We start from the raw sequence: 162,179 nt of genomic DNA on the forward strand, positions 1-162,179 counted from the left end.
TCCACCTCAGCGACACCCACCTCGTGGCGGGTGACGGCGCGCTCTACGGCGACGTCGACTCCGCAGCACGGCTCTCGGCGATCGTCGCCGACATCGAGGCCTCCGGCACCCACCCGGAGGCCATCGTCGTCACCGGCGACGTCGCCGACAAGGGCGAAGCCGGTGCCTACGTCCGGATCCGCGACATCGTCGAGCCGGCTGCCCGCCGGATCGGCGCGCAGGTCATCTGGGCCATGGGGAACCACGACGAGCGCGGGGCCTTCCGCCAGGAGCTCTTCGGGCTGCAGCCGACCGATCGTCCGGTCGACTTCGTCTACGACGTGAACGGCCTCCGCGTGATCACCCTCGACACGAGCGTGCCGGGGGCACACCACGGCGAGGTCTCCCCCGCGCAGCTCGACTGGCTCGCCGAGGTGCTGTCCGAGGCGGCGCCGCACGGCACGATCCTCGCCATGCACCACCCACCCGTGCCGAGCGTGCAGGACCTCGCCGTCCTCGTCGAACTGCGCGACCAGGCGGCCCTCGCGGAGGTGGTCGAGGGGTCGGACGTCATCTCGATCATCGCCGGACACCTGCACTACTCGACGAGCGCCGTGTTCGCGGGCGTGCCCGTGTCCGTTGCGAGTGCCACCTGTTACACGCAGGACCTCACGGAGTACCAGGGCGGTACACGGGGGCAGGACGGCGCGCAGTCGTTCAACCTCGTCCACGTGTACGGGAACAACGTCGTGCACTCGGTGGTGCCGATCGGCCACTACTCCACGGTCGGCGAACCGGTGTCGTCGGAGCAGACGGAGGCGCGTCTCGCGGCGGCCGGCATCGCCATCGCCCCGGCCGTCGAGCCGGCGCCCGTCACCTCGAGCATCCCGGTGTTCACCCTCGACACGGTGCCCACCTCCCCCGTCCGCCGCTGACGGCTGTCCGTCCTCGACGGCTGTCCGTCATTGACGGCCGTCCGCCGATGACGGCCTGACGTCGCTGCAGGCCGCACACCGCCATGCGGGTGACGTCCCTGTGGGACGCGCGCCGAGCCTCCCGTCCGTCGCTGAGGCCACTCCTGCCCGCCGAGCGAGCACGACATGCCGCGCGCCGGTCGTCCGGCGGGCACGACTCGTCGCGCCAGCGCGCTGAGCGCGACAGGAAAGACCCGCTCGCTCGGCGGCGCCAGGGCTGGCCCGCTCGCCGCCACGAGGGAGACCGGGCCGGACGGTCCGCTGGGGGCTACTGCGCGTCCTGCTCCCACGGCGCCGGGAACGGGAAGTACTTCTCGAGGAAGTCCGTCACGCGCCGGGTGCGCTCGTCATCGGAGACCTCCGGGAAGCTCCCGTCGTTCAGGCAGAAGAAGTCGACGTTCCGCTTCTTGAGCAGGTCCTCCAGCGCCTTCAGCCCGGACTGCATGGTCGTGTCGACGTAGCGCACCGGAGCGTTCTCCTGCACGATCGCCCGACCGGTGAGCAGCGCGTAGTAGTGGTACAGGGAGTTCGTTACGGAGATGTTCTCGGCCGCGCGGAACCGCGATGCCATCGTCGCGCGGAACTCGTCCGCGAACTCGTGCTCCATCTCGGTCATGATCGAGGCGCGCAGCGGTGTGGGCGCGTGCTCGAGGTGCCGTGTGGTCACCGCGCCGAAGCGCTGCTGCAGCAGGCGACGGTTGACGCGGGCGGAGTTCTCGAACCCGCTCCGTGCCGGGTTGTTCGTCCCGAGCCCGATGCGGGTGGTCGCGAGGATGAACTTCGAGACCGACCCCGGGCTGAAGAACACCGACGGCTCGACCATCCGTCCGAAGAACATGTCGTCGTTCGAGTAGATGAAGTGCTCGCTGATGCCCGGGATGTGGTGCAGCTGCGACTCGACGGCCTGCGAGTTGTGCGTCGGGAGCACCGAGGGGTCTGCGAAGAACTCCTCGCTCCGGACGATCCGGACCTTCGGGTGGTCGGCGAGCCACGCGGGCGCCGGCGAGTCCGTCGCGATGTAGATCTGGCGGATCCACGGCGCGAAGGTGTGGACGGAGCGCAGCGCGTACTTCAGCTCGTCGATCTGTCGGAAGCGCGCCGGAGCGTCGTCGCCCTCCCCCAGCACGGCGTTCGCCTGCGCGGCCTGACGTGCCCGCTGGTACTCGATCGCGTTGCCGTCGACCCACGAGAAGACGATGTCGATCGGGAACCGGATGTCCGACACGTGGTCGTCGAACATGTGCTCGACGGTGCGCCAGGTGCGGCCGTAGCGTTCGATGTCGACGAGCTCGAACTCCTCGACGGGGAGACTGCGGCGCATCAGGGCGTTCTCGACGGGGGCGAGCACCTCGGTGTCGGTCACGCGCCAGAACTCGAGCTGCACGCTCGTCTCGGCGCCGTAGCGGAGGCGTCCCATCGGCTCGAGCCGGGGTCGGAAGAGCCGGAGCACCGGCTCGTCCACCGATCCGAGACCGTCGTCGAGCACGAGCACGGCGGGCTGCCCCGGCGGCTTCGCGTAGAACGGCTCGTTGACCGCGGCGGCCATGATCGCGCTCTCGGCACGCTGCCGGTCGCGCTCGTCGACCGCGACGACCGGACGTCGGTCGTTGCCGCGGATGAGCAGGTGGTCGACGTCGCCGGCGGTGAGCGCGTCGTCGAGGAACAACAGGTCCTCGATCATCGACTGCTGGGGCGTCAGGTGCCCGTTGACCAGGGTCAGGCGTCCCTTGCGGACGACGACGTCAGGTCGGTCGAGACCGCCGGAGGACGGTCGAGGGTTCAGCAGAGGACTCTCGGTCGCCGGCTCGGTCTCGTGGCTCATCCATGCCCTTCGCATCGCGTCAGCCGGGCCCTGTGCCCGGCTCCTGCGATCCTACCGTCCGGCGGGCGCGCGCGAGCGCCGCGCGGTCACGGTCGGGAGGCGCGCCCCGAGTCCGTCTCGCGCGGCACCTTGACGGCGATGCCGGTCAGGATGAAGGCCGCGGCAGCGACGAGCTGGAGGCCCGCCCAGACCTGGCCGGGGATCGGCACGATCACGACGGGGTTCCAGCACACCGCGATCGCGGCCGTGAGCGCGACGGCCCACCAGGAGCGGCCCCGGACGGCGAAGACGAGCACGATCAGCGCGAGCACCGTCACGCCCCACCGGACGAAGACGAAGCCCGAGGAGTCGAGGACCGCGACGAAGGCGATGAGGACGACCGCGGCGAGCAGCGACGGCGCGAGTGCCGGGCGCGTGAAGGGCGGCATCCCGTCGGCCGACGCCGCGGTGGTCGCCGGGCGCTCGTCGGGGCGGTGCGTCGGCACCCCCTGCAGCGACGAGCCTGCGGGGGGCCGACCCTTCCGTGCCATCAGGCGCCGGCCTCCTCGAGGTCGATCGCCTGGATCGGACGGGACATCGGCGGCAGCCCGCGGACGCGCTCGAGCGCCGGGACGAGCTCGTCGACGACCGCGCGGTAGCCGTCGGCGGTGAGGTGCAGGCCGTCCTCGGTGTAGCGGTCGGCGAGGTGGTCGTCCTCCGCGAGGGCCGGCCAGAGGTCGAGGTACTGGGCGTGGCAGGTGGCGACGAACTGACGGAGGTGCCGGTTCGCCTCCTCGATCTTGGCGCACCAGTCGGCCTGGCGGGGCAGGATCGACACGAGCAGCAGACGGACGCCGGGGAGCTCGCGGCGGAGCGTCACCAGGATCGACTCGACGCCGCGGACGACGTGCTCGACGCTCGACCGGTGGTTCCCGAAGTCGTTCGTCCCGATGAGCAGCACGATCACCTCGGGCTGCTCGGCGATCACGGCGTCGAGTCGCGCGAGCACCCCGTCGGTGGTGTCGCCGCCGACGCCCTGGTTGCTCGTGCGCTCGCCCGGGAGCCACTGGTCCCAGGAACCCTGCTCGGTGATGCTGTCGCCCAGGAACAGGACGGTGGGGTGTTCGGTGGTCATGCTGCCTCCTCGTGTACCGGTTCCTGCGGCCCATTCTGCTGGGTCCAGTTCCGCCCCGTCGACTCCGTGTGCTGCGACTCGCGCTCGGCCGCCGCCGTGATGCGTTCGACCATGCCGGGGAAGATGATGCCGTGGAAGGGCAGGATGCCGTACCAGTACAGGCGTCCGGGCAGTCCCTGGGGGAAGTAGATCGCCCGCTGGTGGTAGTCGCTGCCGCCGTCGTCGCTCGGGGTGACCCGCATCTCGAGCCAGGCGCGTCCCGGCGACTTGAACTCGGCACGGAGCCGCAGGTAGCGCCCGCGCTCGAGCCGCTCCACCCGCCACCAGTCGAGTGCGTCGCCCTGCTCCAGCCGGTGCGGGTCGCGTCGACCGCGGTTCAGGCCGACCCCGCCGGCGACCTTGTCCATCCACCCGCGTGCCACCCACGCCAGGGGGAAGGAGTACCAGCCGTTCTCACCGCCGATCGACTCCACGACGCGCCAGACGTCGTCCGCGCTCGCGCTCGAGTGCCGCTTCCGGTCGTCGACGTAGACGGTGTGCCCGGCCCACTCCGGATCGCTCGGCAGCGGGTCCGCCGGGGTCGAGGAGAGCGTGGCGCTGCGCCAGCTCGTCTGCACCTCGCCCTTCCGCATCTTCGTCAGGGCCAGCCGGACGGCACGGCGGTAGGAGGTGAGTCCGCCCTCCGGACGCGGGACGTACCGGTCGATGTCGTGCTCGCGTTGCACGCACTCGAACTGGAGCGACTCGATGATCGGTGTCGCGAGCTTCCGCGGGATCGGCGTCACGATGTTGAACCAGTGTGCGGAGAGACCCGGGGTCAGCACGGGCAGGACGGTGAAGCGGCGCTGCGGCAGCTTCGCCTCGACCGCGTAGCCGTTCAGCATCTGCCCGTACTTGAGGACGTCGGGACCACCGATGTCGAACGTCCGGTTGACGTCGGCGGGGATGCCGAGCGCCTCGACGAGGTAGTAGAGGACGTCACGGACGGCGATCGGCTGGATGCGGTTGCGGACCCAGCGGGGTGCCGGCATCCAGGGCAGGACGTCCGTCACGTGGCGGATCATCTCGAACGAGGTGCTCCCCGAGCCGATCACGACACCGGCCTGGTAGGCGATCGTCGGCACGCCGGAGGCCAGGAGCACGTCCCCGACCTCCTTCCGGCTCCGGAGGTGCTTCGACAGCTCGCCGTCGGGGTGCAGTCCGCCCAGGTAGACGAAGCGGCGCACACCGGCGTCGTGGGCCTCGCGCGCCATCGTCTCGACGGCGTCCCGCTCGGCCTGCTCGAAGTCGCCGTCGGCACCCATCGCGTGCGCGAGGTAGTAGACGGCCTCGACGCCCTGGACGGCGGACCGGACCGCCTCGGCGTCCTGCAGGTCGCCCTCGGCGACCTCGACGTCGTCGTGCCAGGGCACGTCCTGGAGCTTCCGCGGCGTGCGGACGAAGACGCGGACGTCGTGCCCGGCCTCGAGGAGGCGGGGGACGAGTCGTCCGCCGATGTACCCGGTCGCACCGGTGACGAGGACCTGCATGGAGGGCACGGTACGCGCGTCGCCTCCGGGTAGGCTTTCCGGGTGGACAACGCAGCGATCCCCGCACACCAGGACCGGGCCGACCAGCACGAGCTCGGCGCCGACGCCGTGCGCGCCCTCATCGACCACGCGATCCTGAAGCCCGAGCTCACGCGTGCCGACGTCGATGCGCAGCTCGACGAGGCTGCGGCGCACCGGGTCTTCAGCGTCTGCGTCCGTCCGAGCGACGTCGCGCACGCCGTGGAGCGCCTGCGGGGCACCGGGGTGGGCGTCGGCACCGTGATCGGGTTCCCGCACGGCTCCACGACCACCGCCGCGAAGGTCGCCGAGTCGCTGCAGGCCCTGGCCGACGGCGCCTTCGAGCTCGACATGGTGCAGAACGTCGGCGCAGCGCGCTCCGGTGACTGGGACCGGGTCGAGCAGGACGTCCGTGCAGTCGTCGACGCCGCCGGGGACACCGTGGTGAAGGTCATCCTCGAGACCGCGTTCCTGACCGACGACGAGATCGTCGCCGCATCGCGAGCGGCCCAGCGCGCCGGCGCGGCCTTCGTGAAGACGTCGACCGGGTTCGCCGGCGGCGGCGCGACGGCCGAGCACATCCGACTGATGCGGGACGCCGTCGGTCCCGACACGGGTGTCAAGGCATCCGGCGGCGTCCGCGGCCTCGACACGCTGCTCGAGATGGTCCGCGCGGGTGCCGACCGCATCGGCACGAGCGCCTCGGCACGCATCCTCGACGAGGTCGCACACCGGGCGTCCACCGGCACCGCGTCGGCACTCGGCGACGACACCTCCTCCTACTGACGTCTCGGCCGCCCGCGCGCGCGAGCGGCCCCACCCGGGCCCGAGCGGACCGACCCGGTCCCTCCGGACCCACCCGGTCCGTCCGGACGTCCGGACCAGCAACGACCGACCCGACCACACCGCCGGGGCCGGCTCGCACCGACGCGAGGTCACGTCGTCACGGTGAGCCGGGCCTCCAGACCGCCGCATCGGAGCGCGCATGTCCAGCACCGCACCCCTGTCCCCCTCGTCCGCGATCGCGCTGGCCGTCGATCTCGGCGGCACCAAGGTCGAGGCGGCCCTCGTCACCGACCAGGGCGTCGTCCTGCCCGGCACCCGGCACCGGCAGCCCACCGGACCGTTGCGGAGTGCGGACGAGCTGCAGGCGGCGGTCGACCAGGTCGTGACGGCGACCCTCGCGACGCTGCCGGCGGACGCCCGGCTCGTCGGCGTGGGGGTCGGCGCGGCCGGTCCGGTCGACGAGGAGCACGGCCTCGTCTCGCCCCTGAACATGCCGGTGTGGCGCGGGTGGCCGCTCCGCGACCGGGTCGCGGCCCTGGTCCCCGAGGGGGTGCCGGTGACGCTCCGGATGGACGGGCTCGCGATCACCCTGGCCGAGCACTGGGTCGGTGCGGCGCAGGGCTCGGACCACGTCATGGGGATGATCGTGTCGACGGGCGTCGGCGGCGGTCTCATCCTGCACGGGCGCACGGTGAGCGGACCCACCGGCAACGCCGGACACATCGGCCACGTCGAGTGCGGCGGCTTCGACGACCCGTGCGCCTGCGGCGGTACCGGCTGCCTCGAGGCGGTCGCCAGCGGGCCGAAGACCGTCGCCTGGGCGCAGCGACAGGGCTTCGCCGGGAGCACCGGCGAGGAGCTCTCCGCCGCGTACGCGGCCGGCGACGAGATCGCGGTGGCGGCGGTCCGGCGGAGCGGGCGGGCGCTCGGACAGGCCGTCGCGGCGGCGACCAGCCTGGTGGACCTCGAGGTCGTGGCGATCGGCGGCGGCTTCTCGCACGTGACGCCGGACCTGTTCGAGTACGCCCGCGAGGCGGTGGCCGAGCGGGTCGAGTTCGGCTTCGTGACGAAGGTCCGGATCGTGCCGACCGCGCTGTCCCAGGACGGGCCGCTCATCGGGGCGGCAGCGCTCGTCCACCGCGCAGACGTGCTGCGCTGACGCGACGCGGGCACCAGGGCACCCGGGCACACGTGCCCGTTCACGGGCGCGCGCTCGTACTGGGCGCGGGGCCGCGGTCGCGGTCGCGATCACGGCTACGCACGCAGCGCCGAGGCCGACGTCCTCTCCACAGGGCCGACCGCGGTGGTCGTCCGTCCGGCAGGATGAGCGGGTGCCGACGCCCCGCCTGCTGACCAGCGACGACTGGCCGGAGACGGAGCTCCGCGCTGCGGTGCTCGCCGGCGAGCTCGTCCCCGTCGGGTGGTGCTGGGCCTCCCCCGCGGAACCGCAGACGCCCGCCCTGCGCGCCGCCGCGCACGCGTGGCGCGTGCCCGACGACCGTGTGGTGGCGAGCGGGCGGTCCGCGGCCTGGATCTGGGGTGCGACGTCGCGCCCGCCCTCGCCGGTCGAGGTGAGTGTCCCGCCGACCGTCCGCATCCGTGTCGACCCCGACGTGCGGCTGCGCGAGGTCCGGCTCCCCGCCGAGGACACCGTGCTGGTGGGCCCGATCCGGGTGACCTCGCCGGAGCGCACCGCGGTGGACCTGCTCCGCGCGCCCGGCGCGTTCGACGCGTCCGCGCACGATGCCCTGCGCGGCCTCGTGGCGATCGGGGTGGTGCGGGTCGGCGAGGTCCGGCGCCGCCTGGCAGCGCTCGGGACGATCCCCATGGTGCGGCAGGCGGCCCGGCGTCTCGACCAGGCGATCGCCGCGACACCCGATCAGGCGCCGGCCGGGGTCAGCCCGCGCTGACCCGGTACACGTCGTAGACCGCGTCGATCCGCCGCACGGCGTTCAGCACCCGGTCGAGGTGCGTCGTGTCGCCCATCTCGAACACGAACCGGCTGAGCGCCAGGCGGTCCGAGGACGTCGACACCGTCGCGGACAGGATGTTCACGTGGTGGTCGGTCAGGACGCGCGTGACGTCGCTGAGCAGCCCGGAGCGGTCGAGCGCCTCGATCTGGATCTGCACGAGGAACACCGACTTCGACGACGGGGCCCACTCGACCTCGATCATCCGGTCCGGCTCGTTCATCAGTGACTTCACGTTCGTGCACGACGCCTGGTGCACGGAGACGCCCTGACCGCGGGTGATGAAGCCCACGATCTGGTCGCCGGGCACCGGCGTGCAGCACTTCGCGAGCTTCACCAGGATGTCGGGCGCGCCGCGGACGAGCACACCGCTGTCGCTGTTCCGGAGCTGGCGGCTCGTGACCTGTCGCGGGAAGGCGAGCTCGGGCTCGTCCGTCTCGGCCTCGGTCTGCACGTTGCCGAGCACCTTCTCGATGACGGACTGCGTGGACACGTGGCCCTCGCCCACCGCCGCGTAGAGCGCGGAGACGTCGTCGTACCGCATCGACGAGGCGACCTCGGCGATGGAGTCCTGGCTCATGATGCGCTGCAGCGGGAGGTTCTGCTTGCGCATCGCCCGGGCGATCGCGTCACGGCCCTGCTCGATGGCCTCTTCGCGGCGTTCCTTGGTGAACCACTGCTTGATCTTGTTGCGGGCACGGGGGCTGCGGACGAACGTCAGCCAGTCCTGGCTCGGGCCGGAGTCCGGGTTCTTCGAGGTGAAGATCTCGACGACGTCACCGCTCGACAGCGTGCTCTCGAGCGGGACGAGGCGCCCGTTCACCTTGGCACCCATCGTGCGGTGCCCGATCTCGGTGTGGACCGCGTAGGCGAAGTCGACCGGGGTCGCACCGGCGGGCAGGCCGATGACCTTGCCCTGCGGGGTGAAGACGTACGTCTCCTTGGCGCCGATCTCGTAGCGGAGCGAATCGAGGAACTCGCCCGGATCGCTCGTCTCGGCCTGCCAGTCGGTGATGTGGGCGAGCCACGCCATGTCCTGGTCGTCGGTGGTCGAGGAGGCGTCGACGTCCCGTCCCTGGGCACGCTGCTTGTACTTCCAGTGCGCCGCGACACCGAACTCGGCACGCTGGTGCATCTCGTGCGTGCGGATCTGGATCTCCACGGCACGGCCCTGCGGTCCGAGCACCGTCGTGTGCAGGGACTGGTACAGGTTGAACTTCGGCGTCGCGATGTAGTCCTTGAAGCGACCGGGCAGCGGGGTCCACCGGGCGTGCACGGAGCCGAGCATCGCGTAGCAGTCGCGGACGGTCGGCACGAGCACGCGGATGCCGACCAGGTCGTAGATCTCGTCGAACTCGCGCCCGCGCACGATCATCTTCTGGTAGATCGAGTAGTACTGCTTCGGCCTGCCCATGACCTCGCCGCGGACCTTCGCGGCCTTCAGGTCCTTCTTGAGCGTGCCGATCACGTTCTGCACGAACTGCTCGCGCTTCGGCTGCCGTTCCTTGACCAGGCTGTCGATCTCGACGTACAGCTTCGGGTGCAGGACCGCGAACGACAGGTCCTCGAGCTCCAGCTTGATCATCTGGATGCCGAGCCGGTGCGCCAGGGGCGCGTAGATCTCGAGCGTCTCCTTGGCCTTGCGCGACGCGGACGCGGACTCCACGAAACCCCAGGTGCGCGCGTTGTGCAGGCGGTCGGCGAGCTTGATGACGAGGACGCGGATGTCCTTCGACATCGCGATGACCATCTTGCGGACGGTCTCGGCCTGCGCGCTGTCGCCGTACTTGACCTTGTCGAGCTTGGTGACACCGTCGACGAGCATCGCGATCTCGTCGCCGAAGTCCGCGCGCAGCTGGTCGAGCTGGTAGTCGGTGTCCTCGACCGTGTCGTGCAGGAGCGCCGCGGCGATCGTGATCGTGCCGATCCCGAGGTCGGCGAGGATCTGCGCGACCGCGACCGGGTGGGTGATGTACGGCTCGCCGGACTTCCGCTTCTGGCCGTCGTGGGCGCGTTCGGCCACCGAGTACGCCCGCTCGATGAGCGTGACGTCGGCCTTCGGGTGGTGCGACCGGACGGTACGGATGAGCGTGTCGACCGCCCCTGCGGGCTGCGCCCGCGAGAAGAGGCGCGGCAGCAGCGACCGCAGGGAACCGAGGTTGCCGGTGGTCGTCGCGTTCAGCGGACTGGAGGGCCGCGGCGCGGACCCGGGACGGCTCGCGCCGGGCGTGGACGCACCCTGCGACGAGGACTCACGGGTGTCCGTCATGATGCGCCTCCTGCGACCGGTGTCCGGGTACGGTCTGGCAAGCCTACGCGCGTCCGGTCAGTGCTCGTGACGCGGTTCGCCCTGGGCGTCGCCGAACGATCCGGCGCGCACGACCGGCTCGCCCGCCTGCTCCCAGGCGACCATGCCGCCGGTCAGGTTCACCGCCGGCACCCCGGACTGCTCGAGGGCGGCGACGACCCGCGCGGAGCGGGCGCCGGAGTGGCAGACGACGATGGCGGGCTGGTCACCCCCGTCGATCTCCTGCCAGCGGGCCACGAGCTCGGACATCGGGACGAGCGTCGCCTCCGGGGCGTGCACCTCGTCCCACTCCCCCTGCTCGCGCACGTCGAACAACCGCGCGCCCCCGTCGAGCCGGCGTCGGGCTTCGGCCACGTCGACGTCGTGCACCTCGACCGCCATCAGGCGACCTCGGCCGCGGCGTCGACCTCGCGCTGGCGCTTCTCGGCCGCCCGCGTCTTCTTCGCGTCGGCCTCCTTGACCTTGGGCTCGTTCTCGCGGAGGTGGGCGTACATCGGCGACGCGATGAAGATCGTCGAGTAGGTGCCGACGATGATGCCGATGAACAGTGCCAGCGAGATGTCCCGCAGGGTGCCGGCGCCGAGCACGTACGACCCGATGAAGAGGATCGCGGCGACCGGCAGCAGCGCCACGACCGAGGTGTTGATCGACCGGACGAGCGTCTGGTTCACGGCGAGGTTCACCGACTGCACGAAGGTGCGGTGCGACTCCTGCGACGTGTTCTCGCGCACCTTGTCGAACACCACGACGGTGTCGTACAGGGAGTACCCGAGGATGGTCAGGAAGCCGATGACGGCAGCGGGGGTGACCTCGAGCCCGACGATGCCGTAGACGCCGGCGGTGATGAGCAGGTCGTGCAGCAGCGCGACCATGGCGGACACGGACATCTTCCACGTGCGGAAGTAGACGGCCATCACCACGGCCGCCAGCGCGAGGAAGATGACGAGACCGCGGATCGCCTGCGCGAGCACGTCGGCTCCCCAGGTCGCGCCGATGTACGTCGAGGCGACCTGGTCGTCCGACACGCCGTAGGCCTCGGCCAGGGCGTCCTGCACCTCGCTGGTCTCGCGGTCCGTCAACTGCTCGGTCTGGACGCGGATACCGTCCTGGCCGACCTGGGAGACGCGCGGCACGCCCTCGGGGACGATCGACTCGACCGTTCGGGTGGCGACCGACTGGTCGAGGTCCTTCGCGTTCGAGATCGTGAACTCGGACCCGCCGGTGAACTCGATGCCGAGGTGGTACCCGCCGCGGAGCCACGGCACCGCCAACGAGACGACGATCGCGATGAGGGCGATCAGGTACCAGGTCTTGCGGCGCCCGACGATGTCGTACGAACGCTTCCCGGTGTAGAGGTCGCTGCCGAACTGGCTGAAGCTGGCCATCAGTCGTCCTTCCCGTCCGGCGTGGAGCCGTTGTCGCCGGAGGCCTGCTGGGCCTTCCGCTCTGCGATCGTCTGGCGGCGCTGGGCCTCGCCCGCGCTGCGCTGGCGCTTGCCGTCCACGACCGGGGCGCGGAACTGCGCCCGGCCTCGGTAGACGGCGCCGAGGGCGGACGGGTCGAGTCCGCTGAACTTGTGTCCCTCGCCGAAGAACCGGCTCCGGGCGATGAGCTGCATCATCGGGTGCGTGAAGAGCACGACCACGACGACGTCGATCAGGGTGGTGAGGAGCAGCGTGAACGCGAAGCCCTTCACGTCGCTGACGGCCAGGATGTAGAGCACGACCGCGGCGAGGAAGTTGATCGAGTCCGACGCCAGGATCGTGCGGAGGGCGCGCTTCCAGCCCGACTCGACGGCGCTCTCGAGACCACGGCCGTCGCGGAGCTCGTCACGGATGCGCTCGAAGTACACGATGAACGAGTCCGCCGTGATGCCGATGGCCACGATGAGACCGGCCACGCCCGCGAGTGACAGTCGGTAGTCGACACGCCACGACATGATCGCGATCACGAGGTAGGTCAGCACCGCCGCGACGCCGAGCGAGAGCACGGTGACGAACGCGAGCGCCCGGTACTGGATGATCGAGTAGATCACGACCAGGATCAGACCGATCAGGCCGGCGACGAGACCGCCGACGAGCTGCGCGGTGCCGAGCGTCGCCGAGATGTTCTCGTTCGACTGCACCTGGAAGTTGATGGGCAGGGCGCCGTACTTCAGCTGGTCGGCCAGGGTCTTGGACGACTCGGCGGTGAAGTTGCCGGTGATCTGCGCCTTGCCGTTCGTGATGGCCGCGTTCGAGGCGGGCGCCGTGATGACGGTGCCGTCGAGCACGATCGCGAACTGGTTCTGCGGCGCGGGGAGCTTGACGAGGCGGCTCGTGACGTCGCGGAAGTCGTCCGAGCTCTTGCCCGAGAACGTCAGGTTGACGGCCCACTGCCCGGTGGTCGCGCCCTGGGAGTCGGTGGCGAGACCCGAGGTCGCGTTGCTGATGCCCGAACCGGAGACCTCGACGGGGCCGAGGATGTACTTCGCGGCGCCGTCCTGGTCGCACGTGACGAGCGGCTCGTCGTCGGGCGCCGTCGTGACGTCGTCCGGGGCCGCGCAGTTGTAGTTCGTGTACAGGTCCTGCAGCGCCGGCGTGACCTGGGACAGGTCGCTGCCGTTGGTCGGCTTCGCGCTCGGGGTCGCGTCGAGCGATGCCGGCGGCGAGTACGGCGTCGGCGAGGCGGTCCCGCCATCGCTGCCGCCGACCGCCGTGTTCGTGGCCGCCTCGGTGTAGAGCACCGGTCGGAAGGTCAGCTTCGCAGCCGCCTCGATCCGGTCGATCGTCGCCTTGTCGGGCTTGCCGGGGATCGACACGACGATGTTGTTCGTGCCCTGCGTGTTGATCTGGGACTCGGAGACGCCGGTCGCGTTGATGCGCTGGCGGATGATGTTGACCGCCTGGTTCAACTGCTGCGAGGTGACGGAACCGCCCTCGGTGTTCTGCGCCGCGAGGGTCAGCTGCGTGCCGCCCTGCAGGTCGAGCGCCAACTCGGGGACCCAGCTCGCGCCGGCGAACCACTCGTCGGTGTCGTCCTTGCTGTTGGCGGCGAGCACCGACGCGGCGGTGTTCAGGCCGGCCAGGGCAGCCATGATGATCACCAACCAGGTGAGCGAGCGCAGCGCCTTCTTGACGGGTGTCGATCGTGCCACCGGTCGTCTCGTCTTTCTGTTCAGGACCGACGACCTCACGGCCGGCGGCAGGGGTGTGGCCGCCGGGTCGGTGGACCCGGCGGCCGAGGGCGTCAGTCTTCGGTCTTGCGCTTCGTCGGGTCCGACTCGTCGACACGCTCGCCGTAGACGGGCTCGCCGTTGAGGTCGGCGATCGGCTTCGGCGCCGCAGCGTCGTCCTCGGGCACGACGGTGGTCTCGACGTCGGACGCGTCCTCGTCGACCACGCGCGACAGGGTCTGGCGGTGCACCGTCACGATGGTGCCGGGGGCGACCTCGACGTCCGCCGTGACCTTGTCGTCGTCGACGGACACGAGCGTGCCGTAGAGGCCGAACGAGAGCATGACACGGGAGCCCGGGACCATCTTCGTCTGGAGCTCCGCCTGCTGCTTCTTGCGCTTGCGGCTGCTGTAGAACATGAACGCGGCGAACGCCACGATGATGACGATGAGGAAGAGTGATTGGTCCATGGGGGCGGTGCCTTCTCTGGTTGCTCGGATCCAGCCGGAGCGGTCGCTGCTCGGCTTCGGGCCGTAGCAGTCTAGGGCACGGGCGTGTCCGCGATCGGGCAACCGCCTGAGTCCGTGCGGGCCGACCACGACACTCGGGCGACCGGGATCAGAATATCGTATACCTGATCAGTCGTCGAACAGGCCGGGCTGCGCGCCGACTCCGTCGCCCGGGGACATCCCGAAGTGACGCCAGGCCTGCGGGGTCGCGATCCGCCCGCGGGGCGTCCGGGTCACGAGTCCGACGCGGACCAGGAAGGGCTCGACCACCGACTCGATCGTCTCGGACTCCTCGCCCACGGAGACGGCGAGGGTGTTCAGGCCCACGGGGCCACCGTCGAACCGCGTGAGCATCGTCTCGACGACGGCGCGGTCGAGCCGGTCGAGCCCGAGCTCGTCGACGTCGTACAGGTCGAGCGCCCCCTGCACGGCGGCCATCCCGTCCGAGGTGCCGTGCACGAGGGCGTAGTCGCGCACCCGGCGCAGCAGGCGGTTCGCGATGCGCGGGGTGCCGCGGGAGCGACCGGCGATCTCGCGCAGGGCGGACCGGTCGATGCGCAGGTCGAGCAGGTGCGCCGCGCGGATCAGCACCTGTTCGAGTTCGTCCTTCTCGTAGAACTCGAGGTGCGCGGTGAAGCCGAAGCGGTCGCGGAGCGGGTTCGGCAGCAGCCCGGCGCGCGTGGTCGCACCGACGAGGGTGAACGGCGCGAGGTCGAGCGGGATGCTCGTCGCGCCGGCACCCTTGCCGACCATCACGTCGATCCGGAAGTCCTCCATCGCGAGGTAGAGCATCTCCTCCGCCGAGCGCGCCATCCGGTGGATCTCGTCGATGAAGAGCACTTCGCCGGGGACGAGGGAGGACAGCACCGCGGCGAGGTCGCCGGCGTGCTGGATCGCGGGGCCGCTCGACATCCGCAGCGGCCGACCGGACTCGTGCGCGACGATCATCGCGAGGGTCGTCTTGCCGAGCCCGGGCGGACCGGCCATGAGGATGTGGTCGGGGGTGCGTTCCTGCATGGCCGCCGCCTTGAGCAGGAGGTCGAGCTGGCCGCGGACCTTGCGCTGCCCGACGAACTCGTCGAGCGACTTCGGTCGGAGCGCGCCCTCGAAGGCGAGCTCCTCCTGCGACTCGGCTCCCGCCGAGGTGATCCCGCTCACCGGCCGGCCCCCGCGGGACGCAGGGTGCCGAGCGCGGCGCGGAGCAGGGCCTGCGTGCCCATCGCAGCGGCACCCGGGTCGCTCGCCACGACGGCGTCGACGGCGGACTGTGCCGCGTCTTCGCGCCAGCCGAGTCCGACGAGCGCCGACACGACGTCGAGCGCGGCCGGGTGCGCGCTGCCACCCGCGGCCGTCGCGGACGCAGGCGCCTGCTCGAAGGCCACGAGCTTGCCGGAGAGAGCGACCGTGATGAGCTTCGCGGTCTTCGGGCCGATGCCGGACACCTTGCGGAACGCCGAGTCGTCCTCGCTCGCGACGGCGTTCGCGACCTGTGCCGGGTCCATGTGGGCGAGGACACCGAGCGCCGACTTCGGCCCGACGCCGGAGACGCTGCGGAGCAGGTCGAACACCTGGAGCGCGTCGGTCGACTCGAAGCCGAAGAGCAGGTGCTCGTCCTCGCGCACGATCATCGCCGTGCGCAGGAACACCTCGGAGCCGTGGCGCATCGTCAGTGCGTGCGCCGGGGTGACCGTGACGGCGTACCCCACTCCCCCGACCTCGACCACGACGGCCGATCCGGAGACGTCGATGCAGGTTCCCCGGAGGCTCGCGATCATGCCCACGAGCCTAGGGCCGCCCACCGACGGCGCCGGCCCGCCGCGCGGCGGCACCCGGACGCGATGCCGCGGCAGCGGCACGCGCGAGCGGCGTGTCCGCGACCCCGGCCTGCGCGTCCCGCCAGGCGCGCTGTGCCGGGGTGAGCGTCGACGGGCCGGGACCGATCCGGTCGGGTGATCCGAGCCTCCAGGCATGGCAGACCGCCAGGGCGAGCGCGTCCGCGGCGTCGGCGGGCTTCGGGGCCTCGTCGAGCCCCAGCACCCGCGCGATCATCGTCTGCACCTGGCGCTTGTCGGCGTTCCCGTAGCCGGTGACCGCCGCCTTGACCTCCGACGGCGTGTGCAGCCCGACGGGCAGCCCACGGGCGGCGGCGGCGTGCAGCGCCAGCCCCGCCGCCTGCGCGGTGCCCATGACCGTCCGGACGTTCGCCTGTGCGAAGACACGCTCGACCGCCACCGCGTCGGGGCGGTGGTCGTCGATCTCGGCAGCGATGCCGTCGGCGATGCGCAGGAGCCGCTGCTCCAACGCCATGTCCGCGGGCGTGCGCACGACCGTCACGTGGACGAGTCGTGCGCGCCGGTTCGGTGCGACCTCGACGACGCCGACGCCGCACCGGGTGAGCCCGGGGTCCACCCCGAGCACACGGAGCACCGGACTAGTCCTCGTCCTCGTCGAGCTCGGCCTGGACGTCCGCGGGGATGTCGAAGTTGGCGTAGACGTTCTGCACGTCGTCGCTGTCCTCGAGCGCGTCGATCAGCTTGAAGACCTTGCGGGCGGTGTCGGCGTCGACCGGGACCTTCACCCCGGGGACGAACTCGGCATCGGCCGAGTCGTAGTCGATGCCGGCGTCCTGCAGCGCCGTGCGCGCCGCGACGAGGTCGCTCGCCTCGGTGATGACCTCGAAGCCGCCGCCCTGGTCGACCACGTCCTCGACACCCGCGTCGAGGACGGCCGTCATGACGGTGTCCTCGTCGAGACCGTCGGTCTTCGTGACCGAGATGACGCCCTTGCGCGAGAAGTTGTAGGCGACGCTGCCCGGGTCGGCCATGGTGCCGCCGTTCCGGGACATCGCCGTCCGGACCTCGGCCGCAGCGCGGTTCTTGTTGTCGGTGAGGCACTCGACGAGCATCGCGACACCGTTCGGGCCGTAGCCCTCGTACATGATCGTCGTGTACTCGATCGACTCACCGGTCAGGCCGGCGCCGCGCTTGATCGCGCGGTCGATGTTGTCGTTCGGGACCGAGGTCTTCTTGGCCTTCTGGACGGCGTCGACCAGGGTCGGGTTGCCCGACAGGTCCGCGCCGCCCATCTTCGCGGCGACCTCGATGTTCTTGATGAGCTTGGCGAACGACTTCGCACGGCGCTGGTCGATGACCGCCTTCTTGTGCTTCGTCGTTGCCCACTTGGAATGCCCGGACACGGTGCTCCTTGCGTCTAGCGGAAGATCCGGACCAGTCTACCGGCCGGGAGGCGCGGATCACCGCCGCCCCGCCCCCTTGCGCGAAACGCAACGTCGGTGACACCGCGCAGTGCGATGCCGCTGCGAGGAACCGCCGACGTTGCGTCTTGCGGGTCGGGAGGACCTAGGCGCTGCGGACGATGTCGAGGAAGCGGCGGTGGAAGCGGTCCTCGCCGGCGACCTCGGGGTGGAACGCGCTCGCGAGCACGGCGTCCTGCTGCACGGCGACGACCTGCCCGTCGGCGAGGGCACCGAGCACCTGGACGCCGGCGCCGTGCTCCTCGACCACGGGGGCGCGGATGAACACCGCGTGCACGGGGGCCTCGCCGAGTGCCGGCATCGGGATGTCGGTCTCGAAGGAGTCGTTCTGGCTGCCGAAGGCGTTGCGGCGCACGGTCGTGTCGAGCACGGCGAGCGTCTGCTGCCCCGGGATGCCCGCGGCGATCCGGGAGGACAGCATGATCATCCCGGCACAGGTGCCGTAGGCGGGGAGTCCCCCGCGGATCGCTGCGCTCAGCGGTTCGGCGATGCCGAACGTCCGGGACAGCTTGTCCATGACGCTCGACTCACCGCCGGGGATCACGACGCCGTCGAGCGCCTCGATCTCCTCGGGCCGACGGAGCGGCACCACGTCGGCGCCGAGCTCCGTCAGCGAGGCGATGTGCTCGCGGAAGTCACCCTGCAGCGCGAGGACCCCGATGCGGGGTCGGGCGCTCACCAGCCGCGCTCGGCGAGGCGGTGCGGAGCGGGGACGTCGGCGACGTTGATGCCGACCATGGCCTCGCCCAGACCGCGGGACACCTCGGCGATGACCTTCGGGTCGTCGTGGAAGGTCACGGCCTTGACGATCGCCGCGGCGCGCTTCGCCGGGTCGCCCGACTTGAAGATGCCGGACCCGACGAACACACCGTCCGCACCGAGCTGCATCATCATCGCGGCGTCGGCCGGGGTGGCGACACCACCGGCGGTGAAGAGCACGACGGGGAGCTTGCCGGTCTGCGCGACCTCCTTCACCACGTCGAACGGGGCCTGGAGCTCCTTCGCGGCCACGTAGAGCTCGTCCTCCTTGAGGTGGCGGAGCGCAGCGATCTCCTTCGAGATGGTGCGGATGTGCTTCGTGGCCTCGGACACGTCACCCGTGCCGGCCTCGCCCTTGGAGCGGATCATCGCCGCGCCCTCGGTGATGCGGCGGAGTGCCTCGCCCAGGTTCGTCGCACCGCAGACGAAGGGCGTGGTGAACTTCCACTTGTCGATGTGGTTGACGTAGTCGGCGGGCGACAGCACCTCGGACTCGTCGATGTAGTCGACGCCGAGCTCCTGCAGCACCTGCGCCTCGACGAAGTGGCCGATGCGGGCCTTCGCCATGACGGGGATCGAGACGGCGGCGATGATCTCCTCGATCATCGACGGGTCGGACATGCGGGCCACGCCGCCCTGTGCACGGATGTCGGCGGGGACGCGCTCGAGGGCCATGACGGCGGTGGCGCCGGCTTCTTCCGCGATGCGGGCCTGCTCGGCGTCGATGACGTCCATGATCACGCCGCCCTTGAGCATCTCGGCCAGGCCGCGCTTGACGCGGTCGGAGCCGGTGATCGAGGTGCCGTTGGTGCCCGAGGTGCTGGTGCTGTCGCTCATGATGCCGACAGTCTAGTCCGCAGCGGGCCAGCCGTCGGCGACGAGCCGGCGGGTGTCACCGAGCATCTGGGACATCGACTTCGTCCGGGCGATGATCGGGAAGAAGTTCGAGTCCGACGCCCACCGCGGCACGATGTGCTGGTGCAGGTGCGCGGCCACACCGGCGCCCGCGATCTCGCCCTGGTTCATGCCGATGTTGAAGCCGTCGCAGTGCGACACCGCACGCAGTACGCGCATCGCGGTCTGGGTCAGCTCGGCGATCTCCCGGATCTCCTCCGCGGTCGCCTCGTCGTACAGCGGGACGTGGCGGTAGGGGCAGACGAGCAGGTGCCCGTTGTTGTACGGGAACAGGTTGAGCAGCACGTAGGCGTGCTCACCGCGGGCGACGATCAGGGCGTCCTCGTCGGACTTCCGCGGCGCCTCGCAGAACGGGCAGTCGTCCTCGTGCCCGCGGCCCCGACCTTCCCGCCCGGCGTCGATGTAGGCCATGCGGTGCGGGTTCCACAGGCGCTGGAAGGCGTCCGGCACCGCCGCACCCGTGGCCGCGTCGCGGATCACCAGCGGGTCGTCCGCGCTGCCGGTGCCCGCGGCACCGCCCGTGTCGACGACCGGCGGACCGGGGTCGGCCGGGATCGCGGAGCCGGCCGGCCTCCCGGAGTCGGCCGGGGCCCCGGAGCCGGCCACGTCGACGACGTGACCGGCCCCGGGGACGGACTCCGAGCCTCCCGTGCGGTCCATCAGACCTGTGCGCGGTCGCGGATCGCAGTGAGGATGCGGTCGACCGCCTCGTCGACCGGCACGCCGTTGTCCTGGCGACCGTCGCGGAAGCGGAACGAGACGGCTCCGGCGTCGCGGTCGTCGCCGCCGGCGATGAGCTGGAACGGGACCTTCGCCTTGGTGTGCGTGCGGATCTTCTTCTGCATCCGGTCGTCCGAGTGGTCGACCTCGGCGCGGACACCGTGCGCACGGAGCTTCGCGACGACCTCGTCGAGGTAGTCGCCGTACTCCGCGGCGACCGGGATCGCGACGACCTGCACCGGGGACAGCCACGCCGGGAACGCACCAGCGTAGTGCTCGGTGAGGACGCCGAAGAAGCGCTCGATCGAGCCGAACAGGGCGCGGTGGATCATCACGGGACGCCGCCGCGAGCCGTCCGGGGCCGTGTACTCGAGCTCGAAGCGCTCGGGCAGGTTGAAGTCGAGCTGCACGGTCGACATCTGCCACGTGCGACCGATCGCGTCGCGGGCCTGGACGGAGATCTTCGGACCGTAGAACGCCGCACCGGCGGGGTCCGGGACGAGTTCGAGACCGGACTCCTCGGCGACCTCGCGCAGGGTGTTCGTGGCGATCTCCCACACCTCGTCGTCGCCGACGTACTTCTCCGGGTCCTTCGTGGAGAGCTCGAGGTAGAAGTCGTCGAGCCCGTAGTCGCGGAGGAGCGAGAGCACGAACTCGAGCGTCGTGGTCAGCTCCTCCTTCATCTTCTCCTGCGTGGTGAAGATGTGGGCGTCGTCCTGGGTCATGCCGCGCACGCGGGTCAGGCCGTGGATGACGCCGGACTTCTCGTTGCGGTAGACCGTGCCGAACTCGAACATCCGGAGCGGCAGGTCGCGGTAGGAGCGGGCCTGCGAGCGGTACGCCAGGATGTGCATCGGGCAGTTCATCGGCTTGAGGTAGTAGTCCGCACCCTGTCGGGTGACGTTGCCGTCCTCGTCGCGGGCCTCGTCCATGTGCATGGCCGGGAACATGCCGTCCTTGTACCAGCCGAGGTGGCCGGACTGCTCGAACAGGTCGCCCTTCGTGATGTGCGGCGTGTAGACGAAGGAGTAGCCCTCCTGCTCGTGCCGGCGGCGCGAGTAGTCCTCCATCTCGCGGCGGATGATGCCGCCCTTCGGGTGGAAGATCGCCAGGCCAGAGCCGATCTCGTCCGGGAACGAGAACAGGTCGAGCTCCGCGCCGAGCTTGCGGTGGTCGCGCTTCGCGGCCTCCTCGAGTCGGACGAGGTACGCCTTGAGCTGGTCCTTGTCCGGCCAGGCGGTGCCGTAGATGCGCTGCAGCTGCGGGTTCTTCTCCGAGCCGCGCCAGTACGCCGCCGCGACGCGCATGAGCTTCGCCGCGTTGCCGATCCACCGGGTGTGCGGGACGTGCGGGCCACGGCAGAGGTCCTGCCAGACAACCTCGCCCGACTTCGGGTCGACGTTCTCGTAGACCGTGAGCTCGCCGGCCCCGACCTCGACGCTCTCGCCGGAGTCGCCCTCGGCCGCGGCGCCCTTGAGGCCGATGAGCTCCTGCTTGAAGGGCTCCCCCGTCATCAGCTCGCGGGCCTCGTCGTCGGTGACGACCTTGCGCCGGAAGCGCTGGGCCTGCTTGACGATGCGGTCCATGCCCTTCTCGATGGCCTTGAGGTCCTCGGGGGTGAAGGGCTCGGCGACGTCGAAGTCGTAGTAGAAGCCGTCGGTGACGGGCGGGCCGATGCCGAGCTTCGCGTCCGGGTTGATCTGCTGCACGGCCTGCGCGAGCACGTGTGCGGCGCTGTGCCGGAGGATGTCGAGGCCGTCCTGCTCGTCGAGCGTCACCGGTTCGACGGTCTCCCCCGCCTCCACGTCGGCCGCGAGGTCCTTGAGCACCCCACCGACGCGGATCGCGACGACACCGCGGACGCCGTCGAAGAGCTCGGTGCCCGTCGTGGCCGTCGTCGCGGTGCGGGGCTCGGGTGCCTGGGGCAGGTCTGCGGGCTCTGGTGCGACTGCGTCGGTCACGATCGTGGTGCTCCTCGGTTGGTTCAGGGGTGGGTCAAGACTAGTGCGCGGCCGCAGCGGTCCAGGCGCGGCCGCGGCGGTCCCGGCGCGTCCGCGGCGGTCTCGGCCGGCGGCAGCGGTTCAGGCGGGGACGCGGCCGAGCGTCGTGACGGGCAGGCGCGGCTCGAGGCGCTCCCGACCGGAGAGCCCGTCGAGCTCGAGCAGCGACGCGAAGCCGATCGCCTCGTACCCGGCACGCTCGAGGAGCGTGATCGTCGCCGCAGCGGTGCCCCCGGTCGCGAGGACGTCGTCGACGACGAGCACGCGCGTGCCCTGCGGGAGCTGGCCCGGCCGAAGCTCGAGCTCTGCCTCGCCGTACTCGAGCGCGTACTGCTCGCTCAGGACCTCGCCGGGCAGCTTGCCGGCCTTGCGGACCGTCAGCACGCCGACCTGGTGCTGGGCCGCGATGCCACCGGCCAGGGCGAAGCCGCGGGCCTCGATGCCGGCGACCGCCTGGAACCCCGCACCGATCGCGAACGGCGCCGCGAGGGCCTCGCAGACCCGTCCGAACGCCACGGGGTCGGAGAACACCGGCGTCACGTCGCGGAACAGGATGCCGGGCTTCGGGAAGTCCGGGACGATGGCGGTCAGGCGTTCGACGAGTGCAGCTGCGGTTTCGGTCACCGCACAACGGTACGCGACCGCAGGCGCCGCACGCGCCCGGCCGTCCGTCGCCTGTCCCTCGTTCTGGAGATCGCCCCGACGCCGCCCCGCGGGTTCTGATGGTCTGCGGCAGGTGGAGCGGGACGGCAGGGACGTCCCGGCAGCGGACGGACACAGGACGGGGACCATGTACTCGAGGATCAGGACGATGGTCGCGCTCGCCGTCGTGGCGACGGCGGTGGTCGGGGGCACCGTGACGTTCCCCGCGGCTGCGACGGCGGCGTCCACCGCGCCGCTGCCGCGCGCTGCCCTCCACTCCGCGACGCCCGGGCAGGTCTTCGCCGGTGGGTTGTACCGGCAGCCGGACAGCCAGCCCGCCCAGGCCGCGGCGGCGCTCAGCGCGGCGGGGAGGACGACCGAGGCCGCCGCGGCCCGCACCATCGCGCAGCAGCCGATCGCGATCTGGCTCGGCGAGTGGTACACGGGCGACGCGCTGGACCGGGTGATCGCGCGGAACCTCGCCGCCGCGGAGAAGACGGGCACGACGCCGGTGTTCGTCACGTACGCCGTCCCGAACCGCGACTGCGGCGGGTACTCGGCGGGCGGCCTCTCCCCGTCCCGGTACGCCGCGTGGAACCGTCGCATCGCGGCCGACCTCCAGGGGCACCGGGCCGTCGTGATCGTCGAGCCGGACTCCCTGGCACACCTGAGCACGTGCACCGCCGAGCGAGCCCGACGGCCGGGCCTCATCGCGGCGGCCGTGCGCGTGTACGCCGCCGCGGGGGTCCCCACCTACCTGGACGGCGGGAACGAGGACTGGAACCCCGCGGAGCTCCAGGCGACGTACCTGCGGGAAGCCGGTGTCGCCCAGGCCCGGGGGTTCTTCACGAACGTCGCGAACTTCTACGGCGTCGACGGTGAGCGGGCCTACGCCGAGCGGCTCAGCGCGATGACGGGTGGAGCACGGTACGTCGTCGACGTGTCGAGGAACGGTCGTGGGTGGCTCGGCACCTGGTGCAACCCGACCGGGGCCGGTCTCGGAGGGAAGCCCCACGTCGCAGCGGGCACGACCCGGCTCGACGCCCTGCTCTGGGTGAAGACGCCGGGGGCGAGCGACGGGACCTGCAACGGTGGGCCGGCGGCGGGGACGTGGTTCCCGTCGTACGCGGTCGCACTGGTGGCCAACCGGAAGCGGTAGGCGCGGGGTCGCGGTCCCGCGCGGGGCGGGTGCCCTAGGTGCGGCGGGCGCGGCGAGTGTGGCGTTCGTCGCGGAGCACAACGGGAAGCACCTCGCGCCATGCGATCGCATGGCGCGAGGTGCTTCTGGTTGTGCGGAGGCCGTGCGCGCGGCGCTGTCGCGGCTGCGGCTGCGGCTGCGCGCCGCCGCGTCGGCGCAGCCGGAGCGGCGGCGCGTCGGCGCAGCCGGAGCGGCGGCGGGGCGCGGCGCGTCAGCGCCACATGCGCATCGCGGCGCTCCGCACGAGCAGCTCGAGCTCGCGCTCGCGCCGCTCCCGGTCGAGCCGCTGACGGGTGGCGTGGTCGACCGACGGACGCACGTGGTGCGTCCGACGACTCCAGATGATCAGCGACATGCCGATCCGGAGGGCGATGCGATCGGCGAGCGTGACCCGGCGGCGCACCGCGCGGGTGTCGGGGGGACGGACGTCGATGTCGTTCGACACGATGGTGCCTTTCGTGGGTGCCCGAGGGCATGACGGAGATCCCGACCGCCGACCGCGTGGATGCGCCGGGAACGGGTTCGCGAAGAACGCCCGGTGAATGCGGGCGAGAATGATCGGCAGGGCGCGCAGGAATGCGCGCGGCTGCATTGTCGGTGACCGATCGGGTCACCGAGTGGAATCGTCGGAGAGACGTCCGCCGCTCGCGGTCCGATCTCGATCCACCACGCCGCGCCCCCGGCCGCCGTCCGCAGGACGGGCGTCCGTCACCCGGACGGGCGTCCGTCACCCGAACGGGCGTCCGTCAGCTGGACGGGCAGCCGTGGCCTGCACGGCGTGTGTGGTGCGGCACAGCGGGGCTGTGCGACGACGATCGGGACCGCACCACCGCGTGCTCAGGGCAGCGACGAGCGGGACCTCGGTCGATCGAGGAGAACGGCTGGAGCGGGGCGTCCCGCGTCAGTGCGAACGGAGCGGGGTGCCGCCGATCCCACGGATTCCACGGAACGGGTTCGTCATGGCGATCATCATTGTCGGCCCCCTCTCGGTCTCGTACAGCCGGTGATGCTCGTGAACACTATCGGCGTCGGGAATGCGAGCGCAACCCCTTTCTCGAACATTTCCGGAATTGCATCCGAGAACACACGAGGACGTCGCAGGACGCGGAGCGGCCCCGGTACCGCTGGGGTGCCGGGGCCGTTCCGTGTGAGCGGGTCGGATCAGACCGTCGCCGGGGCTGACGCTCGGGCGACGAGCCGGCCGTCCTCGAGGTCGATCCGGACGGTGTCGCCGGCGTGCGCCTGCTCGTCGACCACCAGGGTCGCGATGCGGTCGTCGACCTCGCGCTGGATGAGTCGACGGAGCGGACGGGCGCCGTACTCGGGCTCGTACCCGTGCTCGGCGAGCCAGTCGGTCGCCGCCTCGGACACCGCCAGGGTCATCCCCTGGGTGAGGAGCCGGAGCGCGGTGTCCTGCAGCAGCAGGTCGACGATCGACCGCAGCTGCTCCTGCGACAGCTTGCGGAAGAGCACGATCTCGTCGATGCGGTTGATGAACTCGGGCCGCATCGACTCGCGCAGCCTGCCCATCACACGGGCGCGCAGGTCCTCCTCGGAGTAGCCGCCGTCCGCCGAGGCCGAGAACCCGAGCGCACCGGAGCGCGATGCGAGGAACTCCGAGCCGATGTTCGACGTCATGATGACGACGGTGTTCCGGAAGTCGACCGTCCGTCCCTGTCCGTCGGTGAGGCGGCCGTCGTCGAGCACCTGCAGCAGCAGGTTGAAGACGTCCGGGTGCGCCTTCTCGACCTCGTCGAGCAGGACCACCGAGTACGGGTTGTGACGGACGCGCTCGGTGAGCTGCCCGGCCTCCTCGTGACCGACGTACCCGGGAGGGGCACCGACCAGGCGAGAGACGGTGTGCCGTTCGCCGAACTCGCTCATGTCGAACCGCAGCATGGCGGACTCGTCGCCGAAGAGCGATCCGGCCAGGGCCTTCGCGAGCTCGGTCTTGCCGACGCCCGTCGGGCCGAGGAACAGGAAGCTGCCCACGGGACGACGCGGGTCGCCCATGCCGGTCCGGCTGCGTCGGACGGCGGTCGCGATGGCGCGCACGGCGTCGTCCTGGCCGACGACGCGCTCGTGGAGTTCGTCCTCGAGCGCGGCGAGGCGCGAGCGGTCACCCTGCGAGATCCGGGTCGCCGGGATGCCGGTGGCACGCGACACGACCTCGGCGACGTCTGCCTCGGTGATCACGCGGTCGGCGGTCGACGGCCGGGAGGCACTGCTCGCGTCCCCCTGCGAGGCGGCGGTGATCTGCGCCTCCAGTCCGTCGATCTCGTCGCGCAGGCGCGACGCCTCCTCGTACAGCTCCTCGGCCACCGCGCGGTCCTTGTCGGCCTGCAGCTCCGCGACCTGGTCACGGAGCGCCTCGACGTCGACGTCGCCCGACAGGGCGAGACGGCGTCGTGCCCCGGCCTGGTCGATGAGGTCGATCGCCTTGTCCGGCAGGTGCCGGTCGGTCACGTACCGGTGCGAGAGCTCCACCGCGGCGCGCAGGGCGTCGTCGGTGTAGGTCACGTCGTGGTGCTCGGCGTAGCGCGGGGCGAGGCCGCCGAGGATCGCGACGGCGTCCTCGATGCTCGGCTCCCCCACCCGGACCGGCTGGAAGCGCCGCTCGAGCGCGGCGTCCTTCTCGATGCGGCGGTACTCGCGCAGCGTCGTCGCGCCGACCAGGTGCAGGTCGCCGCGGGCCAGGCGGGGCTTGAGGATGTTGCCGGCGTCCATCGAGCCGCCCTCGCCACCGCCCCCGGCGCCGACGACGGTGTGCAGTTCGTCGATGAAGACGATCAGCTCGTCCGCGTGCGCCGCGATCTCGTCCATCGCCGTCGTCAGGCGCTCCTCGAAGTCGCCGCGGTACCGGGTGCCGGAGAGCATGCCGGCGAGGTCGAGCGCGACCACCCGCTTGCCCCGGAGCAGCGCGGGCACGTCGCCGTCGGTGATCCGCTGCGCGAGCCCCTCGACGATCGCGGTCTTGCCGACGCCGGGCTCACCGATGACGACGGGGTTGTTCTTCGTGCGGCGGAGCAGGATCTCGACGGTCTGCTCGATCTCGTCGGCGCGGCCGATCACCGGGTCGATGCGTCCGTCGCGGGCGCGTTCGGTGAGGTCGGTGCCGAACTGGTCGAGCGTCGGGGTGTCGCTCGTCGTGCCGTTCGTGGGGTCGGCGGTGGTCTCGGTGGCTCCGGGCATCGGGCGCCCCTCTCGTGCTGCTGCCGCGGCCTGCTGGGCGTGCTCCTGCAGGTGCTGCGGGGTGACACCGGCGCTCGCGAGCAGCTGCCCCGTGACGGTGTCCTGGTCGGTGACGAGCGCGAAGAAGACGTGCTCGGGGTCGGTGTAGGTGCTGCCGAAGGCCTTGGCGGCCTGGGTCGCCTCGAGCAGGATCCGCTGTGCGGTCCCGGTCAGGGCGGGCTGCCCGGTGCGCTCGGGACGCGGGTCCGTCGGCGCGGGGAGGCGTTGCTCGACCTCGGCGGCGAACTGCTCCGGGTCGACACCGGCGGTGCGCAGGACCGCGGTGAAGGGCTCGGTGCGCACGAGCACGTGCAGGACGTGCAGCGCGTCGATCTCGTGCTGGCCCTGTGCGACGGCGTACTCGGCGGTGTGCTGGAGCACCTCGTGGGTACGTCGGCTGAGGAGCCGCGTGATGTCGACCGGGCGTCCCAGCGGGACGGATCGCTGGGCACCGGACTGCTGGGCCGCGATGAGCCGCGCGAGGAACGCGTCGAACGCGTCGTCGCCACCGGTCGGGCCGAACGTTGCTGGCAAAGGGACCTCCTGGGAACTTGAGTGCCTTCGACTCAATGCAACGCTGGAGGACCCGCTCCATTCCCGGCGGGTACAGAAACTTGCGTCAGACCGACTCAGGTCCGCGCGATGGCCGCCGTGGAGGCGCCGGTGACGCGGACCAGGTCGGCCGGCGCGACCTCGATGTCGAACCCGCGGCGCCCGCCGGAGACGAAGATGCTCGGGTGCTCGAGCGCGGTCTCGTCGACGACCGTCCGCAGGCTGGTCTTCTGTCCGACCGGACTGATCCCGCCCACCACGTACCCGGTCCGCTTCTCGGCGAGGGCAGGTTGGGCGAGCGTCGCCTTCTTGCCGCCGAGGGCAGCTGCGATGGCCTTGAGGTCCAGGCGGTTCGCGACCGGCACGACCGCCACGGCCAGCTGCCCGTCCACCGAGACGACGAGCGTCTTGAACACCTGGTCCTCACGGAGGCCCAGTGCCGCGGCGGCCTCCTCACCGAAGTTGGTCGCGGTCTCGTGGTGCTCGTAGACGTGCGGCGTGAACGGGATCCCCGCCCGCTCCAGGGCGAGGGTCGCTGGGGTGCTCGGCGATCCTGCGATCCTGCCCGTCCGGGACTGCCGGTCCTCGACGGCACGCGGGGGTTACGCTGAACGGACCATGACCGTCGTCGAACTCCTGCTGCGCGCCCTCGCGGTGCTGCAGATCGGCGATGCCGGCCTGCTCGGTCCGGCGGGTTCCCCGGCGCCCCTGCTCGCCGTCGCCGCGCTCGGCCTCGCCGCCGTCGCCGTCACGGTGCTCGTCGTCCGGCTGCTCGCGACGGCGCTCGGTGTCGATCCGGGTGCCGAGGGCTCCGAGCGGACGGGCGCAGCGGTGGAGCGGGCGACCCGCATCGCGTGGAGCCACCCCGACGCCGACGGCCAGGTGCGGTCGCGAGCACCGGGAGCGCCGACACCGGCCTGACCGCCCGCGGGTGGTCGGGTCACGTCGTCACGGACCCCTCCACTCGAACGGAACGTCATGGACATCACCACCCTGCCCGTCGTCGGCGACCTGCTGCGCGCCGGCGTCGACCTGCTCGCCGCGCTCACCGCAGCCCTGTCCCCCGTCGCCGGTGGCGCCGCAGCGGCCCTCGCCGTCGTGGCGCTCACCCTGGGCGTGCGCATCGTGCTCGTCCCGCTCGCCGTCCTGCAGGTGCGGGCCGAGCGCGACCGGCGTCGACTCGCCCCGCAGCTCGCCGCCCTCCGCAGGCGCCACGGTGCGGACACGCGACGCCTCCAGGAGGCCGTGCAGCGCCTGTACACCTCCGAGCGCGTCTCCCCGCTGGCCGGGTGCCTCCCGGTGCTCGCGCAGGCTCCGGTCCTCTCGCTCGTGTACGCGCTCTTCACGCACGCGTCGATCGCCGGCGCCGCGAACGCCCTGCTCGACGCGACACTGGTCGGGATCCCGCTCGGGCACACGCTCCTGGTGGCGCTCGCGTCGCCGCTGTGGAGCCACGCCTGGGTGGTGCTCGTGCTGCTCGTCGTGATGGCGGTGGTGGTCGAGGCGTCGCGCCGGGCCACCGTGCACTGGAACCCGACGGCGGAGCCGGCCGCCGGTACGCCCGGGGCCGGTCCGGCCGCTGCCCTGGCGCGCTGGGCGCCCTTCGCGTCGGTCGTCCTCGCCGCGGTCGTCCCGCTCGCCGCGACGCTCTACGTCGTCACGAGCGCCGTCTGGACCCTCGGGGAACGCGCGGTGCTGCGGCGGATCGTCCGCTGAGCCGGGCAGGGGGCGCGCGGGGCGGCCGGTCTCAGCCGCCCTGGCCCTCCTGCTGGGGCCCCTGGTCGACGGGGTCGTACTCGGTGCCACGGCCCTGCTCCTCGTCGGGGGTGGGCACGTGCCGCTCGGTCCCGCTCCCGCCGGGGCTCGTCGCCACGTAGTCGGCCTCGCCGGACTGGGTGTCGTGGCTCAGGGGCTCGAGCGTCTCGGGATCGGCGTCGTGCCGGGTCTGGTCGTGGCCGGAGGCGTCGTGCGCGGTTCCTGCGTCGGTGCTCATGCCACCCGTCTACGCCTCGGGGACTGGACACCTCCCGCTCGGGGGGGGGCGGACGTGCCGTCGTCCGGGTGGGAGCATGTGGGTGTCCGGTGCGTCCGGACCGGGAGTGCGCATGGCCGACGAGGACGTCACGGCGGAACGGGCACGACTCGAGGCCCTCGCGTGGGGAGCCGGGGTCGCGGCCGAGGACGCTGCGCGCGCCCGGCTCGAGCTCCGCGGGCTGCGGGACGGCAGCACCGTCGCGGGTGCGACGCCGCCGGCCGGGACGACGACCGACGACGCACGTCCGGCGGCCCGCACGACGAGCGCGGCCGGACGGTCGTCCGTCGCTGCGTCGACCGCTGACCGACCGACACCGGCGGCGGGGCCGATCCGGACCGGGCCCGGCTCAGCCGGTGCGTCGGCGCCCGCCGACCCGGTCGGGCCGGAGGGCGAGCAGGAACCGGCCATGGGACCGGGTGCCGTCCGCGCCGGGGGCGGGGCGGACCTCCAGGCCGGGAGGCCCGCGTGGCGGACACGGGTGAGCGGACTGCTCTGGACCGCGCGGCCGCGCGCCTGGATCGCGCTCGGCGCGGCGGCGGTCGTCGGACTGGCGTTCGCGGCGGGCACGCTGGTGGGCACGACCGACGGGCAGCTGGCCGCCGCGCCCAGCACGACACCGACACCCGGCGCGATCACCCTCGAGGAGCTGCTGGACATCCCGCAGACCTCCGCGGACCAGCTGCCGGGCCCGGTCGAGGCGCCCGTGAGCCTCCGCACGACCCGGCTCGTGTTCACGAACCGGGCCCTGGACGGCAGCGCCTTCGAGACCCCGTGGAACGTGTGGGCCGGGGTCGGGACCGACCGCGAGACCATCTGCCTGGTGGCGACCGCGAACCGGCTCGAGTCGACCACCGCCTGCTACCCGCGTGAGGACGCCCTGCACGGGAACGTCTCGCTCTCCGCCCAGTCGATGAGCGGCACGCTCACCGTCACCCTGCGCGGCGGCGGTGTGCAGGGCACGGTGACGAACGAGAACTGATCGGGAATGCTCGTCCGAGCATCTCGTTGGAGCGCTACAAGATTCTTCGGCGACCCCCTCGCGCGATCCGGATGCTCCGTGCAACACTGGATGTGCGCACTCGCCGTGGAGTCGTCACAACCCGACCGGGTCGTTCGACCCGGACCACACCCACCGCGAGCGCGCACCGCGCACCGCCGTCACGACGGCCGGTCCGACGCGCGCTCCGGCGTTCCCCGGAGGAGGTCAGCAGCGTGTCCACCAACACCACCACCTCGGCCGTGTCGACGAGCACGCGGCCGATCACCGTCACCAACCGGTCGATCGTCGGCATCGCCGTGCTCGGGCTCGCCACCTTCTTCGCGATCACCACGGAGCTCATGCCGGTCGGGCTGCTCGGCACGATGAGCCGCGACCTCGGCGTCAGCGAGTCGACGATGGGCTTCGTCGTCACCGTGTACGCGGCAGCCGTGGCGATCCTCGCCCTCCCGCTGACGTCGCTCACCGCGCGGCTGCCCCGCAAGGCGGTCCTGGTGTCGACCCTGGTCGGCTACGCCGTCTCGAACGTGCTGGTCGCGGTCGCGCCGAGCTTCGCCGTCGTCTGCGCGGGTCGCGTCGTCGGCGGCGTCGCACACGCGCTCTTCTTCTCGGTCGCGTCGGCCTACGCGACGCGGATCGTGCCCCCACGGCTGGCCGGACGCGCGATCGCCTTCGTCTACTCCGGCAGCTCGCTCGGCTTCGTCCTCGGCGTGCCGCTGGCCACCTGGGTCGCGCAGACGATCGGGTGGCGCCCCGCCGTCGGCTCCGTCGCGCTCGCCGCAGCCGTCCTCGCGCTGGTCGCGGTCGCGTTCCTGCCGGCGGTCAGCGGGACCGCGTCCCCGCACATCGGTTCACCCCGCGCGTGGGCCCGCACCGGACTGCTCTCCGTCGTCGTCGCCGACCTGCTGCTCTTCGCCGGGCACTACGTCGTCTACACCTACATCGGCCCGTACGCGATCGACGCCGGGCTCGACGCCGGCATGGTGAGCGGTGCGCTCCTGGTGCTCGGCGGGACCGGCATCGTCGGCCTCTGGCTCGCCGGCACCTTCGTCGACCGGGCACCGCGGCAGACGTTGATCGCCGCCGTCGCCGTGATGGCCGCCGCCTTCGCCGTGCTGCCGTTCGTGCACGGCTCGCTGTTCGGCACCATGGTGGTCGCCGGGGTCTGGATGGCGGCGAACGGCACGACCGGCACCCTCTTCATGGCCGCGGCGATCCGCACCGGCGGCGTCTCCCCCGACATCGCCGGCGCCCTCGTCAACGGCGCGTCGAACATCGGCATCGCGGGCGGGGCAGCCGTCGGCGGGCAGGCGCTCGGTGCGGTCGGCCTGCAGTACCTGCCGTTCGCCGGCGCCGTCGTGCTGATCGGCTCGCTCGGCGTCGTGCTCGCGGCGCGCCGCGGCTTCCCGGTGCACACGCACGCGCAGGAGCACCTGTCCACGACGTCGGTCGAGGCGATCACGTCCTCGCTCGCGGTCGTCACCAGCTCGGTGCCGGTCGTCAGCCGTGCGATCGCCACCATCACCGGGTCGATCGGCGTCGCCACCGGCACGGTGTCGACCGCGACGGGATCCGTGCGGACGCAGCGGCGGCGCTGAGCCCGGGACACGGGAGCCCGGAGCCCCGAGCCCGACGGCCGGGTGTGCGGTCAGTCCTGCGGGACCGACCGTCGACGACGTGCCGCGCGGACCGACAGCAACCCGCCGCCGGTCAGGAGCAGCAGCGCTGCGACGGCGACCGCGGGGGTGACGTCGGCTCCGGTGAAGGCGAGTCCGCCACCGGTCGGGCCACCACCGTTGCCCGTGCCGGTACCGCCCGCGACGGGTGCCGCGCTCGGGGTCGGGCCGTCGGTCGGCTGCGGCGTCACCGTCGGGGTGGGCTGCGGCGTGCCGGCGACCTCGGCGAGGACGAGGCGCACGGGCTCCGGCGTGCCGCCGACCGCGGCGGTCGTGACCACCACCGGGTCCGACTGCTCGGAGCCGGTCCCGGCCGTGATCGTGTACTCGGTCAGCGGGCGGAGCCCCTCGAGCACGAAGGTGCCGTCGTCGCCGGTGGTCGTGCTGACCGGCTCGCCGTCGTCGTCACCGGTCAGCGTCGCCACGACCGGGACGGCCGCGGCGGGGGCGCCGTCCGCGTCGCTGACCGTGCCCGGCTGGTCGACCGTCGGCAGGGGCAGGACGAAGTCGACGGCGTCGGCGGCGGTCCCCGTGGCGGGCGTCGTGACCGTCCGGACGGGGGCCCCCTCGACGCTCACGGCGTACTCCGTCGACGGCGTCAACCCGGCGAGCGAGTACCCGCCGTCCGCGGTCGTCTCGACCGTGACCACGGCACCCGAACCGGCCTCGACCGGCCGTGCGGTGACGGTCGTGTCCACGACGGGCGTGCCGTCCTCGTAGCGGACGGAACCGGCCTGCCCGACCGTGACCGCCACCGGCGTCGTGAACGGGAAGTCCGCTCGGACCGTGCCGTCGGCGGTGACCTCGACCGTCAGCTCGGTCGGCTCCGGAGCACCGGCGACCGCGGCCTCGGTACGGACGGTGTAGGTGCCGGGCCGGAGCGCCAGACCGTAGGTGCCGTCGGCGTCCGTCTCGACGGTGGCCACCACGCCACCGCCCTGCAGGACCTCCACGAGCGCGGGTGCGGCGGGGGCGCCGCCGTCGAGCGTCACGCGGCCCGTGATCGTCCCCACGCTGATCGGCAGGACGATCGGGTCGAGCGCAGCCACCGGGGCACCGTCGGCACCGGTCGAGCCCGACACCGGCGGGGCACCGCTCACCGTCGCGACGACCGCGGTGCCGGCCGGCAGGCCGACGGCACGCCAGCGCCCGTCCGCGTCCGTGACGACGGTGGCGAGGGGCAGCCCCGAGGTGTCCGTGACGGTCACCTCGGCGTCGGCGACGGGGCGGCCGTCGGCGTCGACCACCGAGCCGTCGAGGTCGACGGTCCCCGGGACCGTGCTGAGGACGAAGTCGGCGTCCGTGACGTCGGTCCGGAGGTCGACCACCGCGGGAGCGCGGTCGACCGCCGCGTTGTCCGGGGTCGCGATCGACACCCGGTACCCGTCGGCCTGGGTGAGCGCGGGGAACGTGTACGCACCGTCGGCACCGGTGGTCGTCGTGTACTCGGTGCCGTTCGGAGCGGTCACGGTGACGAGCGTGTCCACCAGTGGTTCGCCGTCGAGTGCCGCAGTGCCGGAGAGGGACGAGGTCCGGTTCGCGAACCAGGTCTGGTAGACGGGGAGGCCACTGCGTTGCTGGTAGGCGATGGTCAGCGTCGCGAGCGACGCCGTCGGTGTGAACCATGCGCTCGCGCCGGCGGTGTCGTTCGCGGCGTCGTTGCCCCGCAGCACCCCCGTGGCCGGGTCCCAGGACGGCAGGTCCTGACCTGCCGCCACGCCTCCGGGATCGCGCGGGCAGCTCCACCCGCCGGGCGAGACGGTCGAGCACGAGTTGTACGAACCCGCGTAGCCGAGCTGGTCCACGGTGGCTGGGGTGCCGTCCGCGAGGGTCGCCGAGATCGTCGCCTGGTCGGCGTCGACGTCGCCCAGGACGAAGGACCAACCGCCGGCCCCTGGCGTCCCACCGTCGAACGTCCAGGTCGTGACGGCAGGGCTCCGCGCGTCGTCCGCCGCCGGCCGCTGGTTGAGGTACGTCGCACCGCGACTGGTGCCGTAGACCCTGCCGGGCGGCGTCGACGCCCCCTGCCAGGTCGATGCGCCGGAGACGACCGTGGCCTGCCGGGAGGTGGACGTGAAGGTGGTGTCCGGGAACCCCGGGAGCGCGATCGAGCCGGTGTACGCACGACTCGTGCCGTCCACCGTGACGGTGGCCCAGTTCCCCGTGGTCGCGGCCGTCGCGCTCGTGACGCCGCTCACCGCCAGTCCTGCCCCGAGTGCGACGGCGATGCCGCCGGCGATGACGGTGCGCCATCTGCGCATGTGTGCTCCCCTGTGTCGGCGCCGACGAATACCCGACGCTTGCTCAGGCTATCCGGGCAGCGCGGACGAGGGACAGCCCCGGTGCGGGTCGCGGATCACCGGCCTTCCAGGGCGGCGAGCAGCCGGTCGAGCGCGACGACCTGGCCGGACACGAGCACCCCGCGCGCCTCCTCGATGCCGAACCAGCGGGCGTCGTCGACCTCGGGGACCGCGACGAACCGACCGGAACCGCGCGGGAGCTCGACCTGCACCGTGTTGCTCCGCACCTCGTCGACCTCGAAGTCGTCCGCCCGTGCCGCGAAGACCCGGACGCGCTTCCCGGAGGCCTGGCGGACCTCGCCGAGGTCGAGCACGGGTCCCGTCGGTGCGGGGACCCCGATCTCCTCGGCGAACTCGCGGCGCGCGGTGTCGAGTGCGTCCTCACCGTCCTCGACGAGCCCCTTCGGGATCGACCACGCGCGCGGGCGTCGACGCCAGAACGGTCCGCCCATGTGCGCGACGAAGACCTCCGGGGTGCCGTCCACGGGCGACCGACGGTGCAGCAGGAGTCCGGCGCTGGTGACCACCGATCGACCCTACGACGAGCGGCCGTGCACGGCTCAGTCCGCGAGCCGGCGGAGCTCCGAGGCCACCTGCCCGGTCAACCACGCCACCCCGCGCCCGTTCGGGTGCAGGGCCCCGGGCACCATGTCGATGCGGCTCAGGTCGCCCGCCCCGGAGAGCGAGACACCCGCGACGTACGGGTCGTCGGTCGCGCAGGCCGAGTGCGCCTGCGACCGGGCGAACACGTCGACGAACGGGACGCCGGCCGCCTCGGCAGCGGACGCCGAGACCTCGTCGAGCGACTCCTGGACCCCGTGCAGGTACCGGACGTCGCCGTCGGTGAACGGGTAGGTGTCCCGCGGGAAGGACCCCACGAGCGAGCCGAGGTCGAGCGCCGAGCGGAAGCACCCCCGCGCCGGCGTGTGGGCCGCGTCCGGGAAGATCGCCGGGTAGCCGAGGAAGACCACGACCGCGTTCGGCGCGGCCCGGCGGACCGCGGCGAGCGTGTCCGCGATCCCGAGCGCGACCCGGGACCGGATGCGCACGTCGAGGTCGTCCACCCCGTCGTGCACGAGGGTGCTGCGGCACGACGGGGCGTCCCGACCGGAGAACACCGGGCCGCGGGAGGACAGCGCCAGGCAGGAGGCGGCGGTGCCGAACAGGTCGGCGTCGTTGCCGCCGATCGTCAGCGTGACCAGCCGGGTGTCCTCGGACAGTGCCCGGACCTGGGGCGGCACCCCGCGGAACTGGTACCCCGACACGACGTCACGACTGGTCGCCCCCGCGCACGTCACGTCGGTCAGGTCGAGTCCGAAGCGCGCCGCGAGCCGGTGGGGGTAGTCGCGCGCCGACTGCGCGCAGGCGCTCGTCGGCAGCCGGGTCGGGTCGCCCAGGCCGTAGCCGGCCGAGTAGGAGTCGCCGAGTGCGACGTACTCGCTGCCCGGCGGCAGGTCGGCGAGCGTCTCGGCCGGGTCGTCCGTCACCGGGTACGGCTCCGGGACCGGCCACATCGGCGCCGCGACGGCGCCGTCGGTCGGTGCGACCGCGACCGGGCCCGACGGCGCGACGACGACCGCGGCGAGGACCGCGAGCACGAGGGCGACGGCGGTCGACCGCTTCGAGCGGGTGGTGCGCTGCAGGGGGTCCTCCGGGTGGACGCGACGACGGGACGGGCAAGGCTACCTGCCCGTCCCGGGTGCCGGTGTCAGCGACGACCCAGGCGCCGTTCCCCGTTGCTGCCGGTCTGGTACTGCAGGCCGTAGTGCTCGTACAGCACGGGTTCGGTCGAGGCCTCGAGCTCACCGTCGGTCGGGATGGTCGGGGCGTCCTTGACGAGCTTCTTCGGGAACGTCACGAGCAGGTGCTTCGGCGCCACCGTCGCACCGACGAGCGGGACGAAGAGCAGCTTCTGGAACCCGGGCAGCCCGGTGGTGACGGCGCCGAAGGCGGGATCGGACGTCGCGGTGTCGTAGTAGATGCTCTCGAGCGTGCCGATCTTGTCCTCGGTCTCGTCGACGACGGGCAGGCCGATCCAGTCACGGATGTTGGCGGCTTCGAACACGGGGCGCTCCCTTCGAGCAGGACAGGTACGCCTCGACGCTACCGACGACCCCTCGGCGGGTTCACGGCGAAGTGGCGGGGGCGACCGGGAGCGAGTCGACGGCGGCGAGCACGTCGTCCACGCCGACGGCCAGGAGCGCCGGGTCCGGGTCCTCCGCGAACACGTCCCCGCGGCGCACGGACGCGTCGGTGAGCACGACGTGCGGACCGGAGGCGGGCGGTCCCCAGGCCTCGGGCGGCGCCGGTCCGAACACCACGACGGACGGGATCCCGTAGGCGGACGCGAGGTGGGCCGCCCCCGTGTCGACGGTCACGACGAGCGCTGCCGATGCGATGACGCCGGCGAAGGCCCGCAGCTCCAGCGCGCCCGCGAGGACCGCCTCCGGCGGCAACCCGGCCGACTGCGCGACGGCGGTGGCGCGCTCGACGTCGTCCGCGCCTCCCGTCAGGACCACGTCGAGGCCGCGCTCGCGGAGCCCCCGCACCACGGCTGCGAAGCGGTCGGTCGGCCAGTGCCGCGCACCGTGGAAGGCACCGATGTGCACGACCGCGGCACCCGGCGCGGCGGACGGGGCGGCCGGGCGGGCGATGGCGACCTCGTCGGGGTCGGCGGGGATGCCGTGCCAGGTGAGCAGGTCCGCCCAGCGCTCCCGCTCGTGGACGTCGTCCGGCCACTCCGGGCCCTCGTACCCGTGGGTCGGGTCGGCGTGGCCGATCACCCGCCGGGCACCGAGTGCGGCGACGAGGTCGGACGACTCCGGCCCGGCACCGTGCAGGTTGACCGCGACGTCGACCGCTCCGGCGGGGGCGGCGATCGGGTGGTCGAGCCCGTGCTGCGCGAGGTGCACGTCGACGGGCAGCAGCTCGACGACCGGGGCGAGCCACGCGGTCGTCGCCAGGGTGATCCGGTGGCCGGGGAACGCCCGGCGGAGCGCGTGCAGTGCGGGGACGGCGACGAGCGCGTCCCCGAGCTTGATGGCGCGCAGGACGAGCAGGTCGGGGCGTCCGTCGGACGGGGGCAGGGCGGGGACGGCGGTCACGGTCCGACGCTATCCGGCCGCGCCTGGGCCGGTTCCCGGCCGGCGGACGGTACCAAGGAGCATGGCTCTCGCGAAGGACCGCGCCGTCCGCGGTCTGCTCTTCGACCGTGACGACACCCTCGTCATCGACGTCCCGTACAACGCCGACCCCCACAAGGTCGTCCCCGTGCCCGGCGCCCACCGCGCGGTCGAGCGCGCCCGGACCGCCGGTCTGCGCGTCGGGGTCGTGACGAACCAGTCGGCGATCGCGAAGGGCCTGGCGACCCGCGAGCAGGTCGACGCGACGAACGCCCGCGTGGACGAGCTGGTCGGCCCGTTCGACGTCTGGTGCGTCTGCCCGCACGACGCCGGCGACGGGTGTGCGTGCCGCAAGCCGCGTCCGGGGATGGTGCTCGACGCCGCGCGACGGCTCGGGCTCGACCCGTCCGAGATCGTGGTGGTCGGGGACATCGGCGCCGACGTCGGTGCGGCGGCGGCGGCGGGTGCGCAGGGCGTGCTGGTGCCGACGCCGCGGACGCGCGCCGAGGAGGTCGAGGCGGCGGAGACCGTCGCCGGCTCCCTCGACGACGCCGTCTCCCTCGTGCTGGCCCGGGTCCCGGCGGCCCGGGCGTGAGCCGCGCCGAGCAGCGCGGTCCCGAGGGTGCGGAGTCGACCACGGCCGACGAGCGGACCGGTCCGCGCGTCCTGGTCGTCCGGCTCGACTCGTTCGGCGACGTCCTGGTGGCCGGCCCCGCGGTGCGCGCCGTCGCCGCGGGGGCCGCGCACGTCACGATGCTCTGCGGCCCCCAGGGCTCCCCGGCCGCGGACCTGCTGCCCGGGGTCGACCGGGTGCGGGTCTGGGCAGCGCCCTGGGTGACCGAGACCGCGCGGCCGATCGACGACGCGCTGCTCGGCGAGTTCCGTGCGCTCGTCACCGAGGAACAGCCCGACGAGGCCGTCGTGCTCACCTCGTTCCACCAGTCGCCCCTGCCGGTCGCCCTGCTGCTCCGCCTGGCCGGGGTGCCCCGGGTCTCCGGTGCCTCGGTCGACCACCCCGGGTCGCTGCTCGACGTGCGGCTCCGCCCGGGCGAGGACCTGCCGGAGGACCTCCCGGAGCCGGAGCGCGCCCTCCGCATCGCCGAGGCCGCCGGGTTCGCCCTGCCGGCGGATGACGACGGGAGGCTCGTGGTGCGGATCGACGCCGTCGCACCACCCGAGGTGGCCGCCCTGGACCGCTACGTGGTCGTCCACCCCGGCGCGAGCGTCCCGGCGCGCTCCTGGCCGGAGGAGCACCACCGTGACCTCGTCGCGGCCTACGCCGAGCGCGGGATCCCCGTGGTCGTCACGGGCAGCCCCGGCGAGCGGGCGCTCACGGCCGCCGTCGCGGGCGACACCGCGGTCGACCTCGGCGGTCGGACGTCGCCCGCCGAGCTCGCCGCGGTCCTCGCCGGCGCCGAGGTCGTCGTCGTCGGCAACACCGGTCCGGCACACCTCGCCGCCGCGGTGGGGGCGCGCATCGTCAGCCTGTTCTCGCCGGTGGTGCCGGCGGTGAAGTGGGCCCCGTACGCACCCGAGGTGGAACTGCTCGGCGACCAGACCGCCGCCTGCCGCCTGAGCCGTGCCCGGGAGTGCCCGGTCCCGGGCCACCCGTGCCTGTCCGGAGTGCGCGTGCAGGACGTCCTCGACGCACACGGACGCCTGCTGGCGCGCGGCACCGGACCCGGCGCCGTCGCGGACGGCAGTGCGCTCAGCGGATGAAGCAGGAGAAGCTGCGAGGAGGACCAGCAGTGCTCCCGTAGCGTGCGCCACTGCTCCTCCTGCTCCTCTTCCCGGCACCCGCGCAGCGCGCGCGAGCGCCGGCGGGGCAGCTGTCCGGAGGGGCACCGAACCGTCGAAAGGCCCTGCATGCGGATCCTCGTGTGGCACGTGCACGGCGGCTGGATGGACGCCTTCGTCCGCGGCCCCCACGAGTACCTCATCCCCACCACACCGGCCCGCGACGGCTGGGGGCTCGGGCGGGGCGGCCGCGACTGGCCGGCGAACGCGATCGAGATCGACCCGGCCGACGTCGCCGACGCCGAGGTCGACGTGGTCGTCCTGCAGCGCACCGAGGAGCTCGAGGAGGCCCGTCGCCTGCTCCGCGGCCGCGAGGTCCCCGTGGTCTTCGTCGAGCACAACGCCCCGCGCGTCGACGTCCCGAGCAGCCTGCACCCGATGCGAGACCGCGACGACCTGGTGATCGCGCACGTCACGCACTGGAACGCCCTCATGTGGGACTGCGGCACGACCCGCACGACGGTGGTCGAGCACGGCGTCGTCGACCCGGGCCCGCTCTACACCGGCGCACTCGAGCGCTTCGGTGTCGTCATCAACGAACCGGTCCGCCGCGGCCGTGTGGTCGGCACGGACCTGCTCCCCCGCTTCGCCGAGGTCGCACCCGTCGACCTCTGGGGCATGGGCACCGACCGGCTCCCCGAACTCGGGTTCGGCGACCGCGTCGTCGCCCTCGGCGACGTCCCCGCAGACCCCATGCACGCCGCACTCGCGCAACGACGCGCGTACGTGCACCCGAACCGCTGGACGTCGCTCGGCCTGTCGCTGATCGAGTCGATGCACATGGCGATGCCGGTCCTCGTGCTCGCGACGACCGACGCACCACGGACCGTGCCCGCCGAGGCCGGCGCGATCGCGACCGACGTCGACGAGCTGGTCCGTGCCTCCAGGACGCTCCTGGAGGACCCCGAGGAGGCCCGTCGCCGCGGTGCCGTCGCCCGAGAGGCCGCGCTCGAGCGGCACGCGCTCGGCCGGTACCTGGCGGACTGGGACGACCTCCTCGACGACGCCGTCGCGCGTGGTGCGCGACGCGGACGCGCGGCGGACGCCGCGCTGGAAGGGAGCCTCCGATGAAGATCGCGATGGTGTCCGAGCACGCGAGCCCGCTCGCGGTGCTCGGCGGAGTCGACGCCGGTGGACAGAACGTGCACGTCGCCGAGCTGTCCGCGGCCCTCGCGGACCGCGGCCACCAGGTGACCGTGTACACGCGGCGCGACGACGCCGACCAGCCCGTCCGCGTGCTGCTGCGCCCGGGCGTCGAGGTCGTGCAGGTCGACGCCGGGCCCGCCCGCCACGTCCCGAAGGACGACCTGTTCCCGTTCATGGACACGTTCGCCTCGGTGCTCGCGGCGGAGTGGTTCGTCGACCGCCCCGACGTGGTGCACGGGCACTTCTGGATGTCCGGGTACGCCGCGCTCGAGGCCGTCAAGCAGGTCCACGCCCGCACCGGTGGCGTCCGGATCCCGGTCGTGCAGACCTTCCACGCGCTGGGCGTCGTGAAGCGTCGCCACCAGGGCACCGCCGACACGAGTCCCGCGGAGCGCGAGTGGATCGAGCCCGCCGTGGGCCGGAGCGTCGACCAGGTCGTCGCGACGTGCTCCGACGAGGCCTTCGAGCTCAAGACCCTCGGCGTGCCGCTGCACGCCATCTCCGTGGTGCCGTGCGGTGTGGACACCGAGCTCTTCCGGCCGGACGGCCCCGTCGAGGAGCGTGGGCGCCCCTTCCGGGTGCTCACCGCGTCGCGCCTGGTGCGCCGGAAGGGTGTCGGCACGACCATCGCCGCGCTCGCGAAGCTGCTCGACGAGGGCCGCGAGGCCGAGCTCGTGGTGGTCGGCGGAGCCGGCACGGCCGGAGCCGACCTCGCCGACGACCCGGAGTACCAGCGCCTCGACGCCCTGGCCCGGTCGCTCGGGGTGCGCGAGCACGTGAGCTTCCGCGGCCAGCTCGGGCAGCACGACATGCCCGCCGTCTACCGCAGCGCCGACGTCGTCGTGTGCGCCCCCTGGTACGAGCCCTTCGGCATCGTGCCGCTCGAGGCCATGGCGTGCGGTCGTCCCGTCGTCGCGTCGAGCGTCGGCGGACTCATCGACACCGTCGTGGAGGACGCCACCGGCCTGCACGTCCCGCCCCGCGACGAGGAGGCCGTGGCCGCCGCCGTGGGCGCGCTGATCGACGACCGCGAGCGGCGCGACGCGTACGGACGCGCGGGTCGCGAGCGCGCCGAGTCCCGGTACACCTGGCACAAGGTCGCCGCCGAGAGCGAGCGCGTGTACGAGCGCCTCGTCGCCGGCGCCGCGAACGGCCTCGCCACGCCCGCCGTCGCGGCCACCGGGACCGACACGGCACCCGTGTCGAACGACCCCGTCGGGATCACCCCCGCCACGACCATCCCGGGCGCCCGTCCCGGACGCGCCGGACGGACCGCCCGCCCGACGCCCGCGGTGCTGCCGCACCCGACGGAGAGGACCGCACGATGACCATCGAGCAGCAGACCGGCACGCGTGAGCCGGAGACCGAGAGCGCCAGCGTCCGGACCGTCGTCGACCACATCGCCGCCTCGGTGCCCGTGATCGCCTCGCTCGTCGACCACAAGGACCACATCGCGGCGTGGGCGGACGACATCGCCGCACGGCTCGTCGCCGGCCGTCGGCTGCTCGCCGCGGGCAACGGCGGCTCGGCGGCGGAGGCCCAGCACCTCACCTCCGAGCTGACCGGTCGCTTCGACGGGGACCGTCCGGCGTACTCGGCGATCTCCCTGCACGCCGAGAGCTCCGCCGTCACCGCGATCGGGAACGACTACGGCTACGACCAGGTCTTCGCCCGCCAGGTGACGGCGCACGCGCGCGCCGGTGACGTCGTCGTGCTGCTCAGCACGAGCGGCAAGAGCCCGAACCTGCTCCGCGCGGCCGAGGCCGCCCGGGCCGTCGGTGCACGCTCGATCGCGATGACCGGCCCCGGGCCGAACCCGCTCGCCGACGCGGTCGACGACGCGATCCGCATCGAGGGCCCCTCGGCCAACGTGCAGGAGGCGCAGCTCGTCCTCGTGCACGCCCTCTGCCGTGCGATGGAGCCGGCCCTCCGCCGCGGCGGCCGCCGGTGAGCGGCACGGAGCGCACCGCCAGCGCGACGCCGGGCTCCGGCGACGGCACCCGGCGTCGCATCGTCGTCGTCGGCGACACCCTGCTCGACGTCGACGTCTCGGGCACGAGCGAACGGCTCAGCCCGGACGCCCCCGTCCCGGTCGTCGACGTCCGGACCGACGACCGTCGTGCCGGGGGCGCCGGCCTGGTCGCCTCGATGCTCGTACGCGACGGCCACGACGTGACGCTCGTCACCGTGCTGAGCGACGACGATCGTGCCGACGAGATCCGCGCCCTGCTGCCCGACGTGCACGTCGTCGCCGGTCCGTCCGGTGCGCCGACCCCGGTGAAGACCCGCGTCCGCGTGGTCGACCACGCGCTCGTCCGCATCGACGAGGGGTGCGCCACCCCGCCCGTCCCCGGCACGACCGCCGAGATGACCGCGGCGCTCGAGGGCGCCGACGCGATCGTCGTCGCCGACTACGGCCGTGGCGTCGCGGCCGCCGACGGGCTCCGTACCGCCCTCGCCGCCGTGGCCCGCACGACGCCGGTGGTGTGGGACCCGCACCCGAAGGGTGCCTCCCCCGTCGCGGGCACCGCGGTCGTGACCCCGAACACCAGCGAGGCCCGGCGCTTCACCGACCTGTCCGGCGAGGGCGTGCCCTTCGCCACGGACGCCGCGGCCGAGCTCGTCCGGACCTGGGACGTCGACGCCGTCGCCGTCACGATGGGCGACCGCGGCGCCCTCGTCGCGTCGCGCCGCAGCGGGGACGGCACCCGGCCGGCCGCGCTGGACAGCCGGTTCGTCCCGGCCCCGTCGGTCACCGCCGGCGACCCGTGCGGCGCCGGTGACCGCCTCGCCGCGGGCGTCGCCATCGCCCTCGCCGAGGGTGCTGACGTCGCCGAGGCCGTCGCCGCGGGCGTGCTCGCTGCCTCGGAGTACCTCGCAGCCGGCGGCGTGACCGCGCTGTTCGCCGACGACGGCCCGGCTCCGGTGCCCGTCCCCGGCGTGGACCGCGACGCGCTGCGCGTCGTGCACGACGTCCGCAGCGCCGGTGGGACCGTCGTCGCCACCGGCGGCTGCTTCGACCTGCTCCACGCCGGGCACGCCCGCACGCTCTCCGCAGCGCGGGCGCTCGGCGACTGCCTGGTGGTCTGCCTCAACTCGGACGACTCGGTGCGCGCCCTCAAGGGGCCGGAGCGCCCGATCATGACGCAGGACGACCGGGTCGAGCTGCTGCTCGCGCTCGACTGCGTCGACGCCGTGGTCGTCTTCGACGAGCACACCCCGGACGAGGCCCTCCGCCGCTTCCGCCCGGACGTCTGGGCGAAGGGCGGCGACTACGCCGCGAGCGAGCTCCCCGAGGCAGCCACGCTCGCCGAGTGGGGCGGTCGGGTCGTCACCGTCCCGTTCCACCCCGGTCGGTCCACCACGCGGCTCGCCGCGGCACTCGCCGCGGTCGGCTGAGGACCCACCCCGACCACACGTCGGACGGGAGGCACGGCGCACCGCCGCCACGGGCCTCCCGTCCGTCACCGGTCACCACACACGTCCCGTCGGCACCGCCGACGGACCGGCACCACGCCACTCCCGGAAGGAAGTCCATGCCCGTCCCCACCACCCCCATCGGTCGCGTCCTCGTCACCGGCGGCGCCTCCGGTCTCGGCGCGGCCGTCGTCGCCGCGGTCGTCGAGGCCGGCGGCACCCCCATCGTCCTCGACCTGCGCGTCGACGGCGTCCCGGAGGGCACCGACGCCGTCGCCGTGGACGTCACGGACACCGAGGCGACCGAGCGCGCCGTCCGCGAGGCCGCGGAGCGCCACGGCGGACTCGACGCCGTCGTCACCGCCGCGGGCATCGACAAGCCCGCGCCGATCGGCGGCATCTCGTCGGGCGACTGGGAGCGCATCGTCGGGGTCAACCTGCTCGGCACCGCCGCCGTGGTGCGCGCCGCGCTGCCCGCCCTCGAGGCGACGCACGGCCGCGTCGTGACGATCTCGTCGTCGCTCGCGCTCAAGGGCGTCGGCGACGGCACGGCCTACTCGGCGTCGAAGTTCGGCGTACGCGGCTTCTCGCAGGCGCTGGCCGCCGAGACCGCCGGGCGCATCGGTGTGACGAACATCATCCCCGCCGGCATGCGCACCGCGTTCTTCGAGGGCCGGACCGAGCAGTACAAGCCGGGCCCGGACGCGCAGCTCATCGAGCCGGAGTACGTGGCGAACTCGATCCTGTTCGCGCTGTCGCAGCCGGCCGGCTGTGAGATCCGCGAGCTGTCGATCATGCCCGCGACGGAGCCCAGCTGGCCGTAGGCCCCGCTGACGACGCAACGGGAGGCGCGGTGCCGGTCGGTACCGCGCCTCCCGTCACGTCCGTGGCCGGCCCGGCCCGCTCCATCGGTCGCCTCCGTCCGCCGAGCGGGCCAGATCTGTCACGCTCGGCAGCGCACGCCGACAGATTGCGCCCGCGCGCCGGCACGCCTCCGGCGTGTCCTGCCCGGTCGGGGTCGTCCCCGTCTGCCCGGACTCGTTCGCGTCCGCTCGCTCCCGCCCTGCCGAGCGGGCCCGATCCGTCACGCTCGACGCCGCCCGGCGACGAATCGCGCACGCTCGGCGCAGTGCGCGTGGCACGTCCCGCCCGATCGCTCGGTTCCCGACGGGGTCGGAGCCGGCGTCCGGGTGCACTCCTGCGCCGGCTCAGACGACCGGTGCGGCCGTTCGCTCCCGGGGTCGCACGGTCGCGAGGAGGTCCTCGACGTCGGTGAGCACGGCCTCGGGCTGGACCTCGTCGACGTACGACGGGTCGTGCTCGCAGCGCTCAGCGGTCCACCCGACCTGGGTCACGTCGATGCCGCACACCGGGCAGCGCGTGACGAAGGACATGTGCACCCGGTGCCGTCCGCGGTCGATCGGGCCCGCGTTCACCACGTTGCCGAACCAGAACACGCCGACCGTGGGGGTGCCGACCGCGACGGCGAGGTGCCGCGGGCCGGAGTCGTCGCCGACCATGACGTCAGCGGCCGCGAGCACCGCGGGGAGCTCCGCGAGCGGCAGGGCGTCGGTCAGGTCGTGGAGACGGTCGTGCAGGGCCACCGGCACGGCACCGCGGATGGCCTGCGCCGCCGGCACGTCCGTCGCGTCGCCGACGAGCACGACGTCGTCGCCGGCGTCGAGCCGCGCGGACACCACGGCTGCGAACCGCTCGGGGCTCCACCGGCGCCGCGGGTCCGTCGCGCCGGGGTGCACGGCCACCAGGTGGCCGGCGACGCCGAGGCGGTCGCGCACGGCACGGCGCTCCTCGGCGCTCACGTGCACGCGCGGGTCCAGGGTGACCGGGGCGGCACCGGCGAGCGAGACGACTTCGAGCCCGCGGAGCACCTCGTGCTGGTAGTAGACGTAGCGGACCCACCGCTCCAGGACCTCGGCGTCCTCGGTCGCGGTGCCGACGGTGTGCGGTGCGGCGAGGCGCAGCAGGAACGGGTTCGAGTTCCGACCGCCGCCGTGCAGCTGGACGGCGAGGTCGAACCGGCCGCGGAGCCGCGACTCGAAGTCGTGCAGCGCCGGCGCACCCTCCCCGGCGTCCCGCACCCCGGGCGACACCGGGAGTTCCTCGAACGCGTGCACCGCGTCGGTCCGTCCGCGCAGGACCGCCGAGGCCAGCGGGCTCCCGAGCAGCGTGATGCGGGCGTCGGGGTACGCGGCGTGCAGCGCCTCGATCGCGGGGACCGCGAAGAGCAGGTCCCCCAGGCCACCGCCGCGGAGCACCGCGATCTCCCGGACGTCGTCGAAGCGTTCTCCACCGTTGCCGATCAGTTGCACCACACCCGTCTACCGGAACCGAGCCGAGAGCGCTGCCGGGCCGACGCCGTCCCGGACCCGACCGGTGCGCTCTCCGGACCGAGCACCCGAAACCGGCACCCCGCACAGGTCCCCGGGAGCAGCGTGGAACCGTACGCCCGTCTCCGGAAGGACACCATGACCCTCGCCACCCCGTCAGCGACCGCGACCGACACCGACCACATGGTCGTCACCGACCCCGTCGACGGGTCGATCGCCACGACGACCCCGCGCTCCACGAGCGAGGACGTCGCGAACGCTGTCGCGCGCGCACGGGCGGCCGCACCCGCGTGGGCGCGCACCGCACCGGCGGAGCGCGGAGCCCTGCTGCACGCAGCAGCAGCGCACCTCCGTGACCACGCCCAGGAGCTCGCCGACCTGAACACCCGCGAGACCGGGAAGGTGCCCGGCGACGCGATGGGCGGCGTGCAGGCCGGCATCGGGACGCTCGTGCAGTACGCCGAGCTCGGCCCGGTCCACCGCGGCGAGGCGCTCCGCGGGCAGTTCGGTGCGGCCGACTGGTCGGTCCCCCACCCCCGCGGCGTGGTGCTCGCCCTGACGCCGTGGAACGACCCGGTGGCCGTGGCGCTCGGGATCCTCGGTGCCGCGCTCGTCACCGGGAACACCGTGGTGCACAAGGGCAGCGAGCGGTGCCCCGGCACGATCGCCCGGCTGAACACGCTGCTGGCCGAGGTCCTGCCGGAGGGCGTCCTGGTGGGCGTCGACGGTGACGCCTCGACCGGCGAGGCGCTGCTCGAGCAGGACGGCATCGACGTGTACGCCCACGTCGGCTCCACCGCCACCGGCGACCGCCTCTCCGAGGTCGCCGCGAGCACGCGCGCGCACGTCATCCGCGAGAACGGCGGCAACGACGCGGTCGTCGTGGACGCCGACGTGGACCCCGCGTGGGCCGCCGCACAGGTCGCGCTCGGCGCCTTCGCGAACACGGGTCAGATCTGCACGAGCGTCGAGCGCGTCTACGTGCACCGCGATGTCGCCGAGGAGTTCACCGCGGCGCTCGTCGCCGAGGCGGAGCGACGGACGGCATCGCCCGCCGCCGAGTTCGGTCCGCTCGTCGACGACCGGCTCCGCGGCACGGTGCAGGCGCACGTCGACGACGCCGTGCAGCGCGGCGCCACCGTGCGCACTGGCGGGACGACGCCCGGCGGTGTCGGCACGTTCTACCCGGCCACCGTCCTGACCGACTGCACCGACGACATGGTCGTGATGACCGAGGAGACCTTCGGTCCCCTCGCACCGGTCCGCGTCGTCGAGTCGTTCGACGAGGGCCTGCGCCTCGCCGCGGCCGACCGGTACGGCCTCGCCGCGACGGTGCTCACCGGCGACACCGGTCACGCCCTCCGCGCCGCAGCCGAGCTCCCCGTCGGCACCGTCAAGGTGAACGCGGTGTTCGGCGGCGCACCGGGCGGCAGCGCCCAGCCGCGCGGGGCCTCGGGCGCCGGCTTCGGCTACGGCCCGCACCTGCTCGACGAGATGACGACCACCACCGTCGTGCACCTCGAGTCCGCCCCCGCACGCACCACCGGAGGAACCCGATGACCGCCGACGTCCGTCTCGTCCGCGACCTGGTCGCCTCGGTCGACGACCGCGAACCGCTCGTCGTCGTCATCGGCGACTGCATCCTCGACCGCTGGACCGTCGGGGAGGCCGAGCGCGTCTCCCGCGAGGCCCCGGCGCCCGTGGTCCGTGTGACCGAGACGGTCGCCGTCCCGGGCGGCGCCGCGAACACGGCGGTGAACGCCCGCGCCCTCGGCGCCCGTGTCCGCATGGTCGGACTCATCGGTGACGACGAGTCCGGACGCGTCCTCCGCGACCGGCTCGAGACCGCCGGCGTCGACACGACCCACCTGGTCGAGGTCGCCGGTGCCCGCACCACCACGAAGTCGCGGGTGGTCGGCGGCGACCGCGTGGTCGTCCGCGTCGACGAGATCGCGGCGACGCCGGACGCGCACGCCGGTACCCGCCTCGGCGAGGCCGTCGCCCGCGCCGTCCGGGGCGCCGACGCCGCCGTGGTGTGCGACTACGGCCTCGGTGTGCAACCCGAGGACGTCGTGCCCGTCCTCGACCGCGACCGCCCCGGTACCGTCGTCGTCGATGCCCACGACCTGACGCGGTGGGCCGACCTGCACCCCGACCTGGTCACCCCGAACGCCGGCGAGACCGCCGGCCTGCTCGGTCGCGACCTCGGAGCCGGCTCGGCCCGGGTGCCGGTCGTCGTAGACGCCCGGCAGGAGGTCCTCGCCCGCAGCGGCGCCCGTGCGGCGGTCGTCACCCTCGACCGCGACGGCACCGTCCTGCTCGAGCCCGGCGCGGACCAGGCCTTCCGAACCCGCGCGACGCCGGCGTCGGAGCAGCAGGCATCCGGCGCGGGCGACACGTTCTGTGCCGCCGCCACGGTCGCCCTGGCCGTGCGTGCTCCGCTCCGTGACGCGATCGCGGTGGCGCAGGCCGCCGCCGACGTCGTGGTCCGCGAGGCGGGCACCTCGGTCTGCACCGCCGCGGCCCTGATCGACTCCGTGACGGCCCCCGCCGCGACCGTGGTCGACCACGACGACCTCGCCCTGGCCGTCGACGCCGCCCGTGCCGCCGGCCGTCGCGTGGTCTTCACGAACGGCTGCTTCGACGTCGTGCACCGCGGGCACACCACCTACCTCCGGCAGGCCCGCGAGCTCGGCGACCTGCTCGTGGTCGCCCTCAACGACGACGACTCGGTCCGCCGGCTGAAGGGTCCGGAGCGTCCGATCAACACCGCCGAGGACCGGGCGGGCGTGCTCGCAGCCCTCGCCTGCGTCGACCTCGTGACCGTCTTCGCGACGGACACCCCGATCCCGCTCATCGAGCGCCTGCGCCCCGAGGTCTACGTCAAGGGCGGCGACTACTCCCCCGAGATGCTCGAGGAGACGGGGGTCGTCCGGGCGTACGGCGGTGAGGTCGTGATGGTCGACTACGTGCCGGAGCACTCGACGACCGCGGTCGTGCGGCGCATCCGCGAGGCCACCGCCGCCGCGGCCGCAGCCGCCGGCACGGCTCCGGCGACCGACACCGCGGACTCCACGGCACCCGCCGTCGAGCCCGACCCGGCACCGTGACCGCCGCCCGCTGGTCCGGTGCCTGGGCACGCCCCCGGACGGACGACCGCGGTCCGGCCGAGGTCGACGTCCTGGTGCCGACCGTCGGGCGGCCGGCCGAGCTCGCGACGACGCTCGCCGGGCTCGCGGCACAGACCGACGTCGACCTGCGCCTGGTCCTCAGCGACCAGTCAGCGGGCCAGGACGCCGCCTCCGAACCGGCGGTGGCCGCGATGCTCCGCGTCCTGGAGGCACAGGGCCGTCCCGTCACGCTCCTCGCCCACCCGGAACGGCGTGGTCTGGCGGAACACCGCCAGCACCTCCTCGACCACGCGACCGCTCCCGCGGTGCTCTACCTCGACGACGACGTCTGGCTCGAACCGGGCACCGTCCGCCGGATGCTCGACGCGCTCCGCGACCTGGGGTGCGGCTTCGTCGGCAGCGCCGTCCAGGGCCTGTCGTACCTGGAGGACCGTCGACCGCACGAGACCGCCGTGTTCGAACCGTGGGACGGCCCGGTCGTGCCCGAGGTCGTTCGCCGCGGGACGCCCGGCTTCGACCGGCTGTCGCTGCACAACGCCGCGAACCTGGCACACGTCGCAGCGGAGCTCGACGTCGAGACCGGAGGGTGGGTGCCCTACCGGGTCGCCTGGGTCGGCGCGTGCGTCGTCTACGACCGTGACGCCCTCGAACAGGTGGGGGGCTTCCGGTTCTGGGACGCCCTGCCCCCGCAGCACTCCGGCGAGGACGTCGTCGCGCAGTGGCGGGTGATGGAGCGCTTCGGCGGCGCGGGCATCCTGCCGTCCGGCGCCGTGCACCTCGAGAGCCCGACCACCGTGACCGACCGCCGGGTCGACGCTCCCGACGTCCTGTTCGACGACCACGAGACGAGCGCGCACCGGCGCTGACGTGCTCCGGCGCTGCCCCGCTCCGGCGGAGCAGGACCGGGGCACGTCAGCCCTCGTCGGGGGTCCCCTGCCCCGCGCCCGCGATCGTTGCCGCGTCGATCCCCAGCTCCTGGGACAGGAACCGCCACATCCACGCGAGCGCGACCGCGTTGGTGAGGGTCGGGACGCCCTGCGCGATCTGCGTCGCGACACCGTCGCTGTAGGCCGCGAGTCGCAGCGCCACGACCTCCGGGCCGTCGTCGGTGTGGAACACGCCGTCGGCGAGCCCGCGCTCGACCACACGGACGAGGCACGCCTCCCACACGCGGATCCGTTCGGCGTACTCCGCTGCGACCTCCGGCCGTCGGGCGACGGCGGTCCAGTAGTCCGACCAGATGCGCCAGTGCTGCCGGACCTGCTCGGTGTCGCCGAACAGTGGTCCGACGAGCATGCGGAGTCCGACCACGGGGTCCGGCTCGGCGTCCACCGCGGCGACGATCGCACCGTAGAAGCGCTCCGTCTCGAGCACGACGACCTCGTTGAGGATCTCCGCGACGCTGCCGAAGTGGTAGGTCACCGTGCCGACCGACACGTCCGCCGCCGCCGCGATGTCGCGGAGGCCCGTCGCGCCGACGCCGCGCTGCACGATGACCGCGCGCGCCGCGTCGACGATCATCGCCCGGCGCACCTCCGGACGCTGCCGGACGCGGGAGGCCCCGGTCACGCCGACGTCCTCGGGACCTCGTCGGTGAAGGTGTGCTCGGCGACGAGCACCTCGGGCGCTCCGGTCGCGCCGTCGCGGGCCCAGGCGCGCACGGTGTTCACCAGGTGGAAGGCGTCGGCCGTCGCGGTCACGTCCGACGTCGTCTCGACCCGTGCCGCCCAATCCGGCTGGTCGAGCCCGATCGCCCAGCGCGAGGTGGCACGAGCGCTCGTCGGGTCGTCCTGTCGGATCCGGTACGTCTCGCGCGCGTCCTCGGTGAAGACGAGCCCGTCCGGGTAGACGCGGCCGCCGCCGTACCCCGGGTCGACGTCGAGGGTCCACTCGCCGGTCTCCACGTCGTGCGTGACGGTCCGCTGCGGTAGCGGGTCGACGGGCGAGGTCCGCTCGATCGCGAGGGGGGTCGACCGGACCGGCTCCTCGAACCGCACACCGTCGTCCGTCGCCCTCGTCCACGTGGGCAGGGTGACCGACGACGTCGCCGGGTCGAGCGTCACGGTCGCCGCGGCACCGTGCGGCCAGACCCATGGCCAGTACGACGAGGACACCGCGAGCCGCACCCGGTGGCCCGCGGCGAAGCGGTGTCCGGTCGAGACGAGCCGGACGTCCAGCTCGGTCGGCACGCCGGGCTCGAGCGGGTCGGCACGGTCGGCTCCGGCCCGCTTCGCGGCGTTGCACACGCCGCGGGTCACGAGTGTGGAGGACCCGTCCGGCGCGACGTCGCACAGCCGGACCGTGAGCGTCGCCCGCGGGAGGTCGCTCGTCACGGTGAGGCGCACCGTGACGTTGCCGAGGACGTCGAACGCCTCGTCGACGGGCAGGTCGAAGCACACCGAGCGGCCGTCCTCGGCGCGCTGGTCCGGCGGCAGGTCGGTGGCGTTGCCGAACGGGAAGAACCGACCGGCGTCGACCCCGGTGTGCTGCGGCGACCGCACGACCACCGGGCCGTCCCCACCACCGCGCAGCAGGTCGAGGGGGACCGTGCGGTCGGCGGAGGCGGTCGACGGCCAGGCCTCGGCGGCGACCCACCGGCCCCGGCGCTCGGCGTAGTGGGTGGCGGGGGCCTCGCCCTCGTTGATCCAGGCGCGGAGGGCCGGGTCGTCCTCGACCCCGGTGTCGACGTCCTGCAACCACCGGTCCCACCACCGGAGCGTCTCCTGCAGGAACCCGATGGACGGCCCCGGCGCGAGACCGCGGTCCGGGTACTGGTGCGACCACGGACCGACGATGCCCTTCACCGGTGCGTCGACGTGCTCCACCAGGCGGAGCACGGCGTCCCGGTAGGGGTCCGCCCACCCGCCGACCGCGAGCACCGCTGCCCGGATCGCCGAGTGGTCCTCACCCGCGCTGCCGTGCCGCCAGTAGTCGTCGCGCTCCTGGTGCGACAGCCACACGGGGGTCATCGGCCGGTTCCGGTCCAGCCGTGCCCGCCACCGGTCGACCCAGTCCGGCCCGACGACCTCGGGACGCGGCGGTCGCGAGTTGAAGGCGAACATGGTGGCGCCCCAGGCCGTCATGTCGATGCCGAGGACCGCACCGCCGACGTAGTGCACGTCGTTGTCGTACCGGTCGTCGGTCGAGCACACCGTGACGATCGCCCGCAGGGCCGCCGGGGCCCGTGCGGCGAGCTGCAGCGCGTTGAAGCCACCCCACGAGATGCCGAACATCCCGACCGCACCCGAGGACCACGGCTGCGCGGCGAGCCACGCGATGACCGCCTCGCCGTCACGGAGCTCCTGCTCGCTGTACTCGTCGTCGAAGAAGCCGTCCGACGACCCCGTGCCGCGGATGTCGACCCGGACCGACGCGTACCCGTGCTGCGCGTACCAGGGGTGCCGTTCGGAGTCGCGGGGGGCGGTCCAGTCGTCGAGCCGGTACGGCAGGTACTCCAGGAGCACCGGCAGCGGTCCGTCGGGGTCGGCGGGAGCCCAGGTGCGCGCGTGCAGCCGGACGCCGTCGGGCATCGGGATCCACTCGTCCCGGACCGTGACGCCCTCGGGCAGCCGCAGGTCGGGACCGATCGCGGTCAGGTGCGGGGTGCTCATGCGTCCTCCCAGTTCCTCGTGCGGTGTCCGTCGCCGTGGTCCGTCCAGCCCGGGGCGTCCCGCCAGCGCTGCACGCCGTCGCCGACGTCGGGGAGCTCGGTCTGCCCCGGTTCGAGCGTCGCCCGCAGCAGGGTGCGCGTGTACGGGTGGTTCGTCCCGGTGAAGACGCGCTCGGTCGGACCGACCTCGACGATGCGCCCGCCGGTCATCACCGCCACCCGGTCGGCGACGCCCCGCACGACGGCGAGGTCGTGGCTGATGAACAGGCAGCTCAGCCCGCGCTCGCGGCGGAGGTCGTCGAGCAGCGCGAGGATGCCGGCCTGGACCTGCACGTCCAGCGCCGTGGTGATCTCGTCGGCGATCACGAGCCGGGGCTCGGCTGCCAGAGCGCGGGCGATGCCCACGCGCTGCCGTTGTCCGCCGGACAGCTGCGCCGGCAGCCGGTCGGCGTACTCCGGGCCGAGTCCGACCTGCGTGAGGAGTTCGCCGACGCGCGCCCGCGAGGAGCTCCCGGTGAACAGCCGGAGCGGCCGACCGACGGCAGCACCGACGGTGCGACGGGGGTTGAGCGAGGTGTCGGCGTTCTGGAACACGAGCTGCACGGCACGTCGGAGCTCCTGCGACCGCGCCGCGACCGGTTCGCGGAGGTCACCACGCACCGTGCCGTCGTCGTAGGTGAACGAGCCCGACTCGGCGGGCACGAGGCCGGCGAGGGTCGTCGCGAGCGTGGACTTCCCGCTGCCCGACTCCCCCACGACCGCGAGGGTCTCGCGCGGCGCGATGGCGAACGAGACACCGTCGACGGCGGCCGGCAGGCCGCGTCGGTACCGGACCACCAGGTCCTGGGCGTCGACGACGGGGCGCTCGACCGCCGGCTCGACCGGCGACCCGGGAGGCGCGCTGCCGGTCGCGGTGTCGGCGACCGTCCCAGGGACGCGCGCGTCGCGCCGGGGGCGGTCCGCGCCTCCCGTCCGGCGCTGCTCCGGCCGTCGCTGCTCCGGCCGTCGGCCGTCCGGTACCGCGGCGAGCAACGCGCGGGTGTACTCGTGCTGCGGCGCGGCGAAGAGCGCCGCCGTCGCGGCGTGCTCGACGACCTCACCGGCGCGCATGACGGCGATCTCGTCCGCCATCGCGGACACCACCCCGAGGTCGTGGCTCACGAGCAGCACGGCCATGCCGAGCTCGCGGCCCAGGTCGGCGACGAGGTCGAGGACGGCTGCCTGCGTGACCACGTCCAGTGCGGTCGTCGGTTCGTCGAGCACCAGGACGCGCGGGCGCGCGGCGACCGCCATGGCGATGGCGACGCGCTGCTGCTGCCCACCGGAGAGCTGGTGCGGGAAGCGCCGGACGATGGTGTCGGGGTCGGGGAGCCGGACGAGCCGCACGAGCTCCGCGACGCGGTCGGGCCCGTCGGGCTCGCCGTGTGCGCGCAGGGCCTCGCGGACCTGCTCCCCGACGCGCATCGACGGGGTGAGCGCCTGCCCGGCGTTCTGCGCCACGACCGAGGCCGTCCCGCCCCGCAGCGCCCGACGCCCCGCGGCCGAGAGGGCGAAGACGTCCTGACCGTCGACGAGGACCCGGCCGCCGGTGATGCGCGACCCGGCGCGCAGGTGTGCGAGCAGGGTGCGGGCCACGGTGGACTTGCCGCTGCCCGACTCACCGACGAGGCCGAGCGTGCGACCAGCGGCGACGCTGAAGGACACGCCGCGCACGACGGGCACCGTGCGACGCCCGGCGGCGTAGGACACGGCGAGGTCCTCGACGCGCACGAGCGGCCGCTGCTCGGGCTCCCCCGACTGCGGGCGGTGGACGGTCTGCTGGTCGGTCATGCGCCCGCTCCCTGCTGTGCGCGGTCGACGCCGAGCGACTTGGCCAGCCCGTCGGCGGCGAGGTTGAGGCCGACGACGAGCGTCGCCAGCGCCACGATCGGCGCGAGGGTGCCGAGCGGCACCACGGTCAGCGCCGTCCGGTTCTCCTGCACCATGAGCCCCCAGTCGGGCGTCGGTGGGTTCGCCCCGAAGCCGAGGAAGGACAGCGACGCGACGAGCAGGACGATCCAGGACGCCCGCATGGCGAACTCGACGAGGACGACGTCGAGCACGTTCGGCAGGATCTCGCGGAACACGATCGACACGGCGCGCTCGCCGCGGGCGCGGGCCGCGGTGACGTAGTCCTGCGTGATCACCGTCCGCGCGGCACCACGGACCACGCGGGTGACGGCGGGTGCGTAGACGACGGTCACCGCGAGCACGATGACCCAGAGTCCGGCGTCGAAGACGGTCACGACGACGAGGAGTGCGAGGATCGAGGGCACGCTGAGCAGCGCGTCGACCACGCGCATGACGACCTCGTCGAACCAGTTGTCCGCGTACGCCGTGACGCAGCCGAGGACGCTACCGACGGCGACGGCGATGGTGGTGGCGAGGAAGGTCACGAGCAGCGCGTACCGGCCGCCGTTGAGCGTGCGCGACAGCAGGTCGCGTCCGTACTGGTCCGTGCCGAGCCAGTGGGCCCAGCTCGGGCCGGCGAGCACGTCCGCGGCGTCCGTCGCGACGGGGTCGTGTCCGGCGATGACGGGCGCGAGCACCGCCAGCACGAGGTGCACGGCGATGAACGCGAGGCCGACGCCGAGTGCCGTCGAGCTGCGGAACGGCGCGACGGCCGCGCCGAGGACGCTGCGGGAGCCTGGGGCGACGGCGGTCATGCGTGGGCCTTCCGTGTGCTGCGGACCGGGCGGGTCCGGGTGCGGCGTTGCCGCGTACGGAGCTTCGGGTCGAGTGCGAGGGCGACGAGGTCGGCCGCGAGGTTGCAGACGACGTAGACGAGGGCGCTCAGGAGCGCGATCGCCTCGATGGTCGGCAGGTCGCGGTTCGAGACCGACTCGAGCATGAGCTTGCCCATGCCCGGGTAGTTGAAGACGTTCTCCACGACCACCACCCCGCCGAGCAGCCAGGCGACGTTGAGCGCGATGACGTTGAGCGTCGGCAGCAGCGCACTCGGCAGTGCGTGCTTCCACACCACCCTGCGCATCGTCAGGCCCTTGAGCTCGGCGGTGGTCACGAACTCGGACGCCATCACGTCGATGGTCGACGAGCGCGCGGTGCGGAGGATGTACGCCGCCATCGCGAGCGTCAGCACGACGATCGGCAGCCAGACGGTCGGCAGGAGTTCCGCGACGGTGGCGTCGCTCCCGCGGAGCACGACGGCCGGGAACACCGGCAGGCCGATCGCGAACAGCAGCACCAGGACGGTCGCGACCATGAACTCGGGGACGCTCATCACGAGGAGGCTGACGGTCGAGACGACCCGGTCGGTCGCACGACCGCGGCGGACACCCGCGAGCACGCCGAGCGCGAGCGACAGCGTCACGCCGACCAGCATCGCCGGGAGGGCGATGAGCATGCTGTTCCGGAACGCCGTGAGGAGCGTCGGCGCCACCGGCTCGCCGCTGACGAGCGACGTGCCGAAGTCGCCGTGTGCGGCGCCGGCGAGCCACTGCAGGTACCGGAGCCAGACGTTCTCGTCGAGCCCGAGGGTCGCCCGGAGCTGCTGGACCGCCTCGGGCGTGGCGTTCTGCCCGAGCAGCTGCTGCGCGACGTCGCCGGGCAGCGCCTGCACCGCGAGGAACACGAACAGTGATGCGAGGACCACCGTGAGCACGGCGATGCCGAGTCGACGGAGGGCGGGGACGAGGACGTTCATCGGCGCAGTCCGATCCGGAGCCAGTCGAACTCGAAGCCGTACTCCGAGTAGTTGACGACGTCGCGGGACAGCCCGACCAGGCGGTCCCCGAACATCGGGGTCATGTCGGCGCCGTCCTCGACGACGAGCCGCTGGGCGTCCTGGTAGAGCGTCCGGCGCTTCGCGTCGTCCATCTCGGCGCGGGCGTCGTCGAGGAGCGTGTCGAAGGTCGGGTTCGACCAGGCGCTCTCGTTGTAGGAGGATCCGGTGCGGAAGATCTGGTTGAGCAGCTGGTCGATCGGTCGCCCGGTGAACCAGTAGCTCACCATGAGCGGCTTCTGCATCCAGATCTGGGTGTAGTAGGAGTCGGCGCTCGCGTTCCGGATCGTCAGCCGGATGCCCGCGTCGGCGACCGCGTCGCGGTAGGCCACCGCCATCGGGGTGAAGACCGACTCGTAGGACGACGTGTAGATGGACGTGCGGAGCCCCTCGGCACCGGCGGCCCGGAGCAGTGCGCGCGCCTTGTCCGGGTCGTGTTCGCGGTGCTCGTCGACGAAGGCGGCGAGCTGCGGTGGCACCGGGTTGTCCCAGCCGGGCGCCCCCGTGCCCTGCAGGGCCGTGTCGACGATCGTCCGCGGGTCGTACGCGAGCTTCATCGCCTGTCGGACCCTCGGGTCGGCGAACTCGTCACTCGTCGCGAGCATCGGGATCGTGTACCACTGCGCGTTCGTGGAGCGCGCGATCGTCGCGCGGTCCGAGGCCGCGACGACCCGGGCGGTGGCGAAGTCGAGGTTCGTCTGCGAGATGAGGTCGACCTGGCCCGCGAGCAGGGCGTTGACGCGCGCGGTGGTGTCCTGGACGGAGAAGAAGTCGATGCCGTCGAGCGTCGGGCGGCCCGCGAAGTGGTCCTCGAACGCCTCGACGCTCCCGGCACCGGCGGGCGTGAAGGACGAGAGGCGGAAGGGACCGGTGCCGATGCCCGTCCGGCCGATGTCCGCGACGGCGCCCGCCGGCACGATGTAGCACTGGTAGGCGGTGAGCAGCGACGGGAACTCGGCGTTCGGCTTCGTGAGCGCGAACCGGAGCGTGTACGGGTCGACCGCGGTCATCGACGAGGCGTCCATGACCTCACCGAGGACCCCGGCCTGCGGCGACGCGGTCGCCTCGTCGAGGATGTGCCGGATGCTCGCGATCGCGTCGTCCGCGGTGAACCGTGCGCCGTCGTGGAAGCGCACGCCACGCCGGAGACGGAACGTCCACTCGGTGCCGTCGGCGTTCGCGGACCACTCCTCGGCCAGGTCGGGCACGGTCGTCCCCTGCTCGTCGAGCCTGACCAGCCGGTTGTACAGGGCGCCGAGGTACTCGTAGGCGGACAGCGAGCTGGCCGAGTCGAGCGTCTCCGCGGCGGAGGCAGCGGGGCGTGCCACCCGGAGCCGTCCCCCCGCTCGGGTGGCGCCGGTCGCGGCGGCCTCGGGCAACGCCGCGGTGCCGGCTGCCGCGCCGGAGCTGCACCCGGTGAGCGTGAGCAGGCCGAGCCCGGCCAGCCCGGCGGCACCGGTCAGCAGTGTGCGCCGGCTGGGACCGCGGACGTCGCGGTCGTCGTGGACGATGGGTTGCATTCGGGGTGACCCCTCCTGGTAATCGTTCCGGTGAACGATAGAGGGAGGCGGCTCGGAGCGCGAGCCTCGCTCCTCGGCCCGACGGCCGCTCGGCGCCCCCTCGATGCCCGTGGGCGCACCGATCCGAGGGCATCGGTACGCTGGTGACGACGCGCTCCAGTGTTTACCGATCCGTTACACGGCGGGTCCGCGGGAGCGCCGGACCGAGCGGGACGGCGGGAAGCCGCCGCACCGAGACGAGGAGCTTCCATGGCGACGTTCACCCGGGGCTTCGGCGGCCGCCGCGACGACCGCGACGACCCGCGCATCCCGCCCGGACAGACCCTCGTGCGCGACTGGCCGGTGCTCTCCGCCGGGGCCACCCCCGACATCGAGCCGGCCGACTGGAGCTTCTCCGTCCGCACCGAGACGGGGCTCCGCACCTGGACCTGGGACGAGGTGCACGCCCTCGGCGTCGAGGACATCACCGTCGACATCCACTGCGTCACCCACTGGACGAAGCTCGACATGCCCTGGCGTGGCGTCTCCCTCGACCGCCTGTTCGCGGACGTCGAGACCTCGCTCGACTTCTGCACGGTGCACAGCTTCGGGGGCTACACGACGAACGTGCCACGCGCCGAGCTGCTCGGTGGACGGTCGTGGATCGCCTTCGAGGCCGACGGCGCGCCCCTCACCCCCGAGCACGGTGGCCCGGCCCGCCTGCTCGTGCCCCACCTGTACTTCTGGAAGAGCGCGAAGTGGGTGCGCGGCATCGTCATGCAGGCCGAGGACGAGCCGGGCTTCTGGGAGAACGCCGGCTACAACATGCACGGCGACCCCTGGAAGGAGGAGCGGTACTGGTGAGCGGTCCCTCCCCCGTCGACGGCCTGGAGGCGCGGACCGCCCCGAGCGCGTCGGCCCCCGCCCGCAGACGGCCGGCCTGGCACGCCGCCACGGTCGCCTCCGTCGCACCGGAGACCCCGGTCGCGCGCCGCATCGTCCTCGACGTCCCGACCTGGCCGGGCAACGACCCGGGGCAGCACCTCGACCTGCGCCTCACCGCCGAGGACGGCTACCAGGCGTCGCGCTCCTACTCGATCGCCTCGTCCGGTGCGGGCACCCGGGTGACGCTCGCGGTCGACCGGGTCGAGGGCGGCGAGGTCTCCCCGTTCCTGGTCGACGCGATCGAGGTCGGCGACGGCCTCGACGTGCACGGGCCCCTCGGCGGGTGGTTCGTGTGGCGACCCGGCGCGTCGACGAGGCCCGTGCAGCTGATCGCCGGCGGGTCGGGCATCGTCCCGCTGCTCCCGATGGTCACCGCGCACGCCGAGGCTGCCGACCGGACGCCGTTCCGGTTGCTGTACGCCACCCGCACGCCGGAGGACGTGTTCTTCCGCGAGGAGCTCGCGGACGCCCTGCGCGCGGCCGCGCCGCTCGAGGTCACGCACGTGTACAGCCGGCGCGCTCCGGAGGGGTCCGACGAACCCGTGGGGCGTCTCACACGGGAGCGACTCGACCGGGCCGTCCTGCCGCCCGGGTCCGGAGCGCTCGTGTACGTCTGCGGGTCGACGCCGTTCGTCGAGCAGGTGCTGCGGTGGCTCGGCGAGCTCGGCCACGACCTGTCCGACGTCCGAGCAGAGCGCTTCGGCGGCGCGTGACAGTCCTGGTCGTCCCGGTTCTCCGAGGAGACCGGGCCTGAGACGACGAAGGCCCTGGTCGGTGACCAGGGCCTTCGTGTTCCGAGCGGATGACGAGATTCGAACTCGCGACCCTCACCTTGGCAAGGTGATGCGCTACCACTGCGCCACATCCGCGTACACCCACACTCTACCCCGAACCGTTCCCGCGACCGAGATCCACGGCGCAGCCGGGCGCGTCGCACGCACCGTCGATCGCCGTCGGGTGCGGGATTGCGGGAAACCGCAAGCCTCGGGCGCCGACCGATCCGAGCCGCCGTCGGCTCCGGATGCTTCCTCGGTGCCCCGAGTCCGTCCGGGCAGGGCGCCGGGGGCCACCCACCCCTCGTCCGGCCGATCGCGGCGACCCGAACCCTGCGAGCGGCCGGACGGTCCCGGACTCCCAGGCCGACCGGGTTCACTCGGGGCATGAGCTACGTGCACGACAACCCCGGTGGCACCGAGGCACACGGTGTGGACCTGATCGACGGCGACTCGCCGGCCGTCCGCATCCTCGTGCACGGCAACCTGCCGACGACCATCGAGCACGAGGGTCGCACCTGGCTCGCCACGGGCGACGCGCACGACGACGGCGACCCGTCCGCTCCCCCGATCGCGATCTACCGTCCGGTCTGACGAGCACCGTCCGCGCCCGTCGTCGGGCTGGCGTGTCCTGTCAGGCGGGCGTCTTCCGTCAGCCCGGCGCTGTCGCAGCTGCCTGGCTCAGCAGGGCGACCACCGTCAGGTACAGCCCGGAGGAGAGGACCGCCCCGGGCAGCAGGGCGACGACGGCGACCGGGATCGCCCACAGCTGGTGCGCCCCGGGATTCCCGTCAGGTGGCGTGCTCGCCATGGCGGCGAACGAGGACGCGGAGACGAGCACCGCGAACGCCGCCGTCATGCAGACGATCGGCCACGACCGGTAGCCGCCGGAGAACATCGGGACGAGGAGCGGCAGGAAGAACATCGCCGGAGCAGCGGTGAAGCCGATGCGGGAGACGATCCGGTAGGTCCGCCGGTCCCGGTCGGTGCCTGGATCGCGACGCTGGTCGCCCTTCATCTGTTCCCCCTCCGTTGGCGGTACCAACACGGTGCGCGCCGCGCTCCGCGTGTCCGTACACCGGGACAGCACATCGCCCGGCTGAACGCGCCGTCCGACGTTCCGCAGCCCGCGTCGCGACGCCGGTCACCGGGCAGCCGGGAACTCCTCGTCGCGGAGATGCGAAGCGTCACCTACCGCGCAGGTGGACACGCCCGAGATGCTGTACCGGGCCGGGCGCGCGTCGTAACCGATCGAAGTGACCGGGCCGCCCTTGCCGCGGATACCGAGTACGGGGTCGTCGCCATCGATCCGAGTATCGAAGAATTCGATACCCTCGTCCTTCCAAACGTCCTTCACAGCATCGATGTCCGCCTGTTGGCCTTCCGCCGCGGCCGTTCGTTCCATGATGAAGACGTACCGCACGCGCTCCGGCGCATCGCCACACGGCTCCACGGCGGGGCCCCGGTAGACCTGCCAACTGCCGCCGACCGCGGCGGTCGAGCGCTCGACCACGTCGACGACGGTCTTCTTGGCAACCGATGGGTTTGCACTACCGCCGTCAGAACTTGTGCTGCGAGCGCAGCTGGTCAGTGTCGTCGACAAGACTGCGACCACGGCGATTGCGGTGCTCCTTCGGGCCAGACGCCCCGTGCGCGTCGTCGTCACGTCGTGCGGCCGCGTCAGCCCGCGCCGCGGAGATCGTCGACATCCCCGTCGAAGCACACCGACTCGCCGGTCACGCTGTAGCGCTGAGGGAAGGCGTTGAACCCGATCGAGGTCACCGGGCCCCCGCTACCTCGAACGCCGAGGAGGGGATCCGCCGATCCGCTCTCGAAGCGCTCGACGGCAATACCCTGATCCTTCCAGGCCTGCTCGACCCGTTCGACATCAGCGGCCGGGTCGACTCCGTCCAGCGCCTTCCGCTCGACGATGTAGCTCCAACGAGCTCCAGACCCAGCGCCGGGACGGTCGCAGCTCTCTGCCGCTGGACCGCTGTACACGTTCCAGTCGCCGCCGATCGACTTCGTCGTGTGCTCGACCACATCGACGATCGACTTCTTTGCCTCGGACGGTTTCATGCTCTCTCCTCCGGGGTCAGCGCTGCATGCTGACAGGATCGACGTGGTCGCCAGCAGCACGACGACGACGTTGCGCAGTCTGCCGCTGACGCGGGCCGGTTCGTGTGGTTTCAAAGGGTCCACTGCGGGTTCTCCAGAAGGGACTGCTGGAACTGTGTCGGGCCGAGGTCCTTGCGCTTCGTCAAGTCCTCCGGATGTCCGGTGGTCGCGAAGGCGATGTTCTGCAGGGATTCGGTGTTCTGGTCGAGATAACCGCGCTTCGACTCCGTGAGCGTTCCGTGGTCTTCCACCGGGTTGAGGCCCTCGGTGCCGTCAGCTCCGAACACGGTGGCGTCGAAGTCCGGATCCGTGGGGTCTTGGCCGTGCTCGGCGCTCAAGCGACCGGTCCAGGCCCACTGGTCCCCCTTCTCCGGGTCGATCAGCCAGACATCGCGTGCCTGAGCGGCGTATACATGGCCGGCGTTCAGGTCGTCCGCGTTGTCGACCGAGTTCGGCAGCCCGGCTGAACCGATGGACGTGAAGGTGTCCACGTGGATGCCCTCCTGAGTCAGGCCGTACGCTGAAGCGGTCGTGCCGTAGGAATGCGCGACCACGTTCGTCGTCGGCATGTCTCCGGCGCGGACCGCGTCGAGACCCTTGATCGAAGCGGCGAGGTTGTCACCGCCCGGTTTGGCGTAGTCGCTCCCGAGCACGCCGAAGTCGAGCTTGCCGCTGATCACGGGCTGCGGGGGCGTCTCGTACCCGATCCACCCGATGACGGCCCGGTCTGCAGGTCCGAGCCCTTCCTGCGCGTCGTAGAGGTGTTGCGCACCCTCGGTCCACCCCACCATGTCCTTCGCGGTGGTGCCCATTCCGGGAACGGCCCACGTGACGTTCTGCGCCGTGTCGAGGTCCCCGATCGAGACAGCAGCCAGCGGTGGGCGGTCGTCGGTCAGCGCCATCACGAATCGCCGCCCCTTCGTCTCGTCACTCGGTCGACTCGCGGTCTCGATCGCGCGCAGGGCCTCGAGGTTCTCCGACGCCCGACCCCAAGCCGTCCCGTTGTCGTACGCGATCGTCGACTGCAGCGCCTCCACCTCCTGCTCAGCCTCGGTGATCCGGGCGTCGAGCACGGTGCGGTTCGCCGTGTCGCGAGCCCAGTAGGCGACACCCTCGAGGTTACCGAGGCGAGCGAGTACCGGCAGGGGCAGCGCTCGGACGTCCTGCCTGCGGGAGGACGACCATCCGAGCTGTGCCCAGAGTGCCGCGACCTCGCTCGCGGTCAGGTCTGGATCGAGCATCTGCTGCAGCGCCGGAGGCAGGTCGGCCGGTGCTGCGATGTCGAGTGTCGCGTTCGAGAGCTCGCCGGAACCACCGGCCCGGTCGAAGGCGTCGGCGATCCGCTCGAGCCACGCTGCATCCTCGCGGTTCTCGTCGAGCAGCCGGTCCGCACCCGCCAAGAACGACGCGCTCGCGATGCGCACCCAGCCACAGCTCCCGGTGAAGCCGTGCCACGCGGTCCGCAGCGTCGTGAGCTTCTCCTCCGCGGCGCGATCTGCGGCGCGGCTGTCGCTCGCGAAGGACCGGAGCGAACCGGGGACAGCTGAGCTCGTCCCCTCTGCCGTCCCGCCACCGGTGCGGGTCCGACCCCGCGCCGAGAATGCCACAGTGATGGTCGGCGCAGCGATCGGCGTCTCCGACGGCTTGAAGTCGAAGACACCGAGCGACGGACTCCCGCGCAATCCGAGCGGATCGGCCGCGACCTGGCGGTCCCGCTCGTCCTGCCGGAGCTGCCACGCCGCGAGCTGCTCACGGCGTTGCCGTTCCTGCTCCGCTGCAGCGGTGGCCTCGGTCACCTGTTCGACGAGGTCGTCGAGCGCGGACGTGAGCTTCGGCCGGTCGTCGGCTTCGATCTGCACCGACTCCTCGAAGCGCTTCGCGTACGCGCCGCGGAAGTCGTCCAGGGCTGATTCGGCGGCGCTCCGACGCGCTGCCCCCTGCCCGCGCAGGCGATCGGCGGCCGCGCTGGCTGCCCTGACGACGGCATTCGCCGCCGCTTCGTCGTACTGGATGTCCCCCATGCGCTCCCCCTTGCGGGTCCACTGTACGCAGATCGGCCCGGGACGTGCGGGCCCACCCGCACGTGTGCGCACCTCGATGTGCCTTTTGTACGGGCTCTCGTCGCGACGCAGACTCCTCGGACGCACCTTCGCAGGCCCACCCGTCAGGAACCCGCCGCGAGCCGCCCGCGGCCGCAACAGAACAGGAGCAGCCCATGCCCACCATCGCCATCATCGGAGCCGGCCCCGGCCTCGGTCTCGCCATCGCCCGGACGTTCGGCCACGAGGGCTTCTCCGTCGCGCTGGTCTCCCGCACCCAGGAGAAGCTCGACCGGCTCGCCGCGCAGCTCGGTGAGGAAGGCATCACCGCTGCCGGGTTCGCCGCTGACGTCACGGACCGGCCGAGCCTGACCGCAGCGCTCGGGGCTGCGACCGAGCACTTCGGGTCCGTCGACGTGCTGGAGTACTCCCCGGCCGACACCACCGGTGGTGCCCTCGCCCCCGCAGACGTGCGGTCGACCACCCCGGACAACGTGCAGCCGCAGATCGAGTACTCCCTCTACGGCGGGATGTCCGCGGTCGAGGCGGTCCTGCCCGCGATGCGTGCAGCCGGCGCCGGCACGATCATCGTCACCACCGGCGCGGGCTCGGTCCGACCGGCGCCGATGTTCGGCAACGTCACCGTCGGCGGTGCGGCGCTGCGCAACTGGGCGCTCAACCTCGGTGCCGCCCTCGACGCCGACGACACCGGTGTCCACGTCGCGCACGTCGCGATCGGGGTGTGGGTGACCGACAGCAAGCCCGCGGACCACCACGTGCCGAGCCTGTCCCCGTCCGAGATCGCTCCGCGCTACTGGGACCTCCACACCGGACGCTCCACCCACGAGATCGTCATCGAGGGGTAGGCGCATGCGGTCATCCGGCCGGGTGCGTGTCCGCGTCGACGGACCGTGCCCGGCCGACTCCGATCCGCTCGTGCAGCGCCCGGTTCGCGGCGACGGCGGCGTGGTTCTCTGCAGCCCACTGCGCCAGCTGCATCACCGCGACCTGCAACGACCGACCCAGGTCGGTCACGCCGTAGTCCACCCGGGGCGGCATCTCCGCGGGGGCCTGCCGGACCACGAGTCCGTCGCGCTCGAGTGCCTTGAGTGTCACGGTCAGCATCCGCTGCGAGATGCCGGGGATGCTCGCCAGCAGGTCCGAGTAGCGCAGGGTCCGGTCGCCGAGCGTGGTCATCACGAGCACGGTCCACTTGTCACCGGTGCGGTCCAGGACCTCTCGGATGAAGCTGCTGTCCTCCGGCCACGCCACGCACGGACCGGCGAGCACCCGTTCCACGGTCACGGCATCCTCCTCGTCACCGACACCGTACAAGGTGGTCCGGGCACCTTCGTGCGAGCGGAGGACGACGACGAGGCCGCCGTCCTCGCGGTCCCAGGAGGTGCCGATGACGCTGCGCTCGGTTCGACGGCGGTGCGGAAGCGCTTCGAACAGGACCTCGCCGCGCTCCGGGCCGCCGACGAGTTCGTGCTCGTGCTCCCTGCGGGCGCTGCCGCGCACGTCGAAGCAGGCATCGCCTCCGGACTCGGCAAGCGGTGCTGGGCCGTCGGCCCCGTCGACCGGCTCAGGGCACTGCACATCGTCCAGTAGTCGTTCCCGACCGGCCGACGACGGCCACCACCTCGGCGACGGCCACGGGCGATGGAGGGGTGTCGTCGCGGATCCCGTGTTCCGACCGCAGGAACGAGAAAACCCCCGCCGGAGCGGGGGTTCTCGGATGGTGGGCGATACTGGGATCGAACCAGTGACCTCTTCCGTGTCAGGGAAGCGCGCTACCGCTGCGCCAATCGCCCAGAGATCTGCTGACCAGGGTCGTGCAGGATCTTGGAGGGTGTTGCTGGAGGTGGGGACGGGATTCGAACCCGCGTGGACGGCTTTGCAGGCCGCTGCCTAGCCTCTCGGCCACCCCACCATCGAGGTTCACGTCTCCGTGAGTACCCGAACGGTGGGATACCCTCTGGTGAGTCGTGGTCGTCCGGAGACTCCCACACTCGAGCGGATGACGAGATTCGAACTCGCGACCCTCACCTTGGCAAGGTGATGCGCTACCACTGCGCCACATCCGCATTTCGGCGACCCGAGGGCCGCTCCTGTCTCTCCGCTGTCGCGGCGACGAGAAGAACTCTATACGAACCGGACGCCTTCCGCCAAAATCCTCCTCGTTCACCGGGCGTGTCCCCCGCGTTCATGCGGATCGCGGGGCTTTTCGAGTGCCCGTTCTTTCCCATGACGGCCGCAGTGCACTGTGGAAACGGGCGTACCTGGTCGTCGCGGAGCACCAGGTACGCCCGTTCCCATCAGGTACGCCCGTTCTCACCCGGCGCCAGCACGCATCAGCACGAGCGCGAGCAGGAGCACCACGCACGAGCACGACGCACCAGGCACCACGCACGAGCACGACGCACAAGGCACCAGGCACGACGCACGGGCACCGAGGGCACCCGCGCCACACCCGGGTGACGCGCCGTGTTCGGTGCAGGCCCGAACGTCCGCTACTATCGACTGGCACGCAAGTGCAGGGGGCGATTGGCGCAGTTGGTAGCGCGCTTCGTTCACACCGAAGAGGTCATCAGTTCGAGTCTGGTATCGCCCACGTGCCCATTCAGGGCCTGAAGAACACCCGAGCAGAGCCCGGCGCACACGCGTCGGGCTCTTCTCGTTCCTCGGCCCGGACCGTCACGACACACCAGCGAGCAAGGACCCATGACCGACGTCGACCTCGAGTTCTCCCGCGTGCGCGCGGTGCTCGACCGCCCGACCCTCCGGCTGATGTCCCGCCCGACGAGCGCCGCCGTCATCGCGGTGTTCCGCACGGTGTTCGACCGTGACGTGCAGTACGTCCCGGCCGACCGCATGCACCTGCAGGTCGAGGAGCACGTCGCCCGTCTGCAGTCCACCGGTGCCCGCGTCCCCGCGAGCGAACACGGGGAGAACGAGGCCGACGCCCGCCCGAACGGCCGCGCGCTCTGTCGCGACTGGGTGGCGGCGCAGTGGCTGGTCCGCTCGAACTCCCCCGACGGCGACGAGCAGTACTCGCTGACGAGCCACGCCCTCGAGGCACTGAACCTCGTCGACGCCCTGAGCGCCGACCGGGCGCTCATCAGCGAGAGCCGCCTGGCGATGATCGTCGAGGCCGTGCACCGCTGGGCGGCCAGCGCGGAGCCGGACCCGGACGTGCAGGTCCGTCGCATCGACGCCCAGATCGCGGAGCTGCAGGCCGAACGCGACCGGATCGCACGCGGCGAGGTCACCGAGGTCGACGACGCCCGGATGCACGACGGCTACACGAACGTGGCCGACCTCATCCGGCAGCTGCCCAGCGACTTCAAGCGGGTCGAGGAGGCGGTCGCGACGATGCACCGCTCGATCGTCGAGGACTTCCGGCAGGAGGTCCGTCCGATCGGCGAGATCCTCGACGACTACCTGGCCCGGACGGACGACCTCATGCAGGCGACTCCCGAGGGTCGGGCGTTCGAGGGCGCGTTCGAGCTGCTGCGCGACGACGCCCTGCTGCTCCGGCTCCGGGACGACATCGCGACGATCCTCGCGCACCCCTTCGCCGAGTCCCTCGGAGCGGGCGAGCGCCGGGCGTTCCGCAACACGGTCAGCATCCTGCGCCAGGGCATCGAGGACGTGCTCGCCCAGCGACGCCAGCTCACCGCGACGCTCCGCGACCAGATCGTGGCCCACGACGTCGTCCGCGACCGTGAGCTCGACGCGGTGCTCCGCTCGGTGAACCGCGGGCTCGCCGCGTGGATCGACTCGGGGTCCGCCCGCGACCGCGTCCCGCTCGGACTGCTCCCCGCGACCGCCGAGGTCGGCACCCTGCGCGAGCGCTTCTACGACCCCGACAACGAGGCGGTGCCACCGCCCATCGAGGAGCCCGACGACGACGTCTTCGAGGAACTCGACGTGGAGTCGCTGCGCCGCCACGGCGGCCCGCTGCTCGCCGAGCTCCGCGCCGCGCTCCGCAGCGCCCCGGACAGCGTCTCGGCCTTCCACGCGCTGCCGCCCGAGCAGCGCCGTCCGGTCGAGCTCTTCGGCCTCGCGCACCTGCTCACCGGCAACGACGACTTCGAGACCGCCACCCACCTGGTCCCGCACCGCACGGTGCGACCGGACGGCGAGACGGTCACCTTCCACATGCCCTCGGCGTCCCTGACCGGCGCAGGGGCGGACGACCAGCACGACGACGACAACGGCCTGGAGGCACGGTGAGCGACACCACGACGGCTCCCGTCGACGAGACGGACCCCGAGGGCTCCGACCCCGTCCTCGACGAGCGTCACGACGAGGACGAGGAACGCGACGCGTCGAGCTTCGCCCTCTTCGAGGGCGACGAGGGCCGGCTCGACGAGCCGCAGCGCCGCGCCCTGGTCGCGCTGCTCCGCCACACCTACGTGAGCGCGCGGACGCACGCCGACGAGTGGCGCGCGATCACCGACGGTGAGCACCAGCTCCGGTCGCGGCTGAACGACCTCTTCCTCGAACTGCACGTCGACCGCGACCGCGAGGTCGCCTGGAAGCGCCAGGCACGGTCCGAGAGCCAGCGCCGGGCCTTCCCGACGCTGCTGCGTGACGTGCCGTGGACGCGTGAGGAGACGATCGTCCTCGTCTACCTGCGCATGCGCCTCCGCGCGGACGCCCGGCCGGGCCTCGACCAGGTCGTGGTCGACCGGTCCGAGATCATCGGGCACGTGTCCGGCTTCCTGCCGGCGACCACCGACCGCACCCGGAACGAGTCCCGTGTCGCGAAGGCCGTCGAGCGACTCGTGACCGCGCGCATCCTCATCCGCACGACCGATCCCGACCGCTTCCGCGTGGCCAGTGTCGTCGAGGTCCTGCTCCCCCTGGAGCAGCTCCGCGAACTGGACCGGTGGCTCCGCGACGCGACCACCGACGGCGGTGCGCCGACCGACGGAGCCGTGACGGGCCTCCCGGCCGAGCCGACCGACCCCGACGACGAAGGCGAGACGGACGCATGACCGACACCGCGATCGACACCGGCGCCCTGCCGGCGCTCTTCGACACCGTCGCGCAGTGGCGGGCGGAGTCGATGCAGGTCGTCAACTGGGGCGGCTTCCACGGCCACCGTCAGGTCGAGCTGTCCGGGACCGCGACGCTGATCTCGGGCGCCTCCGGCACCGGCAAGTCGACCCTGATGGACGCCTACCTGGCCGTCATGATGCCGTCCGACGTGCCGTTCAACGGCGCCTCGAACGACGCGACCACCGGGCGTGCGCGGAGCGCCGACCAGCGGAACCTGCTCACGTACCTGCGCGGCAAGGTGGACACCCGCCGCGACCCGGAGACGGGCGCCCTGCGCGACGTGAACCTGCGCGGCGACGACCAGACCACCTGGGGCGCCGTCGCCGTGACCTTCCGGAACGACGACGAGCGGCGCTTCACGGTGCTGCGGGCGTACCTCGTGCCGAAGCGGGCGCGGGGCGTCGGCGACATCCAGATGACCATGGCGACGGTCGACGACACGTTCGACCTCCGCCGGCTCGAGGACTTCGTGCCGTCGCGCTTCCACCACCTCGAGCTGACCGGACGTGTGCCGGGGCTCGTCGTGCGGGACACCTACCAGGAGCTCGCGTACACGCTCCAGACCCGGCTCGGGATCGGCGACTCCGGTGGTGGCAACCGGGCCATGCGCCTGCTCGCGCGGATCCAGGCCGGGCAGCACCTGCCCACGGTCGACGCGCTCTACAAGTCGCTCGTGCTCGAGACCCCGGGGACGTACGAGGCGGCCGACCGCGCCCTCGCGCACTTCTCCGCGCTCGACGAGGCGTACGAGGCGATGGACACCGAGGAGCGCAAGGTCCGCATCCTCTCCCCCATCGTCGAGCTGCACGACGAGATCGCCCGGTCGCGGGCCGCAGCGGACGCCCTGGACGGCATCGCCACCGGCGCCGAGGTCTCGCCGTTCGCGCACTGGACGGCATCGCGGAAGCGTGCCCTGCTCGACGCCGAGGTCGAACGCAACGCGCGCGAGCGCACCGCAGCCCGGGCCGACGTCGCTGCGACCGAGGCCCGGCACGCCGCCGTCGAGGTCGAGCTCCGCGAGGCGGAGGGACGCCTCCGTGACCAGGGCGGCAACGCCCTCGCGCAGCTCGAGGACCGCATCGACCGCCGGACCCGGGAGCGCGACGCGGTCGCCCGGGCGCGCGCGACCTTCGAGGAGCGCACCACCGCGCTCGGACTGACGCTCACCTCCGAGCGCACGTTCACCGAGGCGCAGGCGGCGTCGCACGCGTTCCTCGGGTCGTACGCGACGGCACGCGCCGAGCTCGACGACCGTCGGGACGCCCTGACGCGCGAGGAGTACCCGCTCCTCGACCGCGAGCGGACCCTGCGCCAGGAGCGCCGCTCACTCGAGCACCGGCAGGGCGCGATGCCGCTGCCGATGCACGAGGCGCGGTTGGCGATGGCCCGGGCCGCCGGCATCTCCCCCGACGCGCTGCCGTTCGTCGCCGAGCTGCTCGACGTGCTCCCGGCCGAGGAGCACTGGCGGACGGCCATCGAGTCCGTGCTGGCACCCGTCGCGCGCACGCTGCTCGTCGACGAGGACCAGCTGTCGTCCTTCAGCGAGGCGATCGACGCGCTCCAGCTCCCGGTCCGCGTGCAGTTCGAGGGCGTGCCCACCGGCCCGCACCTCGACCTCGACGGCGACCCGGCGATGGTCTCCGGCAAGCTGACCATCAAGGACTCCCCGTTCAGCACCTGGGTCCGCGAACGCATCGAGTCCGACCGGATCGACGCGCGGTGCGTCGACTCCGCCGCCGAGCTCGGCGGTGGCGGCCGCCGCGTGACCCCGTCCGGTCAGCTCCGGGACGGCCGTCGCGGCGCGCACGGCGACCGACGCCAGTCGAACGTCATCGGCTTCACGAACGAGGCCCGGATGGCCTCCGTCGAGCGGGAGCTCGCCGCGATCGCGCAGGACCTCGCGACGCTCGAGGCCCGACGCACCGACGTCGCGCAGGACATCGCGACCCTCGACGCCCTGCGCGCCGCACACCAGCAGGTCGTCGACACCACCTGGGACGGCATCGACGTCGCCGGGCTCGACGAGTCCCTGGCGCGGCTCGACGCCGAGCGACAGGCGCTGCTCGCGGCCGACGACGGGCTCCGGACCCTGCGCGAGTCGGTCGCCCGGCTCCGTCGTGCCCTGGACGAAGCCGCCGACCGTCGAGCCGGTGCACGGCTCTCCGTCACGCGGCTCGAGGAACGCCACGCGGTGCTCGTCGACGGCCAGGACGCCGCGGCCGAGATCCTCGCCCGCTTCGAGGACACCCCGGAGTCGCTGCCGGACGACGAGCAGTCCCGGCTGCTCGCCGAGACGTTCGAGGAGGTCGGCGCCCCGGACGGCATCGACGGGTTCGACGACGCCGCGCGCCGACTGCGACGCCGGCTCGAGGAACGGCTCGCGCAGGCGCTCGACGGCGCCGCGGCCGCCTCGACCGCGCTCACGCTGACGTTCCAGCGGTACCAGGACGCCTGGCCCGACCCGAACCTCGGCACCGGTGTCGCGTCGTACCCGGACTACCACGCGATCCTCGACCAGATCCTCGCGACCGGGTTGCACGCGCGCCGCAGCGAGTGGCGTCGGCGGCTGTCGCAGTGGAGCGGCGAGGACCTCGTCCCGCTCGCCGGTGCCTTCGACCGCGCGGTCGTCGAGATCGAGGAACGGCTCGAACCGGTCAACGAGATCCTGCGCGAGCTGCCGTTCGGTGCGAACCGGGACCGCCTGAAGATCCAGATCCGCCGGGTCACCCGCGAGGACGTCACCGCCTTCCGGCGGGAGCTCCGCGCGCTGTCGGCGTCGGTCGACACCGAGCTGACCGACGACGTGCTCGAGACCCGCTTCCGACGCCTGCGTCGGTTCATGGCGGTCATCCGCCCCGACCCGGCCGCAACACGTGGACGGACGACCCAGCGCGACGCCGTGCTCGACGTCCGCCGTCACATGGAGATCACGGCCGTGCGGTACGACCCCGAGGGCAACGACCTCGGCGTGTACTCCTCGCTCGGGGACAAGTCGGGTGGCGAGACGCAGGAGCTCGTCGCGTTCATCGTCGGTGCGGCGCTGCGCTACCAGCTCGGCGACGAGACCCGGCCGCGGCCCCGGTTCGCGCCGGTGTTCCTCGACGAGGCGTTCATCAAGGCGGACTCGGAGTTCGCCGGGCGCGCCGTGACGGCGTGGCTCCGGCTCGGGTTCCAGCTCGTGGTGAGCGCTCCGCTCGACAAGGTCACCGCACTCGAGCCGTCGATGGAGCGCCTGCTGTCGATGCGGAAGCACCCCGACACGGGCCACTCGTCCGTCACGGAGATCGCCCGGGCGTAGGCGCCGCGGCGCTGCGGCGCTGCGGCGCTGCGGCCGGTCGGCGGCCGGTCGGCCGGCGCGGCAGGCGGGTACTCGGAGGCAGGTCCTGGTCGCACGACCTGCCGCTCACCTCCCGACGCGACGGCAGGTCCTGCCACCGGAGCGGGAGCGGACGGCACGTCGTGCGACCGCGGTGGGCGCCGGCGACGGGTGCGGGTCGGGGCGGTGACCAGGGCTCCATCCGCGAGCGGGCGAGATCTGTCACAGTCGAATCCGGCGGACGACGGATCAAGCCCGCTCGGCGGCCTGCACGCGGCGTGTCCTGCCCACTCGTCGGACGGGAGGCGCGGCGCGGCGCCGCCACGCGCCTCCCGTCCGACGCCGCCGGCGCCGACCCCGCCGCACCGCCGCCGCACCGCCGTCTGCCCGCCACCGGCCCGCCGCCGGCCTGTGCGAGCGGGCGCGAGCGGGCGAGATCTGTCACGGTCTGGGCCGCCGGCCGACAGGTACCGCCCGCTCGGCGGCCTGCGGGCGGCGTGTCCTGCCCGCTCGAGCGGAGGGCGGAGGGCGGAGGGCGGAGGGCAGAAGGCGGGGGGCGGAGTGCGGGACCGGCGTCCGCCGATCGCCGTGCGGGGCGCGGTACGGTGGGCGGATGTTCGGACGTCGCGCTCGCAGCCCCCGCCCCGACGACGGAGCGCGCCCGGGCGACCCCGGCATCGGAGCCCTCGTGCAGGTGGTCGACCTCGAGCGCGGGGGCGAGCAGTGGGAGGGCGAGCCGATCGGGGTGATCGTCGCTCCGGGAGGGGTGCAGCTCGGTGGGACGCAGCGCACCTGGACCATCGCCTTCGACGAGCCCGCGTACACGAAGGACGGCCGCGGCCCGTTCGAGCGCGCGACCGTCCTGGGTCGTCAGTTGGTGCCGGTCACGCCGGACACCGCGGACGGGGTCTAGTACTCCTCGTTGCCGCTCTTCAGCATGGCGGCGACGGCCATGCACATGCCCACGCCACCGAGCACGCCGATGCCGATGATGACGCCTGCGATGAGTTCGAGCATTGGTGACTCCTTGGGTTGCGGGGCCGGTGTGGCGGTGGCCGTCGTGGCCGCGTCCAGGTTACCGGATGCGGCTCGGGGCTAGCGGATGCCGCGCATGAGGCGCAGGACGGGCTTCGCGCAGACGAGCAGCACGACCCCGACCGCCACGGCGACCAGGCCGAGGACGGTGAAGTACGGCACCTCGTTCGTCGGCGAGTAGTACTGCGAGAGCACCCCGGTGGCCGCCGTGCCGAGGGACACCGAGAGGAAGAAGAGCGCGACCATCTGGGTCTGGAACTTCGGCGGCGCGAGCTTCGTCGCGACGGACTGCCCGACCGGGGAGAGCAGGAGCTCGGCGATCGTGAAGACGAGCAGGATGCCCACGAGCGCGATCAGCGGCGTGCCGTTCTCGCCCGTGCCCGAGAACGGCAGGAAGAGCAGGAACGCGATGCCCATGATCCCGGTGCCGAGCGCGAACTTCGTCGGGGTGGAGGGCTGGCGGTCACCGAGCTTCGTCCAGATCGCGGCGGCGACACCGGACAGCACGATGATGAACACGGGGTTGATCGACTGGACCCACGACACGGGCATCACCCAGTCGCCGAGCGATCGGTCCAGGCGCTGGTCCGAGTACTGGGTCACGACCGTGAACTGCTGCTGGTAGAGCGACCAGAAGACGGCGCTCGCGATGAAGAGCGGGATGAAGGCGAACACCCGGGAACGCTCCTCGGCGGTGATCCCGCTGGTCAGGATCACCACGAAGTACGCGATGGTGGCCACGATGACGATCACGACGACGACCGTCGGCAGGTTCGTCACCGTGAGCAGTCCGGTGAGCACCGAGGCCACGACGACCGCGAGCGCGACGACGACGAGCACGGCGACGAGCGGCAGGCGGCGACGCTCGACCGGGTTGGTGACGTGCCGGACCGAGTCGGGGAGCTTCCGACGGCGGATGCCGTACTGCACGAGCCCGGCCGCCATGCCGACCGCGGCGAGCCCGAAGCCGTAGTGGAACCCGAGCGAGGACTGCAGCAGCCCGGTCAACAGCGGACCGAAGAACGCCCCGAGGTTCACCCCGAGGTAGTAGAGCGAGAACCCGGCGTCGCGACGAGGGTCTTCGCGGCTGTACAGCCCGCCGACGATCGTCGTGGCGGTGGCCTTGAGCCCGCCGGAGCCGAGGGCGATGAGTACGAGGCCGACCCCGACGCCCGCGACCCCCGGGATCAGCGCGAGCCCGATGTGGCCGAGCATGACGACGACCGCGCTGGTGAAGAGGGTGCGGTCGGCGCCGATGAGCCGGTCCGCCACCCAGGCGCCGATGATCGTGAACAGGTACACGGCGCCGCCGTACGCGCCCATGATCCCGTTGGCGATGCCCTCGTCGATGCCGAGGCCGCCGCGCGTGACGGTGTAGTACATGTAGATCAGGACGATGCCCTGCATGCCGTAGAACGAGAACCGCTCCCAGAGCTCCACCGCGAAGGGCGTGGACAGCTCGAAGGGCTGCCCGAAGAAGGTGCGTTGCTGCGCCGGAGCGCTGGGTGGGGTGGTGCGAGACATCCGTCCACTGTGCCCCGGGGCACCCCGCTCGTCCGAATCGGAGCGGGGCGCGTACAAACTTCCGCGGGCGGGCCTTGGAGGATTCCCACCACCCGTGCTCGGCCCCGCGGTCTGCCGTTGTGCGCCCGCACGGCGTTCGAGCAACACTCGGCCGAGGTGCCTAACGTGTGGAGTGCAACACGGACAGAGCAGTTCAGGAAGGCTCCCCCATGGTCGACACCGCCCCCGCACGCCCCACCTCGACGACCGAGGCCCCGAACGCCGACGCCACGGGCGACCCGGCGGCCGGCACGCCGACGGGCGGGACGGAAACCGACGTCCGCATCGACACCACGCTGCTCGGGGAGCTCCTGCTCGGCCGCTGGGCCGAGGACCGGCGCATCTCACGGCGCCTGTCCCGCGACCCCGGGCTGCACAAGATCGAGGGGCAGCCGGTCGCGGAGCACCGGGCCCGCGTCCTCGAGCAGCTCCGGGTGCTCGTCGACGCCGGTGCGATCCAGCGTCCGTACCCGACCGAGTTCGGCGGCCAGGAGAACCACGGCGGGAACCTCGCGGCGTTCGAGGAGCTCACGACGGCGGACCCGTCCCTGCAGATCAAGGCCGGCGTGCAGTGGGGCCTGTTCGGGTCCGCGGTGCACCACCTCGGCACCGAGCGCAACCACCGCGAGTTCCTGCCGGGGATCATCCGCTTCGACGTGCCCGGCTGCTTCGCGATGACCGAGACCGGGCACGGCTCGGACGTGCAGAGCATCGCGACGACGGCGACCTACGACCCGGACACGCAGGAGTTCGTCGTGCACACGCCGTTCCGGGGCGCCTGGAAGGACTACATCGGCAACGCGGCGCTGCACGGGCGGGCGGCCGTCGTGTTCGCGAAGCTCGTGACGCAGGGCGTCGACCACGGTGTGCACGCGTTCTACGTGCCGCTGCGCGACGGCGACGGTGCGTTCCTGCCCGGCGTTGGTGGCGAGGACGACGGCGTCAAGGGCGGCCTGAACGGCATCGACAACGGGCGGCTCTGGTTCGACCACGTCCGGGTGCCCCGCACGAACCTGCTCAACCGGTACGGCGACGTGGCCGAGGACGGCACGTACACCTCCCCCATCGCGTCGCCGGGCCGACGGTTCTTCACCATGCTCGGCACCCTCGTGCAGGGCCGGGTCTCGCTCGACGGCGCCGCCGTGGTCGCGCAGAAGGTCGGCCTGCAGATCGCGCTGACCTACGCCGCCGAACGCCGGCAGTTCCCGACGGGCGGCGGCGACGAGGGCGTGCTGCTCGACTACGGCCGTCACCAGCGCCGACTGATCCCCCGGCTCGCGACGGTCTTCGCCCAGTCGTTCGCGCACGAGAAGCTGCTGCAGACCTTCGACGACGTCTTCAGCGGGCGCGAGGACACCCCGCAGCGCCGCGAGGACCTCGAGACGCAGGCGGCGGCCTTCAAGGCGATGTCCACCTGGTCGGCGCTCGACACGCTGCAGGAGTGCCGCGAGGCGTGCGGCGGCGCCGGGTTCCTCGCCGAGAACCGGCTGACGAGCCTCCGCGCGGACCTCGACGTCTACGTCACCTTCGAGGGTGACAACACGATCCTGCTGCAGCTCGTGGGCAAGCGCCTGCTCACCGACTTCCGCGCGAAGGCGCCGCGCGACGCCGCCTCGACCGCCCGGTTCGTCGCTGCGCAGGCAGCGACGAAGCTGGCCGACGCGTCCGGCATCCGTCGACTCGGGCAGACGGTCGTCGACCGGGGATCGCTCGCGGCGAGCGTCACGGACCTGCAGGACCCGCGCACCCAGCGCGCGCTGCTGGCCGGTCGTGTCGACACGATGGTGTCCGAGATCGGGGTGCGCCTCGCCTCGGCCGGCAAGGACCGGGCGCGGGCCGCGAAGCTCCTCAACCGCTCGCAGCACGAGCTCATCGAGGCCGCGAAGGCGCACGCCGAGCTCATGCAGTGGGACGCGTTCACCGATGCCATCGAGGCCGTGGCGCCCGGTGACACCCGCCGCGTGCTCGTCTGGCTCCGCGACCTCTTCGCCCTCGGGCTCGTCGAGCAGCACCTCGACTGGCACCTGGTGCACGGACGCCTGTCGGCGCAGCGTGCCCGGGCGGTGTCGGCGTACGTCGACCGGCTCGTGGCCCGGCTCCGCCCGGTGGTCCCGCAGCTCGTCGAGTCGTTCGGCTACGACCCCGAGCTCGTCCGCGCGCCGATCGCCCTGGGCGAGGAGCGCGCGCGGCAGGAGGAGGCGGCAGCGTGGTTCGCCGCCGAGGCCGCTGCGGGACGGCTGCCGGAGCAGGAGAAGAAGCCGCGTCCGTGATCAACCCTGCAGGGTTGATATCGGGAGAATCAACCTTGTAGGGTTGACAGCGGAGGTGCGATGTACGCGGTGACGGTGGACCAGGTGGGCAGTCGTTCGGACGACGACCGGGTCGAGCAGGCCATCGACGTCGTCCGGACCGCGTCCGAGGGGCACGTGGTGCTCCCACCGGAGCGGACCGCCGGCGACGAGTTCCAGTTCCTGCTCGACGACGCGGAGACCCTGCTCGACGTGGTGTTCGCCCTCGCCCGGACGGACGGCTGGAGCATCGGCATCGGCATCGGTGACGTCGAGGAACCGGTGCCGAGCTCGACCCGGGCCGCGCGCGGCGACGCCTTCGTGCAGGCACGCGCCGCGGTCGACCGCGCGAAGGACGTCCCCGAGCACCTCGCCCTCGAGGTCGCCCCGGGTCGCCGGCTCGGTACCGCGGACGTCGAGCCCCTCGTCGCCCAGACCGTCCGGGCCCGTCGCCGCCGGTCGCGGGAGGGCTGGGAGCTCGCGGACCTCCTCCGCGCCGGCCACTCGCGCACCGAGGCCGCCGAGCTGCTCGGCGTGACCCGGCAGGCGGTGGCGAAGCGCTGGCTCGCGGCCGACCTGCGCTCCGACGACGCCGTGCACGCGGCACTCGCGCGGCTCCTCACCGAAGCGGACACCCCGGCATGACGGTCTGGCTGGTCGGTGCGGTCGTGCTGCTCGCGGTGGCCGCGCTCAGCGCCGTGCACCGCGTCCCGCCACTCGCCCGCGCGGTGCCGGCGGTCGTGGTCGTCGCGGTCGTCCTCGCCGCCGAGCTCCTCGACCTGGCACCCGCCGCACCGACGACCGCGCTCCGCGTGCTCGGCACCACCGCGGTCGTCGCCGTCGGCGTCCTCGCCGGGAGTGCCGTCACGGGGACCGTGCTCGGCTTCGCCATGCGCGAGGGCGTCGAGCGGGGTCGGCACGGCGGCATCCTGGTCTCGCGCGCCGACGAACCCGCCGTCGAGCGTCGACGCCCGGAGGTGCTCCGGGGCGGGGCGGCGATCGGGTTCCTCGAACGGTTCGCGGTGATCGGCGCGGTGCTGGTGGGCCGGCTCGAGATCGTCGCGGCGGTCGTCGCGGTGAAGGGCCTCGGTCGCTTCTCGGAGCTCGACTCCGCCGAGGCGCGAGAGCGGTTCATCGTCGGGACGCTCACGAGCACGTGCTGGGCCGGACTCGCCGCCTGGACCGCGATCGGCCTGCCGGGCTGACCGCACAGCCACACGGCCGCACAGACGCACCGCCGCACAGACGCACAGCCACAGAGCCGCACGAGCGTGCGCACGAGCGGGCGGACACCGCCCGACCGGACGCCACCGCGGCACTCAGCCCTGGTCCGACGCCCGTCCCCGGTCGCCGAGCGCAGCGCGCAGTCGCGCCTCGGCGTCGTCGGCGCCCTCGGCACCGGACGCAGCGGCCGCCGCAGCCGCCTCCGCGTTCGCCTCGATCACGGCGCGCACGACCTCCTCGCGCTGGATCTTGACCCCGCGCGGTGCGTCGATGCCGATCCGGACGCCGTCGCCGCGGCTGTCGAGGACCGTGATGACGACGTCGTCACCGACGAGGATCCGCTCGCCGACCTTCCGCGTGAGTACCAGCACCCCGTCAGCCTAGCGACACCACCGGCAGGCCCAGCTGGTGGACGGACTCCGGCGTGGCGGTCTCCCCCGCACCGATGGCCACCACACCCGCGACGGGTACCCGCCCGGCGACCGCGGCCACGACGGCCCGGGCGTCCTCGGTCTTCCGACCGACGTCGACCACGACCCACACCTGGTCGGCGGCGAGTCCCTCGATCGTCGCCGCGTCGTCCCACGCGGAGACGCCCAGCAGCGCGTGGCCGTTCCGCACGCCCTCGGCGCGCGCGAGGATCCCCGCCCGACGGTCGGCCGCGTCGGTCGGGCGCAGTGCGTACCGTCCGGCGAACACCCCCGCCGCCGCGTCGACGTCGGTGGCACGCCCGACGAGCAGCACGAGGTCGCCGTCGGCCGACCGCACGGCCGGGACCGGCAGCACCGGACGGACGGACGCCGGGGCGGACACCGCAGTGACCAGCGGGACGACGGGAGCCGGTCCCACGACCGGCAGGGGGCCTCCCGGCCGACCGTGGTCCTCGTCCGTGCCCGGTACGGCCGGCGACGGGCCGTCCTGGAGGCGCGGCACGGCCGGGTCGACCCGACCCACGTCCGTCCCGGGGCGGCCCGGGCGCGGGGCGCCCGCGGCGATCCCGTCGGCCGCGAAGCCGTCGAGCACCGAGGCGAACGCATCCGCCCGCGTCGACGCGGTGCCGTCGCCGGCGGCGATGCGGGCCTCGGCGGCCTCGGCGTCGGCGAGGAGCGCGGCGATCCCGATGCGGGTGGCCGGGCCGTCGGCGATCGCCACCCGGGCGGTCGGCGGGTCGAGCGGGTCCGGCACCTCGACGACGGCCTCGACGTGCGTGCGGCGGAAGAGCCCACCGATCCCGGGCGTGGACACGCGTTCGGCCGAGACGATCCGGGCGCCCGCACCGAACTCGGTGCGGAGGGCGTCGCGGACCGCCTCGAGCGTCGGGCCGCTACGCAGCGATCGGGTCGGCGGCACGGACCACTCCCACGGTCTCGATGGTGGAGCCCGCGGCGGTGGCCTCCTGGTAGGACAGCACGGGCAGGCCGTTCGCCTGCGCGGACACCATGCGGTGCACGGCCGGTCGGAGCTGCGGGGCGCAGACGAGCACGGCGGACAGGCCCTGCTCCTCGACGCTGCGCACGGCGTCGCGCAGGGACCCGAGGACCTGCTCGATGCGGTGGGCGTCGAGCACGATCTGGGTGCCCTGCTCGGACGGGCGGAGCCCCTCGAGCATCGACTGCTCGAGCAACGGGTCGATCATGATGACGCGGAGCGTGCCGGCCTCGGCGTGGCGGGCGGGCAGGGCGGGGCCGAGGGCTGCGCGGGCGGCCTCGACCAGGCCCTCGGGATCGGTCGACACCTTCGCGCGGAGCGTCAGCGCCTCGCAGATGCGGCCGAGGTCGTTGATCGGCACGCGCTCGGCGAGCAGGCCCTGGAGCACGCGCTGCACCTCGGCCAGGGACAGCATGCCGGGCACGAGCTCCTCGACCGCCGCGGGGTTCACCTGCTTGACACCCTCGGTGAGCACCTTGACGTCCTCGCGGGTGAGCAGCCGGGCCGCGTTGTCGCCGATCACGGCCTGCAGGTGCGTGACGAGCACGGAGACCCGGTCGATGACGGTCGCGCCGGTCATCTCGGCCGCGTGCCGGAGCTCGGCGGGGACCCACTTGCCGGCCAGACCGAACACCGGCTCGACCGTCGTGGTGCCCGGGAGCCCGTCGAGCTGGTCGCCGAGTGCGAGCACGCTGCGGGACGGGGCGGTCCCGCGACCGGCCTCGACCCCGGCGATGCGGATCGCGTAGGTCGACGGGGGCAGCTCGATGCTGTCCCGGGTGCGGACGGGCGGCACGACGATGCCCATGTCGACGGCGATCTTCCGACGGAGCGCGCGCACGCGACCGAGCAGGTCGTCGGACGACCCGGACACCATGTCGACCAGGTCCGGTGCGAGCAGGATCTCGAGGGCGTGGACACGCATCTGCTCGAGCAGGTCCTCGGGGCTGTCCGCCGAGGGGGCCGCGGCCTCGAGTGCCTGCTGCTGCTCGGCCGCTGCCGCCTGCTGCGCCGCCTGCCGCGAGAGCCGCCAGCCGGCGAACAGCAGCCCGGCGCCGATGAGCAGGAACGGCACGATGGGCATGCCGGGGATGAACCCCATCGCGATCGCAGCGACCCCGGCGATCACCAGCGCGTTCCGCGACTGCGTCAGCTGCGTCGTCGCCGACGCGCCGATCTCGGTCTCCGCACCCGACCGGGTCACGATCATGCCGGTCGACACGGCCATGAGCAGTGCGGGGATCTGCGAGACCAGGCCGTCGCCGATGGTCAGGATGCCGTACTTCGACAGCGCGTCGGTGACGGAGAGCCCGTTCTGCAGCATGCCGATCGCGACGCCACCGAGCATGTTGATGACGAGGATCAGGATGCCGGCGATCGCGTCGCCCTTGACGAACTTCGACGCGCCGTCCATCGCCCCGTAGAAGTCGGCCTCGGCGGAGACCGCCGCACGGCGTTCCTTCGCCTCGGCATCGGTGATGAGTCCGGCGTTCAGGTCGGCGTCGATCGCCATCTGCTTGCCGGGCATCGCGTCGAGGGTGAAGCGGGCGCCGACCTCGGCGACGCGCTCGGCACCCTTCGTCACGACGACGAACTGGATGACGACGAGGATGAGGAAGACGACGGCGCCGATGATGATCGAGCCGGACACCGCGACGTGCCCGAAGGCCTGGATGACGTCGCCCGCGAAGCCCTCGCCGAGCACCAGTCGCGTCGAGGCGACGTTGAGGCCGAGGCGGAACAGCGTCGCGACGAGGAGCAGCGACGGGAACACCGAGAAGTCGAGCGGCTTCTTCACGAACAGCGTCGTGAGCAGGATCACCAGCGCCAGCAGGATGTTCAGGATGATGAGCACGTCGAGCAGGAACGACGGCACCGGCAGGATCAGCAGCAGGACGATGCCGACGATGAAGACCGGGACGGCGAGCTTGGGCAGGTCCTTGCGGTTCATGCGGGTGCCCCTTCGGTGGTGGACGGACGAGTGCGGAGGCGCCGTGGTCGGGCGTCGCCGGTGAGCGTGGTGGGGTCGAGGACGGTCGCGACCTCGTCGGCCGTGGTCGGCGTCGGCGCGGCGTGCGTCCCGGCGGCGGCGCCGCGGGCCTTGAGCGCCATGACGAACGAGAGCACCCGGGCGACCGGCGTGTAGAGGTCGACCGGGACCTCCTGCCCGAGCTCGCACGCCGCGTGCAGCGCCCGGGTGAGCGGGACGTCGCGGACGATCGGCACGCGCGACTCCTCGGCGGTCGACCGGATGACGTCGGCGACCGGCCCGGCACCCTTCGCGACGACACGGGGTGCGGACTTCCCGGGCTCGTAGCGGAGCGCGACCGCGTAGTGCGTGGGGTTGGTCATGACGACGTCGGCGTCCCCGACCGCGGCGATCATCCGGTTCCGGCTCATCGCGAGCTGTCGGGACCGGCGCTGGCCCTTCACGAGCGGGTCGCCGTCGGTGCGCTTCGACTCGTCCTTGACCTCCTGCTTGGTCATCATCGTGCGCTTGCGGTTGCGGCGCACGACGACCAGCACGTCGACCGCGGCGAGCACCAGACCCGCGGCGACGGCGGCGCGGAGCAGGGTCCCGGTGCCCTCCTCCGCCGCGTCGAGCACGGACGACAGCGGCAGCGAACCGCTCGTCATGAGGACGGGGACGAGCGACTGCACGGCGAACCACAGGACGAGCCCGACGACGGCGGTCTTCAGCAGTGCCTTCACGCCGTTCCAGAGCGCCTGGACGCCGAAGACCCGCTTGAACCCGGCGACCGGGTCGAAGTGGTCCGGCTGCGGGGCCATCCGCCGGAAGTGCACGCCGCCCTGCGCGACGGAGACCGCCGCGACGGCGACCGCGACGACGGCGAGCATCGGGCCGACGGTGCCGGCCACGGAGCCGAGCGCCTCGGACAGTGCCTGCCGGACCGCGGGGACGGTCGGGTCCGCGATGACGCGCTGCACGGCGTGGAGCTGCTGCTCCCCCGCACCCGCGGCGTTGCCGATCGCGGCGGGCATGACCAGCGCGGCCGTCGCGATGCCGACCCAGGCGCCGAGGTCCTGCGAGCGGCCGAGCTGCCCCTTGCGGTGCACCTCCTGCATCCGCTTCTGGGTGGCCTTCTCGGAGCGTTCGCCGCTCCCTCCGTCGGACACGTCGCCTCACCCCCGCCCGGTGATCGCGGCGACGGCGTCGCCGGTCAGGGACGACACGACGGCCGGCAGCGCCATGAAGAGCGCACCGGCGAACACGACGGTCAGCCCGATCTTGATCGGGAAGCCCATCTGGAACGCGTTGAGCGCCGGGGCGACGCGCGTGAGCAGCCCGAGGCCGACGTCGGCCAGGAACAGGACGACGACGAGCGGCCCCGCGATCTGCAGTGCGGCGAGGAACATCTGCCCGGCCGCCGCGACGAGCACCGAGGCGAAGCCGCCGACGGCGAAGGTGCCCGGCGAACCGTCGGCCGTGACGAGCGGCACCGCGTCGAACGACCGCACGAGCCCCGCGACGATGAGCTGGTACCCGCCGCTGGCGAAGAGCAGCGCGAGCGACGCCATCTGGAACAGCCGGGTGAACTGCGCGCCGTTGACCTGGGACTGCGGGTCGTACGCCTGGGCGAGGGTGAAGCCGCCGAACAGGTCGATGAGACCGCCGGCGGACTGCACCGCGGCGAACACGAGGTACACGAGGAAGCCGAGGCCCAGCCCGACGACCAGCTGGGTGAGCAGGGCGAGCAGGAACCCACCGGTGTCGAGCGCGGTGTACCCGAGGCCGACCCGCGGTGCGACACCGATCGCCAGACCGAGCCCGAGGATCACCTTCACCGTGCCGGGGAACGCCTTGTAGGCGAACGGCGGCGCGATCACGAGGAAGGCGACGAGCCGGACCCCGGCGAGCATGGTGGCTTCGAGCCGGTCGGCGTCGATGGCGAGGTCCACGGCTACGTCCCGAGGAGCTTCGGGATCATGTCGAACGCGACGTGGGTGAACGCGACCATCTCGGCGATCATCCAGTTGCCGCAGACGACGAGCGCGATCGCGACGGCGACCGCCTTCGGCACGAACGAGAGCGTGACCTCCTGGATCTGCGTCACCGACTGGAAGAGCGAGATCGCGAAGCCGACCACGAGCGAGGTCACGAGCACGGGGGCCGCGAGCTTGCCGGCCACCAGGAGTGCCTGGAGGGTCAGGTCGATGACCGCCTGCTGGTTCATCAGCGCACCACCTGGTAGCTCTCGATGAGGGACGTGATGATGAGCCCCCAGCCGTCGACGAGGACGAACAGCAGGATCTTGAAGGGCAGCGAGATCATCACCGGCGGCAGCATCATCATGCCCATCGACATGAGCGCGGCGGAGACGACGAGGTCGATGACCAGGAACGGGATGAAGATGACGAAGCCGATGATGAAGGCGCTCCGCAGCTCCGAGATGACGAACGCCGGGATCACGGTCGTCATGGGCACGGCGTCGAGGTCCGTCGGGTTCGCCTGGCCGGCGGCGCGCGTGATGAGCGCGACGTCCTCCTCGCGCGTCTGGTGCAGCATGAACGTCCGCAGTGGCTTCGTGCCCACCTCGACCGCCTTCGCGAAGTCGATGTGGCCGGCGAGGTAGGGCTGCAGGGCGTCGTCGTTGATGTGCCCGAGCACCGGGGCCATCACGAACAGGGACAGGAAGAGCGCGAGCCCGGCGATGACCTGGTTCGGCGGGATCCCCTGCAGCCCGAGGGCGTTCCGGGTCATGGCGAGCACCACGAAGATCTTCGTGAACGACGTCATCATGAGCAGCAGGGCCGGTGCGACGCTGAGCAGCGTGATGCCGAGGAGCGTGACGATCGCCGAGGACGGCGCGCCGTCGGGCCCGTTCACGCTGACGCTGAAGTCACCGCTCGCGGGTGGGGTCGGGGCCGCCGGCGCGGTCGGCCCGGTGACGCCGACGGCGTGCGCGCCGGTGGTGGTCAGGAGGACGAGACCGGCGACCGTCGCCAGTCCCAGGACGACGAGGGTGGCGGTGCGGCCGGTCCGGAGCGCGGCCGTCACCCGGCCCGCCGGCCTCGGAGCGCGGCGGCGGCCTGCCGCCACGTGTCCGCGGAGAGCACGGAGCCCTGGAGCTGCTGCGCGGTCGGCACGACGGTCCGGGCCGGACGACGCGCGGGACCGCGGGGACGCATCGGGAGCACGGGCGCGGCGTCGGCCGGGAGGCCCGTGGCGGCGTGGTCCTGTCGCTCGAGTTCCGCACGGAACGCGTCGGCGGACGGGGCCGCCACCGTGGTCGGCTCGGCGGACGTCGGCCCGGCGGAGGTCGGCTCGGCGGACTCGGGTGCTGACACGACGGCGCGCGGGGCGGTCGGCAGTGCGACCGGCCCGGCGACGACGGTGAGCTCCGGCGCGGGGGTCGGACCACTCCGGAGCAGCGAGACGCTCTGCTCGGACACACCGAGCACGAGACGCTCCCCCTCGACGTCGACGACGACGACGCTCGCCTTGCCGCCGATGCCCTGGCGACCGACGACCTCGACCGCGGCGGAACGGCGTCCCCGGGCCTTCACCGCGGCTCCGAGACCGCCCTTCGTCGCACGGCGGTGCAGCACCCACATCAGCGCGAGCACGACGCTGAGCGACACGGCGACCCGGAGCGCCATCCAGAGGGTGTCCACGGGTCAGACCGCTTCGGCGACGTCGAGGATCCTGGTGATGCGGACGGCGTAGTCCTGGTCGACGACGACGACCTCGCCGTGGGCGATCAACCGGCCGTTGAGCAGCACGTCAGCGGGTGCTCCGGCGCTGCGGTCGAGCTCGACCACGGCGCCCGGCTCCATGCCGAGCACGTCGCGCACCGACATCCGGGTCCGACCGATCTCGACGGTCAGCGTCATCTCGACGTTGTTGATGCGACCGAGGTTCCCGGCGGGGACGGCGCCGGCGGCGAGCGGTGCCGAGACCGTGCCGTTCTCACGGACGCGCAGCGCGAACCAGCCGCCGGGGACCCCGCCCGCGGTGAGCTCGAAGACGACCGTCTCCGGGTCGGCGAACAGCGAGGCTGCCGACTCGCGACGGGCGTCACCGAGCACACCGACGCCGAGCACGGAGGCAGCGGCCTCGAGCGACGGGCGGAGCACGTCGGTGACGTCGACCAGGCCGGCGTCGGCGCCGCCCGCGGCGACGACCGCGCCGAGGTCGGTGAGGACCAGCGCGAGGTCCGCGGAGAGTCCGCCGACGAAGGACGCGACCACACCGTCGACGGCGGCCTCGAGGACGACCGGGGTCGCGCCTCCCGGCAGGGGCACGGCGGTCAGGGGTGCCGCCGTCGGGAGCTGCGCCGCGAGCGACTCGGCCGCGGTGGCGTGGAGGGTGGTGGTGGCGCTCATGCGTGCTGCTCCGGATCGGTGGTGGTGACGACGATGCCGGCCAGGCGCGAGCCGTTGGCGCCGACGGCGGCGGTGCCGACGGGTTCGCCGTCGACCGCGATGGTCAGGGGGCGGTGCTGCGGGTGCGGCAGCGGCAGGACGTCGCCGACGGCCAGCCGGAGCACCTGCGTGGGCAGCACGGCGGCGGGCGCGAAGTGCAGGCTGACGCCGACCGGGACGTTCGCGAGCTGGGCGTCGAGCAGGGCGCGGGCGTCGGCGGCCGAGACGCTCGTGGTGTCCTCGCCGAGTTGCGGCAGCACGGCCTCCGCCGGCAGGGCGAGCGTGCCGGGGGCGACGCGGTCGCCGACCCGGATCGAGAACGCGGCGACGATCATCAGGTCGCCCTTCTGCGCGGCCTGGGCGAACTGGCTGTTGAACTGGAAGCCACCGGTGGTGACCTCGTGCGCGAGGAGCCCGCCGAACGAGTAGCGGAGGTCGTCGAGGGCGTCCTCGACGATCTTCCGCACCAGCGCCTGCTCGATCGGCGTGAAGGTGCGCTCCGGTGTCGGCAGCGGCTTCGACGCGCCGAGCGCGTGCGACACCCACGTCAGGGCCGCGTCGAGCGGGACCTGCAGCACGCCCTTCGGCGCGGTGTCGGCGATCGGCAGCAGCACCATGCCGGTGAGGGCGGGCAGCGACGCGGCGTACTCGTCGTACGTCGTCATCGAGACCTGCTCGCAGGTCACCTGGCTGACGGCACGCACCTTCGCGGTGAGCTGCGTCCCCCACTGCCGCGCGAACGTCTCGAAGGCGAGCTCGAGCACCCGTGCGTGCTCGCGGGCGAGCGTCGACGGGCGCGCGAAGTCGTACACCTCGGGCGCGGGCAGGGTCTCGGTCACGGGTGCGTCTGTCGACCGGCGACGGGCAGGCGTCAGCGCTGTGCCCCGTTCTGGGGCGGCGGCGGACCCGGCGTCGGGGCGACCCGTGGCCGCTCGTCGGCGCTCGTCCTGCGGTCCGGTCCGCGCTGTGGTGCGGGCCCTGCCCGCCGGGGTCTACCCCTGTCGCGCTCCGTCCTGCGCCGTGGCGAGGGCGGGCATCAGCTCGCTGACGTCCTGGTCCTGGTTCGAGAGCACGACGATGTCGACCCGGCGGTTGAGGGTGTTGTCCGCGTCGCTCGCGCCCTTCGCGAGCGGGCGGCTCGACCCGAAGCCGACGCTCTGCACGTGGTCCGCCGGCATCCCGCCCCGTTCGACCAGGTCGCGGAGCACCCCGGTCGCGCGTGCGGCGCTGAGCTCCCAGTTCGTCGCGTACGGGGCGGTCGAGTTCCGCTGGTCGGCGTGGCCCTCGACGCTGACGTCGTGTCCGCTGGTCTTCAGGACCGGCGCGATCGCGTCCATGATGCGGCGGGCCTGGTCGGACAGGTCGGCGCTGTTCGTCGCGAAGTAGGTCTCGCTCCCGACGAGCCGGACCGTCAGGCCGCGGTCGTCGACGGCGAACTGCACCTTCGACGACTCCCCCGCCTGCTCGAGGTTCCCCTGGATGGCCGCCTCGATCGCCTTGAGGTCGTCGAGTTCCCGCTGTGCCGCCGCGAGGTCGGCCTTCGAGGCGACCGGAGGCACGGCGGTCGACGCCGGGTCGACGTTCGTGTCGTCGGCGCCGGACGCGGCGGTCGAGTGGTCGGCGTCTGATTTGTCCGTCGCGTACCCCTTGCCGTCCTTCGTCACCTGGGACTTCGACACGATCGTGCCCGAGGCGGTGTCGACCTTGCCGGACTTCACCTCGCCGAACCCCGTCGCGAGCGAGTTCTTCAGCGCGATGTACTTCTCCTGGTCGACCGACGACATGGCGAAGAGCACGAGGAACATGCACATGAGCACCGTGATCATGTCCATGTACGACGCCATCCAGCGCTCGTCCGGGTGCTCGGCCTCGTCGTGGCCGCCCTTCTTCCGGCCGCGCCCGCGCCCGCGGGGGTTCGCGCTCACGGTCAGGCCGCCAGCTGCTGGTCGTCGGCGGTGGCCTTCGCGGTCTTCCCGTCCTTGCCGCCGGCACCGCGCGCTGCGGGCGGGACCATCGCGGTGAGGCGCTCACCGAGCAGTCGGGGTTGGCTGCCGGCCTGCACGGCGAGCAGGCCCTCCATCAGCAGGGTCTGCCGGTCGGCCTCGAGCTGCGCGAGCTTCCGGAGCTTGCCGCCGAAGGGCAGCCAGAGGAAGTTCGCGGTGAGCAGGCCCCAGAGCGTCGCGACGAACGCGCTCGCGATGAGCGGGCCGAGCTCGTCGGGCTTGCCGAGGTTCGCCAGCACGTGGGTCAGGGACACGACGGTGCCGATGATGCCGACGGTCGGGGCGAAGCCGCCCAGGCCCATGAAGAACGCGCTGGCGCTCCGCATCGGTGCGGCGTTCGACTCGATCTCGTCCTCGAGCAGGATCCGGAGCTCGTCGCCGTCGGTGCCGTCCGCGATGTTCTGCAGGGCCTTCTTCATGAACGGGTCGTCGTGCTTGTCGGCCTCCTGCTCGAGCGCGAGCAGGCCGTTGGCGCGGGCCGTCTCGGCCAGCCCGACCACGTCGTCGATGACCGTCTGCGGCGGGGTGACCTTGCCGGTGAACGCCTTCGGGACCGTCTTGAACGCAGCGAGGGCGTCCTTCATGGTGGTGCTCGCGACGCCGCAGCCGATGGTGGCGACGAAGACGAGGAGCATCGGCGCGGGCAGGAAGAGTCCCGCCATCTCGACGTGCTCCATCTGCGCCATCCCGAACAGGGCGCCGAAGGCGAGCAGGATGCCGACGATCGTTGCGATGTCCACGGTCAGCGCCTCCCGTCCTGGGTCCGGACGGCGTCGCGTCGTCCGCTGGTGACGAGCGGCGCGACGGGCGCGAGGGTCGGCTGCGGTCCGGTCGCGTCCACCACGGTGTCGGTGCCGTAGGCCATGCCGACGATCCGCGCGCGGTAGGCGGCGACGAGGCCGATGACGTCGGCCATGGACTCGCGCACGATGTACTTGGCGCCGTCGACCATGATGAGCGTCGTGTCCGGCGTCTCCTGGATGCGCTCCACGAGGTCGGGGTTGACAGCGAATGCGCTGCCGTTGAGTCGTGTGACGACGATCATGGCCCGTCCTGGTTCTCGATCGTCCCGCCGCCGTCCGTGGGGCGGGATGCAGACCCGTCCGTGGGTGTGCACCGGTCGCTATCGGCGACCGTGGCACCCCCGTTAGCCTGGCGTGGTGACCATCGTCGAGGACCTGCTCGCCGGGCCGCGGGGGCGGCGCCTCTGCTGGGAGGTCGTGCTCGGCACCGTCGGCGACCAGCCGGACGACGACACGCTCTTCTGGGCGTCCTACTGGATCTCAGTCCGCCGCGGTGACGGCATCTCGCTGTCCGGACCCGGAGCGTCCGAGCCGCGTCCGGCTCCGTCGGACGACGACGTGGTCACCGCCGTCGAGGCCCTGTTCGACGCTGCCGACCCCGCGTCGGCCACGCTCGACCAGGTGCTCGCGGCCCTCGGACGCGCGGCGGAGTCGGCGATGTGGTGGCAGGAGCCGGACGCCGAGGACGTCCTGCTCCAGACCGTCGTCCCGCGGTCGCTGCACGAGCGGATCGCCACGGCGGTGGCGGCTGCCCCCGGCGTGCAGGCACTGTTCGCCACGGCCACGGCCACGGCTCCGGCCACGGCTCCGGCTCCGGCTCCGGCTCCGCGACAGTGGGCCGTCATCCCGGACACGTCCGGGTACGGCGGCGCCGTTCGCCCTGCCGCAGCAGTGCTCGCCGAGTGGCGGCGCGAGCTGCTGGACGAACGCTCCCACGGCCTGGGCGACCCGGTCACCGCGCCGATCAGCGGGACGTGGTGGACGACCCCTCCCAGCGGGCTCCTCGACACCACCACCGAACGCGACGGCCGCGGGCCACTCGGGTTGTGGGCGGTCGAGGACCACACCGGGTGGGAGCGCGCGGCGGTCGCCCCTGCAGCGGTCGATCCGTCCGCGCGCATCGTGGTGGTCGACGACGCCGAGGACTGGGCCGCACTCTGCCGTGCGGCACCGATCGACGTCACGGCCACGACCCGTCGCCACGACTGGTACCGGGCGACCGGTCGCGACGGCGCCTGGGTGGTGCCGGACTGGGCCGCGATCGCCGAGCGGTACGACGCGGTGCACCTGACCCTGCGGGGGTGGCTGCGCGCCTCCGGAACCGCGATCCCGGTCGACGCGGACTCGGCCGACGGCACCGCGGACTCGGCCGACGGCACCCTGGACTCGGCAGAGGGCGTCCTGCACTCGGCTGACGGCACCCCGGCGAGCGTCATCGCCGGGTGGACCCCCGACACGACGGTCTGGCTGCGCGACCCCCGACCCGCGCTCGGCCCCTCGACGATGTGGCGGTGGAGCGGCGAAGACCGCGGCTGGTTGCCGGCCTGAACTCTCATGGACGAGTTATTCCCGATCCGATCCTGGATGATCGCCGGGCGATGTCCCCTGTTTTATCTCATGAGCGTGTTACCGTGGCGACCATGTCCGACACCACCACCGTCGTCACGCCCGCCGAGCCGACCGGCACCGCGCCTGCCGCTCCGCTGCGCGAGGTCGGCGCCCTCATCCGGGGCGCCCGCAAGGGCCGCAGCATGACCCAGACCCAGCTCGCCGAACGCGTCGGCACGAGCCAGAGCGCGATCAACCGCATCGAGCAGGGCGGACAGAACCTGTCGCTCGAGATGCTCACGCGCATCAGCGACGCGCTCGACCAGCAGATCGTCTCGATCGGCGGCGCCCCGCAGCGCGCCCACCTCCGGGTGCAGGGCGGTCGGAAGCTCAGCGGCTCCATCGCCGTGAACTCGAGCAAGAACGCCGCCGTCGCACTGCTCTGCGCGTCGCTGCTCAACCGCGGGGTCACCCGGCTGCACAAGGTGGCCCGCATCGTCGAGGTCGACCGCATCATCGACGTGCTCCGCAGCCTCGGGGCCACCGTCACGTGGTCGGAGGACGGCGAGGTCCTCGAGATCGTCGCCCCGTCGGACCTGCGACTGGACGCGATCGACGCCGACGCCGCCCGGCGCACCCGGAGCGTGCTCATGTTCCTCGGCCCGCTCAGCGGTCGCTACGGCTCGTTCCGTCTGCCCTACGCCGGCGGCTGCGACCTCGGCACCCGCACGGTCGAACCGCACCTCATCGCCCTGCGGCCGTTCGGCGTCGACGTCGAGGCGACCTCCGGCTGGTACGAGGTCGACGTGGCGAACACCGAGGTGCCGACGAAGTCGGTCGTGCTGACCGAGCGCGGTGACACCGTCACGGAGAACGCGATCCTCGCCGCGGCCGCCCGCGACGGCGTCACCACGATCCGCAACGCCAGCCCCAACTACATGGTGCAGGACCTCTGCTTCTTCCTCGAACTGCTCGGCGTGCAGGTCGAGGGCATCGGTTCGACGACGCTCCGCATCACCGGGAAGAGCCGTATCGACGAGGTCGTGGACTACTGGCCGAGCGAGGACCCGGTCGAGGCGATGAGCCTCCTGACCGCGGGGATCGTCACCGCGTCCACCCTCACGGTGACCCGAGCGCCGATCGAGTTCCTCGAGATCGAGCTCGCGACCCTCGCCGAGATGGGCCTGCGGTTCGACGTCAGCGAGGAGTACGCCGCCGCCAACGGTCGCACGCGCCTGGTCGACATCACGGTGCACCCGTCCGAGCTGCACGCGCCGATCGACAAGATCCACGCGATGCCGTTCCCGGGCCTCAACATCGACAACCTGCCGTTCTTCGTCGTCATCGCGGCGATGGCCGAGGGCACGACGCTCGTGCACGACTGGGTGTACGAGGGCCGGGCGATCCACCTGCTCGATCTCACCCGCCTCGGCGCGAGCGTCACCCTGCGCGACCCGCACCGCCTCGACGTGACCGGCCCGACGCACTTCTCCGGCGCCGAGGTCAGCTGCCCGCCCGCCCTGCGGCCCGCGGTCGTCATCCTGCTGGCGATGCTCGCCGCGAAGGGCGAGAGCGTCCTGCGCAACGTCGGCATCATCGCCCGCGGCTACGAGCAGCTGCAGGAACGTCTCAATTCGCTCGGCGCGTCCATCGAGACGTTCCACGACTGACCCTCAGCACCGCCCGGGCGACCTCTCCGGTCACCGCACCTGACGGCCCGTCCCCGCAAGTGGGGACGGGCCGTCACCCGTTCCGGAGAACGCACCGGTGCCTCCGACGCGTCTGCCAGACGGGACGGATGCGCGATCCAGCCGACAGGTGCTGCATGGGGACATGGCCACGAGATCGCTCCTGACCGTCCCCCTCGTCCTCACCGTGGCGGCCGCCGCCGCCGCGTGGGTCACCCTCGGCCCGGCAGCCGCCCTGGCCTTCGCCGCACTCGCCCTGCTCGAGATCGCGATGGCCGCGGACTCGTCGGTCCCGATGGCGGGCATCGCCGGTCGGCTGCACTCCCCCGCACGACGGCTCTTCCTGTCGCTCGGCATCGTCGCCGGAGTGCTCGCGATGCGCCTGCTCCTGCCACCCGCGGCCGTCGCCGTCGGCGGAGCGGCGGACCCCGCGTCCGCCGTCGACGAGGCCGTCTTCGCCCCCGGGTCCTTCTCGGAGCACCTCGCCGAGGTCCGTCCCGCACTGGCTTCCTTCGGCGCGGCCTTCATCTGGTTGGTCTTCGCCGAGTACCTGTTCAACACCGACCGCCTGTCACGGCGGTCCTGGCTGGGCGGTCTGGAGGCACGGCTCGCCCGGGTCGCGCGGCCGCGCGTCTGGTCCGTGGTCACCGCTGCGACCTGCGTGCTCGTCACGACCGTCCTGGTCGGACGCCACGACGCGTGGGCCCCTGACACGGTGCTGCCGGTCGGCGTCTGCGGCGCGGCCGGCGTCGGCGCGTACCTCGTGTCGAAGCGGATCGCCCGGTGGGCGCTGCGGGGCGTGGACGGCACGGACACCGGAGCGGTCGGGACGAGCGGCGCGTGGCGGGTCCACGCCTACGCCTCGACGGTGGTCTTCGAACGCGGGCTCGTCGTCTTCATGCTGTTCGAGATCCTCGACGGCGTGTACAGCCTGTCGGGGTCGGGCGTGCTCGGCGTGGACGGACTCGGTGCGCTCGAGCAGGCCGCACTCGCGGTCGCAGCCATCGCCGTCGGCGCGGTGTTCCTCGCCCGGACGACGTCGCGCCTGGACCAGGCGGCGACGCTCAAGCGCCTCCGGTACCTGAAGGCCGGGGCCGCGTACGTCCTCGGGGTCCTCGCGGTGCTGCTCTGGACGAGCCTGCTCGTGCCGGTCCCCGGGGTGGTCGTCGCCTGGTTCGGCACCGTCGTCATCGGTCTCGCGCTGGCCAGCTCGCTGCCGTGGCGGGCATGGGCGCGACGGTTCCGGCGGCGGACCCTGGCGGGCTGACGCGATCGCGGTCCGTGCCGCCCCTCGCCGTTCAGGGGATCGGCACCGGCTCCCAGGAGACGAAGAGCTGCATCCGGAACGTCGGCGTCGTGTCCGACGGACGGAACCGCGAGCTGAGCGCCGCGGACATCCCGTCCGGCACGGGCACGTCGGTGCTCGCGCCCAGCCGCCCGCTCGTCTCCGTCCCGTCGATCGAGGGGACCGACTCGACCTTCTCCTGCAGCTCGTCCGCTCCGTTCGTCGGGAGGTCGGCCGACTCGAGCGCGTCCCGGTAGGCCGCGACCCCTGCGGCCGCACCGGAGGTCGTCGGTCCCTCGACCTGCAGGACGAACGACCGACCTGCCGGGGTGATGACCTCGCCGGAGGAGTCGGTGAGCCCGTCCGGGTAGTCGTCGACGGTGACGATCACCTCGCCGACCGGCAGGTCGACGACCCGGTCGCCCGGGAGGACGAAGCGTGCCGGTCGATCATCGGTGGAGCTGTAGGCGGCGACCGCGTTCCGGACCGGCGACTCGCCGTCGGTGTCGACGCCGAACGCCTCGACGCTCGGCGTGCCGGTGAGATCCCAGACCTCCACGCCGTCCTCGAGGCGCATGGCGGTCGGGGTGGGGCCGTTGTGCTGCACGTCGGTCTCGCTTCGGTCGGGACGGGTGGAGGGGTCGGACTGGGCCCCCGGTGGCGGGCCGGCGCAGCCCGACAGCAGGGCGACGACCGCGGTGGCGACGACCGCTGCCGCGATCCCTGGGCGACGAGCGTTCAGTGCCATGCGAGCTCCGAGTCGTGGAGGTTGTCGAGGAGTTCCGGGATGCGGTTGTCGAGCCGACGTTGCTGGATCCGATCGGGGACCGACCCACCCACGAGTTCGCGGGCACGGTCGGGGTCGTCCTGGACGAGCTGCTGCCACGCGGGCAGCGTGTCTCCCTCGATGTAGTCCCACCGGGTATCGAACTCCGAGATGTTCCCCTGGGGGATGTACCAGTGGTCCACCCAGCCCTGTGTGCCGGGGCTGAAGGGGTTCACGTCGACCGGTACGTCGATGCCGCCCTCGAACTGGCCGAGCGTCTTGGTTCCGGGGATGGACGCGTCGCCGACGATCCCCAGCATCGTCGTGAGGGCCTCACCGGTCGGCTCTCGGTCGTGCATCTGCTGGTAGGCGCCCTGGATGGTGTCGCGCTGCTCGCGGAGCAGCAGGGTCTCGTTGCCCTGTGCGATGCGGTCCTGGTCCCCCGTGCGCCTGCCGGCGTCGATGTCCTGCCAGGCGGAGTACGTCTGCCGCTCCGACAGCGCGGCGTCGACCGGGTCGTCGTTCGCACCGCGGAGGAGCCCCGCGGCACGGAGCTCGTCGATGCTCGTCATGCCGCCGTCGAGGTAGGCCTCGTGCATCGTCGAAGCGTCCAGGAAGATGTCCTTCTGCATGCCGAGGAACGTGCGTTCGTAGAAGGCGATCTCGTCGTCGCCCATCCCGGCCAGCTGGTCGATGAGCGGTCGGATCGACGGAGGCGCCAGCGGACGTGCCGTCTGGATGTGGTCGCGGAACGAGTGCAGGTCGAGGAAGCCCGCCGCGAAGTCCGGGCCGACCATGTTCGCCATGCCGGCCCACGTGAAGGCGGGATCGTCGAGGTACAGGCTCGCGTAGTACTCGTACGAGCCGGCGACCTGCGGCATCAGTGCCGGAGCTCCACGGTCCAGCTGCCACGTCGCCATGTCGATGCCGACCTTCTCGGCCGCACGGGTCACGTACATGCGTTGCAGCACGTCGGCGTACCGGGTCGGCGGCAGGTCGGCGGCGCGGGCCGCTCCGACGATCGCCGACAGCACCGTCGACGACGTCCCCCACGCGGGTGGATCCGCGACGAGCCGGTCGAGGACGTCCGGGTTCGCCGCCAGCCATGCCGCTCCGACCTCCGGATCCATGTGCGACAGGACCTCGAGGGGGTCGACACCCTCGGCGGAGAGGGCGGCGGCGGCGACGACGAGGTCGAGGACCCGGTCGGTGAGGGTGCCGTTGCCCGCCTGCTCGAAGGCGCCAGCGACGTGCTCGATCCATCCTGCGTCCGCGTCGTTCTCGTCCACGAGGCGCCGAGCGCCGTCGACGAACCCCGGGCCGCCGGTCGGCACCCACGAACACGAGGCGACGAAGCGCGACCACGCGGTCCCGACCCGGTCCACCTCGGCGCGGAGCGCGGTGTCGGCCGCTCGGGCGTGCGTCACGAAGCTCCGGAGGTCGGTCGGGTCGGCGCTGCTCGTCGCGGATCCGGAGCCGGTCGAGGTCCTGGTGCGCTGCGTGGGCGAGAACGCGACGGCGACCGTCGGGGGCTGCACGGGCGGCGCGGTCGGCCGCGGGTCGAAGAGCCCCTCCACCCCCGAGGCGATCCACTGCACCGCGTCGTCGTCCCGTCGTTCAGCGCGGTCCGCCTCACGCGCGTCCCAGGCCGCGACGTCGGCGAGCCGAGCGCGCTCCTCGGCGGCCAGCTGCGTGGCGAGCCGGACCTGCCGCGCCAGGTCGTCGAGCACCGACGCCAAGCGGGCTCGATCCTGGGCCTCGGTCGCGCACGCCTGTTGGAAGAGGCGTGCGTACGCGCCCCGGAACTCCTGCGACGCCGACTCTGCCGAGCTGCGTCTCCCTGCCCCCTGCTCAGCGAGGACCCGGTCTGCGTGTGATGCTGCCGTCACGAGTCCCTGCGCGGCGCCGTCGTCGAACTGTACCCCCATACAGGTGGAGCATAGCCGCCCTCCACCATCCGTGCCGGACCGATCGGGAAGGACGTGCAGCACGTTCGGCGTTGACTGACGCGTCGCAACGAATCCTGAGGAGACACGTGCTCGGTCCAGAACTGGTGGTGGCCCTCGGGCTCGCCATCGCCGTGACGGCTGCCGTCGCGGACCGCATCAGGATCGCGCCGCCCGTGCTCCTGCTCGTCATCGGCGCGCTGCTCGCCTTCGTCCCCACCTTCGGTCGGGTCGAACTGCCCGCCGAGGCCGTGCTGCTGCTGTTCCTCCCCGCACTGCTCTACTGGGAGAGCCTCACCACGTCGCTCCGGGAGATCCGCAAGAACCTGCGCGGCATCGTGTTGATGGGCACGCTGCTCGTCGTCGTGACCGCCGGCGTCGTGGCGACGCTCCTGCACCTGCTGGGCATGCCCTGGGGGCCGGCCTGGGTGCTCGGCGCAGCGGTTGCCCCGACCGACGCCACGGCCGTGGGTGTGCTCACGAAGATGCTGCCCCGCCGGAACGTCACGGTCCTCCGCGCGGAGAGCCTGGTGAACGACGGCACCACCCTGGTCGTGTACGGCATCGCGGTCGCCGTGACCGTCGGGACGCAGGAGCTCACGTTCTGGAACGTCTCCGGCATGCTCGTCCTGTCGTACGTCGGCGGGGTCGCGGCCGGACTCCTCGCCGCGTGGCTCGGCTCGCTCGTGCTCCGACGGGTCGACACGGTCGTGCTCGAGAACCTCGTCACGCTGCTCGTGCCGTTCGCGGCGTTCCTCGGCGCCGAGGCCGTCGGCGCGTCCGGGGTGCTCGCCGTCGTCGCCGCGGGCATCGTCGTGAGCCAGGTCGCTCCGAAGCTCGACCGGGCGGAGACCCGCCAGCAGGTCCGCGCCTTCTGGTCGTTCCTCACGTACCTGCTCAACGGTGCGCTGTTCGTGCTCGTCGGCATCGAGGCGATGGTCGCTGCCCATGCCCTCGCCGCCCGTGAGCTGTGGAGCGGCGTCGGTCTCGTGCTCGCGGTCTCCGTCGTGCTCGTGCTCGTGCGGTTCGCCTTCGAGGGCACGATCGGAGGAACCGTCTGGCTCGTCACCCGGCGGTTCGGCGGCGAGCCGCGGGAGGGTCGACGCGACCGACTGGTGAGCGGCTTCGCCGGGTTCCGCGGTGCGGTCTCCCTGGCGATGGCGGTGGCGGTGCCGCGCACGCTCGAGTCCGGGGGCGCCTTCCCCGACCGCGACCTCATCGTGTTCGTCACCGCCGGCGTCGTCGTCGTGACCATCGTCGGCCAGGCACTCGTGCTCCCCGCCGTCCTGCGGCGCGCGGCGCTCCCCGAGGACGAGTCCGTCGGCGAGGAACGCCGCTACGCCGAGCGCACGGCGGTCGAGGAAGCGCTCGACGCGCTCCCCCGCCTGGCGCGCAGGGCAGGTGCCGACCGGGCGACGATCGACCGCGTCCGACGCGACCTGGAGGCCCACCTCGACGTGATCCAGGCTCGGGAGGAGGACGACGAGGACCACCCGACGCTGCAGCGGCACGACGCGACGGTCGCGCTCGAGCTCGCCCTGGTCCGGCACAAGGCCGCCACCCTGCTGCGGCTGCGGGACGACGACGAGATCGACGACCTGGTGCTCCGGCAGGTGCGCGCGGGCTACGACGCCGAGGAGGCGCGGCTCGAGGGATCGACGCCGAGCTGAGCCCGCCCCGTGGGCGGTTGCTCGAGCGGCCCCGCCACGGGCACAGCGCCCGGCCCGAGCGCTGACGACACCCAGGGAGCCGCACCGGGCGTCGCCCAGACGAGGCCGTCGGCAGTGAAGGCGAGCACGTCGACGTCTCCGTCGGCGGTCAGTCGCCGGAGGTCGTCCTCGTCCCCGGCGACGACGGCCGTCGCGAGGACGTCCGCCGTCAGGACGTCGTCGGCGACGACGGTCGCCTGCACGAACACGGGCGCGCTCCGCCGCCAGATGTGCTCCCCGCGCTCCGCGGTCCCCGAGGTCGCGACCGCACGTCGGCTGCCGCCGAGCCGCACGACCCCGACGACGGTGTCCCGACGTCCGGGATCGACGACACCGACCGACCACGGCTCGTCGGGTCGGTGGGTGCCGCGGACGAGTACGTCGCCGCCGGCGCTGAGCATCCAGGCGTCCGTGCCGGTGTCGAGGACCTCCCCGGCGTCACGGATCGCGAGTGCCTTGACGACGCCGGACAGGTCGATCACCCCGTCCGGGCGGTGGGGCGTGAAGGCACCACCGGTCCGGTCCCGCCACGACAGGGCGAGCGCGTAGACGTCCCGGACCGCGGTCGGCGCATCGGACAGCCGGAGCGACCCGGCGGCGATGCGGCTCAGCACCGAAGCGGGGTCCCAGAGGCTGTAGCGGTGGTCGTACCCGGCGAACACGGCGCGGACCGCGGACGCGGCCTCCGGAGTGGCACCGCGGAGGCTCACGACGGTCCCCATCGTCTCGAACGTCAGGACGCTCACAGGCCGGCCTGGTCGATCGCGGACTGCAACGACGTGGTGTAGCCCCCGCTCGTGAACGTCGCGCCGCTCACCGCCTGGATCTGCGCCGACTGGGTCTGCAGGGCCTCCTGCCGGAGGATCGGGGCGGCCTGCTGGCTGATCGCGACGGAGCGGCCGTCCCGGTCGGTCAGGTGCAGGGGGGTCACGTCGGTGATCTTCCCGTCGGCGACGGTGATCTGCACCTGGACCTCGCCGTACTGCGTCTGCGCCGCGGCACCGGTGAAGGTCCCGGAGTCGGACGCGCCGGACGAGCCGGATGCAGACGAGCCGGACGCCGACGAGCCGGTGCCGGACGGTCCCGGCGACGCCGACGAGCCGGAGGTCCCGCCCGAGCCGGCGCTGCCGGACGACCCGCTCCCCGACGTCGTGCCCTGCGCCGGTGTCGTCACGGCCGGCTGTCCGCCGAGCTGCCACCCGATGGCGAGCACCGCCACCGAGGACAGCACGCCGCCGGCGACCACCCGGGCCCTCACGACCCGAACCGTTCCTGGTGGATCTGGTGCTCCGGGACGCCGGCGAGCCGGGCCTCCCGCACCACCAGGTCGGACCACGCCTGCGGCCCGCAGACGTAGAGGTCGGACTCGAGCAACCGCGGGAACACCGACCGCAGGCTGACCCCACGACGGAGGTCGTCCTCCGTCATCCAGCTCTCCTGCGACCTCGCGCGGTGCCCGACCACGGCGAAGAGGGTGCTCCCGGTCGCCGCAGCGAGCTCCGCGGTCTCCTGCCACAGGTACTGCTGCTCGGCGTCGGTCCCCCGCAGGAGCACCGTGGCCTCGCCGGGACGCAGGTCGGTGTCCTCGAGCAGCGCGCGGACCGGCGTGATCCCGATGCCCGATGCGACGAGGGCGAGGTACGGGGCCGTGCGGGCCCGGGTCGTGAACAGGCCGTAGGGGCCCTCGAGGGACACCGCGGTACCCGGCCGGATCCGCCCGAGGCGCGCGGACCCCGCTCCGAGGTCGCGCACGGTGATCCGGGCACGCTCTCGTCCGGGCACGGCCGAGAACGACACCGGGTGGGCGTGCCACCAGGTCCGCGCGGACCAGAACCGCCAGACGCCGTACTGGCCGCCGCGGGCACCCAGCCGGTCGAGGTCGCGACCGGCCAGGTGGATCGACACGACTCCGGGAGCGATCGGCTCCACCGCCACCACCCGGATGCGGTGCCGCAGGCTCACGACCACCGGTCGGACGAAGCGGTGGACGACGACGAGACCGAGCGCGACGGCGTACGCGGCGATCCAGTACACCCGCTGCCAGGTGCCCTGCCCGAGCACGCTGCCGACGCTGAGCATGTGCGGCAACGCGACGAGGACGGCGGCGTAGCTGAGCAGGTGGACGACGTGCCACGCCTCGTACGGCAGTCGACGCCGGACCGCGACGAGGGACGACACCACGACCGCGACGAACAGCCCCAGGGCGAGGTACGCGAGCGGCATGTCCGGCGTGGAGAAGAGCGAGACGGTCTCGGCGATCGGGCCGGTACCCGACGACGCGCCGTAGCCCAGCGTCAGCAGCACGCCGTGTGCCAGCAGCAGGTACAGCACGGGCTCGCCGAGCGACCGGTGCACCGCGATCGCCTTGTCCTGGCCGAACACGCGGTCGATCAGCGGCACGCGCGCGGCGAGCACGAGCATCACGAGCACCAGGTCGGTCGCGACCAGACCGGCGACGATCCCGGTGTCGGTGAGCACGCCGCCGACGCCCGAGACCGAGTGCGATCCCGGCGAGGCCAGCCAGAGCGCGACGGCGACGGCGGCGGACGCCCACGCGAGGACACCGAGCAGGTCGGTGACCGCAGCACGGCCGCGACCGGATCGGCGACGGCGCCGGGCGGCGACGTCGAGGGGCTCCGCGGGCGGTGCCGGGAAGTGCCGCGGCGGAGCCGCCGCGGCACGTCGGGTGGGGCGAGCGGTGTCGATCATCGTCTCGTTCCTCTCCAGCAGGTGATCGGGTGACGTTCAGCATCGACACCGGTCCCATGAAGCAGCCCGGAACGACGGCCCTGCTTCGTTCGAGACCTCGAACGAAGCAGGGCCGTCCCCGGGCCTCAGCGCGCGGGCAGTCGCACCACCGCGACGGCGCCGCCGCCGGGTGCGTTCGCAAGCGTGGCCTCCCCGCCCGCCCGCTCGGCGAGCCCTCGGACGAGCGCCAGGCCCAGTCCGCTGCCACCGAGGACGGCCCGCCGTGCGTCGTCGGCACGGGTGAAGCGGTCGAACGCACGCGGGAGGAAGTCCTCCGGCACACCGGGACCGTCGTCACGGACGACCAGCTGCAGTGCGCGGTCCTCCTGCCGGACCAACGTGATGCCGACCTCGACGTCCGGAGCGCCCGCGGCGATCGCGTTCGCGACGAGGTTGTCGACGACCCGTCCGAACGCCGCGGGGGTGATGCCGTACCGTTCGGCACCGTCGGGCACGTCCACGGTGAAGTCGACCCCGCTGGTCCCCCCGAGCGCCCGAGCCCGGTCGACACTGCCCATCAGCTCCGTCACGAGCTCCGCTGCGGTGGTCGACGGCGTGGCCTGCGTCTCGTCGAGCCGGCTCAGCTCGAGCATGGTGTCGGCGAGTGCGGTGAGACGCGCGGCGTCGGACTCGGCGGCCGCCAGCTCCCGCTCGAGCGCGGCGGCGTCACCGGACGACCGGTGCGCGAGCTCGAGTCGTGCCGTCAGTGCCGCGAGCGGCGTCCGGAGTTCGTGGCTGGCGTCGGACACCATCCGTCGTTCGCGGACCGCGTTCTCGCGTTGCCGGTCGATGAAGGCGTTGAGGGTCCTCGCGAGGTCGGCGAGCTCGTCCTCCGACGGGCCGACGGGCAGGTGCCCGGTCGCGTCCCCGCCGCTGAGCGCCTCGGCGGTCCGACGCATCCGCGCGACGGGTCGGAGCGCGACGGTCGAGAGCAGCCAGGCGGCGAGGCCCGATGCGACGAGCGCGAGCAGGGTCCCCACGACGAGCGAGCGGTCGACGCGTTCGACCGTCTCGTGCCCGGCACGGCCGTCCTGCGCAGCCCACACGACGAACCGTCCGTCGGCGCTCGCGACCGGTGTGCCGACGAGCGTCGCGCTGCGGTGCCCGTCGCCGAGCCGGAGCGTCGTGGTCGATCGTGGGACGCCGTCCGGGAGCGACCGGCGGAGGTCGTCCGGCAGCGTGTCGACGATCCACTCGCCGGTCGAGGAGCGGATCCCCACGAGGACGCCGTCGGCCGGTCGGTCGGGCGCCTCACCCGGGTTGTCCCGGAGGTCGGCGACGAACGGCGCCGCGTCGCCGACGGCGAGGGACCGGTCGGTCTCCAGCGTGGCCTGCCGCACCTCGGCGTGCAGCACGAGCGCGACCAGGGAGAGCACGACCGCGCCGACGAGCACGCTCCCGATCGTGATGCGCGCGCGGACGGACAGCCGCCGCATGAGCCTCACGGACGGGACACGACGTCGAGCGCGTAGCCGACGCCCCGCACGGTCCGGATGGCCACGTCGGCGCCCGAGGCGTGCAGCTTCTTCCGCACGTAGCTGACGTACTGGTCGACGATCGTGGGGTCGAAGTGCTCGGCGCTCCCCCACACCTCACGCAGCACCTCCGCCCGGGACCGGGTCTCCGGCGCCCCCTGCACCAGGTACCGCAACAGCGAGAACTCCTTCACGCTGAGGGGCAGGTCCCGGCCCGCCACGGTCGCCCGGACGGTCACGGTGTCGAGTCGGACGGCGCCGGCCTGCACGACGGTCACGGCACCGGCGGACCTGCGGCGGAGCTGCGCCCGGATCCGGGCGTTGAGCTCGGCGATCGCGAAGGGCTTCGTGAGGTAGTCGTCCGCGCCGGCGTCGAGCCCGAAGACCCGGTCGTCGACGGCATCCCGCGCGGTGACGAGGATCACCGGGAAGTCCTGGCCCGTCTCGCGCAACCGACGACACACCTCGAACCCGGTCATCTCGGGGAGCATGACGTCGATCGCCGCCGCGTCGAACGACCGCGCGGCCGCAGCCACGAGCGCGGCGACGCCGTCGGTGACCACCGTGACCGCGTGCCCCTCGCCGACCAGTCCACGCTCGACGAGCGCGCCCATCGCCGGGTCGTCCTCGACCACCAGGATCTCCGCCACGTGCACCTCCGTTGCGACGATCATGCACGACGGACGCCGTCAGGAGGTCGGGACCTGCCCTGCCCGGAGCATCGCGCGCTCGAGCAGTTCGAGGTCGATGCCGACGTGCCGACGTGCGAGCACCCCCGCGTCGACCGACCGCCCGGCGCAGACGGCGTCGACGAGCCCCTCGTGCTCGAGCAGGGCACGGTGCTCCATCTCGGCCATGCCCTCGGCGGTGCCCCAGAGGTGTGCGGGCGCCGCGATCGACACCTGCGACTCGAGGTCGGCGAGCGCCGCTGCGAGCACGGCGTTGCCGGCGGCGTCGATGATCGCTCGGTGCAGCACCGCGTCCGCCTGCTGCTTCTCGAGCCCGGACGCGGCGGCGCGGAAGTCCTCGAGCCGGGTGCGCAGCGTCGTCCGGCCGTCGTCGGTGATCCGCTCGGCCGCTGCGGTGGCGAGTGCGCCGTGCAGCAGGGCGATCGCGTCGGTGGTGTCGCGGATGCCGGCCCAGCGTGCGAGCAGCGTCCGGGCGACGGCGTCGGAGGACGAGTCCGGCCACTGCGAACGGACGAAGGTCCCGCCGCCCCGTCCTCGACGTGTCTCGAGCAGGCCGCGGTCGACCAGTCGCGCGAGGGCCGCGCGCACGGTCACACGTCCGACACCGAGGAGCACGGCGAGCTCACGCTCGGGCGGCAGCCGGGAGGCCGGCAGGTACTCCCCGACGGCCACGGCGGTGACGAGCCGGTCCTCGACCTCGTCGACACGGGTCTCCGTCGCGCGATCTGGCACTCGGCCCCCTCCTTGCGTTTCGTCCACGTTAAAGGACGAGAAAAGGTATTGCAGAGAACCTTTGCCCGGTCCATGCTGTGCGTCATGTCCCGCATCACCGAAGGCACGATGCCGTTCCAGGACGGCGAGACCTGGTACCGCGTCACCGAACCCGACGCCCCGACCCCCGGTGCGCTCCCGCTCGTGGTCCTGCACGGCGGCCCCGGCATGGCGCACGACTACCTCCGGAACCTCGCGGCACTGGCCGACGAGACCGGTCGCACCGTCGTGCACCACGACCAGTTCGGCTGCGGCCGCAGCTCCCACCGACCCGACGCCCCGACGGAGTACTGGACCCCGCAGCTCTTCGTGGACGAGTACGCGGCCCTCGTGGACCACCTCGGTCTCGGCGACCACCACGTGCTCGGCCAGTCGTGGGGCGGCATGCTCGGCTCCGAGATCGCGGTTCGGCAGCCGGAGGGCCTCCGCTCCCTGGCGATCTGCAACTCCCCCGCGTCGATGCAGCTCTGGGTCGAGGGCGCCGCCGAGCTCCGCGCGCAGCTGCCCGAGGACGTGCAGGACGCCCTCACGCGGCACGAGCAGGCCGGCACCGTCGACGACCCCGAGTACCTCGCTGCCACGCAGGTGTTCTACGAGCGCCACGTGTGCCGCGTCGTCCCCATGCCACAGGACTTCGTCGACTCCGAGACCCAGATGGAGCAGGAGCCGACGGTCTACCACACCATGAACGGGCCGAACGAGTTCCACGTCGTCGGCACGATGCGCGACTGGACGGTCATCGACCGGCTCGACCGTGTGGTCACCCCGACCCTCGTCGTCGCCGGTGAGCACGACGAGGCGACGCCCGCCACGTGGCAGCCCTTCGTCGAGCGCATCGCCGACGTCCGCCAGCACGTCTTCCCCGGTGCGAGCCACTGCTCGCACCTGGAGCAGCCCGAGGAGTTCCGCCGCGTGGTCGCGGCCTTCCTCGCCGAGCACGACGACCACGCACCCAGCGACCAGCTCACGGGCTGACCCGACCCGGCCCACCAGGCCGACCGTCCGTCGGACGGGAGGCGCGTCCTCACCCCCACCACGCGCCTCCCATCCGACACCTCCCACCGGACCAGCGCGTCCCACCCCGCGACGCGCCTCCCGTCCGTCATCCCCTTCCCACGCACCGTCTCCCCGAACGGAACCACGATGTCGCAGCAGCACAGCGAGCTCTCTGCACAGCAGCAGCTCGAGGCCTACGGCTACAAGCAGGAGCTCAAGCGCTCCGTCTCCACCACCGACCTGCTCGTCTACGGGCTCGTCTTCATGGTGCCGATCGCCCCGTGGGCGATCTTCGGCACCGTCTACAACGCCTCGAGCGGCATGGTGCCGCTCGTCTACCTGGTCGGCCTCGTCGCGATGATCTTCACCGCACTCGCGTACGCGCAGATGGCGAAGTCGATCCCCCTCGCCGGCAGCGTGTTCTCGTACGTCGGCCGCGGCATCCACCCCACCGCCGGGTTCTTCGCGGGCTGGGCGATCCTGCTCGACTACCTGCTCGTCCCGACGCTGCTCTACGTGTTCGCGGCCGAGAGCATGGTCGGCATCTTCCCCGGCACCCCCCGCTGGCTCTGGGCACTCGTGTTCGTCGCGATCAACACCGTGATCAACCTGCTCGGTGTCTCGTCCCTCAAGCTCGCGAACCGCATCTTCCTGCTCATCGAGCTCGTCTTCGTGGCGATCTTCGTCGTCATCGCGATCGTCGCCCTGACCGGCGGGACCGTGCCCGGCGCCTCGTTCAGCACCGACCAGGTGTGGGACCCGTCGAAGGTGTCCGCGCCCCTCATCGCGAGCGCCCTGTCGATCGCCGTGCTGAGCTTCCTCGGCTTCGACGGCATCTCGACGCTGTCCGAGGAGTCCACCGGCCGCCGCGGTGGCGCCGGACTCGCGATGGTCCTGGCACTCGTCATCGTCGCGTTCCTGTTCGTGCTGCAGACGTGGCTCGCGTCGGCGCTGGCGGGCGGTCGTGACTCGTTCCCGGAGGGCGAGGCAGGGAACGCGTTCTTCACCATCGTCGAGCAGGCCTCCTCGAGCGGGTGGGCGACCGCGTTCTTCGCCGTCAACGTGCTCGCCGTCGGCATCGCGAACGCCATGGCCGCCCAGGCCGCGACGAGCCGCCTGCTCTTCTCGATGAGCCGCGACCGACAGCTGCCCGCCTTCCTGCACAAGCTGAACGGCAGGCTCGTCCCGCAGAACGCGATCATCGTCGTCTCGGCGCTCTCCGCGATCCTCGTGCTGTTCTTCGTCGGGCAGATCGACACCATCTCGTCGCTCGTGAACTTCGGCGCGCTGTTCGGCTTCATGCTCCTGCACGTGTCGGTCGTCGTGCACCACGTCGTGAAGGGGAGGTCCCGCAACTGGCTGCTGCACCTCGTCGTGCCGCTCATCGGCTTCCTGATCATCGGCTACGTCCTGCTCAACGCCGCCGTCGAGGCGAAGGTCGGCGGCATCGTCTGGCTCGTCGTCGGCGCCGCGGTGTTCCTCTACTACCGCCGGACCGGCCGCTCGACCGAGGTCGGGTCGGAGGAGCCCGGCACACTGGGCGAGGGGTCCGTCGGCGGCCTCGACACCACCACCACGGAGAAGGGCCACCGATGACCACCCCCGACCACTTCCTGCCGAACACCCTGGGGCGGCCCGGGTTCGCCGCCGACCGGGAGCCCGTGCTCCGGATCACCCCGGGCACCGGCGAGACGATCGGCTTCGAGACCACGGACGCCGTCTACGCCGAACTCGACGAGCACCACGACCTGGCGCAGCTGCAGGCACCGATCAACCCGGTCACCGGCCCCGTCTGGGTCGAGGGTGCCGAGCCCGGTGACGTGCTCGCGGTGCACATCCACGACATCCAGCTCACCACCCACGGGTGGTCGGTGTCGCTGCCGGGATCGGGCGCGCTCCAGCACGTCATGCCCGAGGGCGTCTTCGCCCGCCGCTGCCCGATCGAGGACGGTGTGGTGCACGTCACCGACCGGCACGCCTTCCCGGCCCGACCGATGATCGGCTGCATCGGCGTCGCACCGGCATCGGGGACGAACTCGACGATCATGCCGGCGTACGCCGAGGGCGGGAACCTGGACGTCACCGAGGCGCGTCCCGGCTCGACCGTGTACCTGCCGGTCCGGGTGCCCGGTGCCCTGCTGTCGATCGGGGACATCCACGCGATCATGGCCGAGGGCGAGTCGTCCTTCGTCGCGATCGAGGCGCAGGGCACCGCGATCGTCTCCGTCGACCTCGTACAGGGCGGTCGGCCGATCCGTGCGCCGCGCATCGAGACCGCCGACGAGTGGCTCTTCGTCGGGCTCGGCGATCCCGTGCAGGAGAGTGTCCGACGCGGCTACGAGGACGCGTTCGCGTTCCTCGTCGAGGACCACGGGTGGGCGGCCGAGGACGCCTACGCGGTGCTCAGCGCGATCGGCGACTCGAAGCTCGGCGGGCCGACCGGTTCCGGCGACCCGGACCCGCTGCACCCGTTCGCAGCGGTCGGGGCGGTGACCCTGCACCGGGTGCCGAAGGCGGTCCTGTAGCGGACGACGGACGGGAGGCGCAGGGCGGGGCCGCCACGGGCCTCCCGTCCGGTGGTCCCCGCGGCATGAGCGTGCCCGGTCGTGCGGACCGGCCCGCGGGCCGACCGCGTGCTCAGTCGTCACCGAGCACGACCGACGGATCGTCGACCTCGGCATCCGGCGGCGCCGACGCCGTCGGCTCGGGCACGCCGTTCACCGGTGGGTCCCACGCCGCTGCGCGAGCTCGCCGGACCGCGGTCGGCCTGCGGCCCGCACCGCGGGCTCGGGCATCGCCCGCCACACCTGTCCCCAGACCTGCTCGTACTCGACGCGGGACACCTGCCCGCGACGGACGGCGTCCTCGACGAGGCACAGCAGGTCGAGCGAGGCCTCGAGGAGCCGGACGTCGCCGTGCACCTCCGGCTGACCGTTGCCGTGGAACACCGTGATCGTCAAGCGTCTGACCCCGGGACGCACGCGACGGGTCACCCTGGTGAGCAGGACGAAGCCCGCGACGTAGACCAGCACGGCGACGACCACGCCGACCGCCGGCACGCGGTGGAACGCCGCCACGAGTCCGACGGCCACGAGCGCACCGCCGGCACCCCAGACCTGGAGCGCTCGGAGCAGCAGGAGCTCGCCCGCGGTGGTCCCCGGGGCGTGCACCTCGAGCGTGCGCCCGCTCCACAGTGCGCGGGAGACGGGCTGCACGGTGCACCGGCCCCACGGGTGCCACCCGGTGCGCCGTGTCGGGAGCGGTCGTCGGTCTCGGTTCGTGTCCACGACGACCAGCCTGTGGCGGACTGTTCCGGGCCGAGCCGGTCCTGACGGCGTCCTGACGGCTCGGACCGGATCCCGTACGACGTCTTGACGCTGCGACGTCGGGCCTGCGTCGTCCGTCCTCCGCCCGCTACCGTTGCCGGATGGACGACCACGCCCTCGCCGCCGCCCTCGTGACCGATGCCGCGCGCCTCGCGGCCGACATGCGACGGGACGGGACCGACGCGGAGCGGAAGACCTCGGCCGCCGACCTCGTCACGGCCGCCGACCGCGCCGCCGAGGACCTGGTCCGTCGGATGCTGCTCGAGCACCGTCCGGACGACGGGGTGCTCGGCGAGGAGGGCGCCCGGTCCGAGGCGACCCACGGACGCCGGTGGACCGTCGACCCGATCGACGGGACGTTCAACTACGTCGCCGGCCTGCCCGCGTGGTGCAGCGCGGTGTCGCTCGAGGTCGACGGCGTGCTCCGGGTCGGCGCGGTCCGTCGTCCGCTCGCCGACGAGACGTGGGTGGCGTCGGACGGGGTGACGACCCGTGACGGCGAGGCCGTGCCGGCGGTGCCGGACGTGGCCCTCGCCGCGACGAGCGTGGCGACCTTCCTCAACAGCTCGCACCTGCGCGCCGCCGAGGCGGCGCCCATGACGGCACTCCTGGCAGCGGCGGCGACGGTCCGGATCAGCGGATCGGGGTCCTGCGACCTGGTGGACGTCGCAGCGGGGCGCATCGGCCTCTGGGTGCAGACCGACTGCGCCGACTGGGACTGGCTCCCGGGACGGGCGCTCGTCGAGGGCGCCGGTGGCGCGGCCACCGTCGTCCGGGCCCACGGGCACGACTGGCACCTCGCCGGGGCCCCGACCGCGGTGCGCGAGGCCGCCGAGCTGCTCGGCGCCTGAGCAGCACCCTGCGCGGAGGGGCGGCACTGCCCGAAGCCGCCTCCTCCGCACCGCCCGGTGCACGTCGTCGTGAACCGGGCGCGTCCTCGGTGGTACCCCCACCGAGACGTCCGGCCGTCAGGCCGTGGCCTGCAGGCGGTCCTGCTCGTCGACCGCGATCTCCACCGTGCCGGACGCGGACGGTCGGCCGAGCGCACGGTGCTCCCAGCCGGCCGCGCGGTACGCGTCCGCGTCGAGCGCGTGCCGGCCGTCGACGATGCGTCGGTGGTGGACGAGCGCGCCGAGGTCGTGCGGGTCCACCGTGCGGAACTGCTCCCACTCGGTCAGCAGCACGACCACGTCCGCATCGATCACCGCCGCGGTGAGCGACGGCGCGTACCGCAGGGTCGGGTAGGCGCGCGCGGCGTTCTCCATCGCCTCGGGGTCGTACACGGTGACGACGGCACCCGCCTCGTCGAGCATCCGTGCGACGTCGAGCGCCGGCGCATCGCGGATGTCGTCGGAGTTCGGCTTGAACGCCGCGCCGAGCGCCGCGATCCGCTTGCCCGCCAGGTCCCCCTCCGCCATCTCCGTGACCAGGTCGACGGTCCGCTGGCGGCGGCGCAGGTTGATCGCGTCGACCTCGTCGAGGAAGCGGACCGCCTGGCCGACACCGAGCTCCTGCGCCCGGGCCGAGAACGCGCGGATGTCCTTCGGCAGGCACCCGCCACCGAAGCCGAGGCCGGGCTTGAGGAAGCGGCCGCCGATGCGGGTGTCGTGGGACAGGGCGCTCGCCAGGACGCTGACGTCCGCACCGGCCGCCTCGCAGACCTCCGCCATCGCGTTGATGAAGGAGATCTTCGTCGCGAGGAACGAGTTGGCGGCCACCTTGACGAGTTCCGCCGTCGGCAGGTCGGCCACGACCAGCGGCGTCCCCTCGTCGAGGACCGGGCGGAAGGCTGCACGCAGCTGCGCCTCGGCCCACGCCGTCTGCACGCCGAAGACGAGCCGGTCGGGGTGCAGCGTGTCCTGCACGGCGTAGCCCTCGCGGAGGAACTCCGGGTTCCAGGCGACCTCGACCTCGGTCCCGGCGGGGGCGACCTCCGCGACGAGCGCGGCGAGCCGTTCGGCGGTCCCGACCGGCACGGTCGACTTCCCGACGACGAGCGCGCGGCGGTCGATGTGCATCGCGAGCTCGCGGAAGGCGGAGTCGACGTACGTCATGTCGGCGGCGTGCGACCCCCGCTGCTGGGGCGTGCCCACGCAGACGAAGTGGACGTCGCCGAACTCGGCGGCCTCGCGCAGTGACGAGGTGAACCGCAGCCGACCGGACGCCAGGGCCTGCGCGAGCTGCTCGGGCAGGCCGGGCTCGTGGAAGGGCACCCGGCCGGACATCAGCGCCTCGACCTTGGCGGGGTCGACGTCGACGCCGAGGACCTCGTACCCGAGGACGGCCATCGAGACGGCGTGGGTGGCGCCGAGGTACCCCGTGCCGATGACGGTCAGGCGGGGCTGGTGGGCGACCGGCGGCATCGCGGTGTCGGGGATGGGTGTGACGGAAGCAGACATGGGAAGGGCTCGCTCTCGGGTCGCGAAGGGTGGGTGGTGACGGACCGCGGTGGCCGTCGGGTGTCAGTCGGTGCAGGCCGTGGTGCTGAACTCGTTCGAGCCGACCACGGTGTTGTCGCAGGAGACGGTGTTGCCCTCGACGGGTCGGAGGGCGAACGCGACGCCGTCGGTGTTGCCGAGGTCGACGCGGTTGTCGGTGAAGGTGTTGTCGGTCCCCCAGCCGGACAGCAGTTCGTGGGTCTGGAAGCCGTCGAGCGGTGAGCGGACGCCCCGGTTCCCGGTGACGGTCCACCCGTTCCCCTTGACGTCCACCCACGAGTCGGCGTGGTTCTCGCCCTGCATCCCGACACCGTCGAAGGAGTTGTCGGAGAGGGTGCCTCCGGTCGTCCCCTCCTTGATGTCGACGTTCTCGGCAGCGGTGTCGGCGATGGTGTTGCCCGTGACGACGTTTCGGTCGCTGCGGTCCTCACGGCAGTCCGAGACCTTGCACCAGTTGCTCTTCGAGGAGCCGATGTAGATGCCCTCGCCGAACTGCGGCTTCCGGAGACCGGTCCTGCTGACGCTGTTGCCGCGGACGGTGTTGTCGCTGCTGTCGGCGCGCAGGTGGATCCCCTCGTCACCGATGTCGGTGACCGTGAGGCCGTCGACCGTCGAGTGCTGGACGTCGTCGAACATGACGCCCTTCTGCCCGTTGCGGACCGTGAACCCCTCGAGCCGCCAGTAGGACGCGCCGTCGAGGTGCAGGACGTACCCGCCCTCCACGTCGCCGCCGTCGAGCACGGCGTCACGCGGGCCGCACAGCGTCACGGGTGCGTCCGACGTCCCGGCCGCGGAGGCCTCGAACCGGCCGGTGTACGTGCCGGACGCGAGCCGGATCACGGCCCCTGCTCGAGCGTCGTCGAGTGCCTTCTCCAGGGCCTTCGCCGTGCTGACCGTCGTCGTCGCGGCGGCGTCGCACCGGGCCGTGTCGACCGGGGAGGCCTGTCCCGTCCCGGCGTCGGGCGATCCAGTCGCGGTCGCGTCGGGCGTCGCACGGGTGTCCGGGACACCGTTCGGCGTCGCGGCCGGGGTCTGCTCGACGCTCGGCGTCGGCCGGGGGCGAGCGGCCTGCTCGTCCCCCCGGTCCGCACCGCTCGTGGCGGCCCACACACCGCCGACCACCAGCGCTCCGACCGCCAGGCCCGCTGCGCCGACGACGAGGTGTGACCGCAGGCGACGGGGTCGTCGCGTCACCGGTCAGCTCCCCGAGGGTGCGACCGCACCCGGCTCGGCAGCGTGCGTGCCGCGGCCCGCCACGGGCGGGAGACCGAGCGAGGCCGGGTCCACCGCGCCGCGGGTGTAGCTGGACAGCGGTGCCTGCTTCGCGTACGGCAGCTCGCGCTGTCCCCGACGTCGACGTCGTGTCCCGCCGATCGCCGCGACCAGCACCACCGTCAGCAGCAGGAGCCACAGCACCGTCAACGGTTGGAACACCGCGCGCAGGGTGACGAGGAACGGTTTCGTCGACTGCCACTCGACGGTCGTGTTGCCCTGCTGGGCGGCTCCGTCGGACCGGGCGAGGTCGATCGCGCTCGGCCCGCGACCGTCCACCGTGTTGTTCTCGACGGCCGTGCCACCCACCGCCCCGACCATCGTGACCCCGTGCACGCGGGCATCGTCGATCGCGTTGTTCGTCACCGACGAGGACGCGCTGTCCCGGACGTACACGCCGATGTCCGCGCCGTCGACCGAGTTCTCGGAGACCTCGGTGCGACTGGGCCCGTCGAGGACGGCGATGCCGTTCTGCGACGAGTCCTTGACCACGTTGTTGCGGACGACCACGTCGTCGGCGTCGTGCCGGACGACGATGCCCATCTCGTTGCGTGCGACCGTCGACCCGCTGATCCGGACGTTCTTCCCGCCGATCACCTCGATGCCGTAGCGCCCGTTGCCCGAGCTGTTGCTGTCCGAGAGCGCGTTGTTGCCGTAGGTCGTCGTCGGCATGCCGGCCGCGTTCGGCCCCGCCGCGAGCCCGCTGCCGTTCAGCGTGATCCCGTTGCGACCGTTGTCCGAGGCGGTCACCTGGCTGAGGACGATGCCGGTCGACGCCCGCGTCATCTTCACGCCGTCCACCGCGTTGTCCGTCGACCGGACCGACGTGAACGTCGAGTTCGTGACGTAGCGGTGCAGCACGAGGCCGTCGATGAGCGAGTGCTCCACCGTGGCGTCCGACATCGTCACGCCGTCCGCGCTCGTCAGGAAGAGGCCGTAGGCGTTCCCGTCGAAGGCGACGTGCTGCACGAGGGCGGACACGTAGCTGTAGCCACCGGCGCTCGCCGTGGCGCTGCCGCTCTTCGGGAGCTCGCCGGTCGGCAGGATGGCGTTGCCGAAGACGTCCTTCGTGGTCCGTTCGGTCTTGCCCTGCTGGTCGCCGGAGGCCTGGTCCAGGGTGGAGAGGTTCGTCCCGGTCAGGGAGACCCCGCCGGTCGTTCCGCTCCAGAAGCCCAGGTGCGAGAACGCCGCGTACTGCAGGGTCGCGGTCCCGCCCTGGACCCGGACGTACGCCCGTCCGTCCGAGGTCTGCTGGTCGACCCGCCCTGCCTGCGGGTCCCAGGCGTCGATCGTGACCGGAGCCTTCGCCGAACCGACGACCTGCAGGCTGCCGGCCTGGGTGACGATCGACACGAAGCCCTCGTGGTTGCTCGCGAGGTGGATGCGCAGGCCGTCGGGGCTCGCGAGTCGCAGGGTCGCGCCGTTCTCGACGACGATGTTCTCGCTGAGCAACCAGGAGCCGTCCGGCTGCTTGACGAACGTGGACGGTGCGAGCCGTGCGAGGTCGTCGACGGTGTACGCCGCACCACGGGCGACGAGGACGAGTGTGTACGACGAGCCCGTGGCGAGCCGGTACGGCTGCGAGACCGCGAGGCCGCTCCACCGCGCCGCCGAGGCCAGTGCACGGACGTTGTAGATGCGGTCGTTCTCGGCCGTCACCAGCCGGGCCTCCTTGTCCGGGTCGCCCCCGTAGGGTCGTCCCGTCACCGGGGCCGCGGCCGCGGACGTCGTCGCCGCGACGGCGGCGGTGGGCACGCCGAGGACACCCGTGAGCAGGAGCCCGGCACCGACGAGCAGCCCCGCGGCGAGCCGCGGCGTCGTCTTCGTCAGCGCGCTCATGCCGCGACCGCCTGGTCGTCGGAGGTCGCCGCGACGGCACCCTGCGGCAGGACGACACCGGGTGAGGCCACCCGGCGACCGGTCGTCGTCTCCGGCTGGAGGGTCCGAGCCTGCTGCCCGTCACCCCCGACCTGGTCGGCGTGCCGGGTGAGCCACCCCTGCTTGTTCATGGTGACGAACGAGTACACCTTGATCGGCAGGGCGACCGCGATCACGACGAGGGCGAGCATCGGCAGCACGAGCAGGTCGAGCGGGTGGCGCTTGAGGTTCGAGACCCCGCGCACCGCACGGCCGAAGAGCAGCCAGCCGATGGTGAACAGGACGCCGACGGTGCTGAGCTCCAGGCGGCTGAACAGCAGGTACCACATCGTGATGCCCATCGTCACCGGGGTCAGGATGATCTGCAGCACCGTGATCTTCGTCACGAAGGGCACCCGCCAGACCCACCCCTTGGCGATCGCCGTCAGGTACGTGCGGTAGGAGTTGCGGCTCCAGCGGATGCGCTGCTTGAAGAACGCCTTGCCGCTCGCCGGGAACATCGACAGCGCCTTCGCCGACGACTGGTGCACGGTCTTGTAGCCCGACGCGATGACGAGCCACGTCAGACGGCCGTCGTCCCCGGCGATGCACCGGCGGCCGAGGAAGAACTCGTTCTCGAGGTTGTCGAGCACCGGCAGCACGGCGGAGCGCCGGTAGGCCGCGGTCCGACCGGACAGGATCGGGACCGCACCCGCCGCGCCCATCGCCGGGACGTAGTTGAAGTACCGCAGGTTGACCAGCCAGTCGGCGATGATGCGCCAGATGCTCGAGTTCCGCTGGTAGACGTTCTGCTGCGTGCCGACACCGCCGACGCGCTCGTCGACGAAGGGCATCTGCACGGCTTCGAGGAGACCGGGCTCCCACGAGGTGTCCGAGTCCACCAGGACCAGGACGTCGTACTTCGCCCGACGGATGCCCTCGCCGAGCGCGCTCCGCTTGCCGACGTGGTGGAACAGCACCGGCTTGACGGTGGGGTCGCCCACCGCCACGATCCGGCGGTACGCCTCGGTGTCCGCCACGTCGAGGACGATGATGATCTCGTCCGGGTGCTGCTCCCGCCAGGAGTCGAGGCAGCGGAGCAGGATGTCCGGGTCCTCGTGGAAGGACGGCACCACGACCGAGGTCGTCGTGCGGAAGCCGTTCTCGACCGGACGAGCGCGCGCCGAGAGCACGACGCGGTAGAGCCACAGTGCCCAGACGATGATGCCGGCGATGCCGATCGGGAAGTACTTGAGCGCTTCGTGACCGAAGGCGGCGATGTTGTCGAGCACGACCTGGGTCGAGGTCTGCGACGCGAAGAGGACGAGCGGGTGCATGAGGTCGGGTCCTTCGTGCGGTGTTCGGTTTCGGGTACGGAACACGACACTCGGCAGCACCGCACGACGGCACGCCGCGCAGGGTGACGCGGGAGCCGCCTGGGTCAGCGGTGCGGAGAGGGTCGGGACAGCGCCGGATCCCCCCGTCGCTGCATGTCGCCAGCCCGGATCGGGGACCGTGGTCCCACTCCGACGCTGAGCGTTGGGCTGAACGTACTCTCGGGTGTGTCGCTCCACAAGCACAGGGGAACCGCATTGCGGTCTTGCGGGATTCCGTAGCGGGGTGCTCCGCCGTTGCGGTGCGGTCCGGTGGGGTGCCGCACCGCACCGGACGGGAGGAACGCGGCGGTCCCGCCGCGCGCCTCCCGTCCGTCACCGGCAGGTCGTCTCCCCGCGCGGGGACCGGGCGGCGTCCCCTCGGCGGGCTGCAGCGCCCGCAGCGCGTCCGCGCTCCGCTACAGTCGGGCCTGTCTGCTCGACCCGGGTCGGAGCAGGACCGCACAGCACGACCCCCGTGCACGGCGCGGTGACCGAGGGGTGGGACGTCGTGGCGCGTGCAGGATCCGACGAGGAAGGCCAGGGGTCGCGGGCACCCGCGGAGAGCGGACCCCCGCGTCGCCGCCGCGCAGCTCGCGCCGCTGCGCTCGCCCTGACGATCGTCACGTGCGCGGCGGTCCTGGTGGGTGTCGACACGCTCGTGCCGAGCGGCGACCCTGCCGGAGCCGGCACCGCGGGGCGCGCCCCCAGCGTCACCGCGACGAAGCTCACCGCGACCAGCAGCGTCACGGCGACCCGGACGACCGTCCGGACGACGCTGCGCTTCACGAACCACTCGACGACCCGCAAGCCGGCCCGCGACGCCTGGCTCTCGCTGACCGCCGGCAGCCGGCAGTACACGCTCGGGCACGTCGGGATCCCATCGCTCGCTGCCGGGGCGAGCACGACCGTCCGGGTGTCGCACCGGGCACCGGCACGCGCACCGGCCGGGACGTACGCCGTCCGCGCCTGCACCGGTGCGTACGCGGCGGCCGGGTGCCGGGCGTCGGCCGCCTCGGTCAGGACCGGCCGGTCCGCACCCGCACGACCGACCACCGGGGTGATGCTCGACGTCGCTCGCGCGTACTACCCGGTCCCGCTCATCGAGCAGTACGTCGACCTGCTCGCGGACGACGGTGGGCGCTTCCTGCACCTGCACCTGACCGACGACCAGAACGTCGGCATCGAGAGTGCGGTGCTCGGGCAGACCACGGCGAACGCCGACCTCGAGGACGGCGTGTGGACCAGCCGGGTCACGGGCCGTCCCTTCCTCAGCGCCGCGCAGGCGCGCGAGATCGCCGACCACGCGGCACGGCGCGGCATCACGATCGTGCCCGAGATCGACACACCGGGGCACATGGCGGCTGCGTTCGCCCTGCTCGAGGCCCGGCACGGTGCGCGCTGGGTCGACCGGATCCGAGCCGACGAGAGCGAACTCGACGTGACGGCGCCGGCGAGTGCCCGCCTCGCCGCAGACCTGCTGCGCGAGGTGACCCGGACCTTCCCGGCCAGCCGCACCGTGCACATCGGCGGCGACGAGTGGGGCGACGACGCCACGGCGGCCCAGCGGGTCGGGTGGTTGAACACGATGGCCGCCGCCGTCGGTGACCGGGAGGTCTGGGCCTGGAACGACGGCATCGACCGGGCCGTCGTCGGACGGCTGGACCCGCGCATCCACGTCACGTACTGGAGCTTCGACGGCGACACCGAGGACCCGGCGGAGCGCCGCGACCGCCGAGCCCACCGAGCCGGCGCGGACGACCTGGCGGCGGTGGGGACCGACCTGCTGAACTACGACTCCTACTACCTGTACGAGGTGCCGACCGACCTCGACCCCGCCGACAGTGCGTACACGGCGGCCGACCTCCGGGCCCACTGGTCGTTGCGGACGTGGGACGGTGACTCCGGGTCGCGGCTCGCCGCACCGATGTCGGGCGCGGCGGTCGCGATCTGGGGCGAGGACCTCGCGTCGCCGCCGTCGGACGCGCTGTTCCGGTGGAGCGCGCCGCACGTGCTCGCGATGCTCGAGACAGCGGGGTCCTGACGACTGGCCGACCGGGCGGCGGGACGGTGTCGGTGCCACGCTGCGGGGGCGGCACCGACACCGGTCCTACTTGATGCCGGTCGACGCGATGCCCTGCACGAACTGCCGCTGGAAGGCCAGGAACACCACCAGCAACGGGAGCACGGTCACCGTCGCGATCGCCATCACGGCCCCCCACGGGGAGCTGAACGCCGGGTTGTTCGTCAGGGTCGAGAGCGCCACCGGCACGGTGAGGTTCTCGTTGCCCTGCAGCACGACGAGCGGCCAGAGGAAGTCGTTCCACCGGGTCATGAAGCCGAGGATGACGAGGACACCGACCAGCGGCCCGCACGACGGCAGCACCACGCGGAAGAACGTCTGGAACTCCCCCGCACCGTCGAGTCGAGCAGCCTCCATCAGCGCGTCCGGGACGCCGAGCATGAACTGCCGGGCGATGAAGATCCCGACGACGTCGAACAGCGTCGGCAGGATCACCGCCCACGGGGAGTCGACGAGCCCCATCTTCGCGACGACGAGGAAGCTCGGCACGATCGTCACCTGGATCGGGATCATGATCGTGACGAGGAACGCGGCGTAGAGCAGACCGCGGCCGAGGAACCGGAACTTCGCGAGCGCGTACCCGGCCATGAGCGACACGACGACGCTCAGCGCGGTGCCGAGGCTCGTGATGAGCGCCGAGTTGCCGAGCCACCGCCACACCGGCTGGGTGCTGAACACCTGGGCGTAGTTGTCGAACGAGGGCTCTGCGGGGAACAGGTAGAACGAGCCGCTCTGCGACTGCCCTCCGGGCGTGAGCGCAGACACCACCATCCAGTACAGCGGGAACACCATCACGACCGCCAGTGCGGTGAGGACGGCGACGAGCAACCACCGACGCGGGCGGTGACGTCTCCGGGCGCGCGGTGCGGCCGAACGACCACGGGTCTCCAGGACGGCCATCAGAGCACCTCCTCCGCCTTGCGGTCGGCCCGCTGCCGCAGCAGCGTGAACACGAGCAGGATCGCGACCAGCACCAGACCGAGGGCTGCCGCGTACCCCATCCGGGCGTCGATGAACGCCGACCGGAACACGTACTGGATGAGCACGGTGGTGGAGAAGCCCGGACCGCCGCCGGTCATCACGTAGATGACGTCGAACGCCTGCAGCGAGAACACCACGTTGAGGATCGTGAGGATCGACGTCGTCGGTCGGAGGAGCGGCCACGTGATCGTGCGGAACCGGGCCCAGCGGGACGCCCCGTCGATCGCCGCGGCCTCCTTGAGCTCGGCGGGGACGGACTGCAGCGCGCCGAGGTAGATCACCATGCAGAACCCGATGCGGGTCCACACCACGACGATCACCAGCGTGGCCATCGCCCATCCGGGAGCGGTCAACCACGGCGACCGTCCCAGCCCGAGGGCTTCGAGCAGGTTGTTCACCACGCCGTAGTCGCCGTTGAAGATCCACGACATGACGACGCCGACGACCACGCCCGCGGCGACCATCGGGACGAAGAACAGCGCACGGAAGACCCCGCGACCCGGCAGCGGTCGGTTGAGCGCCACGGCGAGCGCGAGTCCGATCGCCATCGACGTCGGGACGGTCCCGATCGTGAACACGAGCGTGTTCCGCAGCGCGGTCACGATCAACGGGTCCGAGCCCATGGAGACGAAGTTGCCGCCCCCGATCCACTCCCCGTCGCCGATCGAGGTGCTGCTGTCGCGCAGGCTCAGCAGGACCGCGATGACGATCGGGACGAGCGAGAACGCCAGGAAGAGCAGTCCCGCGGGACCGACGAAGACGTACGGGACGAAGCGGCCCCGTCGCGACCGGGTGGCCCGTCCGGCGCGGAGCCCGCCGGTCGGCGGCCTGGTCGTCGCCGGGTGCACCGGCGCGGTCTCAGTTCGCAGTGACACTGCGCATCGCCCCCATCATCTGGTCTGCTGCGTCCTCCGGGCTGAGCTGCCCGAGGAGACACAGGTCGAGGTAGTCGGCGAAGACCGCGTTGAGCGATGCGAAGTACTGCCCGGTCTCGGCCTTCACCATCGACAGGGGGATCGTCGCGCCCTGGTCGATGAACTGCTGCATGGTGTCGGAGTGGGTCGCGTACCCGATGTCGGCGGCGTCGAGGGACTTCCGCGCCGGCAGCCAGTTGCCGTCGTGGCAGAAGCGTTCGACGTTCGCCCGGCTCGTGATCATCACGACGAGCTCCGCGGCGAGGTCCGGGTACCGGCTCGACTTGGTGACCGCCAGGGCGTTCCCGCCCAGGTCGCTCGCCTCGCCGGTGTTCCGCACCATCGGCGCGGTGCCCCAGTCGTCGGGCATCTCCTCGTCGAGCTGTGCCATCGGCTCGGGGTTGTTGAGCATCATCCCGATCTGCCCCGTCATGAAGAGGTTCCGGGCGACGTCGCCGCCGCCGGTCTTGCTGAGGTTGCCCGTGGTGGCGAGGCCCTCGGCGTACCACTTCCGTCCGAACTCGAGGGCACCGATCGCCTCGGGGGTGTCCATCGACGGGGTCGCTCCGTCCTCGCCGAGGAAGGCGCCGCTGTTCTGGTACACGAAGGGCAGCCACCGGTACGCGGTCTCCGGTCCGCTCCAGCCGTAGCCGAAGGCGTACTTCCCGGTGACCTGCTTGACCTCGCGGGCGACGTCGAGGAACTCGTCCCACGTCCAGGCGTCCGCGACGGCGGTCGGCGGCGTGACGCCGATGCGTTCCATGACGGTGCGGTTGTAGTAGGTGATGAAGTTGTCGGTGTGCTGGAACACCCCGTACACGCCGTCGTTCCGAGCGCCGATCGCCCAGAACGGGTCCGTGTAGTCGGCCCGGTAGTCGGCGGGAACCTGCCCGCTGATGTCGACCAGGCTGCCGTTGGCGGCGTACCGACCGATCTGCTGCGGGGTGATCCGGATGATGTCCGGGGCGAGGTCGGCGGCGAGGCGGGTGATGAACCACTGGTGGAACTGGCCCGTCGTGACCTCGACGGCGACGCTCGTGCCGGGGTGCGTGGCGACGAACTCGTCGGCGATCGCCTGGTAGCTGGTGATGTCGGTCGGGATGTTCCAGGTCGACAGGCGGATGTGCTTGGTGCCGCCGTGCGCGGCGGTCCCCTGCCCCGCGCAGGCCGCGAGTGCGCCGGCCATGGAGATGCCGGCGAGCGCGAGGAACCCCCGTCTGGCCAGCTGGGGGGATGGTCGGGTCGGCATGGTCCTCTCCTTCGAGGTCGTGGTGCCGTGTGCGTTCGGACGGGAGGCGCGGCCTGCGCGGGCGCGTCGTCGCGCCCCGCGTGGAGGGGTCGCGACCGGTGCGGCGGTCGCGACCCGACGGGTGGCCGCGCCGGCGCGGGGACGGTGGCCCCGCGCCGGGCGTGCGGGGTCAGACGAGCGCGGGACGAGCCTCCCGGTCGGCTCCCGCGGGCGCACCGGGGGTGACCGCCGACGCCGGACGCAGGGACTCGGGCAGCAGCGCGGCGTGCGCGTGCAGGAGTTCGTCGGTCATCGCGGCGATCCGGTCGAGGGTCAGGTGCGCTGCGGTCAACGGGTCGAGCGCGACCGCGTGGTGCACGTGTGCCACGTCCCCCGTGAGTGCGGCGCGCACGGCGAGCGTCTGCACGTTGGTGTTCGTGCGGTTGAGCGCGGCGAGCTGGGGCGGGAGTTCGCCGAACGACGTCGGCTGCACGCCCTTGCCGTCGACCAGGCACGCGACCTCGACGCAGGCGTCGGACGGCAGGTTCTGGATGACGCCCGTGCTGTTCGGCACGTTGCCGTACACGACCGCGGGGACGCCGGTGACGATCGCGTTGACGATGGACGCGCCGTACTCCACGCTCGGCGACAGGTCGGCCTTGAGCTTCTCGAGCTGGGCGTCCACGTCGCCCTGTTCGTCGTGCGCGAGGCAGATCTCGTAGTAGTCCCAGCGCTCCGGGATGTACTCGAGCACGGTCTCCGGGTCCTTCCGGAAGTACGGGACGTACTCGCTCGCGTGGTGGCTGGACTCGGTCTCGAAGTACCCGAAGGACCGCATCAGCTCGGTGCGGACCTGTTCGTTCCCGCCCTCGTAGTTGGTCGCGGCGACGGCGGCCTCGCTGTGGTCGCCGTCGTCGTCGTGCAGGTCGGACGCCGCGGTCCCCCGCTGGTGCTTGGCGGACATGACCTCGCGGAGGCGCGGGTACAGGTCCTCCCCGCCCCGGCGTCGGAACTCGAGGATCCAGGCCTGGTGGTTGATGCCGGCGCTGACGAACTCGACCTCGTCGTACGGCACGTCGAGGGTCCGGGCGAGCATCCGCGTCGTCCCCTGCACGCTGTGGCACAGCCCGACGGTGCGCAGGCCCTTCGCGTTGAGGAACGCCGTCGCCATCGCCATCGGGTTGGCGTAGTTGATGAACTGGGCGTCCGGGCAGAGCTCGAGGGCGTCACGGGCGATGTCCTCGTAGGCGCGGACGGACCGGAGGAACCGGAAGACGCCGCCGGGGCCGACGGTGTCGCCGACCGCCTGGTCGATGCCGTACCTCCGCGGGATCTCGACGTCCCACCGGTACGACTCGACCCCGCCGACCTGGAACGTGATGATGACGACGTCCGCGCCGTCGAGGGCTTCGCGCCGGTCGGTGGTCTCGAGGACCTCGACCCCGAGCCCGTGGTGGGCCACGAGTTCGCGCGCGGCCGTCGCGGTGCGGGCGACCCTGCCCGCGTCGAGGTCCATGAGGTGCAGGGTCGCGTCCTGCAGTGCGGGGAAGCTCACGAGGTCGCCGATGAGGCGGAAGGGGAAGACGAAGCCGCCGGCGCCGATGATGGTGATCTTGGTCATGTCGTCACGCTAGGAAGCGAGGCTCCCCCGGGTCCTCCGGCTTCGGACGGGAGGGTTCCAGGATCCTCGGACGGGCTGCTCCCCGACGGGTGCCCGCCCGGCCGAGCGGGCGGTGCCGGCCCTGCCGGTCGGGCGGTGCGCTGTCGTAGGCTCGCGGTGTGCTCGACGTGGAGACGGTGGAAGCGGCGTACTGGAGCCATCGCGGCCCGCCGCCGCTCATGGCGTCGTCGCACCGGCACGACGACCTCGAGATCAACCTCGTCCTCGAGGGGCGGCTGGACTACCGGTTCGGCGGTGCGCCCGTGAGCGTCCACGCCGGGGAGATCGCACTCTTCTGGGGGTGGACACCCCACCAGCTCGTCGGCGACGCGACCGGGACCGGGCAGTTCCGCTGGGTGCACATCCCGCTCGGCGAGGTCCTGGCGTGGGGGCTGCCCGACCACGACCTGGGCGCCATGCTCCTCAACCGGCCCGTCGTCGTGCCCACGGCTGCCGCCGGTCGGGACGTCGAGTCGATGCTGGGGTCGTGGCAGCGGGACTTCGCGGACGACGGCGCCGAGGTGATCGCGAACCTCGAGGCCCAGGCGCTCGTCCGGCGGCTCCTCCGCCACCACCGTGACGCCCTCGCCCTGCGCGCCGAGGACGGACACGGCACAGCGGACGCGATGCACCGGGTGATCGACATGGTGCGGTTCGTCGTCGACCGGTTCCGGGACCCGATCGAGGTCGCCGACGTGGCTGCCGCGGCGCACCTGCACCCGCACTACGCGATGACGGTGTTCCGTCAGGACGTCGGCGCGACGATCCTGGAGTACCTGACGCGCTGCCGGGTCGCCGAGTCGCAGCGGTTGCTCGCGACCACCTCGCTGACGATCTCGGAGATCGCGCACGCGGCGGGCTTCGGGTCGCAGTCGAGCTTCTACGCGCACTTCACCCGGGCCTGCGGGACGGCACCGGGCACGTACCGGGCGCAGCTCCGCGACGGCCCGAGGCGCTAGCCGGTCGCGCTGGCACGTGGCTCGCCGGCGGACCTGAGGGCCGCGGCGGCGCGCACGAGTTCGGTGTTCGACTCCACCCGTGACCCGTCCTCGAGGTGCACCGTGTCCTCGAACCCCGTGCGGATGGCGTGCCCGTTCGCGACGGCTCGACGCATGATGCCCCACGAGGCCGCACCGACGCCGTGGTGCAGCTGCGGGAGCCGGACGTCCTCGGTCGACAGCAAGGCCTCCATCTCCTCCGACAGGGACAGGGCGTCGGCGAGCACGGGTTCCAGTGGCTCGACCACGAGCCTGGCGAAGTGCGCCCACCCACCGCGGCGCAGGAAGACCCGGACGTCGTCCACGCTGAGCACGCACGCCTCGACGGCGACTCCGCGGGCGGCGAGGACGGCGCTGACCTCGTCGATCCCGGTCTCTCCCTGGTTCGCCGCCACCAGGTCGGGGAGGTCGGTCCACGACTCGACGAGCCGGAGGCGCTCTGCGGGATCGGGGACGACGGCCGCGAAGGTGGTGAGGTTGATCGGCGTCCCGGGGCACACGGCGCGCACCGCACGGAGCACCCGGGCGACGTGGACGCCTCCGAGGGTCTCCTGCCCGTCGTCGTCGAAGACGTGGAGGTGCAGCAGCGTCGCTCCGGCGCGGACGCAGGCGGCGGCATCGGCGGCGATCTGCTCGGGGGTCCGCGGCATCGCGGGGTGATCGACGTCCCCGTTCGGAGCGACCTGCAGGTCGAGCATGCGCACGACCCTACGGGCGGTCCGTCGAGTCCTGTTCAGGCTCGTCCGGGGCGATCCCGAGCTGCAGGGCGAGCTCCATCGCCCGGAGTCGTGCCGGCGAGAGGTCGTAGGGCATGCGCGCGATCACCGCCGCTGCCTTCGTGGCTCGACCTCCGGCGGCCGCTGCGGTCCCGTCGTCCTCCGCTCGGTGGCCCTCGTCCCAGGCGTCGAAGAGCGCGTCGTCCTCCTCCGGTTGCCCGGACTCCTCGATGACCCGCATCAGGGTGGTCTCGAAGGCGTGCCGCTCGGTGGCGACCTGCGCGACGCGCGGGTCATCGACCGCCACGGTGTCGTCGAGCGCCGCCTCGGCAGCGTCGACGCGGTCCGACTCGGCGCGCAGGGCCGGGTCCCGTGCGAGGGCGAGGAACCGGCCGGCCTGCGCGACCGCTCCGAGCGGGCCGAAGATGCGCTCGGTGACGAGCAGCGTGTCGAGGTCGTCGGTCCGGAGTGCCCCCGCCGGCGCCTCCTCGAGCCGGCGTGCGACGACGTCGTGGAGCAGGCCGAGGCGACTGCCGAGCGCGCGCATCCGACGCACCGCGGCGCGCTTCCGCTGCAGGGCGGCCTCCTGCTCGGCGAGGTTGTCCTCGAGGCGGCCGAGGACGCTCGTGACCGCTCCGTCGTCGTCCAGGGTGCTCGGGGCGGCGCCGTCGAACGCATCCCGGATGTCCTCGAGCGCGAGGCCTGCGTCGGCCATCCGCCGGATCCAGAGGAGTCGGGTGAGGTCTGCCGATCCGTACCGACGCCGACCGTCGCTCCCCCGATCGGGCTCGGGGAGCAGGCCGAGTTGGTGGTGGTGCCGGATCGCCCGCGGTGTGGTGCCGACGAACGCTGCGGCGTCACCGATCAGGACGTGGCGGGGCGGGACAGGGAACGAGTGCACGGCGGACCTTCCAGGGTGCGACGGGACGGGACGTGCTCCGAGCAGACCACATGACGCAACGGCAGGAGCAACGTGCTCCGCACCGCGCGTCGTTCCTCACCGGGGCGCCGCTGCACGCGCGTCCACGTCGGCGAGCAGCGCCCGGATCTCCTCGGCGTCCCCGGGCGGCCAGCCGCCCGAGCTCGCCAGCGGCAGCTCGGTCATGTGCCGCCGACGGTGCTCGGGGTAGTCGCGCGCGATCCGGTCCGGGTCCGTCCGCGCGGCGGCGTAGAGCACCGGTCCGTCGGCGTAGAAGAGATCGGCGACGACGAGTCTCCCGTCCGAGCCCCGCATGACGTTGGCGGGGTTGTCGTCGAGCGGCCCCCACCACGGCTGCTCGGCGGCACCGCGCGCGTGCACCTTGTCGATCACGTCCGCCAGCACGGCGACGGACGGCTCCCGACCGGCGAGCGCCTGGTGGAAGCGTGCGCCGATCGCGACGGAGACCGGTTCCAGGTACTCCATGACGGTGAGGTCGGCTCCGCCGTCGAGCACGCGGTGGTGGACCAGCGCGGGCACCTGGCGGGTGTGTGCGGCCAGTCGGTAGAGCATCGCGGAGTACGGCCCGGCGGGGTCGAATGGGCTGATCCGGGCAGCGAGTCGGCCGGACGGCGATCGGAACGCCTGTGCCCAGTCCCCCGTGCCGCAGCGCACCCAGCCCAGGTGTCCGAGGAGGTCGACGACCGCGGTCCACGACTGCTCGGGGGTCAGGAGTCGCAGGAGCCGGGTGGAGTCGTCCACGTCGCCGTCCTGCCGGTCACTGCTCGAGCGCTCGGCGCAGCAACGGCAGCAGCGCGTTCCCGTCGCGGCCCCGGACGACGGGCACGCCGTGCACCAGCGTCACCTGCTCACGCCCCGACGTGGACTCCTGCACCTCACGGATGGCGATCGCTGCGACCGCGTCGTGGTGGTCGCGGGCGAAGGCCGAGTAGAGCTCGGGGTCGTGTTCGCCGTCGTCGCCGATGAGCACCCAGGAGACGTCGGGCAGGTCCTCGCGCAGCCGGAGGAGGGAGGACCGCTTGTGTTCCTTCCCGTCCCGGAACCAGTGCGTCGGCGTGATCCCCCAGTCCGTCATGAGCAGCGTGCCGGCCGGGAACCCGTTGCGCTGCAGGAACCGCGAGGCGATCCCCGCGAAGTTCCACGGACCGTTGCTGACGTAGACGACCGTCGGCTGACCTTGACCACGGACGACGTCCTGCACGAGCTCGGCCATGCCGGGGACGGCCTTCCGCGTCGCACTCCTGCCGAAGAACGTCCGTCGGGCGGCTGCGAGCGGGTTCGACATGCCCGTGACCCACACGGTGTCGTCGATGTCGCAGACGACGCCCCGGTGTGACCCGCCTGCGACGGCGTGGATCGGCACACGGGTCGGCGCTCGCCCCGGCAGCCGCAGGACGGCGTCCTCGGGAGCAGACCCCGACGAGTGCTCGAGCGCCACGCTCACGTCCACGAGCCCTTGCTCGTCGCTGATCGCCGTCGTGGTCGTGCCGCCGAGCTCGACCTCGACCTCGACGTCGGGGCGCTCCACCGTCAGCAGCCGACGCCATGCGGCGATCCCACGTCGGGCGGCCGGGTCGACCGATGCCGGCGCGAGCACCACCCGGGCCAGGACACGGCCCTGCTGCGCGTCGGCGTAGCCGGAGTACGGCAGCAGGGCCGGGCGCCAGCCGAGCTGCGTCAGTCCGCGAGCGAGCCACTTGCGGGCACCGGTCACGACGACGTACGTGACGGTGAGGAGCTTCGGACGCGAGGTCCCCGGGCTGCGGAGCGACGATGACACCCGTCCACCGTACGGGGCAGGGTCGACCGGGGACTGCCCGACGGGTGATCACCGACGATCCAGGGCAGCCGGACCGTCGACGTGCCCGTGGAAGACTCGCGACATGGACCTCGACGACCTCGGCCAGCGGATCTGCATCCTGGGGCCGTCGAACAGCGGCAAGTCGACCCTCGCGGCGGCCGTCGGCCGAGTCCGTTCCCTTCCGGTGATCCATCTGGACCAGTACCGGCACCTGCCCGGGACACAGTGGGTCGAGCGCCCGGACGACGAGTTCGAGCTGATGCACGACGAGGTGGTGCGCACCGATCGGTGGGTCATCGACGGCAACTAGTCCCGCTGGCTCCCCGAGCGGCTCCGGCGGGCGACGGGCCTGGTGGTCCTGGATGCCTCGCCGGCAGCGAGCGTCGTCCGGTACGTCCGCCGGACGCTCTTCGAACCCGACCGCGCCGGGAGCCTGGAGGGCACTCGCGACCGTCTCCGCATGGAGATGATCCGGTTCATACTCGGACCCGCCAGGACGAACCGGCTCCGGTACCGACACGCCTTCGACGAGTTCGGACGACCGAAGGTCCTCCTGCCGGACCGTGCGGCCCTCGAGGACTTCTCCCGTCGCAACGACCTGGCCCGGCGCAGCCCCGACGGCTGAACCGTCCGCTGGGCGGTCGGCTACCGAAGCGGCTCGGACGATGGCGAGGTGGCGCGCAGGACGAGGCGTACCGCCTGTACCGCCTCAGCGGGCACGAGGTGCACGTCGTCGAGCGACGTCGCGGCGATCCAGGTCGGGGCGTACTCGTTGCGCTCCGAGGCACGCTGCAGCTCCGGGCCTCCGAGCGACAGCTCCGCGGAGCTCACCCGCACCGTGAAGTACACGGCAGGTGTGTCGCTCTCCACGGGGACGTCGAGCAGGTCGCCCACGTGACCGTCGAGCCCGGTCTCCTCGAGCAGCTCACGGCGGCAGGCCGCACGGAGGTCCTCGCCCGCTTCGACGCCACCACCGGGGAGCACGCAGTAGCTCCGCCCGTCCTTGCGTCGCTCGATCACGAGCACCCGCTCGTCACGGACGACGACTGCCACTGATCGGATGCGCACGACCTCACCTCACCACGTTCTGCTGCTCGTCCGTCTCCTGGAGCGGGTACGCCATGGTGCCTCGGCCTCGGAAGCCGACAGCTCGCCAGAACGCGACCGCACCGCGGTCCTCGGGTGACGGGTCGACCACGAAGTGGGTCCTGCCGCTCGCCCGGACCCGCTCGAGCAGGGCCTCGACCACCTGTCGACCGACACCCGCACCACGCTCCGCGGGCAGCAGGATGAGGTCCGTACCGGCGCCCGATCCATCCGCGTACAACTGCGTGAAGCCGACCACTCGGTCGTCGACCTCGACGAGGAAGCACTCGACGTCCGGGAGACGAGCGCCCACGTACTTCTCCCGGAGCTGCGAGTCGGACCGGAACCCAGGCCCGCCCCATCCCTCGAACGCCGGATCGCGGAACAGTGCCCGCACCTCGAGGAGGTCGTCAGGCGTGGTGGGCCGGAGCATCAGCGCTCGCTCACTCCCTCGCATCGAGCGAGCCTCCCACCGCACGTCTCGCCGGTCAACGAGCAACGCGTCGATCCGGACGACACCGTGCTGAGCCACGAACAGCCCCTGACGGCGAGTTGCCGGAGGGGCCGTGGGCGTCAGGGGGGGGGGACCGTCGTCAGTCGGTCGTCCGTCGCCGCGGGCGGCGGGCGAGTGCTGCGGCTTGGTCATCGCGGGTGTAGTCGAGCGCCTGGATCGCGTGTTCGACGCGCGAGCGGGTCGTGGGTCGGACGTTGGTGGCGCCGTTGAGGACGCGGGACACGGTCTGGTGTGACACGTGCGCGGCGGCGGCGACGTCGTGGATGGTGGGTGGTTTCGGCACAGCTGGCTCCCGTGGACGTGAGGTGCGGGCACCGTCCGTGGACGACGTGACGGTGCCCGCCGCGAAGCCGGTGGATCAGGAACCGGCCTCGCTGCTCCGCCCGTTCACTCGGTGCCCCGGGTCGGGGCCGGGCGGAGGTCGGAGCGGCCTCAGTGGCCGGCGCCGAGGTTCCCGGCGAGGCGGCCGTGGAAGGCCCGGCTGGCGTCGTTCATGCCGCGGATCTCGACCCGCTTGCCGTGCTGGTGGTACTTCGTCTCGATCGAGTCGAGCGCGGCGACGGTGGAGGCGTCCCACACGTGCGACCTGGTCATGTCGATGATCACGAGCTCGGGGTCGTCCGAGTAGTCGAACTGGGTGATGAGGTCGTTGGAGGAGGCGAAGAACAGCTCACCCTCGACGGTGTACAGCGCGTGTTGTTCACCGGTCGGGAGCGTCTCGATGCTCCGCGAGACGTTGGTGAAGTGGGAGACGCGGCGGGCGAAGACGACCATCGCGGCGATCACACCGATGATCACACCGATGGCGAGGTTGTCGGTGGCGACGACGATCACGACGGTGAGGACCATGACGATCGTCTCGCCGACCGGCATCCGCTTGAGCGTGGAGGGCTTGATGCTGTGCCAGTCGAAGGTCCCGACCGACACCATCACCATGACGGCGACGAGGGCTGCCATCGGGATGATCGCGACGACGTCGCCGAGCCCGACGACGAGGACCAGCAGGAACACGCCGGACAGGAACGTCGAGATGCGGGTCCGAGCGCCGGAGGCCTTGACGTTGATCATCGTCTGGCCGATCATCGCGCAGCCGCCCATGCCGCCGAAGAGGCCCGAGGCGATGTTCGCGACGCCCTGCCCGAGGGCTTCGCGGGTCTTGCGGGAACCGGTGTCGGTGACCTCGTCGACGAGCTTCGCGGTCATCAGCGACTCGAGCAGCCCGACGAGCGCCATGGCGAGGGCGTACGGGGCGATGATCGTGAGCGTCTCGAGGTTCACCGGGACGTTCGGGATGAACAGGCTCGGGAGGCTGTCGGGCAGCTTGCCCTCGTCGCCGACGGTCGGGACGGCGATCGACGCGAACACGGTCACCAGGGTCAGGACGACGATCGCGACCAGGGGTGCAGGGATCGCCTTCGTGAGGCGTGGCAGCAGGACGATGATCGCGATGCCAGCGGCGGCGATCGGCCAGACGAGCCAGGAGACGCCGATGATGTTCGGCAGCTGCGCGGTGAAGATCAGGATCGCGAGCGCGTTGACGAAGCCGACCATCACGGACCGGGGCACGAACCGCATGAGCTTCGCCGCGCCCAGCCCGCCGAGGACGAGCTGGAAGATCCCGCCGAGGAGGACGGTGGCGATGAGGTAGTCGAGACCGTGTTCCTCGACGACGGGCGCGACGACGAGGGCGATGGCTCCGGTGGCGCCGGTGATCATCGCGGCGCGGCCGCCGACGAAGGAGATGACGACAGCCATCACGAACGCCGAGAACAGGCCGACGCGGGGGTCGACCCCGGCGATGATCGAGAACGAGATCGCCTCGGGGATCAGGGCGAGGGCGACGACGAGGCCGGCCAGGACCTCACGGAGCAGGATCTTCGGGTTCCGCAGTGCGGACAGGACGGTGGGGCTGTGGTGCACCTGGACGGGCACCGACTGCGTGACGGTGGTCACGGGTCTCCTTCGGATGGGGGTGCGGGCGCTGCGCCCGCGAGAGCTGTCGTGGGGCGCGTCATCGCGCACGGCCGGCGGCGGCAGAGCGTCCAGCCGGATCCAACCCTTCCGTTGCGGGAAGGTTGGTATGGTTCGACTCTAACGCAACGGAAGGGTTGTTGCGCAAGTGGAGGGTGACGACGTGACGATGTCGAACGAGTACCTGATGCACATCGGCGAGGTCGCCGAGCGCACCGGGTTGAGTGTGAAGACGATCCGCGACTACGACGCCGCCGAGGTGCTGCACCCGTCCGGCCGCACCGAAGGCGGCTTCCGCCTGTACTCCGAGGACGACGTCGCCCGACTCCTGATGGTGCGGCGGATGAAACCGCTCGGGTTCTCCCTCGGGGAGGCCGGGATCCTGGTGGACGCGGTGAAGATGCTCGACGAAGCGCAGCCCGACGTCGACCTGACCGCGGTCCGTTCGCGGGTCGCTGCGTTCATCCGGGACGCTGAGACACGACGAGGGCGCCTCCAGGAGCAGCTGCACATGGTCGACGAGTTCCTCGACGAACTCCGCGCGCACTGACCCGCGCGCGGGCGGCCGCTGGTACTCGCGTGCCGCTGGCCGATCAGCTGTGCAGTGCCGGGTGACGTGGGGCGCGGGCGAAGACGGAGACGACGGCGACGACTGCCGGCAGGATCGCGGCGACCAGCACCGGGGTGGTGTAGTCGCCGGCGACCTCGTGGCCGAGCGCGAGCAGCAGCGGTCCGAACGCGGTCGAGGCGAGGTTCGTCCCGGTCGCGACGCCGCGGATCACGCCGATGTTCGCCGTTCCGTAGTACCGGACGTACGCGGAGGCTTCGATGCCACGCAGGGCTCCGCCGGCGGCGCCGAGGACGAGCCCGTAGAGGACAGCGGTCCACCCGGTGTGCACGATCGGGAGCAGCAGGAGTGCGCCGGTGAGGGTCGTCATCGCGATGGTGACGCCGAACTTCGGCGGGATGCGGTCCGACAGCGCGCCCGTGAGCAGGGTCGCGGCGATGCCGGTGACGGTCTGCGGGAGGAAGTTCGCGGCCGCTTCCCCCGGGGTGAGGCCCCGCTCGCCGAGGACGGCGACCTGGTGGAAGGCCAGCGCGGTGCTGAGCATCCCGGACACCGCGAGCCCGGCAGCGATGGTCCAGAACATGCCGGTGGCGGCCGCTTCCCGGAGCGTCCACACCGGCCCGCCACCGGCAGTTTCCGCGGACTTCCTGCCCTGGGCAGTGGCGGTACGTCGCGGAAGGAGCAATCCGATCGGGATCACGACCGCGGCGACGACGACCGCCTCCACCCGCCACGCGACGTGGATGTCGGTGCCCGCGATCAGGGTCTCGACGAACACCGGCACCAGGGAGATCCCCCCGGAGCCGATCCCTGACGCGATCCCGAGCGCGAGGCCCCGTCGGTCGGCGATGCTGCGGGCGACGAGCGTCGTCGCGGCGAGCGAGAGCGCGCCCTGCCCGGCCATGCGCACACCGACGAACCCAGCCGTCAGGCCGACGATCCCCGCGACGAAGCTCAACGCGGCGAGGAACACGGCGAACGCGACCCCGATGATGATCGTCATCCGCCGGACGCCCCACCGGTCCAACGCTCGACCCGTCAACGGCAGGACGCACGCACCCAGCAGGGTGCCGATGAGGTAACTCGTCGACACCTCCGTCCGTGAGATGCCCAGCTCCCGGATCAGCGGGTCCGTGAACACCGACAGGCCCGCCGTCTGCCCCGGCGCACTCATGACCGACAGGGCACCGCCCGCAGCGATCACCGCGACCCACGGCAACCAGCCACGTACACCCCTCGCCGTCCGGCCGGGCGGCGTCGCTGTCGGATCCGCCGGTGGGACGGCACCCGGGGTGGGCAGGGTGATGTCAGATGTGTTCGGGGAGGACGTGATGCCACGCTCGCTTTCACTGGGGACTCCCGAACCCTACCGCCACGGAAGGGTTGTCGATACCTGGTACAGGGGCCGGGGACACGACGGCGCTACGCTCGCCAGAGCCCAGCAGGACCACGAAGGAGAAGCCGATGACGGAGCGAGCCGCACCGACGACGATGCACATCGGCGAGCTCGCCGACCGTACGGGCCTGTCGAACCGGACGATCCGCCACTACGACGAAGTCGGTCTCCTGCACCCGTCCGGCCGGACCGAGGGCGGCTTCCGGCTCTACACCGACACCGACCTCGCCCGGCTGCTCATCATCCGTCGCATGAAGCCGCTCGGCTTCTCCCTCGAACAGATGGCCGAACTGCTCGCCGTCGTCGACGCCCTCGAGGTCGTCGGTGACGGACCCGGGCAGGCGCGTCTCCGCGAGCAGCTCGACGAGTACATCCGCGACACCGAGCAGCGGCGCGCGAAGCTCGAACAGCACCTCGGCATGGCCGACGAGTTCCTCGGGATCCTCCGCGAGCGGTGAACGCCGGAGCACCTGCGAGGCGATCGGTCGACGAGCGAGGCACGCCGGGGAACGGTCGTTCTCCCCGCGTTGTGGGTCTCGAGGGCCTCCTCACGGCCTGGTTCGATGGTCCCCGTACCGGACTCGTGATCCGGACGGTGTCGTGTCTGGCTGCATTCGGGTTGCAGCCAGGCACTGCTTCCCGTGTCCCGTGTCCCGCCCGTCTCCGGCCGGTCCGCAACTCCTGCACGGGGGCGTTCACGGGATGACCACTGTCCGCGCCCGGTCGGGGGGGTTGCGGAGCAGTAGACAGGGCAGTTCACTCGAGAGCGCACCGTGTTCCACTACGGCAGGGAGACCAGCACCGATGCGTTCGATCGTGTACACCAGCACACAGACCCGTCCGATCACGGACACCGAGCTCGCGCAGATCCTCGCGGTCGGGCGGGAGAAGAACACAGCCCTCGGTGTGACGGGCATCCTGGCGCACAAGGGTGACAACTGCCTCGGGATCATCGAGGGCGACGACGAGACCGTTGCTGTCCGCTTCGAACAGGTCCGCCGTGACCCTCGGCACACGAACGTCCGGATCCTGGCGGACGAGCCCGTCGCCCAGCGGTCGTTCCCGGACTGGTCGATGGCGTTCCAACCGCTCGATCCGCTGATGCAGCAGGTCCCGGGATTCAGTGACCTGTTCGGCCCCAGCCAGCCAGCCGACCCCATGTTCGGCCTGACCCGGGCGCGAGGGCTGTTGGAGTGGTTCCGGAAGCACCCGCTGGCACCCCTGACGAGCCGGACGGCCGAAGCGGACGAAGCACCGCGCACGCGCGCGATCGACGGGGCGATCGCCGCGCTCCACGACGGCGGCGTCTCCCGGTTCACCCTCGACGTCGTCGCTGAGCGCGCGGGCATGGACGCCGACGAGGTCCGTGCGGCGTTCCCGACGGAACGGGCGCTGCTCGCCGCGACCGTCGAACGGTGGACGCAGACGATCGCGGCGCCGCTCGTGCCGTTGATGGCGGAGAAGGGCACCGTCCCGTTCCTGCACGCCCTGCTCGCTGCACATGCGGAGCAGCCGGCACTCATGGAACTCCTCGCCGCGAGTCTCGCGTCCGCCGCTGACCCGACGGTGGAGGGCGCCGACTACCACCGGTCCACCTACCGGCGGTTCCGGCAGTCGATCCGTGACGGGCTCGCAGCGGACGTCCGCGACGGACGGGAGCCGGCGACCATGGACCCGGTCCGGGGCGCGCAGCAGTTGCTGGCGCTGTACGACGGGCTCCGCCTGCAGGCGCTGCTCACCACGGACACGGACCTCGTCGACGCGTTCGACCGCGCGGCGACGCGGATGCGTCGCGGGTGGTCCGAGCAGTACGAACAGCCGTCGTACTGGGACACGCCCGGCGCCGGGACCCGCTAGCGCCTGCGGGACCGCCGCTCGTGCCGTGGTTCGCCACGGCCCGAGCGGCGGCCCCGCACCGTGCAGGAGCAGGGACGGCGCGGCCGCGACCGACCGCCCCGCTCCCCTACCGCTTCAGGTTCGTCAGCTCCTGCAGCACCTCGTCCGAGGTCGTGATGATCCGCGCGTTCGCCTGGAAGCCGCGCTGCGCCACGATCAGGTTCGTGAACTCCTGCGACAGGTCCACGTTCGACATCTCGAGGGTGCCCGAGGCGAGCTGTCCCACACCCGGGTCGCCGGGTGCGCCGACGGTGGCCTGGCCGGAGTTCGCGGTCGCGCGGTACCCGGATGCGCCGGTCTTCTCGAGGCCGGCCGGGTTCGCGAAGGTGGCGAGGGCGATGCGGCCGATCGCCAGCGAGGACCCGTTGGAGAACGACCCGACGACGGTGCCGTCCTTCGAGATCGAGTACCCCTGCAGGGAGCCGGCCGCGCTGCCGTTCTGCTCCGAGATCGACGCGGTGTCGAGCGACGCGTAGCCGGTCGTCTTCGAGACGTCGACGGTGATCCCGCCGACGGTGACGGGGCCACCGCTGGCGAGCGACCCGTCGGTGTTGAACGTCAGCGTCGTCGCCGGGCCGAGCGTCCCGCCGTCGATGCGGCCCTGGACGCTCCACTGCGTCGCCGAGGTCTTCGTGTAGGTCAGCGTGAGGGAGCGCTTCTCGCCGTCCGGGCCGTAGACGGTGGCCTCGCGGACCTTCTGGGCGTCGACGGCGGTCTCGGACGGCAGATTGCCCGTGACCCCGGCCGTCGTGGTCCGCACCGCGGGTGCTGCGGCGTCGATGGGCAGCCGGATGTCGGTCAGGCCGCCACCCTCGTTGACCACACCGTTCGTGGCCGAGTAGCCCTGCACGATCTTGCCGTCGGCGGTGACGAGGCGACCGTCGGCGTCGAAGTCGAACGCGCCGGCGCGGGAGTAGACGGTGTCGTTGCCGAGGCGGGTGACGAAGAACCCGTCGCCGGAGATCATCAGGTCGGTGGCCTTGCCGGTGGCCTGTGCGGAGCCCTGCGCGAAGTTGGTGGAGACGCCGGCGACCTGCACGCCGAGGCCGATCTGCGCGGGGTTCGTGCCGCCGAGGCCGGTCTGCGGTCCTCCGGCACCCTGGGTCATCTGCGACAGGGTGTCCTGGAAGACGGTGGTCGACGACTTGAAGCCGACGGTGTTGACGTTGGCGATGTTGTTGCCGGTGACGTCGAGCATCTGCTGGTGCGAACGGAGACCGGAGATGCCGGAGTAGAGGGAGCGGAGCATGGTGCGACCTTTCGTGGAAGGAAGACTCGTGGAGGGAGGACGAACAGGAGGGGGACGAGGAGCGCGGCCGCGGGTCAGGCGGCCTTGATACCGGAGATCACGTCGAGGTCGACCTCCTTCCCGTTCACGGTCACGGTCGGCACGCTGTTCGCGTACGACACGGCGGTGGCGGTGCCCGAGACCGCGGTCCCGGTGCTCGCGTCGGTGTAGCTGACCTGCTTCCCGACGAGGTTCGCGGCGGCGATCCGCATCTGCAGCGAGAAGTTCTCGTTCGCCGTCGTGGTCTGGTTGGTGATCTGCTCCATCGTCGCGAGCTGCGTCTGCTGGCTGATCATCTGGTTGGTGTCCATCGGCGAGGACGGGTCCTGGTTCCGGAGCTGCGTGACGAGCAGCTTCATGAACACCTCCGAGTCCATCGTCTGGGACTTCTTCGCACCGGCGGTCTGGGCGATCGCCGCTGCCTGCGTGGCAGCGTCCACCGAGCCGGTGATGCCGTCGAGGGGCATGGTGTGGTCTCCTTCTCGTGTCCGCGTCAGGCGAGGACGTCGAGCCCGACGGATCGGACGGTGGTGGGCCGGGTGGTGACCGGCGCGGTCGGGGTGGGGCGGGCCTCCAGGCCGACTCCCGGGCGCAGCACCGTCGGTGCCGGCCGGTCGTCGCGACCGGGCTGCGCGCCCGGGTGGTTCTGGGAGGACAGGTCGAGGGTCGTGGTGGTCCCGCTGCCGGCAGCGTCACGGCGGAGGTCGGGCAGCACCTGCCGGACCGCGTCGCGGCCGGCGTCCGACGCGGCGAAGAGCTCGACGTGCATCCCGTGCGCGGTCACGTGCGCGCGGACCGTGACGGGACCGAGCGCGTCGGGCGTGACCTGCACCGTGACGACGTGGTCGCCGGGACCGGCCTGCGCGAGCGTGAACACCGGGCGCGCGAGCTGCTGTGCGAGGGGCGCCGGGGCGTTCGCCGTCGCCGCGCCCGGCGCGGTGGGGAGCCCGGTCGTCGCGGGTGCGGGGACCGCGAACGGCGTCTCGCCACTGCGCGGGGCGGTCACGACCTGGAGGCTCGGATCACCCTGGCCGCCCGTCCGCCGGTCCGACCCGTGGTCGCTCCGGGCCCCGGTGGCCGGTCCGGTCTGCACGACCAGGGCGGCGGCGGTCGCCGTGCTCGCCGTGCCGGTGTCGGCAGGGCGACCGGCCTGCGGCGCCGACGACACGCTGGTCGCTGCCGTGGGGCCGGCGGCCTCGGCCGCGGCGTCCGTCGTCGCGAGCGGGCTGCTCGCCGTCGTGGTGGGAAGGGTCGTGGCGGTCAGGGTCGCGGTGGTCCCGGTCGTGGTGGTCCCGGCAGTGGTGGTCTCGGTCGTCGTGCTCGCGGACGCGGTCACGGCGACGGCTGTCGCGGCTCCGGGAGCGGCGGAGCTCGACGCCCCGTCCACCGCGACGGGTCCGAGGACCGACGGGGCCGCGACGGTCGAGCCGGTCGCCGCAGAGGTGGCGGTCGTCGAGGGCGCGCCGGGTGCACCGGTCGTCGACGGCGTGGTCGCGAGGACGGGCGTCGTTCCCGCGGACACGTCGGACGAGTCGGACACGTCGCGCTCGAGCGGCGCCGCAGCGGGACGGACCACGGCGGGCTGTGCCGCACCGGGCCGGGGAGCGCCGGACGTTCCTGCAGGTCGAGCGCTCGTGGATGGCACGGCGTCGAGCTGCGGTCCGGTGTCTGCCCGTGACGGCGTTCCGATCCCGTCTGCTGCTGCGCGGTCCGCGGTGCCGGCAGGACCGGCGGTCCCGGCGGCCCCGCGCGTCTCCACGGTTCCGGGCCGGTCGGACGCTCCGGTCGGTCGTGCAGGGCCGACCCCGGGCACGGCACCGTTCGAGGCGGTCCCGCCCTGGGCCGACACCGCATCGTCCGACACGGCGTCGGCGCGGGCCGACGGGACCGCGACGAGGGCGGTGGGCATCGGCACGATGCCGAGCAGCGTCGGATCGGTGGCAGGGGCAGCGGCCGTCGTGTCTGCGGCGTTCGGGGCAGCGGCGGTCGTGTCCGCGGTGTTCGGGGCAGCGGCGGTCGAGGCCGGAGCGCCCGTGGCGGGGGCACCCGAGGCGGCGGCCGTCCCGGACGGCGCACCGGTGACGCCCGCGGTCCCCACCGACGCGCCGCCCGACGTGCTCGACGCGGCCGGCGCGAGCACCGCGGCGAGGGCGGCGCCGAACGGCAGCGCCGAGGTGGTCGCCCCGGCGGTCGCAGCACTCCCCGGTGCGGCGGGAGCCGGGGAGAGGGTCGTCGTGCTCACGGTGCTCATGCGGCACTCCCCCGCATCGCCGACAGGAGTGCCGCGGTCTGCAGGTCGGTGACCGACTGCGCCGCACCTGCTGCGGAGACCGACCGGGTCGCCGCAGGAGCCGCGGCCTCGCTCGGCACGATGCGGCGGATCGTCGCGATGTCGGAGTCCTTGTACCAGTTGTCCACGATCCGGACGTCCTTGCCGGGTCGGGGTGCGTGCAGCACCTTGCCGTCACCGACGTAGATCACGATGTGCTGCTCGCCCTTCGGGATGATGAGGTCGCCCGGCTTCGCGTCCTTGAGCGACCCGACGGGCACCCCCATGTCCGCCTGGTCGGGCACCACGCGCGGCATCGTCACCCCGAGGTCCTTGAACACCGTCTGCACCAGCCCGGAGCAGTCCATGCCGGACCGGGTCGTCCCGCCGAACACGTAGGGCACACCGAGGTACTTCTTCGCGTCCTCGACCACGTCGGACCCGGTGGCGCCGCTGCCGGTCGCCAGGGTGCCGCGGCCCGCGTCGACCGAGGTGGCCGGCGTGCGGGACGCCCCGTCGGCAGCAGCGGTGCCGGCGGCGCCGGCGCTCGTCGACGTCCCGGTCGCGGTCGCCAGGGCGTCGGCGAACGCGCCGGTCGTGGCCTCGTTCGAGGCGGAGCCGCCCGCGGAGGCGGTGGTACCGCCGCGCAGGGCGTCGATCTGGGTGCGGATCTCGGCGATCCGGGAGAGCACGGCGTCGACGCTCATCGGGCACCACCTTCCGTGCGGCGTCGTGCCGCGATCTCGTCGAGGGCGTCCTGCTCGGCGCGCAGGTCGGCGGCGGCCTGCTCGCGGTCGTGGTGGCCCTCGAGCTTCTCGAGGCCGAGCGCGGCACGGCGGGCGGCGGAGTACGCGGTCCGGGCGGCATCGGCATCGGCACGACGGGTGCGTGCGACGGCGTCGAGCTCCTCGAGCATCCCGCGGGTCGAGGCCCGCGCGGCCGCGAGCGCGCTCAGCGTCGCGGCGTCCGTGACGAGCTGCTCCTGCTCGCGGTCCGCCAGGTTCCGCCGCGCGGCGATGCGGGCGTCGGCGGCGTCGCGGACACGGTCGTTCGCGGCGGCCAAGGCGGCGGCGGCGCGGTCCTGCTCGGCGTGCCGCAGACGCAGCAGGCCGGCGAGGGGGAAGCGTCGGGCCATCAGGCGGACACCCCCAGTCGGGCGACGAGGGCGTCGAGGGCTCGCCAGGACGTCCCGGCGTCGGCGCGGTCGTCCATCCCCTGTCGGAGGAACGCGTCGATCGCGTCCTGGTGGGTGACCGCTGCGTCGACGAGCGGGTTCGTGCCGGGCTGGTAGGCGCCGACGTCGAGCAGGTCCTGCGCGTTCCGGCGGGCCGCCATCACCTTCCGGAGCGCGGTGGCCGCAGCACGCTGCCACGGCTCGGTGACCTTCGAGGCGACGCGGGACACCGAGCCGAGCGCGTCGACGGAGGGGAAGTGCCCGGTCACGGCGAGCTTCCGGTCGAGCACGACGTGCCCGTCGAGGATGCTCCTGGCGCTGTCCGCGATCGGCTCGTTGTGGTCGTCGCCGTCCACGAGCACGGTGTAGAGCCCGGTGATGCTGCCGACCCGGTCGGTGCCCGCGCGCTCGAGGAGCCCGGCGAGCACCGAGAAGGTCGACGGCGGGTAGCCCCGGGTCGCGGGCGGTTCGCCCACGGACAGTCCGATCTCGCGCTGCGCCATCGCGACGCGGGTGAGCGAGTCCATCATGAGCACGACGTCCTGCCCGGCGTCGCGGAACGACTCCGCGATCCGGGTGGCGACGAACGCCGCGCGCAGGCGCATCAGGGCCGGCTCGTCGGACGTCGAGACCACGACGATCGAGCGGGCGAGGCCCTCGGGCCCGAGGTCGTCCTCGAGGAACTCCCGAACTTCGCGGCCGCGCTCCCCCACCAGGGCGATGACGTTGACGGCTGCGTCGCTCCCGCGCGCGATCATCGACAGCAGCGAGGACTTGCCGACGCCGGAGCCGGCGAACAGGCCCATGCGCTGTCCACGACCCACGGTCGTCAGGGTGTCGAGCACGCGGACGCCGAGCTGCATCGGCGCGTCGATCCGCGTTCGCGCCATGGCGTTCGGCGTCGCGTGGTCGAGCGGCACCCAGCCGTCGGTGTCGAGCGGACCACGGTCGTCGATCGGCCGCCCGAGCCCGTCGAGCACCCGGCCGAACAGCCCTGCACCGGTCGGCACCAGCACGGGACGACCGGTCGGGCGGACGGGGGTGCCCGCGGTCACCGCGACGAGGCGTCCGAGCGGCATGCAGCGCACACCCGTGGGATCGGTGGCGACGACCTCGACGGGGGTCTGCGGACTGCCCTCGGTGCCGACGGTCAGGACGTCGCCGATCCGGGCCTCGACCCCGGCGACGGTCAGCCCGAGGCCCACCGCGCTCGTGACGAGGCCCACGCGCTGCGGCGCGGCGAGGGCGATCGCCTCGTCGAGCCCACGGGGACGGAGGAGGGTCGCGGTCACCGGGACGCCTCCGGCCGGTCGGCGGAGCGGCTCAGCGCCGCGCGCGCACGGTCGAGCGCTGCGCCGATGCGGAGGTCGAGCAGCCCGTCCGGCAGGTCCACGACGGCGTCGCCGTCGAGCAGCGCCACGTCCGGCACGACCGGGACCGGCAGCGCGAGGTCGGCGACGCGGGCTGCGTCGGCGGGGCTGAGCCGGACGGCCACCGCGACGGTGGCGTCGACCGAGGCGAGCGCCCGACGGACGGTCGCCTCCGCACCGGTGGTGGGGCGTGCCTCCTGGCCGTCGCCCTCGCCGGTCGCGTCGTCCTGGCGCCCGGAACGCACCACGTGTCCGACGACGGCCTCGGCCAGGTCGAGCGCAGCGTCGACCAGGGACTCCTCGGCGTCGGCCAGCACCGGCACGACCTGGGAGAGCATCGCGTTCGTGGCCGCGTCGAGCACCTGGACACGGCGGACGGTCTCGGCCTGGAGCGCCGCGAGTCGCGTTGCGTGCTCGGCCTCGAGCCGGGCGTGCAGCGCAGCGGTCTCGGCCTGGGCGGCACGGAGGCCCGCGGCGTAGCCCGCGGCGTGGCCGCGCACGTCGGCGGCCGCTGCGAGGTCGCGGGTCGTCGCGCTCCCGAGCACGGGGAACGCGACGCGCTGCACGGTGGTGTCAGTCAACGAGCTCGTCCTCCTCGGCGCGGTGGACGGTGATCGTGCCCTCGGCCTCCAGCTCGCGGACGGAGCGGACCACCTCGGCGCGCGCCTCCTCGACCTGCGAGACGCGCACGGGGCCCATGGCCTGCAGCTCGTCGTCCAGCAGCTCGCGGTTGCGCTCGGACACGTTCGCGCGGATCGTCTCGACGACCGGCGTCGGCGCACCCTTCATGGCGGTCGCGAGGAGCTTCGAGTCGATGCCGCGGAGCACCTGCTGGATGTCGCGCGACTCGAGCTTGACGATGTCCTCGAACGTGAGCATCCGCGAGCGGATGTCCTCCGCGAGCTCCGGGTCGCGCGCCTCGAGGCCGTCGAGCACGGCCTTCTCGGTGGCGACGTCCGAGCGGTTGATGATCTCGACCAGGGGCGCGATGCCGCCGACGACCTCGACGCTCTCGCGCGGCGAGACCACGGCACCGGCGCGCTGGCGGAGGACGCCGGCGACGATCCCGACGGCCTCGGGGGTCGCCGTGCCCATCGTCGCGAAGGCCTGGGCGACGTCGGTGCGGACACGGTCGTCGACCCCGGCGAGCACCGCGCTCGCCTGCCCGGGCTGCAGGTGCGCGAGCACGAGGGCGATGGTCTGGGGCAGCTCGCCCTCGAGCAGGCTGACGACCTGGCCGGGTTCGGCGTCGTCGAGGAACTCGAACGACTGCCCGGCGAGGTTCGAGGCCAGCCGGTCCATCACGCCCGCGGCGCGTTCGGACCCGAACGACGCCTCGAGCAGCCCGAGCGCGGCGTCCTTGCCGCCGCGCTTCTGCACGCGGCCGCGCTGCGTGATGCGGTGGAACTCGCTCATCGTGCGGTCCACGACGGAGTCGTCCACGCGGCGCATCCGGACGATCTCGGCGCTGATCTCCTCGGCCTCGAGCTCGGTGAACTGCTTCATCACCTCGGCCGCGCGCTCGGTCTCCATCTGCATGAGGATGAGCGCGACCTTCTGCGCGCCGGTCAGGGCGCGGTCGGTGGTGCCCCCGCCGGCGGGGACCGGGACGAGCGCGCTCACACCGGCGACCGGTCGTCGAGGAGCCCGCGGAGCAGGTCGGCGGTGCGCTTCGGGTCGCGCTCGGCCAGCGCGGAGATCTCCTGCCGGCGACGCTCGGCGCTGATCTCGTCCGTCGTCAGCACCTCGGTCGGGGCGTCGTCGTGGGGCAGCGTCTGCAGCGCGACCGTCTGCGGCTCGACGGCCGGGATCGCCAGGTCGTCGGTACCGAGGGGCAGTTCGAACGTCTCACCGGCGAAGGCGTCGAGCTCACCGACGTCGACGGCCTCGCGCGACTGACGGCGGGCACGGCGGGCCAGCACGATCGCGAGCACGATCGCGGCGGCGAGGACGGCGACGACGATGCCGGCGGTGCGGATGGCCGACCACATGGCCTGCTGCTGCTCGGCCTGCTGCTGCTCCTCGAGGGCCTTGGCGGCGTCCTTCGCCGCGGAGTCGTCGAAGTCCATCATCGCGACGCGGACCTGGTCGCCCCGGGCGTTGTCGGCTCCGGCGGCGGCGGACACCAGGTCGTTGATGCTCTGCAGGTTCGCGTTCTGCACCGAGTCGGCGCGCGAGTTCAGGGCGACCGAGATGGTCTGCCGCTCGACACCACCGGCGGGGATCTGCGTCGTCTCGGTGGTCTTGTCGACGGCGTTGTTCTTCGTCGCCGACTCGTTCTTGTAGCCGTCGTCACCGGCGGCCGTGCCGTTCGTGGTGGTGCCGCCGGCGGTCCCGTTCGGCACCGCGATGTTGTCCGGACCGAGGACGCCGGTCGCACCGGCGCCCGCACCGGACCCGGAGCCGTACTCCTCCGTCGAGCTGGACTCGTTGAGGGCGACCGCGCCGCCCTTCGGCTGTGCGAAGCTCTCCGACGTCCGGGTGCCCGACTGCTGGTTCATCGTCGCCGAGACCACCACGCTCGCGTTGCCCGGTCCGAGCGTGGTGTCGAGCAGGTCCTGGATCTTCTTCCGGGTGGCCGCGTCGTAGTCGGCGGCCTGGTCGGCGCCGCTGCCGGTCGCTCCGGTACCGACCGCGGAGAGGGTCTGGCCCTTCTGGTCCACGACGGAGACGTCGGTGGGCTGCATCCCCTCGACCGCGGCGCTCGTCAGGTGCACGATCGACTGCACCTGGTCCGTGGTGAGCTGCGCGCCGTTCTCGGTCGCGACGAACACCGACGCCGTCGGGTCCTTCTCCTCGGACACGAAGACGGTCTTCTCGGGGATGGCGAGCTGCACGGTGGCGGCCTTCACGCCGTCCATCGACGAGATCGTCTTCGCCAGCTCGCCCTCGATCGCCCGCTTGTAGGTGACGTCCTGCTGGAACTCCGAGCTCGTCACGCCCATCTTGTCGAGCAGCGAGTAGCCGCCCTCGTTCGACGACGGCAGGTTGTTCGACGCCGCCTTGAGCCGCTCCGAGTACACCTTGTCCTGCGGCACGAGGATCGTCGCGCCGCCGTCGGTCAGCTGGTACGGCACGCCGTCGGTCGTCAGCTGGTCGGTGATCGAGCTCGCGTCGGCTGCGGCCAGTCCGGTGAAGAGCGGCGCGTAGGACGCCTTGCCGAGCCAGCTGGCGAGGGCGATCCCGCCGAGCACGAGTGCGGCGACGCCGATCAGCGCGATGGTGCGCTGCGCGGCGGAGAAGCCCTTCACGTAGGCGACGAGCCGCCCCCACGTGTTCTGCATCGCGGCGGGCATCAGGCCTGCATCCGCATGATCTCGTTGAACGCGTCGACGCCCTTGTTGCGGACGGCTGCGACGAGCTCGAGGGTGACCTGGGCACGGGTGGACGCGATGGTGGCGTCGTGGATGTCGTCGAGGTTGCCCGTGACGGCCTTGAGCGCCAGGGTCTTCGAGTCGCTCTGCAGCTGCTGGAGCCCGTCGACCGCGTTGCCGAGGCTCGCGGCGAAGCCGTCGCCGCCGGAGGCCGGCTGGACCGCGCCGGCGCCCGCGGCACCGCCGAGCGCTCCGGCACCGGTCGCGGCGTCCGTGGCGCCGGCGAACGCACGGGTCATCGCGTTGGTGGTCACACCGTTCAGTGCGTCGATGGGCATCAGTTCTTCCCGATCTGCAGTGCCGCCTCGTAGGCGGTCTTGGCACGGTCGACCACGGCGGCGTTCGCCTGGTACCCGCGCTGGGCCATGATGAGGTCCGCCATCTGCGTGCCGAGGTCGATGTCCGGCATGCGGACGTAGCCCTCCGCGTTCGCGAGCGGGTTGTCCGGGTCGTAGGTCACGCGTCCGGCGGCGCTGCCGAACGCCGCGCCCTTGACGTAGGCGCCCGACGTGCCGGCGCCCTCCTGGACCTCGACGTAGCGGGCCTGGAACGCGGAGTCGTCCATCGAGCGGACCGTGTTGACGTTGGCGATGTTGTCCGAGATCGCGTCGAGCCACTTCCGGTGCACGGTCATGCCGGTGCTCGCGATGCCGATCGCGTCGAAGGTCGTCACGAGTTCGTCCGCATCGCGGCGCGGAGGGCCGTCGCCTCGCCGCCGACCGCCTGGGTGGCGAACTGGTAGCGCAGGACCGTGTCCACGTTCGACAGGGTCTCCTGGTCGAGGTTGACGTTGTTGCCGATCTCGTTCGTCGGCTCGAGGCTGCGCGCGGTGGTCGCGGTCGCGTGCCCGTCACCGTGCACGATCGACTGCGCGAGGGCGTCCTCGAAGCGCACCTTCTCGGCGTGGTAGTTCGGCGTGTTGATGTTCGCGACGTTGTTCGCGATGGTGCGCTGCCGCAGCGACAGCCCGTCGAGCGCGCTCTGCAGCGCGACGCTCGTCACGGAATCGAACACGGGTGGCCCGTCCCCTCGGTGTGCGACGTCGTGCGACGTCGCCGATTGGCGGTGGCCGATCCGTGGCCGAACGAGTGAGCGATCCGTGCTCGGAGGGCGCTGTCGGCGGCGGCGCTGGGGACGTTAGGGCTCGCCCCGAACGGGGGGCGGGGGCTGGCTGCGGCGGCGGGGCTCGTCGAACACTCGTCGCGTGCTCCGCTGTGGTGCGACGAAGCCGCTGTCGTCCGACGACGCATCTGTCGTCCCGGCCGGAGGTGCGCGACGGCCCACGACCGACACGACGGAACCGCTGTCGTGCGACGACGCATCTGTCGTCGTGCTCGCTCGAGCAGGCGCGCCTCAGGCGGAGGCGTCCAGGTACACGGAGCCGCGTGGCTCGTCCGTCGCCGCGACCTGACGGAGCGCGCCGAGGTGCTCCAGGGTCTGCCGCCGCTCGGTCTCGAGCGTCGACATCCGGTCGCGCTGCGCGGCCAGCAGCCGGGAGGCACGACCCACCAGCGCGCGCGGCACCGGTCCGAGCGTGGTCGGGACGATCCACGGGGTCACGTCGACGACGGTCGCTGCGGTGCCGTCCGTGGTCGAGTCGATCGTGGTCAGCTCGTGCTCGAGGGTGTCGAGCACCGCGGCCCACGCACCGTCGGCGGTCTCCGCGGCGGGAGTGGGGTGCGGGTCAGGCGACACCGAGCGCTCCCCCGGTGCCGACCTGCGGCGCCTGGGTCGTCGGCAGCGCCGCGGCGGCCTCGTGCCACGACTGGCGCAGCGGCTCCAGGATCCGGATGCAGTCGCGCGTCGCCTGCACGTCGCGGTGCACGTTCGCGGTGATCAACGACGTCGACGCGTAGTTGTAGATCGCGAGGAGCCCCTCGCCGCCGTCCCACACGTCGATACGGAGCGTGGACGACAGCTCGCCGACGATGGCCTGGGCGTGCAGCAGCTGCTCGCGCGCGGCCTCCCAGTCGGACGTCGTCTGCGCGGCCTCGGCGCGGTGCAGGTCGAGGAGCAGCCGGTCGTAGAGCATCGTGACGAGCTGTGCGGGCGTCGCCGAGAGCACGGCCTCGTTCGTGTACTGCGCTCGGCGCTGGTCGGTCACCGTGCGGGGCTGTGCGGCCTGACGGAAGGCGGCGGACTGCAGGTCGAAGGCGTTCATGGTCGTTCCCGTCACTTCGACGTCGATGCCAGCTGGCTGGAGAGCCACGCCGACTGGGACTGGAGCTTGCTGAGGCTGGTCTCGAGGGCGGAGTACTGCGCCTGCAGCGTGGCCCGTCGTGCGGTGAGCCGGTCCGACCAGTTGTCGATCTGCGTCGTCAGGTCCTTCGCGACCGACTGCTGCCCGGTGATCGAGGTCGTGATCGACCCCGTGTACTTGTCCGACGCGGCCGTCGCCGCGGCACCGACGTTCGTCGCGACGCCGGACAGCATGGCCTGGGTGCCCTGCGGGTCGTCCGCCAGGGCCTTCTGGAAGACCGCGGCGTCGAAGCTGAAGGTGCCGTCCTTCTGGATGACGATGCCGATGGACGACGGCGACTTCCCGTTGACCGGCGTCGACATCGTCGTGGTGAGGCGCTGTACCGCGTCGCGGGTCGTGCCGTCCCCGGTCAGGACCCCGGCCTTCGTCGACGTGGTGCCGGTGGTCGGACTCGTGGTGCTCGTCACCGCCGTGTTCGTGGCGTAGTACGAGGTGATGGCGTTGAGCGCGTCGACGAGTCCGGACGCGACGGCCTGGGCCTTCGTGGTGTCCTGCGCGACCGTGACGGTCACCGGGTCGGTGGTGGTCTGCGTGACCGTGACGTCGAGCCCCGGCAGCAGGTCGTCGAACGTGTTCGTGGGGCTCGTGACCGTCTGCGCGGCGGCGGTCCCCGCCCAGAGTGTGACGCTCGCGTCCTTGCCCTGGGTGACGACGGCGGCCCCCGGCTGGGTGAAGACGTTCGTCGCGGTCCCGGCCGTCACGTCGTCGGACAAGCCGCGGTACAACGCGAAGGAGGCCGCTGCGCCGGTCTTCGTCGCGCTGAGCTGCAGGCGGTAGAGCTTCGTGCCGTCGGTGTCGGTCCCGGCCGCGACCTTCGTCGCGGTCACGCCGGCGCCGGCCTTGTTGATCGCGGTGACCGCGTCGTCGAGCGACCCCGAGGCCGGTGTGACGGTGGTCCTCTTCCCGTCGGCACCGACGAGCGTGAGCGGCTCGGCTGCGGAAGCCCAGGTCGACATCGCGGCGGTGACGCCGACGTGCGCGGCCGCGGTCGACCCGACCTGGAAGCTGACGGAGCCGGCCGAGGCCGTGGCGTCGGTCGCGACGGTGACCCCGGTGGACGAGCTCTTCGCGGCGTACACGTCGAGCGAGGTGGCCTTGGCTGCGTCGCCGGCCTTCGTCGCGAGCGTCTGCACGAGCGAGTTGATCGTCTGCAGCGACGACACGAACGAGTTGGTGTCGGTGAGCTTGTTCTTGAGCAGGGTCTGCGGGACCTGCTCGATGGTCATCAGCGAGTTGATCAGGTCGGAGGTCTTGAGACCGCTGACCAGACCGTCGATCGCGAGACTGTTGCCCGAGACGGACGACGTCGACATCGCGGGGCTCCCTGTCGTCGGGGGTGGTCGTGGGTGTGGTGACGCCGCCGTCCGGAGGACTCGAACTCCTCCGGACGACGGCGTCGGTGGTGCTAGCGGAGGAGCGAGAGCACGCCCTGGGTGCTCTGGTTCGCCTGCGCGAGCATCGAGGTGCCGGCCTGGCTCAGGATGTTGTCGCGGGTGTACTTGACCATCTCCTGCGCCATGTCGACGTCGGTGATGCGCGAACCAGCAGCGGTCAGGTTCTCCTTGGCCACGTTCGTCACGTTGATGGCGTGGTCGAAGCGGTTCTGGATCGCACCGAGCGTCGAGCGGGCCGACGAGACCTTCGCGATCTGGTCGTCGATGATCGCGATCGACGCCTGCGCCTTCGTTGCGTCGTCGAAGGAGATTCCGCCAGTCAGCGGCTGGTCAGCCTTCCCCTCGGCAACTCCAGTGCCGGGCTCGGCGACTGCGACCGTGCCACCGTTGCGAGCAGTGATCGCGATGCCGTCGCCGGCACCGTTCGCATCCTTCGTCACAGTGACCGTGAAGTTCTTCGAGAAGTTCGCGTCGGCGTTGAGCTTGTCTGCGTACTGCTGAACGCTCTTGAAGGAATCCGCTGCTCCGAGATCACCCGTGGTCACCTCGGTGGTCTCGCCGCCCTTCGAGACCGTGAACTTCGCCGCTCCTGCAAGGGCAGAGACGTCGGCGATCGCGAACTTCGTCGCGGCGGAGCCAGTACCACCCTTGAGGTTGTCAACGATGGACGACACGTTGGCGTCCTTGAGGTCGACCTCGATTTGGTTCTCCGCACCGGCGTTCGCTCCGACCTGGAACTTCAGCGAGCCGTTGTTGTTGAGCAGCGACGTGCCGTTGAAGTTCGTCGACGAGGCGATACGACCGAGCTCCTCCTGCAGCTGGCCGACCTCCGTGGAGATCGCCTTCCGCGACGTGGCGTTGTTCGAGTCGTTACCCGCCTGGACGGCCAGGTCGCGCATGCGCTGGAGGATCGAGTGGGTCTCGGTGAGGCCACCTTCAGCGGTCTGCACGACGGAGATGCCGTCCTGCGCGTTGCGGGCGGCGACCGTGAGGCCACCGACCTGCGACTTGAGTCCCTCGGAGATCGTCAGACCGGCAGCGTCGTCGGCAGCACGGTTGATGCGGAGACCGGTCGAGAGCTTCTCGAGGGACTTCGACAGGTCGTTCTGCGTCGCGTTGAGGTTCCGGTACGTGTTGAGTGCCGAGAGGTTGGTGTTGATGGACATACCCATGGTGGTTTCCTCCGTGAATCCTTGGGTGGTGGTGTCTGCCCGTCCATGGGCTGACATCCGTGACTCTCGGCAGGTCCGCCGAGGTCGTTAGGTGTCGGCGAGGAAATCTCCTCGCCGAAGATCAGCTGGCTGCGACGACCGTCGGCACCGACGCGTCCTGCACGGCCCGGGCGACCCCGGCAGCGGCGTTCGCCGCGACCCGCGCCAGGTACGCACTGCGCCGCGCGGCGGTCGTGCGCGACACCGGCTCGACCGCGGTGCCGTCGCCGTAGTGCTCGGCGAGGCCGTCGCGCAGGAGCCGCATCGCCTCGGACCGCTGCTGCGACACCGCGGAGTGCGTGATCCCGAGCTCGGCCGCGACCTCGGTGACCGAGCGGTCGCCGAAGTAGACGTTCTCGACGACGTAGCGCATCCGGTCGGGCAGCGCGGCGACGGCGGCGCGCAGGTAGCGGCGCTTCTCGGCCTCGAGCAGGTCCTCACCGGGCAGCGGGTCCTCGGACGCGATGACGTCGTGCACGGTCTCGTCGATCGTGCCGACCGTCCGGGCGGCGTCGGACATGGCGTCGGCTGCTGTCTGGCGGTCGACGCCCATCGCGTCGGCGATCTCCTGCACGCCGACCGAGCGACCGAGTCGGGCGGACAGGGCCTCCTGCGTCGCGAGGGTCTCGCGGATGCGCTTCCGGGTGCCGCGCGACGCCCAGTCGGACGAGCGCATGTCGTCGGCGAGCGCACCGGTGATCCGGGTGCGGGCGTAGGCGCCGAAGGGCACGCCGAGCTCCGGGTCGAAGGCCTCGGCGGCGGCGACGAGTGCGAGCGAGCCCACGGCAGCCAGGTCGTCTCGGTCGAGGTGGGTGGCCCGCGCACGGACGTCCGACACGATGTAGCCGACGAGCGGCAGGTGCTCCACGATCATCGCGTTGCGTGCGTTCCGGTCCATTGGCTTCCCCTGGTCGACGTGCTGACTGACCCGTCCGTGGGCGCGACGGACACCGGCCCTCGGGAGGCCGGTGCGGTCGACGAAGAACCACCCGGTTCCCTCCGGGCGGTGCACCCGCGCCCCTGCGACGCGGTGCGGGAGTGTCCCCCGCGGTGCGGTTCGAATGTATCGGCTGGGAAGTGACCGGTGCAGGCTGTGAACGTCCCCAGTGCGGGGGGACGCGGGGTTCCGGCGGTCCGCACTTCGGCGGACAAACCGGCACGAACCGCCGGTTCTGTCCCCCGGTCTGGGTGACGGTGCGTCCCCCGGGAGCGCACGGCCGGGAGGCGGGGCACCGCTCCGCCGAGCAGCGCCGGCCCGTCTCGTACCCGCGTCCACCGCCGCGGTCCGCTTACGACGGACCGCTCGGCGTCGATAGTCCCCGCTGTCCACCGGAAGGCGGACCGGCACGACCCGCTGGTCGCCGACACCGATCCCGAACCGGGAGGAGCCATGAGCGTGAACGACCTGTCCGCCGTCCTCTGGCGCGAGCGCGAACTGCTCGAACTGCTCACGTTCAAGCTCGAGGAGGAGCAGCTCCTGCTCGCCGCCGGGCGCTCCCGCTGGGTGTCGCACGCCAGCCGCGAGGTCGAGCAGGTCCTCGAACGGCTCCGCAGCACCGGGCTCGAGCGCGCCGCGTCGAGTGCCGCCGTCGCCGAGGAGTGGGGTGTCGACCCCGATGCTCCCCTGCGCGACGTGGTCGCCGCCGCGCCGAACGGCCCCTGGGGCGAGATCCTCGCGACGCACCTCGCCGCGATGGTCGAGCTGACGACGCACATCGGCGCGCTCCGCGACGAGAACGACCGCTTCCTCCGGACGGCTGCCCAGGCCACCGAGGAGACCCTCGCCGGCTCGGTCGGCGACGCGTCCACGTACGACGCCTCGGGCAGCTCCGGCTCCCGTCCCGACGGCGCACGCCTGTTCGAGGGGACCCTGTAGCACCGTGGTGAGCACCTTCGGATCCCTCGCGACCGCCTACTCCGGCCTGACCGCGGCACGCGCCGGCATCGACGTCACCGGGCAGAACATCGCCAACGCCGGCACCGCCGGGTACACGCGCCAGCGCGTCACGCAGTCGTCGGTCCCCGCCGTGCAGACCGGTTTCGTGCACGGCACCGCTGCCCTCGCCGGGCAGGGCGTCTCCGTCGACGGCATCGCACGCCTCGGCTCCCTGACGCTCGACGCCGGCCTCCGGGCGGCGACCGGCTCGTCGTCCTGGGCACAGACCCGCGCGACCGGGCTCTCGGCGATCGAGGACGGCCTGCACGAGCCCGGGAAGAACGGCCTGTCGGCACAGCTCGACGTCTTCTGGTCAGCGTGGGGCGACCTCGCCGCGCACCCCGACGACGCGGGCGCCGCGTCGTCCGTGATCGCCGCCGCGACCACCGTCGCGACCGCCCTCGCCACCGGCTCGAAGGCGCTCGACACGCAGTGGACGACGGTCCGTTCGACGGCCGCGACCCAGGTCGACCAGCTCAACGACGCGGCGGAGCAGGTCGCCGGGCTGAACGTGCAGATCCGGTCGGCCCTCGCCGCCGGTGGCAGCGCGAACGAGCTGCAGGACCAGCGCGACCGGCTCACGCAGCAGATCGCGGGACTCGCCGGTGGCACGGTACGGACGAACACCGACGGCACCGTCGACGTCCTCCTCGGCGGCAACCCGCTCGTGCAGGGCGACACCGTCCGCACCGTCGCGCTCGAGGGCGGCGCGCGTCTGGGCGACGGCGCTGCCGTGTCCCTCCGCTGGACCTCGGGCAGTGCCGGCTCGGTGACGCTCGACGGCGGCTCGATCGGTGGCGCGCTCGCACTCCTCGCCCCCGCTGCCGGCGGCACGGGCGGCGCCATCGCCGAGGCGTCAGCCGCGTACGACCGGGTCGCGACCCGACTCGCCGAGACCGTGAACACCGAGCACGCGAAGGGCACCAGGCCCTCGGGTGCCACCGGAGCGCCGTTCTTCGCCCTCGCCGCGGGCACCCCGGCCGCGCAGGGCCTCTCGGTCGTCCCGACCGACGGCGACGGGCTGGCGACGCGGAACGCGGCGGGACAACTCGACGACTCGTTCGCCGACACGCTCTCGCGACTCGGCACGGTCGCCGGGGGTGCGGACAGCACCTGGGCGAGCTTCGTGGCGGGGGTGGGCAGCGCCTCCCGGACGGCCTCGTCGGAGGCGACCCTCACCGGACTCGCGCTCACCAGCGCACGCACGCAGCAGCAGTCCGGCGCCGGCGTGGACCTCGACGAGGAGAACGTCAACCTGCTCAGCTACCAGCACGCCTACCAGGGCGCAGCGCGCGTCCTCACCGCGGTCGACGAGATGCTCGACACGCTCATCAACCGCGTCGGACTCGTCGGGAGGGGCTGACCGTGATCACCCGTGTGACCACCCAGATGTCGATCACGGCCGCGACGGAGCGGCTGCAGGCGAACGCCGCCCGCGTCGCCGACGCCACGCAGCGCGCCACCACGCTGCAGGCGATCGCGAAGCCGTCGGACGACCCGGTCGGCACCGGCTCGTCGATGCAGGTGCGGAAGGAGCAGGCCGCCGCCGCGCAGTACACGCGCAACGCGAACGACGCGGTGGGCTGGCTCGCGACGACCGACAGTGCCCTGTCCGGCGCCCACGCGGTGCTGACGACGGTGCGGGACCTGACCGTGCAGGCCGCGAACTCCGGTGTGATGGACGACACCGCCCGCGACGCGTTCATCACGCAGTTCCGGGCGCTCAAGGCCGACCTCGAGTCCGCCGCCAACACGACCTACGGCACGCGGTCGGTCTTCGCCGGCTCCTCGACCGAGGCGACCGCCTACACGAGCGCCGACGGCTTCGCCGCTGCGACCACCGCGGTGTCCCGACGCGTCGGCGACGCCCAGACCGTGCGGGTCGACACCCCGGGGGCCGCGGCGTTCGGCTCCGGCGCGACGTCGGCCTTCGCGGTGATCGACGGCATCGTCGCCGACCTGCAGAACGGTGTGAACGTGAACCCGAAGCTCAACGACGTCGACGCGGCGTTCGGCACCCTCCGTGCGGCGCAGGCCGACGTGGGTGTGCGGCACGCGGCGGCACTGGGGGCGCAGGACGCGCTGAAGACCTCGTCCGTCGCGCTGGAGACCCGTCGCGCCGGCATCGAGGACCTCGACCTCGCCGGTGCGGTCCTCGACCTGCAGGTGCAGCAGACCACCTACCAGGCAGCCCTCGCCGTCACCGCGAAGGTCCTGCAGCCGACCCTGATGGACTACCTCCGATGAGCATCGACCTGACCTTCCCCACCCCGCCGTTCGGGCTGTCGCCGGCGCCCGTGTTCACCCTGGAGCCCGTCGAGGGTGCCGAGGGGCTCTTCGCCCTGCACGGCGACGACGCGCGGCTGTTCCTGCTCGACGCCGCGGTGCACCTGCCCGACTACGCGCCCGAACTCACCGACGAGCAGGCGGCCCTGATCGGCCTGACCGACCCCGCCGACGCGATGCTGCTCGTGGTCGCCAACCCGGGGGCGTCCGGCACGACGGTGAACCTGCTCGCGCCGGTCGTCGTGCACGCGCGCACGGCCGTCGGCGCCCAGTTCATCCTCGAGGACCAGGACCTGCCGCTGCGCGCGGAGCTCGCGCGGCGGTAGTGCCTGGGGCCCTGGCGCACGCTGCGGGCGCGGGGAGCGGGGCTGGCTGGCTGGCGCTGTCGTACGACTCACCCGCTGTCGTACGACAACGGATTCGTCGTACTTCTCGCGAGACCGCGGCCCCTCGCGGCCGACACGACAAGTGCGCTGTCGTACGACATCAACGTTGTCGCACTGCTTGCGCAACGGCGGCGTCTCGCGGCCGGCGCGACAGATGCACTGTCGTACAACATGGACGTTGTCGCACTCCTCGCCGCCATCTCTCCTGCACAGCCGGGAGGCGCGGCTCACCGTCCCCAGTTCGGCCAACTGCCGTCGTCGATGCCGATCCAGAGCACGAGGCTTGCGGGCATGCACGAACGAGTCCTCGCCGTCCCCCTCATCCACACGAGCTGTTTCCCCTCCGCCGAGCGCCGTGCGCTCCAACGTCGCGCACAGCGCGGCGACCTGCGGAGGATCCGCCCCGGTGTCCTCGTCGACCCAGGAACGGTCGTCGGTCTCCTGCCGGAGGAACACCACCTGCTGCTGGTCCGCGCCACTGCACACCGCATCCGTCCGCCGACACTGTTGGCGCACCGCAGCGCCGTCCTCGCCCACGGACTCCCCCTCGTCGGCGCCCTGCCGGATCGAGTGGAACTCCGCGACCCGCGGCGTTCTCGCGTGGAGACGACGACGTACCAGCGAGTCCGGCCAACCGTCGCGCGTGCGCCCCGCGGCCGATGGGAGGGGACGCCGCCATACACCCCCTCCAGGTTCGGAGGGCTCACGGTCGAACCGCTCGTCGACGTCCTGGTGGACATGGCCGTGACCGAACCGCTCGGCGCAGTGCTCCCGGCCGTCGACGCGGCGTTGCACGATCGCCGTGTGCTCCCGGAGATGCTGGCGGAGGCGGCCGACACGGTCACCGTTGCACGTGACAAGGCGGCGACGGCGCTCGGGATGGGGTCGGCGCTGTCCGACTCTCCGGCGGAGTCGGTGTGCCGGGTGCGCTTCCGACTGCTCGGGACGCCGGAGCCCGTCCAGCAGCACGTCTTCAGCCGCGCGGGAGACCGGACGGCAGTCGTCGACTTCTGGTTCCCGGACCAGGGCGTCGTCGTCGAGGTCGACGGGCGGGCGAAGTACGGCGACGGTGCGGACGCCGCCGCCGCACACTGGCAGGAGAAGCAGCGCGAGGACTTCATCCGGTCGTTCCCCGAGGTCCGCACGGTCGTTCGGGTCGTCTGGGCCGACCTGATGGAACCCGAGCGCTTGCGCGCGAAGCTCCTCCGAGCGGGTGTGCCGTGCCGGTGACGACGACCCGCACGACCACCGAGCCGGCGCGCGCGGCATCCTGCGAGTGCGGAGCTCCCACCGCGTCGGCGTACGTTCTGCGTCATGGCCCGACAGCACAACGACGGGGCGATCGTGCCGATGCCGCCCGCCCCGGTCCAGTCCGACACCCGCGACGACCGCACCCCCGCACCCGAGAACCCCACGGGGTGGACCAAGATGCTCGACCGCGTCATCGCCGTGCAGCGTCCCGTGGTGGTCGCGCACGTGAACGCCGTGCGGCGTCGCCACCCGGATGCGAGCCCCGCCGAGGTCATCCAGATCCTCGAGCGGCAGTACCTCACAGCGGTGACCACGGGTGGCGCTGCCGTGGGAGCGAGTGCGGTGATCCCCGGTGTCGGCATGGCAGCGGCGCTCGGCCTCAGCGGTGCCGAGACGGTCGGCTTCCTCGAGGCCACGGCACTCTTCGCGCAGTCGGTGACCGAGGTGCACGGCATCGCCCTCGAGGACCCGGAACGCTCGCGCACCCTCGTGATGGCCCTCATCCTCGGCGCTCCGGGGACGCAACTCGTCAAGCAGCTCGCCGGTCAGGCCACCGGGGGCCAGGCACGCTCGGCGTTCTGGGGCGAGATGGTGACCGCGTCCCTGCCGAAGCAGGTGGTGAGCGGCATCGGTGGCAAGGTCCGCGACCAGTTCATCAAGCGCTTCGCAGCGCGGCAGGGCGCCTCGGTCCTCGGCCGTGCTCTGCCGTTCGGCATCGGCGCGGCCGTCGGCGGCCTGGGCAACCACGCACTCGGCAAGAAGGTCGTCCAGGCGTCCCGCGAGGGCTTCGGACTGCCACCGCGGCACTTCATCGTCGTCCTCGAGACGAAGCCGACGAAGCCGACGAAGGAGCGCGGCCGTGGGGCGAAGGAGCGTGCCACCGGCGACGGACGAACGGACGAGAAGGAACGCCGAGCGCTGCCGTGGCGCCGGAAGGAGCGAGACGACGAGGACCTCTGGGCGGACACGCCGCACCGTGATCCCCAGCACGATCGCGACGTGCCCGACGGGCGCGGCGACCGCGGTTGACGGCGCACGGCTGACGGCGCACAGCTGACGGACGGGAGGCGCGGTGCCAGCGTGCACCGCGCCTCCCGTCCGTGCGCGGTCCGCGTCCGTCGACGGGCGTCAGCGCGTCACCGGGTCACGAGCGCCGCTTCGGCGTCCGCACCACCTGCCCGGCGTGCGCGAAGCCCCCACCGAAGCCGAACAGCAGCGCCAGGGTGTCCTCCGGCAGCTCCCCGCGGTGCCACGCCTTCGACAGCCCGAGCGGCACGCTCGCGGCCGAGGTGTTCCCCGACTCGACCACGTCCCGCACGACGTACTTGTCCCCGCCGCCGAGTGCCTCGGCCAGGGGCTCGATGATGCGGAGGTTCGCCTGGTGGAAGGCGAGGACGCCGATGTCGTCGAGCGTCACTCCGGCTGCGTCGACGACCGCGCGGGCGTGTCCCTCGGCCTCCGTGATCGCCCAGCGGTAGATCGACCGACCCTGCTGCGTGAAGTACTCGGGGTCGCGCGTGACCAGCACGGCCTCGTTGAGGTGCGGCACGCTCCCCCATGACACGGGTCCGATCTCCGCGGTGTCGGCAGCACCGATCACCACGGCTCCGGCACCGTCGCCGACGAGCACGCAGGTCGAGCGGTCCGTCCAGTCGGCGATGCTGGACAGGGTCTCGGAGCCGATCACGAGGGCGGTGTCCGAGGCGCCGACGCGGATCGACTGGTCGGCGAGGGCCATCGCGTACTCGAAGCCGCTGCACGCCGTGTTGATGTCGATGGGTGCCGGACCGTTCGCCATCCCGAGCGCCGCGGCGACCCGTCCGGCCGTGTACGGCGACCGCTCGCGGTGCGTGGTCGAGGCGACGACCACGAGCCCGATGTCGGAGGGCTCGAGACCGGCGTCGGCGACGGCCATCCGACCGGCCTCGATCGCCATCGACACGACGCTGTCGTCGGGGCCCGCGATCCGGCGGGTCCTGATGCCGGTGCGGGTGGTGATCCACTCGTCGTTCGTGTCGACCATCGTCGACAGTTCGTCGTTGGTGAGGACCCGGTCGGGTTGGTGGTGGCCGAAGCCGAGGATCCGGCTGCCACGGAGTGCTGGCGTGTTCACCCGCGGCACGCTACTCCCCTCGGTCCACGGCGCATGCCGGGCGGAGCATGCACGAACGAGTCGACAGCCGGTCCGGACGCCGCGCAACCGCAGCCGTCGCCGGCGCGGTCACCCCCACGCGACCGTCGCCGGTCCGGTCACCGCCGCGCCGCTGCCGTCGCCCGGTCGTTCGCCCGCTTGATCGCCTGGACGAGTTCGTCCTTGTCCATCGTCGAGCGGCCGCTGACGTCGAGGCGCTTCGCGACCTCCATCAGGTGCGCCTTCGAGGCGTTCGCGTCGACGCCGCCCTGGGTCTCCCCGGAGCCGCGCGTGCCCTCCGCGCCGGAGTCCGACGGACCGGAGGAGTCCTTCTCCTCCCAGTGGTCGCCGACCTTCTCGTACTCGTGCTTGACGGCGGCGTAGGCGGTGCGGTGTGCGCGCTCTCCCGGACCGTACGTCTCGTTCGCCGAGTCGAGCGTCTCGGCGAAGATGTCCTGCGCGTGCTCCGGCGACCGCTGCAGGGTGCTGGGGATCTCGTCCTTCGCGGGCATGGTGCGTCCTTCCGTGTGGGGTCCATCGGCCGCGCTCCGTGGAGGACGGCTCGTCCCGTTCTACGCCGGGCGCATGACCGGCACCCGCAGGGCCTGGTTCGCACACCCGCACCCGCGTAGACCGGAGGCATGGACTACACACACCTCGGACGGACAGGGCTGTCGGTGTCACGAGCGGTGCTCGGCACGATGAACTTCGGACCGGAGACCAGCGAGGACGACTCGCACGCGATCATGGACCGGGCGCACGAGCTCGGCGTGAACTTCTTCGACACCGCCAACGGCTACGGCGGCTCGGTGGGCAAGGGTGCCACCGAGGAGATCATCGGCCGCTGGTTCGCGAAGGGCGGCGGTCGACGCGAGAAGACCGTCCTCGCGACGAAGGTCTACGGCGAGATGACCGACTGGCCGAACGGCGGCAAGCTGAGCGCGCTGAACATCCGGCAGTCGCTCGACGCGAGCCTCCGTCGGTTGCAGACCGACCACGTCGACCTGTACCAGTTCCACCACGTCGACCGGGCGACCCCGTGGGACGAGATCTGGCAGGCGATCGACGTCGCCGTGCAGCAGGGCAAGGTGCTCTACGTCGGCTCGTCGAACTTCGCCGGGTGGCACATCGCGCAGGCGCAGGAGGCAGCCGCACGCCGGGGCAGCCTCGGCCTGGTGAGCGAGCAGTCGATCTACAACCTCGTCGTGCGCGACGTCGAGCGCGAGGTCCTGCCCGCCGCCCGTGAGTACGGCCTCGGGGTCATCCCGTGGTCGCCGTTGCAGGGCGGACTGCTCGGCGGGGTCATCGAGAAGACCGAGAACGGCTCCCGCCGCCTGTCCGGCCGCAGCGCGGAGTACGTCGAGGGACACCGCGACCAGCTCACCGCGTACGAGTCGCTCGCGAAGGAGCTCGGTCACACCCCGGGCGAGCTGGCCCTGGCGTGGCTGCTGCACCAGCCCGGTGTGACGGCGCCGATCACCGGCCCGCGCACGATGGAGCAGTGGGAGTCCGCGGTGCGCGCCGTCGACATCCGACTCGACCAGCGCGCCCTCGACCGGCTCGACGAGATCTTCCCGGGCCACGACACCTCGCCGGAGGACTACGCCTGGTGACCTGACAGCGCGGCGCACCACGCGCGGTGGTCGCGACCACCGGACGGGAGGCGCGGTGCGGGCCCCCCCCCCCCCGCGCCTCCCGTCCGTGGCAGGCGCCACGCGCCGTGGTCGCGACCACTGTGACCGGCACCGCACAGGACGACGGGCCCCGCGCCTGCTGTGTGCGCGGGGCCCGTCGTCATGCGGGTGGTGCGGTGTCTAGCGGACCGCGACCGGGGTCTCGTCGCGCTCCTCGTAGAGCACGTAGCCCTCTTCACCGTGGACCGCGGTGTCGATGCCGGCGACCTCGTCCTCGGTCTTCACGCGGAAGCCGATCGTCTTCTCGATGGCGAAGCCGATCACGAAGGCCAGGACGAACGAGTAGACCAGGACGGCTGCGGCGGCGACGGCCTGCTTGCCGAGCTGCTCGAAGGAGCCCGAGTAGATGAGACCGGTGTCGTCGGCGAAGAAGCCGAGGTAGAGCGTGCCGAAGATGCCGCCGACGAGGTGGACGCCCACGACGTCGAGCGAGTCGTCGAAGCCGAGCTTGTACTTGAGGTCGATCGCGAAGCAGCAGACCACACCGGCGAGGAAGCCGAGCAGGATGCCCCAGCCCGGGGTGAGCGCGGCGCAGGCCGGGGTGATCGCGACGAGACCGGCGACGGCACCCGAGGCGGCACCGACGGAGGTGGCCTTGCCGTCCTTGAGCTTCTCGATGAGGAGCCATCCGAGGATCGCGGCGGCCGGAGCGGCGAGCGTGTTCACCCAGGCGAGGGCGGCGATGCCGTCAGCGGCGCCCTCCGAGCCGGCGTTGAAGCCGAACCAGCCGAACCAGAGGATGGCCGCACCGAGGAGCACGAAGGGCGGGTTGTGCGGCTTGTGCGCGCCCTTGGCGAAGCCGACGCGCTTGCCGAGCACGAGCGCCAGGGCGAGACCCGCGGCGCCGGCGTTGATGTGCACCGCGGTGCCACCGGCGAAGTCGATGACGCCCCACGTGGCGAACATGCCCGAGGTGAGGTTGAAGACCCAGGAGGCGACCGGGAAGTAGACGACGGTGACCCAGACGCCGGCGAAGATCATCCACGCGCCGAACTTCGCGCGGTCGGCGATCGCACCGGAGATCAGGGCGACGGTGATGATCGCGAACGTGGCCTGGAAGCCGACGAACGCCATCGACGGGTACGCGGCGTCGATCGTCGAGGCCTTGGCCTCCTCGAACGCCTGGCCGAGGCCGATCTGGTTCCAGTCGATGCTGAAGAACCCGACGATGCCCGCGACGTTCGTGCCCTCGCCGTGGTTCGCGAAGGCGATCGCGTAGCCGTAGAGCACCCAGAGGACGCCGACCAGGGCGATCGCTCCGAAGGACATCATCATCATGCTGATGACGGACTTGGCCTTCACCAGGCCGCCGTAGAAGAAGGCCAGGCCGGGTGTCATGAACAACACCAGCGCCGCCATGATCAACACGAATGCCGTGTTGCCCTGATCAAGCATCTGTTCACCTCTCGCGATTGCAGTGCGGCTCTCGGGACCGCCCTCGGGTGCTGACGAGTCTGGCGACACGACGTTTCGCGAGGGAGCACGATGTGTTTCGCGGGTGTAACGCGTGGGGCTCCCGTGTGAACGGTGTGTTTCCGGACACCGGATGACGGGTCCGACACCGCTGACGGGACGCCGCGAGGGCCGGACGGTCGCGCGCGTCGGACGGGAGGCCCGTGGCGGTGTCGCCACGGGCCTCCCGTCCGACGGTGGCTCAGTCGGCCGCGCGGGACAGCGCGACCACGCGCGACGCGGCCCGCAGGTACTTCTTGCGGTAGCCCCCGTCGAGCATCGCCTGCGGGTACACCTGGTCGAGCGGCGTACCGGACGCGACGATGCGCACCTGCGCGTCGTAGAGGCGGTCGACGAGCGCCACCCAGCGCAGTGCGTCGGTCTGGTCGGTGAACGCCTGCACGTCGGTGAGCCCGACGGCGTCGAGCCCGTCCACCAGCGCGACGTACTTCGACGGGTGCACGGTCGCCAGGTGGTCCACGACCGCACGGAAGTCGTCGAGCGTCGTCGCCCCACCGGGCAGTGCACCGACGACGTCCTCGACCACCCGCGCCGACTCGTCCACGGCCCGACGGCGGTAGTCGAGCCCGTCGATCCGCATCGTCTCGAACCGGTCGGACATCGCCTGGATCTCGCGCAGGAAGTCCTGCGCGGCGAACCGGCCCTCGCCCAGCGCACCGGGCGGGGTGTTCGACGTCGCCGCGAAACGCGTGCCCGACTCGGACAGCTCCTTGATGAGTCGGGTCATCACCATCGTGTCGCCCGGGTCGTCGAGCTCGAACTCGTCGATGCACACCAGGGACGTCCCGCGGAGCAGGTCGACCGTGCCCTGGAACCCGAGCGCGCCGACGAGCGCGGTGTACTCGATGAACGTGCCGAACGTCTTCCGCGACGGCTCCGCGTGGTACGCCGCGGCGAGCAGGTGCGTCTTGCCGACGCCGAACCCGCCGTCCAGGTACACGCCGGAGCGCGCCGACTGGACCGGTTCGCGGCGGCGGCCGAACAGGCCGCGCCGCGCTGGCTCCGGCCGTGTCGCGACGAAGGCCTCGACCGCGTCGCGCACCGCCGCCTGCGACGGGTACTCGGGGTCCGGCCGGTAGCTGGCGAACGACGCGTCGGCGAACTGCGGCGGCGGGACGAGCGCTGCGGCCATCTGCTGCGGCGTCACCTGCGGATCGCGGTCGACGAGGTGTGCAGGCAAGTGTGGCCCCTCCGGGAAGCATGTCGTGCGGTGTCACGTTGCAGGTGGCGGTCGGTACGTCCGCGTACCGTTGCCCGCGGGCACCGAGGACCGATCCTATGCCTCGCCCGCCCCGCTCGTCCCGCAGCCTGGAGGTACCCCCGATGACCGCACCGGTCGACCCGTCCGAGAAGTTCGCCGCCTACGCCCACCCCGAGCGCCTGGTGTCGACCGAGTGGCTCCAGGAGCAGCTCGACGCCGGTACCGGGTCCCCCGACCTCGTGGTCGTCGAGTCCGACGAGGACGTCCTGCTCTACGAGACGGGCCACGTCCCCGGCGCGGTGAAGATCGACTGGCACACCGACCTCAACGACCCCGTCCAGCGCGACTACATCGACGGCGAGGCCTTCGCCCGGCTCGTCGGCGGCAAGGGCATCGGCCGCGACACCACCGTCGTGATCTACGGCGACAAGAACAACTGGTGGGCCGCGTACGCCCTCTGGGTGTTCACGCTGTTCGGCCACGAGGACGTCCGGCTGCTCGACGGTGGCCGGGCGAAGTGGATCGCCGAGGACCGCGCGGTCACGACCGACCGTACCGAGGTCACCCCGGTCGAGTACCCCGTCGTGGAGCGCCGCGACGAGCAGGTCCGCGCCTTCAAGGAGGACGTGCTCGAGCACCTCGGCAAGCCGCTCATCGACGTGCGCAGCGCACCCGAGTACTCCGGCGAGCGCACCACGGCCCCGGACTACCCGGAGGAGGGCGCCCTGCGCGCCGGACACGTCCCGACCGCCGTGAACATCCCCTGGGCCACCGCGGCCGCTCCCGACGGCACGTTCAAGAGCCGGCAGGAACTGGACGCCGTCTACCGCGACGGCGCCGGCATCGGGGGTGCCGACGAGGTCATCGCCTACTGCCGCATCGGCGAGCGCTCGAGCCACACCTGGTTCGTGCTGCAGCACCTGCTCGGCTACGACAACGTCCGCAACTACGACGGTTCGTGGACCGAGTGGGGCAGCGCCGTGCGCGTCCCGATCGCCACGGGCACCGAGCCGGGTACCGTTCCCACCCGATGAGCACCGAACTCCCCCGCCCCCTCGCCGAGATCCGCGACGACTTCCTCGAACTCTCGCAGCAGGACCGCCTCCAGCTGCTCCTCGAGTTCTCCGACGAGCTGCCCGCGCTGCCCGAGCGGCTGCAGGGGCACGAGGACGAGCTCGAGCGTGTCGAGGAGTGCCAGTCCCCCGTCTTCATCACCGTCACGGTGGGTGCGGAGGGCGATGCGCCGGACGTGGTCCGGATGCACGCGACGGCGCCACGCGAGGCACCGACCACCCGCGGCTTCGCGTCGATCCTGGCGCAGGGGCTGTCCGGGTTGTCCGCACCCGAGGTCCTGGCGGTCCCGGTGGACTACCCGCTGACGCTCGGACTCACCGAGGCGGTCAGCCCGCTGCGGATCCGGGGCATGGTCGGCATGCTCGGTCGGGTGCAGCGGCAGGTGCAGGCGGCCGCTGCGGACTGATGGCGGTCTCCTGACGGACGGGAGGCGCGGGGGCCGGCCGCCCCCCCCCCCCCCGCC

General features: G+C 72.4%; 155 protein-coding genes and 5 tRNA genes (1 of these 160 only partly in view). 56 read left to right on the forward strand and 104 right to left on the reverse strand.

The window, feature by feature from the left end:
* A protein-coding gene (locus M3677_RS08050) for a phosphodiesterase (RefSeq protein ID WP_251160218.1) crosses the window boundary here: on the forward strand, positions 1–914 show its 3' portion. The gene continues 46 nt to the left of window position 1, outside the view; 914 of the gene's 960 nt are visible here — the last part of the coding sequence; the start codon falls outside the window, past its left edge; its stop codon occupies positions 912–914.
* Positions 915–1,221: 307 nt separating this feature from the next.
* Here M3677_RS08050 and M3677_RS08055 read toward each other — a convergent pair whose 3' ends face one another.
* The 4 genes from M3677_RS08055 to M3677_RS08070 form a co-directional block, all read right to left on the reverse strand.
* Positions 1,222–2,775, reverse strand: a complete 1,554-nt coding sequence (locus M3677_RS08055) for a stealth conserved region 3 domain-containing protein (RefSeq protein WP_081984855.1) — start codon at positions 2,773–2,775, stop codon at positions 1,222–1,224.
* A gap of 86 nt (positions 2,776–2,861) precedes the next feature.
* On the reverse strand, positions 2,862–3,305 hold the full coding sequence (locus M3677_RS08060; protein WP_235426328.1) for a DUF6804 family protein: 444 nt from the start codon (positions 3,303–3,305) through the stop codon (positions 2,862–2,864).
* Positions 3,305–3,889 carry a GDSL-type esterase/lipase family protein gene (locus tag M3677_RS08065; RefSeq protein ID WP_209682587.1) on the reverse strand — a complete coding sequence of 195 codons (585 nt, stop codon included), beginning with the start codon at positions 3,887–3,889 and terminating at the stop codon, positions 3,305–3,307. Before M3677_RS08065 ends, M3677_RS08060 begins: the two co-directional genes overlap by 1 nt.
* Positions 3,886–5,418: an SDR family oxidoreductase gene (locus tag M3677_RS08070; RefSeq protein ID WP_251160219.1), complete on the reverse strand. Its 1,533-nt coding sequence runs from the start codon at positions 5,416–5,418 to the stop codon at positions 3,886–3,888. The genes M3677_RS08065 and M3677_RS08070 overlap by 4 nt, the downstream gene beginning before the upstream one ends.
* A 108-nt stretch (positions 5,419–5,526) precedes the next feature.
* Between M3677_RS08070 and deoC the strand changes: the two genes are divergently transcribed.
* From deoC to M3677_RS08085, 3 genes are all read left to right on the forward strand, one after another.
* Positions 5,527–6,222 (forward strand): deoxyribose-phosphate aldolase, encoded by a 696-nt coding sequence (deoC, locus tag M3677_RS08075; protein WP_251160288.1) that lies wholly within the window; start codon positions 5,527–5,529, stop codon positions 6,220–6,222.
* 199 nt (positions 6,223–6,421) lie between these two features.
* Positions 6,422–7,381 carry an ROK family protein gene (locus M3677_RS08080; RefSeq protein ID WP_066654306.1) on the forward strand — a complete coding sequence of 320 codons (960 nt, stop codon included), beginning with the start codon at positions 6,422–6,424 and terminating at the stop codon, positions 7,379–7,381.
* 172 nt (positions 7,382–7,553) lie between these two features.
* On the forward strand, positions 7,554–8,132 hold the full coding sequence (locus M3677_RS08085; RefSeq protein ID WP_251160220.1) for a type IV toxin-antitoxin system AbiEi family antitoxin: 579 nt from the start codon (positions 7,554–7,556) through the stop codon (positions 8,130–8,132).
* Here the strand turns inward: M3677_RS08085 and M3677_RS08090 are convergent.
* The 14 genes from M3677_RS08090 to M3677_RS08155 form a co-directional block, all read right to left on the reverse strand.
* Positions 8,119–10,461: a bifunctional (p)ppGpp synthetase/guanosine-3',5'-bis(diphosphate) 3'-pyrophosphohydrolase gene (locus M3677_RS08090; RefSeq protein WP_235426327.1), complete on the reverse strand. Its 2,343-nt coding sequence runs from the start codon at positions 10,459–10,461 to the stop codon at positions 8,119–8,121. The two genes, M3677_RS08085 and M3677_RS08090, sit on opposite strands and share 14 nt — an antisense overlap.
* 57 nt (positions 10,462–10,518) lie before the next feature.
* Complete coding sequence (locus tag M3677_RS08095) at positions 10,519–10,881, reverse strand: rhodanese-like domain-containing protein (RefSeq protein ID WP_081984848.1); 363 nt, start codon at positions 10,879–10,881, stop codon at positions 10,519–10,521.
* Positions 10,881–11,885, reverse strand: coding sequence for a protein translocase subunit SecF (gene secF / locus M3677_RS08100; RefSeq protein ID WP_066654302.1), 1,005 nt, complete (start codon positions 11,883–11,885; stop codon positions 10,881–10,883). Before secF ends, M3677_RS08095 begins: the two co-directional genes overlap by 1 nt.
* A complete protein-coding gene (gene secD, locus M3677_RS08105; RefSeq protein ID WP_209682595.1) occupies positions 11,885–13,636 on the reverse strand; it encodes a protein translocase subunit SecD in 1,752 nt (583 codons plus the stop codon). The genes secF and secD overlap by 1 nt, the downstream gene beginning before the upstream one ends.
* A 92-nt stretch (positions 13,637–13,728) precedes the next feature.
* Positions 13,729–14,124: a preprotein translocase subunit YajC gene (gene yajC, locus M3677_RS08110; protein WP_066654294.1), complete on the reverse strand. Its 396-nt coding sequence runs from the start codon at positions 14,122–14,124 to the stop codon at positions 13,729–13,731.
* Positions 14,125–14,292: 168 nt separating this feature from the next.
* The gene (ruvB, locus tag M3677_RS08115) at positions 14,293–15,321 is read right to left on the reverse strand and encodes a Holliday junction branch migration DNA helicase RuvB (RefSeq protein ID WP_066654292.1); all 1,029 of its coding nucleotides are present in this window, start codon (positions 15,319–15,321) and stop codon (positions 14,293–14,295) included.
* Positions 15,318–15,938 (reverse strand): Holliday junction branch migration protein RuvA, encoded by a 621-nt coding sequence (ruvA, locus tag M3677_RS08120; RefSeq protein ID WP_209682601.1) that lies wholly within the window; start codon positions 15,936–15,938, stop codon positions 15,318–15,320. Before ruvA ends, ruvB begins: the two co-directional genes overlap by 4 nt.
* Before the next feature lie 10 nt (positions 15,939–15,948).
* Positions 15,949–16,590, reverse strand: a complete 642-nt coding sequence (gene ruvC / locus M3677_RS08125) for a crossover junction endodeoxyribonuclease RuvC (protein WP_251160221.1) — start codon at positions 16,588–16,590, stop codon at positions 15,949–15,951.
* Positions 16,591–16,594: 4 nt separating this feature from the next.
* Positions 16,595–17,359, reverse strand: a complete 765-nt coding sequence (locus M3677_RS08130; protein WP_066654289.1) for a YebC/PmpR family DNA-binding transcriptional regulator — start codon at positions 17,357–17,359, stop codon at positions 16,595–16,597.
* 163 nt (positions 17,360–17,522) lie between these two features.
* The gene (gene pdxT / locus M3677_RS08135; RefSeq protein ID WP_209682605.1) at positions 17,523–18,116 is read right to left on the reverse strand and encodes a pyridoxal 5'-phosphate synthase glutaminase subunit PdxT; all 594 of its coding nucleotides are present in this window, start codon (positions 18,114–18,116) and stop codon (positions 17,523–17,525) included.
* Positions 18,113–19,033, reverse strand: coding sequence for a pyridoxal 5'-phosphate synthase lyase subunit PdxS (gene pdxS / locus M3677_RS08140; RefSeq protein ID WP_066654286.1), 921 nt, complete (start codon positions 19,031–19,033; stop codon positions 18,113–18,115). The genes pdxT and pdxS overlap by 4 nt, the downstream gene beginning before the upstream one ends.
* A gap of 12 nt (positions 19,034–19,045) precedes the next feature.
* On the reverse strand, positions 19,046–19,594 hold the full coding sequence (locus M3677_RS08145) for an HIT domain-containing protein (protein ID WP_251155514.1): 549 nt from the start codon (positions 19,592–19,594) through the stop codon (positions 19,046–19,048).
* Positions 19,595–19,770: 176 nt separating this feature from the next.
* Complete coding sequence (gene thrS / locus M3677_RS08150; RefSeq protein ID WP_251160289.1) at positions 19,771–21,759, reverse strand: threonine--tRNA ligase; 1,989 nt, start codon at positions 21,757–21,759, stop codon at positions 19,771–19,773.
* Positions 21,760–21,912: 153 nt separating this feature from the next.
* A complete protein-coding gene (locus M3677_RS08155; protein WP_066654284.1) occupies positions 21,913–22,455 on the reverse strand; it encodes an adenine phosphoribosyltransferase in 543 nt (180 codons plus the stop codon).
* Positions 22,456–22,621: 166 nt separating this feature from the next.
* On the opposite strand from M3677_RS08155, the gene M3677_RS08160 reads away from it, so the two are divergent.
* Complete coding sequence (locus M3677_RS08160; protein ID WP_209682611.1) at positions 22,622–23,632, forward strand: glycoside hydrolase family 6 protein; 1,011 nt, start codon at positions 22,622–22,624, stop codon at positions 23,630–23,632.
* 250 nt (positions 23,633–23,882) lie between these two features.
* On the opposite strand, the gene M3677_RS08165 is transcribed toward M3677_RS08160, so the two are convergent.
* The 3 genes from M3677_RS08165 to ybaK form a co-directional block, all read right to left on the reverse strand.
* Entirely contained in the window at positions 23,883–24,116 is a 234-nt protein-coding gene (locus M3677_RS08165) for a hypothetical protein (protein ID WP_209682613.1), read from the reverse strand.
* Positions 24,117–24,832: 716 nt separating this feature from the next.
* Positions 24,833–27,436: an ATP-dependent Clp protease ATP-binding subunit gene (locus tag M3677_RS08170; protein WP_251160222.1), complete on the reverse strand. Its 2,604-nt coding sequence runs from the start codon at positions 27,434–27,436 to the stop codon at positions 24,833–24,835.
* 95 nt (positions 27,437–27,531) lie between these two features.
* Positions 27,532–28,014 (reverse strand): Cys-tRNA(Pro) deacylase, encoded by a 483-nt coding sequence (ybaK, locus tag M3677_RS08175; RefSeq protein ID WP_251160290.1) that lies wholly within the window; start codon positions 28,012–28,014, stop codon positions 27,532–27,534.
* Positions 28,015–28,072: 58 nt separating this feature from the next.
* Between ybaK and M3677_RS08180 the strand changes: the two genes are divergently transcribed.
* Together M3677_RS08180 and M3677_RS08185 are read left to right on the forward strand one after the other, a co-directional pair.
* Positions 28,073–28,375: a hypothetical protein gene (locus tag M3677_RS08180; protein ID WP_251160223.1), complete on the forward strand. Its 303-nt coding sequence runs from the start codon at positions 28,073–28,075 to the stop codon at positions 28,373–28,375.
* Positions 28,376–28,432: 57 nt separating this feature from the next.
* Positions 28,433–29,170 (forward strand): membrane protein insertase YidC, encoded by a 738-nt coding sequence (locus M3677_RS08185; RefSeq protein WP_251160224.1) that lies wholly within the window; start codon positions 28,433–28,435, stop codon positions 29,168–29,170.
* 31 nt (positions 29,171–29,201) lie between these two features.
* On the opposite strand, the gene M3677_RS08190 is transcribed toward M3677_RS08185, so the two are convergent.
* A complete protein-coding gene (locus tag M3677_RS08190) occupies positions 29,202–29,447 on the reverse strand; it encodes a hypothetical protein (RefSeq protein WP_251160225.1) in 246 nt (81 codons plus the stop codon).
* A 112-nt stretch (positions 29,448–29,559) separates the two neighbouring features.
* On the opposite strand from M3677_RS08190, the gene M3677_RS08195 reads away from it, so the two are divergent.
* Entirely contained in the window at positions 29,560–30,468 is a 909-nt protein-coding gene (locus M3677_RS08195) for a hypothetical protein (RefSeq protein WP_251160226.1), read from the forward strand.
* A gap of 233 nt (positions 30,469–30,701) precedes the next feature.
* Complete coding sequence (locus M3677_RS08200; protein ID WP_066654264.1) at positions 30,702–32,084, forward strand: MFS transporter; 1,383 nt, start codon at positions 30,702–30,704, stop codon at positions 32,082–32,084.
* Positions 32,085–32,134: 50 nt separating this feature from the next.
* Here M3677_RS08200 and M3677_RS08205 read toward each other — a convergent pair whose 3' ends face one another.
* From M3677_RS08205 to M3677_RS08225, 5 genes are all read right to left on the reverse strand, one after another.
* Positions 32,135–34,423 (reverse strand): carboxypeptidase-like regulatory domain-containing protein, encoded by a 2,289-nt coding sequence (locus tag M3677_RS08205; RefSeq protein WP_251160227.1) that lies wholly within the window; start codon positions 34,421–34,423, stop codon positions 32,135–32,137.
* A 95-nt stretch (positions 34,424–34,518) separates the two neighbouring features.
* Positions 34,519–34,989 (reverse strand): NUDIX domain-containing protein, encoded by a 471-nt coding sequence (locus M3677_RS08210; protein ID WP_066654258.1) that lies wholly within the window; start codon positions 34,987–34,989, stop codon positions 34,519–34,521.
* Between the two features lie 33 nt (positions 34,990–35,022).
* Positions 35,023–36,060, reverse strand: a complete 1,038-nt coding sequence (locus M3677_RS08215) for an SGNH/GDSL hydrolase family protein (RefSeq protein ID WP_066654256.1) — start codon at positions 36,058–36,060, stop codon at positions 35,023–35,025.
* 110 nt (positions 36,061–36,170) lie between these two features.
* Positions 36,171–36,527 (reverse strand): PRC-barrel domain-containing protein, encoded by a 357-nt coding sequence (locus M3677_RS08220; RefSeq protein WP_209682631.1) that lies wholly within the window; start codon positions 36,525–36,527, stop codon positions 36,171–36,173.
* A 61-nt stretch (positions 36,528–36,588) separates the two neighbouring features.
* Positions 36,589–37,566 carry a glycosyltransferase family 9 protein gene (locus M3677_RS08225; protein WP_251160228.1) on the reverse strand — a complete coding sequence of 326 codons (978 nt, stop codon included), beginning with the start codon at positions 37,564–37,566 and terminating at the stop codon, positions 36,589–36,591.
* 61 nt (positions 37,567–37,627) lie between these two features.
* Here M3677_RS08225 and M3677_RS08230 point away from each other — a divergent pair, with 61 nt between their 5' ends.
* The 7 genes from M3677_RS08230 (at position 37,628) to M3677_RS08260 (ending at position 44,768) form a co-directional block, all read left to right on the forward strand.
* Positions 37,628–38,179 carry an HAD-IIIA family hydrolase gene (locus M3677_RS08230; protein WP_066654254.1) on the forward strand — a complete coding sequence of 184 codons (552 nt, stop codon included), beginning with the start codon at positions 37,628–37,630 and terminating at the stop codon, positions 38,177–38,179.
* 71 nt (positions 38,180–38,250) lie between these two features.
* Positions 38,251–39,303: a glycosyltransferase family 9 protein gene (locus tag M3677_RS08235; RefSeq protein ID WP_251155513.1), complete on the forward strand. Its 1,053-nt coding sequence runs from the start codon at positions 38,251–38,253 to the stop codon at positions 39,301–39,303.
* A gap of 147 nt (positions 39,304–39,450) precedes the next feature.
* Positions 39,451–40,452 (forward strand): glycosyltransferase, encoded by a 1,002-nt coding sequence (locus tag M3677_RS08240; protein WP_066654252.1) that lies wholly within the window; start codon positions 39,451–39,453, stop codon positions 40,450–40,452.
* Entirely contained in the window at positions 40,449–41,855 is a 1,407-nt protein-coding gene (locus M3677_RS08245) for a glycosyltransferase (RefSeq protein ID WP_251160229.1), read from the forward strand. Before M3677_RS08240 ends, M3677_RS08245 begins: the two co-directional genes overlap by 4 nt.
* On the forward strand, positions 41,852–42,478 hold the full coding sequence (locus M3677_RS08250; protein ID WP_066654250.1) for an SIS domain-containing protein: 627 nt from the start codon (positions 41,852–41,854) through the stop codon (positions 42,476–42,478). The genes M3677_RS08245 and M3677_RS08250 overlap by 4 nt, the downstream gene beginning before the upstream one ends.
* Positions 42,475–43,926, forward strand: a complete 1,452-nt coding sequence (locus M3677_RS08255; protein ID WP_209682638.1) for a PfkB family carbohydrate kinase — start codon at positions 42,475–42,477, stop codon at positions 43,924–43,926. Before M3677_RS08250 ends, M3677_RS08255 begins: the two co-directional genes overlap by 4 nt.
* A 137-nt stretch (positions 43,927–44,063) precedes the next feature.
* Positions 44,064–44,768, forward strand: coding sequence for an SDR family oxidoreductase (locus M3677_RS08260; protein ID WP_066654246.1), 705 nt, complete (start codon positions 44,064–44,066; stop codon positions 44,766–44,768).
* A gap of 384 nt (positions 44,769–45,152) precedes the next feature.
* Here the strand turns inward: M3677_RS08260 and M3677_RS08265 are convergent, their stop codons facing one another.
* The gene (locus M3677_RS08265; RefSeq protein WP_209682640.1) at positions 45,153–46,274 is read right to left on the reverse strand and encodes a glycosyltransferase family 9 protein; all 1,122 of its coding nucleotides are present in this window, start codon (positions 46,272–46,274) and stop codon (positions 45,153–45,155) included.
* A 156-nt stretch (positions 46,275–46,430) separates the two neighbouring features.
* Here M3677_RS08265 and M3677_RS08270 point away from each other — a divergent pair, with 156 nt between their 5' ends.
* From M3677_RS08270 to M3677_RS08280, 3 genes are read left to right on the forward strand one after another with little or no spacing between them, the layout of a single operon-like run.
* Positions 46,431–47,852 (forward strand): aldehyde dehydrogenase, encoded by a 1,422-nt coding sequence (locus M3677_RS08270; RefSeq protein ID WP_209682643.1) that lies wholly within the window; start codon positions 46,431–46,433, stop codon positions 47,850–47,852.
* Complete coding sequence (rfaE2, locus tag M3677_RS08275) at positions 47,849–49,402, forward strand: D-glycero-beta-D-manno-heptose 1-phosphate adenylyltransferase (protein ID WP_209682645.1); 1,554 nt, start codon at positions 47,849–47,851, stop codon at positions 49,400–49,402. The genes M3677_RS08270 and rfaE2 overlap by 4 nt, the downstream gene beginning before the upstream one ends.
* On the forward strand, positions 49,399–50,289 hold the full coding sequence (locus M3677_RS08280) for a glycosyltransferase family 2 protein (RefSeq protein WP_066654242.1): 891 nt from the start codon (positions 49,399–49,401) through the stop codon (positions 50,287–50,289). The genes rfaE2 and M3677_RS08280 overlap by 4 nt, the downstream gene beginning before the upstream one ends.
* A gap of 46 nt (positions 50,290–50,335) precedes the next feature.
* On the opposite strand, the gene M3677_RS08285 is transcribed toward M3677_RS08280, so the two are convergent.
* Genes M3677_RS08285 through M3677_RS08310 form a run of 6 tightly spaced genes read right to left on the reverse strand, consistent with a single transcriptional unit; the run spans position 50,336 to position 58,334 of the window.
* A complete protein-coding gene (locus tag M3677_RS08285; protein ID WP_251160230.1) occupies positions 50,336–50,992 on the reverse strand; it encodes a TetR/AcrR family transcriptional regulator in 657 nt (218 codons plus the stop codon).
* A complete protein-coding gene (locus M3677_RS08290; RefSeq protein ID WP_251160231.1) occupies positions 50,989–53,034 on the reverse strand; it encodes a CocE/NonD family hydrolase in 2,046 nt (681 codons plus the stop codon). The genes M3677_RS08285 and M3677_RS08290 overlap by 4 nt, the downstream gene beginning before the upstream one ends.
* The gene (locus M3677_RS08295; protein ID WP_251160232.1) at positions 53,031–54,863 is read right to left on the reverse strand and encodes an ABC transporter ATP-binding protein; all 1,833 of its coding nucleotides are present in this window, start codon (positions 54,861–54,863) and stop codon (positions 53,031–53,033) included. The genes M3677_RS08290 and M3677_RS08295 overlap by 4 nt, the downstream gene beginning before the upstream one ends.
* Positions 54,860–55,738, reverse strand: a complete 879-nt coding sequence (locus M3677_RS08300) for an ABC transporter permease (RefSeq protein WP_209682656.1) — start codon at positions 55,736–55,738, stop codon at positions 54,860–54,862. The genes M3677_RS08295 and M3677_RS08300 overlap by 4 nt, the downstream gene beginning before the upstream one ends.
* On the reverse strand, positions 55,735–56,736 hold the full coding sequence (locus M3677_RS08305) for an ABC transporter permease (RefSeq protein ID WP_209682659.1): 1,002 nt from the start codon (positions 56,734–56,736) through the stop codon (positions 55,735–55,737). The genes M3677_RS08300 and M3677_RS08305 overlap by 4 nt, the downstream gene beginning before the upstream one ends.
* Positions 56,733–58,334 carry an ABC transporter substrate-binding protein gene (locus M3677_RS08310; RefSeq protein WP_251160233.1) on the reverse strand — a complete coding sequence of 534 codons (1,602 nt, stop codon included), beginning with the start codon at positions 58,332–58,334 and terminating at the stop codon, positions 56,733–56,735. Before M3677_RS08310 ends, M3677_RS08305 begins: the two co-directional genes overlap by 4 nt.
* Before the next feature lie 249 nt (positions 58,335–58,583).
* Here M3677_RS08310 and M3677_RS08315 point away from each other — a divergent pair, with 249 nt between their 5' ends.
* The gene (locus M3677_RS08315; RefSeq protein ID WP_251160234.1) at positions 58,584–59,177 is read left to right on the forward strand and encodes a molybdopterin-dependent oxidoreductase; all 594 of its coding nucleotides are present in this window, start codon (positions 58,584–58,586) and stop codon (positions 59,175–59,177) included.
* The gene (locus M3677_RS08320) at positions 59,174–59,971 is read left to right on the forward strand and encodes an FAD-binding oxidoreductase (protein ID WP_251160235.1); all 798 of its coding nucleotides are present in this window, start codon (positions 59,174–59,176) and stop codon (positions 59,969–59,971) included. Before M3677_RS08315 ends, M3677_RS08320 begins: the two co-directional genes overlap by 4 nt.
* Positions 59,972–60,055: 84 nt before the next feature.
* On the opposite strand, the gene M3677_RS08325 is transcribed toward M3677_RS08320, so the two are convergent.
* A tRNA-Gly gene (locus tag M3677_RS08325) sits at positions 60,056–60,127 on the reverse strand.
* Positions 60,128–60,418: 291 nt separating this feature from the next.
* On the opposite strand from M3677_RS08325, the gene M3677_RS08330 reads away from it, so the two are divergent.
* Positions 60,419–60,625: a hypothetical protein gene (locus M3677_RS08330; protein ID WP_066654223.1), complete on the forward strand. Its 207-nt coding sequence runs from the start codon at positions 60,419–60,421 to the stop codon at positions 60,623–60,625.
* A gap of 58 nt (positions 60,626–60,683) precedes the next feature.
* Here M3677_RS08330 and M3677_RS08335 read toward each other — a convergent pair whose 3' ends face one another.
* The 4 genes from M3677_RS08335 to M3677_RS08350 form a co-directional block, all read right to left on the reverse strand.
* Positions 60,684–61,049 carry a hypothetical protein gene (locus M3677_RS08335; RefSeq protein ID WP_209682666.1) on the reverse strand — a complete coding sequence of 122 codons (366 nt, stop codon included), beginning with the start codon at positions 61,047–61,049 and terminating at the stop codon, positions 60,684–60,686.
* 126 nt (positions 61,050–61,175) lie between these two features.
* Positions 61,176–61,544: a hypothetical protein gene (locus tag M3677_RS08340; RefSeq protein WP_251160236.1), complete on the reverse strand. Its 369-nt coding sequence runs from the start codon at positions 61,542–61,544 to the stop codon at positions 61,176–61,178.
* 167 nt (positions 61,545–61,711) lie between these two features.
* Entirely contained in the window at positions 61,712–62,110 is a 399-nt protein-coding gene (locus M3677_RS08345) for a hypothetical protein (RefSeq protein WP_251160237.1), read from the reverse strand.
* A gap of 110 nt (positions 62,111–62,220) precedes the next feature.
* Positions 62,221–64,170, reverse strand: coding sequence for an alpha/beta hydrolase (locus M3677_RS08350; RefSeq protein WP_209682675.1), 1,950 nt, complete (start codon positions 64,168–64,170; stop codon positions 62,221–62,223).
* A 194-nt stretch (positions 64,171–64,364) separates the two neighbouring features.
* Between M3677_RS08350 and M3677_RS08355 the strand changes: the two genes are divergently transcribed.
* The gene (locus M3677_RS08355; protein ID WP_209682678.1) at positions 64,365–65,054 is read left to right on the forward strand and encodes an SDR family oxidoreductase; all 690 of its coding nucleotides are present in this window, start codon (positions 64,365–64,367) and stop codon (positions 65,052–65,054) included.
* A gap of 10 nt (positions 65,055–65,064) precedes the next feature.
* Here M3677_RS08355 and M3677_RS08360 read toward each other — a convergent pair whose 3' ends face one another.
* Complete coding sequence (locus M3677_RS08360) at positions 65,065–65,493, reverse strand: helix-turn-helix domain-containing protein (protein WP_209682681.1); 429 nt, start codon at positions 65,491–65,493, stop codon at positions 65,065–65,067.
* Between the two features lie 48 nt (positions 65,494–65,541).
* Between M3677_RS08360 and M3677_RS08365 the strand changes: the two genes are divergently transcribed.
* The gene (locus M3677_RS08365) at positions 65,542–65,799 is read left to right on the forward strand and encodes a hypothetical protein (RefSeq protein ID WP_209682684.1); all 258 of its coding nucleotides are present in this window, start codon (positions 65,542–65,544) and stop codon (positions 65,797–65,799) included.
* A gap of 128 nt (positions 65,800–65,927) precedes the next feature.
* On the opposite strand, the gene M3677_RS08370 is transcribed toward M3677_RS08365, so the two are convergent.
* The 3 genes from M3677_RS08370 to M3677_RS08380 all read right to left on the reverse strand — a co-directional run bounded on the left by M3677_RS08370 (position 65,928) and on the right by M3677_RS08380 (position 66,275).
* Positions 65,928–66,002 (reverse strand) — tRNA-Val (locus M3677_RS08370).
* A gap of 45 nt (positions 66,003–66,047) precedes the next feature.
* A tRNA-Cys gene (locus tag M3677_RS08375) sits at positions 66,048–66,121 on the reverse strand.
* Between the two features lie 82 nt (positions 66,122–66,203).
* A tRNA-Gly gene (locus M3677_RS08380) sits at positions 66,204–66,275 on the reverse strand.
* Between the two features lie 454 nt (positions 66,276–66,729).
* Here M3677_RS08380 and M3677_RS08385 point away from each other — a divergent pair.
* The 5 genes from M3677_RS08385 to M3677_RS08405 all read left to right on the forward strand — a co-directional run bounded on the left by M3677_RS08385 (position 66,730) and on the right by M3677_RS08405 (position 73,487).
* Positions 66,730–66,802: transfer RNA gene (locus tag M3677_RS08385), tRNA-Val, on the forward strand.
* Between the two features lie 110 nt (positions 66,803–66,912).
* Positions 66,913–68,427, forward strand: a complete 1,515-nt coding sequence (locus tag M3677_RS08390) for a DUF3375 family protein (RefSeq protein ID WP_251160238.1) — start codon at positions 66,913–66,915, stop codon at positions 68,425–68,427.
* Positions 68,424–69,194, forward strand: a complete 771-nt coding sequence (locus tag M3677_RS08395) for a DUF4194 domain-containing protein (protein WP_251160239.1) — start codon at positions 68,424–68,426, stop codon at positions 69,192–69,194. Before M3677_RS08390 ends, M3677_RS08395 begins: the two co-directional genes overlap by 4 nt.
* Positions 69,191–72,556 (forward strand): ATP-binding protein, encoded by a 3,366-nt coding sequence (locus tag M3677_RS08400; protein ID WP_251160240.1) that lies wholly within the window; start codon positions 69,191–69,193, stop codon positions 72,554–72,556. Before M3677_RS08395 ends, M3677_RS08400 begins: the two co-directional genes overlap by 4 nt.
* Positions 72,557–73,187: 631 nt before the next feature.
* Positions 73,188–73,487, forward strand: coding sequence for a hypothetical protein (locus M3677_RS08405; protein WP_251160241.1), 300 nt, complete (start codon positions 73,188–73,190; stop codon positions 73,485–73,487).
* Positions 73,488–73,669: 182 nt separating this feature from the next.
* On the opposite strand, the gene M3677_RS08410 is transcribed toward M3677_RS08405, so the two are convergent.
* Positions 73,670–75,133: a peptide MFS transporter gene (locus tag M3677_RS08410; protein ID WP_251160242.1), complete on the reverse strand. Its 1,464-nt coding sequence runs from the start codon at positions 75,131–75,133 to the stop codon at positions 73,670–73,672.
* A 209-nt stretch (positions 75,134–75,342) separates the two neighbouring features.
* Between M3677_RS08410 and M3677_RS08415 the strand changes: the two genes are divergently transcribed.
* From M3677_RS08415 to M3677_RS08425, 3 genes are all read left to right on the forward strand, one after another.
* On the forward strand, positions 75,343–77,442 hold the full coding sequence (locus M3677_RS08415; protein ID WP_251160243.1) for an acyl-CoA dehydrogenase: 2,100 nt from the start codon (positions 75,343–75,345) through the stop codon (positions 77,440–77,442).
* Positions 77,443–77,526: 84 nt separating this feature from the next.
* On the forward strand, positions 77,527–78,105 hold the full coding sequence (locus M3677_RS08420) for a DNA-binding protein (protein ID WP_251160244.1): 579 nt from the start codon (positions 77,527–77,529) through the stop codon (positions 78,103–78,105).
* Complete coding sequence (locus tag M3677_RS08425; protein WP_066654204.1) at positions 78,102–78,665, forward strand: hypothetical protein; 564 nt, start codon at positions 78,102–78,104, stop codon at positions 78,663–78,665. The genes M3677_RS08420 and M3677_RS08425 overlap by 4 nt, the downstream gene beginning before the upstream one ends.
* A gap of 114 nt (positions 78,666–78,779) precedes the next feature.
* On the opposite strand, the gene csrA is transcribed toward M3677_RS08425, so the two are convergent.
* From csrA to M3677_RS08490, 13 genes are all read right to left on the reverse strand, one after another.
* Positions 78,780–79,055, reverse strand: coding sequence for a carbon storage regulator CsrA (csrA, locus tag M3677_RS08430; RefSeq protein WP_066654202.1), 276 nt, complete (start codon positions 79,053–79,055; stop codon positions 78,780–78,782).
* Between the two features lie 4 nt (positions 79,056–79,059).
* Positions 79,060–80,034, reverse strand: a complete 975-nt coding sequence (locus tag M3677_RS08435; protein WP_251160245.1) for a hypothetical protein — start codon at positions 80,032–80,034, stop codon at positions 79,060–79,062.
* Entirely contained in the window at positions 80,009–82,063 is a 2,055-nt protein-coding gene (locus M3677_RS08440; RefSeq protein ID WP_066654198.1) for a flagellar biosynthesis protein FlhA, read from the reverse strand. The genes M3677_RS08435 and M3677_RS08440 overlap by 26 nt, the downstream gene beginning before the upstream one ends.
* The gene (locus M3677_RS08445) at positions 82,060–83,250 is read right to left on the reverse strand and encodes a flagellar biosynthesis protein FlhB (RefSeq protein WP_066654196.1); all 1,191 of its coding nucleotides are present in this window, start codon (positions 83,248–83,250) and stop codon (positions 82,060–82,062) included. Before M3677_RS08445 ends, M3677_RS08440 begins: the two co-directional genes overlap by 4 nt.
* Before the next feature lie 6 nt (positions 83,251–83,256).
* Complete coding sequence (locus tag M3677_RS08450) at positions 83,257–84,033, reverse strand: flagellar biosynthetic protein FliR (RefSeq protein ID WP_251155454.1); 777 nt, start codon at positions 84,031–84,033, stop codon at positions 83,257–83,259.
* Positions 84,034–84,035: 2 nt separating this feature from the next.
* A complete protein-coding gene (locus tag M3677_RS08455; RefSeq protein ID WP_066654192.1) occupies positions 84,036–84,308 on the reverse strand; it encodes a flagellar biosynthetic protein FliQ in 273 nt (90 codons plus the stop codon).
* The gene (gene fliP, locus M3677_RS08460) at positions 84,308–85,132 is read right to left on the reverse strand and encodes a flagellar type III secretion system pore protein FliP (protein WP_251160246.1); all 825 of its coding nucleotides are present in this window, start codon (positions 85,130–85,132) and stop codon (positions 84,308–84,310) included. The genes M3677_RS08455 and fliP overlap by 1 nt, the downstream gene beginning before the upstream one ends.
* Positions 85,129–85,749 carry a FliO/MopB family protein gene (locus M3677_RS08465; RefSeq protein WP_251160247.1) on the reverse strand — a complete coding sequence of 207 codons (621 nt, stop codon included), beginning with the start codon at positions 85,747–85,749 and terminating at the stop codon, positions 85,129–85,131. Before M3677_RS08465 ends, fliP begins: the two co-directional genes overlap by 4 nt.
* Positions 85,750–85,752: 3 nt before the next feature.
* Positions 85,753–86,460, reverse strand: coding sequence for a flagellar motor switch protein FliN (gene fliN, locus M3677_RS08470; protein ID WP_066654190.1), 708 nt, complete (start codon positions 86,458–86,460; stop codon positions 85,753–85,755).
* A complete protein-coding gene (locus tag M3677_RS08475; RefSeq protein ID WP_251155453.1) occupies positions 86,457–87,338 on the reverse strand; it encodes a flagellar motor switch protein FliM in 882 nt (293 codons plus the stop codon). The genes fliN and M3677_RS08475 overlap by 4 nt, the downstream gene beginning before the upstream one ends.
* A gap of 153 nt (positions 87,339–87,491) precedes the next feature.
* Positions 87,492–88,424, reverse strand: coding sequence for a flagellar motor protein MotB (locus M3677_RS08480; protein WP_066654186.1), 933 nt, complete (start codon positions 88,422–88,424; stop codon positions 87,492–87,494).
* Positions 88,425–88,426: 2 nt separating this feature from the next.
* Positions 88,427–89,242 (reverse strand): motility protein A, encoded by an 816-nt coding sequence (locus tag M3677_RS08485; RefSeq protein ID WP_066654185.1) that lies wholly within the window; start codon positions 89,240–89,242, stop codon positions 88,427–88,429.
* A gap of 2 nt (positions 89,243–89,244) precedes the next feature.
* Positions 89,245–89,547 carry a flagellar FlbD family protein gene (locus M3677_RS08490; RefSeq protein WP_251160248.1) on the reverse strand — a complete coding sequence of 101 codons (303 nt, stop codon included), beginning with the start codon at positions 89,545–89,547 and terminating at the stop codon, positions 89,245–89,247.
* Between the two features lie 115 nt (positions 89,548–89,662).
* Between M3677_RS08490 and M3677_RS08495 the strand changes: the two genes are divergently transcribed.
* From M3677_RS08495 to M3677_RS08505, 3 genes are all read left to right on the forward strand, one after another.
* Positions 89,663–90,853: a hypothetical protein gene (locus M3677_RS08495; protein WP_251160249.1), complete on the forward strand. Its 1,191-nt coding sequence runs from the start codon at positions 89,663–89,665 to the stop codon at positions 90,851–90,853.
* Positions 90,854–90,945: 92 nt separating this feature from the next.
* On the forward strand, positions 90,946–92,523 hold the full coding sequence (locus M3677_RS08500) for a UDP-N-acetylglucosamine 1-carboxyvinyltransferase (RefSeq protein ID WP_235426588.1): 1,578 nt from the start codon (positions 90,946–90,948) through the stop codon (positions 92,521–92,523).
* 163 nt (positions 92,524–92,686) lie between these two features.
* Positions 92,687–93,808, forward strand: a complete 1,122-nt coding sequence (locus tag M3677_RS08505) for a DUF475 domain-containing protein (protein WP_251160250.1) — start codon at positions 92,687–92,689, stop codon at positions 93,806–93,808.
* Positions 93,809–93,839: 31 nt separating this feature from the next.
* On the opposite strand, the gene M3677_RS08510 is transcribed toward M3677_RS08505, so the two are convergent.
* Together M3677_RS08510 and M3677_RS08515 are read right to left on the reverse strand one after the other, a co-directional pair.
* Positions 93,840–94,574: a hypothetical protein gene (locus M3677_RS08510; protein WP_066654178.1), complete on the reverse strand. Its 735-nt coding sequence runs from the start codon at positions 94,572–94,574 to the stop codon at positions 93,840–93,842.
* Positions 94,565–96,520, reverse strand: coding sequence for a hypothetical protein (locus M3677_RS08515; RefSeq protein ID WP_251160251.1), 1,956 nt, complete (start codon positions 96,518–96,520; stop codon positions 94,565–94,567). Before M3677_RS08515 ends, M3677_RS08510 begins: the two co-directional genes overlap by 10 nt.
* A gap of 107 nt (positions 96,521–96,627) precedes the next feature.
* Here M3677_RS08515 and M3677_RS08520 point away from each other — a divergent pair, with 107 nt between their 5' ends.
* The gene (locus M3677_RS08520; RefSeq protein ID WP_251160252.1) at positions 96,628–98,208 is read left to right on the forward strand and encodes a Na+/H+ antiporter; all 1,581 of its coding nucleotides are present in this window, start codon (positions 96,628–96,630) and stop codon (positions 98,206–98,208) included.
* Here M3677_RS08520 and M3677_RS08525 read toward each other — a convergent pair.
* From M3677_RS08525 to M3677_RS08550, 6 genes are all read right to left on the reverse strand, one after another.
* The gene (locus M3677_RS08525) at positions 98,163–98,993 is read right to left on the reverse strand and encodes an FAD:protein FMN transferase (RefSeq protein WP_251160253.1); all 831 of its coding nucleotides are present in this window, start codon (positions 98,991–98,993) and stop codon (positions 98,163–98,165) included. The genes M3677_RS08520 and M3677_RS08525 overlap by 46 nt on opposite strands.
* Entirely contained in the window at positions 98,990–99,505 is a 516-nt protein-coding gene (locus M3677_RS08530) for an FMN-binding protein (RefSeq protein WP_251160254.1), read from the reverse strand. The genes M3677_RS08525 and M3677_RS08530 overlap by 4 nt, the downstream gene beginning before the upstream one ends.
* The gene (locus M3677_RS08535; protein ID WP_251160255.1) at positions 99,502–100,956 is read right to left on the reverse strand and encodes a ferric reductase-like transmembrane domain-containing protein; all 1,455 of its coding nucleotides are present in this window, start codon (positions 100,954–100,956) and stop codon (positions 99,502–99,504) included. The genes M3677_RS08530 and M3677_RS08535 overlap by 4 nt, the downstream gene beginning before the upstream one ends.
* Positions 100,957–101,081: 125 nt before the next feature.
* The gene (locus M3677_RS08540; protein WP_245171351.1) at positions 101,082–102,431 is read right to left on the reverse strand and encodes a HAMP domain-containing sensor histidine kinase; all 1,350 of its coding nucleotides are present in this window, start codon (positions 102,429–102,431) and stop codon (positions 101,082–101,084) included.
* 5 nt (positions 102,432–102,436) lie between these two features.
* Complete coding sequence (locus M3677_RS08545) at positions 102,437–103,144, reverse strand: response regulator transcription factor (protein WP_066654164.1); 708 nt, start codon at positions 103,142–103,144, stop codon at positions 102,437–102,439.
* A 15-nt stretch (positions 103,145–103,159) separates the two neighbouring features.
* The gene (locus tag M3677_RS08550) at positions 103,160–103,891 is read right to left on the reverse strand and encodes a FadR/GntR family transcriptional regulator (RefSeq protein ID WP_251155446.1); all 732 of its coding nucleotides are present in this window, start codon (positions 103,889–103,891) and stop codon (positions 103,160–103,162) included.
* Between the two features lie 84 nt (positions 103,892–103,975).
* On the opposite strand from M3677_RS08550, the gene M3677_RS08555 reads away from it, so the two are divergent.
* From M3677_RS08555 to M3677_RS08565, 3 genes are all read left to right on the forward strand, one after another.
* Positions 103,976–104,905, forward strand: a complete 930-nt coding sequence (locus M3677_RS08555) for a proline iminopeptidase-family hydrolase (RefSeq protein WP_251160256.1) — start codon at positions 103,976–103,978, stop codon at positions 104,903–104,905.
* 168 nt (positions 104,906–105,073) lie between these two features.
* A complete protein-coding gene (locus M3677_RS08560; RefSeq protein WP_251160257.1) occupies positions 105,074–106,522 on the forward strand; it encodes an APC family permease in 1,449 nt (482 codons plus the stop codon).
* A complete protein-coding gene (locus M3677_RS08565; RefSeq protein WP_251160258.1) occupies positions 106,519–107,451 on the forward strand; it encodes an acetamidase/formamidase family protein in 933 nt (310 codons plus the stop codon). Before M3677_RS08560 ends, M3677_RS08565 begins: the two co-directional genes overlap by 4 nt.
* 192 nt (positions 107,452–107,643) lie before the next feature.
* On the opposite strand, the gene M3677_RS08570 is transcribed toward M3677_RS08565, so the two are convergent.
* Positions 107,644–108,213 carry a DUF6611 family protein gene (locus tag M3677_RS08570; RefSeq protein WP_251160259.1) on the reverse strand — a complete coding sequence of 190 codons (570 nt, stop codon included), beginning with the start codon at positions 108,211–108,213 and terminating at the stop codon, positions 107,644–107,646.
* 140 nt (positions 108,214–108,353) lie between these two features.
* On the opposite strand from M3677_RS08570, the gene M3677_RS08575 reads away from it, so the two are divergent.
* Complete coding sequence (locus tag M3677_RS08575) at positions 108,354–109,103, forward strand: inositol monophosphatase family protein (protein WP_251160260.1); 750 nt, start codon at positions 108,354–108,356, stop codon at positions 109,101–109,103.
* A gap of 117 nt (positions 109,104–109,220) precedes the next feature.
* Here M3677_RS08575 and M3677_RS08580 read toward each other — a convergent pair whose 3' ends face one another.
* The 4 genes from M3677_RS08580 to M3677_RS08595 form a co-directional block, all read right to left on the reverse strand.
* A complete protein-coding gene (locus tag M3677_RS08580) occupies positions 109,221–110,651 on the reverse strand; it encodes a UDP-glucose/GDP-mannose dehydrogenase family protein (protein WP_200884143.1) in 1,431 nt (476 codons plus the stop codon).
* A gap of 63 nt (positions 110,652–110,714) precedes the next feature.
* Positions 110,715–111,884, reverse strand: coding sequence for a right-handed parallel beta-helix repeat-containing protein (locus tag M3677_RS18385; protein ID WP_066654146.1), 1,170 nt, complete (start codon positions 111,882–111,884; stop codon positions 110,715–110,717).
* Positions 111,885–111,887: 3 nt separating this feature from the next.
* Positions 111,888–113,801, reverse strand: a complete 1,914-nt coding sequence (locus tag M3677_RS08590) for a right-handed parallel beta-helix repeat-containing protein (protein ID WP_251160261.1) — start codon at positions 113,799–113,801, stop codon at positions 111,888–111,890.
* Positions 113,798–115,156 (reverse strand): glycosyltransferase, encoded by a 1,359-nt coding sequence (locus M3677_RS08595; protein WP_209682738.1) that lies wholly within the window; start codon positions 115,154–115,156, stop codon positions 113,798–113,800. Before M3677_RS08595 ends, M3677_RS08590 begins: the two co-directional genes overlap by 4 nt.
* A gap of 547 nt (positions 115,157–115,703) precedes the next feature.
* Between M3677_RS08595 and M3677_RS18390 the strand changes: the two genes are divergently transcribed.
* Positions 115,704–117,236, forward strand: a complete 1,533-nt coding sequence (locus M3677_RS18390) for a family 20 glycosylhydrolase (protein ID WP_209682740.1) — start codon at positions 115,704–115,706, stop codon at positions 117,234–117,236.
* Between the two features lie 66 nt (positions 117,237–117,302).
* Here M3677_RS18390 and M3677_RS08605 read toward each other — a convergent pair whose 3' ends face one another.
* From M3677_RS08605 to melA, 4 genes are all read right to left on the reverse strand, one after another.
* Positions 117,303–118,175, reverse strand: coding sequence for a carbohydrate ABC transporter permease (locus tag M3677_RS08605; RefSeq protein ID WP_245171085.1), 873 nt, complete (start codon positions 118,173–118,175; stop codon positions 117,303–117,305).
* A complete protein-coding gene (locus M3677_RS08610; RefSeq protein ID WP_251160262.1) occupies positions 118,175–119,131 on the reverse strand; it encodes a carbohydrate ABC transporter permease in 957 nt (318 codons plus the stop codon). Before M3677_RS08610 ends, M3677_RS08605 begins: the two co-directional genes overlap by 1 nt.
* The gene (locus M3677_RS08615) at positions 119,115–120,419 is read right to left on the reverse strand and encodes an ABC transporter substrate-binding protein (RefSeq protein ID WP_251160263.1); all 1,305 of its coding nucleotides are present in this window, start codon (positions 120,417–120,419) and stop codon (positions 119,115–119,117) included. The genes M3677_RS08610 and M3677_RS08615 overlap by 17 nt, the downstream gene beginning before the upstream one ends.
* A 169-nt stretch (positions 120,420–120,588) precedes the next feature.
* Positions 120,589–122,019, reverse strand: a complete 1,431-nt coding sequence (gene melA / locus M3677_RS08620) for an alpha-galactosidase (protein WP_251160264.1) — start codon at positions 122,017–122,019, stop codon at positions 120,589–120,591.
* A 158-nt stretch (positions 122,020–122,177) separates the two neighbouring features.
* Between melA and M3677_RS08625 the strand changes: the two genes are divergently transcribed.
* Positions 122,178–123,017 (forward strand): helix-turn-helix domain-containing protein, encoded by an 840-nt coding sequence (locus tag M3677_RS08625; RefSeq protein ID WP_251160265.1) that lies wholly within the window; start codon positions 122,178–122,180, stop codon positions 123,015–123,017.
* Here M3677_RS08625 and M3677_RS08630 read toward each other — a convergent pair.
* The 4 genes from M3677_RS08630 to M3677_RS18395 all read right to left on the reverse strand — a co-directional run bounded on the left by M3677_RS08630 (position 123,014) and on the right by M3677_RS18395 (position 126,492).
* The gene (locus M3677_RS08630; protein WP_251155440.1) at positions 123,014–123,754 is read right to left on the reverse strand and encodes a 3-keto-5-aminohexanoate cleavage protein; all 741 of its coding nucleotides are present in this window, start codon (positions 123,752–123,754) and stop codon (positions 123,014–123,016) included. The two genes, M3677_RS08625 and M3677_RS08630, sit on opposite strands and share 4 nt — an antisense overlap.
* A 10-nt stretch (positions 123,755–123,764) precedes the next feature.
* Positions 123,765–124,673, reverse strand: a complete 909-nt coding sequence (locus tag M3677_RS08635; protein ID WP_251155439.1) for a MerR family transcriptional regulator — start codon at positions 124,671–124,673, stop codon at positions 123,765–123,767.
* Between the two features lie 96 nt (positions 124,674–124,769).
* On the reverse strand, positions 124,770–125,453 hold the full coding sequence (locus M3677_RS08640; RefSeq protein ID WP_251155438.1) for a hypothetical protein: 684 nt from the start codon (positions 125,451–125,453) through the stop codon (positions 124,770–124,772).
* Positions 125,454–125,469: 16 nt separating this feature from the next.
* Positions 125,470–126,492 carry an App1 family protein gene (locus M3677_RS18395; RefSeq protein ID WP_209682747.1) on the reverse strand — a complete coding sequence of 341 codons (1,023 nt, stop codon included), beginning with the start codon at positions 126,490–126,492 and terminating at the stop codon, positions 125,470–125,472.
* Positions 126,493–126,595: 103 nt separating this feature from the next.
* On the opposite strand from M3677_RS18395, the gene M3677_RS08650 reads away from it, so the two are divergent.
* Together M3677_RS08650 and M3677_RS08655 are read left to right on the forward strand one after the other, a co-directional pair.
* On the forward strand, positions 126,596–126,823 hold the full coding sequence (locus M3677_RS08650; RefSeq protein WP_251155437.1) for a hypothetical protein: 228 nt from the start codon (positions 126,596–126,598) through the stop codon (positions 126,821–126,823).
* Positions 126,824–126,973: 150 nt separating this feature from the next.
* On the forward strand, positions 126,974–127,138 hold the full coding sequence (locus tag M3677_RS08655) for a hypothetical protein (protein ID WP_251155436.1): 165 nt from the start codon (positions 126,974–126,976) through the stop codon (positions 127,136–127,138).
* 20 nt (positions 127,139–127,158) lie between these two features.
* Here the strand turns inward: M3677_RS08655 and M3677_RS08660 are convergent, their stop codons facing one another.
* From M3677_RS08660 to M3677_RS08675, 4 genes are all read right to left on the reverse strand, one after another.
* Entirely contained in the window at positions 127,159–127,581 is a 423-nt protein-coding gene (locus M3677_RS08660) for an NUDIX domain-containing protein (RefSeq protein WP_209682752.1), read from the reverse strand.
* 4 nt (positions 127,582–127,585) lie between these two features.
* A complete protein-coding gene (locus M3677_RS08665) occupies positions 127,586–128,032 on the reverse strand; it encodes a GNAT family N-acetyltransferase (RefSeq protein ID WP_209682755.1) in 447 nt (148 codons plus the stop codon).
* Positions 128,033–128,192: 160 nt separating this feature from the next.
* Positions 128,193–128,396 (reverse strand): LacI family DNA-binding transcriptional regulator, encoded by a 204-nt coding sequence (locus M3677_RS08670; protein ID WP_066654131.1) that lies wholly within the window; start codon positions 128,394–128,396, stop codon positions 128,193–128,195.
* Positions 128,397–128,545: 149 nt separating this feature from the next.
* A complete protein-coding gene (locus tag M3677_RS08675) occupies positions 128,546–130,066 on the reverse strand; it encodes a SulP family inorganic anion transporter (protein WP_209682758.1) in 1,521 nt (506 codons plus the stop codon).
* Between the two features lie 187 nt (positions 130,067–130,253).
* On the opposite strand from M3677_RS08675, the gene M3677_RS08680 reads away from it, so the two are divergent.
* Positions 130,254–130,634 (forward strand): MerR family transcriptional regulator, encoded by a 381-nt coding sequence (locus tag M3677_RS08680; protein ID WP_058728562.1) that lies wholly within the window; start codon positions 130,254–130,256, stop codon positions 130,632–130,634.
* Between the two features lie 43 nt (positions 130,635–130,677).
* Here the strand turns inward: M3677_RS08680 and M3677_RS08685 are convergent, their stop codons facing one another.
* Positions 130,678–131,826: an MFS transporter gene (locus tag M3677_RS08685; protein WP_251160266.1), complete on the reverse strand. Its 1,149-nt coding sequence runs from the start codon at positions 131,824–131,826 to the stop codon at positions 130,678–130,680.
* A 290-nt stretch (positions 131,827–132,116) separates the two neighbouring features.
* On the opposite strand from M3677_RS08685, the gene M3677_RS08690 reads away from it, so the two are divergent.
* Together M3677_RS08690 and M3677_RS08695 are read left to right on the forward strand one after the other, a co-directional pair.
* Positions 132,117–132,506 (forward strand): MerR family transcriptional regulator, encoded by a 390-nt coding sequence (locus tag M3677_RS08690; protein ID WP_209682764.1) that lies wholly within the window; start codon positions 132,117–132,119, stop codon positions 132,504–132,506.
* A 346-nt stretch (positions 132,507–132,852) separates the two neighbouring features.
* Positions 132,853–133,905: a BLUF domain-containing protein gene (locus M3677_RS08695; RefSeq protein ID WP_251160267.1), complete on the forward strand. Its 1,053-nt coding sequence runs from the start codon at positions 132,853–132,855 to the stop codon at positions 133,903–133,905.
* Between the two features lie 106 nt (positions 133,906–134,011).
* Here M3677_RS08695 and M3677_RS08700 read toward each other — a convergent pair whose 3' ends face one another.
* From M3677_RS08700 to M3677_RS08780, 17 genes are all read right to left on the reverse strand, one after another.
* Positions 134,012–135,193 (reverse strand): flagellar hook protein FlgE, encoded by a 1,182-nt coding sequence (locus M3677_RS08700; protein WP_251155431.1) that lies wholly within the window; start codon positions 135,191–135,193, stop codon positions 134,012–134,014.
* A 74-nt stretch (positions 135,194–135,267) separates the two neighbouring features.
* Positions 135,268–135,699 (reverse strand): flagellar hook assembly protein FlgD, encoded by a 432-nt coding sequence (locus M3677_RS08705; RefSeq protein ID WP_251155430.1) that lies wholly within the window; start codon positions 135,697–135,699, stop codon positions 135,268–135,270.
* Between the two features lie 26 nt (positions 135,700–135,725).
* Positions 135,726–137,483, reverse strand: coding sequence for a flagellar hook-length control protein FliK (locus M3677_RS08710; protein WP_251160268.1), 1,758 nt, complete (start codon positions 137,481–137,483; stop codon positions 135,726–135,728).
* Positions 137,480–138,208: a C40 family peptidase gene (locus tag M3677_RS08715; RefSeq protein WP_251160269.1), complete on the reverse strand. Its 729-nt coding sequence runs from the start codon at positions 138,206–138,208 to the stop codon at positions 137,480–137,482. Before M3677_RS08715 ends, M3677_RS08710 begins: the two co-directional genes overlap by 4 nt.
* A complete protein-coding gene (locus M3677_RS08720) occupies positions 138,205–138,636 on the reverse strand; it encodes a flagellar export protein FliJ (RefSeq protein WP_251160270.1) in 432 nt (143 codons plus the stop codon). Before M3677_RS08720 ends, M3677_RS08715 begins: the two co-directional genes overlap by 4 nt.
* The gene (locus M3677_RS08725; RefSeq protein WP_066654112.1) at positions 138,636–139,967 is read right to left on the reverse strand and encodes a FliI/YscN family ATPase; all 1,332 of its coding nucleotides are present in this window, start codon (positions 139,965–139,967) and stop codon (positions 138,636–138,638) included. The genes M3677_RS08720 and M3677_RS08725 overlap by 1 nt, the downstream gene beginning before the upstream one ends.
* Positions 139,964–140,626: a hypothetical protein gene (locus tag M3677_RS08730; protein ID WP_251160271.1), complete on the reverse strand. Its 663-nt coding sequence runs from the start codon at positions 140,624–140,626 to the stop codon at positions 139,964–139,966. The genes M3677_RS08725 and M3677_RS08730 overlap by 4 nt, the downstream gene beginning before the upstream one ends.
* Positions 140,619–141,668 (reverse strand): flagellar motor switch protein FliG, encoded by a 1,050-nt coding sequence (gene fliG, locus M3677_RS08735; RefSeq protein ID WP_081984829.1) that lies wholly within the window; start codon positions 141,666–141,668, stop codon positions 140,619–140,621. The genes M3677_RS08730 and fliG overlap by 8 nt, the downstream gene beginning before the upstream one ends.
* Positions 141,665–143,341, reverse strand: a complete 1,677-nt coding sequence (fliF, locus tag M3677_RS08740) for a flagellar basal-body MS-ring/collar protein FliF (RefSeq protein ID WP_066654109.1) — start codon at positions 143,339–143,341, stop codon at positions 141,665–141,667. Before fliF ends, fliG begins: the two co-directional genes overlap by 4 nt.
* Complete coding sequence (gene fliE, locus M3677_RS08745; RefSeq protein ID WP_251160272.1) at positions 143,341–143,697, reverse strand: flagellar hook-basal body complex protein FliE; 357 nt, start codon at positions 143,695–143,697, stop codon at positions 143,341–143,343. Before fliE ends, fliF begins: the two co-directional genes overlap by 1 nt.
* Complete coding sequence (locus M3677_RS08750; RefSeq protein WP_224442989.1) at positions 143,697–144,092, reverse strand: flagellar basal body rod protein FlgC; 396 nt, start codon at positions 144,090–144,092, stop codon at positions 143,697–143,699. Before M3677_RS08750 ends, fliE begins: the two co-directional genes overlap by 1 nt.
* The gene (locus M3677_RS08755; protein WP_066654107.1) at positions 144,089–144,433 is read right to left on the reverse strand and encodes a flagellar basal body protein; all 345 of its coding nucleotides are present in this window, start codon (positions 144,431–144,433) and stop codon (positions 144,089–144,091) included. Before M3677_RS08755 ends, M3677_RS08750 begins: the two co-directional genes overlap by 4 nt.
* Positions 144,434–144,772: 339 nt before the next feature.
* Positions 144,773–145,114, reverse strand: coding sequence for a hypothetical protein (locus M3677_RS08760; protein WP_251160273.1), 342 nt, complete (start codon positions 145,112–145,114; stop codon positions 144,773–144,775).
* Positions 145,104–145,580 (reverse strand): flagellar export chaperone FliS, encoded by a 477-nt coding sequence (gene fliS / locus M3677_RS08765; RefSeq protein WP_235426581.1) that lies wholly within the window; start codon positions 145,578–145,580, stop codon positions 145,104–145,106. Before fliS ends, M3677_RS08760 begins: the two co-directional genes overlap by 11 nt.
* 11 nt (positions 145,581–145,591) lie before the next feature.
* Positions 145,592–146,992, reverse strand: a complete 1,401-nt coding sequence (gene fliD, locus M3677_RS08770) for a flagellar filament capping protein FliD (RefSeq protein WP_251160274.1) — start codon at positions 146,990–146,992, stop codon at positions 145,592–145,594.
* Positions 146,993–147,084: 92 nt separating this feature from the next.
* Positions 147,085–148,245 carry a flagellin gene (locus M3677_RS08775; RefSeq protein ID WP_251160275.1) on the reverse strand — a complete coding sequence of 387 codons (1,161 nt, stop codon included), beginning with the start codon at positions 148,243–148,245 and terminating at the stop codon, positions 147,085–147,087.
* A 121-nt stretch (positions 148,246–148,366) separates the two neighbouring features.
* On the reverse strand, positions 148,367–149,182 hold the full coding sequence (locus M3677_RS08780) for a sigma-70 family RNA polymerase sigma factor (protein WP_251160276.1): 816 nt from the start codon (positions 149,180–149,182) through the stop codon (positions 148,367–148,369).
* 492 nt (positions 149,183–149,674) lie between these two features.
* Between M3677_RS08780 and M3677_RS08785 the strand changes: the two genes are divergently transcribed.
* From M3677_RS08785 to M3677_RS08810, 6 genes are all read left to right on the forward strand, one after another.
* Positions 149,675–150,160, forward strand: a complete 486-nt coding sequence (locus tag M3677_RS08785; protein ID WP_066654099.1) for a flagellar protein FlgN — start codon at positions 149,675–149,677, stop codon at positions 150,158–150,160.
* 7 nt (positions 150,161–150,167) lie between these two features.
* Complete coding sequence (gene flgK / locus M3677_RS08790; RefSeq protein ID WP_251160277.1) at positions 150,168–151,583, forward strand: flagellar hook-associated protein FlgK; 1,416 nt, start codon at positions 150,168–150,170, stop codon at positions 151,581–151,583.
* Between the two features lie 2 nt (positions 151,584–151,585).
* A complete protein-coding gene (locus tag M3677_RS08795; RefSeq protein WP_066654097.1) occupies positions 151,586–152,467 on the forward strand; it encodes a flagellin in 882 nt (293 codons plus the stop codon).
* The gene (gene fliW, locus M3677_RS08800) at positions 152,464–152,832 is read left to right on the forward strand and encodes a flagellar assembly protein FliW (RefSeq protein ID WP_209682800.1); all 369 of its coding nucleotides are present in this window, start codon (positions 152,464–152,466) and stop codon (positions 152,830–152,832) included. The genes M3677_RS08795 and fliW overlap by 4 nt, the downstream gene beginning before the upstream one ends.
* Positions 152,833–153,183: 351 nt before the next feature.
* Positions 153,184–154,122 (forward strand): hypothetical protein, encoded by a 939-nt coding sequence (locus M3677_RS08805; protein WP_251160278.1) that lies wholly within the window; start codon positions 153,184–153,186, stop codon positions 154,120–154,122.
* Between the two features lie 84 nt (positions 154,123–154,206).
* A complete protein-coding gene (locus M3677_RS08810) occupies positions 154,207–155,172 on the forward strand; it encodes a hypothetical protein (RefSeq protein WP_251160279.1) in 966 nt (321 codons plus the stop codon).
* Between the two features lie 115 nt (positions 155,173–155,287).
* Here the strand turns inward: M3677_RS08810 and M3677_RS08815 are convergent, their stop codons facing one another.
* Together M3677_RS08815 and M3677_RS08820 are read right to left on the reverse strand one after the other, a co-directional pair.
* The gene (locus M3677_RS08815) at positions 155,288–156,256 is read right to left on the reverse strand and encodes a beta-ketoacyl-ACP synthase 3 (protein WP_251160280.1); all 969 of its coding nucleotides are present in this window, start codon (positions 156,254–156,256) and stop codon (positions 155,288–155,290) included.
* A 137-nt stretch (positions 156,257–156,393) separates the two neighbouring features.
* Entirely contained in the window at positions 156,394–156,786 is a 393-nt protein-coding gene (locus M3677_RS08820; RefSeq protein WP_251160281.1) for a ChaB family protein, read from the reverse strand.
* 129 nt (positions 156,787–156,915) lie between these two features.
* On the opposite strand from M3677_RS08820, the gene M3677_RS08825 reads away from it, so the two are divergent.
* Entirely contained in the window at positions 156,916–157,887 is a 972-nt protein-coding gene (locus M3677_RS08825; RefSeq protein WP_251160282.1) for an aldo/keto reductase, read from the forward strand.
* A 201-nt stretch (positions 157,888–158,088) separates the two neighbouring features.
* Here M3677_RS08825 and M3677_RS08830 read toward each other — a convergent pair whose 3' ends face one another.
* Together M3677_RS08830 and zapE are read right to left on the reverse strand one after the other, a co-directional pair.
* Positions 158,089–159,363, reverse strand: a complete 1,275-nt coding sequence (locus M3677_RS08830) for an ammonium transporter (RefSeq protein WP_251160283.1) — start codon at positions 159,361–159,363, stop codon at positions 158,089–158,091.
* Positions 159,364–159,622: 259 nt separating this feature from the next.
* Positions 159,623–160,573 (reverse strand): cell division protein ZapE, encoded by a 951-nt coding sequence (gene zapE, locus M3677_RS08835; protein WP_251160291.1) that lies wholly within the window; start codon positions 160,571–160,573, stop codon positions 159,623–159,625.
* 191 nt (positions 160,574–160,764) lie between these two features.
* Here zapE and M3677_RS08840 point away from each other — a divergent pair, with 191 nt between their 5' ends.
* Both M3677_RS08840 and M3677_RS08845 read left to right on the forward strand, forming a co-directional pair.
* Entirely contained in the window at positions 160,765–161,676 is a 912-nt protein-coding gene (locus tag M3677_RS08840) for a sulfurtransferase (protein WP_251160284.1), read from the forward strand.
* Positions 161,673–162,122, forward strand: a complete 450-nt coding sequence (locus tag M3677_RS08845; RefSeq protein WP_251160285.1) for a SufE family protein — start codon at positions 161,673–161,675, stop codon at positions 162,120–162,122. Before M3677_RS08840 ends, M3677_RS08845 begins: the two co-directional genes overlap by 4 nt.
* The last annotated feature ends 57 nt before the right edge of the window (positions 162,123–162,179 follow it).

The organism is Curtobacterium sp. P97 (assembly GCF_023712445.1).
In the GTDB taxonomy this organism is placed as follows: Bacteria; Actinomycetota; Actinomycetes; order Actinomycetales; family Microbacteriaceae; genus Curtobacterium.

Bases quoted from the DNA above. Each gene is read 5' to 3' on its own strand.
- M3677_RS08055 (WP_081984855.1), bottom strand. From the start codon at position 2,775: ATGAGCCACGAGACCGAGCCGGCGACCGAGAGTCCTCTGCTGAACCCT.
- M3677_RS08060 (WP_235426328.1), bottom strand. From the start codon at position 3,305: ATGGCACGGAAGGGTCGGCCCCCCGCAGGCTCGTCGCTGCAGGGGGTG.
- M3677_RS08065 (WP_209682587.1), bottom strand. From the start codon at position 3,889: ATGACCACCGAACACCCCACCGTCCTGTTCCTGGGCGACAGCATCACC.
- M3677_RS08070 (WP_251160219.1), bottom strand. From the start codon at position 5,418: ATGCAGGTCCTCGTCACCGGTGCGACCGGGTACATCGGCGGACGACTC.
- M3677_RS08080 (WP_066654306.1), top strand. From the start codon at position 6,422: ATGTCCAGCACCGCACCCCTGTCCCCCTCGTCCGCGATCGCGCTGGCC.
- M3677_RS08090 (WP_235426327.1), bottom strand. From the start codon at position 10,461: ATGACGGACACCCGTGAGTCCTCGTCGCAGGGTGCGTCCACGCCCGGC.
- M3677_RS08095 (WP_081984848.1), bottom strand. From the start codon at position 10,881: ATGGCGGTCGAGGTGCACGACGTCGACGTGGCCGAAGCCCGACGCCGG.
- secF (WP_066654302.1), bottom strand. From the start codon at position 11,885: ATGGCCAGCTTCAGCCAGTTCGGCAGCGACCTCTACACCGGGAAGCGT.
- yajC (WP_066654294.1), bottom strand. From the start codon at position 14,124: ATGGACCAATCACTCTTCCTCATCGTCATCATCGTGGCGTTCGCCGCG.
- ruvA (WP_209682601.1), bottom strand. From the start codon at position 15,938: ATGATCGCGAGCCTCCGGGGAACCTGCATCGACGTCTCCGGATCGGCC.
- pdxS (WP_066654286.1), bottom strand. From the start codon at position 19,033: ATGAGCGACAGCACCAGCACCTCGGGCACCAACGGCACCTCGATCACC.
- M3677_RS08160 (WP_209682611.1), top strand. From the start codon at position 22,622: ATGTACTCGAGGATCAGGACGATGGTCGCGCTCGCCGTCGTGGCGACG.
- M3677_RS08180 (WP_251160223.1), top strand. From the start codon at position 28,073: ATGACCGTCGTCGAACTCCTGCTGCGCGCCCTCGCGGTGCTGCAGATC.
- M3677_RS08185 (WP_251160224.1), top strand. From the start codon at position 28,433: ATGGACATCACCACCCTGCCCGTCGTCGGCGACCTGCTGCGCGCCGGC.
- M3677_RS08190 (WP_251160225.1), bottom strand. From the start codon at position 29,447: ATGAGCACCGACGCAGGAACCGCGCACGACGCCTCCGGCCACGACCAG.
- M3677_RS08195 (WP_251160226.1), top strand. From the start codon at position 29,560: ATGGCCGACGAGGACGTCACGGCGGAACGGGCACGACTCGAGGCCCTC.
- M3677_RS08205 (WP_251160227.1), bottom strand. From the start codon at position 34,423: ATGCGCAGATGGCGCACCGTCATCGCCGGCGGCATCGCCGTCGCACTC.
- M3677_RS08230 (WP_066654254.1), top strand. From the start codon at position 37,628: ATGGCTCTCGCGAAGGACCGCGCCGTCCGCGGTCTGCTCTTCGACCGT.
- M3677_RS08240 (WP_066654252.1), top strand. From the start codon at position 39,451: ATGCGGATCCTCGTGTGGCACGTGCACGGCGGCTGGATGGACGCCTTC.
- M3677_RS08245 (WP_251160229.1), top strand. From the start codon at position 40,449: ATGAAGATCGCGATGGTGTCCGAGCACGCGAGCCCGCTCGCGGTGCTC.
- M3677_RS08250 (WP_066654250.1), top strand. From the start codon at position 41,852: ATGACCATCGAGCAGCAGACCGGCACGCGTGAGCCGGAGACCGAGAGC.
- M3677_RS08260 (WP_066654246.1), top strand. From the start codon at position 44,064: ATGCCCGTCCCCACCACCCCCATCGGTCGCGTCCTCGTCACCGGCGGC.
- M3677_RS08270 (WP_209682643.1), top strand. From the start codon at position 46,431: ATGACCCTCGCCACCCCGTCAGCGACCGCGACCGACACCGACCACATG.
- rfaE2 (WP_209682645.1), top strand. From the start codon at position 47,849: ATGACCGCCGACGTCCGTCTCGTCCGCGACCTGGTCGCCTCGGTCGAC.
- M3677_RS08290 (WP_251160231.1), bottom strand. From the start codon at position 53,034: ATGAGCACCCCGCACCTGACCGCGATCGGTCCCGACCTGCGGCTGCCC.
- M3677_RS08295 (WP_251160232.1), bottom strand. From the start codon at position 54,863: ATGACCGACCAGCAGACCGTCCACCGCCCGCAGTCGGGGGAGCCCGAG.
- M3677_RS08300 (WP_209682656.1), bottom strand. From the start codon at position 55,738: ATGACCGCCGTCGCCCCAGGCTCCCGCAGCGTCCTCGGCGCGGCCGTC.
- M3677_RS08305 (WP_209682659.1), bottom strand. From the start codon at position 56,736: ATGAACGTCCTCGTCCCCGCCCTCCGTCGACTCGGCATCGCCGTGCTC.
- M3677_RS08310 (WP_251160233.1), bottom strand. From the start codon at position 58,334: ATGCAACCCATCGTCCACGACGACCGCGACGTCCGCGGTCCCAGCCGG.
- M3677_RS08315 (WP_251160234.1), top strand. From the start codon at position 58,584: ATGGCGACGTTCACCCGGGGCTTCGGCGGCCGCCGCGACGACCGCGAC.
- M3677_RS08330 (WP_066654223.1), top strand. From the start codon at position 60,419: ATGAGCTACGTGCACGACAACCCCGGTGGCACCGAGGCACACGGTGTG.
- M3677_RS08335 (WP_209682666.1), bottom strand. From the start codon at position 61,049: ATGAAGGGCGACCAGCGTCGCGATCCAGGCACCGACCGGGACCGGCGG.
- M3677_RS08345 (WP_251160237.1), bottom strand. From the start codon at position 62,110: ATGAAACCGTCCGAGGCAAAGAAGTCGATCGTCGATGTGGTCGAGCAC.
- M3677_RS08350 (WP_209682675.1), bottom strand. From the start codon at position 64,170: ATGGGGGACATCCAGTACGACGAAGCGGCGGCGAATGCCGTCGTCAGG.
- M3677_RS08355 (WP_209682678.1), top strand. From the start codon at position 64,365: ATGCCCACCATCGCCATCATCGGAGCCGGCCCCGGCCTCGGTCTCGCC.
- M3677_RS08390 (WP_251160238.1), top strand. From the start codon at position 66,913: ATGACCGACGTCGACCTCGAGTTCTCCCGCGTGCGCGCGGTGCTCGAC.
- M3677_RS08400 (WP_251160240.1), top strand. From the start codon at position 69,191: ATGACCGACACCGCGATCGACACCGGCGCCCTGCCGGCGCTCTTCGAC.
- M3677_RS08405 (WP_251160241.1), top strand. From the start codon at position 73,188: ATGTTCGGACGTCGCGCTCGCAGCCCCCGCCCCGACGACGGAGCGCGC.
- M3677_RS08410 (WP_251160242.1), bottom strand. From the start codon at position 75,133: ATGTCTCGCACCACCCCACCCAGCGCTCCGGCGCAGCAACGCACCTTC.
- M3677_RS08415 (WP_251160243.1), top strand. From the start codon at position 75,343: ATGGTCGACACCGCCCCCGCACGCCCCACCTCGACGACCGAGGCCCCG.
- M3677_RS08425 (WP_066654204.1), top strand. From the start codon at position 78,102: ATGACGGTCTGGCTGGTCGGTGCGGTCGTGCTGCTCGCGGTGGCCGCG.
- M3677_RS08440 (WP_066654198.1), bottom strand. From the start codon at position 82,063: ATGAACCGCAAGGACCTGCCCAAGCTCGCCGTCCCGGTCTTCATCGTC.
- M3677_RS08455 (WP_066654192.1), bottom strand. From the start codon at position 84,308: ATGAACCAGCAGGCGGTCATCGACCTGACCCTCCAGGCACTCCTGGTG.
- fliN (WP_066654190.1), bottom strand. From the start codon at position 86,460: ATGAGCGCCACCACCACCCTCCACGCCACCGCGGCCGAGTCGCTCGCG.
- M3677_RS08490 (WP_251160248.1), bottom strand. From the start codon at position 89,547: ATGATCGTCGTCACACGACTCAACGGCAGCGCATTCGCTGTCAACCCC.
- M3677_RS08500 (WP_235426588.1), top strand. From the start codon at position 90,946: ATGTCCGACACCACCACCGTCGTCACGCCCGCCGAGCCGACCGGCACC.
- M3677_RS08505 (WP_251160250.1), top strand. From the start codon at position 92,687: ATGGCCACGAGATCGCTCCTGACCGTCCCCCTCGTCCTCACCGTGGCG.
- M3677_RS08510 (WP_066654178.1), bottom strand. From the start codon at position 94,574: ATGGCACTGAACGCTCGTCGCCCAGGGATCGCGGCAGCGGTCGTCGCC.
- M3677_RS08515 (WP_251160251.1), bottom strand. From the start codon at position 96,520: ATGGGGGTACAGTTCGACGACGGCGCCGCGCAGGGACTCGTGACGGCA.
- M3677_RS08535 (WP_251160255.1), bottom strand. From the start codon at position 100,956: ATGATCGACACCGCTCGCCCCACCCGACGTGCCGCGGCGGCTCCGCCG.
- M3677_RS08540 (WP_245171351.1), bottom strand. From the start codon at position 102,431: ATGCGGCGGCTGTCCGTCCGCGCGCGCATCACGATCGGGAGCGTGCTC.
- M3677_RS08545 (WP_066654164.1), bottom strand. From the start codon at position 103,144: ATGATCGTCGCAACGGAGGTGCACGTGGCGGAGATCCTGGTGGTCGAG.
- M3677_RS08555 (WP_251160256.1), top strand. From the start codon at position 103,976: ATGTCCCGCATCACCGAAGGCACGATGCCGTTCCAGGACGGCGAGACC.
- M3677_RS08560 (WP_251160257.1), top strand. From the start codon at position 105,074: ATGTCGCAGCAGCACAGCGAGCTCTCTGCACAGCAGCAGCTCGAGGCC.
- M3677_RS08565 (WP_251160258.1), top strand. From the start codon at position 106,519: ATGACCACCCCCGACCACTTCCTGCCGAACACCCTGGGGCGGCCCGGG.
- M3677_RS08575 (WP_251160260.1), top strand. From the start codon at position 108,354: ATGGACGACCACGCCCTCGCCGCCGCCCTCGTGACCGATGCCGCGCGC.
- M3677_RS08580 (WP_200884143.1), bottom strand. From the start codon at position 110,651: ATGTCTGCTTCCGTCACACCCATCCCCGACACCGCGATGCCGCCGGTC.
- M3677_RS08590 (WP_251160261.1), bottom strand. From the start codon at position 113,801: ATGAGCGCGCTGACGAAGACGACGCCGCGGCTCGCCGCGGGGCTGCTC.
- M3677_RS08595 (WP_209682738.1), bottom strand. From the start codon at position 115,156: ATGCACCCGCTCGTCCTCTTCGCGTCGCAGACCTCGACCCAGGTCGTG.
- M3677_RS08605 (WP_245171085.1), bottom strand. From the start codon at position 118,175: ATGGCCGTCCTGGAGACCCGTGGTCGTTCGGCCGCACCGCGCGCCCGG.
- M3677_RS08615 (WP_251160263.1), bottom strand. From the start codon at position 120,419: ATGCCGACCCGACCATCCCCCCAGCTGGCCAGACGGGGGTTCCTCGCG.
- melA (WP_251160264.1), bottom strand. From the start codon at position 122,019: ATGACCAAGATCACCATCATCGGCGCCGGCGGCTTCGTCTTCCCCTTC.
- M3677_RS08630 (WP_251155440.1), bottom strand. From the start codon at position 123,754: ATGCTCGACCTGCAGGTCGCTCCGAACGGGGACGTCGATCACCCCGCG.
- M3677_RS08650 (WP_251155437.1), top strand. From the start codon at position 126,596: ATGGACCTCGACGACCTCGGCCAGCGGATCTGCATCCTGGGGCCGTCG.
- M3677_RS08655 (WP_251155436.1), top strand. From the start codon at position 126,974: ATGGAGATGATCCGGTTCATACTCGGACCCGCCAGGACGAACCGGCTC.
- M3677_RS08665 (WP_209682755.1), bottom strand. From the start codon at position 128,032: ATGCTCCGGCCCACCACGCCTGACGACCTCCTCGAGGTGCGGGCACTG.
- M3677_RS08680 (WP_058728562.1), top strand. From the start codon at position 130,254: ATGTCGAACGAGTACCTGATGCACATCGGCGAGGTCGCCGAGCGCACC.
- M3677_RS08685 (WP_251160266.1), bottom strand. From the start codon at position 131,826: ATGAGTGCGCCGGGGCAGACGGCGGGCCTGTCGGTGTTCACGGACCCG.
- M3677_RS08690 (WP_209682764.1), top strand. From the start codon at position 132,117: ATGACGGAGCGAGCCGCACCGACGACGATGCACATCGGCGAGCTCGCC.
- M3677_RS08695 (WP_251160267.1), top strand. From the start codon at position 132,853: ATGCGTTCGATCGTGTACACCAGCACACAGACCCGTCCGATCACGGAC.
- M3677_RS08700 (WP_251155431.1), bottom strand. From the start codon at position 135,193: ATGCTCCGCTCCCTCTACTCCGGCATCTCCGGTCTCCGTTCGCACCAG.
- M3677_RS08705 (WP_251155430.1), bottom strand. From the start codon at position 135,699: ATGCCCCTCGACGGCATCACCGGCTCGGTGGACGCTGCCACGCAGGCA.
- M3677_RS08710 (WP_251160268.1), bottom strand. From the start codon at position 137,483: ATGAGCACCGTGAGCACGACGACCCTCTCCCCGGCTCCCGCCGCACCG.
- M3677_RS08715 (WP_251160269.1), bottom strand. From the start codon at position 138,208: ATGAGCGTCGACGCCGTGCTCTCCCGGATCGCCGAGATCCGCACCCAG.
- M3677_RS08720 (WP_251160270.1), bottom strand. From the start codon at position 138,636: ATGGCCCGACGCTTCCCCCTCGCCGGCCTGCTGCGTCTGCGGCACGCC.
- fliF (WP_066654109.1), bottom strand. From the start codon at position 143,341: ATGCCCGCCGCGATGCAGAACACGTGGGGGCGGCTCGTCGCCTACGTG.
- fliE (WP_251160272.1), bottom strand. From the start codon at position 143,697: ATGCCCATCGACGCACTGAACGGTGTGACCACCAACGCGATGACCCGT.
- fliS (WP_235426581.1), bottom strand. From the start codon at position 145,580: ATGAACGCCTTCGACCTGCAGTCCGCCGCCTTCCGTCAGGCCGCACAG.
- fliD (WP_251160274.1), bottom strand. From the start codon at position 146,992: ATGTCGACGTCGTCCGTCTCGGGCAACAGTCTCGCGATCGACGGTCTG.
- M3677_RS08775 (WP_251160275.1), bottom strand. From the start codon at position 148,245: ATGGGTATGTCCATCAACACCAACCTCTCGGCACTCAACACGTACCGG.
- M3677_RS08780 (WP_251160276.1), bottom strand. From the start codon at position 149,182: ATGGACCGGAACGCACGCAACGCGATGATCGTGGAGCACCTGCCGCTC.
- M3677_RS08785 (WP_066654099.1), top strand. From the start codon at position 149,675: ATGAGCGTGAACGACCTGTCCGCCGTCCTCTGGCGCGAGCGCGAACTG.
- fliW (WP_209682800.1), top strand. From the start codon at position 152,464: ATGAGCATCGACCTGACCTTCCCCACCCCGCCGTTCGGGCTGTCGCCG.
- M3677_RS08805 (WP_251160278.1), top strand. From the start codon at position 153,184: ATGCACGAACGAGTCCTCGCCGTCCCCCTCATCCACACGAGCTGTTTC.
- M3677_RS08810 (WP_251160279.1), top strand. From the start codon at position 154,207: ATGGCCCGACAGCACAACGACGGGGCGATCGTGCCGATGCCGCCCGCC.
- M3677_RS08820 (WP_251160281.1), bottom strand. From the start codon at position 156,786: ATGCCCGCGAAGGACGAGATCCCCAGCACCCTGCAGCGGTCGCCGGAG.
- M3677_RS08825 (WP_251160282.1), top strand. From the start codon at position 156,916: ATGGACTACACACACCTCGGACGGACAGGGCTGTCGGTGTCACGAGCG.
- M3677_RS08830 (WP_251160283.1), bottom strand. From the start codon at position 159,363: ATGCTTGATCAGGGCAACACGGCATTCGTGTTGATCATGGCGGCGCTG.
- zapE (WP_251160291.1), bottom strand. From the start codon at position 160,573: ATGGCCGCAGCGCTCGTCCCGCCGCCGCAGTTCGCCGACGCGTCGTTC.
- M3677_RS08840 (WP_251160284.1), top strand. From the start codon at position 160,765: ATGACCGCACCGGTCGACCCGTCCGAGAAGTTCGCCGCCTACGCCCAC.
- M3677_RS08845 (WP_251160285.1), top strand. From the start codon at position 161,673: ATGAGCACCGAACTCCCCCGCCCCCTCGCCGAGATCCGCGACGACTTC.